We start from the raw sequence: 220,908 nt of genomic DNA, 5'->3' as shown, positions 1-220,908 counted from the left end.
GATTGCCGACCGAGCGCATCGACATCCCGGACGAGGAGAACGCCACCGGCATTTATGCCGGAGCGGTCGTGAAGGACGCCGCGCATCCGGCCGAGGCGAAGCTCTGGCTGGACTTCCTCATGGGCGACAACGCGCGAGCGGTCTTCGCCCGTTATGGTTTCGGCCAATACCGGCCATGAGGACCACGGACCATCGTCGTGACGCCGGGCCGGTTCGCCTCATCGGCGGACCGGCGAGGGCTTCAGGATGCGGGACAGGGCGCGGTTGAGCTTGCGCAAGGCGCGGTCGTCGCGGGTGCAGAGATCGTGGGTGAAGGCCTCCTCCAGATAAACCGCCTCCGCCGATCGTTTCGTCCGGTCGGCGGCCTCGACCTCCGTCACCGCGCCGAGGACGAGGATCCCGACGAGAAGGCGGGCGCTCACGCGCTGCACTATCGACCTCACTTCGCATAATGAAAGCCGGCCTGCTGCAACTCAGGCAGCGTGCCGACGGCGCCGGGGGTCAGGACAACGCCCGGTATGAGATGGTTTGTCAGCTCCGCCGCCAGCGCATCGTGCGAGAGCTTGTCCGGGTTCAGATCGCGCCGGATGAGCGTCCCTGCCTGTTCCCAGATTGCGTTGTGACACGAGAGGAATACGACGCCCCGGGCCATCAGCACCGGAATGGTGTTGTTCTCCGGCGAGAACATCCCCGCCGGGTCCTGGTAGTTTGCGGCATCGGCCTGAGCCGCTTTCTTCGGCAAGATCAGCGTATTGGTCTTGAACGCCTCACCCGCGAGCTTGGTGAGTTGATACTTGTCCCACATCGCTTGGTCGTAGAGAGCGACGTTCGCCGATCCGTGGGTCGCTGAGGCGGCCAGGAAATCGGGATGCTTGAAGGACCAGACTTGGTTGTTCAGGGCATTGCGCATCAGGTTAAGCCACGGCCCGCCGATGTCGGTATTGTCCCAGACTTGGCGGGGCCTCCCTTGTAGGCGATCACCTCCGACAGGGCCTCGTGGTCCCAGAGATCCGGCCGGTCGAGGATCATCGGCACGGTCTTGAAATCCCGCCGACGCGGGGCCTTCGCCAGACGATCTGTGAGGTCCCGCAGGGTTTGGCTGCCCTGGGGCAGATCGGCGGTGGAGGTCGCCCCGGCGGGGCGTACCTCCGCCAAGCCAGCGGCAAGACCGGCGCCGAGGGCGAGCAGACTGCGGCGTTCGAGGGTCATGACTGTCCTCTCAAGGGATGCGGTTGTGGTTCAGCGCGGCACGGTCCCGGCGGGCGGTGCCGCCTCACCGAGTGTCACGCCGTCCACGGCCTGACCGTAGAAATCGTAAGGGCTGTCGTGATGGGCCTTGCGGGTCGCCGCGAGATCGCCGGTGAAGCGCGGGTCCTGGGGACGCTCGCGGCTGTCGATATAGGCGGCAACGTCCCAGGCTTCGGCATCGGTGAGGCTGTTGCCCTGGCTCAGCGGCATGTTGGCCTTGATGAAACCTGCCGCGTTGACGACCGAACTCATCCCCGCGCCCCAATTGTAGGAGCGGGCCCCCCACAGTGGCGGGAACACGATCGTCCCGTCCGGGCTCGCCTGCCCGGCGCCGTCGCCACCGTGACAGAGGGCGCATTTCGTGGCGTAGACCTCTCGCCCATGGGCCAGATCGAGGCCCTTGGGCTTGGTGAGCTTCGGGTACCCCTGCCCGGGAAGCTTCACCCCTACGGGAGCCCCGTGGGCGAGAAAGGCGGCATAGGTTTCCAGCGCGACCAGGATGGGATCGCCCAGCGGGGGCGCCTTGCCGTTCATGCTGTAGCGGAAGCAGCCCTGAAGCCGCTCAGCGAAGGTATTCACGTGTCCATTCTTCGCCCGGTAGGCCGGGTAGACGAGATAGGCCGCCCAGAGGGGAGCGGAATGGCCGAGGCGGCCCCGGTCAAGATGACAGTTCGTGCAGCGCAGATCGTTGCCGACGAAGGCCCGCGCCTCGGCGCCCGTGTCGCGAAAGATGCGCTCGCCCAGGCGAATGACCTTGCCGAAGTCGTCGTCGGGGATGGCGGAATCGGGCTGGGGCACGAAGGGAGGCGCGGTTGTCTCAGCCCCTACGGAACCGAGGGGTGTCAGGACCGCGAGGCCCCCCATCGCAGTTGCCAGCGCGAGACAGGCTGCGGACCGTCCGGTGAAGCGCGTCACAAGGTTCATCGGCCGCCTCCGATCGCCGTGGCAGGGAGAGCGGCGTAGTAGGCAGCGACGGCGGTGGCATCGTCATCGCTCAGCCGGTCGGCGATCTCCTTCATCAGCCTGAAGGGATCGTTGCGGCGTGTCCCGGCTTTCCAGGCGGAGAGCTGCGCCGCGAGATATGCGGCCGGCTGGCCGGCTAGCGGCGGGAAGGCGGCGCCGACGCCCTGCCCAGCCGGGCCGTGGCATTGTGCACAAGCGGGCAGTGCCTTCGTCCACTCACCAGTCTGCGCCAGCATTCGGCCGCGGTTGGATGCCGTGTCGTCCGGCTGCGGTGTCCCGTCGGGCGGCAGGGCGCGGAGCCCGGCATAAAAGACGGCCAACGCCCGCCGCTCCTCCGGTGTCAGGCCTTGGGCGATCGGACCCATTATCTCATTGTCCCGGCTGCCGTCGGCGAAGCTATCGAGCTCGTGTGCGAGGTAGCCCTCCGCGAGGCCTGAAAGACGGGGAAAGCCGCCCTCGGTATTTCCGCCCCCGGCATCACCGTGGCACGAGGCGCAGGCCGGCACGCCGGCCTGCGTTCCGATGCGGGCAATTTCACCACCGTCCATGGCTCGTGCTGGGCAGACAGCAACACACATCAACAGTCCGCCGAACGCGATGCGGACACTCCTGCTCGCCGCCAGAGCCAACCTACGATTTATCGAAGGCACAGCGACGAGCGCAGGGAAGGCAAGGTGAGAAACTTTGAACGACGGTGCATACATGCTGCCATCCTCGCCGTCCTGCTTAAGCCAAGCTTAAGGCGGCTGCCCCCCCGCCCAACAAGGGATAGTCACTCAGTACAACTTTACCTCTTCGCGGCGATGCGCTGGAATCCCGGGCCTGAAGAAGCAATGTCGAGAACGACGGCACGAACACTCCTCTGGTCGAACGCGCCAACCTCCGCTCGACCTTCTCCGGGAGCGCGACAGCCGCCAAACCGGCCGTGGCTTCGGCCTCGCTATGGCAAAGGTAAGACTCGGCCCAATCGCGCAAGGGTGCCGACGAAGGGACGAAGCGTCCTGAGGGGGTGGCGTGCAGGATCACGGTTGCAATTGGCCGACCGACACCCTTCACACCGACTTAAGCAGCCACCGCAGCGGCAGGGCGATTGCGGTGAGGCTAGCCACGCTCATCGCCCAGATCAGCACGAACCAGCCGAGCTTGCGCATCAGTGGTACCCCGCTTCCGCCGTGACCTTGCCGCGGAACAGCCAGTACACATAGGCCGTGTAGGCCAGCACCAGGGGCACCAGCACCGCCGCCCCGTAAAGCAGGAAGGCTTGCGACTTCGGGTGCGTCGCCGCCTGCCAGATCGTGACGCTCGGCGGCACGATGTAGGGCCACATGCTGATGCCGAGCCCGATATAGGACAGCAGGAAGAAGCCGAGCGCGCAGAGGAAGGGGGTCACCTCCTCCCGCCGTCCCAGGGCATGGGCGAAGCGCCACGCCAGGAGCCCGACGAGGATCGGCACCGGTGCCCCGATGAACAGGCCGGGCAGGCCGAGCCAGCGGTCACGGAAGGGCGCGCTGAGGCCGAGCATCGCCGCCGAGACTACGGCGATGAGGACCAGCGTCGCCACCGCCAAGGGCTTGGCGAGGTTATACGCCCGGATCTGCAATTCGCCGCTGGTCTTCCAAATCAGCCAGCAGGCCCCGAGCAGGCCGTAGCCTACGACGAGCGCGAAGCCGGTCAGCACAGAGAACGGCGTCAGCCAGTCCCACCAACCGCCAGCATAGGCGCGGCCCTCGATCTTGATGCCCTGGACGAAGGCGCCTAGCGAGATGCCCTGGCAGAAGGCGGCCATGAAGCTGCCCCAGGAGAAGGCACGGTCCCACCACAGCTGCCCGCGCGGCGTCGCCATGCGGAAGCGCATCTCGAAGGCGACGCCCCGGAACACGAGGGCGAGCAGCATCAGGATCAGAGGCATGTACAGGGCAGGAAGGATCGTGGCGTAGGCCAGCGGAAACACCGCGAACAGCCCGCCGCCGCCGAGGACGAGCCAGGTCTCGTTGCCGTCCCAGACGGGGGCGACCGAGTTCACCATCACGTCCCGCTCGGCCTTGCCTCGCACCGCCGGGAACAGGATGCCGAGGCCGAGATCGAACCCGTCCATCGCCACGTAGAGGAACACGGCGGTGGCGATCAGGATCGCCCAGATGAGGGTGAGATCGAGTTCCATCGCAGGCTCTCCTCACTCGGCCGGTTGCAGGTGCGCGTCACCCGCCAGGGCGGGGGCTGGGGTGATGCCCGCCGTCCGCACAGGTTGGCCGACGGGAGGACCAGATTCGTGCGGACGTGGGGTCTGGTTGAACAGGTGGAACAGGTACCAGATGCCCGCCCCGAACACCGCGAAGTAGACCAGTGCGAAAGCCGCGAGCGAGGCCGCCACGGCGGGGGCGGCGATGGGTGAGACGCTGTCCGCCGTACGCAGCAGGCCATAAACCGTGAAGGGCTGGCGCCCGGATTCCGTCACCACCCAGCCCGCCGTCACCGCGATCAGCCCCGAGGGCCCCATCGCCACGGCGAAGCGGTGCAGCCAGGGCGTCTCGAACAGGCGGCCCTTGTACCGCAGGTACAGCGACCACAGCCCGAGGCCGATCATCAGCATCCCGAGCCCAACCATCACCCGGAAGGCCCAGAACACCAGCGGCAGGTTGGTCGGCCACGTGTCGCGCGGCAGATCCTTCAGCCCCGTGACCTTCGCGTCGAGATCATGCGCGAGATAGAGGCTCGCGAGGCCGGGAATGCCGATCTCGTACTTCGTCTCGGCGGCCTGCGCGTCGGGCCAGCCGAACAGGATCGAGGGCGCGCGGGTCACGCTGTCGAAGTGGCCCTCCATCGCCGCGACCTTGGCGGGTTGGTGGTGGTAGCTGTTCCCGCCGTGGAGATCGCCGAGCACCATTTGTACCGGGGCGACGAGAGCCGCCATCCACATGGCCATGGAGAACATCAGCCGGGCGCGGGGGTTGGCCCGGTCGCGCAGCAGGTGCCATGCGCCGACCGCGCCGACGATCATCGCCGTCGTCAGATAGGCCGCCGTCACGGTGTGGGCGAAGCGGTATGGGAAGGACGGGTTGAAGATCACGGCCGTCCAGCTTTCCGGCACGAACCGGCCGTCGGCATCGAGCGAATAGCCCGCGGGCGTCTGCATCCATGAATTGGCGGAGAGGATCCAGAAGGCCGAGAGCAGCGTGCCGCCCGCGACCAGACAGGTCGCCAGGAAGTGCAGGCGCGGGCCGACCCGCTCCATGCCGAACAGCATCACCCCGAGGAAGCCCGCCTCCAGGAAAAAGGCGGTGAGCACCTCGTAGCCGAGTAAGGGCCCAAGCACCGGAGCGGTCTTGTCAGAGAAGACCGACCAGTTGGTGCCGAACTGATAGCTCATGACCAAGCCGGACACGACGCCCATGGCAAAAGCCACGGCGAAGACCTTCAGCCAATAGCGATAGGTGTCGAGATAGACAGGCTTGTCTGTGGCGAGCCAGAAGGCTTCCAACACCGCGAGGTAGCTCGCCAGCCCGATGGTGAAAGCCGGAAACAGGAAGTGCCAGACGACCGTGAAGGCGAACTGGCTACGCGCGAGGTCGAGCGCGCTCGGGAGATGGTCGGCAAGCATCCGTCGGGCCCTGCCCCTGGTGGGAATGGGGACGTCCGCGAGGTCAAGCATGGATCGCACCGACCCTGGCCAGCCGCCGGAACGTCGCCCCGCCTTCATATGCCCAGGCTCAGGCATGTCAATACATATTTGTGATACGATCCCCAAACGGAATACCAAATCGCATATTGACCCGCGATCTCGTGGTAGTCACGATGTGTGAAATCCGCCCTCAGTTATGAGCTTTGTTTTATGGGTATCGAAATCGACGACGACCCGCTCGCGCCGCCGCCCGCGTGTCCGCCAATCATAGGGGACGCGGCGCCGAACTTCCGCGCGCGGACGACGATGGGCGCGCGGACGCTCGCTTCGTATCGCGGACGCTGGCTGGTCTTCTTCTCCCACCCGGCGGACTTCACCCCAGTCTGCACCAGCGAGTTCGTTGCGTTCGCCAATGCCTACGACGCCTTTCGGGATATCGACTGCGACCTGCTTGCTCTATCCGTCGACAGCCTTTCCTCCCACTTGGCCTGGAAGCACAGCATCGAGCAGCGTTTCGGCGTGCGGGTGCCCTTCCCCATCGTGGAGGATCCCGCCATGGGCATCGCCCGGGCCTACGGCATGCTGCCGGCCGGCTCGACGTCGAGCGCCACCGTCCGGACCACGTTCGTCATCGATCCGGAAGGCATCGTGCGGGCGCTGATCGCCTACCCACTGACAGTGGGCCGCAGCATCGCCGAGATCCTTCGGCTGGTGCAAGCGCTCCAAGCCTGCGACGCGTCGGACGTCTCGACGCCGGAGGGATGGCGACCCGGCGACCAAGTGCTCGTGAACCCGCCCCTGACGAGCGACGAGATCGCCCAGCCAGGCGCTGCGGGGCAGGACTGGTACTATCGCTTGGGAAGCCTGTGATGGCCTCCGGCACGGACGAGGCGACGGCGATCCTGGTCGCCGACCTGCTCAAGGTCGCCGCCAACCCGAACCGGCTGCGCATCCTGTATCTCCTGGCGGAGGGAGAGCGGTCCGTCTCGGAGATCGAGCAGCAGCTCGGCATCCGCCAACCGACGCTGTCGCAGCAGCTCGGGGAGCTGCGCAACGCCGAGGTCGTGGCCACGCGGCGCGAACACAAAGTGGTGTTCTACAGCCTGAGCGACGCCCGCATGCAGGCCCTCCTCGACGCGTTCGACGACATCCTGATCGCGGGCCGACCGCGGAGAAGCTTGCCCGCGCGCAGCCCGGATGCGCGAGCGCGAGCGCTCGGCCAGGCGGCGATGTTCGGTCAGGTCGGAGAACCTTGATGGACGCTGTCGCCCCGTTCCTCGCGCCGCTCGCCGGCGCTGCCCAGTCCTGCATCTGTTGGGCCTGGCTGGCCTCTGTCCCGGTCCAGCGCGCGCCGGGCTTTCCCTAGGCCTTCCGCAAATCGCCCTGTTCGTGGCGGCGACGCCAGTCGGCAAGGTGGCTCACGACCTCGCCGGTAGCCAACGGCGCGGGCTGGCCGGAGCGAACAGTCGCGTGCCCGGCCTATCGGGGCGCAATGGTGCCGCGAGGGAACCCGAGCCTCAGCCCAGTGGCCTTGCCAGCGGTGCCGCGCCGCTCCGAACACGTGCCTCACGGTCCGGAACCCTAGCTGTCGGCTAAGGGCATGCGACTGAGCCCGCATCGTCGACGCACAGCGAGCGGCGCCGGGACAAAGCCGGCGCCGCTTAGCTTCAGGCGGCCGCCTTCTCCGGCTTAGCCATCCATTCGCGTCCCTTGAGCATGGCCTTCCAGTAGATCGGAGGCAGCATCCGCTCCTTCAGGAGCCATGCGAGGTGGCTCGGCTTCGTCCCGTCGATCAGCCATGCGGGGAAGCTCGGCATGAGTTTGCCTCCGTAGCCGAATTCCGCGAGCAGGATCTTACCTCGCTCGACCGTAAGTGGGCACGAGCCGTAGCCGTCGTAGGCGACCTCGGCGCCGCGAATGTGGCCCATCTCGACGAGGAGGTTGTGGGCCACCACAGGCGCCTGCTTGCGCGCGGCGGCGGCGGTCTTGGCGTTGGGAGCGTTGCAGGCGTCGCCGAGTGCGTAGACCTCGGGGAAGCGACGGTGTCGGAGGCTCCCGGGGTCCACGTCGACCCAGCCTGCGGCATCGGCTAGGGGCGAGACGCGGACGAAGTCGGGCGCCTGCTGCGGCGGCACGACGTGGATCATGTCGAAGCCGGTCTCAACCGTCTCGCTGCTGCCGTCCTCCGTCTTGCGCGAGAACCACGCGCGCCGGGCCGGACCGTCAATCCGGGTCAGGGTGTGATTGAAATTCAGGTTCGCGTCGTAGCGCTTCACGTATTCCATCAGGGCCGGGACGTATTCCTTCACGCCGAACAGGACCGGACCGGTATTGTAGAGCTCGACCGCGATGTCCCCGAGCCGCCCCTGCCGCAGCCAGTGGTCGGCGGAAAGGTACATCGCCTTCTGCGGGGCGCCGGCGCACTTGATCGGCATCGGCGGCTGCGTGAACACGGCGCGGCCCGCGCGCAGATTCCGCACGAGATCCCAGGTGTAGGGTGCGAGGTCGTAGCGGTAGTTCGAGGTGACCCCGTTCCGCCCGAGAGTCTCGGCGAGCCCCTCGATGCCGGCCCAATTAAGCTTGAGGCCGGGCGCGACCACGAGGCGGTCGTAGCGCACCACCCGGCACCCCTCCAGGATCACCGCCTTGCGCTCGGGCTCGAAGGCGGCGACCGCCGCCTTGATCCAGCGCACCCCGTCCGGGATCAGGGAAGCCATGGTCCTGGCCGTGGCGGCTGGCTCGAACACCCCGCCGCCGACCATCGTCCAGCCCGGCTGGTAGTAGTGCACGTCCGCCGGATCGATGACGGCGATGTCGAGGTCGGGCCTGCGGGCCTTCAGGCTCGCCGCGACGGCGATTCCGCCGGCCCCGCCGCCGACGACGACCACGCTGTGGAACTGGTCGTCGTGCTCGGTAGGAACCCGGCCGCCAGCGGCGATGCGCCGGACGACGCCGCTCAGATCGTATCCGGCCGCCTTGGTGGCAGCCAGGATGTCCGGAAGCGGCCGCGCAGCTGCCGCCTCGCCGAGCGCCCAAAGCGTCGCGGAGCGAGTCCCGGTGCGGCAGAAGGCGAGCACCGGCTTCGGCAGGGCCGCGAGCTCGTCGCGGAAGGCCATTACATCCCCATCCGTCACCTTGCCCGACGTGACGGGTAGGTACCGCGCCTCCAGACCGGCCGCACGCGCGGAGGCCTCCACCTCCCTGTAGCCCGGCTGGTCGCCGCCTTCGCCGTCGGGGCGATTGCAGATCACCGCCCGGAAGCCCGCCTTAGCCGCCGCCGCGAGACCGGAGGGGGCGAGCTGACCCGTCACCGACAGGTCCGGGGAGAGGCGTTTGACGTCCATGGCGGGATCCTCATCTGATAGATTTATATTATGAGTTGCGATTTCTATAAATCATATGTTGACCTGCACTGCAAGAAGGTTCATCAGTGACGAAAGCGACGGTCTTTCATTTTGCTTTTTTATCAAATGAAGGGTGCGTTGGGATCGGGGCTTGCCGGCCGCCGACTGGTTCGACCGGTCGTCGGCCAGTTCCCTGGACGCGGAGGTCACCGGCCGATGAATGCGCTTCCCGCCATCCTGTCCGGCTCGGGGATCGGCTTCACGCTCGGCCTCATCGGCGGCGGCGGCTCGATCCTGGCGACGCCGCTTCTGCTGTACGTGGTCGGCATGGCCCAGCCGCACCTCGCCATCGGGACCGGCGCGCTGGCGGTCGCGGCCAACGCGTTCCTGACCCTCGGCGGGCACGCCAGGTCCGGCAACGTGCGATGGCGCTGCGCCGCCGTGTTCGCTGGGGTCGGCATCCTGGGCGCCCTCGTCGGCTCGACGTTCGGCAAAGCAGTCGACGGCCAGCGCCTGCTCTTCCTCTTCGCGATGCTGATGGTCGTCGTCGGCATCCACATGCTGCGGGGTCGCAAGGTTCAGGGTGGAACCTCGGAGCCTGTCGGTTGCGGCCCGGTACCGAGCTGGAAGGTCGTGGCCGTCGCCTTCGCTGTCGGAATCCTCTCGGGCTTCTTCGGGATCGGCGGCGGCTTCCTGATCGTGCCGGGCCTCGTCTTCGCCACCGGCATGCCGCTGATCACCGCGGTCGGCACCTCGCTGCTCGCCGTCGGCGCCTTCGGCCTCGCCACAGCAACGAATTACGCCCTGTCCGGCATGGTCGATTGGGCCGTCGCCGGGGAATTCATCGCTGGCGGCCTCGTCGGCGGTTTCCTGGGTATGCGGCTGGCCAACCGGCTCTCTGGCTACAAGGGCGCGCTCAACACGGTGTTCGCCACCGTCATCTTCGGTGTCGCCGGCTACATGCTCTACCGCAACGCCGGCGCCTTCGCCGCGACGCCTTGACCGTCGCTGGGGCGGGCGCCCGGTGCCGCACCCGCTTCGGTGATCGCTACACGGCACCTTCCAGGAAAATCGCCATGATACCCAATGTCGGTAGCATCGATCGCATCCTGCGCCTCGTCGTCGGCCTCTTGGTCGCAGGCCTGGGTTACGTGATGCTCGCAGGAGTCTGGGCCTATGTCGCCGCCGGCATCGGCGTCGTGCTGGCGTTGACCGCCCTGGTCGGCTCCTGCCCCGCCTACGCGATCCTAGGGATCAACACCTGCCGACGCCGGCTTCCCGGCGCCTGACGCCATCCGTCCAAGGACGACTGACTGGAGACAAGCAATGACCGAAGCCCGTGGCCCCGAACCCGTCATCCAAGCCTTCTTCGACGAGCCCACCAACACGGTGAGCTACATCGTGGCCGATCCCGAGACGAAGCAGGCGGCCTTCATCGATCCGGTACTCGACTACGATCACAACGGCGGCAGCGTCGACACCCGCTCCGTCGAGGCGATGCTGACGGCCGCCGAGGAGGCGGGCTACACGGTGGTCTGGACGCTGGAGACCCACGCGCACGCCGACCACCTCTCCGGCTCGCCCTACGTGAAGGCCAAGACCGGCGCGAAGATCGGCATCGGCGAGCACATCAAGGAGGTCCAGAAGATCTTCCGCCCGGTCTTCAACGCCACTGACCTGAAGACCGACGGCAGCGATTTCGACCACCTCTTCGTGGACGGCGAGACGTTTGCCATCGGCAATCTCGCCGTCGAGGTGCTGTACACGCCAGGCCATACGCCGGCTGACATCTGCTACCGCATCGGCGGCCACGTCTTCGTCGGCGACACGCTGTTCATGCCCGATTTCGGTACGGCGCGGGCCGACTTCCCCGGCGGCGATGTGCGCACCCTCTACCGTTCGATCCGCAAGCTGCTGGCCCTGCCGCCGGAAACGGTGCTTCACCTCTGCCATGACTACAAAGCGCCGGGCCGCGATGTGTACGCCTGGGAGACCACGGTCGGCGAGCAGCGCGAGCGCAACGTTCACGTGAAGGAGGGTGTGAGCGAGGAGGAGTTCACCGCCATGCGCACCGCCCGGGACGCGACCCTGGCTGCGCCGCGCCTTCTGCTGCCGTCGATCCAGATCAATATCCGCGCCGGCAAGTTCCCCCCGGCCGAGGCGAACGGCGTTCGTTACCTGACCATTCCGGTCAAACTGAAAGGCGGAGCGGAACTGGGTGTTTGACAGGGCTCATCGGTATTGGGCGTACCTGAGCCGATGATGGACCTCCTGCCTGCGCATCTCGTTCGGGCGGCACTCGGCCTTGTGCTGGGTGCCGTGCTCGGGACGGTCGCGCGCCGGGGTCGGTTCTGTACGCTGGGCGCCATCGAAGATGCCGTCTATGCGCGTGACACGCGCCGCGCCCGGGCGTGGCTGCTGGCGACCGGCATCGCCGTGGTGGGCACGCAGCTTCTGGAATCCGAATTCGGTCTCGACCTCGCCCGGTCGATCTATGCGGGGCCGCGCCTCGAATGGGGCGCGATGATCCTTGGCGGGACGATGTTCGGCTTCGGCATGGCGCTCGTCGGCACCTGCAGTTTCGGCGCGTTGCTGCGGCTCGGCGGGGGAGACCTGCGCGCCCTCTTCGTCCTCTTCGTGCTCGGCCTCTCGGCCTATATGGCGATCAGCGGCGTGACCGCTCTGCTCCGCGTGACGATCACCGCACCGCTGAGCCTCGATCTCGGCAGCCAGCGTCTCGGGGCCTTATTGAGGCTGGATCGGACCGGCCGCGTGGCCTTCAGCGTCGTTGCGGGGATCGGTCTCTGTATCGTGGCGCTCACGAGCAAAGATTTTCGCGGGACTAGGCGGCTTTGGGTCGGCGCCATCGCCATCGGGATCGTCATCGTCGCCGGTTGGTGGACGAATGGAAGCGCGGGCTTCGATGAGTTCGAAACCCGGGCGGTCGGCTCCTTCAGCTTCGCACGGCCGGTCGGCGATACCCTCCTCTACGCCATGCTCGCGAGCGGGACGCAAATCGATTTCGGTGTGGCCTCGGTCCTCGGCGTCGTGCTCGGATCCTTCGCGGCGGCGCGCGCTGCGGGGGAATTTCACTGGGAGGCGCCTGACGATGCCCGCGAGTTAAAACGCCACCTGCTCGGCGCCTTCCTGATGGGCACCGGCGGCGTTACGGCGCTGGGCTGCACCATCGGCCAGGGATTGAGCGGGCTCTCGACGCTCTCGGTCGGCTCGATTCTCGCCCTCGGCGCGATCCTCGTCGGGGCTCGCGCGGGGCTCTACTACCTCGTTGACCGGCACACCTGAGAGGCTTCGCCGGTTACGGTGTCCGTCCGTTGCAGAACGCGCGGTGCAGGGCGGCGATGATCTCGCGAACCTCCGGCCGGGCCAGCGCATAATAGATGTTCTTGCCGTCGCGGCGGGCCTCGACGAGATCGTCGGCCCGTAACCGCGCCAGTTGCTGGGACACGGCCGGCTGCCGCAGGTTCAGCAATTGCTCCAGTTCCGAAACCGAGCGCTCGCCCTCGACCAGCAGGCAAAGGATGACCAACCTTGCCTCGTGCCCGAGGGCTTTAAGCAGCTCGCTGGCATCGCGGGCATTGGCCAGCAACAGATCCAGGTCGAGGCTGCCCGGGGCCTCGACGCTCGTCACCGGTTGCGCCTGTTGCAACGGCATCATCCCACCCTTTTCCTCGCCGCCCGAAGCCCGTCACGGGGATCCGGGGAGCCGTTCGAGCAACCGCTCGACCCGCCCCCAGAAGAAATCCTCACCCGGATAGCCCTCGATCCGGTCGAGCTCGGACCCGTCTTCGACGAGGACGAATGTCGGTGTGTAGCGGATCGGGCGCTTGAGCGTGAGTCCAGGAGGGAGGCCTGCGTCGAGATCGACACGGCGCAACGGCGCCCGCTTCCCGATGTCCGTCTTCGGGTAGATCGGCCCGATCTCCTTGTCCCAGGCCTTGCACCACGGGCAGCCGCGCCGCTCGAACTTGATCAGCTCGGCGGCGTCGACGATGCCGGGCCATAGGGCGAACCCCCATGCCCCCGCCATGACCGCTCGCCTCGTTCCCCGCATCGGCCTTCCCAAGCTCAGGACCACCGATCCTGATATAGCAAAAGACGAATGTGTTCGAGGGGCAACGGCGCAGCCGCCGGGATCGTGACCGCCAATACCGGGAAACCGCCGTCGTCCGTGCGGCTTCAGGGGCGGCCAGATGTCAGGAGGACCGGATTGCCAGGGGCAGGACAATCGCTCTACACATGCAGGAACTCGAATATTTGGAGGGACGCCATGTCGACCCGGCGCCGGTTCCTGGCGGCTGCCCTCGCGCTCGGCCTGCCCTCCAAAACCATGGCCCAGGCGATCCAGGGCGATGACGGCCTCTACCGGGAGCCCTGGTTCCTCGAAAGCTTCCTCGATCTCCCCGACGATCTGAAGACGGCGCGGGAGCACGGCAAACGCCTCGCCATCCTCTGGGAATTGAAGGGCTGCCCCTTCTGCAAGCAGATCCATCTCGTGAACTTCGCGGATCCGGCGACGAGTGCCTTCATCCGCGAGCGTTTCGAGATCCTGCAACTGAACTTCATCGGTTCACGGGAAGTCACCGATTTCGACGGGCAGATCCTTCCCGAGAAAGCTTTCGCTGAGAAGTACGGCATCCGGTCCACGCCGACCGTTCAGTTCTTTCCGGCCGAGGAAACGGCGCTCGCGAGCAAGCCGCCCCAGCAGCGCGAGGTCTTGCGAATGCGGGGCTACGTGCCGCCGGAGGAGTTCCGCCGCTCCTTCGCCTTCGTGGCCGAGCGCGCCGACGAGCGGATGACCCTGGAGGATTACCTGCGCTCCCCGGAGACGGCGAAGCGGGGCTGACAGTCGGGCCGCGAGAGTCAGCGGCCTCGCAATTCCAGCTTGACTTGAAAGCGATCCGCGTCAAACTTGCAATAATTCGCATATGTCGATGGGTTCGCCCATCGGCATGGCGAGCGGTCCGAGACGACCGCACCCGCCGCAAAGACGGCGCACCGAGGAAACGCCAGATGCGCAGGCCGATCACAGCCTTTGCGCTCGCGGGACTTTGCGTCCTCGCGACCGCCGCCGGAGCCGAGACAGCTTCCACCGGGCTCGCCCCGTTCGAGATCGTCGCCATCGACGGCAGCGACGCGATCCCCGCGCCGCTCACCGACAAGCCGGGGGATGCGTCGGCCGGCGCGAAGGTCGTCGTGAACCGGCGCCAGGGCAATTGCCTCGGCTGCCATCAGGTCTTGTCGCTCAAGGGCGAATCCTTCCACGGCGAGGTCGGGCCCTCCCTCGACGGCGTCGCAAGCCGGTGGGACGCGGCCCACCTGCGGATGATCATCGTCAACCCGAAGCACGTCTTCACCGAGGCCACCGTGATGCCGGCCTTCTACCGGATCGACGGCCTCCACCGCGTGCGCGCCGAATTCCAGGGCAAGCCGATCCTGACCGCGCAGCAGGTCGAGGACGTCGTCGCCTACCTCACGACCTTGAAGTGATCTCGCGGGCTGAAGGAGCCGCTTGCCATGACCTCTGCCAAGATCCCCGCACTGAGCCGCCGCCAAGCCCTGGCCTTCGGCACCGGCGCCATGGTGGCTACCGCCTTCGCTTTCCGCGCCGGCCCGGCCCTGGCGGCGAAGCCCGCGACCGATGAGGCCATCAAGGCCTTCACCCGCGGCAAGGAGCCGGTGAAGGGCAGGGTCAAGCTCGAACTCCCCGAGATCGCCGAGAACGGCAACACCGTGCCGATGACGGTGAGCGTCGACGGGCCGATGACGGCGGAAAGCTACGTCGAGGAGGTGATGATCGTCGCCGAGGGCAACCCGAACCCCGGCGTCATCAGCTTCCACTTCACGCCGTCGAGCGTCGCGGAGGCGAACACCCGGATCCGTCTCGCAGAGACCCAGAACGTCATCGCGGTCGCCCGCATGAACGACGGCTCGGTCTTCAGCGACGTCCGCCAGGTGAAGGTCACCATCGGCGGCTGCGGCGGCTAACCCACACGCGACAGCATTGAACGAGGACGGGAGGACCACATGGCCGACGTGAAGCCGCGGATCAAACTGGACAAAAAGGAGGTCGCCAAGGGCGGCATCATCGAGGTGAAGACGCTCGTCTCCCACACGATGGAGTCCGGTCAGCGCAAGGACAAGGACGGGAAGACGATCCCGCGCAAGATCCTGAACAAGTTCACCTGTGACCTGAACGGCAAGACGATCTTCAGCGCCGATATCGAGAGCGCAGTCTCCGCCAATCCCTACTTCCAGTTCAAGATCAAGCCCGAGGAATCCGGAGCGCTGACCTTTACCTGGGTCGATGACGACGGGTCGAAGATCCAGGCTACCGAGCAGATCAAGGTCGCCTGACGCGCGCCCGGGGCCGTTCGCCCCGGAGCGCCTTTCCCCGCCGCGCCGGAGCCCTCACCATGGTCCGCCCAACTCTCGCCTTTACAGCGCTCGCGCTCGTCGCATTGGCCGTCGCGCCGCACGCACAGGACATGCCGTCGGCGCCCGTCGCGAAGGAAGCGTCCGAGCGCCCGGCGTGGCAGGCGCACGGCATGAAGCCCCAGAGCCCGGATTCTCCGTTCGAGGAAGTCGTCTCGGGCCTGTATTTCCGTTCCAAGGAAACGCAGGAGATGCAGGCCGACGACTTCAACAATCCGGGCTTCCTCGCCGTCGAGCAGGGCGAGGAACTCTGGTCGAAGGTCGATGGCGCGGCCGGCAAGTCCTGCGCGAGCTGCCACAACGAGGCCTCGACCTCGATGAAGGGCGTCGCGGCGGCCTATCCGAAGTGGAACGAGAGGCTCGGGAAGCCAATCAATCTTGAGCAGCGGATCAACATCTGCCGCAGCGGCGCCCTGAAGGCCGAGCCTTACGCCTTCGGCTCGCCCGAACTCACGGCGATGACCACCTACATCCGCAACCAGTCCCGGGGGATGCCGGTCGCCGTGAAGGTGGACGGGCCGATGACGCCCTGGTTCGAGCGCGGTAAGTCGCTCTACTACCAGCGGAACGGCCAGCTCGATCTCGCCTGCGCGAGCTGCCACGAGAAGAACCACGGCAAATACCTTCGGGCCGATTTCCTCAGCCAGGGGCAGAGCAACGGCTTCCCCGTCTACCGCCTTCGCGACCAGCGGCTGGTGCCGCTGCACGAGCGCATGGAGGGCTGCATGCAGGACGTCCGGGCCACGCCGTTCAAGCCGCTCTCTGACGAGTTCCTCGCCCTGGAGACCTACGTCGCGTGGCGCGGCCTCGGCCTTCCGGTCGAGACGCCTGCCGTGCGCAACTGAGTGTCGGATCGTCCCATGACCTCACGCCGCGACTTCCTGCAGATCGCCGCCGCCACCGCGGCCCTGGTGCCGACAGGCTGGACCCGCGCCTTCGCCCAGCAGCGCCTGACCCAGGACGACCTCCTGGCCTTCGAGCCGATGGGCAACGTCACCCTGGTCCACCTGACCGACATCCACGCGCAGTTGCGGCCCGTGCTGTTCCGCGAGCCCTCGACCAATCTCGGGGTGGGCGAGGCGCGCGGTCAGGTCCCCCACGTCACCGGACGCGCCACCCTCGACCTCTACGGCATCCCCGGCGGCTCGCCGCTGGCCTATGCGCTGACGCCGGAGGACTACATCGCCTTGGCCCGCAGCTACGGCCGGATGGGCGGCCTCGACCGCATCGCCACGGTGCTCGACGCGATCCGCGCCGAGCGCGGCGACAAGGTGCTGTTCCTCGACGGCGGCGACACTTGGCAGAACAGCTACACCTCGATGGTGAGCAAGGGCCAGGACATGGTCGACTGCATGGCGCTGCTGAAGCCAGACGCCATGACCGGCCACTGGGAGTTCACCCTCGGCACCGAGCGGGTGAAGGAGATCGTGGACGGGCTCGGCTGCCCGTTCCTCGGCCAGAATGTCCGCGACGCCGAGTGGAACGAGCCGGCCTTCGAATCCACCAAAATGTTCGAGCGCGGCGGCGCGAAGGTCGCGGTGATTGGGCAGGCCTTCCCCTACACGCCCATCGCCAACCCTCGCTGGATGATCCCAAACTGGTCCTTCGGCATCCGTGAGGAGGATGTGCAGGCGAGCGTCGACAAGGCCCGGAAAGAGGGCGCCGACCTCGTCGTGCTGCTCTCCCACAACGGCTTCGACGTCGACCGCAAGCTCGCCTCGCGGGTGAAGGGTATCGACGTCGTCCTGACCGGCCACACGCACGATGCGCTGCCGCAGGCGGTGAAGGTCGGCAACACCCTGCTCATCGCCTCGGGCAGCCACGGCAAGTTCCTCACCCGTGTCGACCTCGACGTGCGGGACGGCGCCGTGAAGGGCTACCGCTCGAAGCTCATCCCGATCTTCTCCGATGTCATCGCCCCGCAGAAGGCGATGGCGGCCAAGATCCAGGCGATCCGTGCACCCCACGAGACGATGCTGAGCCAGGAACTCGGGCGGACCGAGGCCCTGCTCTACCGGCGCGGCAATTTCAACGGCACCCTTGATGACCTGATCTGCGATGCGCTCCTGTCCGAGCGCGAGGCCGACATCGCCCTCTCGCCCGGCTTCCGCTGGGGCACGACCCTCCTGCCCGGACAAGCGATCACCCACGAGGACGTCTACAACGCCACCGCCATCACCTACCCGGCGGCCTACCGGATGCCCATGACCGGCGCCCGGCTAAAGGAGGTGCTGGAGGACGTGGCCGACAACCTCTTCAACGCAGACCCGTACTATCAGCAGGGGGGCGACATGGTTCGGGTGGGGGGCGTGTCCTACGCCATCGACGTCGCCCGTCCGGCTGGCAGCCGCATCTCCGACCTCACCCTGCTGCGCACCGGCAAACCCATCGAGGCCGGCAGCAGCTACACCGTGGCGGGCTGGGCGAGCGTCAACGAGGGAACCGAGGGTCCGCCGATCTGGGACGTCGTCGCCTCGCATATCAAGGCCAAGGGAACGGTGAACCCGACGCCCGCGCAGGTCACCGTCCGTGGCGCCTAGGCGTCTTGAAGATATTCACACATTGCCATACTTGAAATAGTTCGGAGAGACCGATGTCTGAACCGAAGCCGCGCCCCGATCCGTCCGGGCCGACCTCCCGCCGATCCTTCCTGCGCACCAGTCTCGCTCTCGGCGGAGCGGTCGGCGCCGGGGTGGGAACCGGGGCTTTCGCGGGCCATGCGGCCGCCGCCGCACCGGATGCGAAGAACCTGCCGCCGAACGTGCCGGAATGGTCGCAATCCCTCGGTGACGGTGTCGTAAGTCGACCTTATGGCCATCCCTCGAAGTTCGAGGCGGACGTGATCCGCCGCGACGTCGAATGGCTGACCGCCTCTCGCCAGAGCTCGGTGAGCTTCACGCCGCTGCACCAGCTTGAGGGGATCATCACCCCCAACGGCCTCGGCTTCGAGCGCCACCATGGCGGCATTGCCGAGATCGACCCGGCCGAGCACCGGTTGATGATCCACGGGCTCGTCGAGAAGCCGCTGATGCTGACGTTGGAGGACATCAAGCGCTTCCCCCGCGTCAACCGGATCGCGTTCCTCGAATGCGCGGCCAATTCCGGCATGGAGTGGAAGGGCGCGCAGCTCAACGGCTGCCAGTTCACCCACGGCATGATCCACTGCGTCATGTACACGGGCGTGCCGCTCAAGCGCCTGCTCGAAGAGGCGGGTCTCAAGACGAACGCCAAGTGGCTGCTGCCGGAGGGGGCCGACGCGTCGGCCATGACCCGCTCGGTGCCGATCGAGAAGGCGCTCGACGACGCCATCGTCGCCTACGCCATGAACGGCGAGGCGCTCTATCCCGAGCACGGCTATCCCCTGCGCCTCGTCCTGCCCGGCTGGCAGGGCAATATGTGGGTGAAGTGGCTGCGCCGGATCAAGGTTGGCGACGAGCCCTGGCACACCCGTGAGGAGACCTCGAAGTACACGGCCCTCATGCCGGACGGACAGGCGCGGCGCTTCACCTGGGCCATGGACGCGAAGTCCGTGATCACCAATCCGAGCCCGCAGGCGCCCATTCGCGGCAAGGGCTTCACCGTGCTCTCGGGCCTCGCGTGGTCGGGACGCGGGGCGATCAATGGCGTGGACGTCTCCCTCGATGGCGGTCGCAACTGGCGCGCTGCCCGGCTCGACGGTCCGGTCCTCGATAAGGCGCTGACGCGCTTTTATTACGAGTTCGACTGGAACGGTGAGCCGCTGCTGCTCCAGTCCCGCGCCAGGGACGAGACCGGCTATGTGCAGCCGACCAAGGCGGCGCTGCGCCAGCATCGCGGCCTGAACTCGATCTACCACAACAACGGCATCCAGACCTGGCACGTGCTGCCCACCGGGGAGATCGAGAATGTCGAGGTCGCGTAACCTCATTCCGGCCGCCCTTTCGGCCATCCTCCTCGCCGCGACGCCGGTGGCGGCCGAGCGCCTGAACATCGGCCGCGCGGCAACGCCCGAGGAAATCAAGGGCTGGGACATCGACGTGCGGCCGGACGGCCAGGGGCTTCCGGTCGGCAAGGGCACGGCGGCACTCGGTGAGACCATCTTCCAGGAGCGCTGCGCCAGCTGCCACGGCGAGTTCGGCGAAGGCGCGGGCCGGTGGCCGGAACTCGCCGGCGGATCCGGGACCTTGAAGTCGGAGAACCCGGTCAAGACCATCGGGTCCTACTGGCCCTACGTCTCGACCGTATTCGACTTCGTACACCGGGCGATGCCGTTCGGCGCGGCCCAGACCCTGACGCCGGACGAGACCTACTCGGTCACGGCCTATCTCCTCTATCTCAACGACATTCTGAAGGATCAGGATTTCGAGGTGAACGAGAAGAACCTCGCCAGCATCCGCCTGCCGAACGAGAAGAACTTCTTCATGGACGACCGCGAGACGGCGGAGAAGGAGTTCTGGACGGCCAAGCCCTGCATGACCAACTGCCTGCCCAAAGAGGCGACCATCACGAGCCATGCGCGCATCCTCGACGTGACGCCCGACAAGGCTGCCGACTCCGCGAAGAAGGCGCCTCCGGTCCAGTGACGACCGGCGCCTCTGTTCCCGAATCGCGCTGCGACAGGCGTCTCTTCATGGCGGGGCTCGCGGCGGGCCTCGCGGGGGCGTGGCCGACCGGCCGCGCGGCCGCGAACCCGGCGGCAGCACTGAAGGTCGGCGGTACCTCGGTAGAGACGGCGAGCGACGGCACGCTGTCCTCCTCCCTCGCGTTCATGCTGCCCAACACGCCGCGCGAGGAGGTGGAGACTGTCTTCAAGGTCGAGGGCCAGCGCGCGGAGGCCACCCCAATCCCGACGAACGCGAGCCTCGTGCGAATTGGTTCGGAGATCATCCTGATCGATGCTGGCTCGGGCAACTCATTTCAGCCGACGGCGGGCAAGCTCGGAGAGACATTGGAGAGCCGGAACATTTCGCGCGAGGCGATCACCCAGGTCGTGTTCACGCACGCCCATCCCGATCATCTCTGGGGCGCGATCGACGATTTCGACGACAGCGAACGGTTTCCCAATGCCCGCTATGTGGTGCCGGCGGCGGAATGGGATTTTTGGACCCGCGACGACGTCGAGAACCTGGTGCCCGACTGGCTGAAGGGTCTCTCCGTGGGCTCGCGACGGACCCTGCGCCGTCTTGAGTCGAAGCTGGAGCGCCGCAAGCCAGGCGAGAGCATCGCTCCCGGCCTCACCTACGTCGCGACGCCGGGGCATACACCCGGCCACGCCTCCGTACTCGTCGAAGCGGGACGGGAGCAGGTACTGATCGGCGGGGATGCCCTAAGCCATGGCGTCCTGTCGTTCCGGCGTCCCGCCTGGGCGTTCGGAAGCGATCTCGACCGCGACCTCGCTTCCCGCACCCGCCTGACCCTGCTGGACCGGTTGGCGAACGAGCGGATGACGCTCGTTGGCTTTCATCTCCCGGGCTCGGGCGTCGGACATGTCGAGCGTGCCGGCGACAGCTATCGATTCCTGCAGACCTGACGAGATGGTTCCAAGAGGAGCGCGCGTCTCGGATCAGGATCGTTCGACAACGGAGGGGACGAGATGATGCTGTCGCGCAGGGGTGTGTCCGGATTGGCCGCGCTGCTGGCCGGACTCGGGGCGAGCAGGGCCACGGCGGCTCCGGCAACCGGCCCGAAGACCCACCGCGTCGCGATGCAGGTCAGTTCGCGCGAGAGCGGCGTGTTCGATCTTGCCCTCAACAATGCGGTCAACCTCGCGCGCGAATACAGCGAACAGGCAGAGGAACTGGAAGTCGAGATCGTCGCCTATGGCCCAGGCCTGCTCATGCTGCGGGCCGACACATCGCCCGTGACGGCGAGGATCCATTCCATCAGCGAGAGCGTGCCCGGGATCGTCCTCTCGGCCTGCGGCAACACAATCAAGGCTATGGAGAAGGCCGAGGGACACCCTTTGGAACTGCTGCCCCACGTCGGCATCGTTCCAGCGGGGGCGGTCCGTCTCGTGACCCTTCAGGAAGCAGGATGGAGCTACCTGCGCGTTTAACTGAGTCCGGTGGGTTGACGAGCTCGTCTCAGCGAATGACGAGCGCCTCGATCCAGCGGGCGCCTGGAACAATGTCCGCACGGGCAGCCTGATCGAACGGGGGCACGGAGGGATCCTGGGGCGGAGCCGCGATGTCGTTGAGGTCCACCGCCATCGGCCTTCCAACCAGCCCGTCCTCCGTTTTCTGAAGAGCGTAATAGAGGCCGTTGCTTAACTTGGCTCCGTAGTCGGCCGGCGCCTTGTAGAGGAAGAGCAGGGCGTGCTCGAGCCACGTAAAATCGCCCGCGCGGACCGTTCCCGGATTCGCGTAGGGATAGGGGACGTGGCACTGGACCTCGGGTCCATCGACGCATTTGAACTCGCGCATCGACAGAAAGAAGTCCTTGAGCTTCGTCCGGTCGAGGGTGACGACGAACCGCGTGGCGTCCGGCCCTGGGGTGAACGTCACGGTGCCGATTGGGATGGACGTACCGTCGCGGGTGCGTAGCTCAAGCTGCTTCGTGCCGACCAATTCCCAAGCATGTGCCGGACCTGCAATCCCGAGAAGGATGGCAGCGTAGAGCAGGCAGATCCGGAGAAGGTAGGGTCGCATGGGGCGGGCTCTGGAGGCACATACCATCGAGGTCAAAGGCGGGTCGTCAGGTCGGTGAGCCAAGCCGGCGAGGCGTTGACCAGGACGGTCTCCGCAGCCTTGTCGTAGCCCGTGGCGATCAGCAGGCCGGTGGCCACGAGGATGGCGCCCAGGGCGACCTTCAGCCCCTTGCCGAGCCCCATCATCCGGTCGCGCCAGCGCATCAGTACCTCGCGGGACAGCGTGCCGAGGAGCAGGAGCGGAAGGGCGGCGCCGATGCCGAACAGAAGCATCGTTGCCGCCACCGTACCCAGGTCTCGCCCCTGCGATGCGAGGAGGGACGCGGCCCCGAGGGTCGGCCCCACGCAGGGGCTCCAGACCGCCCCGAGCAGCAGCCCGACCCCAAACTGTCCCAGGAGCCCGGCGGTCGAGAAGCCACCGAACCGGCTCTCGGTCCAGTTGCTCACCGGGCCGGCGGCAACGGCAAGCCGGGTCTGGGCGGCCGGAACCATCAGGACGAGTCCGATCAGGACCAGCATGATGGCCGCCACGGTGCGGAAGACATCGGCGTCGAGGCCGAGGGCGAACCCCACGGTCGCCACGAACAGCCCAATGGCCACGAAGGACACCGCGAGACCGGCGGCCAGGGCGGCGGGGCCGAGCCTATGCTCCGAGGCCGCCGCGCCCAGCACCAGCGGCAGCAGGGGCAGCACGCAGGGGGACAGCACCGAGAGGATGCCGGCGAGGAACGCGAGGCCGAACGTCGTGGCCATGACAGACCTACAACGCCTTCTCGACGGCGCCCTCGATCCACTCCGGCTGGGTGTCGCCGACCGAGCGGCCCGTCTCCTTCTCACCCTTAAAGGTGATCAGGGTGCTCTGCCTCGTCACGCCGAACCGCTTCAACACGTCCTTGCGGCTGTCGAAGTCGACATCGAACACCTGGAGATCCTTGAACCGGGGTTGGGCTTCCAGCTTGGCGAGGATCGGCTTCTGCGCCGCGCAGACGGTGCACCACGGTGCGGTGACATGGACGAGGATCGGCTTGCCGGCCTTCTGCGCCGCCTCAAAGGCATCAGGCGTGAAGACGGCCTCGGCCGCATTCGCAGCGGTACCGAACAGCAGGGGGGCGGCAGCCAGGGTGCCGAGCAGGAATCGACGGGTGGTCATGGGCTGTCTGTGTCCTTGGTGATGGGTCGAGGCTTACGGGCGGCTCAATTGGTTGCCTGGGTGATGGCGCGGTCGACGTTCACGCGCTCGGTCCAGTCCTTGGCCTCGGACTGACCCTTGAGGTCGATCAGCCGGGCACCGCTGACGTCGACGTTCTTGAAGTCCGCGCCCGCCACCGTGGCGCCGGTTAGATTGGCCCCGGACAGGTCCGAGCCCATCAACACCACGTCGGTGAGGTCGGCATCCTTCAAGTTGGCATATTCGAGCCGCGACCGGCCGAGATTGGCGCCCTTCAGGTTCGCGCCCGAGAGGTTTACCGACACGAATACGGCGCGCATCAGGCCCATGGACTGGTTCTTGATGTCGGCCCCACCCTTGAGGTCGACCAGCGTGGCGCCGCGCATGTTGGCGCCCTTGAAGTCGCCGATGGGCATTGACCGGCTGAGGTCGGCCCCGCTGAGGTTGGCGTCGCGGGCAGTGATGCCGAACATCTTCGCGTCCGCGAGCTTGGCGCCCGACAGGTCGGCCTTGATGAACCACGCCTGTTCGAGGTTCGCGCCGCTGAGGTCGGCGCCGCGGAGGTTTACCTTGTTCAGGCGTGCCGTCCGCAGGTTGACCCCCCGGAGGTTCAACCCGGAGAGATCGAGCCCGGAGAGGGACTTGTCGCGGAGGTCGACCGGCTTGCCGTCCGCAGCCTTGATCAGCGCCTCGACGTCGGCACGGCTCATCTCGGCCTTGGTCATCGCGGGCGACGACATGTCGGCCCCGAGCAGGAGGTCCTGTTCGGCCGCGGCGGGGCCGGCGGCGAGGACGGCGAGCATGAAGCTCAGGGCGAGGCGGCGCATCGGTTCACTCCCGGCGGGCGCCGCACATGGCGGGCGCCCTTATCGTGTTCGTTGTGTCGCGATGCTATGCGGAGCCTCCGCAACCGGTCGGTGACCCAGGTCACACAAGTCCGGCGCGGCGGGAGAAAAACGCAACGCGAGCCGGACGATCAGCCTGTCGTCATGGCCCGGGGGGACGACGACAGCCATGACGGATGTTCAGAAGGTCGAGCGATGGATCGACCGGTTCCCGCTCCTGCAGGCGCTCAGCCCGGCGCACCTCCAGATCGCCCGGGGAACCGTGCATTTCCCGGTGCTGGACGCGGGCGCCATCGCCTACGAACTCGATGGAGAGTGCGCCAACTACCTGATGTGCTTGGAGGGCCGCACGCGCATCTTCCGGATGTCTGAAGGCGGGCGCGAGGTGCTGATCTACAAAGTCGGGCCGGGCGGCACCTGCGCCCTGACCACACAGTGCCTCCTCTCCGGCGGCAACTTCCCGGCGCAGAGCATCGCCGAGGAGCGGACCGAACTCGCGGCTCTGCCGGTGGGCACGTTCCAACACCTGATGGGCGAGAGCGCCGCGTTCCGCAGCTTCGTCATGGACGACTACACACGGCTGATGTCCGGCCTGTTCACGCTGATCGACGAGGTCGCGTTCGCGCCGTTGAAGCAGCGCCTCGCGCAACGGCTTCTGGCCGAGGCTGACCCGCGTGGGGTGGCCTCGGTGACCCACCAGAAGCTCGCAGACGACATTGGCAGCGTGCGCGAGGTGGTGAGCCGCATCCTGGGGCAATGGGCCGAGGCGGGCCTAATCGAGGTCCGGCGCGGCGCGGTCGAGATCGTCGACCGCCCAAACTTGGAGGCCGCCGGTCGCAAGTGACCTGCGGCTTGTCGGCTTGCCAGTCCCGATCAGGCTGGCTCGACGGTTCCGCCGGCCTTCGCCAGCGCGGGGAAGCCGCCGGCGACATGGGCGACCGGCCCAAGGCCCATGTCATTCAGGGTCTTGGCGGCCAGGGCCGAACGGTTGCCGGAACCGCAGTAGAGCACCAAGCGCTTGCCCCCGCCGAGCTCGGCCCGGTGGGTCGGGCTCGCAGGGTCGGCCTGGAACTCAAGGAAGCCGCGGGGGACGTGTACGGCGCCGGCGATCCTGCCGGTCTTGGCTAACTCCTCGCCCTCGCGCACGTCGACGAGCACCGTGCCCGGCTGGCCCCAGCGCGCCAGCGCCTCCTCGGCCGACAGGGTCTCCACTTCCCGGTTGGCCTGCGCCACCAGGTCCTTCGCGCTGATCGTGGTCAAGCTCGTCTCCGTCATTCGCCCCACGCCGCGCCGTCGAGGGCGTCCAGCGGGATCTTCAGGTAGCGGCGGCCGTTCGCCTCGGGCTCGGGCAGGCGCCCGCCGCGGATGTTCACCTGCAGGGAGTGCAGGATGAGCTTCGGCATCGGCAGCTCGCGGTCGCGGGCCTCGCGCATCGCCACGAACGCCTCCTCGGTCGGGGTCTCGACGAGGTGCGGGTTCTCCCCCCGCTGCTGGGCGACCGTGCTCTCCCAGGCCGCCGCGCGTCCGCCCGGGCGGTAGTCGTGCCCGGTGAACAGCCGCGTGTCGTCCGGCAGGGCCATGATGCGCTGGATGCTGCGCCACAGCGCGTGCGCGTTACCGCCCGGGAAGTCCGCCCGCGCCGAGCCGCTGTCGGGCATGAAGAGGGTGTCGTGGATGAAGGCGGCGTCGCCGATCCGGTAGGCGATGGAGGCCAGGGTGTGGCCCGGCGTGAACATGACCTCGACGTCGAGGGTCGCCGATCCTAAAGCGCTCGCCGTCGGCGAGGAGCCGGGACCACTGCGACCCGTCCGTGCGGAACGTCTCCGGCAGGTTGTACAGCCCCTTCCAGAGCCGCTGCACGTCGACGACCTTCTCGCCGATGGCGGTCGGGACACCGGTCTTGTCGTGCAGGTAGCCGGCCGCCGAGAAGTGGTCGGCGTGCGGGTGCGTGTCGAGGATCCACTCCAACTCGTAGCCCTCCCGCTCGATATGGGCGAGCAGGGCGTCGGCGGACCGGGTCGCGGTCGCGCCGGACTTCGGGTCGAAGTCGAGGACCGGGTCGATGATCGCGCAGCGCTTCGTGCCGGGGTCCGCGACGACGTACTGGATGCTGCCGGTCGGCTCGTCGTGGAAGCCGGTCACGACGGGATGCCCGCGCAGGGCTCCGGCGGTCTGGTTCGACATGGATCTCCTCCTTTCCGGTATCAGGCGCTCAGGCCGAGGAGCGGCAGGGCCCCGCGGGCGACGACGTACAGGCCGACCAGGATGACGAGGCCGGCGAAGGTGACGGTCAGGGCGCGCTTGCGCCCGGCGAGGCGCTGGCCGAGCCTCGATCCGACGAGGCCGCCGAGCACGCCGCCTAAGATGAACAGGCCGGCGAGCGGCCAGTCGATCAGGCCGGACGCGGCGTAGCTCGCCGCGGTCGCCGCCCCGAAGGCGCTGACCGCGACAAGGGAGGTGCCGATGGCCATGGGCAGCGGCATCGACGTCGCCAGCATCAGGCCCGGCACGATCAGGAATCCCCCGCCGATGCCGAAGAAGCCGGAGAACAGGCCGACCGCGAGGCCGATGCCGAGGAGCCAGGGCAGGAGCACCGGGGCGCTGGCCTTGGTCAGGCGCACGTCCGGATCGCCGTCGCCCTGCCGCTTGCGCAGCATCAGGCCCCCGACCACGAGCATGACGACCCCGAACAGGGCGAGCAGGCTCTTCCCGTCGACCGCCTTGGCGGCTGCCGAGCCGACAAGCGCACCGAGGACCCCGGCCAGCGAGAACGCCGCCGCGCAGCGCCACTTCACGTTCCCGGCCCGCCATTGCGGGACGAGGTTGCCCGCCGCGCTGACCGAGACCGCCAGGGCGCTCGTCCCGATGGCCACGTGGGGCGAGGACACGCCGACCACGTAGGTCAGGAGCGGGACCGCGAGGATCGAGCCGCCCCCGCCGACGAGGCCGAGGATCACGCCCACGACCCCGCCCGACCCGGCGGCGAGGCCGGATGTGAGGGGACCGGGCATCATGCGTCGGCTCCCAGCACGGCCGTCGGCTTCAGGCGGGCCGCCGGAACCAGGCGGAACAGCAGCATGCCGGCGACCATCGCCGCCACGAACGTCATGGCCTCGGCCGGGGCCACCGTCAGGATGGTGAGGGCGGGGCCGGGGCAGAGACCGGCCAGGCCCCAGCCGAGGCCGAAGATCGCGGCACCGGCGATCAGGCGTCCGTCGAGGTCGCGCCGGGCCGGGACGTCGAGCGTTGGCGCGAGCACCGGCCGGCCGCGCCACCTCGCCCAGCGGTAGCCGGCGGCCGAGACCGCGACGGCGCCCGCCATGACGAGGGCGAGGCTGGGGTCCCAGCCCCCGGTCACGTCGAGGAAGGCGAGGACCTTGGCCGGGTCGGCCATGCCCGAGACGAGGAGGCCGAGGCCGAACAGGAGGCCGACGGCGAAGGCGGAGGCGGTCTTGGCCATGGCTCAGGCTCCGACGAGATGGCGCATGACGAGGACGGTCAGGACGGCGACGGCCATGAAGGTGCCGGTCGCGGCCAGCGAGCGGGGCGAGCCGCGGCCGATGCCGCAGACGCCGTGGCCGCTGGTGCACCCGGCGCCGAAGCGCGCGCCGAAGCCGACCAGCAGACCCGCGAGGATCAACAGCGGGAACGACGCACCGACCGTCACCGGCGGCACGCTGCCCCCCAGGCCGGCATAGGCGAGCGGCGCCACGACGAGCCCCGCCACGAAGGCGGCCCGCCATCCGGTCTCGCGCGAGGGTGGGGCGAGCAGTCCGCCGAGGATGCCGCTGATTCCGGCGATGCGTCCGTTGAGGAGCAGGAACAGGGCCGCGGAGGTGCCGATCATGGCACCGCCGGCGAGGGCGCTGACAGGCGTGAAGCCGTCCATGGTGGTCGCTCCCAGGCGTTGGTGCGGACTAGGTCCGGCTGGCCGCGGGGAACGTCGTCCCATGCCAGGCCAAACATTAGATGAAGCTTAATTAGCAATATCTAATAGAATGGCAAGCGGGAAACTTGCGCCTTGGCTCGGGATGCGCTGCGTGGGTGCGGTGGCGCACGAGCGCCCCCCGCCGACGGGGTGCCGGCGGGGGGCGCGTCGACTACAGCTCGACGAGATCAGGGATGGATGTAGGCGAACCCCATGCCCTGCAGGCGTGCCAGTTCGGCGACGCCGCTCGGCACGAGTTCGTCCTCGCCGACGCCGTACAGGGTGGTGCGGTCGATCTTCCGCTCGCGCAGGGTGTTGGCGCAGACCAGGAACCGCACGCCCATCCCCTTGAGCGCGTCGATGCGGCCGGCGAGCTCCTTGTCGTTCGCGGCCGATTGGAACAGGCCGACCCCGTCGCCGAGGCTTACCACGCGGATCTCGACATGCGCCTTGCCCACGGCCTCGACGTGGTTGCGCAGGTTGGCCAGCAGGCGCTTGAAGTAGACCGATCCGTCCGGGCCGCTTCCGCCGTTGTGGTAGACCACCTTCTGGTCGGCGTAGTAGCCGGCCGGCGCCTCCGAGCCAGCGCGGACCGCGCCGATGCCCATCGTCGCGAGGAGGACCGCGAGCATCAGGCTCCTAAAGACCGTCGTCATCCGCTACTCCATCGTCCGTCAGGGGTTCGGGCGCCTCCGAGGCGCCGCGGGAAAGGTCGTCGAGGCGCGCACGGTCGAGGCTGCCGGTGGTCTCCGGCGCTGCTGGCCGCCCGGCCTGGGCGTTGCTCCGCGACCCGAGCACGACGACCTTCGTGCCGGTGGGCACGCGGCGATGCAGGTCGATGACGTCCTGGTTGAGCATGCGGATGCACCCCGAGGACACCGCCTCGCCGATGCTCCAGGGCTCGGTGGTGCCGTGGATGCGATAGAGGGTGTCCTTGCCGTCCTTGAACAGGTAGAGCGCGCGGGCCCCGAGGGGATTGCGTGCGCCCCCGGGCATCCCACCGGCCCAGCGCCCGTTCCGCTCTGGGTCACGCCGGAGCATGTCGGGTGTCGGCGTCCAGCGCGGCCAAGACGCCTTGCGGGCGACCGTCGCCTCCCCGGTGAACTCGAAGCCGGCCTTGTTTCAAGCGACAACCGGAACTGACCCCTTCGCGTCACGAGGATCTGACCCCCATGCCGGTTTCCTCGCCTAGACGGGCGTGGGGTTGGGGACGATAGCGGCCCTCTGTAGAAGTCCGCTGCGACGCTTCTCGCGCAGGCGGTAGCTGTCACCGCGGATGGTGACGACGTGGCTATGGTGCAGCAGCCGGTCGAGGATGGCGGTGGCCACCACCGCGTCCCCGAACACGCTGCCCCACTCGCCCACCGCCCGGTTCGAGGTCACCAGCATCGCGCCGCGCTCGTAGCGGCGACTGACGAGCTGGAAGAACAGGTGCGCGGCATCCGGCTCGAACGGCAGGTAGCCGAGCTCATCGATGATCAGCAGCTTCGGCTTGGCATAGTGCGTCAGCCGCTCCTCCAGCCGCCCCTCGGCGTGCGCCTTGGCCAACTGCGCCACGAGCGTCGTGGCTGGGGTGAACAACACGCCGTAGCCGGCCACGATCGCCGCACGCCCGATCGCCACCGCCAGATGCGTCTTGCCCACCCCGGGTGGTCCGAGGAGCAGCACCGCCTCACCGTTGGCGATGAAGCGGCCGGTGGCGATCTCGCGGATCTGCGCCTTGTCCAACGAGGGCTGTGCGCCGAAGTCGAAGCCGGTCAGGTCGCGCACGAACGGGAAGCGGGCCAGCCCGAAGGCCATGTCGATGCGCCGCTGATCGCGCCGGGCGATCTCCCGCTCGCAGAACAGCGTCAGCGCCTCGCGGATCGTCAGTTCGCCCCGGCCGGCCTCGTCGATCAGGCTGTCGAGTTGGTCACGCATGGCCGTCAGCTTCAGGCGGTCGAGCAGTACGGTGAGGTGATCGTGTTCCTCGCTCATCAGAAGCCTCCCCCGGCGACAGCCTCGTACTCGGCGAGCGGACGCAGCAGTTCCGGCGTCGCCACGAGAGGAGGCGGGTCGCGCCGATGAGCCGGTCGCTCACGGCTACCCACGAGCCCGGCCAGATGAGCGTCGTCGACCGCACGGCCGTGACGTCCCTTCAGTTCGGCATGCGCGGCGACCTCCCGTCCGCCGTGGTGGACGCGCACCACCGCTCCGCTCACGGTGACCCGCACCCGCTCACCGATCAGCCGCCAGGGTACCGAGTAAGCGTTGCCGTCGACCGCAACCGCGCAGTCCGCTCCGACCCGGCGCACGAGATCGCGCGCGGCGGAAAACGGCGGCACGCCCGCGAGCGGCCGTAGCGCCCGAGCCTCGTCGCGGGCGAACCGCTCGCCCGGCGCCTCGCCGGTCGTGCCGTGCACGCGCCGGTCGGCGACGTCCCGCGTCCAGGCATCGAGATGCGCCTCCAGGGCTGCGAAGCTCGCGAAGCGGCGGCCGGCCACGGCATTGTTCTTGACGTAGCCGACGCCGCGCTCGTCCTTGCCCTTCGTGCGCGCCCGGTACGGGGCGCAGGCCCGCACCCGGAAGCCCCAGTGGCGGGAGAAGGCGTGCAGGCGCGGGTGCAGGACGACCTCGCGGCTCACAGGGTCGTGGTGCAAGACCAGGGCGCGAGCGTTGTCGAGCAACACCTCGTGTGGCACGCCGCCGAAAGCCCGGAAAGCGCTCTCCAGCCCGGCGAACCAGTCCTCCTGCCGTTCGTGGCCGAAGGCACGCACGTGCAGGCGGCGCGAGTAGCCGAGCGTCGCTACGAACAGGGAGACCCGAGTCGGCACGCCGCCGATCTCGACGCGCCGTTCGCCAAAGTCGATTTGCATCTGCTCGCCCGGCCGCGTCTCGAACCGCACGCTCGCCCGCGCGGCGATCACCAGATCCCGCCGCAACGGCGCGACCGCCCGCTCCACCGTGCGCAGGCTGACGTGGATGCCCTTCTCGGTCGCCAGATCCTGGCGCACGACGTCGGCGTTGCCCGCATGCTGCCGGAAGCGTTCGACCAGCCAGTCCGCCAAGCCGTCGAGCTGCTTCGAGCGCGAGGGCGTCGCGCAGGGGCGCCAATCCCCCCGTCGCAGCCACTGCTTCACCGTGTTCTTCGAACAGCCAAGCTCGGCTGCGATCCGCTTCGCGCCCCAGCCGAGCGCCTGCAGCCGCATCATCGCCGACACGTCGTCCGGCGTCTTCATCTCGGCCCTCCACGGATCGTCCATCCGCGTCAGAGCCTGAGCCTCGTTCCTGATCATCTCGACCTCCTCGCTCATCGAGGGGGTCAGATCCTCATGGCGTCAGGGGGTCAGTTTGCCGTGTCGCCTGACACCTTGCCCACCCCGACCCCGTAGCGCATCGCCTTACCGCCCTCCATGACGAGGTAGAGGAAGCGCCGGTAGGGATCGACCACCAGGGTGCCGGGCGGCTGCCTGGTCGGATAGTCTACGACCTGGCGGACGTTGCGGGCCTTGAGGTCCTGCGGATCGACCGCATCGACCGGGAATGGCTCGTCCGTGATGGCCGCGTAGCGGCGGACGGCATCCGCCGGAAGGCGCGGTCCCGCCTCGGCGACCGGCCCGGGGGCACCCATCGATGCTGTGCAGGCCCCGAGCGCCACGGCGAGCGCGAGGAGCGCCGGGAGGCGCACTACCGGCCGCATCACGAGCGGCCCTTTGCGCGCGCCTGTGCCACCGCCTGCTTGAAGCCGTCGTAATCGAGGGCGGCCGCCACCTTGAGCGGGCCGATCAGGAAGACCGGCGTGCCCTGCAGGCCGAGGGCGTCCGCCTGGTCGAGGTTACGCTGGAGAAGGGCGACGATCTCGCCCTGGTGGGATGCCCGGTCCGCCTCCAGTCGGGCCATGTCGACGCCCGAGGCGGAGACCGCCTCAAGCATCCGCTCCTTCGGAATCTTGCGGCCGGGGATGCCCATCAGCGCGCGATGCACGTCGTCGTACCGACCCTGGTACTTCGCCGCGAGGGCGAGCTGGGCGCCGTAGACGGAGGCGTCGCCGAGGATCGGCCAGTCCTTGTGGACGAGGCGGATGCGCCCGTCCGCCTTCACCAGCCGGAGCAGGTCGGGCTCTGCCTTCTTGCAGAAGGGGCAGTTGTAATCGAGGAAGGCGACGATGGTCAGGTCGCCCTTCGGGTTGCCCGAGCCCGGCGCCTCCGGATCATTGAGGATGGCGTTGGCGTCGATGCCCTCGGCACGGGCGGTGCCAACGGCCAGCCGCGCGAGGGCTGCGGCGGGCAGAAGGGCGAGCAGGGTCCTGCGGTCCATGACGGTCTCCTTGGATGTGTCGAAAGGGGGATGGCTCAAGCGCCGACAAGGGCGAGGCGGCGCTCCAGGTCCTCGACCGTGAGTTCCCCCTCGGTGCGGGCCTCGCCGACCTCGTCGCCGTCGGGGCGCATCAGGATGAGGGTCGGCGGTCCGACCACCTCGAAGCGGCGCATCAGGGCGCGGGTGGCGTCGTCGTCGCGCGTGACGTCGGCGCGGATGACCGAGACGGCCTTGAGCCGCTCCCGGATGCCGGCGTCCGCCAGGACCGTCCGCTCGTTCGTCCGGCAGACGGTGCACCAGTCGGCGGCGAACTCGACCAGCACCGGCTTGCCCTCGGCTCGGGCCGCCAGGAGCGCGGCCTCGAAAGCCGGGACGGAGGAGACCGTACGAGCCCCGGCGATGTGGTCCGGTCGAGATGGGCCGAGGCCGGCGAGGGGCCGTAGCGGGTCGTCCGCGCCCGTGGCAGCCCCGAGGAGGAGGAGCCCCCCATAGGCGAAGGCCAGCAAGCCCGCCGCGCGACCGGCGAGTGACGGGCGGCCGTTCGTGGTCAGCATCGCGAGCGCCAGCCCGGTGCCGATGGCGAGCGCCGCCCAAAGCAGGAGGGACAACCCGTCCGGCAGCAGGCGTGTCACGAGCGAGGCCGCAAGCGCCAGGAACACGAAGCCGAAGGCCTGCTTCGCCCGCTCCAGCCACGGGCCGGACCGCGGCAGGATGCCGGCGCCGAACGCGCCGACGAGCACCAGCGGCGCGCCCATCCCGAGGCCGAGGGCGAACAGGGCCAGCGCCCCGCGCAGGACGTTCCCCGTCTGGGCGACGTAGAGCAGCGCGGCGGCAAGGGGTGGCGTCACGCAGGGCCCGACGACGAGGGCCGAGCTGAAGCCGAGGAACGCGGCGCCGGCGACCGATCCTCCCTGCGCCGCCGGGGCGCCGAAGCGGTCCCGCCACCAGCGCGGCGCCTGTAGGTCGAAAAGGCCGAACATCGACAGGGCCAGCGCGACGAAGGCGGCGGCCACCAGGCCGAGGGCGAGCGGGGTCTGGAGCGCGACCTGCAGGTTGCGGCCGAGCCAAGCCGCCGCGACGCCGAGGCTGGCATAGGCCGCAGCCATGGCGAGGACGTAGCTTCCGGACAGCGCGAGGCCTCGCCCCGGCGTGAGGCCCTGGCCCGAGCGGACGATCATGCCCGACAGGATCGGCACCATCGGCAGCACGCAGGGGGTGAACGCCAGGAGGAGGCCGAGCCCGAACATGCCCGCCAGGACGCCGACGAGGTTGCCGATAAGAAGGGCCGCCGGTCCGGCGGGGAAGACGTTTTGGCGGGTAGGCGCGGCGGCCGTTTCGCCTGCGGGAGTGGCTTCGCCGCCATGAGACGCTCCGGCGCTCGCCAGGGCGGCGAGATCCAGCCGCTTCGTGACCGGCGGGTAGCAGATGCCCCGCTCGGCGCAGCCCTGGTAGGTGACCCGGACCTCCCGCAGGCTGGCCAGCGCCGCGCCGGGGACGATGGCCTCCACGGAGTCGTGGTAGACCTCCGTCGGCCCGAAGTTCGGGTCGTCCTTTGTCTGCGCGGGCGGCGTGCTGACGGGAAGCTCCATGCCGGTGTTGGCCTCGGCGCGGATCCTGTCCCGGTAGAGGTAGGTGCCGGGCGCGATGGTCCAGCGCAGGTGCAAGGCGAGGTTTGCGTCGCGGGTCGCGACGAGGGTGAAGGGCGTCTGCCGCGCGGTGCCCTCCTGGGACCATCCCGGCGACCACGGCGTGGCGCCAGCCCAGACCAGGGCGGCGAGGATGAGGTGGGCGAACACGTTCGGCATGGGCGGGGTCCGGATCGGCCCGCCGCAGGTCAGAAACGCAGCTTAAGCCAGGCTTAAGCCAGGCCCGGAGGATGAAATACGGTCAGGGGAGACACGCATGCGCATCCTCGTCGTCGAGGACGATCCCATCCTCTCGGACGGGCTCAGGGCGGGGCTCGGCCTCGGCGGGGCGACGGTCGATTGCGTCGGCACCTGCGCCGACGCCGAGGCGGCGCTAGCCACCAGCGCGTTCTCGGCCATCGTGCTCGACCTGATGCTGCCCGACGGCTCCGGCCTCGACGTGCTGCGCGGCCTGCGCCACCGGAAGGACCGGACACCCGTCGTCCTGCTCACGGCCCTCGACGCGGTGGCCGACCGGATCGCCGGGCTCGATGGCGGGGCCGACGACTATCTCGGCAAGCCGTTCGACCTCGACGAACTCTCGGCCCGGATCCGCGCGGTCGTCCGCCGGGCATCGGGACGGGCCGCCGCACTCCTGGAGCACGGCGGTATCCGGCTCGATCCCGGCAGCCTCGCCGTCACGGTGGACGGCGTGCCGGTCGGTCTGTCCCGGCGCGAGGTCATGGTGCTGGCGGCGCTTATGGAGCGTCCGGACGTGCTCCGCTCCAAGGCCGAGTTGGAGGAGCGCCTCTACGGCTGGCAGGAGGAGGTCGAGAGCAATGCCGTCGAGGTCCACGTGCACAACCTACGGGCCAAGATCGGCAAGCACGCCATCGAGACGGTGCGCGGCCTCGGCTACCGGATGAGGGCGCCAGCATGACATCCCTGCGCGTCAGGCTCTTCGCGATCCTGCTTCTCGCGACCGGGCTGATCTGGCTCAGCGCCGTCGCCTGGATCTATCTCGGCTCGAAGCGCGAGGTGGAGCAGGTGCTCGACAATCGCCTGCAGGAGGCCGCGCGCATGGTCGGCTCCCTCGTGGGCGCGGTCGGCGGCACAACCCCCGACGGGACGCCGGCCACCTTTCCGGCGCCGACGGCCTACGAGCGGCAGCTCTCCTGCCAGATCTGGTCGCTCGACGGGCGCATGGTCGCGCGGTCGAGCGGGGCCCCGGAGCGGCGCTTGACCGACGCGCCCGCCGGCTTTTCCGAGCGCGAGGTCGACGGCGAGACGTGGCGGGTGTTCACCGTCGAGGACGCCGAGAAGGGCGTGCGCGTGATGGTCGGCGACCGACTTGGCTTGCGCGAGCGCCTCGTCACCGATCTCATCATGGGCCTCGTCACGCCCGCGCTTCTGGTCGTCCCATTCCTCGGGATGCTGATCTGGGCGAGCCTCGGGCGGGGTCTGCGCCCCTTGCGCCGAATGGCCCGAGACCTCGCGGGCCGCGACGCCGACGACATGAGCGCCATCGATGCCGGCCGGGCCCCCGCCGAGGTCCGGCCCTTGGCCGACGCCCTGAATGGCCTGTTCCTCAAGGTCGAGGCGGCCCGTCGGCACGAGCGAGAGGTGACGGCCTTCGCGGCACACGAGTTGCGCACGCCGCTCGCCGGGCTGAAGACCCAGGCCCAGGTTGCCATGGCCACCACCGACCCGGACGTGGCGAAGGCGGCGCTGCGCCAGATCCTGGCGGCCGTGGACCGCACCACCCGCCTCGTCCGGCAACTGTTGGACGCCGCCCGGCTCGACGCCGCTGGGGAGACGCCAACCCTGGCGGAGGTCGACGTAGGCGCGCTGGTGGCGGAGACCGTCGACGGGATGCGGGTGCCACCGGGGGTTCGCACCCTGATCGACCCGGGGCTGCGCGGCTATACCCTGCGGGCCGATGCCGAGAGCCTGCGCCTCGCCGTGCGCAACCTGCACGAGAACGCCGTGCAGCACATGGACGCCGGCACGGTGGAGTGGCTGGCGCGACCCGGTGGGGAGGGCGTGCTTGTGCGCGACGAGGGCCCCGGGATTCCCGCCGAGGAACTGCCCCACGTCACGACGCGCTTCTTCCGCGGGCGCCACAAGAGCGCCACGGGGAGCGGCCTCGGCCTCGCCATTGCCGAGATGGCGTCCCGCCGGAGCGGGTTGAGCCTGCGGCTGCGTAACCGGCAGGATCGCCCGGGGCTTCAGGCGGAGATTGTCCGCGCCTGATGCGGTCAGCCGAGTTCCGGGCAGAAGATGTCCTTAAGCGTCGCCAGCACGCGGGCGGCGCGGGGATCCTCAAGCCGGTAGTGGAGCGTCTGGCTCTCGCGACGGTACGCGACCAGCCCGTCCTCGCGGAGCTTGGCGAGATGCTGCGACAGGGCCGACTGGCTGAGCTCGACCGCCTCGGCGAGGCTCGTCACGTCCATCTCGCCGCGGGCACCCAGCAGGCACAGGATCATCAGGCGCTTCTCGTTGGCCATCAGCCGGAGCAGGCGCGCCGCGTCGCCGGCCTTGTCCTGGAGTCGCATCAGTTCGCTCGGCGTGACGGCGTCCATCGGCGTCGTTCCTGAATCGTTGGTCTCGGTTTATTTAGCTGCTCCTAATATAATGTGTCGAAACCGTCTGGCCATCACGGTGCATATCGGCAAGGTCACCGGTTCGGGCCAGGAACTCTCGTCTCAATGAAGCGTGCCACCCGCGCGGAAGGCGCCCATCATTACCGAAACAGACCGGCACCTTTCGGCGTAGCTGGGTCGATAGAAGGCCGTCCGCTTTTTAGGCGCCCCCACTTGGAAGCAGCCATTCCGCTTGCGGCCAAGTCCAGCCCCGCTGGCGTGTGGCTCCGAATGACCGGATTGGGTGGTTTCCTGCCTGTCCGCTTCCCGGCACGAACTCGATGAAGCGGACGTCGCCAAGCGTGTCTCACGCAAACACACTCATACCGAGCTCAGACAAGCGGCTGGAGAGGCGGGCCTATTGTAAGCGTCGGTCCGGCTCCTCTGAGTTCCAGGATCCAGATGAAGGGCTAGGCGACCATTTCGCGCGTTTACGTGCCAGTCGTCTTCATCTCAACCCAACGGAACAGACCCCTACCATGGCTATCGATCTTCATGCCGATCATGCGGCCCGCGATGCCGCGATTGCCGTGAACACCTACACCACCGTGCTGCGTCGTCCCCAGGTGCCGCATGAGGTGTTCGCGACCTATTGGCGTGACGTACACGGGCCCCTTTGCTCCCGAGTTCCGGGACTGGCTTGGTACGTGCAGTATCACCTCGACCGCGAGCAGGACGCGCACCTCTGGCCGCATCAAGACGGCATCGCGCCGTTCCCCGACTACGTGCTGGATGGCGGCGTGGAGATCGGCTTCGCGGACACGGCCGACCAAGCAACATTCAACGCAGCCTCGTCCATCCTTTTCTCGGACGAGCAGAACATGTTCGCGGCCACGGTGGCGTATGCGCTGCCCGGCGGTTCACGCACCCTGGTGGACCGGATCCCGAACCCGAACCCCAACGGCGACGACGTGTTCGACCGGATGCACGTCCATCTCGGGCCCGGCACCAATGATCCTGAAGCCTTCGCCGCCTGCGTAACGCGCCTCGCCGCGATGCTGGCGACCGACCCGGCACTGCTTCGCGTCCGGCTGCATCTCCCTGAGCCATATGACAATGCCGATCCGGCCCCGCCCGCGCCGGACGTGATGCACACGGTGCCACCCGAGCGAGAGCGCATCGCTGTCCTCGACCTGACCTTCGCTACGCCCCTTGCCCGCCGCAGCTTCTTCCAGTCGGCGCGCTTCGCGGACACGGCCGACGACCAGAAACGGCATATCGGCCATGCTACTGCCTTCGCCGTCAGCGGCATGTACACCTATGTCCGCGACAAGCACCTGACGCTTGCGGGCCTTCGTGGCAGCCGCGCAGCGCAATTGATCGTGCGTCTGGGTGCCGTCAATCAAACGACTGAAGAGGTGCGACACCTGCTATTCAACGGCCGACTCTCAAAACTGGAAAACTGACCGGGATTCGAACCTATGAAGAGCGCCTAGACGGGCCGGGACGTCGCGTTCGGCCCGCCCGTTTCCCGCGATCGGTCGCGCTCGGTCAGCGTCGCGAAGCCGCGCTGGTGCCAGACCGGCTATGCCGGTGGAATGTCGCTAGCCGACTCCAGTGCGGCCATTTGTTCTGCACGGCGGCTCGGGGTGGATTTCTGCCGGGCTGCTTGTGGACGGCAATGCCTTGAAGCAGACGGCAGCTACACGCATGCTCACGTGCCATGATGGGCATTGCGACAACCCGTTCTGCCGCAACGATCCCGATACACTTCAACCGGAGGTACGCCGATGGTCCGTCCAGCAGGAGTGCAGGACCTTCGATCGGTCGCAAGCCTGTACTACCGTGTTTGGCATGAGACCCACGGCTCGCACATGCCGCATGCAGAACGCGACGCGCGAGATGAGGGCTTCTTTATAGGCCGCATTGCCTGCCTGATGCCGAACGTCGTCGTCGGCGAGGATAATGGCACGGTCGTTGGGTTCGTCGCGTGGAAAGGCCCACTACTCGGCCAGCTCTTCCTCGACGCTGCTGCCCGCGGTTCCGGTTTCGCACAGCGGCTCATGGAGGCTGCCGAACTAGGGCTACGTGACCAAGGCGTCCGGGAGGCCGAGCTGCACTGTCTCTTTGGCAATGTACGCGCGAGACGGTTCTACGAGCGCGTTGGTTGGCGCGTGCATGGGATCATCGCTGAGCCGGTCAAAGGCGACGCGGCCGGCGAAAAACGTGACTTCTGGGTGATGAGCAAGTGCCTTGCCCTTCCGGTCCCATAGATGGGCAAAGCGATGTTGCCAGACGGCCGTCCATTGGCGGCTCAGGGTGGATTTCTGCCTGTCCGTTTCCGAGCGGCGGAGGCATCGAAGCGGACGTCCCCGCCGCCTCTGCTCACGACGCGTTGCGGGCTCTAGGAACGTCCGCCTCCAAGCTCTTTAAAACAAAGTCGGGCGAGTGGCTTAGATTGGCTGCGCCCGTCCGCTTGTCTAACGAATGTCGAGCAATCTTGACGTCTTCCTTAGATGGTGAATGAAATACGCAGGTGTGTAGGGCGGTGACAAAACCATCCACTGGAGCGTCGGCGTCGTGCTGATGCGGGCGGCGTAAAAGCCGGCCAGTGGAGAAGCTTCTCTTTCGAGAGGAGCCGGGGATGTTCGCCGTGGAAGTTTACGCGGCCGTTCGGCAGTTCGTGTTTATCGAGGGCAACTCTCGGCGTGAGGCGGCTCGAGTGTTCGGGCTGAGCCGAGAGACGATCGCCAAGATGTGCCGGTTCTCTCTGCCGCCGGGCTATACGCGCTCGAAGCCGGTCGCGAAGCCGAAGCTTGGGCCTCTTCTGCCGGTGATCACGGCCATCCTGGAGGCGGACCGGACTGCGCCGGTCAAGCAGCGGCACACGGCCAAGCGGATCTTCGAGCGTCTACGCGACGAGCACGGCTATGCCGGCGGCTACACGGTGGTGAAGGACCACGTGCGGATCTGCCGGTCGCAGGGGCGGGAGACCTTCGTGCCGCTGGTCCACCCGCCCGGCCATGCCCAGGTCGACTTCGGCGAGGCGGTGGCCACGATCGGCGGCGTGCGTCGCAAGATCCATTTCTTCTGCATGGACCTGCCGCACTCCGACGCCTGCTTCGTGAAGGCGTATCCGCGGGAGACCACCGAGGCGTTCCTCGACGGGCACGTCGCCGCCTTCGCCTTCTTCACGGGCGTGCCGCTGTCGATCCTGTACGACAACACGAAGATCGCGGTGGCCAAGATCTGCGGTGACGGGCAGCGCGAGCGCACGCGCGCCTTCACCGAGTTGGTGAGCCATTACCTGTTCCGGGATCGCTTCGGCCGTCCGGGCAGGGGCAACGACAAGGGCAAAGTCGAAGGGCTGGTCAAGTTCGCCCGGTCCAACTTCATGACCCCGGCTCCGGAGGCAGCTTCGTTCGAGGCGCTGAACGCTGATCTGGAGCGACGCTGCCGAGTCCGGCAGGATGAGTGTGCCGGTCGGTATGCCGAGCTCATCGGTACGCGGCTCGTGGCCGACCGTGCGGTCCTGCGCGCCCTGCCGGCGGTCCCGCTGGAGCCGTGCGAGAAGCGGGCTGGTCGTGTCTCCTCGACCGCGCTGGTGCGCTATCACGGCAACGACTACTCGGTGCCCACCGCCTACGGCTTCCGGAACGTGCTGGTGAAGGGCTTCGTCGACGAGGTCGTGATCCTGTGCGGCGGGATCGAGATCGCCCGGCACGAACGCAGCTACGGCACCGGCGTGTTCGTGTCCGAGCCGCTGCACTACCTCGCGCTGATCGAGACCAAGCCGAACGCCCTCGACCAAGCGGCGGCCCTCCAGGACTGGGATTTGCCCGAGGCGTTCCAGCACCTGCGCCATCTCCTGGAGGCGCGCATGGGTAACCGGGGCAAGCGCGAGTTCATCCAGGTGCTGCGCCTGATGGAGGCGATGCCCAAGGACGTGGTGGCCGCAGCCGTCACGGAGGCGATCCGGCTCGGGGCAATCGGCTTCGACGCGGTCAAGCTGATTGCGCTGGCCCGACTCGAGCACCGACCGCCCCGGCTCGACCTGGCAGCCTATCCGCACCTTCCCAGAACCACGGTGCGGACCACCGTGGCTGCCGACTATGCCGTGCTGGTGCCGGAGGTGGCCGCATGAGCCCGGCGCGCGACGAGACCACGCCGGGCGTCCTGCTGGCTCACCACCTCAAGCAGCTCAAGCTACCCACGGTGCTGCGCGAGTACGACAAGGTTGCCCGCGAGTGCGCCCAGGGCGGCCTGGACCACTCGCGCTACCTGTTGCGGCTGGTTGAACTGGAGCTGATCGACCGTGAGCGGCGCATGGTCGAGCGCCGCATCCGGGCGGCGCGCTTCCCGGCGGTGAAGAGCCTCGACACGTTCGACTTCGCCGCGATCCCGAGCCTGAACAAGATGCTCGTGCTGGAGCTGGCCCGCTGTGGCTACATCCTCGGCCGGGAGAACGTCATCGCACTTGGCAACTCGGGCACCGGCAAGACCCACATCGCCTTGGCTCTCGGCTTGGCGGCTTGCCAGAAGGGCTTCTCGGTCACGTTCACCACCGCGGCCTCGCTGGTCAACCAACTCCTGGAGGCGCGCGACGAGCGTCGTCTGCTCCGGCTTCAGCGTGAGCTGGCCGCGGTCAAGCTCCTGATCGTCGATGAACTCGGCTATGTGCCGCTGTCGTCGACGGGAGCGGAGTTGCTGTTTGAGGTCTTCTCGCAGCGCTACGAGCGCGGCTCGACCGTGGTGACCTCGAACCTCCCGTTTGAGGACTGGACGTCAGTTCTGGGCTCGGAGCGGCTGACCGGCGCGCTGCTCGACCGGCTGACCCACCACGTCAGCATCCTGAGCCTGAACGGCGACAGCTACCGCCTCAAAACTTCCCGCAGCCGGCGCGGCCGGGCCGAAGGGGCGGAGCAAAACCAGGCCACCGCCGATCCTCACGCCCCCGAGACAGGCGAGATCCCGCCGGCCTGACCCTTACGATCGGCGACGAATGAAGAAGGGGCCCGATCGGGCCCCTTCTTCATTCAGGCTGCACGTTGCCAGTGGCCTGATTTTGCTCCGCCACGGCGGCCTGGAATTGGTCCGCCCTTTACAAAAGGGTCATTTGGCGGTCATCGCACTTTCATCCGGCAAGCGCTGATACGGGGCGCCGGCGGACCTGGGCGCAGCGCAATCATCGAATGTCGGCTCGCGCCGATTTCGGCCGTTTGCATTACGATCAGTCGGCTCGTTCAACGCAGCCCTCAATGGCAGGCAGCCTCCGAGGATCGCTTGGCCTACTCGCTCGGCGGATCTGGGTCGGATGCGGCACGTCAGTTTTAGGACCAGCGCCCGAAGTCCGATTCCTACCCTGAGTCGAAGTTGCCGGCGGGATGGCGAACGACCGCTTTGGAGGAACGCCGGCAGCAGTCCGGGCGTCCAGGTTGGGTCGCAAGCGGACCCCCGCATAGTCGAACTGCTGGGTTCGCCTCTAGAGGTACTTGAGCCACGCGATGTCGCGTCGGGATGCCTTGAGGCGCGAAAACCAAGCGGTCGGGAAGTAGAGGGGCACGATCAGCGCAGCGTACCAGACCAAGACCCACACGTAGTCTGATACGGCGAACACGGCGCCCTGCGTCGGGCCCCATAGTGCGAAAGCGCCGTGGTAGAGCAGCCGCAGAACCGTCAGGTGAAGCAGGTAGAAGAAGAGCGGCGCGCCGCCGAACACCGCCAGCGCCGAGACGACCGGGCGGTCGCCCATGCGATCCAACATAACGAGCAGTAGCGCTCCGATCCCTGTCAGGCGACACGGCAAACTGACCCCCTGACGCCATGAGGATCTGACCCCCTCGATGAGCGAGGAGGTCGAGATGATCAGGAACGAGGCTCAGGCTCTGACGCGGATGGACGATCCGTGGAGGGCCGAGATGAAGACGCCGGACGACGTGTCGGCGATGATGCGGCTGCAGGCGCTCGGCTGGGGCGCGAAGCGGATCGCAGCCGAGCTTGGCTGTTCGAAGAACACGGTGAAGCAGTGGCTGCGACGGGGGGATTGGCGCCCCTGCGCGACGCCCTCGCGCTCGAAGCAGCTCGACGGCTTGGCGGACTGGCTGGTCGAACGCTTCCGGCAGCATGCGGGCAACGCCGACGTCGTGCGCCAGGATCTGGCGACCGAGAAGGGCATCCACGTCAGCCTGCGCACGGTGGAGCGGGCGGTCGCGCCGTTGCGGCGGGATCTGGTGATCGCCGCGCGGGCGAGCGTGCGGTTCGAGACGCGGCCGGGCGAGCAGATGCAAATCGACTTTGGCGAACGGCGCGTCGAGATCGGCGGCGTGCCGACTCGGGTCTCCCTGTTCGTAGCGACGCTCGGCTACTCGCGCCGCCTGCACGTGCGTGCCTTCGGCCACGAACGGCAGGAGGACTGGTTCGCCGGGCTGGAGAGCGCTTTCCGGGCTTTCGGCGGCGTGCCACACGAGGTGTTGCTCGACAACGCTCGCGCCCTGGTCTTGCACCACGACCCTGTGAGCCGCGAGGTCGTCCTGCACCCGCGCCTGCACGCCTTCTCCCGCCACTGGGGCTTCCGGGTGCGGGCCTGCGCCCCGTACCGGGCGCGCACGAAGGGCAAGGACGAGCGCGGCGTCGGCTACGTCAAGAACAATGCCGTGGCCGGCCGCCGCTTCGCGAGCTTCGCAGCCCTGGAGGCGCATCTCGATGCCTGGACGCGGGACGTCGCCGACCGGCGCGTGCACGGCACGACCGGCGAGGCGCCGGGCGAGCGGTTCGCCCGCGACGAGGCTCGGGCGCTACGGCCGCTCGCGGGCGTGCCGCCGTTTTCCGCCGCGCGCGATCTCGTGCGCCGGGTCGGAGCGGACTGCGCGGTTGCGGTCGACGGCAACGCTTACTCGGTACCCTGGCGGCTGATCGGTGAGCGGGTGCGGGTCACCGTGAGCGGAGCGGTGGTGCGCGTCCACCACGGCGGACGGGAGGTCGCCGCGCATGCCGAACTGAAGGGACGTCACGGCCGTGCGGTCGACGACGCTCATCTGGCCGGGCTCGTGGGTAGCCGTGAGCGACCGGCTCATCGGCGCGACCCGCCTCCTCTCGTGGCGACGCCGGAACTGCTGCGTCCGCTCGCCGAGTACGAGGCTGTCGCCGGGGGAGGCTTCTGATGAGCGAGGAACACGATCACCTCACCGTACTGCTCGACCGCCTGAAGCTGACGGCCATGCGTGACCAACTCGACAGCCTGATCGACGAGGCCGGCCGGGGCGAACTGACGATCCGCGAGGCGCTGACGCTGTTCTGCGAGCGGGAGATCGCCCGGCGCGATCAGCGGCGCATCGACATGGCCTTCGGGCTGGCCCGCTTCCCGTTCGTGCGCGACCTGACCGGCTTCGACTTCGGCGCACAGCCCTCGTTGGACAAGGCGCAGATCCGCGAGATCGCCACCGGCCGCTTCATCGCCAACGGTGAGGCGGTGCTGCTCCTCGGACCACCCGGGGTGGGCAAGACGCATCTGGCGGTGGCGATCGGGCGTGCGGCGATCGTGGCCGGCTACGGCGTGTTGTTCACCCCAGCCACGACGCTCGTGGCGCAGTTGGCCAAGGCGCACGCCGAGGGGCGGCTGGAGGAGCGGCTGACGCACTATGCCAAGCCGAAGCTGCTGATCATCGATGAGCTCGGCTACCTGCCGTTCGAGCCGGATGCCGCGCACCTGTTCTTCCAGCTCGTCAGTCGCCGCTACGAGCGCGGCGCGATGCTGGTGACCTCGAACCGGGCGGTGGGCGAGTGGGGCAGCGTGTTCGGGGACGCGGTGGTGGCCACCGCCATCCTCGACCGGCTGCTGCACCATAGCCACGTCGTCACCATCCGCGGTGACAGCTACCGCCTGCGCGAGAAGCGTCGCAGCGGACTTCTACAGAGGGCCGCTATCGTCCCCAACCCCACGCCCGTCTAGGCGAGGAAACCGGCATGGGGGTCAGATCCTCGTGACGCGAAGGGGTCAGTTCCGGTTGTCGCTTGAAAATCCCGAGGGTCAGCAGCAGGAACAGCAGCGAGGGCGGATACTTCGTCAGCGCGAAGAAGCTCATCGCAGTCCGTAAGGCGCTATCGTCGACGACGAACCGGGGATTGTCCCCGTAGCCGTTCATCAAACGCAGCAGTGCGAAGGTAACCAGCATCGCCACGCCGACGACAGCGAAACGGCGCTCGCGGGTACCTGTGGCGACGCCGGGCAGGAACCACGGACCGATGGCGTAGCCAAGCGCGATGACCCCGATCCAGGGAAGCACCGGATAGGTCGTCTTGGCTACCAGCCCGAATGGGAGCGCGATGACGTCGCGCTGGTGCAGCATAGCCCAGACGGCAAAGAAGGGGTCATCGGGCCGGAGTTGGATCGAGTCGAGGAGGTTGTGCCAGCAAACGAGCAGCATCCCGACCGCGAGGAGAACCGACCGCGGCAGGCCGATCAACACGGCCAGGACGATCATGCATACGCCGATGCACCAGATTACCTGAAGCCACAGCGTTGGGCTGGCAACGCCCCAGTACAGCTCCGAGAGGTAGAAGACCTCCAGCGCCATCAGGACGAGCCCGCGCTTCACGAGATAGGTGCGCGTCTCCGCCAGGGTGTGCCGGGTGCTGAACAGGTACGCGGCCACGCCGGTCAGCACGATGAAGATCGGCGCACACAGGCTGACCGCGAGGCGGGCGAGATACAGGGCCGGTAGGGCGGTCCTGGCATCCATTGGGTCGGCGACCGGCACGTGCAGGAACCAGGTTTCGCGGAGGTGGTCGAGGAGCATCAGCACCATCACCAGCCCGCGCAATGCGTCGATGGAGGCGATACGTCCGGTCGTGCCCGATGCCTCTGTCGCCGCCTCCAGCGTGCCCGGATGCACGCCCATCAGAACCGCGCCGTCATGCTGACGGTCACCCGTCGGGGCTCGCCTACGCCGACCCAGAAGGCGTTGTAGGAGCGCTCGTAGTAGGTCTCATCGAAGATATTATCGACGTTCAGCCCGAAGCGCAGGTTCTCGTAGCGGTAGTAGGCCAGCGCGTCGGTTAGCACGTAGCCCGGGAGCCGGAACCGCTCGTTGCCGCTGTCCCCAAGGCGCGAGCCGACCGCGCGGATGCCGCCGCCGAACCCAAAACCCTTCCAGTCGCCGGCCTGGACCTCGTAGACACCGAGCAGGCTGCCCGAGTGGCGTGGGATGTTGAGCAGCGGCGAGCCAACCCGCAGGACCTCGTCGCGGGTCACCGCTGCGTCGATGAAGGCGTAGCCGCCGATGACCCGGAACTCGGGTGTAACCTGTCCGACGAAGCTCAGGTCGAAGCCCTGGCTGCGCACCGCCCCGGCGGCGATCTGGAAGAAGAAGTCCCGCGGGTCGGTCGTGAGGACGTTCTCCTTCTCGATGTGGAAGGCCGCGCCGGTCACGCTCAACCCGGTGAAGAGGTCGAGCTTGACGCCTGCCTCGTAGCCGAAGCCGGTCTCGGGGGCGAAGGGTCGGGTCGCGATGTCGAAGCCGGTGTTGGGTCGGAACGAGGCCGCCACGTTGCCGTAGAACGAGAGGAAGGAGAGCGGCTGGTAGACGAGACCCGCACGTGGTGAGAAGCCGGTCCGGTCCTGCTCCGTCCGCTCGTTGCCGACCTTGTCGCGGAAGGTCTGGTTGTAGAAATCGGTCCGATTGCCAAGGAGCAGCTTCCACTCCGGGCTGAGCGCGATCTGGTCCTGCACGTAGACGGCGGTGTTCCCGACGTTCTCGCTCGCGCTGTAGCGCCGGGTGAAGGGCGGCTTGGTGTGGCCGTAGACCGGGTTGAACAGGTCGATGGCGAAGGGGTCGAGCCGCGGCGTCGAGCGCAGCAGGTTCTCGGTGCTGTTGTAGCGCTCGTTCTCCAGGCCGAGCAGCACGGTATGGGCGAACGGCCCGGTGTCGAAGTGCCCGACGAGCTCGGCCTGCCCGATGGCCACGCCCCAGGTGAAGTCGTGCCGGCGGAACTCGCGCACCAGGGTGCGGCCGTCGTCGAGAAGGCCGGTCGCGCCGGTCTGCAGGCCGGTCAGGCTGCCGGTGTTGAAGTGTCCGGCGACCCTGAGCTGCCAGTCGGCATTGAAGGCGTGATCGAGGCGGATCTGCAGGATCCCGGCTTCTGACACGGAGTCGTCGCCCGGCTCACCGAAGAAGCGCGAGCGCGGTACGAGGCCGAGGCGGTTGTTCACTGCGACGGTGCCGCGGTCGAAGGTCTGGCGGTTGCGCAGGTACTGCGCCTCGACGGTCAATTTGGTGTCCGGGCTGATCAGCCAGCTCACCACGGGCGCAGCCAGGACGCGGTCGCCGTCAACGAAATCGCGGAAGCTGTCCTGCCGCGCGAGCGCGCCGTTGAAGCGGTAGAGGACGGTGCCCTCCTCGTTCAGTGGCCCGCCGGCGTCGACGGTGGTGCGCGCCGTTCCGAAGCTCCCGAACAGCGTGCCCATCTCGACGAAGGGCAAGGCCACCGGCTGCTTGGTCAGGATGTTGATGGTGCCACCGGGGTCGCTGCGCCCATAGAGTGCCCCGCTCGGTCCTTTAAGCACCTCGATGGACTGCACGTTCTGGGTGTCCGGCGCGCCGTTGTAGCCGCGGGCGATGTTGAAGCCGTTGAAGAAGATGTCCTGGGTGGCGAAGCCGCGCACCGAGTAGAGCGCGAGGTTCTGGGCGCCGAAATCGTTCTGCTTGCCGACTCCCGGCACGTAGTCGAGGGCGCGCTCGACGCGCGTGGCGGCGGTGTCCCGCAGGACCTCCTGGGGCACGACGTCGACCTGCTGGGGCAGCGAGAGCCGCGGCGTCACGGTCTTGGTCCCGCTGTAGAGATCCTTGACTTGGTAGGTCGGCGCGGCGGTGTAGCTGCCCTCGACCGAGAGCGGATCAAGAACCACAGCGGCCGCTGCCTCGGCAGGGTCTCCCTGGGCCAGCGTCGGAGATGCGCCCGGAAGGGCAAGCGCGAGCGTCGCGACGCATGCGCGAAGCTGCCTCTGGCAAATGGAACGGGACACGGGCCTCGGACCTCGGGACGGCAGTGGCACGTCACCGCGAACGAGGCCTCGCCAGCCGCGCTAGCGCACGGCCGTCTCGACACCCGTCAGGACCACCCCGCCCGACGCGTTTCGCGTGTGACCACGGCTGACGGCAGGTCTCCTGGCTCGCGGGTCGCCGCCCTTGCACCGTCTTCCCGGGATAACCCCAGTGACGTTGTGGTGAAGGGCTCGCCGCTTACAGTTGCGGGGACAGCCGTGGCTTCGGGACTAGCCCCAACCACGTTCCCTTTTGATCCCCGAAGGGAACCGTCAAGCTTGAGCTACGCTTCACGAGAATGTGAGTCAACGCACCGGCGGCTGCCGTTCGACGGGCTCCTGTGAAACGGCACGCGTGAGGTCGCGGTGACCTGAGTTGCGTCGGCAGAGTGATGACACCTCAAACTCTCCTTGGGCGGGATCGGGAACGCGCGGCGACGCGGCCAACAGGCTCGCCTACTCGACCTTCAGCCGCTTAGCTGCAGCGGGGCAAAGCATCTTGAACTGCTCGACCATGGGCGGCATGCCCGACGCGCACGAGGTGTCGGCGTCAGCCCCGAATGGGAAGCGGGCCTTCCTGACCTGCCCGTTGCCGTAACGGTAGCCGACCGTGCCGGTTCGGCAGTTCGCCTCCGCGGTCATCGTGGCTCGGCCTTCGCTACGCAAATAGCTCGCGACGCACTGGGCCGTCGTGAGCTTGCCACCGAACTGCTTGGTTTCCCCGCCGGGGTCGCGCTCGCAATACTCCTGCAGGTCGGCCTTGGTGACGATGCCGCGCATCGCGGCTCGCGCCGTATCGATGCCATCGCGCTCGACGACCGTGCCGTTCCAGCCTTTGCAGGAGGCGAGCGGGAAATCCCCTGCCGCCAGAGTCGGCGTCACAAAAAAGGGCAAGGCTGCAAGCGTGTAAACGGTGATCCTCAACGGCGTTCCTCCGGCGCAGTCTCGACCGACGCGGCTCTGAAGGTATCTCTTCGGCAAGCGCCAACTCCTTTTATCCACAGGCGTCCACACTGGCTCATTGTCGCAAGCTCGGCCGCTTGCAAGGAACCGTCGCCGCATGTTCCTATTTTGTTCTTTCAGATTCGCGGAGCTAAAACATGCAAGCCAGCGGCGTCACCATTGGCCTGCCCATGCCGGTGCCCCTTCTTGCTCGACCGGTCAGGGCGGGCTTCCCCAGTCCGGCGGACGATTTCATCGAGGACGAGATCGACCTTCAGCGTCTGCTCATCGCCAACAGGCCGGCGACCTTCTTGGTGCGGGTGGCGGGCGACAGCATGGTGCTGGCCCGCCTTTTCGACGGGGACCTTGCGGTGGTCGACCGCTCGCTCACGCCGCGAAACGGCGACATCGTCGTGGTCGACATCGACGGCGAGCGCTCCTTCAAGGTCTGGCGCCGCCAGGGCCATCGGGTGGTCCTGGCGTTCGCCAACCCGCGCTTCCCCGAGTTCCGGCTCGACCCCGGCGCAGAAATCGAGGTCTGGGGCGTCGTCTCCGGCTCGATCAACCCGAGGCGCCGGAGCGAGTGAGCGCCCGGGCCTACGCCCTCTCCGACGGCAACTCGTTCTATTGTTCCTGCGAGCGCGTGTTCGACGCCCGCTTGGCCCGCGTGCCCGTGATCGTGCTGAGCAACAACGACGGCTGCGCCATCGCCCGCACCGCCGAGGCCAAGGCCCTCGGCATCCGCATGGGAGAGCCGTACTTCAAGATCCGCGACATGTGCCGGTCCCGTGGCGTGCGAGTCTACTCGTCGAACTATGCTCTGTACGGCGACATGTCCGCCCGGGTGAACACGGTCTACCGGGGCTTCTCTCCGCGCATCGAGATCTACTCCATCGACGAAAGCTTCCTCGACCTGTCCGACGTCCGGGAGCGGGACCGAGTGCCGCTCGCTCGGGACATGCGTGAGACCGTGCGAGCCTGGACTGGCATCCCGACCTGCGTCGGGATCGGCCCGACCAAGACGCTGGCGAAGCTCGCCAACCACGTCGCCAAGAAGGTGCCGGAGCTCGGCGGGGTTTGCGACCTGACCGACCCGGTCCAGTACGAGCATTGGCTGGTCCGCATCCCGCCCGAGGACATCTGGGGCGTCGGACCGGCCAACGCCCGCAAGCTGGAGGCCCTGGGCTGCGAGAGCGTCGCCGACGTGCGCGACCTCGACACCCGGGCGGTGCGCAAGGCCATGACCGTGGTCGGGGAGCGGCTCGTCATGGAATTGCGGGGCATGGCCTGCCTCGACCTGGAGGAGGTCGCACCGACCCGGAAGGGCTGCGCGGTGACCCGCAGTTTCTCCGACCGCGTTGAGGACCTCGCTACCATGGAACAGGCCGTCGCCACCCACGCCGCCAGGCTGGGCGAGAAGCTGCGCGCCGGGGGCCTCGGGACCGACCACGTCACGGTCTTTTTCCACACATCCGAGCACGACCGGGACCGGCCGCAGCGGTCGGTCTCGTCGGTGGTGACCCTGCCGGAGGCGTCGAACGACACCCTCGTGCTCGTGAAGGCCTGCCTGCACGGGGTCCGGAAGACCTGGCGCGACGGCTACCGCTATTCCAAGGCCGGGGTCGTCACCACGGACCTGGTACCCCTGGCGGCCTCGCAGCGGGCCTTCCCGGGGCTGGGGCAACTGGACCGGGAACACGGGGCGGCGCTGATGGGCGCCCTCGACGCCTGCAATCGCCGGTTCGGCCGGGGAGCCGTCGTCCCGGGCAGCGCCGGGTTCGCCCCGAAACGAGAATGGTCGACCAAGTTCGACATGCGCTCGCCGCGTTACACCACCCGGATCGACGAACTCCCGACCGTGGCGGCGGCCTAGGCCGGGCCGTTGTTCCTGCGGCGCCGGCGCCCTGGGCGGCAACAAGTGAAAGAAGGCTACCGCCTCCTCAACTGCAGGCATGCGAAGGCTGGACGGCGCGCGGATCGCAACTTCGAGTTACGCCCGGTGTAAGCTTGGGCGAATGATTCGCGTTGGTACCACCCCGCTCGGACAGCCGGAACGGCCACCTGGAATGGCGAAGGTCGACTATCACCGCAATGCCTTGCGCATCCTCTTCATCCTCGTGAGGGGCAGCCGGCCGTATCTCGGTGACTCCGTCCCGGGTTACGACCGCGTCTTCCGGGGCGAGACCAAGGTGCAGGCGCTTGATTTCTGGATGCGCTATCCTGACTACCTGGCCGACGAACTGCTGAGCCTTTACGAGACGACGCGGGACCGGGCCCGCTTCGATGCGGCCGAGCGGATCTTCGCCGACGAGGAGCCCGACCTCCGCCGCGTGCCGATGCTGCGCCGGTATTTCGGGGCCTACGAACCGCTCGACACCGTCCTTGGCATACTTAAGCTCCGTGGCCTCGTCCTGCCCCGTTCACGCCAGATGGAGACGGGCAACGACGAGCACGATTTCCTCGTCGGCGAACGAGCACCCGCGTTGTTGCGGGAGGCCGTGGCCGCCCTTCCGGACCTCGGATGGTACGACCGCCGCGTCGACCTCGTGCTGGACGTCGCCGGGGGGCGCGGAGGTTACGCCCTCAAGGCGTGCCAGCACCGGCAGAAGGAATACCACGACGCGGCGGCCGGCGACCTGATCCCGACGACGGCCGAACGGGTGAGGAAACGACTTGAGCGGCTGAGGGAGGGGCTCTGATGGCCGACGAGATCAAGCGGGTCGACGCGAACACCCTCCTGACGAAGATCGCCGAGAAGGCCCGCAGGGACGTCGATGACGTCCGCTCGGTCCTTGCGAGGCACGGTGTCTCGTACAAGCCCGCCATCGCGGTGCCGAAGCACCTCTGCATTACCTCGCTCGCCTTCGCCGGCGAGAAGAAGGGCCAGACGGCGCCCGGACCGGTGGACTTCGCTTGGCGCGATCTCTCCCCGGGACTCATGGCCATCGTCAGCGACCGGAACTTCAGGGGCAAGACCACTCTCCTCGCGTTGATGAGGTGGTGCCTGACGGGGCGCCGCGGCAAAGGCGTCCCGACCGAGTTCGCGGAGACGTTCCATACCCTGACGATGACGTTCACGCTCGACGGTCAAGCCTACGAGGTGGAAGTGACCGACGCCGTCGCACAGGTCGGCACCCTTTGGCGCCTCGATGGCGGCAACCGCCTCGCGCAGGACACCTTCTCGTCCCCGGACGGCTTCGAGGCCATGATGTCGGGCTTCTTCATGGGCCAGTTGGGGCTACAGATGCTCGTCACCCACGTCGAACGTGGGGACAAGGGCGTGGACCAACCACACGATTGGGTTTGGCTCTCGGGGGCGATGGTGATCGAGCCGGCCCCCGACAACCTGTTCGGGAACTACCAGGCCCTCGGCGCCCGCATGATGCAGATGTACCTTGGCGTGCCTTGGACGAACGCCGTCAATGACGTCCAGGCTGCTCAGACGAGGATCGAGATCGAGGGTCGCCAAGCGACCTCGGAAACAGAGCGCACCAGGGAGCGCCGCAGGGCCAGGATCGAGGAGATCGAGGCGGAGATCGCCGGGTTGCGCCGGAAGCTGGCGGGTTTGCCCAGCGCCGAGAAGCAAAGGGTCGACCTCGCGGACGCGAACCGGCGCTTCGCGGAGGCCCAAGGCCGGTTGCGCTCCGCGGTTCGGTCGCTGGCCGTCGCAACGGAGGACCGGGAGGCCGCAAAGCACGCCCACGATGCCGCCCGGCGCGACCTGCGCGAATTCCGAGAAGGCCGCGCGGCGAAGAGGGTCTTCCGTTCTCTTGACCCGGTCTGCTGCCCACGTTGTGACGAGAAGTTCGACGACGAGCGCAAGCAGGCCAACCACCACGATCAAACTTGCTTGGTATGCGGCACGCCCGAGCAGCCCGAGGGCAGCCCGACTCAGCAGGAAGCCGGCCTGAAGGACGCGGTGGCTGCCGCGGAGCAGGGATTGACCTCGCAGGACCGCCGGAAGGAGGCGCTCGGCAAGGCCGCCGACGCGGCCCGGACCGATATGCGCCGTGCGGAATCCGATGCGCGAGCCCTGGAGGCCGCCCTCGCGGAACCATCATCGGCCTACCCCTTGGAGCTTGAACTCGCGAGGCTGGAAGCGCGCAAGGAGGAGCTCGGAGTTGAGGAGGCGAAACCTCCGGAGACGACGGACGACCAGAAGGTCCTGCAAATCGCCGAACGGGTGACCAAGGCTGCTTACAAGCCCTTGCAGGACGACCTGCTCGCCGAGGTCTCCGCCCTGATCAAGGACTATGCCGTCCGCTTCGGCGTCGTGAGCCTGGAGGAGGCCAAGCTCCTCGGCAACACGAACCTCAGGATGCGGAAGAACGGAGGAGAGGCCTACTTCGGGACGCAGACCGAGGGCGAGCGGGCGCGGCTGAAGATCGCCGCGACGATTGCCATCATTAAGGTCGCGGAGCGGCGGGGGCTCGGACGCCATCCCGGGGTGCTGCTCATCGACTCGCCCGGCTCGAACGAGATGGTGGACCGCGACTACTCGAACCTCATCGCGGGGCTGGCGGAGGTCGCCAAGGAGATCCCGCACCTGCAGGTTTTCGTGACGGCCGCCAGCAACGACACGATCCGGGGCCATGTGCCTCGCGAGCGCCTGCTGTACGCTGAGGGCGACGAATACCTCTGGTGAGACCGTGCAGGCACTCGACGCCACGATGGAAGCGGCGCTCCGCGACGGCCGGACGCCCTCGGCCGCGGAATTCGGCGGCATCGCCGCCATCCTCGCCTCGGCGGATGGCATCGCGCATTCGCACTTCGTGCCGGAGTACATGGCGTTGGTCCTCGACGAGGCCGACCTCGACGACCCGGGCGTGCAAGCCTTCTCGCGAGGCGTCGTCCAGGGTCTCGACGGCGACATCGGCATCAACGCCCTCGTCGATCTGGTAGCGGAGCGTACCCCTCTGCCAGACGCAGTCGAGGCCGTTTGGTTCAGGCGGTGGCTCGACCTCGCCCAGGACCGCACGGCCGCCGCCAGCGCGAGGATCGCCGCCTTGCGCGGTGCGCTGCTGACCAAGCGACAGGACGCCCGTCGCTCGCTTCGGTTGTCCTCCGTCATTGCCGATTGCGCCATCGACGACGAACCGGCCTTCTTGGCGCATGCCGCGCGGATCGCGGGACTGCTGCACGCGGAGAGCCCGAGCGAGGCGCTCGTCGACTTCCTCAACGACCTGCTCGAAGTTGCCGACGCAGCCGATGAGGCGTCGTTCGAGCTCGGCATGGAACGGGTCGGGCTCGCGCTCCAAGCAGGTTCCGGACGCGACGTGCTGGCCCGGTTGCGCGAGGCGAGGACGCGCTTCGACGCTTCCGCGTCCGGACGGGAGGCGCGGGCGGACGCGCGAGTGCTGTCGCTGGCGATTGGGCTGCTGGACGACTTCTTCGAGGAGCGGATCGGCGGTTGGACGGAGCGCCTGGAAGAACTCCGCCGGGAGGCGTTCGCGCACTCCGCATACGCGATCCAGGAGGGCGACTTCCTGAACGGGGCCAAGGAGGCGGAGGTATCGGCTTGGGCATCGCTGGCCGTCAGGCTCGGGTCCCTCGCCGACAGCCTCGAAGAGCCGGCGTGGTGGAACGCTGCGCACATCATCGAGAACGAGTTGCTCTCCGTCTACTCGGCGAACCGAACCCTCTTCCGGCGTTCGGTCGACGGCGGCCTCGAATGGTTGGTCCGCCCACGGATCGAGGGCTACTACGCCCGGCATCGTGACCAGCTCTACGCCTTGCGGGGCTGGCTGAAGGCGCGGGGCTCCTCGGAGCTCGGCACGGCCGCGGCAGACCTCATCGTCAGGACCGACGCGGCGCTCGGCCGGGGGGGTGACCCGGACCCTCCCGGGGCGGCGACCGCGAGCCCCGCGGTCGCCGCCGTTCTTGAGTCGGGCAAGGACTCGTACGAAGACCGGGAGAGATACCTCCGGGAGGTCATCGCCGACGTGAACTACGTCGAGTTCAAGCAGATAACACCGCCTGTCATGGAAGCGGTTAAGGCCGTCCTGCACGCCTTCGAGGGGCTCCCGTATTTCGATAACCCGAACGTCAGGGTGTTCGTGCGGGCAGTCGTGGTCAAGACGCTGCTGTTCCTTAAGAGCCGCATGGACCCGAGTCCTGGCGTCGACCCGACCGTCAGCTACCTCTTCATTCGAGAGGGGGAGCCTAACCCCCTGGAGAAGTCTCTCCAGCAGGACTTCATGCGGTTCTTGCACACCTCGATGCTCGGCTCGGTGGATGAGGTTCGAGGCATCGCGGCGGGACGGGCCGACGTCATGCACCAATTCGAGGGCATCCGGTTCATCACCGAGATCAAGCGGGAGGAGCAGGATGCGTCGCTCGAGAACCTGATCGCCTCCTACGGGGCTCAAACCACCCTTTACCAGAACACCAATATCCCAATCGGGATACTCCTGGTCCTGGACCTGACCACCCGGGACGGCCTCTCGGGGCACTTCAGGACGCTGTACCGAACCGAGATTGGCGACCTTCTGCGGGACGGTACCACCCGGGGAGTCCTGGTCGTGAAGATACCGGCCAGAAGGGTCGATCCAAGCACGGCTACGAGGGAGGCCACGAGCAGGATATCCAAAGCGAAGACGGCCTCGCAACGAGACGGCAAACCGGCCGCGAAGGTCATGGCTCCGAAGGATCATGGGGCGCAGACGGTTGACACGTCCCTAGCGCCGCGTTTCCGCGGTAGGCGGAAGATCCACTCAAGACCTAGCAGAGACGTCTAATCGGCCGGGCGCGCTCTACAACTAGGCGACACCGATGCATGCAGATAATAGATTGCATCTTCCGTCCTCAACGGCCGGTAACTGACTTAAGGAATTTTCTTCGATCGCCGCAAAGAGTTCGACAAGCGGGCCTTTGGAGGAGGTACGTGCTTCCTTCACAATCCGTTACAGGATCGCCCCGTTCGCGTTACAGAGCACCAGAGTAACGGGACGCTCAGCGTTGATACGAACACCTCCCTGCAGGGGGGGCTCGATCCGGCGGCTTACGTATTCCCGGCCAGGGGAGTATTTACCTTGGTGCGAATCACGGCTTGCCAGGATTCGACGAGTTGCGATCTCATGTGTGCAGACACAGGGGGCCGCCATGCACGCACACGACATCGTCCAGCCGCTCGACGCCGGCCTGCAGCGTCTCGCCGGCGTCGCCTTCGACATGCGCCAGGACCGCCTCCATGCCCAGTGCGAGGCCGCATACGAGCAGCGCGAGCGGTCCCTGAGCGCGGTCGGCCGGGTCGCCGCCCGGGTCCGCGAGGATGCGAACACAATCGCCGCCCTGCAGGCCGAGGTCGCCCGGCTGCGCGGCGAGACCAACTCCTGGCGCGTGCGGGCCCTCGGCGCCGAGGCCCACCTCGACGAAGTGCGGGGCGCCCTCAGGACGCTTCGGAGTTCGACCCGCGCGGCATGACGTCGGCATCTCGCGGCACGACAGTGTGCGCAGAGATGCTGACGAAGTGCGCACAGGGCAAGGCACAAGGGCTCCGAGCAAGATTTCCACAAAAAGAAGGGCCGCCCCGGCATCCGGGGCGGCCCTTTCCGTTCGGTGCTGGCTGGGTCGTTCAGGCGGCCTTGAGGCCGGCGGGCTCGACCTGGTCGTCGATGAGGTCCTGCAGGATCGCGAGGGCGGTCTCACGGGGCGTCTCCTCGCGGGGGGCGGTCGGCCCGACGTCGGCCTTCTTGATCTCCCCGATGTATTGAATCGTGTTCCCGATCTTGGCGAAACCCGGGGCCACCCTGGCCTCCCGGCAGAGTGGCAGGTCCGCGATGGCCTTAACCCCCAGGACGTGCTCGCCGACCCTACGCGGCCCATGCTGGGTCAGGCGGCCGAGGTCGGCGTCGGAGAGCCGCGACACCCACCTGATGATGTCCTCGGGGATCGGCGCCATGTCGGGCATCGGGTGACGTCCGCCGGACAGCTTCGCCAGCGCGAAATCGAAAACGACTTGGCCGGCGTCGACGCTGACGAGCGGCAGGGGTGCGCCACCGTCCGCGGGAGGCGTCGCCGCGACCCGCTCCATGGCCTCCTCCACCTCGTCGACGGGCGGCATCGGTAGGCTCGGGATCACCGACTTCACTACCGCCTTGCCAGCCTCCCAGACCACTTTCGTGGCCGCCGCCATCGCCGCGATGACCGCGGCCAGCATTCGAGCGAACTTCCTCATTGTGGGTGGTGTCCTTCCCGTTCGTACGTGGTCCCAGTCTCGATTGTCGCCGCACGTACGAATGGCACCAGGGGCGCACGTACGATTTTCAGGCACCCCAGATGCGGGTCGCGGCGGCCCGGGCCTCGGCAGTGTCCGACCGCATGATGGGCAGGCCGGCGTCGGTCATCTCCGCGTGCGAGGGCGCCCGGGCCCAAACCTGCCGGGCGGTCGCCCGCTCGATGATCGCCCAGTAGCCGCCCCATTCCACGACCGTTCCAGCCTCGTAGCCGTGGCCCTCGCGCATGCGGAGGCGGACGGTTTCGAGGGAGAGCCCCGCGGCCAAGGCGAGCCGCCGGTGGAGGCGGGCCTCGGCGCCGGCGGGGTCCATCTCATCGGCGGCTTCTTCTTCGCGCACGCGCGCGAGGGAACCGTCAGCGCCAAGACGGTGGACCGCGTGCGACCCGCCCCAGTAGCCCGCGCTCCGGGATGACGTGCCGGCCGGCGTCGAGACGAGGAGCGTACCGGCCGGCAGGTCGACCTCGTGGACCGCGATCAGGCCGAGGCCCTGTCCCTCGTAGCGGGCGGCCCGGAGCGGGGCGGCGTTGCAGACATGGCCAGTGGCGCGGTCGCCGAGCTCGGCGGTCCAAAGCCAGCGGCTGGCGGGGGCGCGGACGGTGATCATCGAACAACTGTAGGCCCGCACCCCGGGCAATCCAAGTAGATCGACTCGGTTTAATGGCTGCGCCTGCTTTCGGTCCGCTCAAGTAAAGACACGGAAACCGCGCATGTGTAGGACTGGCACATGCAGAAACCGCGTATTACTGTTCGACTACTTGCGGACAGCTTCCGACGCGAGCATATTGCCCTCGTCACGACTACGCGGGGCGGTCTAGTGCAGCGGCGACGGGGAACACGGCCACTATCGAGCATGACGGTGCGGGAGCGCCTCGTGCACGCCTGTGCCGCTGTCGGCGGTCAGCGGGCGTGGGCGCGGATGCATTCCGTCTCGCCCTCGTACGTCTCGGCCGTCCTCGCCGGCGATGCCGAGCCCGGCCCTAAGATCCTGGAGGTCCTCGGGCTGCGTCGTGACGAGCCGACCTACCGACCCGTCGAGGAACCAACCGATGAATAGTGTCGCCGCCGTCGCGCCGCCCGGCGCGGCTTTCCACCCCGCCGACGAGCTCGCCTACGTGCGCGCCGAGATGGATCGACTGACCGGCCGCGAGATCGCCCTGACCAGGGCCCTCGTCGCCGACCGGGAGTCCCGGGTCGGTTCGCTCCACCACGCCGTCGTCCAGCGCGTGTCCGGCCGGGACGCCGTCGACATCGAGCGGCTACCCGACCTGCGCGAGACCCTCCGGCTTCTGGAGACGACGGACCTCGTCGCCCTCGACACGGAGACGACGGGCCTGCACGCCCTCGACGGGGACCGCGTCGTCAGCGTCGGGCTCTATCCCTGCCACGTGGCGAAGGGGCGCCTGGAGGCGGGGTTCCAGCACCTCGACGACGTCGGTGGTGACAATCCCTATCGGGCCGTCGTCAACCCCGGTCGCCCAAGCTCACCCCAGGCCGCGGCGGTGCACGGCCTGACGGACGAGTTCCTCGCCACCAAGCCCGCATTCAGCCAGGCCCTGGCGGCCGACATCTACGACATCATCCACGCCCGCGTGGTCATCGCGCACAACGCGCCCTTCGACGTCGGCTTCATGGAGATGGAGTGCGAGCGTGTCGACGTTGGCTTCCGGGAGTGGCCCGCGGCCATCGTCGACACTCGCATCCTCTGCAAAATCCTCTGGCCCGATCAGCCCGGGACGCTCGACGCGCTGATCGACCGCCTCGGCGTCAACCGCCAGGGCCGTGTGGCCGGTCACGACGCGCTGCGGGACGCCGTCCTCCTGGCCGAGTGCATCCCGGGCCTCGTCGCCGAGCTTCGCCGGAGGGTGGCATGACCCACCTGACCTTTGACTTCCCTGAAGCGCCCGTCCCCGCCACGCTCCCCGCCGGCCACGTTTGGGACCTCTCGGGCCAGGACCGCCCCGGCCCCGCCATGACCGCCCTGGCGCATGTCGAGGGCGCCGCCGGGTTCGTCATCCCCCACCGCCTCCGTGCTTCCGCCGATGACATCCCCCTGATGAACCTGGGTGCGCTCCGCATCCGCGGGCGGGCGGTCCTCGTCGGGGCGTGGGAGCCGGTCCCGGACGGGGAGCCCTGCAGGGGGACGCCCCTGCGCCCGACGCTCCTCGGCTCCCCCGAGACAGTCGAGCTCACCGATTACCTCCCGAGGGTCCGCACCGCGACCTGAGCGGTCCCGTCGCGCGTCAGGCGGTCAGTGGCGCCCAACACGAGAAAAGGCCCCAATCCAGTCCATCGAGGCAGACCCAATGATCAAGCGTGAGCACCCCCTCGTGAAGCGGCCGTTCGCCGACCGCCCCTACGACGTCGAACACCGCGACCGCCTCCGCTCCGACGGCACCCACAAGCCCTGCTGGGACTACCGCGGCGCCGTCATCGAGGGGCGCCCGGACACGGAACGCGGATATTACGTGTCGGGGCTCGGGGTGGCCTGCCCGCCGTACGCCACGCTGTCGGAGGCCTGCGACCGCGTCGACGAATATTGCACCCGCCGCGACGGCCAGCACCGCCGCATCGCGCGGGATCTCGCGGCCGCCGTGGCGCCGCCCGTCGCGCCCCCGGCCGACGGCGAGGTCTTCGTCGATGCGCTGGGGCACGGGATCGGTCCGGTCACCGTCCGGAACCTCCTCCAGAGGCCGATCATCGAGGCGCACCTCGCCGGCTATCATGGCGACGGCATCCCCTACGGGGACTTGGCCGACGAGCTCGTCGCCGCCCTCGCGCAGGCGGGATTCGAGATCGTCCCGACCGCCGCCGCCACCGCGGCCTGATCGGAAACCCCGTCGCGCGCCAGGCGGTCAGTGGCGCCCCGAGCACCCCAAGCATCCCTCAGAACAGGAAGAGGAGCGCCCCGTGCGCCAGGACAAGAGCACACCCAGGATCGACGAAGCCGTCATCGCGGACGCGCTGCGGTCGTCCATCCCCACCGCCCGATGCATCGTCGCCGACTTAGCCAATGCCGGCTTCGAGATCGTGCCGAAGCCCATCGGCCGAGGCTGGAGGGACATCCTCAAGCAACAGGAGGCCGAGCGCCAGCGCGCCGTCAACCTCGGGCTCGTGATGCCCGCCGGCAGCGCCGCCCGCGTCGGCGAGGCGCGCCGCACTGGGGACTGGAGCAATGTCTCCGATGCTGACTGGACGGCCTGGGTGAGCGCTCTGCGACGGGACGATCCCGTAGCCGCGGCGGAATTCCTGCCGACCTACGAGACCCTCGCCCGCCTACATGGCCTGTACGTCCGGGGGGACGGCACGGTGGCCCCGCTCGATAAGGCCGCAATCGACGCGGGCGTGGTCGGCATCATCGAACGGGACCTCGCCGAGACGCCCGTGGTGCTCGAACGGGGTCGAATCGTGGAGATGCCCCCGGGGACCGAGATCTCGGCGCCGGCAGCCGATCCCGACGGGGACGAGAACCCCGAGAAGGACACCTGGGGTGTCCGCGCTTGCCTCGCCGACGACATGGCCGAGCAGCACGGGTGCCGCGTCGAGCTCTCAGGCATCGACGACCCGCACATTCCCCTGACGTACCTGGACGACCTGACCGCCTATGCAGTCGTGACGGAGCGGGTGTCAGGACGCCTCGTCGGTATCGTCGAGTGCTGGCAGAGCGAGGACGGCGACTTCATCGTGCCGCGGTCGTGGCTGGAGACCACGCTGTCGGCCTGGGTCACCAAGAGCGCACCGATGAGGGCCGCCTGATGCGCACTGTCAACCTCGACCTAGACCACAGTCTCGCCATCGGGACCATCGACCTCGACGTCGCGACCGGCATCGCCATGCTGGACGGGGGCGCCTACGTCCGCGTCGTCCACGTGAAGGCGGCGAACGAGTTCACCGTCCCGCTCGCCTACGAGACGACCGCAGAGGAGGCCCTCCGCCTCGCCGCGGCGATCATCGAATGGGATGTCGGCATGATGGAGGCGGCGGACGCGCCGTTCTCGGCCGACAGCCCGAAGCTCGTGACCAGGCAGGTCATCCGCGGCTTCCTGCCCCGCATGTATCGGTGCGAGTTCCGCGACTTGTTCGTGGACACCTACGGCTACGCGGGAGCGCTCCTCTGATGCGCGCCCTCCTCACCACCATCGCGGGCGGCCCCATGCGGGCCGCCACCACCGCCGGGGCCCTCGTGGTCATCGCCGCGGTCGCCTCGGGCAGCGGCTGGGATCTCCTCCGGGCGACTTGGACGATGTCGCTCGCGGTCTGCGGTTTCGTCACGCTGTACGCGATCCTCGCCGTCGCCGCGGCCGCCACCGGCGCCTGCGACGACCAGCCCACCCCCGCGCCGAAGGAGGTCGACCATGGCTGACATCTCCGACTACGACCCCGGCGAGGCCCCCTCCGTCCGCGTGCTCTACGACGGCACGCCGGTCGCCCGTCACGGGCACGCCTGTGACGGCTGCCCCATGGACCGCGGCATCGCCTCGGGTGTCCGGTACTCGAAGGTCGTCAGCCTCGTCGACGGCGAGTTCGAGGTGCTTCGGCATTGCATCGGCGGGACCTGCTGGGATGAGCACATGGCTGAGACCCCGCGGTCCGAGCCGGTCGTCTACGGCCCCGACGAATTGCCATTCTGAGGAGACCCTGATGCGTCCCGTATCCCCGCTCCGCCTGCCACCCCGGCTGCCCCCCGTCGCCCGGGGCGCCTGCGCCGTCGTGCATCAGACGGCGACCGCCAGCCTGCCGGAGCCGGTCGCCCCCGCGCCGGCCGAGGACGCCCCGCCGCAGGAGGTCCTCGCCACCGAGGCGGCCGCCCTGGCCGACGTCGCCGATCCCGCCGTCCTGGCCGCGGCGCGCCGGGAGGCCAGGGCGGCGTCGCTGGTGGCGGACCTCGACGGCGTGCTCGCGAGGTGTCCCCTCGACGCCGGGCCGGTGCTAATCGACGGGAGGGAGCCAAAGCACCACGAGATGGCCGAGGCGGTCGGCCGCCGGGCGGCCCGGTGCGGAGGCGCGGCCGCGAGGCTCAGGGCGTACCTGCGCGACGACTGGCACCCCCGCCACGCCGAGCTCGTCGCGCTGCACGAACGGCTGGCGGAAGCCGAAAAGCGCCTGTTCGCCGAATCGCGAGGGCTCTCCGCCTAGGGGCGCTTGTCGATTGCGACGCGACCCATACCATGGACCCGTGAGCAGGCATCGCCGCTCCTCGCTAGGGAAACCGCGACCATGACCGTGAAGACATCCACCCGCAGCCGTACCCCCCTGACTGACGCCATCGAGGCCCGCATGGCCGAGGGCGGACCCCGCCGACCGTTCGAGTACCCCAAGAGCGAGGCGGCGCTGGAGATCGAGGGCTACCTGCCCGAGCCGTACGTCCTGAAGACCACCCGGGGGCGGCCCGTGGCGATCTGGCGGTCGGACGAACTCGGGGAGGTCTGCGTGCTCCTCGGTGTCGACCAACTCCCCCGCGATTTCGTGCGGAAACTCGTGATGATGCACGTCGCCGGCGTGAAGGAGGGGCGTCGCGTCGAGAAGGTCCGCGGGCGCCATAAGGATTTCGCGAGGGCCGCTGCGCCGGCCGGCGAGGATGCCGCCGCGGCCCCGGGCATGCGCTGATGCGCGATTCGGATCTCCTCCGGCGCGCCGGCGAGGCCCTGTACGGCGACGGCGACTGGCGCCGGCCCATGGCCCGCCTCCTCGGGCCGCACCACCCGGACGGCCCCCGGGACGAGGTCGACCCCCGCTCCGTCTCGCGCTGGTCGAACGGGGGCCGGGAGATCCCGGACTGGGTCTGGCCGGTCCTGGCCCGGCTCCTTCGGGAGCGGGCCGCCGACGCAGCCGAGGTCGCCCGGGACATAGAGGGCGGCACCTAAACGAAGGCCCCGGAGACGATCCGGGGCCTTCGTTCATTCCACTTCCTCGTCGCCCTCGTCCGGGTCCGACCCGAGGCGCTCTTCCGGCAGGTTCGGGGTCGCCGCCAGCCGGGGCAGGATCTCCTCCAGGGTCACCGGCCTGTACTGCCAAGCGTCCACGCCAATGTCGCAGGATTGGCTGGTCCCCTCGAACGCGCCGTGCACGTGTCCGAAGAGGTGCAGCGAGCCGTGGTAGGCGCTGTCCCAGGACCTCATGGGATAGTGGTCCAGCACGATCTTGTGCCCGGAGAGGCGGATCGTCAGCCGGTCGTGGATGCTTTCCCAGGGCAGATCCAGGGTGCGCTTCCTGTCGTGGTTACCCCGGATCAAGTGCTTCCGTCCCCGGAGTTGGGCGAACACCTCCGCGCAGCGCTCGGGCGAGCTCTTATGGGCGAAGTCGCCGAGGTGGTAGACGGTGTCGTTCTTGCCGACGCTGGCGTTCCACGCCTCGATCAGCAACCGGTCCATCTCGGCGACGTCGGCAAAGGGGCGGTCGGAATGGCCGATGGCTCCTTGGTGGCCGAAATGCGTGTCGGCCGTGAACAGGACGCGCCCAGTCGGGAAGCCCGGATTGAGTTGTCTCTTCATGATGGCAGCCTCCGTGGTGGGGGGCTGCGCGCGCGGCGTCACGCCCCTGGGATGGGTCTCTGGCTCGGGTGGGGGGCGGCTATTCGGCGTTTCACGGGGGCCTCTCGGGCGGGGTCGAATCGCGAGGATCGCAGCTCGCGGCGGCGGGTCAACCGGGCTGGCGGGGTGACCCTGGGCGATGGTGAAGGAACGGTGAAGACGGCGAGCGGCCCGGTTGCGCATAAGGGCGCCGGACCGGCCCGAAACGGGCATATGTTGAACGCAGGACGGCCCTGAGCGGCATAACTTCCGCATAAGGCCGATACGTTGAAACTCGATCCGCATGTTCCTATTTTGTTCTCAATGCGGAGACGGTCAATGAACGGTTACGACGAGCTCGTGTTCGCCTCGGCCGAGGAGCGGGACGCCCTGTGCCGGGCGCTCGCCGAGGACTTGGCGGAGGCCTCTGGCCACCGGCGCGCTCCGTCGGGCTTCGTATCGGCCGAGCGCCCCCGGGATCTCGCCCGGGCCCTCGGCCGGGACCGTCGGGAACGCCGGCCGCTGCGTCGGATCGGCTAGCCCGTCCGAGACCCTAACTCGGACGGGTCGGGCAAACCCCGTCCGAAACCCGTCCGAGAACGAGAAAGCCCCGGACGGTGGGTCCAGGGCTCGGCGTTGTTCCGGTGTGCTCTAGGGCTTCTAAGTCTATGTCCAGGCTCTGGTAATCGTCCTGGGGATTTTGGTAGCGAGGGAGGGATTTGAACCCCCGACACAAGGATTATGATTCCTCTGCTCTAACCAGCTGAGCTACCCCGCCACGCGGCACGACCGTCCGCGAGGACGATGCGTGCAGTGGCCGCGGTATAGGAAGAGCGGACGCTCGCTGTCAACGGTTTTGGGTGCGCAAAGCGCGTGTCCGGATCGGGCTCGATCCATGTCCCGCCGATCGCCGACGGGACAGCCCGGCTGTCACCGGAAGTCGACCGTCGCCGATGCGGCGGCCATGTGCGGTCCGTCGAAGCCCGCTAGGTTGACACGCGGGCCGCCTGAAGGCCCGTCACATCGCGGAGCGTTCGATGACAGCGCGCACGAACCATCGTTGGAACACCAGCCTCGCCGCCCTTCTCGTGCTGGGCGTGCCGCTCTTCGCCGGCCCGTCCATCGCGGCGGGCAACGACGCCGCCTATCGCGCGGCCCTCACCGGCAGCAGCGAGGTCCCGGCGACCACAGGCGCCGGCACGGGCGAGATCACCGCGACCTTCGATCCTGCCGCCAAGCGCCTCAGCTGGTCGGGACGATACAGCGGTCTCACCGGCCCGGTCACGGCCGCCCATTTCCACGGTCCGGCCAAGGCCGGCGAGAATGCCGGCGTGCTGGTTCCGGTGACGGCGGCGAGCAGCCCCTTCTCCGGCGAGGCGATCCTCGACGACGCGAAGGCCGCCGATCTCGCGGCGGGCCGCGTCTACTTCAACCTTCACACCGCCGCGAACCCGAAGGGTGAGATCCGCGGCCAGCTGGAGCGCGCGCCCTGATCGGGAACGGCGAGAGCCTCGACGTTCCCGATCGCGCCCGGTAGGCGGATCCCATCCTCCTGCCGGAGCTTTCGATGAAGCAGATCGACGCCATCATCGCCTGGACGCCCCTGCGTTGGGCAGAGCTGAAGCCGGAAACCGCCGGGCAGGTCGTCGTCCTGCCCGCACCCGACACGGCGGGCGAGGCGAAGCGCTACATGATGCGCGCCGGCGCCAGCTCGTCCGCCCTGGCCGCCCTGTCGGAAGAGGCGCGCATCGCCCGCCTCTTCATCGACTTCCAGACCCTCGTGGTCCGCGACGGGATCGACCCGCAGGCGGCCCACCGGGCGTTTCTGACGATCGACGAATATCGGTTCCGCATCGCCCCCGACACCGAGGGTGCGGAGTTCGAGGATCCGCCCGAGGAGGATTAGCCTTCTGCCCGCGGCCGGCCGTTGCGTCGTGCTCACGCAAGCGTGAGAATTATGAATGCACACAGGCCGAAGCCGCCCTATCTTCCGATGGGTCGTGATTCCGTCCGAGGCCGGCCATGCCCGTATCCCGTCGCGCCGTCATCGCCGCAGCGGCCCTCGCCCCGCTCGCAGGGCGATTCGCCACCGCGGCGGAGCCGCTGATCCGCCGCCCGATCCCCTCCACCGGCGAGATGCTTCCGGCCATCGGGATCGGCACGTCCCGACGCTACGAGGTCGAGCCGACGCCCGACGCGGTGGCGCCGCTGAAGGAGGCGGTGAAGACCTTCGTCGCCCTCGGCGGCTCGGTGATCGACACAGCCCCGAGCTACGGGACCGCCGAGGACGTCCTCGGATTGATCCTGGCGGAGCCCGGCCTGCGCCAGCAAGTCTTCCTCGCCAGCAAGGTCGACACGACCGGCCGCGATGCGACGCTGGCGGAGTTCGAGCGGTCGCTCAAGCGGATGAAGGTCGATACACTCGATCTCGTGGCGGTCCACAATCTGATCGACGTGACCGAGAATCTGGCGATTCTGCGGGATCTGAAGGATCGCAAACGCATCCGCTATGTCGGCGTCACGGTCTGGCGCGACAACCAGCTCGACGCGCTCGAAGCCGTCATGAAGCGCGAGACGCTCGACTTCATCCAGGTGAACTACGCCATCGACAATCGTGCCGCCGCCGAGCGCGTGATCCCGCTCGCCGCGGACCGCGGCGTGGCGGTGATGACCAACGTGCCGTTCGGCCGCGACCGCCTGTTCAAGGCGGTCCAGGGCAAGGAACTGCCGGCTTTCGCCAGGGACCTCGGCTGCGCGAGCTGGCCGCAGGTCTTCCTGAAATACGTGCTCGGCAATCCGGCCGTGACCTGCCCGATCCCCGGCATGGCGAAGGCCGCCTATGTCGAGGACAACCTCGGCGCCGCGCGGGGCAAGCTCCCGGATGCGGCGCAGCGCAAGCAGATGGAGATGTTCATCGATGCGGTCTGATCTCACCTCGCGCCGCGCGGCGCTCGCCCTCGCGGCCGGACTCGCCGTCGCCGCGGCCATGCCCGCGCTGGCCCAGGACGGCCCAAAAAAGATCCGGATCGGCGTCATCGGGGCCGGAAATATCGGCGGTACGATCGGGACGCTCTGGGTCAAGGACGGCCACGAGGTGATGTTCGCCTCCCGCCACCCGGAGCAGCTGGCGGCGATGGTCTCGGAGCTGGGACCGAAGGCCAAGGCCGGCACGCCCGAGGAGGCGATCAAGTTCGGCGATGCCGTGTTCATCGCCGTCCCCTACAAGGCCTATCCGGATCTCGCGAAGGAGATCGGCCCGGCTCTCAACGGCAAGGTCGTCCTCGACGCCGGCAATGCCACGCAGAAGCGCGACGGCGCGCTCTACGACGAGGTCCAGGCCAGCGGGATCGGCGCCACCTCGGCCAAGTACTTTCCCGGCGCCAAACTCGTGCGCGCCTTCAATGCGGCCAACTACAAGGTCTTCGCCAAGGAAGGCGCCGATGGCGGCAAGGGTCGCGCGGGCGGACGGATGGCGATCCCGATCGCCGGGGATGACCCGGAGGCCCTGAAGGTCGCCGAGGGTCTCGTCCGCGACGCCGGCTTCGATCCGGTGGTGGTCGGTCCGCTCAAGGAAGCCGACAAGTTCGCCATGGGCTCCCAGGGCTTCGGTCACGATGTGACCGCGTCGGAGATGCGCCAGAAACTCGGACTGGCGCAGTAGGGGCGTCATCCGACCCGTCGCCACGCCGTGCGGAGGCGACGGGTCGGACCGAGTCTCCGTGAGGGAGGCTTGCCCGAGGGAAAGCCCATTCCGGTGAGATCGGCCCATGTCTGAACCCGCACCCGCCCGCGGCACGCTCGCGCGCCTGATCGACGTTCAGCCCGGCGAGGGTCGGGCGCTGGCGTGGTCCTGGGCCTACATCTTCTCGATCCTGGCCGCCTACTACGTGCTGCGCCCGATCCGGGATCAGATGGGCGTCGCCGGCGGCATCGAAAACCTGCCCTGGCTGTTCACCGCCACCCTGGTCGGCATGCTCGCCCTCAACCTGCCCTTCGCCTACCTGGTGAAGCGGATGCCGCGGGCGCGGTTCGTGCCGATCACCTACCGGTTCTTCGCGGCCAACATCCTGGCGTTCGCGCTGACGCTCTATCTCGCCCCCGCCGAGTGGGGCGTGTGGATCGGCCGGGTGTTCTTCGTCTGGCTGTCGATCTTCAACCTGTTCGTGGTCTCGATCTTCTGGGCGACAATCGTCGACGTGTTCTCGAACGCCCAGGGCAAGCGCCTGTTCGGCTTCATCGCGGCCGGTGCGACGCTCGGCGCCATCGCGGGCTCGGCGACCACCGCGATCCTCGCCAAGAACGTCCCGACCTGGGGCCTGATGCTCTGCGCGGTGGTGCTCCTCGAGATCGCCGTGTTCTGCATGCGCGGTCTCGCGGCCCTGTCGACGCAGCTGCACGAGGTGCCGGGCCGCGACCGGAGCGCCGATGACGGGCAGGATCGGACGATCGGCGGCAGCGTCCTCGCCGGCGTCACGCGGACCTTCGCGTCCCCCTACCTGCTCAACATCTCGCTGTTCCTGCTGCTGTTCTCGGTGACCTCCACCTTCCTGTATTTCGAGCAGGCGGGCATCGCGAAGCGGAGCTTCCCGGACCGGGGTGCGCAGACCGCCTTCTTCGCCAGCGTCGACCTGGCGGTGAACGTCCTGACGCTGGGTATCCAGCTGTTCCTCACCGGCCGGATCGTGAATCGCATCGGCGTCGCCCTGACGCTGGCGATCCTGCCGGCCTTCAGCATCCTCGGCTTCGCGGCGCTCGCCGTCTGGCCCACGATCGGCGTGATCGTCGCGTTCCAAGTCCTGCGCCGGGCCGGCAACTTCGCCATCGCGCGACCGGTGCGCGAGGTGCTGTTCACCGTCGTCCCGCGGGAGGATCGCTACAAGGCCAAGAGCTTCATCGACACGGTGGTCTACCGCCTGGGCGACCAAGTCGGCGCATGGTCGTTCACGGGCATCCAGGGCGTCGGATTCGGCAGCGCCGGCGTGGCGGGCGCCGCGATCCCGCTCTCGGTGGCGTGGCTCGTGAACAGCCTCTGGCTCGGGCGCGCACAGGACCGGCGCCGGGACGAGCAGGCGGCGGAGCCGGTCGGTGAGTCTGCGCGGCCCATGCCGTTCGGTCGCGGGGCGGCCTCGCCCGGTCGGTGAGCGACGCGGGCCGGCCTACCGGTGCCGCATGAAGTCCCAGATCAGGTAGGCCGGGAACGGCAGCATGATCGCGAAGAAGATCCAGTCGAACATCTGAGGCATCAAGCCATCTCCCGCTCGGCCCCCTCTGGTTCTACCGGCATGGCCGTGTGAAGTTCCGCGCGGCCGTGGCGGTCCGTTAAGAGGCGGTTTACCCTGACGGGCGACGTATCGCGCTCGGTCCGGGCGGGAGAGAGACATGGCGGGACCCGCATGGTCGGCGCCGCGGCGCTGGTGGCGCACCGCCGAGCCCGCGATGGCCGTGCTCGGGCTCCTCGCCGTGACGCCGGCTCCAGTCGCCGCGCAGGAGCCGCTCTACATCCGCATCCGCCCCCTTCCGGACGCCGAGGCCGCGCGCGTGGCCCGGGAGATGCTCTGGGCGCGCCGGCAGGCCCATGCCCGTGCGGTGATCGAATCCGTCTGCACCGGCTGCCTCGGTGCCTGGAAACCCGAGACCGTCCCGGCCCCGAGCCCGGCTCCGGCGCCGACGGAGGACCGGATTGCGAACCTCACCGTTCCGATAGGGGTTGAACTCGACCCCGGCTCCGGGGCATCCGACCCGCATCCCGATCCATCGACCTCCGAGAGGCATCCATGACGCAAGCGCATCCGACCAGCGGCGCCGAGCCCGAAGTCGATTGCCCGGTAACCCTCGAGGTCCTGGGCTCCGTCTACCGGGCCGACGATTTCGACCTGCCGCTGATCCTGGAGCAGATCCCGCCGCTGAAGCGCGCGCAGCTGGCCACCTACCTCTACGGCAAGAGCCACATGCACAAGCTCGGGCTGAAGGTCGCCCGCTCCTGCGAGCGCGACGACCTCATCCGCGTGGCGGGCGAGATCGGCTCGGTGATCCACGGACAGGCGCACCTGAAGCCGTCGCGACCGGCACCCGAGCCGGCCCCGCAGCTGCGGGCCAAGACTCCGCCCGGCCAGAAGAAGGTGAGCCTCGCCGGCGCCGCCGCGAAGCCCGCGATCAGCCTCGGCGGATCGGCCAAGGTCCGCAACTTCGACTGAGAGCCGACGCGTCGGGTGAGCCGAGACCACGTCGCGCGCCTGACCGGATCGGCCGATTCGGGTCCCGGGTCGCGCCGCGTGGCCCCGGGACGATGCAAGAGCGTACGACCGACGGGCGGAATCCGGCATTCCGTCGGCGTCAGCGCGTCGGAAGACCGGACAACCCGGACTTGTGCGTTGCACCCGCCCCGGCCTTCGGATAATCGCCCGCGATGAACACCGACCACGACAAGATCCTGATCGTCGATTTCGGCTCTCAGGTGACCCAGCTCATCGCCCGCCGGGTGCGGGAGGAGGGCGTCTACTGCGAGATCGTGCCCTTCACGAAGGCTGAGGCCGCGTTTCGCGAGCAGAAGCCCAAGGGCGTGATCCTCTCCGGCGGCCCCGAATCGGTAACCGTCGAGGCCTCGCCCCGCGCGCCCCAGCTCGTGTTCGATTCGGGGGTCCCGGTCTTCGGCATCTGCTACGGCCAGCAGACCATGGCGGCCCAGCTCGGCGGCGCCGTCGAGGGCGGACACCACGCGGAGTTCGGCCGGGCCGAGGTCGAGATTCTGGCCGATTGCCCCCTGTTCAAGGGCGTCTGGCACAAGGGCGAGAAGTACCCGGTCTGGATGAGCCACGGTGACCGCGTCACCAAGCTGCCGGACGGCTTCACCACCGTGGCGATCTCCAAGAACGCGCCCTTCGCGGCGGTGGCCGACGAGGCCCGCAACTATTACGCGGTGCAATTTCACCCGGAAGTGGCGCACACCCCCCACGGCGCCCTGCTGATCCGCAACTTCGTGCGCGACGTGGCCGGCTGCTCGGGCGACTGGACCATGGGCGCCTATCGCGAGGAGGCCATCGCCAAGATCCGCGAGCAGGTCGGCTCCGAGAAGGTGATCTGCGGCCTGTCGGGTGGCGTCGATTCCGCCGTGGCGGCCGTGCTGATCCACGAGGCGATCGGCGACCAGCTGACCTGCGTGTTCGTCGATCACGGCCTCCTGCGCCTGGGCGAGGCCGAACAGGTCGTGGCCCTGTTCCGCGACCACTATAACATCCCGCTGGTCCACGTTGAGGCGTCGGGGATGTTCCTCGCGGCCCTCGAGGGCGTCTCGGATCCCGAGGTCAAGCGCAAGACCATCGGTCGCCTGTTCATCGACGTGTTCGAGGCCGAATCGAAGAAGATCGGCGGGGCGAAGTTCCTGGCGCAGGGCACGCTGTATCCGGACGTGATCGAGAGCGTGTCGTTCACGGGCGGCCCGTCCGTGACCATCAAGAGCCACCACAATGTCGGCGGCCTGCCCGAGCGCATGGACATGAAGCTCGTGGAGCCGCTCCGCGAGCTGTTCAAGGACGAGGTCCGGGTCCTCGGCAAGGAACTCGGCCTGCCCGAGGGCTTCGTCGGCCGCCACCCGTTCCCGGGCCCGGGCCTGGCGATCCGGTGCCCCGGCACGATCACCGCCGAGAAGCTGGAGGCCCTGCGCAAGGCCGACGCGATCTACCTCGACGAGATCCGGCAGGCCGGCCTCTACGACACGATCTGGCAGGCCTTCGCGGTGATCCTGCCGGTGAAGACCGTCGGCGTGATGGGCGACGGCCGCACCTACGATCATGTCTGCGCGCTGCGCGCCGTCACGTCGGTGGACGGCATGACCGCCGATTTCTACCCGTTCGACATGGCCTTCCTGGGCCGGGTTGCGACCCGGATCATCAACGAGGTGAAGGGCATCAACCGGGTCACCTACGACATCACCTCGAAGCCCCCGGGCACCATCGAGTGGGAATGAGCAGGCCCGCAGCCGTCATCGCGAGGGCCGCGAACCAATTCTGGGGAGCGTGACGGCAGGATTCCGGGCGCCCCCGGATCGCGCCGCGTCGCACGCCGGGACGATGCGGACGCCGTGCCGCAGACCGCGCCCCGTCACGGCCCGCAGAGCGCCGGCTCGACCGCCTTCAGCGCCGGCCGGAACGCCGCGAGATGCAGCCCGTCCCGCAGGGCACCGGGCTTGGCGTAGCCGGTGTCGCCGTCGCGCAAGGCCGCGAACGGGTCCGTGAACACGCAGCCGAGCCGGCCGCACAGGTTGCGCAGGCGCTGCGAGTAAATTGCCACCGCGCCGGCATCGACGAGCTTGCCGAGCTCACGCCCGACCGGGGGGAGGGCCGTCACCACGACGCGCGGGGACAAGGTCTGGAGCCGCTTGATGATCGCCTCTGCGGCGGCTTCGAACTGCGCCGTCGGCCTGTCCAGCTGCGGGTTGTTCTTCACGAGGATGTCGTTGGTCCCGATCGTCAGCGCGGCGAGCCGGGGAGGGACCTTGAAGGTCAGGCGCGCGAGGTGGTCCGCATAGCTGGCCGCGGTCGAGCCGCTGATCCCGCCGTTGAGGAAGTCGAGGCCGCAGGGCCGCTGGCTGCCCGGCTGCAGCTCCACCTGGGAATCGCCGGCCCAGAACACGTAATCCGGCGGCGCCTCGTCGAGGCTGACCTGCACGGCGATCAGGCGCATCTCCGCGTAGGCCCGCGCATCGGCGGCCGGCCTATGCAGGCGCCACCCGGCGAAACCGCCGATCGCCAGCAGGGCGAGCCCACCGAGGATGAGAAGGGCGACGCGCCTCACGGCTCGGCCCCGGCCCGGTCGACCTGCGCGTCCGGCCGCGCATCCGTGGAGGCGTAGTAGGGTTTGATGTCGAGGAGCGGCGTGCCGTCGAGGCAGTCGAGCCCGCGCACGCGGAGCGTGTCGCCGTCGCGGCCGAGCAGTTCCACCACCGACAGGGCGATCGGGTTGGGACGGGCGGGCGAGCGCAGGGAGAAGGTGCCGCGGGGACCGTCGGCGTGGCGCGGGCGCTGGATCACGAGGCCGCGGGTCGCCCGGTCCATCCAGTAGAGCAGGATCAGGTGCGTGCAGCCCGTGACGTTGCGCAGGCCGGGGACGTAGGCCGGATCGACCTCCACGGTGCAGACCGCATCGGTCTGCAGGCCGTTCTTCGGACAGTCGGATCGCGCCTGCCAGGGCGTGCGCAGCCGGCCGATGAAGTGGAGGCCCGCATCGAAGGTCGTGGGCAATTCTGCCCTCACTTCGCCGGGACGGGTTCCGAACTCATCCGCGTCCATGCCGCCTCGCTCCGCGCCGGCGGGCTTGTCGGCCATGTGCCCGCGGCCCGCAACCCCGCATCTCGCCCCCGGATGGTGCGGGGTGTAGATCCGGCAGCAGGAACGGAGGCGACATGATCGAGCGGGAATTGCGGCCGATGCAGGCGGTGGCCGATGCCGGGACCGCCGTCGACCGGCTGGTCGAGCTCTACGACGACGCGGCCGGCGCCCTGCGAAATGCCCTGGAGCGCTACCTCGCCGGGGGGCCGCCGCCGGACGCCACCGAGCGGCTCGCCTTCCGCTACCCGGAGCTGCGGATCAGCTATCGCCCGGACGGGCCGCTGCCGCGCGTCCGGCGCGCCACCGCCAAGCTCCAGGCGGCCGGGACCTACGCCACGACGGTGACGCATCCGGCGTTCTTCCGGACCTACCTGACCCGTCAGCTGGAGCCGCTGATCGCGGATTACGGCATCGCCATCGAAGTCGGGCTGAGCGCGCAGGAGATCCCCTATCCCTACGTGCTGGAAGCCGGGCTCGACGCGGGCGGCCGGGCGGTCGACGGCGCGGATCTCGCCACCTACTTCCCGGTCCCGCTCCTGTCGCTCGTCGGCGACGAGATCGCCGACGGGACCTTCGACCAGGTGGCGGGCGAGCCGCTGCCCCTGGCGCTGTTCGACGGCGTGCGGGTCGATTACTCCCTCCGGCGGCTGGTCCATTACACCGGCTGCGACTGGCGCGACGTCCAGCCCTGGATCCTGCTCACCAACTATCACCGCTACGTCGACCAGTTCGTCCGCCACGGCCTGGAGCGGCTGGCCTCGGGCGCGGAGGGGTTCGAGCGGCTGGTCCTCCCGGGCGGCGTCTCCGTGAGCCGCGCCGAGGCCGCCGAGGCCGACCCCGCCGCGGTCATCGCCGCCTCGCCCTGGCACCGGCACCAGATGCCGGCCTACCATTTGGTGGCGCGCGACGCCGACGGGACCCAGCAGGGCACGACGCTGGTCAATATCGGCGTCGGCCCCTCGAACGCGAAGACGATCACCGACCATCTCGCCGTGCTGCGCCCGGATTGCTGGCTGATGGTCGGCCATTGCGGCGGCCTGCGGCAGTCGCAGACGATCGGCGACTACGTGCTGGCGCACGCCTATCTCCGCCGCGACCGGATCCTCGACGAGCTCGTGCCGCCGGACGTCCCGGTCCCGGCGCTGGCCGAGGTGCAGGTCGCGCTCCAGAGCGCCGCCGCCTCTGTGACGGGCGAGCAGGCCGATGCCCTGAAGCGGCGCCTGCGCACCGGCACGGTGGTGACCTATGACGACCGCAACTGGGAGCTGCGCTTCAGCCAGGAGCGGCGGCGGATCAACCAGTCCCGCGCGATCGCGGTCGACATGGAGAGCGGCACCGTCGCCGCGCAGGGCTTCCGCCTCCGCGTACCCTACGGCGCGCTGCTCTGCGTCTCCGACAAGCCGCTCCACGGCGAGATCAAGCTGCCGGGCGCCGCCAATGCGTTCTACGACCGGGCCGTCTCGGAGCATCTCCAGGTGGGATTGGCAGCACTCGACGTGCTGCGCGCCGACCGGCACGGTCTCCACTCGCGCAAGCTGCGCAGCTTCGATGAGCCTCCGTTCCGGTGAGGGGCGCCCGGCGCGGTCTTCATCCGGTCCGCGCCCGAGGACGGCTCTCGCGACGGACTGCCACGTCGCCCCAAATACTCAAGCTTGGATATCGCGGCGTTTTGAAGTGTTGGGAGATTAATACACCTCGCTTCAAGCTGAGATTTCCCATGACTCGTATCGCACTTGTTTCGACCGCTCTTCTGGCAGCGGTCGCTTTCGCTCCGACCGGTGCGGATGCGCGCGGCTTCGGCGGGGGTGGCTTCCACGGCGGAGGCTTCGGCGGTGGCGGATTTCACGGCGGCGGGTTCGGCGGCGGCTTCCGCGGTGGCAGCGTGGGCGGCGGATCGTTCCGGAACGGCGGCTTCGGCGGCGGGGCCTTTCAGAACGGCGGCGTCGGTGGGGCGCGGGTCGGCGGCCTGGGTGGTGGCTTCCGGGGCGCGGGGCTCGGCGCGGCCGGCGTGGCCGGAGCCGGCGGGCTTCGGGGCGGCGGCCTCCGGACCGGCGGATTCAACGATGCCGGCCGGTATGGCGGGATCGGGAACCGCGGGATTGTCGGGCGTGGCTACGCCAACCGCGGTTATTACGGCCGGCGCTATGGCCGCGGCGTCGGCTACGGCCTTGCGGGGGTCGGGCTCGGCCTCGGGGTCGGCTACGGCCTGAGCGGCCTCGACTACGGGTACGACAATTGTGCCGACACGTACGGCTACGGGGCTTACGACCCGGCCGCCTGCAACGGCTACTACGGCTACGGCTACTGAGCCACGCGAAGCGGGTCCCCAAACGCTTTTGAGACAGCATTGCGCCCGGCCGGCTCTCGGCCGGGCGTCCGCGTTCGTAAGCAGGCCGGCGCGGCCCATCGCACTAAGAGCCTTCGCGGTTGGCGAAGGCTCGCTCAACAACTCCCGAATTGCGAACCGTTCCAATCCGACGAGGATGCCGCCTCCGGCGTAGCGTGGTGCGGGGATGATCGCGGTGAGCGGGGAGGGGTCGATTGCGGCGACGGCGGCACTGCTCGTGGCGTGCATGAGCCTCTGGGCGACCGCCCTGCTGCCCGAGATCGTCACGGCGCTCGCCTTCTTCGGACTGGCGATGCTGCTGCGGCTCGGCTCCGCCGCGACGGTGTTCTCCGGCCTCTCGTCCTCCGCCTTCTGGCTGGTCCTGTCCGGCCTGGTGGTGGGGCAGGGCATGACCCGGACGGGCCTCGGCGCCCGCATGGCGCGGAGCCTCGCCCTGCGCCTCTCGGGCTCCTACGGCCACTTCATCACCGGGCTGGTGGCGCTGAGCTTCCTCATCGCCTTCGTCATGCCGTCGAATCTGGGCCGCATCGCCCTGATGATCCCCGTGACCCTGGCGCTCTGCGACGCCTTCGGCCTCACGGTCGGCCGCCCGGGACGGACGGGCGCGGTGCTCGCGGTCGGCATCGCCACGCCGATCCTGTCGGCAGCGATCCTGCCCGCCAACGTGCCGAACCTCGTCATGGCCGGCTCGGCGGAACACTTGCTCGGGCTGCAGCTCTCGTACCTGTCCTACTTCGTCCTGCACGCCCCGGTCCTGGCCGCGGTCAAGGGCGTCCTGCTGGTGGCTCTCATCGTCCGGCTGTTTCCGGACGACCTCGGCCCGACCGCGCCGACCCTGCCGGTGCTGCCGCCGCTCTCCGCGCCCGAGCGGCGCCTCGCGGTGATCCTCGCCTGCACGCTGGTCCTCTGGATGACCGACGCCCTGCACGGGCTCGCCCCCGCTTGGGTCGGCCTCGCCGCCGCGGTGGTCTGCCTTCTGCCGCGGATCGGGGTGCTGCCGCCCGAAGCGTTCCAGCAGGTCAACCTGCGGACCTGCTTCTACATCGCGGCGCTGCTCGGTCTGGTCGCCCTGGTCAACGAGACCGGTCTGGGCGGGCGTCTCGGCCATCTGCTCCTGGCGGTCGCGCCCCTGGCGCACGACGCGCCGACACATAACTTCGCGGTGCTCACCGGCATGGCGACGGTGCTGACCCTGCTCGTCACCGCCAACGGCGCGCCGGCCCTCTACACGGCCCTGGCGGGCGAGATGACGGAGGCGAGCGGCCTGTCATCCCTCGCGGTCGTCTCCCTGCAGGTGATCGGCTACTCGACCATCTTCTTCCCTTACCAAGCGCCCCCGATCGTGTTCGCCAGCGAGCTCGGGGGCGTCCGCCTCGGGGACGCGACGCGCCTCACCGTGAGCTTCGGCCTCCTGTCGTTGCTGGTGGCCGCGCCCCTCGACTACGCGTGGTGGCGACTGCTGGGGCAGCTGAGGTGACAGAATCGGCAAAGTGTCGCCCCAGACGGCACATTGCGCCGCACCATGGCGGATTGCGGGTTGCCCGCTCAGCCACTAGCGCTACCAGATTAGAGACGGTCCAGTTCGCAGCTGCGAGGCTTCAACCCGATGGCACCCACCGCCCGCCCGACAGTGGCACAGCCGCTATCGCCCCATCTCCAGATCTATCGCTGGACCTGGACGATGGCGATGTCGGTGTTTCACCGTATCACCGGCACCGCGCTCTATGGCGGGACTGCACTGGTCGCCCTCTGGCTCGTGGCTCTGGCTTCCGGACCGGCCGGCTACTCTTACGTGGCCGGGTTCTTCGGCTCGCTGTTCGGGCGCCTGATCCTGTTCGTCTATACGTGGGTGCTGATGCACCACATGCTGGGCGGCATCCGGCACCTGATCTGGGACACGGGCGTGGGCTTCGATCGGGAGAAGCGCCTGTCGATGGCCCGGCTGACCCTGATCGGCTCGGTCGCGCTCACCCTCGTTATCTGGGCGGTCGCCCTTCTGGTCCGCTGAGGAGGCCCACATGGCTCAGAAAGAGGTCCGGCAGGACACGCGCGTCTCGATCCGCACCCCCCGCGCCCGGGTCCGCGGCCTCGGCGTCGCGCACCACGGGGCCGGCCACTGGTGGCTGCAGCGGCTGACCGCCATCGCCAACGTCGTGCTGATGCTGAGCTTCGTGGTGATCGTCGCCAAGATGTCGGGCCGCGGCTTTGCGGAGGCGCGGCTCCTCGTCGCGACCCCCCTGGTGTCAATTCTCCTGATCCTGGCGCTGCTGTCGGTTACGATCCACATGCGGCTCGGCATGCAGGTGATCATCGAGGACTACGTGCACGTCCCGGCCATGAAGATTGCGGCGGTTCTCGCCAACAACGCCTACGCGGTCGTCGTGGCCGTGGCCTGCCTCTACGCGGTACTGCGCATCGGCTTCGGACAGCCGGCCTGAACCCCGCCAACCCCTATTTCGAGGAGCCGAACATGGCCGCCAACGGCACAAACGGCAGCGGGCCTGCCTACACCATTCACGATCACGCCTTCGACGTGGTGATCGTCGGCGCGGGCGGCGCCGGCCTGCGTGCCACGGTCGGCTGCTCGGAAGCCGGCCTGCGCACCGCCTGCATCACCAAGGTGTTCCCGACCCGCTCGCACACCGTGGCGGCGCAGGGCGGCATCTCGGCGTCCCTCGGCAACATGGGCCCGGACGACTGGCGCTGGCACATGTACGACACCGTGAAGGGGTCGGACTGGCTCGGCGACCAGGACGCCATCGAGTACCTCGTGCGCAACGCGCCCGCCGCCGTCTACGAGCTGGAGCACTGGGGCGTGCCGTTCTCCCGCACGGAGGAAGGCAAGATCTACCAGCGCCCGTTCGGCGGCATGACCACCGATTACGGCAAGGGCACCGCCCAGCGCACCTGCGCGGCGGCCGACCGCACCGGCCACGCCATGCTGCACACCCTCTACGGGCAGGCGGTGAAGAACCAGACCGACTTCTTCATCGAGTATTTCGCCCTCGACCTGATCATGGACGAGGAGGGCCGCTGCCGCGGCGTCATCGCCCTCGACCAAGCCACCGGCGAGATCCACCGGTTCCGCGCCCAGATGACCATCCTGGCGACCGGCGGCTACGGACGCGCCTATTTCTCGGCGACCTCCGCGCATACCTGTACGGGCGACGGCAACGCCATGGTGCTGCGCGCCGGCCTGCCGCTGCAGGACATGGAGTTCGTGCAGTTCCACCCGACCGGCATCTACGGCGCGGGCTGCCTGATCACGGAAGGCTCCCGGGGCGAGGGCGGCTATCTGACGAATTCCGAGGGCGAGCGCTTCATGGAGCGCTACGCACCGTCGGCCAAGGACCTCGCCTCGCGCGACGTGGTCTCGCGCTCCATGACCATGGAGATCCGCGACGGCCGCGGCGTCGGCAAGAACAAGGACCACATCTACCTGCACCTCGACCACCTGGATCCGAAGATCCTGCACGAACGCCTGCCGGGCATCTCGGAATCCGCGCGGATCTTCGCGGGTGTCGACGTGACCAAGGAGCCGATCCCGGTCATCCCGACCGTCCACTACAACATGGGCGGCATCCCCACGAACTATCACGGCGAGGTGCTGACGCTGCGCGACGGCAACCCCGACACCGTGGTTCCGGGGCTCATGGCCATCGGCGAAGCAGCCTGCGTCTCCGTGCACGGCGCCAACCGCCTGGGTTCGAATTCGCTGATCGATCTCGTGGTGTTCGGCCGCGCCGCCGGCAAGCGCTGCGCCGAGATCGTCGAGCCGAACGGCCGCGCCATGGAACTGCCGAAGGGGGCCACCGACAAGGCCCTCGAGCGCCTCGACCGGTTCCGCTACGCCAACGGCGCGACGCCGACCGCGGAACTCCGCGCCGAGATGCAGAAGACGATGCAGAACAATTGCGCCGTGTTCCGCACCGGCGAGGTTCTGGAGGAGGGCAAGGGCCTGATCCACAAGGTCTGGAACGCCGCCGCCGACGTGAAGGTCACCGACCGGTCGCTGGTCTGGAACACCGACCTCCTGGAGACCCTGGAGTTCGACAACCTGATCGGCCAAGCGGTGGTCACGATGGAATCGGCCGCCAACCGCACGGAATCCCGCGGCGCCCATGCCCGCGAGGACTTCCCGGACCGCGACGACAAGGACTGGATGAAGCACACGCTGTCCTGGCTCGACGAGGGCCGGCACCAGGTGAACATCGATTACCGTCCGGTGCACACCTACACGATGTCCAATGAGATCCAGTACATCGAGCCGAAGGCCCGCGTGTACTGATACGAACCTCTGCTCAACGACTGCGGCGGCGGGGCTTCTGCCCCGGCCGCCACGTCCTGCTCTAGCGGAAGCCGTCGAGAACCATGGCCCAGTTCAACCTTCCGAAGAATTCCCAGATCACGCAGGGCAAGTCCTGGCCGGCGCCTCCCGGCGCCAGGAACCTGCAGACCTTCAAGATCTACCGCTGGAACCCGGATGACGGGGCCAACCCGCGGATCGACACCTATCAGGTTGACCGCGAGGATTGCGGGCCAATGGTCCTCGATGCGCTCCTGTGGATCAAGAACAAGGTCGACTCAACGCTGGTCTTCCGCCGCTCCTGCCGCGAGGGCATCTGCGGCTCCTGCGCGATGAACATCGAGGGCCAGAACGCGCTCGCCTGCACGATGGGCATCGACGAGTGCAAGAGCCCCGACAATGCCCTGCCGGTCATGACCCGCAAGGACAAGGACGGGGCGATCCGGATCTATCCGCTGCCGCATATGCCGGTCCTGAAGGACCTCGTGCCGGACCTCACGAATTTCTACGCCCAGCACGCTGCCATCGAGCCCTGGCTCCAGACCGAGACGCCGGCCCCGGAGAAGGAGTGGCGCCAGACTCCGGAGGACCGCTCCCGCCTCGATGGCCTCTACGAGTGCATCCTCTGCGCGTGCTGCACCACGTCGTGCCCGAGCTACTGGTGGAACGGCGACAAGTTCCTCGGCCCGGCAGCCCTGCTGCAGGCCTATCGCTGGCTGATCGACTCGCGCGACGAGAACACGGGCCACCGCCTCGACGGGCTGCACGACCCGTTCCGGCTGTACCGCTGCCACACGATCATGAACTGCGCCAACACCTGCCCGAAGAGCCTGAACCCGGCCAAGGCCATCGCCGAAATCAAGAAGATGATGGTGGAGCGCACGCTCTGATTGCAGAGCCGGGCCACGTATTGAGGCCTGAAGGCCACACTGGGCCGAAAAGCCCGGCTCTCCGCAGCGGAGTCGTCTGCGCTTGAGAGGGCCGCCTTGCGGTCAGCGCAATTGGCACGGAGTCAGGGGCAAGCGCGTACGCGCCTCCAAGCCTGACCCAAAGTGGACCGATGCTGCGCCCGAGCCTGTCGACGTTCGCCGTTCTCTGCCTGGGCGCCAGCCTCGGCGCCTGTGCCTCGAGCCGCCTGGATGGGCCGCGGACGCGGGCGCCGTCGCCGCAGGCCTCCCTGGACACGGTGCCGGCCATGCCGTCGGGCACCGTGACCGCAGCCCCCCTGGCGCCTCCGCCCGGCGTGGCCGCGAGCCCCGACGCGCCGCCCCCGCCCGGTGCCCAGGCGGCCGCGCCACCCGCCGGTCCGACGGTGATCGCCGAGCCGGTCGCCCCGCCGGCGCCGCCGCCGCCGGTCGCCACCGGCGGTCGCTCCTCCGTGGTCGGAAGCTGGGACGCCCGCGATGCCACCGGAGCGAATTGCAAGGTGACGCTCTCGAGCACGCCGGCCCTCGACCTCTACAGGGCGACGGCGACGGGCTGCCCCAACAAGGATCTGGCCCGGGTCTCGGCCTGGGACTTCCGCGACGGGGAAGTCTACCTCTACCAGCCGGGCGGCTCCGTGGCGGCGCGGCTGCGCCAGGGCGGCGGCGGCCTGGAAGGCGCCCTGACCAAGTCGGGCGCCGCGCTGGCCCTGAACCGCTGAGACACCGCGGCGGCGCGACCACTCCGCACGGTTGGCGCGGGGCCGGTCGCGCTTACATGAGGGGCTCCCGCCGCGTCACGCCCCCGTAGACATGTTCCTCGATTGGCTTGAACGCCGCGTCGACCCCTTCGCGCCCTTCGACGAGGCGCGGATGCCGCCGCGGTCGATCCTCGGCTTTGCCTGGTTCTACCTGCGCCCGATCCGCGCCGCCCTGGCGGCCCTGTTCGTCATCGCGGTGATCGCCGGCACGGTCGAGGCCTCCCTCTACCTCGTGATGCGCTGGTTCATCGACCTGCTCGGCTCGGCCGATCGGGCGACGGTGCTGTCGGACCACGCCGTCGAACTCGGCCTCGTGGTCGTTCTCATCGCGGTGGTGCGCCCGCTGTCGATCTGGGCGCACGAGGTGCTGTCCAACCAGCTCATCGTGCCACAATCGACCAGCCAGATCCGCTGGCGGGCGCATCTCTACACCCTCGGGCACGCGCTCTCGTATTTCCAGGGCGACTTCTCCGGCCGTCTGGCCAACCGCGTCGTCCAGGTGGGCCCGGCGGTGCGGGAACTCGCGGTCGTCTTCATCGACACGCTCCTCTACGTGGCGATCTATGCGATCACGGCGGTCGGGCTGTTCAGCGCGATCTCGCCGTGGCTCGCCGTCCCGGTGCTGCTCTGGATCGCCGCCTACGCGGCCCTGACCGCGTGGTTCGTGCCCAGGGCCCGGGCGCGCTCGCACAAGACCGCCGACACCCGCTCGACGCTCATCGGCCGGATCGTCGACAGCTACACCAACATCCTGACGGTCAAGCTCTTCGCCCGCGACCGCGAGGAGCGGGCCGCGGTGCAGGACGCGGTGGACGTCCACACGGCCGCCTATCTTCACCAGTTCCGGCTGGTGACCCTGACCACCAGCCTGCTCGGACTCCTCAACAGCACGCTCCTGATCGCCACCGGTGCCGCGTGCCTCGTCCTGTGGCGCGACGGCGGCATGACCACCGGCGAGGCGTCGGCGGGTCTCGCCCTCGTGCTGCGCCTGATCGCCATGTCGGGCTGGGTCATGCAGACCGTGCGCGGTGTCTTCGAGAATGTCGGCGTGGTCCAGGAGAGCATGCAGACGATGGCCCGGCCGCACGCCCTGGTTGACGCGCCGGACGCAAAGTCCCTCGTCGTCACCGGCGGCGAGATCCGATTCGAGGAGGTCGGCTTCCATTACGGACGCGGCGATGCCACGGTCATCGAGGATTTCTCCCTGACGATCCGCCCCGGCGAGAAGGTTGGGCTGGTCGGCGTCAGCGGCGCGGGCAAGTCGACCCTGGCGGGTCTGCTCCTGCGCCTCTACGACGTGGAGAGCGGGCGCATCCTGGTGGACGGCCAGGACATCGCCGCGGTGACTCAGCAATCGCTGCGCGAAGCCATCGCGATGGTCAGCCAGGACACGTCGCTCTTGCACCGCTCCATCCGCGACAACATCGCCTATGGCCGCCCCGGCGCCAGCCAGGCGGAGATCGAGCGGGCGGCCCGGCTGGCGCATGCGGACGCGTTCATCGCCGATCTCGTCGATCACAAGGGGCGGCGGGGCTACGACGCCCAGGTCGGCGAGCGCGGCGTCAAACTGTCCGGCGGGCAGCGGCAGCGGATCGCCATCGCCCGCGTCATGCTGAAGGACGCCCCGATCCTGATTCTCGACGAGGCGACCTCGGCCCTCGACAGCCAGGTCGAGGCTGCGATCCAGGACTCGCTCGACACCCTGATGGCCGGCAAGACCGTGTTGGCCATCGCGCACCGCCTGTCGACCATCGCGGCCCTCGACAGGCTCGTCGTTATCGACCGCGGCCGGATCATCGAGGAGGGGACCCACGCTGAGCTGGTTGCCCGCGGTGGCGTCTATGCCGGATTGTGGTCGCGCCAATCCGGCGGCTTCCTGGACGACGGGACGGCCCGATACGACAGCGCCGTCGCGTGAGCGCCGCGCCGGCAGGGTTACCGGCAACATACCGCGACGATCGCGGGTCGACCTTATCGCCGCGCCGCACACAGCGGCTTGACTCGGGGGCGGCAGACGGTCTCATTGCTCAGATTAGAACCATAATGCTTTGTTCCTGGATCGAGCCGGGACGAGGGCACCTGCGGCCCTGACGCCGACGCATGGAGTTCCGAACCTTGGCGAATACATCAGCCGCCGCTCCCGCGGCCTCTGGTCATGAGGGCAGCCGCCGTGACTTTCTCTTCCTGGCGACCGGCGCCGGGCTGGCGGTCGGAGCCGCGGCCGCGGCCTGGCCGCTGATCTCCTCCATGGCGCCCGATGCGGACACGATCGCCGCCGGGGCGCCGATCGAAGTCGATCTGACGCCGATCCAGGACGGCCAGATCGTCAACGTCTTCTGGCGCGGCAAACTGATCTTCGTGCGCAAGCTCACCGCCAAGGAGGTGGGCGACATGAAGGCGGTCCCGCTCTCGGCGATGATCGACCCGGCCGCCTTCCCGACGCGGGTCAAGAACGGCCACGACCAGTGGCTGGTGGTCTACGGCAACTGCACGCATCTCGGCTGCGTGCCGATCGGCCACCAGGGCAATTTCGAGGGCTGGGCCTGCCCGTGCCACGGCTCGCAATTCGACGCGGTGGGCCGCGTGCGCCATGGACCCGCGCCCATCAACCTGCCGATCCCGCCCTACGCCTTCGAGACGGACAGCAAGATCCGGATCGGCGAGGGCGGCAAGGAAGCGGCCTGAGGAGGACGGAAGCATGAGCGGAACGGCCAGCACCTACGTCCCCAAGAGCCGCGTAGCCAAATGGTTCGAAGCGCGCCTGCCCATCGCCGGGCTGGTGCACTCGTCCTTCATTGCCTACCCGGTTCCGCGGAACCTCAACTACTTCTGGACCTTCGGGGCGATCCTCGCCGCCTTCCTGGGCATCCAGATCGTCACCGGCGTCTGGCTGGCGATGCACTATGAGCCTTCGGCGACGGGTGCCTTCACCTCCGTCGAGAAGATCATGCGCGATGTGAACTACGGATGGCTGCTGCGCTACGCGCATGCCAACGGCGCCTCGATGTTCTTCGTGGCCGTCTACGTCCACATGTTCCGCGCGCTCTACTACGGGTCGTACAAGGCCCCGCGCGAGGTGCTCTATATCCTCGGCGTCGTCATCTACCTGCTGATGATGGCCACGGCCTTCCTCGGTTACACGCTGCCCTGGGGCCAGATGAGCTTCTGGGGCGCCACCGTCATCACCAACATCCTGGCGGCGATCCCGGTGGTCGGCGACACGATCCAGACCCTGCTCTGGGGCGGCTACTCGGTGGGCAACCCGACCGTGAACCGCTTCTTCTCGCTGCACTACCTGCTGCCGTGGATGATCGCCGGCGTGGTCGTGCTGCACGTGTGGGCGCTGCACGTCACCGGCCAGAACAACCCGGCCGGCATCCCGATCAAGTCGGGCAAGGACACGGTGCCGTTCACCCCCTACGCGACGATCAAGGACGTCTTCGCCACCTGCGTGTTCATGATCCTGTTCGCCTGGTTCCTGTTCTACCAGCCGAACTTCCTGGGCCACGCCGACAACTACATCCAGGCGAACCCGGCCGTGACGCCGGCGCACATCGTGCCCGAATGGTACTTCCTGCCGTTCTACGCGATCCTGCGTGCGGTCCCGAGCAAGCTCGGCGGCGTCATCCTGATGTTCTCGGCGGTGATCATCCTGGCCTTCGCGCCCTGGCTCGACACGTCGCGGATCCGCTCGTGCAACTATCGGCCGCTCTACCGCCAGTTCTTCTGGGTGTTCATCGGCGCGACCCTGCTGCTCGGCTGGCTCGGCTCGCAGCCGCCGGAGGGGGGCTACGTGCTGGCCGCTCAGGTCTGCACCATCTACTACTTCGCGCACTTCCTGATCGTCATGCCGCTCTGCGGCCTGTTCGAGACGCCGAAGAAGCTGCCGGGCTCGATCCTCGAGAGCGTGACCGGGCCGGGCAAGCAGGTGAGCGGATCCGGCATGCCGGCGGGCGCTGCCGCCGCACCGACCACCAAAGGTTGACGGGCTGACGACAGGACCATGATGATGACCCGCGTCCTCTCGACGACCGCCGCGGCCGCCCTGGCGGCCCTGCTGATCGGCGCCGTGCCGGTCTCCGCCCAGGAGGGGCATGGCGGGCCGATCCCGGCCCGCGTGAACTGGAGCTTCGCCGGCGTGTTCGGCCGCTTCGACACCGCGCAGCTGCAGCGCGGCTTCCAGGTCTACAAGGAGGTCTGCTCCGCCTGCCACTCGATGAAGCTGGTCTCCTTCCGCAACCTCGCCCAGGAAGGCGGACCGGACTTCACGGCCGGGCAGGTGAAGGCCCTCGCGGCGACCTACCAAGTGAAGGACGGCCCGAACGATGCCGGCGAGATGTTCGAGCGGCCCGGCCGGCCCGCCGACACCTTCCCGCCGCCCTTCCCGAACGATCAGGCGGCAGCGGCGGCCAACGGCGGCAAGGCCCCGCCGGACTTCTCGGTCATCGCCAAGGCGCGGACCTTCTCCCGGGGCTCGCTCTACTTCCTGACCGACTGGCTGCCCTTCGTGGGCTACTCGGAGCAGGGCCCCGACTACATCCACGCCCTGCTCAACGGCTACGAGGAGCCCCCGAAGGACTTCGCCCTGCCGGAGGGTGGTCACTACAACAAGTACTATCCCGGCCACATCATCGCGATGCCGCCGCCGATCACCGACGGGCAGGTCTCCTACCCGAAGAACGATCAGGGCCAGCCGATCGTGCCCGAGACGGTCGATCAATACGGCAAGGACGTCTCGGCCTTCCTGATGTGGGCGGCCGAGCCGCACATGATGGACCGCAAGGCCCTGGGCTTCCGGGTGATCCTGTTCCTCATCATCCTGTCGGCACTGCTCTACTACGTGAAGAAGAAGATCTGGGCCGATGTCGGCGGCGAGGTGCACGGCCTCCAGCCGGAGCTGCACAAGACCTACTGAGGCGCGGCGCCGCGATCGACGAGATGGATGGGCTCCCGAAAGGGGGCCCATCTTTTTTGGGCTGGATCGCCATGTTAACCCGTCGTCACCGCGACGATCGGCTGGACGGAAGCGGGTTGATCCATCCCTCAACCTCATCCTGAGGTGCTGCGCAGCAGCCTCGAAGGACGGCTCCAGAGATCGCTGCGGGTTCTGGAGCCCTCCTTCGAGGCCTCCGCTTCGATCCGGCACCTCAGGATGAGGTGGCGGATGGATCTGGCGGCCGTTATGCGCTGCGCGACCAGGGGAATACCTTCATGACGGCAGCGGTCCTCGGAGTGATGGGCGGGTCCGGCGTCTACGACCTGCCGGGTCTCGAGGACGTGCGCGAGGAGCGCGTGGCGTCGCCCTGGGGCGAGCCTTCGGACGCCCTGCGCATCGGGCGGATCGGCGAGACCAAGGTCGTGTTCCTGGCCCGGCACGGGCGGGGACACCGGCTCTCGCCGTCGGGCATCAACTACCGCGCCAATATCGACGTCCTGAAGCGGGCCGGGGTCACCGACCTCGTCGCCCTCTCGGCCTGCGGCTCGTTCCGCGAGGAGCTGCCGCCGGGCCTCTTCGTGCTCGTCGACCAGTTCGTCGACCGCACCCACGGGCGCGCCTCCTCGTTCTTCGGCGACGGCTGCGTCGCCCACGTGTCCCTCGCCCATCCGGTCGGTCCGGGGCTGCAGGCGCGGATCGCCCTCGCCGCGAAGGCCGAGGACATCGCGGTGCATCGCGGCGGCACCTATGTCTGCATGGAGGGGCCGCAATTCTCGTCGCTCGCCGAATCCCGGGCCTACAAGGCCCAGGGCTTCGACGTGATCGGCATGACCAACATGCCCGAGGCCAAGCTCGCCCGCGAAGCGGAGATCACCTACGCCACCATCGCGATGGTCACCGACTTCGATTGCTGGCACCCGGGCCACGACGCGGTGGACGTCGCCTCGGTGATCGCGGTCGCCCGGGCCAACGCCGACAAGGCGGCGCGGCTCGTCGCCCGTCTCGCCCGCGATTTCCCGGCCGAGCGCGAGCCGTGCCCGGCGGGCGCGCACCGGGCGCTCGACGGCGCGATCATGACGGCGCCCGCGGTCCGGGACCCGGCTCTGCTCGCCAAGCTCGACGCCGTGGCGGGACGGGTCCTCAACGGGTAGCCGGCCGCCCTTTCCATTCGGCGGCGAGACCCTCTAGAAGGCGCGGGCGGCCGCGGCCGCCCCAGACGCGAAGTCCAGACCGAAATGCGCAGCGCCTCCATCAGCCGGAAGACCGCGGAAACCGATATCGCGGTCACCGTCCATCTCGACGGGACCGGGCGATCCAACATCGCCACCGGGATCGGCTTCCTCGACCACATGCTGGATCTGCTGGCGCGGCACGCCCTGTTCGACCTGGACGTGAAGGTCGTGGGCGACCTGCATATCGACCAGCACCACTCGGCCGAGGATTGCGGCATCGCCCTGGGCCAGGCCTTCGCCAAGGCGCTCGGCGACAAGCGCGGCGTCACGCGCTACGCCGACATCCATCTGCCGATGGACGAGGCGCTGACCCGGGTCTGCGTCGACATCTCGGGTCGCCCGTTCGTGGTGTTCCGCACCGCCTTCCGCGTGGAGAAGATCGGGAGCTTCGACACCGAGCTGGTGCGCGAGTGGTTCCAGGCCTTCGCGATGAATGCCGGCCTGACCCTCCACGTGGAGACCCTCTACGGCGACAACGCCCACCACATCGCGGAGAGCTGCTACAAGGGGCTGGCCCGGGCCTTGCGGAAGGCTGTGGCGATCGATCCGCGGGAGGAGGGGCGCGTTCCCTCCACCAAGGGCTCCCTGTAGACCTGTTGTCGCCGGGCGCCCGGATCGGCCACGCGGCCGTCGCGGCGCACGCTGTCGGAGTTTCGCGATGCGGATGCGCAGCTACACGCTCCACCTGCCGGCCGATGCGCGGCCGGGCGAGTCGGTCGAACTCGACCGGGCCGTGCTGGTGCGGGACGGCTTTTCCTGGCCGGCCTTCGCCTTCACGGTGCTGTGGTTCCTATTTTACCGCCTCTGGATCGCCGCCCTGGTCGTCCTCGTCGGCCTCGTGGCATTGGCTGCGGCCGGCTTCGTGCTCGGGTTGCCGACCGGTGCCGGCCTGATCGTCTCCCTGCTGGCCGCTTGGCTGATCGGCCTCGAAGCGTCGAGCCTCCGCCGCTGGACCCTGGCCCGGCGCGGCTGGCCGGCGCGTGACGCGGTCATCGCCGCGACGCCCGAGGAGGCCGAGGCCCGGGCCCTGAACCGCTGGCTCGAAGCCAGCCCGACAACGCCGCGGGCCCCGTTCCCGAGCGGTCCCAGCCGGCGGTCCGAGCCGGTGATCGGGCTGTTCCCCGCCCAGGAAGGCGCCCGGTGAGAGTCCGGGCGAGACGCGCATGAGCACCGAGACCGTCGCGATCATCGATTACGGGTCGGGCAACCTCCATTCCGCCGCCAAGGCCTTCGAGCGCGCCGCCCGCGAGAGCGGGCGCGATGCGCGGATCTGCCTGACCTCGGATCCGGAGGTGGTGGCCGCGGCCGACCGCGTGGTGCTGCCCGGTGTCGGCGCCTTCGCGGATTGCCGCCGCGGGCTCGATGCCGTCCCCGGCATGGTCGAGGCGATGATCCAGGTCGCGCACGAGGCGGGGCGCCCGTTCCTCGGGATCTGCGTGGGGATGCAGCTCCTGGCAACCCGCGGGCTGGAATATACCACGACGCCGGGCCTCGGCTGGATTCCCGGCGATGTCGGTCCGATCCGGCCGTCGGATCCGACCCTGAAGGTCCCCCATATGGGCTGGAACACCCTGCGGACCGAGCGCGACCATCCCCTGCTCGCCGGCATTCCCACCGGCGACGACGGGCTGCACGCCTACTTCGTGCACAGCTACGCGCTCAATGCGGAACGCCCGGACGACGTGGTGGCGCGCGCCGAGTACGGTGGCCCGGTCACCGCCCTCGTCGCCCGCGACAATGTCGCCGGCACGCAGTTCCACCCCGAGAAGAGCCAGCGGCTGGGCCTCGCGCTCATCGCCAACTTCCTGAACTGGCGCCCGTGAGCGCCGTTCGGCCCAGGCAAGAAGGACAGAAGCGCCCGTGATCCTGTACCCGGCGATCGACCTGAAAGAGGGGCGTTGCGTCCGCCTCATCCAGGGGGACATGGCGCAGGCCAAGGTCTTCGGCGACGATCCGGCCGCGCAGGCCGCGATCTTCGAGTCGCAGGGCTTCTCCTGGCTCCACGTGGTCGATCTCGACGGCGCCTTCGCGGGCGCGCCGCGGAACGCAGAGGCCGTCGACGGCATCCTGGCGCGGGTGAAGATCCCGGTCCAGCTCGGCGGCGGCATCCGCGAGATGAAGACCCTGGAGGGCTGGCTGAGCAAGGGCGTCGCCCGGGCGATCATCGGCACCGCGGCGGTGCGCGATCCCGGCTTCGTCCGGGAGGCCGCCCGCAAGTATCCGGGCAAGATCGCGGTCGGGATCGACGCCAAGGACGGCCGCGTCGCGGTCGAGGGCTGGGCCCAGACCTCCAGCATGACCGCGGAGGAGCTGGGGCGCCGGTTCGAGGACGCGGGCGTCGCGGCGATCATCTACACCGACATCGCCCGCGACGGCATCCTGAAGGGCCTCAACGTCGAGATGACCCTGGCACTCGCAGAGGCCGTGCGCATCCCGGTGATCGCCTCGGGCGGCCTCGCGTCGATCGACGACGTGCACCGGCTGCTGCAACCGGATTGCGCGCTGATCGCCGGCGCGATCACGGGCCGGGCACTCTACGACGGCCGCATCGATCCGGAGGCGGCCCTGGCGGCGATCGCTGCGGCGCGCGGCCCGGCCGCGTGATAGTCTGAGGCCTGCGATATGAGACGGCGCCCGTGCTGAAGACCCGCATCATCCCCTGCCTCGACGTGAAGGACGGGCGCGTCGTGAAGGGCGTGCGCTTCGAGGGCCTGCGCGACGCCGGCGATCCCGTCGAGGCCGCCAAGGTCTACGACGCGGCCGGCGCCGACGAGCTGTGCTTCCTCGACATCACGGCGAGCCGCGAGGCCCGCGGCACGCTGCTCGACATCGTCAGCCGCACCGCCGAGGCCTGCTTCATGCCGCTCACCGTGGGCGGCGGCGTGCGCACCGTCGAGGACGTCCGCGCCCTGCTGCTGGCCGGCGCCGACAAGGTCGCGATCAACACCGCGGCCGTGAAGGATCCCGACCTCGTGGCCCGGGCCGCCGAGAAGTTCGGCGCGCAGTGCATCGTCGTGGCGATCGACGCCAAGCGCGTCTCGCCGCCCGGCGCGCCGGCCGCCTGGGAGATCTTCACCCATGGCGGCCGCGACCCGACGGGGATCGACGCCGTGGCCTTCGCGCGACTGGTGGCCGAGAAGGGCGCCGGCGAGCTGCTCGTGACCTCCATGGACAAGGACGGCACCCGCTCCGGCTACGACCTCGCGCTGACGCGGGCGATCAGCGACGCCGTCACCGTGCCGGTGATCGCCTCGGGCGGCGTCGGCGGCCTCGACGACCTCGTGGCCGGCGTGGCCGAGGGCGGCGCCAGCGCCGTGCTGGCGGCCTCCATCTTCCATTTCGGGCAGGCGAGCGTCGCCGAGGCGAAGGCGCACATGGCGGCGGCCGGCCTCGCCATGCGCCTCGACGGCCCGGCCTCTTCCGCGAGGGCGCCCCTGTGAGCAGCTTTCTTCTAGCGAACGCCAACCTCCTCGATCCCGAAACCGGCCGCGAGACCGCCGGCGCGGTGCTGGTACGGGACGGCCGCATCGCCGACATCGCCGTCGGCGCGGCGCCGGGTGCCCCAGCCGACGCGAAGCGCGTCGATTGCGCGGGCCGCGTGCTGACCCCCGGGCTGATCGACATGCGCGCCTTCGTGGGCGAGCCGGGGGCCGAGCACCGCGAGACCCTGGCCTCGGCGAGCGCCGCGGCGGCCGCGGGCGGCGTCACGACGCTCGTCTGCATGCCCGACACCAACCCGGTGATCGACGAGCCGGCCATCGTCGATTTCGTGCTCCGCCGCGCCCGCGACACGGCGAGCGTCAACGTCCTGCCGGCGGCCGCCATCACCAAGGGGCTTGCCGGCCGGGAAATGACCGAGTTCGGTCTGCTCAAGGAGGCCGGCGCGGTCGCCTTCACGGACGGGCTGCGGGCCGTGGCGAACGCCCAGGTGCTGCGTCGCGCCCTGACCTACGCCCGGGATTTCGACGCCCTGATCGTGCAGCACGTGGAGGAAGCCTCTCTCGTCGCCGAGGGCGTGATGAACGAGGGCGAGCTCGCCTCGCGCCTCGGGCTGATGGGGATCCCCCGCGAGGCGGAGACCGTGATGCTGGAGCGGGACATCCGCCTCGTACGGCTCACCGGCGCCCGCTACCACGCGGCGATGATCTCCTGCGCCGATTCGGTCGAGATCGTCCGGCGGGCGAAGCAGGACGGCCTGCCGGTGACCTGCGGCGTCTCGGTGAACAACCTCGTCCTCAACGAGAACGACATCGGCCATTACCGCACCTTCTGCCGGCTCTCGCCGCCCCTGCGCCACGAGACCGACCGGCAGGCGGTGGTGCGCGCCCTGGACGAGGGTGTGATCGACGTCGTCGTGTCGGATCACAACCCGCAGGACGTCGAGACCAAGCGCCTGCCCTTCGCCGAGGCGGCAGATGGGGCACTGGGCATCGAGACCCTGCTCGGCGCCGCGATGCGCCTCGTCCATACCGGCGACCTGGCGCTGCCCAAGCTTATCGCCGCGCTCACCGTGAACCCGGCGCGGATCCTCGGCCGCGAGGCTGGCCGGCTGGCGGTCGGTGCCCCCGCCGACCTGGTCCTGATCGATCCCGATCTCCCCTACGTCCTCGACAAGCGCCGGCTGAAGTCGCGCTCCAAGAATTCCCCGTTCGACGAGGCGCGCCTCCAGGGCGCGGCGGTGCTGACGCTGGTCGGCGGACGGATCGTCCACGCGGTCGACGATCTCGCGGCCGCCGCATGATGCTTCCCGATCTCGCGACCCCGGCCGCCCTCGGCGGCCTCGCCCTCGGCTACGCCCTGGGCTCGATTCCGTTCGGGCTGATCCTGACCAAATTCGCCGGCCTCGGCGACGTGCGGGCCATCGGCTCGGGCAATATCGGCGCCACCAACGTGCTGCGGACCGGCCGCAAGGGCCTTGCCGCGGCGACCCTGCTGGGTGACGCCCTCAAGGGAACTGTCGCCGTCCTGCTCGCCAAGAACCTGGGCGAGGGTGCGGCGCTCGCCGCGGGGCTCGGTGCGTTCCTGGGGCACCTGTTCCCCATCTGGCTCGGATTCAAAGGCGGCAAGGGTGTCGCGACCTTCATCGGCGTGCTCCTGGCCTTCAATGCCGCGGCGCTCGGTCTCTTTGCAGCGATCTGGCTCGGGCTCGCCTTCGCGCTCAAGTATTCGTCGCTGGCGGCACTTGCGGCATCCGCGGCGACACCCTTGGCCCTGTGGGCTCTCGGTGCGCCGACCCAAGCTTTGCTGTTCCTCATCTTGGCCGTGCTGCTATGGTGGAAGCACGCGCCCAACATCCGCCGGCTCGCAAACGGCACCGAGGGGCGCATCGGCCAGAAAGGCTGAGCGCACGCGCGCCACGCGCGGACCTTGGGGAAGTGCATGCAGCTCACCGACGCGCAGCGGCTCGACTGGCTGCGGCTGATCCGGACCGAGGGCGTCGGGCCGCGCACCTTCCGGAGGCTGGTGAACCGGTTCGGCGGCGCGGCGGCCGCCCTGGATGCCCTTCCGGATCTCGCAGGCCGCCAGGGTCGGCGGATCACGCCTCCGACGCGCAGCGAAGCCGAGGCCGAGATCGCGGCGCTCGCCCGCCTCGACGGCCGGCTGATCGCCACGGGTGAGTCGGACTACCCCCGGCTCCTCGCGCAGGTCGACGCGGCGCCGCCGCTCCTGGCCCTGCGCGGCGCCGGCATCCTGAACCGTCCGGCCGTTGCGCTCGTCGGTTCACGCAACGCCTCGACGGCAGGGCTCGCCTTCACGGAGCGGCTGGCCCGCGGCCTCGGCGATGCCGGCCTGACGGTGGTCTCGGGCCTCGCCCGCGGGATCGACGCCCGGGCGCACAGGGCCAGCCTTCCGACAGGAACCATCGCCGTGATGGCGGGCGGCCAGGATCGGATCTACCCGGCGAGCCACGCGGCCCTGGTCGAGGCCATCCTGAGGGAGGGCGGCGCCGTCCTGGCCGAGATGCCCATGGGCTGGGAGCCCCGCGGACGCGACTTCCCGCGGCGCAACCGGATCATCTCCGGCCTGTCCTACGGGACCGTCGTGGTCGAGGCCGCCCGCCGCTCCGGCTCGCTGATCACGGCGCGCTACGCCCTGGAGCAGAACCGGGAGGTCTTCGCGGTCCCGGGCTCGCCGCTGGACCCGCGCGCCGAGGGCACCAACGACCTGATCCGCCAGGGCGCCACCCTCGTCTCCGAGGTCGCCCACGTCGTCGAGGTGCTGGGCCCGATCATCGAGCGCGGCCCGGACGCGGAGGCGGCGCCGGCGCGCGGTCGGCCGGACCTCGCCGAGCAGCCGGATTTCTGGGACGAGATCGAGCTCGACGCGACCGGCGCGGATTGCGATCCGATCCCGCTGTGGCCCGACCGCGAGGCTGCCGGCCGCCCCGTCTGCGAAGACGAGCCGCCCCAGCCCGCGGATGACCGGGCGCGGATCGTCGCCCTGCTCGGCCCGAGCCCGGTGGGCACCGACGAGCTGGCCCGGAGCGCCGGAGTCGGCGCCCGGACCGTGCAGAGCGTGCTTCTGGAACTGGAGCTCGACGGACGGATCGAGCGCCACGGCAGCGGCACGGTCTCCCTGGTCAGTCGCTGAGGAAATCGTCCTCGGTGTCGGCATCCGCGTCGGCGAGATTGCGCATGACGTCGAGGCAGCCCTGCAGGATGTAGGCGGCGGCGAGCTTGTCCACGAGTTCGCCGCGCCGCGCCCGGGAGGCGTCGGCCTCGATCAGCGCGCGGGTGACCACGGCGGTCGAGAGACGCTCGTCGAAGAAGACGTGGGGCAGGGGGAGGATCGGCGCGAGGTTGCGCATGAAGGCGCGGGTCGACTGCACCCGCGGCCCCTCGCTGCCATCCATGTTGAGCGGCAGCCCGACCACCAGGCCGCCGACCGCGTGCTGCCGGCAGAGGGTCGCGAGCCGCTGCGCGTCGGGGGTGAACTTCACCCGGCGGATCGTCTCCAGGGGTGTCGCGATCTGGCGGCCGAGATCCGACAGGGCGAGCCCGATCGTCTTGGTGCCGAGATCGATGCCGATCAGCCGGGCGCCGCCGCGGGACTCGGCCGCGAAGGCGCGGATCGCGTCGAAGTTCATGACTCCGCCTGTTCGGTGCGCGCCAGGGTGGCCTCGGCAATACCCTCGAACCGGGCGGGGAGGGGCTCCGCGCCCGGCCCCAGAACCAGCGCCGCGGACGGCGCGGCGACCCGGGTGAAGAAATCGTCGAGGCTCTCGCCGCCGAACCGCACCGTCTCCAGATCGGGCGCGAGCAGCCAGACGTCGTACTCGCCGTCCGTCCCGGAGACATCCCAGAAGAGGAAGCTGCCATCCTCGCCCGCACCGAAGAAACAGGCGCGCTCGACGACGCTCGCTTCGCCGCCCTCAACATCGAAGCGGTGCGGCTCCGCGCCCTCTTCCAGCATGGCGACGGCGGCACCGACACTGTGGGCGATGAGCCCCGCCTGGGTCACCAGATCGCAGGCCTCGAACGGCGCCGGCACGGCGATGCGGAACTGTCCCCCCGCGAGGCCGACGCCGCAGGTTCGGCAGAAGGCGCGATAGGAGGCCGGCAGCGGAAAGCCGAGATCCGCCGCCGCACGGTCGAGAGCCCCATCGTCCGGCACGAAGCCCGGCGCGAGATCCGCGAAAACCTGCTCCCACATCGATCCCGCTCCACCGTCCACAGGCTTCAGCTCCTGCGCAGATCGCCCCCGGTGCGCGCGGAGCCGTTCGCGTCTAGGTAGGTTAATGTTCCGTTAAACCACACTGTAGGGGCCCGCCTTGTCGACGAACGGCCAGCTCTCCTGTTCCGCACCGTCCGGATATCGGCGGGCGATGCCGCGCAAGCACCGCTGGATGCTGCTCCTCGCCTTCGAGATCCTGGTCGCGGGCTTCACCCAAGCCATGATCCAGCCGGTCCGGCAACCGGGAATCACCATCGAGATGTCGGTGACGCCCCACCACGTCGTGACCTGATCGGCCCCACACGAGTGTCGGCCTGCGGGTTCGGTCCCGGTGGCGTCGCCAGGGCCGGCCTTCGTCTGCTCCGGCACGCCGGCCTTCCGCCCGCTTCGACCCGCGTTGCAGCGCGTCGAGCGCCGATGCTATAGCCCGACCGACTTCGGGAGAGTGCTCCCGGGCAGGGACGAACGGGACGGCATGTCGGTCGACGAGAAGACGGTTCGGCGCATCGCGCATCTGGCGCGGATCGCGGTCACCGACGACGAAGTCGGGCCGCTGCAGGGCGAGCTGAACGCCATCCTGGCCTTTGTCGAGCAACTCGGCACGGTCGACGTCACGGGCGTCGAGCCGATGACCTCGGTGACGCCGATGGCGATGAAGAAGCGTGAGGACGTCGTCACCGAGGGCGGCCGCGCCGCCGACGTCGTCGCCAACGCACCCGAGACCGAGGACAATTACTTCCTGGTCCCGAAGGTGGTCGAGTAGGCCGAAGACGGCCCGGACCTTGCGGACCGGATTTCTGGCGGGCAGGCGCGCGACAGCGCGCGCGGGGACGTGAAAAGCGTGGATCCGAACGAACTCACCCTGGCCGAAGCGCGCGATGCCCTGAAGGCGAAGCGGATCTCGGCCCGCGAGCTGACCCAGGCGCATCTCGACGCCATGGCCAAGGCCCGCGTCCTGAACGCGTATATCCGGGAGACTCCGGACCGCGCCCTGGCGATGGCCGAGGCTTCCGACCGGAAGATCGCATCGGGCGAGGGCCGCCCCCTCGAGGGCATCCCCCTCGGCATCAAGGACCTGTTCTGCACGCACGGCGTGACGACCACGGCGGGCTCCAAGATCCTCGAAACCTTCGAGCCGCATTACGAATCGGCCGTGTCGGCCAATCTGTGGCGCGACGGCGCCGTGATGCTCGGGAAGCTCAATCTCGACGAGTTCGCCATGGGCTCGTCCAACGAGACCAGCGCCTACGGCAACGTGGTCTCGCCCTGGCGGCGCAAGGGATCGGACACGCAGATCGTGCCCGGCGGCTCCTCGGGCGGCTCCGCCGCGGCGGTCGCCGCGCGGCTCTGCCTCGGCGCCACCGCGACCGATACCGGCGGCTCCATTCGGCAGCCCGCCGCCTTCACCGGCACGGTGGGGATCAAGCCGACCTACGGGCGGTGCTCGCGCTGGGGTACGGTGGCCTTCGCCTCCTCCCTCGACCAGGCGGGCCCGATCGCCCGGACGGTGCGCGACTGCGCCATCCTCCTCGGCTCCATGGCGGGCCCCGATCCCAGGGATACGACCTGCACCGATCTGGCGGTGCCCGATTTCGAAGCCGCCGTATCGCGCGGCGTGAAGGGCCTCACCATCGGCATCCCGAAGGAGTACCGGGTCGACGGCATGCCCGCCGAGATCCAGAAGCTCTGGGACGAGGGCGCCGCGTGGCTCAAGGCTGCCGGTGCGACGATCCGGGAGATCTCGCTGCCGCACACCGCCTACGCGCTGCCGGCCTACTACATCGTGGCCCCGGCGGAGGCCTCCTCGAATCTGGCGCGCTACGACGGCGTCCGCTACGGCCTGCGCGTGCCCGGCAAGGACATCGCCGGGATGTACGAGAACACCCGGGCCGCCGGCTTCGGCCGCGAGGTAAAGCGCCGGATCATGATCGGCACCTACGTGCTCTCGGCCGGCTACTACGACGCCTATTACGTCCGCGCGCAGAAGATCCGCACGCTGATCAAGCGTGACTTCGAGGCGGCCTATGCCGCCGGAGTCGACGCGATCCTCACGCCGGCGACGCCGTCGGCCGCCTTCGGCATCGGCGAGAAGGCCTCGGCCGACCCGGTGGAGATGTACCTCAACGACGTGTTCACCGTGACGGTGAACATGGCGGGCCTCCCGGGCATCGCCGTGCCGGCGGGGCTCGATGGCCAGGGCCTGCCCCTCGGCCTCCAGCTCATCGGCCGGCCCTTCGACGAGGAGACGCTGTTCGCGGTCGCGCAGGTGATCGAGGAAGCGGCGGGCCGCACCGTCCTGCCCGAGCCGTGGTGGTCATGACCGTCCCCTATTACCCCTGGACGATCTGGATCTGGGCCGGGTTCGACCCCGCGCTGATCGTGGTGGCGGTCTATCTCGGCTGGACCGCCAGTCAGTTCGGCAAGGTCTTCATCGCGGCGATCGCGGCGCTCGGATTCTCGGTGCTGTTCTCCTACGCGGTCAGCGCCGCCGGCATCCCCTGGCCGGCGCCGATCACCCGCGACGGCCCGACCTTTTTCCCGGTGCGCGCCGTCGCGGCTCTCCTCTGGGCCATCCTCGGCTACGGCGCCCGGCAGGCGATCAGACGCCGCGCTTGATCTTTTCGCGACGCCGCCCGTAAGTGACCGGACGACATCCACGCCCACCCGCGCCCTCGTCCCGAGGTGCCCGCGTGAGCGGGCCTCGACGGAGGCCTCCAGCCGGCCGCGCGATCCCTGGAGCCCTCCTTCGCGGCTGCTGCGCAGCACCTCAGGATGAGGGCGTGGGTGGGGGGATCACGCCAAGCTCCTTTTCTCGGCCCGGACGACCATGAACGCACCCGTCGACCCCAAGAAGCTGATCAAGGGCGGCCTCCATGATTGGGAGGTGATCGTCGGCATGGAGATCCACGCCCAGGTGTCCAGCCGGGCGAAGCTGTTCTCCGGCGCCTCGACGGAATTCGGCGGGGAACCCAACGACCACGTCTCCCTGGTCGATGCCGCGATGCCCGGGATGCTGCCGGTGATCAACGCGGAATGCGTGGCCCAGGCGGTGCGCACCGGCCTCGGCCTGAAGGCGAAGATCAACCTGCGGTCGGTGTTCGACAGGAAGAACTACTTCTACCCGGATCTGCCCCAGGGCTATCAGATCTCGCAGTACAAGGACCCGATCGTCGGCGAGGGGGAGGTTCTCGTGGATCTGCCCGACGGTGCGTCGATCACCGTGGGCATCGAGCGCCTGCACCTCGAGCAGGATGCCGGCAAGTCGCTGCACGATCAGGACCCGACCCGGAGCTTCGTCGACCTCAACCGCTCGGGCGTGGCGCTGATGGAGATCGTCTCCCGGCCGGACCTACGCTCCTCCGAGGAGGCGAAGGCCTACGTGACCAAGCTGCGCACGATCCTGCGCTACCTCGGCACCTGCGACGGCGACATGGAGAAGGGATCGCTCCGCGCCGACGTGAACGTCTCGGTGCGCCGCCCCGGCGAGCCGCTGGGCACCCGCTGCGAGATCAAGAACGTCAACTCGATTCGCTTCATCGGGCAGGCGATCGAGACCGAAGCGCGGCGCCAGATCGCCATCCTCGAAGACGGTGGAAAGATCGACCAGGAGACGCGCCTTTTCGACCCGACCAAGGGCGAGACGCGCTCGATGCGCTCCAAGGAAGAGGCGCACGATTATCGCTACTTCCCCGATCCGGACTTGCTGCCGCTCGAATTCGACCAGGCCTATGTCGACGCCCTGGCCGAGGGGCTGCCCGAGCTGCCGGATGCCAAGAAGGCGCGGTTCGTCTCCGCGTTCGGCCTCTCGCCCTACGACGCCGGCGTGCTGGTCGCCGAGCGTGCCTCCGCCGACTACTACGAGGCGGTGGCCAAGGGCCGGGACGGCAAGGCCGCGGCCAATTGGGTGATCAACGAGCTGTTCGGGCGCCTCAACAAGGAGGGCCTGTCCATCGAATCGACGCCGGTCTCAGCGGACCAGCTCGGCGCGATCATCGACCTGATCGGCGAGGGCGTGATCTCCGGCAAGATCGCCAAGGACCTGTTCGAGATCGTCTGGACCGAGGGCGGCGACCCACGCGCCATCGTCGAGAGCCGCGGCATGAAGCAGGTGACCGACACGGGCGCCATCGAGGCGGCGGTGGATCAGATCATCGCGGCCAATCCCGACAAGGTCGCCCAGGCCAAGGAGAAGCCGACTCTGCTGGGCTGGTTCGTCGGCCAGACCATGAAGGCCACGGGCGGCAAGGCAAATCCCGCGGCGGTGAACGCGCTGCTCAAGGCGAAGCTCGGAATCGATTGACACCCGATGGCCCGAGCGGCGCGAAGTAGGCCAGCTCTGGGATATCGCGTGTGGGCCGAGCCATCGGCGCGGCGACATCGCAGGCCGATTGACCCGGAGCGCGGACGGCGCGCCCGGGCGCTCGAACCACCGTCGGTGCAAGATCGCGTCGTGACGGCAGGCCTGCCTTCCGGGCTCAGCTCCGCGCAGACAGGCGGTGAGCCGGCCGCCCTCGGGGCCACGACGAAATCCCGCCACGGCGAGGCCGGGCAGGCAATGGACCAGCAGCTTCTGTCTTAGGGAAACCGCGGCGGAACGGCTCAAAGTGGGGCATTTTGCGTGTTCGAAGGCACGCCATAATTGGCCGCTTCTGCGCCCCTGGAGCCGCGTCCGTCCGGCTGTCCGTGTGCTGCCGCTAAGTTCCGGGCCGAACCTGTCCCTGAACCGTCTAGGCGGCTTTCCGCTGCGGTGGAGTCATCCCTGTCTCCTCCAGCTTCCGGCAACCGGACGTCTTACGAAACCTGACACCGTCAAGGTTTCCGTCCGGTCGGTGCCGGCTTTCGCCAAGCACAGTTGGAGATTGCGCCTGTCTTGCCGAGCCGTCAATAGCCATTTTGCCGGCACAGTGGGACCTCGCACGACATCGCGGGGGGATCGCAGTGCAGCGCCAAGCACGTCAATCACTTGGATCGATCCTTCGGCGCTGCAAAATATCGGCTGAGGGGCGCACTACTTGCCGGCACCCATAGTGTTCTCGACGAGAAAACGAATACCGCGGTCGAAGGACTCGTCCGTGTTACCGCGCAGGTCGACGCTGTACGCCCGCTCGGGCGCGTCGCCGGTGAGGGGCTTCACGTAGACGTTCAGGTTGAGGATCAGGTTCGAGACCTTCTGCACCTCGCCGGTGATGGCGACGTCGGCGCCGAGTTCGCGGGCGAAGTCATCCGCACAGCCGTTGCAGCGCCGCAGGTCCGCACTCTTGGCGACCGCCGCCCGGACCGGATCGGTCGAGATCACGATGTACAGGCCCTTTTTCTCTAGCAGAGCGCGCAGTTCGGCGCTCACCCGCTTGAGGCGCGCGGCGTCCGCTGCATCGCTCGGAACCGGGGACAGGTTCGAGAACTGGAAGTCGAACACCGCCGCCTTCAGCGGCGCGCCCGCGGCGGGCCCTGCGGTCAGCAGGAGGCAGGCGAGTCCAAGCCATCGGTTCATCGGAGTCTCCCACGCGGTGGTGTCTCCGGGAAACCGCATCACCGGCCATCGGGATCGCAGCGGCGCGGCGATTCACCTCTGATCGGCCGCCGCGGTAGGTCCGGCTGCCGGCGTCGTCAGGGCGGAGACCCGGTCGCGCAGGTCCATGAACCAGTTGGGCGCCGGGCCGCGGCCGCCGTTGACGAACACGGTCGCGGTCATGCCGGCGATGAGCGGGACGCCCGGCGGAACATGGTCGATGCGGATGCGGACCGGGACCCGCTGGGCGAGGCGCACCCAGGTATAGACCGGGTTGACGTCCGGCAGCCCCTGCGTGCTCGCCGCGGCATTGGCCGTGGAGATGCCCAGCGTGATGCTGTGAACCGTCCCGGTGAGATGCGGATCGAAGCCCATCAGCTTCACGTCGGCGGTGTCACCGACCCGGATGTTGGACATCTTGGTCTCTTCGAAATAGCCGTCGATCCAGAAGGAATCGGTGTCGACCACGTTGATGTTCGCGGTGCCGGTCCGGGCATAGTCGCCGACGCGCATCAGCAGGTTCGTCACCCGCCCGTTGACGGTGGATGTCACCCGGGTGCGCTCCAGGTTGACCTTGGCCTGCCGCAATTGCGCCTGGGCGCTCTCCAGCGCCGCCTCGGCGATCTTGGCCGCGCCGGCAAATTGCTGCTTCTCTTCGACGGAGGTCGACACGGTCGAGAGCGCCTGCCGCCGGGCCGACTGGGCGTTCTTCACCTGCAGGTCGGCCTCGCGGTTCTTGACCTCGGCATCCGCCGACGCGACCGCGACCTCGAAGTCGATCGGGTCGATGACGTAGAGGACGTCGCCCTTGCGCACGGTCTGGTTGTCCTGGACGCGGACCTCGACGATCTGCCCGGCGACCTGCGGCGCGATGTTGGCGACCTGCACCCGGACCGTGCCGTCGCGCGTCCAGGGCGCCGCCACGTAGAATTCCCAGACGAAAGCCGCCGCCAGGATCGCGGCGAGCAGGATCACGCCGGTGGCCGCCAGCCGGAAGATCTTGGCGGCTCGGCCCCGGCGCGGGATCGCGGGCAACGGATCGCGCCGCCCCGGCGCATCGTCGCGGGCGGCGGGCTTCGGATCGTCCTCGTCGGCGGTCGTGTCGGGCATCAGATGAACGCAATCAGGAGGGCGAGAACACAGACGTAGAGGCCGGCCTCGGCGAGCGGGGCGTTGGCGACGTAGCGGCTGAAGCGGAGGCGCGCGAAGGCGAAGCGCAGGATGATCAGGATCACGAACGCCGCCAGGGCATAGGCGACGAAGGCCGTGACCAGCACCCCGCCGACATGGATGTCCTCGTGCATGGTAACCCCGGAAGAAGTCGCCCGTCAGAAGAGCGCGATGTCGAGGCGATGGAGGAATCGCCGGTGGCGGGTGATGGTCCGTGATGCGGTGACGAGATCGCTGGCCGCGCGGGCGGTGGTGAGCCGCACGGCCCGGCCCTGGCCGGCGGCGGCCCGGATCAGGTCACGCGCCGCGGTCTCGAGCCCGCGATCGTCGCCCGAAGCCAACGCGTCCCGTGCCCGCGGGATCGCGCCGCGCAGGGCCTCGATGGACCAGAGGCGGCGCAGCTCCGCGTGGGCCCGGGCGGCGGCGGCCTCCAGGCGGGCGAGGGCGAAGGCGTGATGCAGGTTCGCCCGCCGCACGGCGCCGCTCCCCGAGCTGTAGCCGGCGAACTGGAACAGCCGGTCGGCATTCAGGCTGGTGCGGGTGGTGGCATCGCCTCCCTGGCCGATTAGCGCGTCGGCGAGCGCCCGCCGGGCCGAATCGAGGGCGAAGCCCCGCTGCTGCGCAGGCGTGACCGGCAGGACCAGGCGGACGACGATCGACAGGATCACGGCCGCCGCGACCACGAGGAACGCGTTCAGCAGGAAGGTCAGGGCGTCGTAGGTCTGCGGATTCGAGGGGCCGAGCAGGACTGGAAAGAACACGATCAGGATGAAGCCGATGCCGAAGGTCTTCGGGTTCAGCGACAGGAAGCAGCCGAGGAAGATCACCGGAGCCATGACGATCGCCAGCATCGGGAACCCCTGGACACCGTTCAGGAGCGCGAAGCGGGCGATGCCCGCAAGGGTCGCCGCGAGCGTCATCCCGATGACGACCCCGTTGGCGAATTTCTTCGGATCCGGCGTCACGGAGGACAGGGCCGCGGTGGCGGCCACCTGGACCAGCGCGAAGGAGGCCTGCGGCAGGCCGAGCGCCACGAAGGCGGCGGCCGTCACGGCGAAGCTCAGGGCGACCCGCAGGGCGCCGCGGAGGGCGACCGGGAAGTCGCGATGGGTCGGCAGCCGGGCGTCGCGCAGGGGCTCGTGGCCGTCCGCCACCGCGCGGATGCCGTCCTGCGCGAAGGTCGCCGCACAGACGAAGTCCAGGGCGCGCTGGAGAACCACCACCTCGTCGAGGGGCCGGTTCCCGTCCCGGATCGCGGAATCGACCAGATCGCGCAGGCGCTCGTCGTCGCGATCGAGGGCATCGGGATCGGGCGCGTCGGCCACCCTTCGGCAGATCGCCATCGCCTCCGCGACCGCCGGGCTCGGATGGCGCAGGCACGCGGCCGCGGCCGCCACGCTGCGGATCGCGGCCGCCATCGCGTACAAGGCGGCGATGCAGCTGCGCGCGCCGGCCGCTCGGAACCGGCCATCGTCGAGTTCCCCCGCGATGGCGCTGGCATCGGCCCGCATCGGCGCGATGGTGCGGATCAGCGCGGCGGTCCGCGTCGCGCCGAGATCGCCGGATTCCAGCGTCTCCCGGGCATAGCTCCGCGTGTCGTCCCAGCCCTTGCGGAGTTGGGGCAGCAGCGCCCGCCACGTGCTCGGCGAGGCGAGGGCGTCGTTGATGAAGGTGATCACGACGATGCCGAGAACGATCACGGCGACGCGGGACACGGCGGCGTCGAAGGTGCCCTGCGGGTCGTCGATCTGGCCCAGCGCGACGATCGCCACGGTGTAGCCGGACAGCATGGCGCCGTAGGCCCGTGTGTCCTGCAGGTACTGGGCGACGAAGACGCAGAGGCCGAGCCAGACGGTGAACCCGAGGAGCAGCAGCACCCGGTCTTGCCCGAACAGGGCCATGAAGACGATCGACACCGCGGCCCCGATGAGCGTGCCGAGCAGGCGGTAGACCGCCTTGGAAATGGCCTGCCCGCGCTTGGGCTGGGCGAGAATCGCCACGCAGGTGGCGGCGGACGAGGCGCTGTCGAGCTGGAGCCAGAAGGCCATCGCCAGCGCCAGCATCATGGCGATCCAGATGCGCAGGGCAAAGGCCCAGGCCGCCGGCTTGGGCACCCAGGCATCGAGGAACGCCACCGCGCGGTCGAGAAGCGACCCGGCCGACGGATCCGCGGCGGGCGCGACCGGGGCCTCAGCCATGCCGGACCCGGCGCGGTGCGCCGTCCGCCGCCCGTAGGGACGGATGAAGGTCCATCATGTCCTCGCCTTTCCCGCCGCCCCGCCGCGGATGTCTGAACAATCGAGAAGCGCTGCGGTTCGCGACCGATTCAGGCTTTATCGCCGCCCTTCAGCCGCTTGTTGCACTTGCTCCAGTACTGCGGCCATTTCGGCCCCTGCGCGGCCTTCTGAGCGTCGGTCAGGGCGCGCCACTCGGCGCCGCAGGTTTTCTGCCGGTCGCGGGCGGCGGACTGGCCGGCGCTCGGCTGCTTCGCTGCGGGCGAGGCCGGCGCCGCCGAGGGCGCCTCGGAGGCCGGCGGCGCCTTGGCTGTCGACTCTTTGGCAGCCGGCTCCTTGGCAGCCGGCTCCTTGGCGAGGACAGGCTGGGCGGCAAGCAGCGGCACGGACAGGATCGCGATCCTGACGAGACGATCGATCATCGGATATTCCCCCTCGGGCGTCGTTGCGACGCCCGAGACGCAGTCTCGCCGCTCGCCCCGGGAGACGGCAAGCCCGGCGCCGCAGCCGCCAACAGCTGCCGCCACGCCGTATCGAATCCTCAGGCCCGCTCTCGGGATGCCCTTGAGCGTGGCCGGGAAATCGTCTTCACTGTCGGGGTTGTCCGGAAAAGGCGGAGGACCATCGCACCGCCGACGATTGGGTCCAGGAGCAGACAGAGCATGGCAGCGGTGTCCGGGCGGCCGATCGACGTCCATACCTGGAGTACGCCGAACGGCTGGAAGATCCCGATCATGCTGGAGGAGTGCGGGCTCCCCTACCGCATCGTTCCCGTGGATATCGCCAAGAACGAGCAGTTCGCTCCCGATTTCCTGGCGATCTCACCCAACAACAAGATCCCGGCCATCGTCGATCCGGAGGGTCCCGGTGGACAGCCGATCTCGGTCTTCGAATCAGGCGCGATCCTGCAGTATCTCGGCCGGAAAACCGGGCAGTTCTATCCGGCCGACGAGCGCGCCCGCGTCCTCGTCGACGAGTGGCTGTTCTGGCAGGTGGCGGGCTTCGGACCGATGCTCGGACAGACGCACCACTTCAAGATCTACGCGCCCGAGAAGCTGCCCTACGCGATCGACCGGTTCACCGCAGAGGCGAAGCGTCTGTACGGCGTGCTGGAACGACGCCTCGAGGGCCGCGCTTTCCTCGCCGACGATTATTCCATCGCCGACATCGCGACCTTCACCTGGGCGAAGCTGAACTTCAAGCAGGGCGTCGACATCAACACCCTGCCGAACGTGGCGCGATGGCTCGAGAGCATCCTGGCGAGGCCGGCGGTGCAGCGCGGCCTCGCAGCGATCTGACAGGCGCTCAGTTCTTGTTCGCCGCCTGCTGGTTCACGTCCGGCACGCGGGTCCAGGTCTGGGATCCGCACAGGATCTTGAGCATGCAGCCCGAGACGTTGAGTTCGGCCTCGCTCTCGCGCTCCAGGCTGACCGTATAGATCTTGCCTTCTTCGATGTTGTAGAGTTCGCCGGTGTATTTCTCGTCGTCCGGCTTGAGGCCTTCGATGAGCTGCAGGCCGATCACCGGCCGCGCGCGCTTCTTCGGGTCGGGATTCTTCAGATCGGTGCGGGGAGCGCCGTTGTCGAAGGTCGGCGTCTTGAGCCAGACGACCTTGCCGCAGACGAGCTTCTGACCGGGCCCGCAGCGATCGATCCGGATCTTGGCGCGGCCGTCGCCGGTGAGCCAGGTGCCGGACGGATCCTTCGCGGTGTCGGCGGCGGCGGCGGTGAGGCCGGCGAGAAGCAGGCTGGCGCTGAGAGCGAGTCGCATGGTTCGTCTCCGGGATTGGGGCGTCGCGGACGCCCGAGGGGTGGACGAAGTCGGTTGGTGCGCGACTAGGCCGTCGCAATCGGGCGATTTTTCGGCCGTGTTGCGGCAGAGCCACGGCTGCGCTTGGACCGGCCGGTTCCGGGACGCCGCTTGAGGCACGGGGGGGCGCCCGCTATAAGCCCGGCGCCGAAGCGAAATTTTCGCTGCCGCGGCGCGTCCGGCCTCCCGGCGTGCCGCAAACCTTTTCCACAGACAGACCGGACGCACCATGGCCACCGAGCGCACCTTCTCGATCCTGAAGCCCGACGCGACGCGGCGGAACCTGACCGGCGCGGTCAACGCCGTGATCGAGGAGGCGGGCCTCCGCATCGTCGGCCAGCGTCGCATCCGCATGACCAAGGAGCAGGCCGAGAAGTTCTACGAGGTGCACAAGGAGCGCCCGTTCTTCGGCGAGCTCGTGACCTTCATGACCTCCGGCCCGGTGGTGGTCCAGGTTCTCGAGGGCGAGAACGCGGTGGCCAAATACCGTGAGGTGATGGGCGCGACCAATCCGGCCCAGGCCGCCGAGGGCACGATCCGCAAGAAGTTCGCCGAGTCCGTGGGCGAGAACACCGTGCACGGGTCCGACAGCGCCGAGAACGCCAAGATCGAGATCGCGCAGTTCTTCAAGGATTCCGATATCGCCGCCTGAGGCGACGGGCGGTGGCGGGTTGGGCACACCGACCCGCCATCGTCACGCACCGCACCCGGCGGCATCGGGAATGCCGCCGGGTGTGACCGGGCCGTCCTTGACGGGACGGAGCCCGGAAGCGTCCAACAGCCGAGCTTAGCCAACCTCAGCCCTCGGACGACCCCGACCATGACGATGCGCCGCCTGCCCCTGCTGATCGCGACCGGCCTGTTCGCCCTCGGCGCGACCGCCGCCCTCGCGGGCGGATCCTCGGCCCCCTTCCAGCAGTACGAGCCGGATCCGGCCCTTAAGACCGCCAGCAAGGCCAATCTCGAAGGCCGCGTGCGCCACGCCTGCACGATCGTCCAGGCCCGCATGACCAGCGCCCCCGAGGCGTCCCTGGAGCGCCCCTGCGGCTGCTACGCCAAGCAGACCCTGCGCAGCCTCGACGCCGCCGAGATCGAGGCCTACCGGACCACGGGCTACTTCAACGATTCCGCCCGCGCGAAGGCCCTCTCGGCGCTGGACAGCTGCAAGCTGCAGCGCCCCGTCTGAGGACGCAGACAGGGCTGCTTCGGTAGACGTCGCCTCTGCGAGCGCAGCGAAGCAGCCCAGCGCATCGGAACGTCGGCGAGCGGGCGATGCCGGATCGCCGAGCTCCGCTCGCAGGGACGATGGGCCGCCCGCTAAAGGCTGAACAGAACGCCGTCGGGCGCCTCGTCGGCGATCACCACGCGGTCGCCGTCCAGGCGGGCGCGGCCGCCGGCCACCAGGGCGAGCACGGCCGGGTAGAGACGGCGCTCCTGCACGATCACCCGGTCGGCGAGGCTGTCGGGATCGTCGTCCTGGCGGACCGGGATCGCGGCTTGAGCGACGATCGGACCCGCATCCAGCTCCGGCACGACGAAATGCACGGTGCAGCCGTGCAGGCGCACGCCGGCGTCGAGCGCCTGCCGGTGCGTGTGCGTGCCCTTGAACAGGGGCAGGAGCGACGGGTGGATGTTGAGCATCCGGCCGGCCCAGGACGCCACGAAATCCGTCGTCAGGATCCGCATGAAGCCCGCGAGGCACACGAGGTCGACCTCGGCCCCCCGCAGGGCGGCGTCGAGGGCGGCATCGAAGCCGGCGCGGTCGGCGAAGGCCTTGTGGTCGATGGCCTGCGTCGGGATGCCCGCCTCCGCCGCGCGGGCGAGGCCGGCGGCCTCCGGGCGGTTCGACACGACGAGCACGATCTCGGCCGGGAAGGCGGGATCCTGCGCCGCCTCCAGCAGCGCGACCATGTTCGAGCCGCGCCCCGAGATGAGGATGGCGACGCGGGTCTTGCGGGCGGTCGCCATCAGAGGGCGAGGTTTCCGCTGAAGGTCACGGGCTCGGAGCCGCGCGCCGTGATCCGGCCGAGGCGCACGGGCGTCTCGCCGGCCCGGGTCAGGGCCTCGTCGACGTCGTCCACCGCGTCGGCAGCGGCGATCACCACCATGCCGATTCCGCAATTGAAGGTGCGCAGCATCTCCGCCTCGGCGACGCCGCCCTCGCGGGCGAGCCAGCCGAAGACCGGGGGCGGGGTGACCGCGTCGAGGTCGATGGCGATGCCGACATCGTCCGGCAGGACGCGGGGCAGGTTGTCCGGGAAGCCACCCCCCGTGATGTGAGCGAGCGCCCGGATCCCGTCCGTGGCGCCGAGCGCCGCCAGCAGGGGCTTCACGTAGATCCGGGTCGGCTCCAGCAGCGCCTCGCCGAGGCTGCGCCCGGGGGCGAACGGGGCCGGCGCGTCCCAGCCGAGGCCGCTTTTCGCGACGATCCGGCGGACCAGCGAGAAGCCGTTGGAATGCACCCCGGAGGAGGGGAGGCCGAGCACAACGTCGCCGGGCCGGATCCCCGGACGCGGCAGAAGCGTGCCGCGCTCGGCGGCTCCCACCGAGAAGCCCGCGAGGTCGTAGTCGGATCCATCGTAGAGGCCCGGCATCTCGGCGGTCTCGCCGCCGATCAGCGCGCAGCCCGCCTGCCGGCAGCCTTCGGCGATGCCGCGCACGATGTCGGCGCCGACGCCCGGGACCAGCTTGCCGGTGGCGTAGTAGTCGAGGAAGAACAGCGGCTCGGCGCCCTGGACGATGATGTCGTTCACGCACATCGCCACGAGATCGATGCCGATCGTGTCGTGGCGCCCGGTCTCGATGGCGATCTTGACCTTGGTGCCGACGCCGTCATTGGCCGCCACCAGGATCGGATCGCGGAAGCCCGCAGCCTTCAGGTCGAACAGGCCGCCGAAGCCCCCGATCTCGGCGTCGGCGCCCGGGCGCCGGGTCGAGCGCACCAGCGGCTTGATCGTCTCGACCATGGCGTTACCGGCATCGATGTCGACGCCCGCCGCCGCGTAGGTGAGCCCCGTCTTCGGCTCGTTGCCGTCCTTGGCCGTCATGCCCGCGCCACCTCGTTCCAATCTGGCCCCGCTCTAGCGGCTTCGCGCGCGCCACGCGAGTCGGCTGCGGCGGCGCCTTGATCGGCACGCGCCGCATACCCACTCTGCCCGCGGGCGTGGTGTCTGGGGGAGCGTCGACGTGCGCGCACGGGCTGTGATCGGGCTGGCCGCTGTGGTCGCTCTGGGATTGATCATCTACCTCCTCCGGGAAGTGATGCTGCCCTTCGTGGCCGGCATCACCCTGGCCTATCTCCTCGATCCCCTGGCCGACCGGCTGGAGCGCCTCGGCCTCGGCCGGCTGGCCGCGAGCCTGCTGATCCTGGCATTGTTCGTCGTCGTCCTCGTGGTGACGCTGCTGATCCTGATCCCGCTCACGGCCAATCAGGTCGTCGCCCTGGTCAATGCGCTGCCCGGAATGGTGTCGCGGCTCCAGGCCATCATCGCGGAGCGCTCCGGGTCTCTGCTGGAACGCGTCGGCGGCGCGAATGTCCTCACGGAGCTGCAATCCTCCGTCGGAACGCTGGCGACCCAGGCGGGGACGTGGCTCCTGGCCTTTCTGAAATCCCTCTGGTCGGGCAGCCAGGCCCTGATCTCGATCGCCTCGCTTCTGGTGGTGACGCCGGTCGTCGCGTTCTACATCCTGGTGGATTGGGACCGGATGGTCGCGGCCATCGACGGCTGGGTGCCGCCCCGGCACCGCGCGACGGTGCGCGACCTCGCGCGCCAGATCGACGGCGCCGTCACCGGCTATGTGCGCGGCCAGACCCTGGTCTGCCTCATCCTGGGCAGCTTCTACGCGATCGGCCTCTGGCTGGTCGGTCTCAACTTCGGCGTGCTGATCGGCCTGATCGCGGGGTTTCTCACCTTCATTCCCTATGTCGGCACGCTCACCGGCTTCCTGCTCTCCGTCGGCGTCGCCCTGGTCCAGTTCTGGCCATCCGGGGACTGGCTGTATCTCGGCCTGACCGTGGGCGTGTTCCTCGTCGGGCAGTTTCTCGAAGGCAACGTCATCTCGCCGAAGCTCGTCGGCGATTCCACCGGGCTTCACCCGGTCTGGCTGATGTTCGCCCTGCTCGCCTTCGGCACGCTGTTCGGCTTCGTCGGGCTGCTGCTCGCTGTCCCGATCGCGGCCTCCATCGGCGTGCTCGTCCGCTTCGCCCTGGCCCGCTATCTGGAGAGCCGCCTCTACCATGCCGGACAGCCGATCTTGATCGAGCACGACGGCAAAGACGCTGCGGCCTTGACCTCCACGGGCGAGGGGTGATCCTGGGCGACACATGCGCGAGAACGCACCACCCCGACAATTGGCCTTCGACCTGCCCCTCGACCCACGCTATGGGCGCGAGGATTTCCTCGTGGGACCGGCCAACGAGGCCGCCTACGCGCTGATCGAGGCTTGGCCGGACTGGCCGGACAGTGTGCTGGTCCTCACCGGTCCCTCGGGCAGCGGCAAGAGCCATCTCGCGGCGATCTGGGCAGAGTGCGCCCATGCCTGGACCCTCCCGGCCGCCGAGCTGGGGGCCGACGCGATCCAGCACCTCATCTCGAACGGCGCTCTGGTCATCGAGGATATCGACCGGACGGAACGGCTCGACGAAGCGGCGCTGTTCCATCTGCTCAACCGGGCGCGGGAGCGCGCCTGCCCGATCCTGCTGACGAGCGGCACCGGGATCGACGCCCTCGGCCTCGCCACGCCGGACCTGCGCTCGCGGCTCCGGCTGGCGCCGCGCATCGCCATCGAGGCGCCGGACGACGCCCTGCTGCGGGCGGTCCTGGTCAAGCTGTTCGTGGACCGGCAGCTGGTGGTCGATCTCGGGGTAATCGATTCGCTGGCCCTGCGCATCGACCGGTCGCTGGGCCGCGCCCGGGACGTCGTCGCCGAGCTCGACCGCGACGCCCTCGGGCGCGGACGCCGGATCAGCCGGCCGCTCGCGCTGGCCGTCCTGCGGCGCATGGGACTGGACGACGAGCCCGATCCGGCCGGCTGAACGCGGAATGCGGCGGCCGTCACGAAACTGTCGTGAAGGCCGCCGGTCTAGGGTGATACACGCTCCGCCGCCGCGAGGAGCGACGCGAAGAGACAGGGATCGGGGATGGAATCGACGCAGAAGCCCGTGGACCGCGACGCCGCCGACGAGGCAGCCGAGCCCCGTCGGCGCGCGGCGGCCAATCCGACGACGCGGCGCGCGCCCGCGACCCGGCGCACGCAGACAGACTCGATCGCCGCCGGGGCCGCACCGGCAGCCGCGGCCGACGCCAGTGACGAGTGGCCGGCAGCCGCGGCTCCGGCGGAGCCCGTTGCCGGCGCGGCCCGCGAGCCGGTGCTGGAGGCCGGTCGGTCCCTCCGCCACTCGCCGGAGCGCTTCGTGAACCGCGAGCTGTCCTGGCTGCAGTTCAACCGGCGCGTTCTGGAGGAGGCGTCCAACCCGAATCATCCGCTGCTGGAGCGCCTCCGCTTCCTGTCGATCTCGGCCAACAACCTCGACGAGTTCTTCATGGTCCGCGTGGCCGGCCTGATCGATCAGGTGCGGGCCGGGATCACGGTCCCGTCGCAGGACGGCCTGTCGCCGTCCGAGCAGCTGGCCCGGATCGGCGTGGAGGTCTCGCGCCTCGCCGCCGACCAGCAGGCCCGCTGGCGTGAACTACGCGCGGAGCTGCACGCCGCCGACATCGACATCGTCGAGCCCGCCGCCCTCTCGGCCGATCAGGCGGCGTGGCTGGAGGAGTATTTCCTCAACCACGTCTTCCCGGTCCTGACGCCGCTCGCGATCGATCCGGCCCACCCGTTCCCGTTCATCCCGAATCTCGGCACCACCATCGCGCTGATGCTGGTGCGTCCCAAGGACGGCCGGCTGCTGCGCGCCCTCATCCGCCTGCCCGGCGTGATCGATCGCTTCGTCCGCCTGCCGGTGAGCGACAGCGAGACCGCGGCGCGGCTGATCACGATCGAGCAGGTGATCGGGATGTTCACCGGGCGGCTCTTCCCGGGCTACCTCGTCAAGGGCAGCGGCGCATTCCGCGTCGTCCGCGATTCCGATCTGGAAATCGAGGAGGAGGCGGAGGACCTCGTCCTGCATTTCGAGACGGCCCTGAAGCAGCGGCGCCGGGGCGTCGTGATCCGGCTCGAGGTCGAGGCGGGCATGTCGGAGGATCTGCGCAGCTTCGTCGCCGACGAGCTGGAGATCGCCGCGGACGCGATCTTCATCGTGGAGGGCATGCTCGCCCTGAACGAGCTGTCCCAGGTGGTCGGGATCGACCGGCCTGACCTGAAGTTCAAGCCCTACAATCCCCGATTCCCGGAGCGCATCCGCGAGAGCGGCGGCGATGTCTTCGCGGCGATCCGCCAGAAGGATTTCATCGTCCACCACCCCTACGAATCCTTCGATTCGGTGGTGCAGTTCCTCGCGCAGGCCGCCCGTGACCCGAACGTGGTCGCGATCAAGCAGACGCTCTACCGGACCTCGTCCAACTCGCCGATCGTCGCGGCGCTCGCCGAAGCCGCGGAGCTGGGCAAGTCCGTCACCGCGCTGGTGGAACTGAAGGCGCGCTTCGACGAGGAAGCGAATATCCGCTGGGCGCGCAATCTTGAGAAGGCCGGCGCGCAGGTGGTCTTCGGCTTCGTGGAGCTGAAGACCCACGCCAAGCTGTCGCTGGTGGTCCGTCGGGAGGGCGACAAGCTGGTCACCTACTGCCACGTCGGCACCGGCAACTACCACCCGATCACCGCACGGGTCTACACGGACCTGTCCTTCTTCACGGCGGACCCCGCCATCGCGCGGGACGTGTCGCGCATCTTCAACTTCATCACCGGCTACGCCGAGCCCGCGGAGCTGGAGCGGATGGCGGTCTCGCCATTGACGCTGAAGAATCGCCTCCTCGAGCACATCGACGCGGAGGTCGCCCATGCGAAGGCGGGTCGCCCGGCGGCGATCTGGATCAAGTGCAACTCGCTGGTCGACAGCCAGATCATCGACGCGCTCTACGACGCCTCGGAAGCCGGGGTTCAGATCGACTGCGTGGTTCGCGGCATCTGCTGCCTGCGGCCCGGCATCCCGGGCCTGTCGGAGACGATCCGGGTGAAGTCGATCGTCGGGCGCTTCCTGGAGCACGGACGCATCTACGCCTTCGGCAACGGCGTCGGGCTGCCGCACCCGAAGGCCACGGTCTACATCTCCTCCGCCGACCTGATGAGCCGGAACCTCGACCGCCGCGTGGAGGCGCTGCTGCCGATCACCAATCCGACGGTGCATCAGCAGGTGCTCGATCAGATCATGCTGGCCAACCTGCTCGACAACCGTCAGAGCTGGCGCCTGCTGGCTTCGGGCGGCTGCGAGCGGATCCAGCCGGCCGATGGCGAGGAGCCGTTCAATGCCCACAAGTACTTCATGACCAACCCCAGCCTCTCGGGACGCGGCAAGGCCTCGAAGAAGTCGAGCCCGCGCGCCCTGAGCCGGCGCGCGCAGCGCAGCTGAGTTTCGCCGCGCAGCGACACTGGGCTAAACCTCCCGCACGGCGCGCCGGCAGGCGCACCGGGCTCATGAAGGACTCGGACGCTTGGGCAGCCCTCGTGCCAACCTCACCCTCGCGCATGATGCGGAGACGATCGGCAGCGCCGCGCATCAGCCGGTGGCAATCATCGATATCGGCTCCAATTCGGTGCGGCTCGTCGCCTATGACGGCCTGACGCGGGCACCGACGCCGCTCTACAACGAGAAAGTGCTGTGCGGTCTGGGCCGCAACGTCCTGACGACCGGTCGGCTGAACGAGGAGGCGGTGACCCGGGCGCTCGCCGCCCTCGCGCGGTTTCGTGTGCTGTGCGAGACGATGCGCGTGGGCCAAGTGTTCGTGCTCGCCACGGCGGCGGCCCGGGACGCCGAGAACGGTCCGGATTTCCTGCGCGCCGCGGAGGCGGCCTGCGGCCAGGAGATCCAGCTGCTCTCCGGACGGCGCGAGGCAGAATTGTCGGCGCTCGGCGTCGTCTCGGGCTTCCACGCGCCGAACGGGGTCGTGGGCGACATGGGCGGCGGCTCCCTCGAACTCGTGGACGTTCGCGGGACCGTGGTCGGTCAAGGGGTGACCATGCCCCTCGGCGGCCTTGCCCTCCAGGATCTGTCCGGCGGCTCGCTCAAGAAAGCATCCAAGATCGTGCGCGAGTATATGCGCAAGGCCGCGCCGCAGCTCGAGACCCTGCGCGGGCGGACCTTCTACGCGGTCGGCGGCACGTGGCGGGCGATCGCGCGACTTCACCAGGCGGCCCGCGGCTACCCCGTCCACGTGATGCATGGCTACGCGGTGGAGCCGAGCGACGAGCTGAGTTTCCTGCAGGTCGTCGAGCAGACGGATGTGGCGCTGCTGCAGGACGTCGACGCGATCTCGGAAGCACGGCGCCCGCTGCTCGCCTACGGCGCCGTCGTGTTGGAGGAGATCATCCGGGTCGGACGCCCGCGGGAGGTGGCGATCTCGGCATCGGGCGTCCGCGAGGGCCTGCTGTTCGAGCAGCTCGACCGCGACACCCGGCTGCTCGATCCGCTTCTGGCCTCGGCGTCGGAGTTCAATGTTCTCCGGGCGCGCTCGCCACGCCACGGGGAAGAGTTGATCGCCTGGACGGACCAGTTCGTCGCGACCCTCGACGGTCACGAGACCGCCGACGAGCGCCGTCTGCGCCATGCGGGCTGCCTGCTGTCGGATGTCGGCTGGCGGGCACATCCCGATTATCGCGACGAGCAGAGCATCGCGGTGATCCAGAACGCGGCGTTCGTCGGTGTCGACCATCCGGGGCGGGCCTATCTCGCCCTGGCGGTATCGCTGCGGCATACCGGGCTCGCCCCGGAAAAGGCGAACCCGATGCTCCGGAGTGTGGCCGGTCCGCGCCTGTTCGAGCGGGCCCGTCTGCTGGGCGCGTTGCTCCGCGTCGCCTTCCCGATCTCCGCCGGCATGGATGGCGCCCTCGGGCGGGCCCCGCTGGCCGTCGAAGACGGCCGCGTGGTGCTGCGGCTGCCCCATGCCTGGGAGGCCTTGAGCGGCGACCGCCTGTTGAACCGCGTTCGCGGTCTCGGACGCATCATCGGCCTCGACGGGCGCGTCGAGATTACGGGCGGATCCTTCTGATCCGGGCCGGGACCGGACGGAGCGACAGCGCACGTACGAGTCCGCCGCCGCGGGTCGGGTGAGCCACGCGGCGGATTCTTCGCCTTCGGGAATGCGGCGCGTCGCGTTCCTGCGCGCCCTCGTCGCGAACGCGCGATACGCCTCACCGCGACCCAGGCCTCGCAGGTAGCAGTTCCGAAGACAGGCAGACCGGCGCAGGCCGGTTCTCGGACGCGATGGGCATTCCCCCTTAGAACGAGCACGACACAGCGAAGCATTTCGCTAGATATCGCATCTCTTGAGATTCCATCTTTTCGTTTTCAATTTCGAATGGGTCAGAATTACTCATCATCCTGCTCATTAACAGTCGTTATTATCGATACGACTTCGTCAAACCAAGAATGATTCATTTTTAGCGCGTGCAATCGTTAGATTCTTCCGCTAAGAGGCTGGACTAAATTTCTCCCAGAACGATTTTGGAACAAATCGGCATGATTTTGCTCGGCAGATTTTCAATAAGAGCAATAATGCTCACGATCATAATTGTAATGGCCGTTATGCTGCTGGGCTATTCGGGAGACAATCTGGTCTCTGCGCACCTGACGGCGCAGCAGGCCCGGGAAGCCGTCAGTCTGTCCCGCGCGAGCCGGCACCTGCTCAAGACGATTCTTCCAGTACGGCTCGAACGGGGCTCCTCTCTTACCCTCGGCGGTGAGGACGTCGCCGACAATGACAGCCTCGCCGCCATCGCCACGAACCGCGAGGCGATGATCACAAACCTCAAGGTCGTCCTGGACCTGCTGCGGGACCAGAACGTGCCCGCCGTGACTGCAACGCTCAACCGTCTCCATGCGGCTCAGGAGGCCGTGAACGCGCTCCGTCCCCGCGTGGATGCCGCCCTGCGTCTCCCGAAGGCGCAGCGTGACCCGACGCTGCTGCCGATGGTCCTCACCGCCTTTCAGGACCTTCTCGACGCGCTGACGGCGACCACGGACGCCGTGGATGCGGCGATCCCGCGATCCGACGCGATCCTGCAGCGCTATCTCGTCCTCAAGCGGTCCGCCTGGACGACCCGCGTCGCGATCGGGAACGTCGCCCTGCGGGTCCAGACATCGTTGGCCGCCGGAACCTCTTGGTCGCTTCCCGAGACGGTGGCCGCGGCCGAGGAGCGGGCTCAGGTCCGGACGGCCTGGCTGAACACGAGCGAGGCTGCCGCCGACCTGTCGGAGACCGCGCGCGCGGCGTTCGAGAAGGCCAAGCACAACAATTTCGAGGGTGAGGCCGCCGCCGGGGCCAAAACGATCTTCGATGCCCTGAGCCAGCAGCGGCCCGCGCCCTACACGTTCCAGCAAGTGCGGCGACGGAACACCACCGAGCAGATGACCATCGTCAATCTCGCTGATTCGGCCCTGGACGAGATGGTCGCCCGCGCCGAGACCCTTTCGGACGTGGCGCGCCACGGTGTTCTGCGCAATGCCGCGGCCCTCCTGGCGGCCGCGCTGCTCGTCGTCCTGGGGCTCATTGCCCTGGTCGGCGGCGTGCTGCGGCCACTCCGGATCGTCGCCGGCGCGATGCGGTCGCTGACCGCCGGCGAAACGGCGGTCGATCTTCCCGTGGCCGCGTATCGGAACGAGTTCGCCCCGATCATGGCAGCCGTGCAAGCGTTCCGGGACAACCTGACCCGCACCCGCGAATTGGAGGTCGAGGCCGAGCGGGCGCGCCTGGATGCCGATGACCAGCGGCGGGAGAGCCTGCGCCAGATGGCCCAGCGCTTCGAGCAGGCGGTCGGCGGCATGATCGGCCAGGTCGGGACGTCAGCCTCCGCACTGCAGGTGACGGCGCAGACGATGACCGCGACCGCCACGCAGACGGCCGGACAATCGGCAACGGTCGCGGCCGCCGCCGAGCGGGCGTCCAAGAACGTCAACACCGTCGCGGTCGCCGCCGAGGAACTGGGTGCATCCGTGCAGGAGATCGGGCGTCAGGCCGATGGTTCGGCGGAGCTCGCGCAGGTGGCTGCGGCCGAGGCCGATCGGACCGCGGCGCGCGTGCGAGAGTTGAGCAGCGCCGTGGACAAAATCGGCGACGTCGTGGGGCTCATCTCATCGATCGCCGAGCAGACCAATCTGTTGGCCCTCAACGCCACGATCGAGGCCGCCCGCGCCGGCGCCGCCGGTCGGGGCTTCGCGGTCGTGGCCTCCGAGGTCAAGGCACTGGCTGAGCAGACGGCCAAGGCCACGGCGGAAATCTCCGGCCAGATCGCGGCGGTCCAGGCGTCCACCGGTCAGGCGGTCGAAGCCATCGGGGCGATTACCGCCCGGATCCAAGAGATCAACGGCGTGGCGACCTCGATCGCGGCGGCCGTGGAGGAGCAGGGCGCGGCGACCCAGGAGATCGTGCGCAACGTCGGGCAAGCCGCCGTCGGAACCGGGGAGGTCACCAGCAATATCACCGGCGTCGCTCAGGCGGCGGAGAGCACCGGACAGGCCGCGAGTCAGGTTCTCGATGCGGCCTCCGTCCTGTCGAATCAGTCCGAGCACCTGACCGCCGAGGTCGGACGATTCCTGGCCAGCGTCCGCGTGTCCTACGCCGTTTCGGCCGCGCAGGTCAGGCTGGTGCAAGACAGCTTCGCGAAGGTGCAATCGCTGGGCGACACCGCCTCGGACTTGTTCTACGGGCGCCTCTTTGAGACCGCCCCCCAGGTCCGCGCGCTCTTCCCGAACGATATGAACGCGCAGAAGCGGAAGCTGATGGCCATGCTGGCCCTGACGGTGGCGAACCTGGATAAGCCGGAAGCCCTGGTCGCGACGGTGCGCGACCTCGGGGATCGGCACGTCGGCTACGGCGCCCTGCAGGCTCATTACGAGCCCGTCGGCGCCGCGCTGCTGTGGACCCTGGAACAGGGTCTGGGCTCGGACTTCACGCCGGAGATCCGACAGGCATGGTCCGAGACCTATCGGGTCATCACCGGCCTGATGACCATGGCCGGAACCGCGAAGGCCGCATGAGCCGGTTTCCCTGCGCAGGCTCGATCGACATCGGCCTCTCCGCGCGCATGATCGCCCGGAGATGACCTGGAGAAGCGCGATGCCGTCCGTGATCGGGGCGTCGCCGCATCTCAGGCGACCCGATCGGAGAAGATCGCCTTCTTGACCACGGCGTGGACGCCCCAATTGCCGTCCACGACCTGCGTGATCCCGAAATCGACCGCCACCGACATCAGCGAGATGGCCTCGTCCTCGGTGAGCCCCTTCGCGTGCATCAGGAACTGGCGCATCTTCCGGAAGGCGTCGCGCATGGCGAGGTCGATGGAGGATTTCTGAAAGATCGCAGTCTGTGCGTCCGGGCCGAGATCGCGCAGGTAGTTCGGGTAGCTGAAGCCCGACAGCACCCAGTCTTCCCGGGTTTCGATCATCGGGAAATCGAGGGCTTCGAGCGGCGTTCCGGGCAGGTCGGCCTTCTTGTGCAGGATGAACTGAAAGGTGCCGGTGAGCGAGCACTCGATCGCGGTGCCGCACAATTCGGAATCGCCCTGGCTGGCATGGGGGTCCCCCACAGAGAACAGGGCGCCCGGCACCGCCACAGGAAAGTACAGCGTCGCGCCCTTGCCGATCCGCCAATTGTCGATGTTGCCGCCGGTATAGCTCGGCGGGATCGTGTTGACCCGGTCGGCCTCGGCCGGCGCGACGCCCATGGTGCCGAAGTGCGGACGGATCGGTACCCGGATGCCCTTGAGAACCTCGTAGGTTTTCTGCGTCTTGGAATGATCGACCGGCAGGCCGGGATAGTCGATGGTCGGGTGGGAGACGCCGAACGGATCGGTGACCCCGGGCCAGCGGAAGCTGTAGACCGCCCGGGCCCAGTCGCGCTCGCCGGTGGCGTCGACCTCGTAGATCGTGACGACCTCGCGCGGTTTATCGCCGGTGATCAGGTCGTTGTAATGATAGCCCCACCAGGCTGCCGCGTTGCTGCCGAAGGCGAGACCCTTGTATTTGGGATTGGCGCAGGGGCGGGGCGCCACGTCGAGGATCCGCACTTCCAACACGTCGCCGGGCTCGGCGCCGCGCATCGCCACCGGGCCGGTGCAGATATGAACGCCCTGACCGCCGCCGGGGCCGATCTTCGCGTCGAGGGCGCCGGCACCACGGGGCGAGACGCCCATCTTATCCTTGGTCCAGAGATAGACGCTCTCGGCGCCCGGATCGCCCTGGATCATCCGCTCGGCATCGTCGCTCGCCTGATGGGTGAGCGTCTCGATGGTGACGAAGTCCCCTGAGCCGATCTCGACCTTCGGCTTGAGGCTGCGGCTGAAGAAGCCCCAATGGACGGTCTCGGCATTCGCCGGCAGGTGATAATGCGCGGTGGCGGCGATCTTGGCCCCGCTCGCCTGGGCCAGGGCCGGGCTCACCAGCGAGGGGCCGCCGGCCGCGAAGGCCGCGGCGGCGCCGGTCGCCGCGAAGCTGCTCTTCAGGAACGCGCGCCGTTCCGGTTCCAGATCCCGCCGGAACCGGCGGCGATGCTCCTCGAAGGCGTGGCAGGTTGGATCGTCGCCCGCGCACATAGCGTCTTCTCCCGATGGTTTCGTAACCGCGGGAGCGGTAAGCAAATCGACGGCCACGCTCGCGGCCGTCGACCGGCGTTCCTCATTCGGAGATCATGCCGACGCCGCTCTCTTCGACCCTGGCCGAAACGGCCTCGTCCGCCTGAGCCTCGACGACGGCCGCAGCCGTGACGTTGACGATGCCGCGCGCGGTCACCGAGGGCGTCAGGATGTGGGCGGGCTTGGCCGGCCCGATCAGCAGGGGGCCGACCGGCAGGGCATCCGCCAGCACCTTGGCGAATTGGAACGCGATGTTGGCCGCGTCGAGATTCGGGAAGATCAGCACATTGGCCGCGCCCTTCAGCCGCGACCCTGGAAGCACGCGCTCCCGGACCATCTCGCTCAGCGCCGAATCCGCCTGCATCTCGCCGTCGACCTGAAGCTCCGGGTCGCGCCGCTGCAGGAGCGCGAGGGCGTCGCGCATCTTCATCGCGGAGGGCGAATCCGACTGGCCGAAATCGGAATGGCTCAGGAGCGCGATCTTCGGGGTCATCCCGAAGCGGCTGACATGGCTGGCGCAGGCCTGCGCCACGTCGGCGATCTCCTCGGCGGTGGGGTTCTGGCGGACATGGGTGTCGGCCAGGAAGTAGGCGCCGTTATGGGTCACCACGAGGCTCATCGCCGCGCATTGCTCCACGCCCGGCGCGAGCCCGATCACGTCGCGGATGATGCGCAGCCGGGTCTCGAACCGGCCCTCCAGGCCGCAGATCAGCGCGTCGGCCTCGCCCCGGCGCACCGCGATGGCGCCGATCACGGTGTTGTTGGTGCGCACCAGGGTGCGGGCCGCGTCCGGCGTGATGCCGCGCCGGCCCGCGACCTCGAGATAGGTCTGCACGTAGGCGCGGTAGCGGGGATCGTCCTCGGGATCGATCAGCTCGAAGTCGCGGCCGTGCTCGATCGACAGGCCGAAGCGCTTCAGCCGGGTCTCGACCACCCGCGGACGGCCGACCAGGATCGGCCGCGCGACCTTGTCCTCGACGATCGCCTGGACGGCGCGGAGCACCCGCTCGTCCTCACCCTCGGCGTAGATCACGCGCTTGGGCTCGACCTTCGCCTTCGAGAAGAGCGGCTTCATGATCAGGCCCGACCGGTGCACGAACCGGTCGAGGCTGTCGACATAGGCATCGAAATCCGCGAGCGGCCGGCCGGCCACGCCCGAATCCATCGCCGCCTTGGCGACCGCCGGGGCGATGCGCAGGATCAGCCGCGGGTCGAAGGGGCTCGGGATCAGGGATTTCGGCCCGAACGGCCGGGCCTCGCCGCCATAGGCGCGGGCGACCACGTCGGAGGTGGTCTCGTGGGCCAGACCCGCGATCGCCTTCACGGCGGCCTTCTTCATCTCCTCGTTGATCTTGTGGGCGCCGACATCCAGCGCGCCGCGGAAGATGTAGGGGAAGCAGAGGACGTTGTTGACCTGGTTCGGGAAATCCGACCGCCCGGTGCAGATCATCGCGTCCGGCCGCTCCTTCTCGGCCAGATCCGGCATGATTTCCGGATAGGGATTGGCGAGCGCCATGATCAGCGGCTTCTCGGCCATCTCCTTCAGGTATTCGGGCTTCAGCACGCCGCCGGCCGAGAGGCCGATGAACACGTCGGCACCCGGGATCACCTCGGCGAGCGTGCGCTTGTCGGTCTCCTGGGCGTAGATGTCCTTCCAGCGGTCCATCAGCTCCGGGCGGCCCTTGTAGACCACGCCCTTGATGTCGGTGACTGTGATGTTCTCGCGGGTCGCGCCGAGCGAGACGAGCAGGTTGAGGCAGGCCAGGGCCGCCGCGCCCGCGCCGGAGGTGACGATCCGGACGTCCGACAGGTTCTTGCCGGCGAGTTCCAGGCCGTTGAGGACGGCGGCTGCCACGATGATCGCGGTGCCGTGCTGGTCGTCGTGGAAGACCGGGATGTTCATCCGGGCCCGGCACTGCTCCTCGACCTCGAAGCACTCGGGGGCCTTGATGTCCTCGAGGTTGATGCCGCCGAAGGTCGGCTCGAGGGCACAGACCACATCGACGAGCTTGGACACGTCCTTCTGGTCGACCTCGATGTCGAAGACGTCGATGCCGGCGAATTTCTTGAACAGGACGGCCTTGCCCTCCATCACGGGCTTCGAGGCGAGCGGACCGATATCGCCCAGGCCCAGCACGGCCGTGCCGTTGGAGAGCACCGCCACGAGGTTCTGGCGGATCGTGAGTGTCGCGGCCTCCTGGGGATCGTCGTGGATCGCCATGCAGGCGGCGGCGACGCCCGGGGAATAGGCCAGGGCGAGGTCGCGCTGGTTGCCCAGCGGCTTGGTTGCCTGGATCTCCAGCTTCCCGGGCTTGGGCAGGCGGTGGTAGACGAGCGCCCCGGCCTTGAGGTCCTCGGACATGTTATCGGCCATCGCCCACGCTCCCGCTCACCTTTTTCACCGAGGACGACGCGGTCGCGCCTCGCACGGGCTCGCGTCTTGATCGGTCTGTTGCACCGGCTGCGCAGGGGGCGCAACCCGCACAACGAGACGCGGCTCCACCTCGCCAAACTGGCGAGGACCTATGGCTTCTCCATAGGCGCCTATTCGTATGGGCGTCCAAAAGTCCGCTTCCCGGAGAGCGGGCGGCGGCTGACGATCGGCCGGTATTGTTCCATCGCCGACAAGGTCGAGATCCTTCTCGGCGGCGACCACCGGCTCGACTGGGCGTCGACCTATCCGTTCGCGGCCATGCGCGGGCTGTTCCCGGATGCCCGGGCGCCCGAGGATTACCATGCCTCCCGGGGCGACGTGGTGATCGGGCACGATGTCTGGCTCGGGTCCGGCTGCATGATCCTGTCCGGCGTCACGGTCGGGCACGGGGCCGTGGTGGCGGCAAGGGCCGTCGTGACGCGCGACGTGCCGCCCTACGCCATCGTGGCGGGCAACCCGGCGCGGGTGGTGCGGCACCGGTTCGACGCGGCCACGGTGGCGGCGCTCGTGGCGGCGGCGTGGTGGGATCGGCCGCCCGACACGGTCACCCGGCTGGTGCCGCTGCTGCAGAGCGGCCGGATCGCGGATCTGCTCGCGGCGTTGCGCGTCAGCGCGGATTCCCGTACCGGCGGGGCCCAAATCGACGACGACCCGAGACCTGGACGATGACCGACACGCCTCCCGACCGCCTCGCCGCCAACCCCAACAGCCCGTTCTACGACGAGAAGGCGCTGGAGCGCGGAGTCGGTGTCCGATTCAAAGGGGTCGAGAAGACCAACGTCGAGGAATATTGCGTGAGCGAGGGCTGGGTCCGGCTCTCGGCCGGCAAGACCCTCGACCGGGCCGGCAACCCGATGACCGTGAAGCTGAAGGGTACGGTGGAGCCTTATTTCCGGGACCCGTCCGCGGAGGCCTAATCGCCCTTCCTGGCAAGAGCGCCCTGGAAGTTGCGCACGGCCTCTGCGACGAGAATCCGAAGTCGCTCCGGGGAGCGCGGTCCGTCGATGATGAGGCTTGCGAGAATATCGGTGCGGCGGGACCGTTGCTTGGCGGTGCGCGGGTGGTTCGACACGCGCAGGTGCCACGGGCCATCGGGCCGCTTCAGATACAGGCTGTCGCCGCGTTCGTTCCGGGCGACGACCGTGAAGCCGTTAGCCTCCAGCATCCGCGCCGCGAGGGCCAGCGCCTTCAGCGGCGAGAGCGGCCCGTCGGCGCTCACGATCCGGCGGGCTCGATCGTGCCGAGGCGACGCCGCCCCAGCGCCCGCACCTTGAGCGTCAGGGCCGGCCGCTCGATTCCGTACCAAGACACGGCGGCGACCGGTACGGTCAGGGCGAGGGCGGGGGCCAGCAATGCGGCTCCCGAGACGTCCGGCCACAGGGCATGCAGGCTCTGCTGGATCGGCCAGCCGTAGAGATAGATCCCGTAGGACAGGTCGGCCGGCGGATCGAACGGTCCACGCGCCAACGGGCCGAGGGCGAGCCAGACCACGCCGTAAGCCTCGGCCAGGAACAGCAGGGCCGGATAGGCCGGTGTCCGCGCGAGGACGAACGCGCCGAAGGCCAGGCAGGCGAGGGCGGCGGCCGAGACCCGCAGGCGGGCGCGCCACAGATAGAGCCCGGCCCCGGCCGCGAAGATCATCGGCAGGCGCAGTGCCGTCTCGGTGCCCTTGGGCAGGTCGAGGCCCCGCAGGGCGCCCATGACGACCAGCGCCAGCGCCAGGCCCACGACAATGATCAGGGCCGACCAGCGCCGCCGGAGCAGACCGCACAGGGCGGCGACGAGAACGCCGAGATAGCACAGCACCTCGTATTTCAGCGTCCAGACCGTTCCGAGGGGCGCCCGGTACGGGTTGCTCTCGAAGACGCCGGGGAGGGCGGCGTTGCTCTTGAAGGTCGTCAGCGTCCCACGGATGAACGACCACAGGCCGGGGTCGCCCAGATACGCGGAGACGGGCAGGCGGGTCATGGCCGCGCCGAGCCCCAGCGATACGACCAGCGTCGCCGCCACGAGTCCCGGCAGGATCCGCAGGGTCCGGGCGATGGCGTAGTCGCGGATGCCGCGGCGGTCGCAGCTCATGGTGACGAGGAAACCCGACACGGCGAAGAAGCCGTTCACCGCGTGCTCCCCGAGCGTGTAGCCGGTCAGACGGGCGAGAGGCTCGTCGCCGGCCGCGCCGGTCGCGACGCTGAACGCGTGGGACACGACGACCGCCAGGGCCAGCATCAGCCGCAGGCCGGTGAAGCCGTTGCGCTGGGCTTCGAGTGCGGCCGCGATCGTCGAGGCGCTCATTCGGTCAGGCCCTCTTGGGCCAGGGCGTCGCGGCCGCGCAGGAAGGCGAGGGCGCCCGCGGCCGAGCCGCCATAGCGCTCCATGCCCGACCGGCGCAGAACCAGCGCCGACAGCAGCGCCTTCGGGACGTTGGTCATCAGGGTGGCGCGGCTCGGGTCGGGAAGGCCGTACTTGCGGCTGACATAGGCGCGCGACCACGCCTGATGCCAGCGCGATCGGAACACGCGGCCCGGCTCCGGCGCCGAGGACCGGCCGCGACCGTGCAGCGCTTCGGCACCGTGGACGTGGATCAGCGCTCGGCCGCGATCGGCGACGCGCCGGCAGAGATCATCGTCCTCGTAGAACAGGAAGATGTTCTCGTCGAAGCCGCCGAGATGCAGGAACAGGGCGCGCGGCATCATCAGGCAGGCCCCGGAGAGGAACGGTGCGCAGGCATCGCCCTGGGGCAGTGCGGGCCGGCCGCCGGGATTGGCGAGATAGGGCGCCAGCAGCGAGCGTGCCTGGAAGAAGAAGCGCCCATCGGATTCGACGAGGCGCGGGGCCAGAAGGCCCGCATCGGGCCACATCCGGGCGGCCTCCAGCAGGGCATCCACCGCCCCCGGACGCAGGACCACGTCCGGGTTGACGATCAGGATGTGCTCCGCCGTCTCGGCGGCCCGGACGCCCCGGTTGTTGGCGCGGCCGTAGCCCTCGTTGCGGGCGTTGCGGATCACTTGCGCGCCGGCGGCTTCCGCGACCGCCGCGGAGGCGTCGCGGCTGGCATTGTCGACCACGATCGCCGGGACGTGCTGACCGGCGAGCGCGGCGAGGCAGCCGGGCAGCACCGCGGCGCTGTCGTGGGCGACGACGATCGCGACGAGGCTCGGCACCGCGCGGCCGGTCCGCGGCCGGTCTAAGCGGACCTCAGGCCTTCTTCTCGGGCAGGTTGAGGCGGATGTGCAGCTCGCGCAGCTGCTTCGGGGTCGCCTCGGAGGGCGCACCCATCATCAGGTCCTCGGCGCGCTGGTTCATCGGGAACAGCACCACCTCGCGGATGTTCGGCTCGTTGCACAGGAGCATGACGATGCGGTCCACACCCGGCGCGATGCCGCCGTGCGGCGGGGCGCCCATGCGGAGCGCATTCAGCATGCCGCCGAACTTCTGCTCCAGCACCTCGTGGCCGTAGCCGGCGATGGCGAAGGCCTTCTCCATCACGTCCGGGCGATGGTTGCGGATCGCGCCCGAGGACAGCTCAACGCCGTTGCAGACGATGTCGTACTGGAAGGCCTTGATCCCGAGGATCCGCTTGGTGTTCGCGCCGTTCTCATCCTCGCTGGCGAGGGCGTCGAGGTCGAGCGCCAGGAACTCCTCGCGGTCGATGTTCGGCATCGAGAACGGGTTGTGGGAGAAGTCGATCCGCTTCTCCTCCTCGCTCCACTCGTACATCGGGAAGTCGGTGATCCAGCAGAACGCGTACTGGTCCTTGTCGCAGAGGCCCAGCTCGTCGCCGATGCGGATGCGCGCCTTGCCGGCAAGGCCGGCGGCCTTGGCCTCGGGACCGGCGGAGAAGAACACCGCGTCGCCGGCCTTCGCGCCCGCCCGCTCGGCGATCAGCGCCTGAACCTCGGCCGGGATGAACTTGGCGATCGGCCCCTTGCCGGAGAGCTGGCCGTTCTCCTCCTCGAACACGACGTAGCCGAGGCCCGGCGCGCCCTCGGAGCGGGCCCAGTCGTTGAGCCTGTCGAAGAACGAGCGCGACTGCGCCGCCGCGCCAGTCGCCGGAATCGCCCGGACCGCGCCGCCGGAGGCGATCACGCCCTTGAACGCCTTGAACGCCACGTCATCGCGGGCGAACAGGTCGGTGACGTCGGCGATGATCAGCGGGTTGCGCAGGTCCGGCTTGTCGACGCCGTATTTCAGCATCGAATCCGCGTAGGTGATGCGCGGGAATTCCTTCGTGACGCGCTTGCCGTCGGCGAACTCCTCGAACACCCCGCGCAGGACCGGCTCCACCGCCTGGAACACGTCCTCCTGGGTGACGAAGCTCATCTCGATGTCGAGCTGGTAGAACTCGCCCGGCGAGCGGTCGGCGCGGGCGTCCTCGTCGCGGAAGCAGGGCGCGATCTGGAAATAGCGGTCGAAGCCCGCGATCATCGTCAGCTGCTTGAACTGCTGCGGCGCCTGCGGGAGGGCGTAGAACTTGCCGGGATGGACCCGCGACGGCACGAGGTAGTCGCGGGCGCCCTCGGGCGAGGAGGCGGTCAGGATCGGGGTCTGGAACTCGAAGAAGCCGCCGTCGCGCATCCGGCGGCGGAGCGAATCGATGATCGCGCCACGCTTCATGATGTTGGCGTGGAGCTTCTCCCGACGCAGGTCGAGGAAGCGGTACCGCAGCCGCGTCTCCTCGGGGTATTCGAGGTCTCCGAAGACCGGCAGGGGCAGCTCGCCCGCCGGGCCGAGCACCTCGAGGTCGTCGATGTAGACCTCGACCGCGCCGGTCGGCAGCTCGGCATTGTCGGTGCCGGCCGGGCGCGTGCGGACGCGGCCGTCGATCCGCACGACCCATTCCGAGCGCACCGCCTCGGCGGCCTTGAAGGCCGGGGAATCGGAATCGATCACGCACTGCGTCAGGCCGTAATGGTCCCGCAGATCCACGAACAGCACGCCCCCGTGGTCGCGGATGCGGTGGCACCAGCCGGAGAGGCGGACACTCTGCCCGACGTCGGACGGGCGGAGCGCCCCGCAGGTGTGGGAACGGTAACGGTGCATGATGGGCTTCTTCTGAGGGAAGGCCGGCACCATTCACGCAAGGCCCCCCAAGTCAAGCGCGCGGCAAGCAGGACCGCTCCGAAAGCCGCGCCGCAATCGCCGTGCGGCCTACCGGGCGGACCCTCGAATCCCCATATGATGTCCATGAACGACAACGTTTTTTTCGCGCCGGAGCGACCCGCGAGGCCCGCGCCTGGAAGCGCTCCTGCCGGGTGGCGGACCCTGCCCCTCGCAGGCCATTTCGACCTCGTCTACGAGGACGCGGCCGGCGCCTGGAGCAACCGCTCCCTCGACGCGCGCGAGCTCAGGCTCGGTCCGGGCCGGACACTGCTCGGCGGCATCGACGCGCGACGCGGCGGCTATCGCGGGTTCCGGGTCGACCGGATCCGCCGGCTCGTCGATGGGGCGACCGGTGAGCGTATCGAGACCGGGATCCTCGACCGTCTGCTCGGGCGCGCGGAGGCGCAGCGACGGGCCGACGCCCTGCGGATCCGCCGGCAGACGCGGCTGCGCCGAAAGGCGGCTGTGGGGTCTCCGGCGTGACGAACGTCGCGCGGCGGTAACGGAACGCGCGCGAAAGATGGGGACCCGAGCGGGTGCGTCTCCCCATGTCGGCTGCGGTTGCGTATAGCCGATGCATGGACCTGATCACCACCACTGACGCGCTGCGCCAGATCTGCACACGTCTCGCCGAGCAACCCTTCGTGACCGTCGACACGGAGTTCATGCGCGAGACGACGTACTATCCGAAACTCTGCCTGATCCAGATGGCGGCCCCGGACGGCACAGGCGTCCTGGTCGATCCGCTGGCGCCGGGGATCGACCTCGAACCCTTCATCGCGCTCATGGCCGACGAGCGTACGGTCAAGGTGTTCCACTCCGCCCGTCAGGATCTGGAGATCATCTGGCTGATCGGCGGGATCCTGCCGCATCCGTTCTTCGATACGCAGGTCGCCGCCATGGTCTGCGGCTACGGCGATTCCGTCTCGTACGAGCAGCTCGTCAACGACGTCGCCAAGGCCAAGATCGACAAGTCTTCGCGGTTCACCGACTGGTCGCGGCGACCGCTCTCCGAGGCGCAGTTGAGCTACGCGCTGTCGGACGTCACCCACCTCGTGAAGATCTACGAGGTTCTCGTGGCCGAGCTGCTGCGCACCGACCGGGGCGCGTGGCTCGACGAGGAAATGGCGGTGCTGACCTCGCCCGAGACGTACCGTGCCGATCCCGCCCAGGCGTGGCGGCGGCTCTCCGGGCGGATGCGCAAGCCGCGGGAGATCGCCGTGCTGATGGAAGTGGCCGCGTGGCGCGAGAGCGAGGCGCAGGCGCGCAACGTTCCGCGCGGGCGGATCCTGAAGGACGAAGCGGTCATCGATATCGCATCCGCGGCGCCTCGGAACGCCGAGGCGCTCGGCCGGCTGCGGACGATCCCGGCGGGATTCGAGCGGTCCCGGACCGGGGCCGACATCGTCGCTGCCGTGGAGCGCGGGCTCGCTCGCGACACCAGCGCCGTCCGGATGCCCGAGCGGGTGCGGCGGAGCGGGGGCAACGGGGCCATCGTCGAGTTGCTGAAGGTGCTGCTCAAAGCGGTCTGCGAGACGGAGGGCGTCGCGCCCAAGATCATCGCGACGGTCGACGACCTGGAGGCGATCGCCGATGACAATACCGCCGAGGTTCCGGCCCTCCAGGGCTGGCGGCGGACCCTGTTCGGGGACAAGGCCCTGGCTCTGAAGCAGGGGCGTCTGGCGCTCTCCGTCGAGGCCGGCCGCATCGTGGTGCGCCCGCCCCAGGGGGACACCGCGCCGGACGGCGTCGAGCGGGCCGGCTGACAGCGCCGAGCCTGCAACGGGACAAATGACGCGCTCGGGCGTGACTCGCAGAAGGGCCGGGATTAAATGGCAATCGGATTGCCGCTTAGTCCCGCCCTTGCGCCCCGCGTATGTTCGAATCCAACGAGATCCTGAAGACGCTGACGGGGCGCGGTCTCGTATCGGCGGAGGGCTGTGAACCGGCCCGCGTCCGCTACCGGCTCGTGGTCGAGCGGCGCGAAGGCGGCATCGTCGCGTACGGCAACCTCTACGGCAGTTCAGCAGGCCTCCGGCCGATATGGCTCGAGCCGGATGCCCAGCTCAGGCTCTCCAACGGCCGCCGGCTCAACATCTCCGTGACGGATCTGGTCGGCGACGTCGCCGAGTTCGAGAGCACGGGACCGGTCGGCGCGCTCTGACGCCCCGTCCAACACAGCACACCTGACAATCAGGCCCCCGGCGGCATCGCCCCGGCCAGAAACCGATCGTTCCGGATCCGGGACGATTCGGCAATTTGTCGCGCCTGACGCAGGCTGCGACGGACCGGATCCGCGAAAAATTCGGATGCGGCGACTGGGCGCAGACGGGCAAACCGGGAAAATTCGGCAATGAACGGGCGTCGGACCATTCTGCAGTGCAGTTGACTCGCCGACGTCCCGCGCGTTCGTTTCGAGCCGCCATGCGGCCAGACCAAGCGGGCGGCGCATGCAGACACCCAGCAAAGCTTGTTCGTTTGCAAGATCCGCATGGGAGGCGCCGACGTCTCCGTCAGTTCTGCCTCAAAGAACGGCAAGCTCCTTGTGCATCGCAGCATTTCTTTTCGCAAACGCATGACATCGCCCGTGCCTTTGTCATGCGAAGAGAAGCTTTCACCGTGTGACCACAGCCCTCGAACGGCGAGTTGACGGCGCTCAAAAATCTCTTAAGGTCCGTTCAAGCCTCGGTTTCGAGGGAGCCGCCTCAGGGATGGCGGTTCCTGGCTAGGGGATCAGTAGATCTCCTCGAAGTCCACTATGCCCGCTACCGAGGCGTCCATCCCTGTCGCAAACAGTCAGGTCGGAGTCCGCGTGACGCCGTTATCGCTGCGCGTCGCAAATACTCTCAAGACTTGTCGGAGGAACCCATGAGAGCGGTACATCTCCTTGCGCTCGGCGCAGGTGTCGCGGCCGTCGCCGCGCCGGCGCTGGCCAATGAAAGCGTCATGAAGGGCATCGCCAACCCGGCGGAACAGGTTCTTCAGACGGTAGATTACGCGAATACGCGTTATTCGAAGCTCGACCAGATCAACGCCAAGAACGTCAAGGATCTCCAGGTCGCCTGGACGTTCTCGACCGGCGTTCTGCGCGGCCACGAGGGCTCGCCGCTCGTCGTCGGCAACATCATGTACGTGCACACGCCGTTCCCGAACATCGTGTACGCCCTCGACCTCGACCACGAGGCGAAGATCATCTGGAAGTACGAGCCGAAGCAGGATCCGTCCGTGATCCCGGTCATGTGCTGTGACACGGTCAACCGTGGCCTGGCCTATGCCGACGGCGCCATCCTCCTGCACCAGGCCGACACCACCCTCGTGTCGCTCGACGCCAAGACCGGCAAGGTCAACTGGTCGGTCGTGAACGGCGATCCGAAGAAGGGCGAGACCAACACCGCCACGGTTCTGCCCGTGAAGGACAAGGTCATCGTCGGCATCTCCGGCGGCGAGTTCGGCGTGCAGTGCCACGTCACCGCCTACGACCTGAAGACCGGCAAGAAGGTGTGGCGCGGCTACTCCGAGGGCCCGGACGATCAGATGATCGTGGACCCGGAGAAGACCACGTCGCTCGGCAAGCCGATCGGCAAGGACTCCTCGCTGAAGACCTGGGAAGGCGATCAGTGGAAGACCGGCGGCGGCTGCACCTGGGGCTGGTTCTCGTACGACCCGAAGCTCGACCTGATGTACTACGGCTCGGGCAACCCCTCGACCTGGAACCCCAAGCAGCGTCCGGGCGACAACAAGTGGTCCATGACCATCTGGGCGCGTAACCCGGATACCGGCATGGCCAAGTGGGTCTACCAGATGACCCCGCACGACGAGTGGGACTACGACGGCATCAACGAGATGATCCTCACGGATCAGAAGGTTGACGGCAAGGACCAGCCGCTCCTGACCCACTTCGACCGTAACGGCTTCGGCTACACGCTGAACCGCGAGACCGGTGCCCTGCTCGTCGCCGAGAAGTTCGACCCGGCCGTCAACTGGGCGTCCAAGGTCGACATGGACAAGGGCTCGAAGAACTACGGCCGTCCGCTGGTCGTGTCGAAGTACTCGACCGAGCAGAACGGTGAGGACACCAACTCCAAGGGCATCTGCCCGGCGGCGCTGGGCACCAAGGATCAGCAGCCTGCGGCCTTCTCGCCGAAGACCAACCTGTTCTACGTGCCCACCAACCACGTCTGCATGGACTACGAGCCGTTCCGGGTGACCTACACCCCGGGCCAGCCCTACGTCGGTGCGACCCTCTCGATGTACCCGGCCCCGAACTCGCACGGCGGCATGGGCAACTTCATCGCGTGGGATGGCGTCAACGGCAAGATCAAGTGGTCCAACCCCGAGCAGTTCTCGGTGTGGTCCGGTGCTCTGGCCACCGCTGGCGACGTCGTGTTCTACGGCACGCTTGAGGGCTACCTGAAGGCGGTCGACGACAAGACCGGCAAGGAGCTGTTCAAGTTCAAGACCCCGTCGGGCATCATCGGTAACGTGATGACCTACCAGCACAAGGGCAAGCAGTACGTGGGCGTCCTGTCGGGCGTCGGCGGCTGGGCTGGCATCGGCCTCGCGGCCGGCCTGACCGACCCGAACGCCGGCCTCGGCGCGGTGGGTGGCTACGCGGCTCTGTCGCAGTACACCAACCTCGGCGGCCAGCTGACGGTCTTCGCCCTGCCGAACTAATCGGCCGCAGGGTTAGACGTGAAAAACGATGCCGGCGCGGGTTCCCGCGCCGGCATCCTTGTGATTAGACTTTCTCGCAAGAGGCTGCGGCTCGAGGGAGACGAAGAGCCTCGATCCAGGGAGACACATGCGTTGCTCAACCTCAGCAAGATCGTAACGCGGCCGGTTATCGCCGCCCTCGCCCTAGCGACCGTCTCAACGGTTGCCGTACATGCTGAGGATGCCAAGCCCGCCGACCCCAAGCTCGCCAATTCCTTGAACGCGAACGACAAGACCGCCGAGCAGGATCCCAAGCTGCTGAAGCAGGATGCTGCGACGAAGGTCGAGGACGGCAAGTATTTCGATGCCGACGGCCACCCGACGTTCCACGTGACCCAGGACGGCAAGATGCTCGACTGGTACACCTACTCGGGCTACCGCCGCTATCACGCCGAGTGCCACGTCTGCCACGGTCCGGACGGCATGGGTTCGACCTACGCGCCGGCGCTGAAGGATTCGCTGAAGCACCTCTCCTACGAGGAGTTCATCGGCATCCTGGCGGGCGGCAAGCAGGAGGTGAACTCCGCCGAGCAGAAGGTGATGCCGGCCTTCGGCGACAACAAGAACGTCATGTGCTACTCGGACGACCTGTACGTCTACCTCAAGGCGCGCGCCGCCGGGGCGATCGGGCGTATCCGTCCGTCGGATCATGAGGACAAGCCCGACACGGCCAAGAAGGCCGAGAAGGAATGCATGGGCGGCTGATGTCGTCTCTTGCCCGGATCGCCGTCCTCTGCGCCCTGACATTCACCGGGGCGCAGGGGGCTCTCGCCCAGCATCTGCCGGATACGGTCACCACGGACGTGCTGCGCGTCTGCGGGGATCCGGGCAACATGCCGTTCTCCGAACGCAAGGAGGACGGCTTCGAGAACAAGATCGCGGCGATCATCGCCGACGAATTGAAGATCAAGGTCCGCTACTACTGGCTGACCCAGGGTCCCGGCTTCGTGCGCAACACGCTCGGGACCGGCCTCTGCGATCTGATCATGGGTCAGGCCTTCGGCAGCGACCTCGTCCAGACCACCAATCCCTATTATCGGTCTGCCTATACGCTGGTCACGCGCAAGGGTGAGTACGAGGGCGTGACCGCCCTCGACGATCCGCGCCTGAAAGGCAAGAGCATCGGCGTGATCGCCGGGACGCCGCCGGTCAACCGCATGGGAGATCTCGGCCTCGTCTCGACCATGAAGGCCTACGCCCCCTATCAGCTCGACCCGGCCCGCAAGCATCAGACGGTTGCCGCCGAGATCATCGCGGCGCTGGCCGCCAAGGAGATCGACGCGGCCGTGCTGTGGGGGCCTGCGGCGGGCTGGCTCGCCAAGCAATCGGGCGTCGCGATGAATGTCGTGCCCCTGCTCAAGGAGCCGGAGCGGCCGCCGATGGCCTACCGGATCGCCATGGGCGTGCGGATCGGCGAGAACGATTGGAAGCGCTCGCTGAACACCGTCCTGCGCAAGCGTAAGGCCGATATCGACGCGGTCCTGCGCGCCTACGACGTGCCGCTCCTCGAAGAGGATGACAACAAGCTCGCGGAGCCGGCCGAGCGCTGACGCACCGTTGCGGGTCGCCGCTCGACGGCGACCCGGCCGGGTCGGTTCAGACGCGCGCGATGCCGGTCCGGTCGAGCTTCGCCAAGGCATCCACCACGCGCTCGCCGCCGATCACGAGGTCGGGTGCGATCTCGGCCAACGGCACCAGCACGAAGGCCCGTTCACGGACATAGCGGTGCGGCAGAACGAGACGCGCGTCGTCGACGGCGGCGCCCTCGTAGGCCAGGACGTCGATGTCGATCACCCGCGGCCCCCAGCGCTCATCGCGGACCCGGCCGAGATCGTGCTCCACGCGGAGGCAGGCGTCGAGCAGGCCATGCGGATCGAGACTCGTCTCCACCGCCACGGCCCCGTTGAGGAACCAAGGCTGATCGGTCTTGCCCCAGGGCGGCGTGCGATAGTCGGAGGACCGCGCAACGAGGGTGATGCCCGGATCCGCCGCGAGGCCCGCGACCGCGCGGTCGAGCATCGCGGCCATGTCGCCGACATTGCTGCCGATACCCAAATAGGCCCTCATCGGCCGGCTCCGCGACGACGCATGATCTCGATGCTGACACTGTCCAGAATGGCGGGAACGGGAGCGCTCGGCTTGTCGACGCGGACCGTGACGGCGTCGATCAGCGTGAAACGCGCCAGGATCTCCGCGGCGATGGCTTCGGCCAGGGCTTCAATCAGGTTGAATCGATGCTCGGTGGCGATCGCGACCGCCACCGCGGTGAGATCGGCGTAGCTCACCGTGCCGGCCACATCATCCGAGCGGCCCGCCGCGCCGAGGTCGAGCTGCGCTTCGAGGGAAATGTAGAAGCGCTGGCCCAGCACGGCCTCTTCGGCTAGCACGCCGTGTCGGCCGAACACCGCGATGCGGGTGACGCGGATCAGGTCGCCGGCCATGCTCAGCGCGCCTCCGGCCGCATCACGGCATCGACGACGCGCATCGCGTCGACATGCGCCGCAACGTCATGCACGCGCACGATGTCGGCACCGAGCGTCGCCGCGACGGCGTGGGCCGCGAGGGAGCCGGTGAGACGGTCCGCCGGCCGGGTCTCGCGATCATGCAGGCGTCCGAGAAGCGACTTGCGGGACACACCGACCAGGACCGGAAACCCGAGGGCGCGGATCTCGGGCAGCCGCCGCAGCGCCTCGAGATGCTGATTCCAGCTCTTGCCGAAGCCGACACCCGGGTCGAGCACGATCTCGGAATCGGCGAGGCCGGCGCGATGGGCGATGGTGAGGGACCGCTCGAAGAAGGCGAGCATGTCGGCCACGATGTCGAGATCCGGGTCGATCGTCTCCCGGTTGTGCATGATGATCACGGGCGCGCCGTGCGCCGCCGCCACGGAAGCGATGTCGGGCTCACGCTGGAGCCCCCAGACATCATTCACGATCCGGGCACCGGCCTCCAGCGCGAGGCGGGCCGTGGACGCCTTGTAGGTGTCGATGGAGATCGGCACCGGCAGACGGGGCGCGATTGCCCGGATCACCGGCAGGACGCGCGCCTGCTCCTCCTCGGCCGGGACCGGAACGTGACCGGGCCGGGTGGACTCCCCACCGATGTCGAGTATCGCCGCGCCCTCTGCGACGAGGCGCTCGGCCTGGGCCACGGCTTCGGCCTCCCCGGCGAACAACCCACCGTCCGAGAAGGAATCGGGCGTGACGTTGAGGATGCCCATAACCAGCGTGCGGCCGCCCAGAGAAGGCAGCAGAGCGGACAGGCTGGAGGAGGGTGTCACGGTGCGGGTCCCGTTCACGAGCGCGGTTCGGGAGCCGGTGTGCGCGAATCGCGAGGCCGGCGCAACGCCGGCCTCGCCTCGCAACTCAGCCGTGATAGCAGCGAATCTCGGCTTCGGCCTGGGCGCGGCGCAGGTCCGCCACCTTGTCGTCGAAGATCTTGGTCGACTTGAACTCGTTCGCCCGGTTGCCGATGCCCTGCCGCATCGACAGGATGGTGCTCGCCTGGACGTACTTGTCGTACGGCAGGATCGCGGCGAGCTGGTCGAGCGAGCAGGAGCATTTCTGCAGGCTCTCGCGAGTCTGGCCGTTGGCGGCCATGCAGCCGAACACGTAATCGACCCGCGCGTCGGTCGGGTAATCGTTCTCCTCGGCGGCCAAGCCGGCCAGGCCCGACAGCGTCAGGGCGAGGGCAGCCAGGGCGCCCCGTTCAGCCAGCCTTCTGATCATAGTTCAGCTTCTCCTCAAGCAACTCACCGCCATCCGCGCTCTTCGACGACGCCTCGATCGAGACGATCTCACCCGGGACGGACGGGGCAGTGACGAAGGTATAGGTCATGTCGTCCAGGCCGCGCATGCGCTGCGCCATGGAGTCGCCCTGAAAGGGCTTCGTTACCACGCGCCAGCCGTCGACTTCGCGGCCGCCGACCGTCACCTTCGTCGGCGTCACGGTCGCCTTCTCACGCAGACCCTTGCGGATGGCGAGCTTGAGGTAGCGCGGATTGGCCTCCAACACCTTGGCCAAGCCACGCAGGTGGTTCTCCAGGAACAGGGAGACGATCGGGTTGCCCGCCATGTCCTCGAACGGGCCGGCCGGCACACGGTTCAGCCCGGAAAACATCACGACGCTGATATCCCGGCCTTCCGCGCTCTTTCCGGGCTCGACCTTCAGCTGGACCGTGTCTTCCAGCGGCGCCCCGAACGGCCCCTTCGCGATGCCCGAACGGCGCAGATAATCATAGGTCAGCGTCGACCCCGGCGCCGCATTCTTCATATGCGGCTGGTCGAACAGCAGATCCGCGGCGGACGGCGCAGCGGCCGCGTTGGCCTGGGTCACGATGGCGGGCTTCGACGCATCTTCGGCGAGGGCCGGCAGCACGGCCAGCCCGAGCGCGATGGACGTCGTAGCAAGACCCTTTACGACAAGACCTCTCACGAGTGGACTTCCTCCTTGAGCGGCGACCGAACGTTGCTGCCGATCGTCCGATAAATGTAATCCGGCGGATTTTCCGCAGCTTCCTCCGCGGCAAGGGCCCGCACCTTGGCGTGGAGCGGGGAGAGCGAGCAGGCAGGATCGGTGGCGGCCGCGTCCCCGGCGAGGGCCAGGGCCTGACAGCGGCAACCGCCCCAGTCCTTCTCGCGCCGGTCGCAGGAGCGACAGGGCTCCTTCATCCAGTCGGTGCCGCGATAGGCGGTGAAGGCGGGCGAGTCGCGCCAGATCTCGCCCAGCGTGTGATCGTTGACGTTCCAGAATTCCAGCCCCGGGATCGTCTCCGCCGCGTGGCAGGGGAGGACCTTGCCTTGGGGCGTCACGTTCATCAGCTTGCGGCCCCAGCCGCCCGCGCAGGCCTTGGGATATTTTGCATAATAGTCCGGCACGACGAGGTCGATGACGAGCTGGCCCTTCAGGCGCTCCCGGGCTGCCTCGACGATCCGGATCGACTCGTCCACCTGCGTCTTGTCGGGCATCAGCGCCGCGCGGTTGACGTAGGCCCAGCCGTAATACTGCGTGTGCGCCACCTCGAGCCGCTTGGCGCCCATCTTCACCGCGAGGTCGATGAAGCCCGCCACCTCGTGGATGTTGCCGCGGTGAATCACTGAATTCAGCGTCAGGGGCAGGCCGAGTTCGACAACCTTGGCGGCGAACTCGAACTTCTGCGGCTGGGCGTTCTTGAGGCCGCCGATCTTCTCGGCATTCTGCGCGTCGACGCCCTGCACCGAGAGCTGCACGTGGTCGAGCCCGACATCGTAGAGCGCCTGGAGCTTCGCGAGCGCCCCGCCGACGCCGGAGGTGATCAGGTTCGAGTAGAGGCCGAGATCGGCGCAGGTCTTGGTGATCTCGACGATGTCGTTGCGTGCCGTCGGCTCGCCGCCGGACAGGTGCACGTGCAGGACGCCGAGGGCCGCGGCCTCCCCGAGCACGCGCTGCCACGTCTGCGTGTCGAGCTCGCCCGACCGGCGGTCGAGTTCCAACGGATTCGAGCAATAGGGGCAGCGCAGCGGGCAGCGATGGGTCAGCTCAGCGAGCAGACCCACCGGGGCCGGCGCATCGGGCCGGTTCGGCGTCAGCGCATTCATCGCTCAAGAACCCGTTTCTCCGCGAGGCCGTCGAGCATCACCAGGATGTCGGCCTCAATGGCACGCGGTTCGGCCGCGTACGTCTTTCCGAGCTCGTCCGCGATGTCGGCGACGCTGCGCGCGCCGTCCACGAGCTTGAGCACCGCGACGGCGTTGTCGTCGAGATCGAAGGTGCGCTCGGGGGCGAGCAGAACCCACTTGCCGCGGGTTTCGTCGTTGCGCAGCCGGACGCCGCGCGGCAGCCGCGGACGGTCGCCGGCCGCCATCTTCCGGTTCCCGCCCACCCGGGCCGGCGACGCCTCGTTCACGAGGCCCTCGCCCGGTTGCCACGCGTCCGGGGGGACCATCCCGGGGGAAACGTAGGCGAAGTACAGGGCGTCCAGCTGCGTCCAGAGGACGTTGCACTTGAACGTCAGCGCCGCCATGGCCTTCCGCTGCAGCTCCGGCGTGGTCGCGTGCTGCTTGACGTAGTCCAGGGCGAAATCGGCATCCCGCGGCGCCTGGGTGAGACGCTTGTCGAAATACGCCAGCGTCTCCTTGGTAATGAAGTCATAGTTCTTCAGCATCCCGGCGACACGCTCCGAGATGATCGTCGGTGAGAACATCTCGGTCAGCGACGAGGCGATCGCCTCCAGGAGCGTCTTTTCGGTGACGAAATGCACATAGGCCTCGACCGAGAACTTCGTGGCCGAGAGAATGCCGCGGGTCGACAGGACGTAGTCGCGGTCGAAGCCCACGCCCTCGGCGAGCTTCAGCCACCGCTCGATACCGCCGTCACCCTCGTGGTCGCCGTCATGGTCGACGATGCGCTGGCGCCAGATCCGCCGCAGCGACGCGTCGGTCATGCGCGCCAGAACGGCGGCATCCTTCACCGGAATCATCGCCTGGTAGTAGTAGCGGTTCAAGGCCCAGGCCCGGACCTGATCCTTCGACAGCTTGCCGTCATGGAGCAGGCGGTGGAACGGATGCAGGTTGTGGTACCGGCGCGCGCCGATGTCGCGCAGGGCGGCTTCCAGCTCCGCGGGGCTCAGGAGACGCTGGCTGTCGGCGGTGTCGGGGGTCGGGAAGACTGCGTTCATGGCGTTTCCGGCGTCCGTCCTCGGGTCGCGTTTCCTGTGCGGTCGTTCCGCCCTCGGCAACGGGGCGAATGCCGTGCTTCAACGACAATATAGTGCCGGCGGCTTCCAGGCCCAACCGGATGGCGCGGACGCGTGCCCCATTCGCGCGGCCAGCGCCTGCGACACAGGGCGCGTACGAAACCCGTCCGGTCTCTCGGTCGCCGAGGCACCTCACCCGATGCGACGGAGACTCAAGGCCCGACCTCAGCCTGGGGCGCGGCGATGCCGCGACGGAGTCCTCATCGGACGCCTCAGGATGAGGATGCGGAAGGGATCGACCGGATTCTACGTGCGCTCCACTGTCGTCACAGCCTCAAAGCGACAGGCTCAGGCCGTCATGCGCCACGGTCCAGCCGGCGGCCTCGACATCCGCCCGTTCCGGAGAGCCTTCGACCAGGACCGGATTGGTGTTGTTGATGTGCACGAAGATACGGCGCCCGATCTCGACGGAACCCAGGGCGTCGATCGAGCCGTTCTCACCGCGCATCGGCACATGGCCCATGCGCCAGCCGGTCTTGGTGCCGACGCCCGCCCGGATCATGTCGTCGTCGTGCAGGACGGTGCCGTCGAACAGCAGCGCGTCCACGCCGGCGATGCGGGCGCGCAGCCCGTCCGTCACCCGGGCACAGCCGGGGATGTAGGCGAGGCGCCGGCCACCGGCCTCGATCAATGCGCCGACCGTGGTCTCGGTCTCGGCGCCGATCTCCAAGGTCTCGTCCTCGAGCCAGAGCGGCACCTTGCCGGGAACGGGGAAGAGGGTGACCGACAGGCCGGGCAGGGGTTCGAAACGCTGATCCATCCCGATCGGCTGGCGGGCGACCACGCCCTCAGCCATCACGTCGAACACGCGGTTGGCATTCACCGATTCGAGGATGCCGCGGGTGCCGTAGAGCGTGTAGGGCTGGCCTTCGCGGAGGGTCAGGAGACCCGCAACGTGGTCGACATCCCCGTTCGTCAGCAGCACCGCCTTGATCGGCGAATGGCGTAGGCCCTCGCGCGGGTGCATCTGCGCATTGTCGAAGAGCTGTTGCCGGATGTCCGGCGAGGCATTGATGAGCAGCCAATCAGAACCGTCGGCGGAGACCGCGATACTCGACTGGGTCCGGGGGCGTACCCGGTCCGGTTCGGATCGTGCCAGCGAACAGATGGGGCAGCGGCAATTCCACTGGGGAAGGCCGCCGCCAGCCGCAGAACCGAGGATCACGACGCGCATGTGCGGCTCCCGAGATCCCCGGTCCGTAAAACTCAGTTGAAGGTGTCGATCTCAGCCGACTCGTAGCTCGTCACTTCCATGCCGACGCAGATCTCGGACACGATCGGGGCAGCCCACTTCATGGTGTTTCTCCTCAGGCGATATCTTCACCGAGCGTCACGCGGATCCTAAGAGGACCCTAAGACACTGATGGCGCTCTCATTTCTGGCGCGGGAGAGGTATCGACGATTCAGGCGCGGGCTTCAAGCACTAAGTTGCCGGATCCTCCCAAATTTTTCGTGAGAGACTTCCTAAACGCCCGGAAACCATCACGAAACGCGCCGCCCTGCGACTAAAGTACAGTGGCTCACTGTCGAAAGTCGGGACCGCGCAGTTCGAGCATGAATCCCTTGCCACGCACCGTGACCAGGCCGGGACCGCCGTAGCGGACGAAATCGGCCATCTTCGAGCGCAGATAGCCGATATAGACGTCGACCACGTTGAGCGAGAGGCCACCCTGGCTGGCCCAGAGCCGGTCGAAGATATCGGCTCGGGAGACCGGCTTGCCGATGTTCTCCATCAACATGCCGAGCAGGTCGGCCTCGCGGGGGGTGAGGCGGGCGCTGGCCTCGCCGCAGCTGGCCTGCCGGGTCTCGAGGTCCAGCATCAGCTTGCCGACGGTGATGCGCGACCGCGGTGCCTCCGCCTGCTCGCGCCGCATCAGATGGGTCCGCAGGCGGGCGACCAGCTCGTCGAACTCGAAGGGTTTGATGATGTAGTCGTCGGCGCCGAGCGCCAGCCCTTCGGCCCGGTCACGAATCTCGTCCCGGGCGGAGAGGAACAGGATCGCCCCGGGAAAGCCGCCCTCCCGCAGGGAGCGGCAGACGTCGTGCCCCGACCCGTCCGGGAGGTTGATGTCGAGGAGCACGGCGCCGGGAGCCGGATCGTGCGCGGCCTTGAGCGCCTCGTCCACGCAGGCTGCCGTCCCGACTTCGAATCCCTCGGCTTCCAGGCCCCGAGCCAGAAGGCCGCGGATGTCGATGTCGTCCTCGACGATCAGGATCCGCGTCATGCGGCCGACTCCTTCACCTGCCCGCCGGTCGCGCCGTCGACCGGCCCCGCATCCCATGCCGGATCGAGGGCCGGGATGTCCAGGGTCACGCGGGCGCCGCGCCCGTCGGGCCCGGCACCGAGCCGAATCGTGCCGCCATGCTGCTCGACGATCCAGCGCGCCAGGGCGAGGCCGATGCCGAATCCGGTCTCGTCGGGACCCGCCCCCGATCCACGCCTGAAGCGTTCGAACAGGTCGGCTTCGGATGCATTGAAGCCCGGACCGTCGTCCGTGACGGTGATCCGCCCGACGGGTCCTGGGCCCGCCGCCAGGGCAACCTCGACGCGGGTGAGGCCGGCGGCATGACGCAGGGCGTTGTCCACGAGGCTCTCGACGGTCTGGCGGATCCATTCGCGGTCGGCGAGGCACTCGACGTCCCGGGTGCCGGGATCGAGGCCGAGGCCGACGCGACGGCGGGCCGCTTCGGAGCTCATGTTGTCCACCGCCTCCGCGAGGAGCTGAGCGAGTCCCAGACGGCGCTTGTCGAACTCGATCTCGCCGGATTCCGAGCGCGCAACCCGCAGCAGGTCCTCGACCCGCAGCTTGAGACGCTGCGCCCGCTTCTTGATCGTCGCGAAAACCGGATTCGGGTCGGCGCCCCGGGATGCGCCGCGCAGGGCAAGGTCGCACTCGCCCAGGATGACCGTGAGAGGGGTGCGCAGCTCGTGGCTGACATCGGCGAAGAAGCGGCGCCGAGACTGGTCGACGGCTTCGAGGCGGGCGTTGGCGGCCCGAAGATCGGCCGTGCGTGCCGCCACGGTATCCTCCAGCGCCGCCCGGTCGGCCGCAACCCGCGATTCCCGCCGGGCGAGGCGGGCGGCCATGCGGTTGACGTTGGTCATCAGCAGGCCGAGTTCGTCGCGCGTGGCGACGGAGAGCCGGGTGTCGAGGGCGCCGTGGCCGATGGCGCTCGCGGCCCGGCGGACCTCCTCGATCCGCGCCAGGGTCGGCCGGGTGACGCCGCGGTAGAGGATCGCCAGCAGCACGAGAGCCGCCGCCACCGCGGCGGCGGCGGCCAGGCGCAGGCGCTCCGACAGCGCCCGGGCCTGCTCGGAGCCGAGGGCCATGCTGCGCCGTTCGGCCTCGATCAGGAAGGACAGGGGCTGGCCGGTCATGGCCCCGAAGCCGTTGAGCGCCCCCTTGATGGCGTCCTGGCGCCGCTCCGGATCGGTCTGGCGGCTGATCAGCGACACCTGCCGGTCCAGGACGGCGCGGGCCGCGCGCAGCTGGGCCATGGGGCGCGTACGGGCGGCGTACTGCATCCGGTCGGCCGGGTCGTCGCTCGGCGGGAAGCTCTTGGCGAGCGCCTCATCCACGGTGGTCAGGGCGCGGTCGGCATTGTCTCGGGCGATCGCCATCGCCTCGGGCTGGCCGTCGGGATTGCCGACGGTCTCCACGGCCGCCATGCCGAACTGGGTGAGGCGGCCCGACAGCTCGGCCAGAAGTTCCAAGCGACGCTGGGCCTCGAGGGTGCGGTCGACGGTCCGTTCCGCCGCCCCGATCGCCGCCAGCGCGGCCGCGGCCGCCAGAATCACGACGATGGCGGTGCCCCCGAGCAACAGGGCGAAGCGGACCTTCAGCGAGCGCATCGTGGTCGTCCCGCCGTCAATGCGGGACCGAGCATGTCACCGTCCGGCCGCTGAACCAAGGTGCCGTCACAGATCCTTCGGCAGGCTGCCCTTGGCGGCGCAGCGCCAGCGTTCCACGTGCCATTCGGGATGCGCGGCCTGCCAGGTCGCCAGCGCACTCTGCGAGTTGCGCAGGCAGACGAACGGGCTCGCTTTCTCGAACGACATCTCGATCCGGTCCTCGCGGCAGGTCGAGGGTTGGGCGACGAGGCAGATCGACAGCAGCAGCAACATGGGCGTGTCCCCGGGTTGCCGGCCTCGATCGGGCCGGCTTGGCGGAGAGCATAGGACGCGTCCACGCCCCTTGCCCAGGCGGCGTCAGGCCGCGACCCAGATCTCGCCCTTGGCGATGGTGGCGAGGTCGCCCGAGTAGCGACGCAGCGGCTTGGCGAGCAGGTCGGCATGCTCGGCGCTGAGGCCGCGCAGCGCCTTCGCCAGGAGCCGGAGGAACACGAGATCGTGCGTCCCCGTCTCCACGAAGGTCGAAGCCATCCGGCCGTGCGCACCCAGGAGAAGCGTTCCGCGGCGCATGCCGAGACCGGGGTGATCGCCCACCGCGAGGGCCGCCAGGGTTCCGGCGATCATGCGCGATCCCGCGAAGGCCCCCGCGCGTCCGGCCACGATCGTCCCGCGCCGCATCCGGTCGCCGAGATGGGCGCCGGCCGTGCCGCGAATGATCAGGGTCGCACCGTCGAGCCCGGCCTTGGCGGCATAGACCGCACCGCCGGCGTAATCTCCGGCATCGCCCTCGATGGTGATCGTGCCGCCGGTGGCGCCGGAGGCCGCATAGGGCCCGGCATGGCCTGTGACGGTGACGCGGCCGCCCGCCATGCCGGCGCCGAGGCGCTGGCCGACATCGCCGGTGACCCGGATCGTGCCCGCCGACAGGGAGGCGCCGACCCGGTCGAGACGCTCGTGGCCGCCCTCGAGGGTCAGGGTGTCGGAGCCGTCCAACGAGACGGCGAAGCAGTCGCCGAGGCGCACGCCGGTCCGGGTGGTCCCGACCTCCAGGCGCTCGGCTTCGCCCTGCGACAGGCGGCTCAGAGCCGCGGGGTTGATGTTGAGGAAGTCCAGGCGCTCCGGCGGAGCCGCACGCAGGGTGAGGGTGCTCACGGCTCAGCCCTCCGTCTTGGCGTCGTCGCGCGCGATCAGGTCGCGCAGATGGTAGTGGTGGCGGCCGAGATTGCCGCCGTAATTTCCGGCCGTGACCGCGATCAGCCCGTGCTTGCCGCCGATCTCGGTGGCCGCGTGCAGGCCGGCGCGCATCGAGTCGGACACGCCCTGCGAGGTCAGGGCGTCGATCACGATTTCCAGCACCACGCCGCATTCGGCCGGGAGCGCCGAGCCGGCGCGCCCCTTGAGGGTCGGGCAGTAAGCGTCGTTGGTCGAGGCCATCATGCCCTTGGTCCGGCCGCCGACCTTGGAGCCGGAACGGACGATGCCGCCGGGGAACGGCAGGATCGCGCCCGGCACCGCCTTGGCGGCCTCCACGGCGATCTCGGCGACCTTCAGCGTCTCGGCGTGGTTGCGGCCGAGGAACAGCAGGTTGCCGCCACCGACCGCGCCGTCTACGGCCCGGACCGTGTCCTCGCAGAGGAACTCGCCGTCCATCACCGGTATGCGCCAGTAGCGCCGGGCCTTGCCGGTGGCGTCGGGCAGGCGCTTGGCCACCGCGAAGCCGTCACCGAAATAGCGGATCGCGCCGCCGAGCTTGATCTTGGTCGGCCCGTCGACGCCGGCGTAGCAGGCGGTGCCCGGGCAGGTGAGGATGCACTGGCCGACCCGCTTGATCAGCTGGTCCTTGAGGCCGTTCGGCTCGAAGCCGAACAGCAGGATGCGCACGCCCGGCCGCCCGTCGGGAGTCTCCTCCGGCGACAGCTCGGCGTCGATGCCCGCCTCGGCGCCGCAGCCGATCACCGAGGTGGCGAAGCCCGTCATCGTGGTGGCGGCGATCATCGCCCACTTGGCGGTGTCGTTCGTGACGATGATGGCGGTGCCGGCCACATCGAACGCCTCCGCGAAGGTGTCGATGACCGGGATGCCGTTGAGGGAGAGGTCAGACATCGTTCTTCCCGCGGCTCGCCCCTCTGATCACACCCGGCATGGCACCGCCTCGAAATTGTCCGGACCGTCGCCGAAGGCCGCGTCGGGCACGGCGAAGCTGTCGAGGCCTTCGCCGAACCGCTCCGTCAGGTAGGTGTCGGCGCGCTTCGCCATGGCCTTGTCGGACTCGACCGTCAGCGACAGCGTCCGGCCGGCCCGCCATTCCACCACCTCGCCGTCCTCGACGATCGGCACGCCGTCCTTGAGGACGAGCTTGGCGGCGGTGAACATCGCGGTTCGGTCGGCGTCGTCCCGGTAGACCGCCACGTCCGCCCGGGCACCGGCCCGCAGATGGCCGCGGTCGTCCAGCCCCAGCAGCTTGGCCGGACCCGACCGGGTCAGCTGCGCGATTTCCGAGAGCGTGTACTCGCGCTCCAGGCCCGGAAGGCCGGAGCGCTCGCCCACGATCTTGGGCAGCGTCGCGATCTCGCGGTCACGCTCCGACTTGTCCATCAGCAGGTGGATGATGCGCGGGTACTGGGTGAACGGGCCACCGTTCGGGTGGTCGGTCGTCAGGATCGTCCGCTCCGGGTCGGTGGAGAGCAGCATGATCTCCAGGCCGATCGCCCATTGCAGCGAGCTGGTCGGGCCCCGGGGCCGGTACAGGAACGGCACCACGCCGCCGCCCTCGGCGTCGCCCGCGTTCAGCACCCACTTCTTCGGCTTCGCGCCCTTCCGGCCCGCGAACTGACGGAGGATGTCGAGGGACACCGTCACCGTCTGGCCGAACACCACCTGCCCGATGTCGAGGGTGGCGTTCGGATTGTCGGCGATCGCCTGCGCGATGCGCTCGGCGGCCGAGCGGAAACCGCCGGTGCCGGGATTGGCCGGATCGACCGCGCCGTAGGCGTAGAACTGCGCGTGGGCGAAGTGTATGCGCCGGCCCTCCGCTGCATCCAGGGTCGCCATGAAGCTGTCGTCCGCTCCGGGCAGGCCCAGGTTGTTGCAGTGGACGTGCAGCGGGTGCGGGACGCCGATCTCCTCGACCGCGTCGAGGAGCGAGCCCATGATCTGCCGGGTCGAGAGCCCGTAGCAGGGGATCTCGTCGTCCAGCGACAGGCGCAGCGCCCCGTCCTTGAAGGCGGAGGCGCCGCCCGCGTTGATGCACTTCACCCCGAGGCCGCGGGACTGGGCGACCGACAGGGCGACGAGGTCGCGCACGGCGTTGCCGCCCTGGCGCTCGCGCAGCATCTCCAGAAGCTGGTCGTCGTTGCCCATCACCGTGAGGGCGCCGCGGTCGAGCAGCGGGATGTCGGCGAGCTCGAGCTGCGTACCCAGGGCGTGGGTCGGCGGCATCGCCGGCTCGACGGCCGTGGTGTAGCCCATCCGCGCGTAGGTCGAGCCGATCCAGGCCGCGGCCCCGCCCGCATGGGCGAAGGGATGGCCGTCGGGGGCCGCCTCGCTCACGTAGAGGTCGGGCAGGAGCAGCCGCGAGGTGATCACGTTGCCGCCGGCGATGTGCGAGTGCACCTCGACGCCGCCGGCCATCACCACGCAGCCCGCCGCATCGATCACGGCGTCGGGCTCGCGGCCCGGCGGATCGATGATGCGGCCATCCTCGATCCAGACGTCACCGACAGAATCGCGGGACGCGGTCGGATCGACGACGCGCCCGCCCCGGATCACGCTCAGCATGCGGAATCACTCCTCGACGCGGCCTGCACCGTGGCCAGACGCTCCCTGAGGGCGGCCAGCACCGACGCGGCCGACGGCAGATCCGACGGCGCAGTGGCCGGCCAGAAGGTCAAGGCGGCGCGCTGCTCGTTCCACAGGACGCCGCCGTGGTCGCGGCCAGGCTGGCCGACAGAGATCACCACCTCGGCAGCCTGCGCCTCGCCTTCCGCGACCAGAGCCACGGACGGCACCGCGGACAGCCAGTCCGGGCGCGCCACCGGGACGGCACCGAGCCAGAGAACGGCGTCGGCCTCGCCGGCAGCGACCTGCCGGGCGGCGTCGAAGCGCCAGGGATCATGCTCGGGGACGCGGCGCCCGAAGCCGCTGCGAGGCGCCTGACCGGTCGTCCAGGCCGAGACCGGCACGACGGCCCGGTCCTGCCCGGCCGCACCGACCGCCAGGGTGAAGCAGCGTGTGGTTTCGCTCAGCTCCATGGCGAGGCCCTGGAGCATCTCGACACCGAACTCGCCGAGTTCGGCCGGATCGTAGAGCAGCACGCCGTACTGCGCGGCCGCGAGCCGGGACGCGATCTGACCCGGCAAGGCGTCACCGGCGAGATGCCCGCGGACATAGGCCCGCAGCTCGGCCACGGCCTCCGGCAGCCCGCCATCGGCGGGCCAGGCCAGCGCCGCACCGGCGTTCGCACCCACCGCCAGGAGGGCCCTGTCGGATCCGGCGGCGCGCCCACGGGTCGGCTTGGCGTCGATCAGGCGTTTCATGAGCGGCGCCTGCCAGGGGGCGGCACCGACGACGAGAACCGTGTCGGCGCGTCCGACGGCCTCGGCAGGCGTCGTCGTGAGGGCACCGACCCGGCTCAGCGCTCCGAGCTCGGCATAGGTCCCGGCCGCGCCGGCGGTATCGACCGAGGCGCCGATGCGCCCCGCGAGATCATAGGCTGCGCGGATCGCAGCCACGTCGGCGCTGAGGCCGGCGATCACCGGCGCGCGCGCCTTGGCGAGCAGGGATGCGGCCGCCTCGACGGCGGTGCCCGCGTCCGTCGCGCCACCCTTCACCCAGGCTGCCATGCTCCCTCTCGCAACGTTCTTGCTTGGTTTCGGAGCGGGCGACGGCCGTAAGACCGGACGAAGCAGGTGCGCCTCAGCATGAGGGTTCCCCACCGAATCGGAATGGCGCATCCGCCCGGCATGTCCGGGCAGCGGCAAACTCGGCGCGCCGTCGCAACCCCTAGGTTTGCATTCATCCGCGCACCGCGGCAAGGGGGGTCCGGCGGCGATCCGCATCGCAAGGTGGATCGCCAGGGGGTTTGCAAGGTGGTTCGCAAGGTGGATTGCGCGGATGGGCCGGTGCCGCCCCGCGATCCTTCGGACTCCTTGTGCGGACAGGCCGAGCGACCGCGCAACCTGAACCGGAACCGAGCGCCGGAATTGCCGTGATGGCGCTGCGATCCAGGCCTGTCCAAGTTGCCTGGCCCCGGGCCACGTGTGAAAAGCGCGCCGCGCATGCGCCGGGCCTGCGGGATTCGAGGGACGTGTGTTGGGCGAGGTCCCTGAAAGGAACGAGGTGGCAGCGGACGGTGCCGTGCGGGTCGAGGCCCCGGCACGGCTGCATTTCGGATTCCTGGACCTGCACGGCGGTCTCGGCCGCCGGTTCGGCAGCATCGGGCTCGCCATCGATGCGCCGTCCCTCGCCCTGAGCGCCCGTCGGGCAGCGCGGCCTTCCGTGGAGGGCCCTGAAGCCGACCGCGTGCGCGGCTATGTCCGTGCCGCCGCCGCCCATCTCGGGCACGGCGAAGACGTGGCGGTGACGGTGGAGCGGGTCATCCCGGCCCATGCCGGTTTCGGTTCGGGCACGCAGCTCGCCCTCGCGGTGGCGGCAGCCATGGCACGGCTCAGCGGTGAGCCCTTCGCGCCGGATGCCTTCGCGGCAACCCTGGACCGGGGCAACCGGTCCGGCGTCGGACTGCGCGCCTTCACGGAGGGCGGCCTGATCGTCGATGGCGGCCGCGGCGCGGACGGGGGCCCGCCTCCGGTCATCGCGCGTCTGCCCTATCCCGAGGCCTGGCGGATCGTCCTGATCCTCGATCCGGGCATGGCGGGCGTGCACGGGACGCGCGAGGTCGAGGCGTTCCGCGATCTGCCGCGCTTTCCCGAGGCCCAGGCGGCGGAGATCTGCCGGATCGCGCTTATGCAGGTCCTTCCCGCGGTCGCCCTGGCCGAGCCCCAGGGCTTCGGTGCCGGCATCACCCGAATCCAGACACTGATCGGCGACCATTTCGCGCCCCATCAGGGGGGCCGCTACGCCAGCGCCGCGGTGGCGGAGGCGCTGGCGAGCATCGCCGCGCAGGGCGTGCCGGGCTACGGGCAGTCCTCCTGGGGGCCGACCGGCTTCGCCCTGATGGCGTCCGAGGCCGAGGCCCGCGCCCTGGTGGCCGGCCTCGACCGCGGCGGCCCGCTCCGGTTCGTCATCGCCCGGGGCCGCAACAGTGGCGCTTCGGTAACCGGTCCGGCGTGAGCCGCCCACCCCGGGCTTGACCCGAGGCACCGCTCCGGGTTTGGACGGTGGACAGGCGCATCTGTCGCGCGCCGCATGAGGATTCCATGGCCCGCTCGATCCTCCACATGCTGACGCCGCTCCGGCACATGAGCCCGTTCGACGTGAACATGGCCGTGGATGCCGGGTTCGAGACGGTGGTGACCTATACCGAGGTCAGCCTCGCCGACGTGGTCTCGCTGACCCAGGATTCGATCTTCTCGCGGTCGCCGGCCGACGGGACGCGAACGGGCATCTTCATCGGCGGCAAGAACGCCGAGGACGCCCTCGACATGGTCGACCGCGCCAAGAAGGCCTTCGTGCCGCCCTTCGTGAACCACGTCTTCGCAGATCCGGCCGGCTCGTTCACCACCGGCGCGGCCATGGTGGCCCAGGTCTCCCGCGCCCTGCGGCAGAAGTTCAACACCGACCTCACGGGCAAGCGCATCGTGATCTTCGGCGGCGCCGGCGTCGTCGCCTACGTGGCCGCGGTGATCGGCGCCCTGCAGGGCGCCACCACCGTTCTGGTCGGGCACGACGGCGAGGAGCGGGTCTCGAAGATCGCCTTCACGATGAAGTGGCGTTTCGGCATCGAGGTCGGCGCTGTCGACGGCACGACCCCCGAGGATCGCCGCGCCGCCATCCGCGACGCCGACGTCATCCTCTCCGCCGGGCCGGCGGGCATCCCGATCCTCACCGCCGAGGACCTGAAGTCGGCGCCGAAGCTGCTCGTCGCCTCGGACGTCAACGCCGTGCCGCCTGCCGGCATCGCGGGGATCGACGTGAACGCGGTCGACGTCGCTCTGCCCACCGGCAAGGGCGTCGGCATCGGCGCGCTGGCAGTCGGCAACGTGAAGTACCAGACGCAGCGGCGCCTGTTCGACCGGATGCTCGCCTCCGACACGCCGCTCTGCCTCGATTTCCGCGACGCCTACGCGCTCGCGGTGGAGATCGCCGGCTAGTCCGATACGAGCCGGCCCCGGATGGCGGATGCGGTCCTGATCGCCGCCCAGGCCGGGCGCGCCCTGGCCGAGGCGGCGCGGCGTGCCGGGCTTCGGCCCTACGTGGCCGATCTGTTCGGGGACGCGGATACGCTGGCCGCCGCCGAGGCCTACCGGCCGCTGCCCGGCCGCTTCGGAACAACGCCGGCCGCGGACGCGACGGTGGCCGCGCTCGACCATCTGGCCGGAGCCGCCGGCCGCCCGATCGGGCTCATTCTGGGCAGTGGCTTCGAGGACGCGCCGGACTTGATCGGGCGCCTCGCCGCGCGGCACCGGCTGATCGGCGCTTCGGCCGAGACCCTCTCGACCCTCAAGGCGCCCCTGGCCTTCGCGGCCCTCTGCACACGCCTCGGCGTGCCGCATCCCACGGTGGCAACCGACCCGCCGCCGGATCCGCGGGCGTGGCTGCTCAAGCGCGCGGGCGGCAGCGGCGGCAACCACATCCGGGCTGCGACCCGGTCGCCGGCACCGCAGGGCCACTACTTCCAGCAACGCGTACCGGGCCGGCCGCACGCCCTGAACTTCCTCGCCGACGGCCGGACGATCCGCATCCTCGCCGTCACCGAGCAATGGTGCGCGCCGTCGCCGATCCGTCCCTTCCGCTATGCCGGGGCCCTAGCCCGCGGTGCCGGGGAAGCCCCGGCGCTCCCCGTTTCGCTCGTGGACACTATCGCCGCCGGCACCGAGCGGATCGTCGCCGCGACCGGCTTGCGGGGGCTCGCCAGCGCCGACCTGCTGGTCGAGGGTTCGGCGTGGTGGCTCACCGAGATCAATCCCCGGCCCGGCGCGACGCTGGACATCCTCGACCGGCGCGGGATTCCGCTGCTTCCCGCCCATATCGCGGCCAGCCTCGGCACGATGCCGGACCCCGGGCCGCATCCGGCGGATGCGGCGGCCGCGCAGATCTGTTACGCGGACCGGGAGCTTGCGCCTGTTCCGGACCTCGAGTGGCCGGACTGCGTGCGCGACCGTCCGTGCCCCGGCTCGGTGGTCCGCCGCGACGCGCCGCTCTGCACGGTGCTGGCCGAAGGCGCGGACCGGGCGGAGGTGCTCGCCCTGTTGGAAACGCACACGGCGCGCCTGCGGGCCGTCTGCGCGGCGAAGAAAACTCACCCCGAGGAAGCCCTGTCATGAGTGCCAGCCAATCCTATCCCAGCATCAACGCGCTCGCGGCGCCCCTCGTCGAGCGGCTCGTGGCGGATGCCGCGACGCTGCGGCTCTCCGTGACGCAGGCGGCCGGCGGCGCCCGGATGGTCGATGCCGGCGCGCAGGCGAGGGGGTCGATCGAAGCCGGGCGGCGCATCGCCGAGATCTGCCTCGGCGGCCTCGGCACCGTCACGATCGCGCCGACCGGACCGATCGCCTCCTGGCCCTATTCGGTGACGGTCCACGCCGCCGACCCGGTCCTCGCCTGTCTGGGGAGCCAGTATGCGGGCTGGAGCCTCGCGGACGAGACCGGTGATTCCGGCTTCTTCGCCCTCGGCTCGGGGCCCGGCCGGGCGGTGGCGGCCGTCGAGGACCTGTACCAGGAACTCGGCTTCCGCGACTCCGCCACGAAGACCGCCCTCGTGCTGGAAGCGGCGGGCGGGCCGCCCGAGAGCGTCGTCGCCAAGGTCGCCGAGGCCTCCGGCCTGAAGCCCGAGGACCTGACCTTCATCTTCGCGCCGACCCAGAGCCTCGCCGGCTCCACCCAGGTCGTAGCCCGCGTCCTCGAGGTGGCCCTCCACAAGGCCCACACGGTCGGCTTCGACCTGCACGCCATCGTGGACGGGATCGGCTCGGCGCCGCTATCGCCCCCGCACCCGGACTTCATCAAGGCGATGGGCCGCACCAACGACGCGATCATCTACGGCGGACGCGTGCAGCTCTTCGTGGATGCCGACGATGCCGATGCCAGGCAGCTCGCCGAACAGCTGCCCTCGACGACGTCGAGCGACCATGGCGCGCCCTTCGCCGACATCTTCGGCCGGGTGAACGGCGACTTCTACAAGATCGACGGCGCCCTGTTCTCGCCGGCCGAGGCGATCGTCACGTCGGTGCGCACCGGCGTCACCTACCGCGGCGGCCGTCTGGAGCCGACGCTGGTCGACGCGTCCTTCGCGTGAAGCACGCCGGGCTCCCTCTCCCCTGCTGGACAGGGAGCCCCAACCGGATCCGGACGGCGACATCTTCCTGGCCCCCCGCAGGCGGGTGGCAGCGTGACGATCAGGACCCCCATGCGCATCGGGCTCGCGGCCGATAACGGCACCTGGCACAAGAACCGCCTGCTGGCGGCCCTGCGCGCGAGCGGCGTGGAGCCGGTCCTGTTCTCCCTGGCGGACGTCGCCGTGGTCACGGGCGGCAGCGAGCCCCTGCGCGTGCCGGGCTTCCCGGACGCGCTGCCGGACGGCGTGCTGATGCGGACCATCGCGGGCGGCACCTTCGAGGCGACGACTATGCGGCTCGGGGTGCTGCACGCCCTTGTCGCCGCGGGTGTCACCGTCTGGAACGCCCCGACCGCGATCGAGCGCTCGGTGGACAAGGCCGCCACGTCGCTGCTCATCGACCGGGCCGGGCTCCCGACGCCGGAGACCTGGGTCTTCTCGAAGCGCGAGGCGGCGGCGTCCCTGGTCGCCGCCGAGGCACGGCCGGGTGCGCCCCTGGTGCTGAAGCCGCTGTTCGGGTCACAAGGCGAGGGACTTGCCCTCATCGAGCGCCCGGAAGACCTTCCCGACGAGGAGGCGGTGGCGCGGGTCTACTATCTCCAGCGCTACGTTCCCCGCCGGGACGGATTGTGGCGCGATTACCGGGTGTTCGTCTGCGACGGACGGGCCATCGCCGGCATGATCCGCGAGGGCGACGGCTGGATCACCAACGTCCACCGGGGCGGCCGGCCGCTCCCCTGGGCGATGCCGCGTGCCGCCGCCGAGCTGGCCGAGGCGGCCGCCGCCGCGGTCGGCGTCGATTATTCCGGCATCGACCTCGTCGAGGACGGGGAGGGCGGTTTCTCGGTCCTGGAGGTCAATTCCATGCCGGCCTGGTCGGGCCTCCAGACCGTGTGCGAGACCGATATCGCCGCCGCGGTGGTGCGCGGCTTCCTCGCCGCGGCCCGCGGCGCCAGCCGTCCCCGGCTCGTGGTGGCATGAGCGGACCCGGCACGAGCGGAACCGGGATGAGCGGCCTCGACGCGGCGCTGATCGGCACGCTCTACCGGGCGGCCTGCCTCGCGGAGCTCGACGCCCTCAAGCCCGGCAATGTCCACGCCTACGCGCCCGGCCATCGCATGGTGCTGGCGGATTTCGTCACCAGCGCCGATGTCTCGGCGCCGGCCCTGGCCCGGGCGGGCACCGGCCCGGGCATGCGGATCCGCGACGGCGTCGCCGCCACGATGGCGGCGGTGGGCCAGAACACCAATCTCGGCATCCTGCTCCTCTGCGCCCCCCTGGCCGTCGCGGCCGAGCGGGGCCTGACCGTCGCGACGGCGCTCAAGACGCTGAACACCACGGATGCGGACGCCGTCTTCGCGGCCATCCGCCTCGCCAATCCGGGCGGCCTCGGCCAAGCCGAGCACCACGACGTCGCCCACGCGGCGCCCGCCGCCCTGCACGATGCGATGGCGGAGGCCGCCAACCGGGACCGGATCGCCCGCGCCTACGTGACGGACTTCGCGGACGTGCCGGCGATCGGGCTCGCGGCCCTGGCCGAGGCCCGCGCCGGGGGGCTCGACCCCACATGGTGTACGACCGCGGTTCATCTCGCCTTTCTCCAGGCGGTCCCCGACAGCCATGTCGCCCGCAAGCACGGCGCCGCGGCGGCCGAACGCATCCGCCGGGAGGCCGAGGCCCTCCGCGCCGGGATCGACCTCGCCGCACGGCCGGTCGACGCGCTGCTGGACTTCGACGCGTCGTTGAAGGCGCGGGCCATCAATCCTGGCACGAGCGCCGATTTTACCGTCGCGACGCTGTTCTGGGACGCCCTCGCGGCTGCCGGCGCACGGCTGGTCTGACCCGGGCGCACGATCCGGGGATCACGGCACCGGACAGATGGAAATTCCTTCGTGTCAGAGCCTTGCGCGGGTTGTGAGCCGCTGGGCCCCGCTGTAGGGTCCGCCGCGCTGTCCGGCCCAACCGGCTCGGCTCATCCGGCTCGGCCGGCATGGTCGGGCGCCGATAACAAGGATGGCTTCCCGGCCGCGGCACCGCCCGGCGCGCGGCTCTATTTCGGAATCCAGGGAGAGACACCGAATGGCGAAGATCACCAAGGTTCAGGTCGGCGAAGCGCTCGTCGGCGAGGGCAACGAGGTCGCCCACATCGATCTCATCATCGGACCGCGCGGCTCGCCCGCCGAGACGGCTTTCTGCAACGGCCTCGTGAACAACAAGCACGGCTTCACCAGCCTGCTCGCGGTCATCGCGCCGAACCTGCCGTGCAAGCCGAACACCCTGATGTTCAACAAGGTCACCATCAACGACGCCCGTCAGGCCGTCCAGATGTTCGGCCCGGCCCAGCACGGCGTTGCCAAGGCCGTGCAGGACGCGGTGGCCGAGGGCATCATCCCGGCGGACGAGGCCGACGACCTGTACATCCTGGTCGGCGTGTTCATCCACTGGGAGGCGGCCGACGACGCCAAGATCCAGAAGTACAACTACGAGGCGACCAAGCTGTCGATCCAGCGCGCCGTCAACGGTGAGCCGAAGGCTTCGACGGTCACCGAGCAGCGCAACTCGGCGCAGCACCCCTTCGCCGCCAACGCTTAGATCGGGGACGGTCCTGGGCAGAGCGAGCCTCCGCCCGCACCGCGGGGCCTGCTCCAGCGACTGGCTTCGATCTTCCTTGGCCGATAGGTAAGCCTTTGAACGGGACGGCGAAAGCCGTCCCGTTTTTCGTTTGTCGCCCGCCACTCGAAACGCCGCGAGACGGGGCTTCGGGCGCCGGCGCGCTGGACGCGTCATGGTCGGCGCGCGCGACCGCGGGGACGCGCGGACTGAGCCCGAGACGTCGGCCTCCCCTCGACCGCCGTGCGCCGTCGCGGCAGGGTGAGGCGCGGTCGCACCGGTGACGCGGCGGCGCCGCCGACGTCGAGGCTCCGCCGTTGATGTGGAAGAACTCCATCGCGGCGCGCGGATACTCTGTCGTCGCGGCCGCGCCAATCAGAGCCGCAAGGTCAGGTCATGCCAACAGCCGCCGAAGAATCCGCAGCCCTGCGCGATGATTGGATGCACGGCGGCCATCTGGTCCTCGCCGCGGATCCCGATCCGTCGGATCACGCGGCGATCCATGCCTGGATCCTCGACGTCATCGAGGGCGGCGGCGGAGACCCCGATCACGACGGTATCCGCGACCTGATCTACCACAGCCTGAACTTCGACATCCCTTTCCAGGCGACCGAGCGTGTCCGGCAATCCTTGATCGCCACCGTGCGAGCCCGCCTTCAGGCCCCGGCGTCGCGTCAAGGCCGCTGAGACCGACCGGACTCCGCCGCGCGCACCGAGCAGCCACGGCAGCGCCAAAAGAAAAGGGGCCGCCTCTCGGCGCCCCCCTTCCTCCGTCATGCGCGGTGGCGTGGACTTAGAAGTCCATGCCGCCCATGCCGCCGCCCGGCATCGCCGGAGCAGGGCTGTCCTTCTTCGGGGCGTCGGCGACCATCGCCTCGGTGGTCACCAGCAGGCCGGCCACGGAGGCGGCGTCCTGCAGGGCGGTGCGCACCACCTTGGCCGGGTCGACGATGCCGGCCTGGATCATGTCGACGTACTCTTCGGTCTGGGCGTTGAAGCCGTAGGTCTCGGAGTCCGCCTTGTCGGTGATCTTGCCGACCACGATCGAGCCCTCGACGCCCGCGTTCTGGGCGATCTGGCGGATCGGGGCCTCAAGGGCCTTGAGGACGATCTTGATGCCGGCCTGGACGTCCGGAATGTCGGACTTCAGAGCAGCGACCGCCTTCTTGGCGCGCAGGAGCGCGGTGCCGCCGCCGGGGACGATGCCTTCCTCGACCGCCGCGCGGGTGGCGTTGAGGGCATCGTCGACGCGGTCCTTCTTCTCCTTGACCTCGACCTCGGTCGCGCCACCGACGCGGATCACCGCGACGCCGCCCGCGAGCTTGGCCAGACGCTCCTGCAGCTTCTCGCGGTCGTAGTCCGAGGTGGTCTCCTCGATCTGCGCCTTGATCTGGCTGATCCGGCCCTCGATGTCGGCCTTCTCGCCGACGCCGTCGATGATCGTGGTGTTCTCCTTCTCGATCCGCACGCGCTTGGCGCGGCCGAGCATCGGGAGCGTCACGTTCTCGAGCTTGATGCCGAGGTCCTCGGCGATCATCTGGCCCTTGGTCAGGATCGCGATGTCCTCGAGCATCGCCTTGCGGCGGTCACCGAAGCCCGGCGCCTTCACGGCCGCGACCTTCAGGCCGCCGCGGAGCTTGTTGACGACGAGCGTGGCGAGCGCCTCGCCCTCGATGTCCTCGGCGATGATCAGGAGCGGCTTGCCGGTCTGGACCACGGCCTCGAGCACCGGCAGCATCGCCTGGAGCGAGGAGAGCTTCTTCTCGTGGATGAGGATGTAGGGGTCTTCCAGCTCGGCGACCATCTTCTCCGCATTCGTGATGAAGTACGGCGACAGGTAGCCGCGGTCGAACTGCATGCCTTCGACGACGTCGAGTTCGGTCTCGGCGGTCTTGGCCTCCTCGACGGTGATGACGCCCTCGTTGCCCACCTTCTGCATGGCGTGGGCGATCATCTCGCCGATCTCCTTGTCGCCGTTGGCGGAGATCGTGCCGACCTGGGCGACCTCGTCGGAGGTCGAGACCTTCTTGGCGCGGGCGATGATGTCCTTCACCGCAGCCTGGGTGGCGAGGTCGATGCCGCGCTTCAGGTCCATCGGGTTGATGCCGGCGGCGACGTACTTGGCGCCCTCGCGGACGATGGCCTGGGCCAGCACGGTCGCGGTGGTGGTGCCGTCACCCGCGATGTCGTTGGTCTTCGAGGCCACTTCGCGCACCATCTGGGCGCCCATGTTCTCGAAGCGGTCGGCGAGCTCGATCTCCTTGGCGACGGTGACGCCGTCCTTGGTGATGCGCGGGGCGCCGAAGCTCTTCTCGATCACGACGTTGCGGCCCTTCGGGCCCAGCGTCACCTTCACCGCGTCTGCGAGGATGTCGACGCCGCGCAGCATCTTATCGCGGGCGTCGGCGGAGAAACGAACGTCTTTCGCTGCCATTGTGTGCCTCTTATCTGGTTGGGTTGCGCCCCAAGACTATGGAAAGTCTCAAAGGGCGGTGAGAGGTGATCCGATCAGACGGCGACGACGCCCATGATGTCGGATTCCTTCATGATCAGGAGGTCCTGACCGTCGATCTTGACCTCGGTGCCGGACCACTTGCCGAACAGGACGCGGTCGCCGGCCTTGACGTCGAGCGGGTTGACGCGGCCCTGCTCGTCGCGGGCGCCGGGACCGACGGCGACGATCTCGCCTTCCTGCGGCTTCTCCTTGGCGGTGTCCGGGATGATGATGCCGCCCTTGGTCTTCTCCTCGCTCTCGATGCGACGGACGACCACGCGGTCGTGCAGCGGACGGAACTTCATGAGCTGCCCTCTTGCTTCAGGTCTGGAGTTGGCGTTGATGCGGCCGGCGGGACCGCTCGCGAACTCGACTGTTAGCACTCTGTCTCGGCGAGTGCCAAAGACGGCGGCGAGATAGGCTCGCTGCGGTTCCGAGTCAAGGCTGTCGCACCCCCGCGCGACGGTGCGATGACGCGCCGGCGGCCTTCCTTCTCGTCCCATGGATAATGCGCCGTCATGTTGAGCCTGCACGGACCCGAAGGCCCGGTGGCGTTGCAACCCGGCAGCCCGATCGCGCGCCATACGGTCTGGCTCGACCTGAACGACCCGAGCCCGGAGGAAGCCAAAGCGGTCGAGGCCGCGACCGGTCTGCGCGTGCCGTCCCGGGCGGCGCTGTCGGAGGTCGAGACGTCGAGTCGCCTGCGCCGGGTGAAGGGCGGCCTGTCGCTCTCGACGCCGATGATCACCTTCGAGCAGAGCGCGTCGCAGGTGAAGCCGCTGGGCTTCCTGTTGACCAAGGACCACTTCGTCACGATCCGCTTTCACGACCTGCGCGCCTTCGACTCCTCCGCGAAGCGCATCGCGGAGGGCGATGGCAGCAAGACCCCGAGCGAGATCTTCCTCGTCGTATTGGAGGAGCTGGTCGACAGCCTCGCGGACGCCCTGGAGGACATGGGATCGGAACTCGACACGCTCTCGACCCGGATCTTCGACTTCGACGTCCGCGGTGCCGAGCGGCGGCGCCTGGAGAGCCCGCCGCCCCGGCGCCGCGACCTCGCCCTGCGCCGGATCCTGCGGGGCATCAGCAACCGCGGAAAGGTCCTGGGGAAGATCCGCGCCAGCCTGCTCGGGCTCGAACGGATCGTGCCGTTCGTCGCCGCAGCCTGCGACGGCATCGGCCTGCCGGAGGACGCGCGCTTCGAGACGATCAAGCGGGACATCGAATCCCTCGACGAGTTCGAGACGCGCCTCGCTGAGAACGTGCAGTTCCTGCTCGACGCGGCCCTCGGCCTCATCACCATCGAGCAGAACAACGTCTTCCGGGTGCTCACCGTCGTCTCAGTGGTCGGCGTCCCGCCGACATTGATCGCGTCGATCTACGGCATGAACTTCAAGCACATGCCGGAGCTGGACTGGACTCTTGGCTATCCCTACGCGCTCGGCCTGATCCTTTTCAGCGCCATAGCGCCTATAGTATACTTTCGAATGCGCGGATGGTTCTGATATTCAGACCGATTTCACAGCAAATAAATCATCTATTCAAGTTTTAAAGGCGCGCAAATCGTCCACTTCAACCTCGAAGGCACTCCGTCTTCGCGATCGAAAGTCTTCGATTTCATACCGCCAAACGGAGACCAACATAATCCAACAAGAAAGAGTTCATTAACGCTGCGATGCGATACCCGCGGGCGAGGAATGCGAGTGTCGAAATGTTCAACCGTGCGACTTTCAACGAAGCCCAGGCCAAGATTGATGCCCTGGATCGTTCGCTCGCGATCATCGAGTTTTCGATGGACGGAAACGTCGTCCATGCGAACGAAAATTTCTTGAAGCTGATGAAGTATGATCTGCCGGATATTCAAAACCGGCACCACCGTCTCTTCGTGGATAAGGCCTATGCCGGGACCGCAGAGTATACGGAATTCTGGGACAAGCTGAAGGTCGGCCAGTACGTCACCGGCGAGTTCCTCCGCCTGGACAAGGACGGCAACTCGGTCTGGCTGGAGGCGACATACAATCCCGTCCTCGACGCCCGTGGCCGGCCCGTCAAGGTGGTCAAGTTCGCCTCGGACATCTCCGCCAAGAAGAAGGAGATCAATCGGCTCCTGACCATGATCGACAACGTTCCGGTGGCCGTCATGACGGCCGACCTCAAGAACGATTTCAAGATCGACTATATGAACGCCACCTCGCGCCGGACCCTCGGGACGATCGACCAGCATCTGCCGGTGAAAGTCGACGACATGCTCGGCCGGTCGTTCGACATCTTCCATAAGAATCCGAGCCACCAGCGCACCATGCTGGCGGATGCGAGCCGGCTGCCGCACTCCACCAAGATCAAGGTCGGACCCGAGACCTTGAACCTGCGCGTCACGGCCGTGAACGACGAGAAGGGTCAGTATCTCGGGCCGATGCTGACCTGGGCCGTGGTCACCGCGCAGGTGAACATGGAGACCGACGTCAAGCGGGTGGTCGAGGCGGTGGGCTCGGCCATCCAGGAGATGCAGAACTCGGCCGAAGGGCTGATGCAGTCCGCCGAATCCGCACGGCACAAGGCCTCGTCGGTCGCGGCGAATTCCGAGCAGATGAACGGCGCGATCCAGGAGATTTCCGGTCAGGTCGGGCGCGTCTCGGAGCGCGCGCAGCAGATCGCCGCGCAGGCCGGGACCACGGACGCGACCATGCGCCAGCTCGCCGAGAATGCCCGCAAGGTCGACGCGGTGGTCAGCATGATCAAGTCGATCGCCGACCAGACCAATCTCCTGGCGCTGAATGCGACCATCGAGGCGGCGCGGGCGGGGGCCGCCGGCCGCGGCTTCGCGGTGGTGGCCTCCGAGGTCAAGGCGCTCGCAGAGCAGACCGCCAAGGCGACCGGCGAGATCACACAGCAGGTCTCGGCGATCCAGAGCGCCACCGGCGAGGCGGTGGGAGCGATCGAGATGATCACCGCGGCGGTGGGCGAGTTGTCCAAGCTGACCCTGGCGATGGCGAGCGCCGTCGAGGAGCAGGCGGTCTCCACCCACGAGATGGCGGGCAATATCGGCGGTGTTTCCGAGGCCGCCAATGCCACCGGTCAGCTCGCCCGGGCCGTCCAGGATGTCGCCGAGAGCCTCGCGGGCCACTCGGCGAGCCTGTCGGACAGCGTGACCCGGTTCATGAAGACGTCCTGAGGCCGGATCAGACCGGCCGCCTTGCCGCGGCGCCGTCCTGGCGAACGGAGCGAGGCGATCCCGGAGGCGCGGCGCATCGAAACGACGCGCCGCGTGAATTTGCGCGGGATGACGGGCGCGCTCAGTCCCGGGCGAGCTGCGCCCGGCCGATGGCGAAGACCCGGCCGTCGCCGAGGAGGTGGGCGGTGAATCCCTTCGGGAACAAGCCCTCGATGGCCTTGTCGCGCACGTTCAGCCCGCCCGCATAGGCGCCGAAGGCCGGCATCACCAGCCGCGTGCCATCCGTGACGAAGCAGCGGCGGCGGACCGCCCGCCCCCGCATCGCCACCTTCCCGCAGGGATGGAGATGGCCGGCGATCTCGCCGGGAACGGGCTCCGGGCTCGGCTCGTGGCGCAGGACGAGGCCGCCGAGGGTCAGCGCGTCGGCGTAGCGCCCGCCGACCCCTTCGTTCACGGCTGCATCGTGGTTGCCGGCGATCCAGACCCAGTCCCGGCCCTCCTGCAGCGCCGCCACCAGGGCGCGGTCGCCCGGCTCCAAGCGCTCGGGCCCGCGGGCGTCGTGGAAGGAGTCACCCAGGGCGACCACGCGGGCGGGCTCGTGACGCGCCACCGCCTCGTGGAGGCAGGCGAGCGTCTCGCGGGTGTCGTAGGGCGGCAGGAACTGGCCGGATCGGGCCGCGTAGGACGAGCCCTTCTCCAGGTGGAGGTCGGACACGATCAGCGTCCGGTGCTCCGGCAGCCAGAGGCCGCCGCAGAGATCGAGCACCAGGGTCTCGCCCGCGAGCATCAGGGTGGGGTGCTTGTGAGTCTTCTCGAGTCTCAGGCCGGCCGCCAAGATCGCATCCTCGGTGTCGTCGGGGGAGGGCGGATCGACGGTCAGGACAGAGCCTCTTGGAGAAGCTCCGCCTCGGCCTCGGCCAGGATCTCGTCGGCGCCCTCGCCGTAGACCCGCTCGCGCCCGATCTCGAGCATCACGGATACGGAGAGCGGCGAGACCCGGTCGAGAGACCTGTGGATGATTCGCCCCTGGATGCGCTCTAGCATCATGCCGAGGCGCCTCACGTCGAGGAGTCCGGTTGCCGCATCCTGCCGCGCCGCCCGCAGCAGGAGGTGGTCGGGCTGGTGCTTGCGCAGCACGTCGTAGATCAGATCGGTCGAGATCGTGACCTGCCGGCCGGATTTCTTCTGCCCCGGATGGTGGCGCTCGATCAGGCCGGCGATGACGGCACATTGCCGGAAGGTGCGCTTCATCATCGCCGATTCGTCGAGCCACGCCTCCAGATCGTCGCCGAGCATGTCGACCGCGAAGAGGTCGCCGATGAAGTCGGGATCGCGGGCGGCGCGTTCGGAAACGTCCCGAGTCGTCCAGATCGCGATGCCATAATCGTTGGCCGCGAAGCCCAGCGGCCGCAGGCCGTCGCGCTCCAGCCGGCGGGTGAGCAGCATGCCGAGCGTCTGGTGCGCGAGGCGGCCCTCGAACGGGAAGGCGGTCAGATAGTAGCGCTTGCCCCGCGGGAACGTCTCCACGAGGAGGTCGCGCTCACCCGGCAGGACCGAGCGGCGGCGCTGCTGGACCAGATACTCGCCGATCTGCTTGGGCAGGCGATCCCACGCGAACGGGTCGGCGATGAGAGCCCGGACCCGGGCGGCGAGGAAGGTCGAGAGCGGGAATTTCGCGCCCGCGTAGGACGGGATCGCCGGGTCGGTGCCGGGCGGGGCGCGGGTCACGAGGCACTCGTCCTCGGCGAGGCCCTCGAAGCGGAGGGTCTCGCCCGCGAACAGGAAGGTGTCGCCGACGGTCAGCGTCTCGGCGAACTCATCCTCGATCTCGCCGAGCACCCGCCCGGATTTCGGCAGGACCGTGCCGGGCTTGCCGCGCAGGGTCCGGCCCAGACGGACTCGGACCCGCGCCGCCTCCACGATGGTGCCGACATTCATCCGATAGGCCTGCGCGGTGCGGGCGTCGCGCACGCGCCAGAGCCCGTCCGGGCCGCGCAGGATCTTGGCGAAGCGTTCGTAGGCGCGCAGCGCGTAGCCCCCGGTGGCGACGTAATCGACCACCTGCTCGAAAGCTTCCCAGGTGAGCCCAGCATAAGGCACCGCCGAGACGATCTCGTCGTAGAGATCGACCGGGTCGAAGGCGTCGGCGCAGGCCATGCCGAGCACGTGCTGGGCGAGGACGTCGAGGGCGCCCTGGCGGGCATCGGGGGTGTCCTGCGCGGCTTCCTCGACGGCGTCGAGCGCCGCCTGGCACTCCAGCATCTCGAAGCGGTTGCCCGGAACGAGATAGGCCTTCGAGGGCTCGTCCATGCGGTGGTTGGCCCGGCCGATCCGCTGCATGATCCGGCTCGCGCCCTTCGGCGCACCGACATTGACCACGAGATCGACGTCGCCCCAGTCGATGCCGAGATCGAGGGTCGCGGTGCAGACGATCGCCCGCAGCTGACCCGCCGCCATGGCGGCCTCGACCCGACGGCGCTGCTGCGCGTCCAGCGAGCCGTGGTGGATCGCGATCGGCAGCGCGTCCTCGTTGAGCCGCCACAGCTCTTGGAAGGTGTACTCCGCCTGGAGCCGGGTGTTCACGAAGACCAGCGTGGTCCGGTGCTCCTTGATGAGCTCGTAGATGGCCGGCATCGAGTGCCACGCGGTGTGGCCGGAGATCGGCAACGCCCGGCCGAGGTCGAGCATGCGCAGATCCGCCTTCGCGCCGCCCGCCACCGTGACGAGATCGGCCATGGGGGGCGCGACCTGCCCTCTCTCCCGTGCGGGAGAGGGTTGGGGTTGGGGTGAGGGACGAGGAGTCTCGGGATCAGGCACGTCGGCGCCGGGCGTCGCGGTCGAGCCAGGTTCTGTAAGTTCTCGTTCTTCACCCTCTCCCGCTCGGGAGAGGGGACCCACGCCCGGTCCCACAACCGTGTCGGCCGTTTCGTCGTGCAAAGTGGGAGGCGCACCCGCAGACGGGGGGAAGGGAAGCGGCCCCTGCGGCACCAGATATTTCCGCAGCTCATCCGGCTCGCGCACCGTCGCGGACAGCCCGATCGCCGCGAGCCCCGGGCTCAGGCGATGCAGACGCGCCAGCGCCAGCGACAGCAGGTCGCCGCGCTTCGACGTCACCAGCGCGTGCAACTCGTCCAGCACCACGCACCGCAATCCGGAGAAAAACTCGGCCGCCTCGCGGTGGGCGATCAGCAGCGCCAGTTGCTCGGGCGTGGTCAGCAGGATGTCGGGCGGACGGCTGATCTGACGGGTGCGCTTGTGCGCAGGGGTATCGCCGGTGCGGGTCTCGACGCGCACCGGCAACCCCATCTCGGCGATCGGCGCGTCGAGGTTTCGGGCGATGTCCACCGCCAGCGCCTTGAGCGGCGAGACGTAGAGGGTGTGGAGCCCCGCCGGCTTCAGCTTCTGCGTCCCGCGCTCAGCGAGGGCGACGAGGCTGGGCAGGAAGCCGGCCAGCGTCTTGCCGGCCCCGGTCGGCGCCACGAGGAGGGCCGAACGGCCGGCGCCGGCGATCCGCAGGAGATCGAGCTGGTGCGGCCTGGGCGCCCAGCCGCGGGCCGCGAACCAGGCCTGGAATAGCTCCGGAAGGACCTCGGACAGGTCGCTCAGGCGAGCGCCATCAGGAAACGGTCTATCAGTTCCAGGGCCCTCTCGCTCATCGGGCTCGGATAGCGGGCGAACACGTGACACCCGCCGGGATAGACCGCGGTGTGGCCGCCATTGCCGGCCGCCGCCCAGCGCGCCGACATGTACAGCGTGTCGTCGAGGAGGGGATCGGCAGTGCCGATGGTGAACAGGGCCGGCGGCAGCCCCTTCAAGTCGGCATAGATCGGCGACACGTCCGGCCGACGCCGGTCGATGCCCTCGCGGACATAGCCGTCGGCGAACTTGGTCAGGTCGCGGGTGTTCACGACGAGCCGCTCCTCGCCCCAGTTCCGGACCGATGGGGTGAGGCCGAGGTCGAAGAAGCCGGCATTCAGGTTGGCGCCCCGGAAGGCCCGCGGCAGGTTGTGCTTGTCGCGCAGCCGCAGCAGCACCATCACGGCGAGGTGCGCGCCCACCGACTCGCCCCCGATCGTCAGGGCGTGAATGCCGAACTCGACCTTGCCGGGGCCGGCCAGCCAGAGGGCCGCGGCCTCGCAATCGTGCAGCGCTGCCGGATAGGGATGCTCCGGGGCGAGCCGGTACTCCACCGAGAGGGCGACGAAGCCGCAGGTGTCGGCGATCCGCTCCAGCCAGGGATCCTGCTCGTCGGCGGAGCCCCAGACCCAGCCGCCGCGATGGATGTGCAGATAGGCGCCGCGCAGCTTCGTACCGGGCTTGGGCCGGACCACGCGGAGCTTGAGAGGACCACCGGGCCCGTCGATCGTCAGCCACTCCGCCCGGGCGCTGTGCGGCATGGCCGGCGCCGCCTTGGTACCCAGGCGGCGGCGCTCGCGGACTTCGGCGATCGGCAGCGACCAGGGATCGGGCAGGGCGGCATGCGCCGCCACAATCTCGGCATTGATCCGGATCGTCTCGGGATCGATCGTCGCCGGGTCGAACAGGGCGTGGTCGATCATCGTGCGTATGGTCCCGTCGGCACTCGAGCCTCTCACAACACTCCCATATCCCGGGAGTTCTCCCTTTGGTCGAGGGGGCGCTGCGACAACCCGGCGTCGTGCCCCACCCCGTCCTGCATCTTGGCCCTGCATCTTGGCGTGCGCGTCGCCGCTTGCCATCTGCACGGCGCAGGAGAAACCCGCCAACGCCCGATCCGCGTTCCGGTTTCGACGCGGTGTGGTGCGCAGGCCACGGTTCCGCCCGCTTCGTCGCCGATCCGAAGGCCCTGAGGCTTCACGAGGACGCAATGCTCGTCGATCACGACCGGCGCCGGCAAGGCTATCAGCAGGGCGCGCCGCCGAACGCCCCCTATGGGGCGGAGACCTACCGGTCACGACCCTCGGCGCTCCGGCGCTTCCTCGGCGGCTCGCCCGCCGGCGTGTTCCTGCGCCTGCTGTTCCTGTCGGTGCTGGTGGGCGCCTTCATGTCGATGCTCGGCCTCACGCCCGGGCGGCTGTTCTGGCACGTCTATGATTCGGCGCGGGCGCTGATCGATGTCGGGCTCGCCTCGCTCCACGATTTCGGCGGCTGGATCCTCGCCGGGGCGATCGTGGTCGTGCCGCTCTGGCTGATCGCGCGCCTCTTCGCCGTCTCGCGCTGACCGAATCCGCGGCCGACCGGCACGGTCAGGCCCGTCATCCCGGCGCCGCGGAGCGGAGCCTGGGAGCCTGACCTGCCGATGCCCTCGTCCGGCTTTGCGCGGACGGCGCAGCTTTCCAGCGTGAGGCCTGATGCACGCCGCCAGCCCCGGCCGCCCGACGAACCGCCGCGTTCTGGCTCTGGCGCTGCCGATGACGGTCGCCAACGTCACGACGCCGATGCTCGGCTTCGTCGGGGCGGCGGTGATCGGCCGGCTCGGCGACGCGGCGCTGCTCGGTGCCATCGCCCTCGGCGCGGTGATCTTCGACGCGATCTTCTGGTCGTTCGGGGCGCTTCGCATGGCGACCGCCGGCCTGACCGCGCAGGCGGTCGGCGGACAAGACGAGCCGGAGGTCGACCGCATCCTCGCACGGGCGCTGGCGGCGGGCGCCCTGATCGGCCTCGTCCTGGTGGTCCTGCAGGGGCCGCTCGCCCAGCTCGCCTTCCGGATCAGCGGGGCGAGCGAGGCCGTGATTGCGGGCCTTGCGACCTATTTCCACATCCGCATCCTGTCCGCGCCCTTCGTGCTGGCGAGCTACGGCGTGCTCGGCTCGGTCCTGGGGCGCGGGCGCACCGATCTCGGCCTGCTGCTGCAGGTCGCGATCAACCTGACCAATGTCGCGGTGACGCTCACCCTGGTCCTGGGCTTCGGCCTCGGGCTCGCCGGGGCGGCGCTGGCGACGCTGGGCGCCGAGGCGCTCGGGCTCGGCTTCGGGTTAGTCCTCCTGGCGCGCCTCGGCGCGCGGCCGTTCCGGGTGCCGCTGCGCGATCTCCGCGACGCCACGGCGCTCCGCCGGACGCTCAGCGTCAACGGCGATGTGATCCTGCGGACGCTCGCCCTGATCACCGGCATCGTGCTGTTCTCGGCGCTGGGCGCCCGGCAGGGCGACGTGGTGCTGGCGGCGAACTCGGTCCTGTGGAATCTCTTCCTGATCGGCGGGTTCTTCCTCGACGGCTTCGCCACGGCGGCCGAGACCCTCTGCGGCCAGGCGGTGGGCGCCCGGGACGCGGACGCGTTCGATGCGGCCGCCACCCTGTGCCTGCGCTGGTGCCTCGGCTTCGGGCTCGCGGTCAGCCTGCTGTCGCTGGCGGGCGGCGCGGCCTTCATCGATGCCGTGACGACGAACGGGCCGGTGCGCGAGGCGGCGCGCTCCTACCTCGTCCTCGCGGCCCTGGCGCCGCTCGCCGCCGCTGCGCCCTTCGCGTATGACGGGATCTACATCGGCGCGACCTGGACCCGGGCGATGCGCAACCTGATGGCGTGCGCGCTCGCCGCCTATTGCGCGATCCTCGTGCTGGTCGAGAGCCTGGGCCTCGGCAATACCGGGCTGTGGCTCGCCTTCGTGGGCTTCCTGGGCGCCCGGGGCCTCGGACAGGCGATCGCCTTCCCGGGCCTCGCCCGGGACACGTTCCGGGAACCGGCGTCCTCCGCACGCGAACAGGCGGCCTAGGCGGATTCTGCGTCCGTGCGAGGCGAGCGGCCTGCTAGCGCGGATCCTTCCAGGTGGTGGGCTGGGCGGACGGCGCGGCGCGGGCGACGGTGCCCGTGGTGCGCGGCATGAGGGCCTCCGCCCGACGCGGGTAGGACCGGCGCGCCGCGGAGCCGTAGCGGCGGCCCCGGCGGACATGGCGGCGCCCGCGCTCCGTCGAGTTCCCCACGAAGCCGCCGACCACGGCGCCCGCGACGGCACCGATCGGCCCGCCGACCAGCGCCCCCGCGACCGCGCCGGAGCCGACGCCGAGGGTGGTCCGGCTCTGGGCCCGGGCCGCCTCGGGTGCCGCCAATGTCCCGAGCAAGGCCAGGGTGACCAAGACTTTGCGCATCGTCGAGTTTCCGGGTTCCAAGAATTGGTTTCGTCCGGCCTTTAAGCGGCGGAACATGACCAAACCGCGGCTTCGATCTGCGCAGAGAGGCCGCGGTATCAAACCGCCCGGGAACTCACCGGCCCCGATCGTCAGGGTGTGGCGCGGCCGGTTTCGTGCTTTAGGGTGCAGTGCAACGACAGGAGGCCGCGCGACGGCCCAGGAGGGAGAAGCCGATGGCCACGACGACCGATCTGCGCCTGCGCCGGAGCGTGCTCTACATGCCCGGCTCGAACCAGCGGGCGCTCGACAAGGCCAAGACCCTGCCGGTGGACAGCATCATTCTCGACCTCGAGGATGCCGTCGGTCCGGAGGAAAAGGAGATCGCCCGGGAGCAGGTCTGCGCCGCCGTGAAGAGCGGCGCTTACGGCAGCCGCGAGCTGATCATCCGGGTCAACGCCCCGCAGACCCCCTGGGGTGAGGCCGATCTCCACGCCGCCATCGAAGCCAAGCCCGACGCGATCCTGATGCCGAAGGTCTCGTCGCCGGCGGTGCTGGAGAGCATCGCCGACCGGCTCGAATCCCTCGACGCCCCGGAGGGCATCGCGATCTGGGCGATGATCGAGACGCCGGCCTCGATCCTCAACATCCAGGAGATCGCACGGGCCAAGCGCGATCCGCGCAACCGCCTGACCTGCCTTGTGCTGGGCACCAACGACCTCGCCAAGGACACCTGGGCCAAGATCGTGCCCGGCCGCGTGCCGATGCTGCCCTGGATGATGATGGCGCTGGCCGCGGCCCGGTCGGAGGGCTTGGCCATCCTCGACGGCGTGTACAATGACATCGCCGACACCGAAGGCTGTCGCGAAGAGTGCCGTCAGGCCCGCGACCTCGGCTTCGACGGCAAGACGCTGATCCACCCGACGCAGCTGGAGCCCGCCAACACGTCCTTCGCCCCCACCGAGGAGGAGGTGCGCCGGGCCAAGCTGGTGATCGAGGCGTTCGAGCGCCCGGAATATGCCAAGCGCGGCGCGATCAAGCTGGAGGGTCGGCTCTACGAGCGGCAGCACCTCGGCGTGAACCGCCGGGCGGTCACCTGGGCCGAGGCGATCAAGGCGAAGGGGTTCTGAACCGTCTTCCAGCCCGCAGCGCCACCCTCTGCCGTGTCGCGCGGGACTGGGTCATCGCGCGACCCTCGTGATGACGGGTCCGCGCTTGTTCATCACGTGGCGCGCCCGGCGGATTCGTAGCGCGTCCGCTGGGTGCGCCCATCGCGCGCCGTGACCACGACGAGCCCCGCCTCCTCCAGGCCGACCAGCGACCGCAGCACGAGGGCGTGCTCCACCCCGAAGGTGCGGGCGAAGGCGCGGCTGTCGCCCGGCAGGCCGAGATCCAGCGCCGCCAGGAGACCCGCCGACAGCGGGTCGAGGCCGGGATGAGCGGCCGAAACCCGGTCGAGGGCGGCGACGAACGCCGCCTCGTCGGGGCCCTGGCTCACGCGGCCACGGGCGCCTGCAGGGTCACCAGCACGGACTTGGAGGTCGGCGTGTCGCTCTTCTCGCCGAAGGTCGAGAGGGGCACCAGCACGTTCAGTTCCGGATAGTAGCCGGCTAGCGATCCCCGCGGCATGTCGAAGGGCACGAGGCGGAAATTCTCCGCGCGGCGGGTGATGCCGTCGTCGTGCGTGCCCACGATGTCGACGCGCTCGCCGAGCCGGTCGCGGATCGCCGCGAGGTCGTCCGGATGGGCGAACAGGACGCGGCGCTCGCCGTAGACGCCGCGGTAGCGGTCATCCATCCCGTAGATCGTGGTGTTGTACTGGTCGTGGCTGCGGAACGTCTGCAGCACGAACGTGTCGCGGGCCTTCCGGGCGGCCTGATGTTCGGTTTCGGCCGGAAGGGCATCCGCCGAGAAATTGGCCCGGCCGGTGGCCGTCTCGAATACCCGCTCGGCGGCGAGGTTGCGCAGCATGAAGCCGCGGGGCTTGCGCACGCGGGTGTTGTAGCCGGTGAAGCCCGGGATCGTGGCGGCGATCGCCTCGCGGATCCGGTCGTAATCCGCGGCGAAGCCGGCCCAATCGATGGCGGAGGCGCCGAGAGTCGCCTGCGCCATCCCGGCGATGATGGCGATCTCGGACCGCAGCTCCTTCGAGGCCGGCTTGTTGATGCCGCCCGACCCGTGGACCATGCTCATCGAATCTTCGACGGTCACGATCTGGATCTTGCCTTCTTCGGTCCGGTCGATCTCGGTGCGGCCGAGGCAGGGCAGCAGGTAGCCGACCGCGCCGGGCACCAGATGGGCGTGGTTGAGTTTCGTGGCGATGTGGACGGTGAGCCGGCACGACGCCAGCGCCTGCGCCACCACCGGCGTGTCGGGCGTCGCCCGCAGGAAGTTGCCGCCGAGCCCGATGAAGGCCTTGGACGTGCCGTCCCGCATGGCGCGGATCGCCGCGAGCACGTTGTGACCGTGCCGGCGCGGCATGGCGAGGCCGAAATGCTGCTCCAGGGCGTCCAGGAAGGACGCGGAGGGGCGCTCGTTGATGCCGACCGTGCGGTCGCCCTGAACGTTCGAATGGCCCCGGACCGGGCACAGGCCCGCGCCGGGGCGGCCGATATGGCCGCGCAGGAACAGGAGGTTGGCGATCTCCCGGATCGTCGCCACCGAGTGCCGATGCTGGGTCACGCCCATCGCCCAGGTGGCGATGACCCGCTGCGCGCCGAGATAGACGTCCGCCATGGCGGCGATCTCGTCCATCGTGAGGCCGGACTGGTCGAGGATCGCGTCCCAGGAGGTCGCCTCAACCGCCGACCGATAGGCGTCGAGACCGGCGGTGTGGTGCTCCAGGAAGGCCTGGTCGAGGAGCGACGGCCGGCCGATCGCCAGGGCCTCGGCGTCGCGGGCGAACACGATCTTGGCGATGCCCCGGAAGGCCGCCATGTCGCCGCCCGAGCGCGGCTGCAGATAGTGGCTGGCGATGGGGCGGCTCGAGCCGCGGAGCATCTCGACGGTGTTCTGCGGATCGGCGAACCGCTCCAGGCCGCGCTCGCGCACCGGGTTGAGCACCACGACCTGGGCGCCGCGCTCGGCCGCCCGGCGCAGGTCGCCGAGCATCCGCGGATGGTTGGTCCCGGGATTCTGACCGACGCAGAAGATCGCGTCCGCCTTCTCGAAATCCTCCAGCAGGACCGTGCCCTTGCCGATGCCGATCGCATCGATCAGCGCCACGCCGCTCGCCTCGTGGCACATGTTCGAGCAGTCGGGGAAATTGTTGGTCCCGTAGGCCCGGGCGAAGAGCTGGTACAGGTAGGCGGCCTCGTTGGAGGCGCGGCCCGAGGTGTAGAACTCGGCCTGGTCCGGATGGTCGAGCCCGCGCAGGGTCGCGCCGATCTCCGCGAAGGCCGCGTCCCAGCTCACCGGCAGGTAGCGGTCGCTCGCCGCGTCGTAGCGCATCGGATGCGTCAGGCGGCCCTGGCCCTCGAGGGCGTAGTCGCTCCAGTCCCGCAGCTCGGTCAGCGTGTGCTTGGCGAAGAAGGACGGCTTCGTGCGCTTGTCGGTGGCCTCCCAGGAGACCGCCTTCACGCCGTTCTCGCAGAACTCGAAGGACGAGCCGTGCTCCGGGTCGCCCCAGGCGCAGCCGGGGCAGTCGAACCCGTCGGGCTGGTTGGCCTTCAACAGCGCGCGGGCGCCGGTGAGGGGCGCGCGGCTGCCGAGCAGGTGCTTGCCGCAGCTCTTCAGAGCACCCCAGCCGCCGGCGGCGGATGAGCGCTTGGAAGACCCTTCAGATTGGGCCATGAACCGTCCTGGATTGGCTGACGCGACGTGTCTCGCAGACGCGAGATAAGCGGCTCTCCAGGTCCCTCACAATGGCGTGCGGGCGCAGGCCCCTCATGCATGGGGCACAGGCTAAGCTCCCACTCCGCAAAGCCTTTCTAAACTGGCGCGTCCCCTCTCACGCGGTGCGGGCGAGTTCCGCGGCGTCCCGTCCGACCACCGTGGCGAGGCTGGTGACGCCGGCCCGGTCCATCTGCGCCAGCAGGCCCGCCTTGATGCGCCCGACCAGTCCCGGGCCCTCGTACACGAGCGCGGAGTAGAGCTGCACGAGACTGGCCCCGGCCCGGATCTTGGCCCAGGCGGCCTCCGCCGAGTCCACGCCGCCGACGCCGATCAGCGGAATCGTGTCTCCGACCCGCAGGCGCGTCTGGGCCAGCATCCGGGTCGCCGGGCCGAAGAGCGGCCGCCCCGACAGCCCGCCGGTCTCCCGAGCGAGGCCCTGCTCGCGGAGGCTCGCCGGACGGGCCACGGTGGTGTTGGACACGACGAGGGCCTGGACGCCGCGCCGTTGCGCCGTTGCGCAGACCGCGTCGAGGGCGTCCAACGCCATGTCGGGGGCGATCTTCAGGAGGATCGCCGCGTCGGCACCCGCCGCGTTGCGGGCCTCGACCGTCCGGGCGAGCAGTTCGTCGAGGAAGGCCTCGCCCTGGAGGTCGCGCAGGCCCGGGGTGTTGGGCGAGGAGACATTGACGGTGACGAAATCGATCAGCGGCGCGAGGGCGGCGGTGCAGGCCGCGTAGTCGGCGAGGCGGTCGGTGGACTCCTTGTTGGCGCCGATGTTGACGCCGACGATCCCGGAGCGGCCTTTGCGGGCACGCAACCGGCCGGCCACCACCGACATCCCCTCGCTGTTGAGGCCGAAGCGGTTGATCACCGCCCGGTCGGCGGTCAGGCGGAACACCCGCGGCCGCGGGTTGCCGGGCTGCGGTCGCGGCACCACCCCGCCCACCTCGACGAAGCCGAAGCCGAGGCTCAGCAACGCGTCGGGAACGCGCGCGCCCTTGTCGAAGCCGGCGGCGAGGCCGACCGGGTTGGGGAAGCGGCGCCCGAGCAGGTCGACGGCGAGCCGCGGGTCGTCCGTCGGCGGGCCAGCCGCCGGAAGGAGCGCCAGGGCGCGCAGCGTCAGGTCGTGCGCGCGCTCCGCGTCAAGGCGATGGAGGAGCGGCCGGACGAGCGGGAAGGCGGCGTCGATCATGCCGGCAGGATCCCGGCCGGAAACGCGTGCCGCCCGTCGCCGTCCAGCGGCATTTCGTCCACCGCGACCACGGCCGAGAGCGGCAGCGGACCGTAGAGGTGCGGGAACAGATCGCCCCCCCGCGAGGCCTCGTAGCGCAGGCCGTCGCCGAGCGCCTCGGCCTCGACCGTAACGAGGAGCAGGTCGTCCTGTCCGGCGAAGTGTCGGGCGGCCGTCTCGGCGACCTGGGCGGCCGTCGAGAAATGGATATAGCCGTCCTGGCGATCGATCGGCGCCCCCGTGAATTGGCCCGTGGCCTCGGCCTCGCGCCACAGGGCACGCGGACAGATCTTGTAGATGAGCGGCATCGAAGCTCCCCGGAACCGACGCGTCGATAGAGGCGCCGGGCGCCGACGGCAACACCGATGCGCTCTGCCGATTCGAGGAGCGATTGCAATCTGACGCCCGTAGTTCTACTTTCCTACAACTAGGCTGGACGTCACACAGCCCTGTCCGGACCGGCAGAGCGGATCCGGAAAGTAAATTGTCAAGTATCTCCGCGCGTACCCGGCGGGTTTTGAACGGACCCGGCGGACAAACCGTCTCCGTGCCCCCGAGGCAGCCGGATCCCGGCTGGTGAGACGGGGGTGCCGGCCCGCTGAGGGTGAGCCTCCGAGTCCGCGATGCTGTCGCACGAGCAGATCTGGAACGCCATCGACCGGCTCGCCGAGCGCCACGGCTACTCGGCCTCCGGGCTCGCCCGCCGCGCCGGCCTCGACGCCACGAGCTTCAACCGCTCGAAGCGCGTGGGCGCCGACGGCCGCAAGCGCTGGCCCTCCACGGAATCGGTGTCCAAGGTCCTGGCTGCGACCGGATCGAGCCTCGACGAGTTCCTGCGGCTCATCGAGGCGCGGGAGATTCCCGCCCGCACCATGGTTCCGCTGATCGGCCTGACGCAGGCCGGCGCCGGCCGCCTGTTCACCGACGAGGGCATGCCCACCGGCGGCGCGGGCTGGGAGGAGATCGAGTTTCCGGATCTCGGGGAGGAGCGGGCCTTCGCGCTGGAGATCCAGGGCGATTCCATGCTGCCGCTGTTCCGGGACGGCGACGTGCTGATCGTGTCGCCCACGGCCAGCGTCCGCAAGGGCGACCGCGTCGTGGTCCGCCTGCATGGCGGCGAGGTCCTGGCCAAGGAGTTGAAGCGGCGCACGGCCCGGACCGTGGAGCTGGCCTCCCTGAACCCCGAACACGAGGACCGGGTCCTGAATCTCGGCGAGATCGCCTGGATGGCGCGGGTCATGTGGGTGCGCCAGTAGACGGTGCTCACGGCGGCCGGCGCTTGGCCATGACGCCGTTCATCGCTATCGCTGGCCCGTCGCGGACCTTCCGCATCCGCTGAGCGCGAACGCAGCATGGTGCAGCCCGGGACGGATCACAGTGCGGCCAGGGGGGAGCCGCTCGGCGGCGAGGCCCGCTCGCTCCTCGACGCGCTGCCGACGCCCAGCCTCCTGCTCGATCCGCAGGGCCGTGTCCTCCACGCCAACCCGGCCCTGGAGCATCTCGCCGGGTATCCGGCCGAGCGGCTCGCCGCGCAGGGTCTGGACCTCATGCTGGCCCATCGCACGACGGCGCTCGATCCCGCCGGCCCCGAGAGTCAGGAATTCCTGGCCGCACGCGCGGACGGGACCACCTTCTGGGCCCATCTGGACACGGCGCCGCTTCCCGGCACCCGCAACCGCATCGGCCAGATCCTCGACGTCACGGCGCGCCGCGAGGCCGAGGGGGCGCTCGCCCTCTCCCGCCAGCGCGAGGCACTGGGGCTGCTGACCAACAGCGTGGCGCACGAGTTCAACAACTTCCTGCAGATCCTGATCGGCTACATCGACGGGCTGAAACGTCGCCTCGGAGACCGGCAGGAGCCGTTCATCCAGCGGGCGATCGCCCGCTCAGCCGACGCCACCGAGCGGGCGGCGATCCTGACCCGGCACCTGCTGGCCTATTCCCGACGCATCGCGCCCGACGTCCGGGCGGTGGACCTCGACGCGATCGTGGCGGATCTCGCAGGCCGCCTCGAGCCCGATCTGCCGCCCGGCATCCGTCTCACCGTCGCGGCGACGCCGGGCCTGCCCCGGGCGATCAGCAATCCGACCCAGATTGAGTTCGCCCTGCGGCATCTCGTCGCCAATGCCTGCGAGGCCATGCCGTCCGGGGGAACGCTGACTCTGTCGACCTTTCGGATCGATCCCGGCGACCGGTCCTTGCAGCAGCCGGGCCTCGGCAGCGTCGGGATCGCGGTCGGGGATACGGGGCTGGGCATGTCGCCCGAGATGCTCACCCGGGCTCTGGCGCCGTTTCAGACCAGTCACGAGGCGGGGCGCGGCGCGGGCCTCGCGATCGTGCATGGGCTGATGAAGCGCCAGAACGGCACCATCACCCTCGACAGCCGCAGCGGGGAGGGGACCCAGGTGCGCCTCGTCTTTCCGGCGGCTCCCGAGCGCACTCTCCACTGAGTCGCCGGGTCCGACGCGCGGCGCAACGCAACCCCGGGCAGCGGGCCTTCGGCGTGCCCGGCTCGGCCGGATCGCCGTTCACCGCGTCCATGGACGGGGGGCGATCCCGTGGAAAACGTCATCCCGGCGCCGTCGGGCAGGACTAAAACCCGAGCCGGGCCGTTCCCATATCGTCACTGGCGCTCCGCGCTCTTCGGTTCTCGTCCTCTGAGGCGTGTACATGTTTACTGAGATTTCGCGCCGCCGGCGTGTGGCCGCCCTCCTGGCGCTGGCCGCTGCGCTGACCGTCGCGGCGCCCGTCGTGGAAGCCCGTCCGGGCGGCGGCGGATCGTTCGGATCCCGTGGCTCGCGCACCTACACGGCCCCCTCGGCCACGCCGACGGCCCCGGGTGGCGGCATGACCATGCAGCGTTCGCAGACCGCGCCGTCCCCCGGCATGGGCAGCCCCGGCATGCAGGCTCCGGCCGCGCCCGGCCGGCGGTTCGGCGGCGGCTTCTTCGCGGGCCTGCTGGGTGCCGGCCTGATCGGCGCACTCCTCGGCGGCGGCTTCTTCGGCGGCCTCGGTGGCCTCGCCTCGATGATCGGCCTGCTGTTCCAGGTCGGGCTCGTGGTGCTCGTGGTGATGCTGGCCCTGCGCTTCTTCCGCCGCCGGAACGAGCCGGCCGGCGCCGGTGCCCCCTATGCCCGCTCGTCGCTCAACGACGAGCCCGGCGCGCGCGGCCCGATGGGCGCTGCTCCGGCCGGCCCTGCCGCCGGCATGTTCGGCGGTGGCCAGCGGCCGCCGCAGACACGCCCTGTCCAGATCGGCCCGGCCGACTATCAGGCGTTCGAGCGGCTGCTCGGCGACGTTCAGGATGCCTATTCCCGCGAGGATCGGGTGACGCTGGGCAACCTGTCGACGCCCGAGATGGTCGGCTACTTCGATGAGGAGCTGCGCAACAACGCGGCCCGCGGCGTGGTGAACACGATCTCGGACGTGAAGCTGCTGCAGGGCGATCTTGCGGAAGCCTGGGGTGAGGATCGCACCGACTACGCCACCGTGGCGATGCGCTACGCCCTCAAGGACGTGATGGTGGAGCGGGCCAGCGGCCGCGTCGTCTCGACGGATACGTCCGAGGCGACGGAGCTCTGGACCTTCCTCCGCCAGCCCGGGCGCGGCTGGGTGCTCTCGGCGATCCAGCAGACCCGCTGATTGCGCCGCGCTCCGGCCTCTGGGCCGGAGCCCCCGTGCAGGCTTTCAAGCCGGCGCCGCCCCCGCGGTGCCGGCTTTTCTGTGCGCGTCCCACCGGTTCGCCAGATCGACGAAGCCTGCCACCGGGATTTCCTCGGCCCGCGCCGTCTCGACGAGCCCGGCCGCGGCCAGCAGGATGCCGGGCTCGGGCGTCAGCGCCTTGAGGCTCTGACGCAGCATCTTCCGGCGTTGGCCGAAGGCCGCGCGGGTGACGGCTTCCAGCGCACCGGCGCGGCAGGGCAAAGGCTCCGCCCGCGGCACAAGCCGCACCACGCTCGACGTCACCTTCGGTGGCGGCACGAACGCCGAAGGGCTCACGTCGAACAGGATCTCGGCCTCGGTCCGCCAGCCGCAGAGCACGCCGAGCCGGCCGTAATCGGCCCGCTCCTCGGGGCTGGCGACGATGCGCTCGGCGACTTCCCGTTGGAACATCAGCACGGCCTGATCCCACCAGGGCGGCCAGGCTTCACCGTCGAGCCAGCCGGTGAGCAGCGCCGTGCCGACATTGTAGGGCAGGTTGGCGACGATCCGGGCGGGACCATCGCCCACCAGCGGCCGCGGATCGAAGGCGAGGGCGTCGGCGTCGACCACCTCGAGGCGTCCCGGATAATGGGCGGCGATCTCGGCGAGCGCCGGCAGGGCGCGCGGGTCGCGCTCGATCGCCACGACGCGGGCGGCGCCCTCGGCGAGGAGCGCGCGCGTCAGGCCGCCCGGACCGGGACCGACCTCCACCACGGTCACACCCGCGAGGGGACCCGCTGCCCGGGCGATCCGCCCGGTCAGGTTGAGGTCGTACAGGAAGTTCTGGCCGAGCGCCTTCTTCGGCTCCAGGCCGTGGCGGGCGACGACGTCGCGCAGCGGCGGAAGACCGTCCCCGGCGCTCATGATGGCTCCCTCACAGCTCGTCCTCGGCGTCGAAGTGGTGGGCGCCCGGGGATCGCGGCCGCCCGGCATAGACGCTGAACGGGATGATTTCGGCACCGCCCAACGGACCGCGTCGCACCGCCGCGTTGGCGGCCAGCCGATCAGCGAGGCGCAAAGCCGCCACGAGGCTGTCGGGCCGGGCGATGCCCTGACCGGCGATATCGAAGGCCGTACCGTGGTCCGGTGAGGTCCGCACGAAGGGCAGGCCGAGGGTGACGTTCACGCCGTCGTCGAACGCGATGGTCTTGATCGGGATCAGGGCCTGGTCGTGCGTGGGCGCGAGGGCGACGTCGTAGGCGGTCCGGGCGCGGGCGTGGAACAGGGTGTCGGCCGGGAGCGGCCCGCGGATGTCGATGCCCTGTGCCCGCAGCCGCGCCACCGCGGGGGCGAGGACGTCGCGGTCTTCATGGCCGATCGTCCCGGCCTCGCCCGCATGCGGGTTGAGGCCCGCGAGGACGAGGCGCGGCTCCGGCAGACCGAACCGGTCGCGCAGGTCTCGGGCGACGATCAAGGCGGTCTCCTCGACGAGGTCCTGGGTGAGGAGAGCCGGCACGTCCTTCAGCGGCACGTGGATCGTCACCGGAACCACCGAGAGCTCCGGGCTCCAGATCATCATCACAGGCCTGGGCGGCGTCTGGCCGGGCGGCACCGAGAGGGCGGCCAGGAACTCGGTGTGGCCCGGATGGGCGAACCCCGTCCGGGTCAGCACGAACTTGGCGATGGGGTTGGTGACCACCGCGCTCGCGCGTCCGGCCTTCACGAACGCCACCGCCGCCGTGATCGACTCGATGGTCGCGCCGGCATTGACGGAATCGGGCACGCCCGGCTCGGCGGCGACGCGGGCGCCGCTCGGCAGCGACACCACCGGGAGGGCGCGCGGGAACACCTCGGCGGCGGTCTCGGGATCGACCTCGGCCACCGGAACGGGGCGGCCGAGGCGGTGGGCGAGGCGCTCGACGAAGTCCGGATCGGCCACGAGGAAGAACGGCGGCAGCGGCTCCGCGCCGCCCCGTCCGAGCCACGCGCTGAGCGCCAGCTCCGGACCGATGCCGGCAGGATCTCCGAGGGTGAGGGCGAGGGGCGGCATGGGCGGTCTATAGCGCCGGCGGGGCGCGGGCGCATCCTCGGCGCCACGGGTCCGAGCCGCCGGAGATCGCAGATCCACGGATCCTGAGGCCCGCAGACGCTGAGAGCGGGACTTTACCGCACCGAGGCGATGCCGTCCGCGGTGGTGGCGGTGCCGACGTTCTGGCGCAGATCCGCCTCACCCAGCGTCTTGAGTTCGACCCGCAGCAGGACGGTCTGGTTGCGCTCGCGGACGCCGGTGGCCGTCGCGATCGGGGAATTGATGTAGTTCAGCGAGACGGTGGTGCATTCGTCCTGATAGCCGCCGCCGAAGCTCGCCCCCGAGAGATAGAAGCGCCCCGGATTCTGGTAGATCGGCACGGTTCCGATCGGGTTCGCCAGATAGGAGCTCAGGGCATCCGTATAGGTGTTGCGCACGTCCAGGTAGTGCGTGAGGTCGACGAGCAGCGAGCCCGACACGAACCAGTTCGGCGTGATGTTGTAGGTCGCGGACGCCGTGACGCCTTCACGGTAATGGCTGTAGCCGAGCAGCGGCTGCGCCTCGTAGTAGGAATAGAAGGCCGACAGCGTCAGCGGCGCGAACGGCGCGAACCGTGCCGTCACGCCGGTCTCGAACCGCGCCACGTGGAAGTCGGCCTGGTTGAACCGGGCACGACTGATGAACGTGATGTTCTGGTTCGGCGAGACCTGGAACCGGCCGACGAAGTCCGACCGCTGCGTCTCGAGCCCGGAATCCAGGCCGGTATTGGCGATGTCGCCGCGACGGAACGAGTTGACGCCCGCGAGCTGGATGGACTCGCCGAACAGTACGTTCGCGTACCAGCCCGACGGGGTCACGACGGAGTACTGGCCGCCGAGATTGGTGCGCACGCCGCCTTCGACCCGGTCGTAGCCCGAGAACTTGTCCCATTCGAACAGCGACGTGTCGTCGAAGACGAGGCTCTGCGCGTCCTCGTTCGGCAGGCGGCCGATCCGGGTCTCCGACGGGCGCGCGATGATCTGGCCGATCGGCTCCAGGGTGTGGACGCCGAGCGCGCCGAAATTGGCGACGAACGGGTAGCGGTAATCGAGGCCGATCGCCGGCATGACCCGGCCGGCGAAGCCGTCGTCGATCTTCGCCACCTGCGGCGCGAGATCGTTCTGGTAGCCGGAGAAGCTCGGATTGGTGAAGAACGCGTCGGTGCGCAGATACGCGAACGGCGTGAACTTCTGGCCCCAGTCGTCGATGAAGCTGCGGCGCCAGGACAGTTCCGCGGAGGCGCGGGTGTTGGTGCCGGCGAGCCCGTCGATCGCGCAGAGGCCGCGCTGGAAGACCGTGCAGGTCTGGTAGAGCGGGAAGCTGACGCCGTTGACGCTCGGCGAGAACAGGTAGCTCGAGGTCCGTGGCAGGCCCTGGTACTGCGTGGTCTCGCGGGTCAGGCTGGTGATGTTCGCCTGGAAGCGCACCTCGCCGCCGATCTCCGAGGGGCCGTTGACCCGCTTGTCGTAGTCGATGACCGGGGCGACGATCGGCTGCTGCTTCTGCCAGTCGAAGCTCGACAGGCCCTTGAAGTAGTAGCCCCGCGCCTCGAACCACGAGCGGTCGCCCTGGCCGATCAGGTACGCCGTCGAGGTCGCCTCACGGAAATAGTCCGTGGTGATGTTCTGGTTGCGGATCCGGTAATTGTCGAGGAACCACTTGTCGGTGACGCCGACGAGGTCCCAGCCCGTACGCCAGCGCGGGTTGATGTAGAACCGGCCCTGCGACTCCACCGAGCCGCGGAAATCGCGCTCGCCGGCGCCGAGGGGGCTCGGCAGGAAGGCCGAGGGCGTCGTCTGCGAGATGCCCGACAGGCGGATGTTGTAGAAGCCGTTGTCGATCCGCTGGCGGAACTCGCCCTGCGCGAGCAGGCCCTGCCGGCTCAGCAGCGTCGGCGTCACCGTCAGATCGTAGTTCGGCGCCAGATTGATGAAGTAGGGAAGCGACACGCCGTTGCCGAGGGCGGTCGTCGTGATGAAGCGCGGCGTCAGGAAGCCGGTCTTGCGCTTCACCGTCGGATCCGGCGCCTCGAAATACGGCAGGTAGGCCACCGGGATCCCGGCGATCTCGAGCGTCGAGTCGTCGAAGTAGACCGTGTGGGTCTCGTTGTCGTGGATGATCTTCTTCGCCTTGATCTGCCACAGCGGCGGCGTCTCAGGGTTGTCCTTGCACGGCTCGCAGGCCGTGTAGCTGCCGGACTCGAAGCTCGTCTGCTCGCCGTTCAGGCGCTCGGCCCGGGGCGCGGAGAACCGGGTGCGCACGGTCTCGAACTTGCGCTGGACGGTCTGCTGGCCGCGGAAGGCATCCACGAAGCCGGTTTTGAAGTCGTCGGTGAGCTCCATGCGCGCGCCGGTCACGACGCCGCCATCGGCCTCGGTGAGGCGGACATTGCCCTCGGCGAAGACCCGGCCGGAAGTCCGGTCGTAGCGCACGCGGTCGGCCTGCAGGGTCCGCGGGCCGTAATGCAACTCGGCGTTGCCCCGCGCCGTCACGGTGCCGTGGTCGTTGTCGTAGATCAGCTCGTCGGCCTCGACGAGGAGCTTGTCGCCCGGCTTGCCGGCCGTCACGGCGGGCAGGCCCTGGGCATGGGCGGACAGGCCCCCCGCCAGCGGCGCGGCGAGCGCCAGCACAGCTCGGAAACCAGCCTTCCGCAGGATGTCGGCGACCTTACGCAACGCGCGTCCCAACCCCTGTGACGTCTGCCGCCACCAACCTCAACACCCGTCTCCCGTCCCGCGAAGGCTCGCGGAAGTCAGCCGTCTTCCTGGTACAGAAGCGTGAGCGTACCGAGAAGACTGCCTACCACGGCCGGGAACCAGGCCGCCACCGGTGCGGCGACGAGTCCGGACGCCCCGAGCCCCTCCATGATCTGTCGGACCACGTAGAGAGCGAAGCCGGCCGCGACGCCACCGAGCACGAGTTTTCCGACACCACCAAAGCGGAAGAACCGTAAGGAAACGGTTGCGGCGACGATGACCATGGCCACGAACAGCACCGGCCTTGCCCACAGGACATCGTACTGGAGCCGGTAGCGGGTGGCGTCCAAACCGGCCCGCTCGGTCCGCGCGATCGTTGTGGGAAGTTGCCAGAAAGGCACAGATTCGGGGGGCGTGAACCCCTGACGCACCTGTGCGGGGTCGAGGTTCGAGGCGATCAGGTAGGTGTCGAACGACTCAGGGGGTGTGTCCGGTGTGAGAACGCGCACATCGGAGAGTTCCCAGTAGCCGTCGTGCAGCGTGGCGCGGGCCGCGACGAGCTGCTCGGCGAACTTGCCGGCCGCGTCGAAGGTGAAGACCGACACGCCGGCGAGGGTGGTCGTGCCCTCGATGGCGGTCTCGGCGCGGAGGATCGCCTCGCCGTCGAGGCCCTTCTGGCGGATCCAGAGATCCTTGCCCGAACTCGCCTTGGTGGATTTGGCGAAGATCTTCGCCTCGATCTCGGTGGAGCGCTGCTTCAGCAGCGCCGAGACCGGGTTGTAGACGCCGACCGCCAGCGCACCGAGGGTGAGGGCCACGAAGAAGCCGGGCTGCAGGAACTGCCAGGCCGAGATCCCCGCCGCCCGCGCGACCACCAGCTCCAGCTTGCGCGAGAGCTGGAGCAGGGCCGCCATGGAGCCGAACAGGATCGCGAAAGGCAGGACGCCCTCGGCCACCGCGGGGGTGCGATAGAGCGAGAGCTGCGCCATCAGCCCCGCGGAGGCGCCCTGGGCCTCGCCAGCGCGGCGGAGGAGCTCGACGAAGTCCAGGGTGTAGACCAGGGCGAACACGGTGACGAACACGCCGAGCACCGTGCGGAGGAACCGGGCGGCGAAATACCGCCCGAGGGTGGGGCCGATCAGCATCATCGGGTTCAGGCCGCCGGCGCCAGGCGCGGGCCGCGGAACAGGCCGCGCACGAAGCGGGTCAGGGCGGCGTTGAATGCGCGGACCCGCGGTCCGAAGAAGATCAGGAGGCTCGACAACACGATCGCCAGAATCGGCACGCCGTAGACCGCCCCCACGGCCGCCGGGCTGCGCGCGGCGGCGCTGACCGCCGCGAAGCCGCCGATGCGCAGGGCCACCACGGCGAGGATCGCCCCGGCGACCGCGACGCCGCGCCCCTGCCGTGTCGTGCGTGGGTCGCCCAGCGCCGCGAAGGCGATGAAGACCAGGGCCAGCGGGTAGAGACAGGCGGAAAGCCGGTCGTGCAGCTCCGCCCGGAACCGGCCCTTCTGCAGCTTATAGTAGCCTTCGGTCGTGTCGGGGAACAGGAGCTGCGCCGTCGATCGCTCCCGGGGCTTGTAGATCGTGTCGGAATCCGGGGGCGCGAAGGCGGCGAGGTCGATCGTGTAGCGCTCGAAGGTCAGGATCGACGAATCGCGGGAATCCTTCTGCTGCTGATGGACGCTGCCGTTCTCCAGGATCAGATAGCTCTGTCCCTCGACGTCGGCCGCGTTGCCGCGCTCGGCGAGGTAGACCTTCGTCTTCCCGGCCTCACGCCGGTCCTGGATGAACAGCCCCTTCAGGGTGCCCCCCGGGCCGCGCTCGCGGAAGTGGAAGGTGATGCCGTTGTCGAGCTGGGTGAACTGCCCCTCCTTGACGACGTTCGCGATGAAGTCGCCGCGGACCCGGGTGATCACGTCGCGCAGCTCCTGGAAGCTCGCGGGCATCACCACCACCACCAGGAATCCCACCAGGAAGCTGACAAACAGCGCCAGGGTCAGGAAGGGGCGCAGGAGCGAGCGGGGCGGCATCCCGGCCGCCGACATGACGATCAGCTCGGAATCGCCGTTCAACTTGTTGAGGGCGTAGATCGTGCCGATGAACAGGGCGACGGGGGCGATCACCACCACGAGGGTCGGCAGGGACAGGCCCGTGACGAAGAGGAAGACCAGCAGCGTCTGGCCCTTGGCGGTCACGAGGTCGAGCTCGCGCAGGGCCTGCGTCAGCCAGATCGTGCCCGTCAGCCCGATCAGGCAGGCGAGGGTGGCGCCCAGGGCGATCCGAAAGATGTAGCGCTCGATCTGCCTCATCGGCCCGGCAGTCCCGCTTCAGCATCGTCCCGAAAGGTTGTGCCGGCTTTCGGGCAAAGACGATGCGAATCCAAAGCTCGAGCCCGTCGTGCCGGATCCTTCAAATCCGGCATGATGGTCCCATCCTCTTGCGCCCTCGGAGCGGCAGGGACCCGACAAAAGGGGCGATTCCAGGGCTGTCACGCCGCGTTGCGTTCTCCGTCTCAGCGGCTACACAGAGCGGATGGCCCGCGCCATGGCGCGCGGGTACGTAGTACGGCTCCGGGATAACGGGCAGGGCGACGGGTATGGCGGACGGTATCGAGATCGGTTTCGGTCCCCTGGAGCAGAGCGGCCAGGGCCCCGGCGGATCCGGCGATCTCGTGGTCTTCGTCGGCGACGACCTGTCGCTCGGATCGGCGGCCCGGGAAGCGCTCGGCGCCTCCGGGGCGGATCTGGTGGCCCGCGCCGCGGCCTCCGAGAAGTTCAAGGGCCGCGCGCTCAGCGCCCTGACGCTGCCGGCCCCTTCGGGCGTCGGCGCCGACCGCCTCGTGGTCGTGGGCCTCGGCTCCGAGAAGGATCGGGCCAAGACCGACTGGCCGGCGCTCGGCGGCTTCACCGCCGGCAAGGTGGCGGGGCGGACCGCCCGGGTCGTGCTCGACTGGCCCGGCACGACGGTCACGGCGACGCAGGCCGGCGAGTTCGCCCTCGGCGCGCGCCTGCGGACCTACGCGTTCGACCGCTACAAGACCAAGAAGAAGCCCGACGCCGACGACAAGTCCGTCACCGCGCTGACCCTGCTGCTCGCCGATCACGGCGCGGCCGCCCGCGAGGGCGAGGGCGCCCGGAGCCTGTCCGACGGCGTGATCCTGGCGCGCGACCTCGTGAACGAGCCGCCGAACGTGCTCTTCCCGGCGGAATTCGCCCGCCGCGCCTCGGAACTCGCCAAGCTCGGCGTCGAGATCGAGGTGCTGGAGCCGGCCCGGATGCGGGAACTCGGCATGGGCGCGCTGCTCGCGGTGGCGCAGGGCTCGGCCCGCGAGCCGCGGATCGTGATCATGCGCTGGAACGGCGGCCCCGCGGCGGAGCCGCCCGTGGCCCTCATCGGCAAGGGCGTCGTGTTCGATTCCGGCGGCGTCTCGATCAAGCCCGGCGGCGGCATGGAGGACATGAAGGGCGACATGGGCGGCGCGGCCGCCGTGGTCGGTGCCCTGCATGCCCTCGCCGCGCGCAAGGCGCGCTGCAACGTGGTCGGTGCCATCGGCATCGTGGAGAACATGCCGGATGGCGGCTCCTACCGCCCCTCCGACATCCTGACCTCCATGTCCGGCCAGACCATCGAGGTGATCAACACCGACGCCGAGGGCCGATTGGTGCTGGCCGACGTGATCACCCACGTCATCCGAAGCACCAAGCCGAAGGCGCTGGTCGATCTCGCGACGCTGACGGGCGCGATCATCGTGGCGCTGGGCCAGGACATCGCCGGCATGTTCTCGAACGACGACACGCTGGCGGGCAACATCCACGCCGCCGGCGAGGCGACGGGCGAGAAGGTCTGGCGGATGCCGCTGATCCCGGCCTACGACAAGGCGATCGATTCCAAGTTCGCCGACATGAAGAACACCGGCGGCCGTCACGGCGGCGCCGCCACCGCGGCCTCGTTCATCAAGCGCTATGTCGAGGACGTGCCGTGGGCGCATCTCGACATCGCGGGCGTCGCGATGTCGTCGAACGCCAGCGAGATCAACCGCAGCTGGGGCGCGGGCTGGGGCGTGCGCCTCCTCGACCGGCTGATTCGCGACCATTACGAGGCCCGCTAAGGCGGCCGCGGCGGTCCAGACGCCGCGCGCCGGTCCGGGTAATCTCAGCATGGCCGCACACGCCAACGCCGCGCGCGATCGGGCCGATCCGGGTGCCGGGACGTCCGGAGGTCGCGTCGGCGGCCTCCTCCTGGCAGCCGCCGGGCCGATACTCGCCATGTTGGCCGCCCTGGCGCTCGTCGCCGTCACCGGCCTGAGCCAGCGTGGTTCCGTGCCGGAGGCCCTCGAGCCCTGGGTCTTCGGCTACTTCATCGGCCGCTACCCGCTCTTCGCCTTCGCGCTGGTCTACGGGCTGGGGCATCTCGCGCGCGCGGCGGCGGAGCCGGGTCCCGCCTCCGTCCCGCGCCGGGTCCTGTTCGGCCTCGCGGGGGCGGCCGCCCTTCTCGCCGCCGGGCTCTATCCCACCTTCGGCGGCCTCATCCTGCGCGGTGCCTTCGCCACCGGCGGCATGGCGTTCCTCACCCATCAGCCCCTGTGGCTGGCTTTCGGACTCGGCGCCGCTGTGGGTGCCCTGCTGTTCGACGGCGTCCTCGGGCTGTTCGCGGTCGCGGCCAACCGGCCCCTGCGGCCGCGCCTGCGCCGGATCGGCTTCGGAGCGCTCGCCTTCCTGGCCTTGTGGTTCGGCGCGATCCTGATCGGCCTCGCCGGCGACCTGGGCGTCGGCCCCTGGCCGCGCCGGGCGATGCGACCGGAGGAGGCCGCGCTCGCCGCGGGCCTGCTGATCGCCGCTGCTCTGCCCCACACCGCTCTGGCGACATTGCGCCGGCATCGTCGGGGCGTCTGAGGCCCGTGCCTTGCGGGCCGGCCTCCGTTCCCGCAGAGTCTGCGCGACAGGCGTAGCGAGACCCGGCCACCGAGAGTCGGGCCCGCGGGAGGCATCGCGATGCACGAGGCGAACGTGATCGAGCACGGCGCTCAAGCCGCTACGGCCGGCGCGTTGCCGGCCACGCCGAGCGGCGGGTCCTCCGACCGACCCTGGCTGGCCTCCTACCCGTCCCGGGTTCCGGCGGAGATCGACGTCGCGGCCCTCGGGACCCTGGTCGGCCTGTTCGAATCCAGCATGGCCGCCTTCGCCGACCGGCCGGCGATGATCTGCTTCGGCTCGACCATGACCTACGCGACCCTCGGCCAGCAGGCGCGCGACCTCGCGGCCTGGCTGCGCGGACAGGGCCTGGCAAAGGGCGACCGCGTTGCGATCATGCTGCCGAACGTCCCGGCCTATGCGGTCGCGATCTTCGGCGTTCTCCTGGCGGGCGGGACGGTGGTCAACACCAACCCTCTCTACACACCCCGGGAATGCGCGCAGCAGATCAACGATTCCGGTGCGCGGATCCTGATCGTCCTGGAGAATTTCGGCGCCACGGTCGCGGCAGCCCTGCCGGACGTCGCCCTGGAGCGGGTCGTCCTCGTGGGCCCGGGCGACGGGCTCGGGCTCAAGGGCCACGTGATCACGCTCGCCAGCCGGCACGTGCGCAAGGCCGTGCCGCCATTCCGCCTTCCGGAGGGCCTCGCGATCCCCTTCGCCACCGTCCTGCGCCGGGGCCGGTCGATGCCGCGGGCGACGGTCCCGGTCGAACCGGAGGACCTCGCCTTCCTGCAATATACCGGCGGCACCACGGGCATCGCCAAGGCGGCGATGCTGAGCCACCGCAACATCATGGCGAATGTCGAGCAGTCGCAGCTCTGGTTCAACTCGAAGGATCCGAGCGTCCCGCGCTGCGTGGTCACGGCCCTCCCGCTCTACCACATCTTCGCGCTCACCGCGTGCTTCTTCCAGTTCATGCGCAGCGGTGGATCCTGCCTCCTGATCCCCAATCCGCGCGACTGCGACGGCATGGTCAAGTCGCTGAGCCGCACCCGCTTCACCCACCTGATGGGCGTGAACACCCTGTTCAACGTGCTGATCAACCACCCGAAGATCGGCACGGTGGATTTCGCCAACCTCGACTTCGTGGTCGGCGGCGGGACCGCCGTGCAGCGGGCGGTCGCCGAGCGCTGGAAGGCGCTGACCGGCAACACGATCATCGAGGGCTACGGCCTGTCCGAGACCTCCCCGGTCGTGTGCGTCAATCCGCACGGGATGCGGGATTTCTCCGGCACGATCGGATACCCGCTGCCCTCCACCGAGGTCTCGATCCGCGACGTCGCCGGCGAACCGGTCCCGATCGGGCAGCCCGGCGAGATCTGCGTGCGCGGCCCGCAGGTGATGCGCGGCTACTGGAACCGACCGGAGGAGACGGCCCGGGCGATGACGGCGGACGGGTTCTTCCGGACGGGCGACGTGGCGATCCTGCAGGCGGACGGCCAGATCCGGATCGTCGACCGGATGAAGGACATGATCCTGGTCTCCGGCTTCAACGTCTATCCCAACGAGGTCGAGGACGTCCTGGCGGCCCACCCCGCCGTGCTCGAATGCGCGGTGGTCGGCGCACCGAGCGAGGAAACCGGCGAGATGGTGGTGGCCCACGTGGTCCTGAAGGATCCGTCGGTCTCCCCCGAGGCCCTGCGGGCGTATGCGCGCACCCAGCTCACCGGCTACAAGGTGCCCCGCCGCGTGGTGTTCCACGAGACGCTGCCCAAGACCAATGTCGGCAAGGTGCTGCGGCGGATGCTCCGCGACGAGACCCCGCCGGCCTGAGCCTCGGACGATCGTCGGACGCCCGCCTGCGTCCAGGTGCCGCTCACCTGCGGCGTAACGCCGGGATGCGGGTCGCCGAAAGGTGAGGCTGCGGCGCTTGCGCCCCTGTCGGCTGCGGCCGATCTGTGGGTTGTGCGCGCAGGACATCCGAGGAGACGGCCATGTTGATCAAGCGCAAGCGCGGTTGGGAGATTCCGGAGCATCTGGCGACGCCGGAGGCGGTCTTCATCAACCGGCGGGCCCTGATCGGCGGTGCGGCCGGGCTCGCGGCCGGCTCGCTCCTGGGCCCCCGTCAGGCCCTGGCGGCCGCAGGCGACCCGTCGCTCTATCCGGCGCCACAGAACCCGGCCTACACCCTCGACCGGCCCCTGACGCCCGAGCGCTTCAGCGCCGACTACAACAATTTCTACGAGTTCGGCACGTCGAAGACGGTGCTACCGGCAGCCAATGCCCTCAAGACGCAACCCTGGACCCTGAAGATCGACGGCCTCGTGGAGAAGCCGTTCGAGATCGGCGTCGACGACCTGATCCGGAAGGTGGGTCTGGAGGAGCGGCTCTACCGCCACCGCTGCGTCGAGGCGTGGTCCATGGCGGTGCCCTGGACAGGCTTCCCGCTGGCGAAGCTCGTGGCGCTCGCCAAGCCCGCCTCGGGCGCGAAGTACATCCGCTTCGAGACCTTCATGGACAAGGCGATGGCCCCCGGCCAGCGGGCCTTCTTCTATCCCTGGCCCTACACGGAGGGCCTGACATTGGCCGAGGCCGGCAACGACCTCGCCTTCATGGTGACGGGGGTCTACGGCAAGCCGCTGCCCAACCAGTTCGGGGCGCCGATCCGCGTCGCGGTGCCGTGGAAATACGGGTTCAAGTCGGCCAAGTCGCTGGTGAAGATCTCTTTCACCGCCGACCGGCCGAAGACCTTCTGGGAGGGGCTGCAGGCCTCCGAGTACGGCTTCTGGGCCAACGTGAACCCGGCCGTGCCGCATCCGCGCTGGAGCCAGGCCACGGAGCGGGTTCTGGGGACCGACCAGCGGGTGCCGACGCTGATCTACAACGGCTACGGCGAGCAGGTCGCCAGCCTCTACAAGGGCCTCGAAGGCGAACGGCTGTTCGTGTAAGGGGCTGCTCGGCGACACCCGCCGAGGCAAACCCGCCCGAGCCTCGCCCCACCGGGCGGGGCTTCAGTTCTTTGTCGTCACGCGTCTGTACGCGGTATCGGCGTCCACTGCGGCGGCGCGCACGCTAGCGCGGGCAGCCATGGGCGCGCTCGAAGGCCTGCAGCTCCGCCACCGTCGCCTGTTCCTGGCGCGAGAGCGGTATGCGGTCCATGGCGTCGTACCGGCAATCGGTATTGCCAAAGGTCCGGATCGCCCGTGGCGTGCTGAAACAATAGCCGGCCTGCTTGTAGATCAGGTTGCGCTGGTACCAAGCTTCCGCGCAGTCATCCGCCATCGCGTTGGTCGAACCCGCGACGAGGATCAGAGCGTAGAGGGCAGCGCGCATCGAATCGTCTCCGTGAGAAGACGCGACTCAAGCATCGGATGCTCAGTAGGTCCAGCGCTGCGCCTTGGAGACCAGGAAGTCGCGGAACGCCTGGACCCGGGCGACCGAGCGCATCTCCTCGGCATAGACGAGGTAGCTCTCGAGGCTCGGCATCTCGGTCTCGCGCAGCACCTGCACGAGTTGCTGGCCGCCATCCACCGCGTAGTCGGGCAGAATCCCGATCCCGGCTCCCGCCTCCATCGCGCGCTGGAGGGCGCCGATGTTGTTCACGGTCAGGTGGACCTGACGCCGGTCCCGGCCATCGCGGCCGGCATCCGCCAGCCAGTGGGCCGCGAGCAGGTACGACGGCTCGTTTCCGCCGAACGAGACGAGGCGGTGATCGTCGAGTTCTTCGATGGTCTTGGGCTCGCCGAAGCGCTTGACGTAATCCGGGCTCGCGAAGGCATGGTAGTGCACGGTGAACAGCCGGCGCTGGATCAGGTCCGGCTGGGCCGGCCGCCGCATGCGGATCGCCACATCGGCCTCGCGCATGGCGAGATCGAGTTCCTCGTTGGTGAGGATCAGCTCGATGCGCACATCCGGGTAGAGGTCGAGAAACTCGCCCACGCGCTGGGACAGCCAGGAGGTGCCGAGGCCCACCGTGGTGGTGACCTTGAGATCGCCGGTCGGGCGCTCGGAGGTCTCCACGAGCCGGGCGCGGGTATTCTCCAGGCGCAGCTTCATGTCCCGGGCGGCGCGGAACAGGAGATCGCCCTGTTCGGTCAGCAGCAGGCCGCGGGCATGGCGGTGGAACAGAGGCGCCTTCAGCTCGCGCTCCAGGGCGCTGATCTGGCGGCTCACCGCCGATTGGCTGAGCCCGATATCGTCACCCGCCTTGGTGAAGCTCCCCGCCTCCGCGACGTTGAGGAAGATCCGGATCTTATCCCAGTCCAAGGCAAGAACCCCTACCAGCGCGCGCCCGCGGGTCGCGCCCGGGTCAGGATGGGCACGAAGCGGCGGGCAGATCACCGGGCGAACTGCGCGGCGCCGAGGGCGGATGACCGATCGCGGCACCGCGCGGGCATGCAATCGGTGCATCCCGGCGCAGTCAGCACTCCTATGCACACAGCGCATGATGCGACGCAAGCGGCGAAGGCGGGAAGTTGTTGAAATGGTGGGCGCCGCGGCCGGTGCCGCCGGCATTCCGCTGCGCCGGCCTGGACCGGGCTCTCGCCGATCGTGCGGCTGGCGAGGAATGTCTCGGCCTCCGGCGCCGCCCGTCAGCCCATGCCGGCGGCGAAGAACGCCGTCTCGCCCGCCCTGTCCGGCGGCACCGCGCGCTGCCGTCCGAGCGGAGGTGCTCCCCCTGTCATTGCGGGAGCCGCATCTGCTTGCGAAAGCTTTTATCGAAGGCGCTTGCCGGCACGAAACGACGCAGCAGGCTGACCCGCCGGGCCATCTTGCCGGCGGTGTACCGGCTCTTCGGTACCGCCGCGGTCGCCGCCGTCACGACCCTCTCGGCCACGATCCCCGGCGCGTCGGCAACCACCATGACGTCGCGCATCAGCCGCTCCTGGCCGGCGCGCGCGGCGTCGTAGACGGCGAGCGGCGCATCCGGCGTGACGAGGTTCCGGTCGAATGCCGTGCGGGTATAGGCGGGCTCGACGAGGACGACCCGGATGCCCTGGGTCCTGACCTCGTGGTCGAGGGATTCGGAATAGCCTTCGAGCGCATGCTTGCTCGCAGCGTAGAGCGCCATGTACGGGGCCGGGACGAGCCCGAAGGCCGAGCTGATGTTGACGATGCGACCGCCACCGCTTGCCCGCATCAGGGGCAGGACGGCGCGGGTCATGCGGATGGCGCCGAACAGGTTGACGTCGAACAGGGCCTGCGCCTGCGCGGTGGTGGATTCCTCCGCGCCGCCGCTGATGCCGAAGCCGGCGTTGTTGACCAGCACATCGATCCGTCCCGCCTGGGCGAAGATCGCCTCGACAGCACCCGCGACCGAAGCGTCCGAGGTGATGTCGCAGGGCAGCATCGTGATGCCGCCTTCCACGACACGGTCGCCCGTTCGGCTCGTGCCGAACACCCGGTAGCCCGCGGCCTTCAAAGCTCTCGCGGTCTCGAGGCCGATGCCCGAAGCGGCCCCTGTCACGACCGCGATCCTGGTTTCACTCTGTTGCACGATGGTCTCCTTCCGAGGCGGCCTGCATCACAATCGCTGCCCATATAAATTATGTTCATAATTTATAATGGCAAGGGAAAAACGTGTCCCGTGGCGGTGGAGGCGCGCACCTCTCCGCTCTTGGACGGTTCCGCCGGCGTATCGCGTTCGGGCGCTTCGAGCCGTTCTTCCGAGGCCGCCAGAACATCCGCTGACCCACAACCCGACGGCCGAGGCGGACGGACCGCCTTCAGAGAGGTTCAGTCCTCGGGGATCTGTCGGTGTCGTGGAGGCGAGGTACGCCGTTCCGGGAATGCACCGCGCCGTGAAGGTCGACTTGCGCAGAGCCGGCATGCGTTGTCAGGCCGCCGCGGGCAAGAAGGGACGGGCGGGGAACCTCGGGCCTGAGCCAGAGGATGGCCCGGCGGGCCATTCAGGCATCCGCGCCGCCAGGGCCGTGCCTCTGACCGAACTCCATCCGCGCGCCAGGGTCGTGACCTCCAGCGCGTCGAAGCCCGGCGCCGCCACGTCAGTGCGGCGTTGAATGCAGGGTTCGTGCGTCCGTTCGGCTAGTCGTAGGCGCCGATCATCTCCGGCTCCTGCAACTCCTCGGTCCTGACCTTCGGGTCCGGGGAGTGCTCGGCGAGGAATTTCTCCGCCTCGAGCGCCGCCATGCACCCCATGCCGGCGGCGACCACCGCCTGCCGGTAGACGAACTCGGCGCAATCGCCGGCGGCGTAGACGCCCTCGACGCTGGTCCGCGTCGTGCCCGGCACGATCTTGATGTAGCCGCCCTCCAGCAGTTCGAGTTGGCCAGCGAAGAGCTTCGTCGCCGGGTCGTGACCGATGGCGACGAAAAGGCCGTCGGCAGGCACGTCCCGCGTTGCGCCGCTGCCGGTGTCGCGCAACCGCACGCCGGTGACGGCCTTCACCGGCTCCCTTCGGCCGAGGACCTCCTCGACCACGTGGTTCCAGATGACCGCGATCTTCGGATGGGCGAACAGCCGATCCTGCAGGATCGGCTCCGCCCTGAAGCGGTCGCGCCTGTGGATGACGGTGACCTTCGAGGCCAGGTTGGCGAGGTACAGGGCTTCCTCGACGGCGGTGTTGCCGCCGCCGATCACGACGACCTCCTTGCCGCGATAGAAGAAGCCGTCACACGTCGCGCAGGCCGACACGCCTGCCCCGTTGAACTCGATCTCGGAGGGCAGGCCGAGCCAGCGGGCCTGGGCGCCCGTGGCGGCGATCAGGGTATCGGCGACGTAGGTGTCGCCGCCATCCCCCTGGGCCACGAAGGGGCGCTGAGACAAGTCGACCGACACGATGGTGTCGGAGAGGATCCGGGTACCGACGTGCTCGGCCTGCAGGCGCATCTGCTCCATCAGGTCGGGCCCCTGAACGGCGGTTGCGAAGCCCGGATAATTCTCCACGTCCGTGGTGATCGTCAGCTGGCCGCCCGGCTGGATGCCCGTCACCAGGATGGGCTTCATGTTGGCCCGGGCGGCGTAGATGCCCGCGGTGTAGCCGGCCGGTCCGGCCCCGATGATGAGGACCTTCGTCTTGTGAGTGGTCATGGCGAGCCTGGACGTAGCGAGGGAGCGGAGATGTCTTGAATGTGCTCTACGCCGCAGCTTCAAGCACGGGCCGCGGACGGTCGTCGTTCGCCGGGCAGATGTTAGGATCCACACACATCCGGGACGCCAGCGGTTCGGAGATCGTCACGAGCACGTTCGGGGTCTCGGTCCCGGCGGTGCCGGGCGTCTCGCTCCGGGAGCCACCGTGGCGCATGGGCAAAGACCCGTCGCCGATCGCCGTGGCCGGCTGACTGGGCGGCGCGGGGATGGGCTTCATGTCGGCCCGGGCGGCACAGAAGCCCACCGTGCCGGCGGCGTGCCCGGAGCCGACGATCACGCGTTTGGCGTACGTGTGGGCCATCTGTTTCGGCCTCCTCAGGCCGGTCCGGCCGCGCGTCGTGCGGCATAGACGTCGGCGAGCGCCTGAGCGATCACCGGCGTCGCGTCGATCGGCTTGTACGTCAGCTCCGCCAACTGACCGGTGAACGGCCGCAGCGCTCCGGCGATGGCAAGCCCGGCGAACATCCGCCGATGCCGAATATAGGTGCGCGGCAGGTCGAACAGCAGGACCGGCGCGCCGGTCGCCACCGCTTCGCTGACCATGTTGGCCGAGTCGGAGGTGACCACGATCGCCTCGGCGAGCGCCAGCATGGCGACGTAGGGATTGTCGCCGGACCCGTCCCAGAGGAAGCCGCCGGTCTCTGCCGCAAGGGCCTTCACGGCTTCGCGGAGCGGGTTGGGCGTCCGGCGGGAAATCGTCACCATGAGCCGGCAGCCCTGCGCCGCCAGCCCGCGCAGATCCTCCACGAGACGGATCATGTCGGTCTTGCGGTAGCTCAGATGCCGGCTGTCGCCACCGACCAGGACCGCCACCCGCGGGCCGTCGAGGCGCGCGAGCCGCGGATCCGGGTGGGCCCGGGCGGCGGCCAGTCGCGCGGCCGTGACGAGATGCGGAGCCGTGAGGGTCGTGAAGACGTTGGGGCCGCGCAGGTCGTCGTAATCCGGCACCCAGATGAAGTCGGCGCTGTCCGCGCCCATCCGCGGATCCTTCAGGAAGGCCGTGAAGGTCCGGCCGCCCGTGGCGCGGCGCACCGCCCGCAGGTAGGGCACGGACCGGCGCCCGGACGCGATCAGGATGTCGGGGTAGGGGCCCGACAGGGCGCCGGCGCGCCGGCGGGGGCCCTCACGGGGGTCGATCGGCCCCCACGGTGCCATCCATCCGAACGGTCCGGAGGCGGGCACCTTACGGGTCTCGAAGGCGAGCCCCAGGGTCTCGGCGATGCCGACGCACTGGTTCTCGTCGCCGGCCTTGCCGTCGGTGACGATCCAGGCACGGGCGCGGGCGAGTTCGGGCAGGCGCCCGGGCCGCGAGTCCAAGCGGCTGAGCGGCGCGGTCTGCGTCTCCGTCACGTCGATGCTTGCCATGCTCCTCACCGGAAACGCCCTACGCCGCGGGCCGGGGCGGACGGCCCTTCTCTAATCCCGCGGCAGGTCGCGGGCGAGCCACTGGGCATAAATGTCGGCGATCGCGGCCAGCCGGCGTTGCTCGAATTGCGGATCGTACCACGCGCCCCCGTAGCTGGACGGCGTCGCGGTCATCTGCGGATAGCGTCCCAGCACTTGGCCCTTGGGCCCGACCAGCAGGGCTTCGCCCTCCATGTAGTCGGTCTGGAAATTGCTGCCGAAGCCGGGCCGGTCGCCACTGCCGACATAGGGGCGCAGCGACAGACTGGTGACGACCACGATAAGGCGCGGCCCGCGGCCGCCGATGCGACCGGCGAAATTCTTCCGCAGGGCCGATGTGAGATCGGAAGCCAGCGCCTCGGCCTGCAGGCCTGCGCCCTTGTCCACGAGCGGCCGCACATCGACCCGGATGTCGGAGAAGACGGCGGTGGCGGGAAAATCGCCTGCCGCCGCGGATCCCGCGACGACACCGAGAATCAGGCCGGCAAGCCAGCCCCAGGAACGCGGGCGCATGCCTCAGCCGCCGTACTGGACAGCGACGACCTCGTAGGACTTGCCGCCACCGGGGGTGGTGACTTCGACGGTGTCGCCGACGCCCTTGCCGATCAGGGCGCGTGCGATCGGAGACGTGATCGACACGCGCCCGGAGCGCACGTCGGCTTCCGGCTCGCCGACGATCTGGTAGGTCTTCTCCTCTTCCGTGTCCTCGTCGACGAGCTTCACGGTGGCGCCGAACTTGATCTTGTTGCCCGAGAGCTTGGTGACGTCGATGATCTCGGCCCGCGCGATCATGCTCTCCAGCTCCATCACGCGTCCCTCGTTATGGGACTGCGCCTCCTTGGCGGCGTGATATTCGGCATTTTCCGACAGGTCGCCCAGGGCACGGGCCTCGGCGATCGCCTGGATGATGCGCTGACGCTCCACCTGCTGCCGGTGTTTCAGCTCCTCTTCGAGGGCTGCGAAGCCGCGCACCGTGATCGGAACCTTGTCTATCGTCATCGTCTCGCGCCACAATGAAGAGGCCCGGCCGAGAGTGGAGCACTCTCTCCGGGCCACGAGATAAAGTCAGCGGAACCCTCAGGTTCAGGCCGCGAAGTATTCCTGCAACGCGCGGACCTTGAGATCGCCTTCTAGATAGGCCTTGATCCCCTCGGCCGCGGCCATCGCGCCGGCTAGAGTGGTGTAATACGGCACCTTATGCAAGAGGGCCGCACGCCGGAGCGAGCGCGAGTCCGAGAGGGCGCCGGCCCCCTCGGTGGTGTTCAGCACGAGGTGGATGCCGCCGTTCTTGATCGCGTCGACCACGTGCGGCCGGCCTTCGAGGACCTTGTTGATCCGCTCGGCCGGAACGCCGTTCTCGACCAGATAGCGCTGCGTGCCGCCCGTGGCCAGGATGGTGAAGCCGAGATCGGACAGGAGCTTCATGGTCGGCAGGATGCGGGCCTTGTCGGCATCCCGCACCGAGACGAACACGGCGCCCGCCTTCGGGACCTGCGTGCCCGAACCGAGCTGGCTCTTGGCGAAGGCCACGCCGAAGCTGGTATCGAGCCCGATCACCTCGCCGGTGGAGCGCATCTCCGGACCGAGGAGCACGTCGACGCCGGGGAAGCGGGCGAACGGGAAGACCGCTTCCTTGACGGCGATGTGCGGCAGGGTCTTCGGCTTCAGGCCGAAGGTGGACAGCGCCTCGCCCGCCATGAGCCGGGCCGCGATCTTGGCAATCGGCTCGCCGATGACCTTGGCGACGAACGGTACGGTGCGCGAGGCGCGCGGATTCACCTCCAGCACGTAGATGACGCCGTCCTTGATGGCGTACTGCACGTTCATCAGGCCGACGACGTTGAGCGCCAGCGCCATCGCCTTGGTCTGCCGCTCCAGCTCGTCCATGATCTCGGGCGAGAGGGAGCGCGGCGGCAGGGAGCAGGCCGAGTCGCCGGAATGGATGCCGGCCTCCTCGATGTGCTCCATGATGCCGGCGATGAACACGTCCTTGCCGTCGCAGACCGCGTCGACATCGACCTCGACCGCATCCGACAGGTAGCGGTCGAACAGGAGCGGGTTCTTGCCCAGCACCGTGTTGATCTGGCCGGTCTTGTCGTTCGGGTACCGAGCCTTGACCTCGGAGGGGATCAGGCTCGGCAGGGTATCGAGGAGGTAGTCGGCGAACTGCGTCTCGTCGCGGATGATCGCCATGGCGCGGCCGCCCAGCACGTAGCTCGGGCGCACGACGAAGGGCAGGCCGAGATCGGCCGCCACGAGCCGGCTCTGCTCCACCGAATAGGCGATGCCGTTCTTCGGCTGCTTCATCCCGAGCTTGTCCAGCAGCCGCTTGAACTGGTCGCGGTCCTCCGCAAGGTCGATGGCGTCGGGCGAGGTGCCGAGGATCGGCACCCCGGCGGCCTCAAGGGCCCGGGCGAGCTTCAGCGGGGTCTGGCCGCCGAACTGCACGATGACGCCGTGCAGCGTCCCGGCCTGCTTCTCGGTCTCGATGATCTCCAGCACGTCCTCGGCGGTGAGCGGCTCGAAATAGAGCCGGTCGGACGTGTCGTAGTCGGTGGAAACCGTCTCCGGGTTGCAGTTGACCATGATGGTCTCGTAGCCCACCTCCGACAGCGCGTAGCAGGCGTGGCAGCAGCAATAGTCGAACTCGATGCCTTGGCCGATCCGGTTCGGGCCGCCGCCGAGGATCACGACCTTCTTGCGGTCAGAGGGTTGCGCCTCGTCCACCACCGCGCCCGCGAAGGGTGCCACGTAGGTGGAGTACATGTAGGCGGTGGGCGACTTGAACTCGGCCGCGCAGGTGTCGATGCGCTTGTAGACCGGGCGCACGGACAGCGCACGCCGCGCCGCGCTGACCGCGGCCTCGTCGGTCTTGGCGAGGACGGCGAGGCGCGCATCCGAGAAACCGGCGGCCTTGAGCTGGCGGAAGGCGCCGGGAGTCTTCGGCAGGCCATGCGCCTTCACCCGGTTCTCCAGGTCGATGATCGCCTGCAGCTGCTCCAGGAACCACGGATCGATCTTGCACGAGGCATAGACCTGCTCGTGGCTGACACCCAGCCGCAGGGCCTGCGCGACCTTGAGCAGCCGGTCCGGGGTCGGCGTGCCGATCGCCGCCTTGATGGCGTTGTGGTCGTCGCCCTTGCCAAGGCCCTCGATCTCGATGTCGTCGAGGCCGGTCAGCCCCGTCTCCAGGGAGCGCAGGGCCTTCTGGAGCGATTCGGCGAAGCAGCGGCCGATCGCCATGGCCTCGCCCACCGACTTCATGGCGGTGGTCAGCGTCGGCTCGGCGCCCGGGAACTTCTCGAAGGCGAAGCGCGGGATCTTGGTGACGACGTAGTCGATCGTCGGCTCGAACGAGGCCGGGGTCGCGCCGCCGGTGATGTCGTTGGCGATCTCGTCGAGCGTGTAGCCGACCGCGAGCTTGGCGGCGACCTTGGCGATCGGGAAGCCGGTGGCCTTCGAGGCCAGCGCCGAGGAGCGCGACACCCGCGGGTTCATCTCGATCACGATCATGCGCCCGTTCTCGGGGTTGATCGCGAACTGCACGTTGGAGCCGCCGGTCTCGACACCGATCTCGCGGAGCACCGCCAGCGATGCGTCGCGCATCACCTGGTATTCCTTGTCGGTGAGCGTCAGCGCCGGGGCGACGGTGATCGAATCGCCGGTATGGACGCCCATCGGGTCGATGTTCTCGATGGAGCAGACGATGATGCAGTTGTCGTTCTTATCCCGAACGACCTCCATCTCGTACTCCTTCCAGCCGAGCACGCTCTCCTCGATGAGCACCTCGTTGGTCGGAGACGCGTCGATGCCGCGCTCGACGATGTCGAGGAATTCCTCGCGGTTGTAGGCGATGCCGCCGCCGGTGCCGCCCATGGTGAAGGACGGGCGGATGATCGCCGGCAGTCCGACCTCGGCCAGCGCCATCAGCGCCTGCCCGATCGCATGCTCGCCGTAGCGCTTGCGCCGGTCGGTCTCGCCCGCGGCCCAGCTCTTCTCGAAGGCGGCCAGTGCCTTCTGCCGCGCCTCCGGCTCCGCGTTGGCGGCTTCGATGCGGGCGATCTCGGCGAGGTAGGCCTGCCGGTCGGCCTTCTTGGCCGTTGAGGCGTTGGCCAGCGCCGATTTCGGGGTGTCGAGCCCGATCTTGGTCATGGCGTCGCGGAACAGGCTCCTGTCCTCGGCCTTGTCGATCGCCTCCGCGGTGGCGCCGATCATCTGCACGCCGTACTTCGCCAGCACGCCCATCTTCTGGAGCGACAGGGCGCAGTTCAGCGCCGTCTGGCCGCCCATCGTCGGGAGGATCGCGTCGGGGCGCTCCTTCTCGATGATCTTGGCGACGATCTCGGGGGTGATCGGCTCGACATAGGTCGCGTCCGCCATGTCCGGATCGGTCATGATGGTCGCGGGGTTCGAGTTCACCAGAACGATCCGGTAGCCCTCTTCGCGCAGCGCCTTGCAGGCCTGGGTGCCGGAGTAATCGAACTCGCAGGCCTGTCCGATGATGATCGGACCCGCACCGATGATCAGGATCGAGGAGATGTCGGTGCGTTTGGGCATCTGCGGCCTTGTCGGGCCAAGCGCGCCCGATCGGGCAGGGCTGACTTCAGCCCTGCTCCCGGACGCGCGTGGCGGGATTGTCGTTGAGCCCCGCGTTTACACGGGCCACGGGCGCATTGGAAGGCCGGGACAACCGCGCATCCTCACGGTGCGTTCGACGCATGGATGCGACGCCGGTCGGCCGAATTGGAGCTCTTATAAATGAACGCCCGCGCGGGAAGATTTCTTGCTGGGTTCCGGAGCGATTTGTAGGCCTCGATCGATCGGCCGATCCGTCGATCGATACCACAACGAGTCGAGACCGAAGATGCTCTGGCCAGCCCCTATTTCCGCAATGCTTCTGATCGGATCGACCCTGGGCGCGAACGCTTCGGAAGTCGCCATCAAGACCCTGAACAGCGGTCCGGGCGGGATGATGGTCTTCGACCCGGGCTACGTGAAAATCCAGCCCGGCGACACGGTGCGGTTCGTGCCGGCCGACAAGGGGCACAATGCCGAGCTGATCAAGGGCATGGCACCCGAGGGGGCAGCGCCGTTCAAGACGGTGGTCGGCAAGGAGGAGACCGTGACCTTCGACAAGCCCGGCCTCTACGGAATCAAGTGCTCGCCGCACTACATCATGGGCATGGTCGGCCTGGTCCAGGTCGGCGACAAGCCCGACAATCTGGAGGCGGCCAAGGCGGTCCCGCAGAACAAGCTGGCCGCCAAGCGCTTCGAACCGCTGTTCGCGAAGGTCGAGTAGGCAAACGGGGTGGCGCCAGGCCGCCCCGTCCCGACTCAGAGGCCGGCGTGAAGCGCCGCGACGGCCCGATCGATCGAGAGATAGAAAACCCCGAAGGCCACCACGGCGGCGGCCGCGAACTCGACGGCGACGTTCGAGAGCGTCTGCGCGCGGCGCAGCGCCTCGCGGCCGAAGTAGAGAGAAACCCAGGCGAGGGCGAGGACCGCCGGCAAGGCGAACAGGTAGGACACCGTGCTCTCGACGCGGTCGAGCCCGCCTGTCGGATCGATGAGGGCTCGGATGTTGCGCACCCAGGGGGCGTAGAAGGCGGCATAGACGGCGGTCAGCCAGGACAAACCCACGGCGACGCCAAGGTGGAACGTGAAACTGCGATGCAGGCGGGAGAAATCGTCGCGCGCCTCGTCGATGGTCATCCGGCAATCCCCTGCGACGGGCCGAATGCGCGGGACGCGGATGCGCCGCCGTTCAGGGGCCGTCGTGGGTTCCCTTAAGCTGCCCGATCTGGCGGATTTTATGGCCCCGCCGCGGCCCGATTGGGATCGGGCCGCGGGAGCAACGCGGGCTCGGATCCGGTCTCAGGCGCCCTTGACGGTTTCCGGCGTGCCGGAGCGCATCAACGTCACGAAACGCTCGAACAGGTAGTGGCTGTCGCGCGGGCCCGGGGAGGCCTCCGGGTGGTGCTGCACCGAGAAGGCCGGGCGGTCGGTGAGCGTCAGGCCGCAATTCGAGCCGTCGAACAGCGACACATGCGTCTCGACGGCCGTCTCCGGCAGGCTGTTCGGATCGACCGCGAAGCCGTGGTTCATCGAGACGATCTCGACCTTGCCGGTGGTCTTGTCCTTCACCGGATGGTTCGCGCCGTGGTGGCCCTGGCCCATCTTCACGGTCCGGCCGCCGAGGGCGAGGCCCATGAGCTGGTGGCCGAGACAGATGCCGAAGGTCGGCACCTTCGCGTCCAGGAGCTTGCGAATCACCGGGACCGCATAGGCGCCGGTCGCCGCCGGGTCACCGGGGCCGTTCGACAGGAACACGCCGTCCGGCTTCAGCGCCAGGATCTCCTCCGCCGCGGTGGTGGCCGGAACCACGGTGACATCGCAGCCGGCCTGGGCGAGGAGGCGCAGGATGTTGCGCTTCACGCCGTAGTCGATGGCCACGACCTTGAGGCCCTCGCCGGGCGCGCGCTTGCCGTAGCCGTTGCCGAGCGCCCACACGGTCTCCGACCATTCAGACGGTGCGCGGCTGGTCACCGGCGGCACGAGGTCGAGTCCTTCCATGGGGGCGAGGGCCGCCGCCCGGGCCTTCAGGGCCTCGCGGTCGAACTTGCCCTCGGGATCGTTGGCGATCACCGCGTTCGGCATGCCCTGGTCGCGGATGCGGGCGGTGAGCGCCCGGGTGTCGACGCCGGTGATGCCGACGATGCCGCGGGCCTTGAGCCAGCCGTCGAGATGCGACGACGAGCGCCAGTTCGACGGCTTCGTCACCGCCGAGGCGATCACCGTGCCGCGCACGCCCGAGGCCGGCGCCGCCTCCAGGCTCTCCAGATCCTCGTCGTTGGTGCCGACATTGCCGATATGCGGGAAGGTAAAGGTGACGATCTGGCCGGCATAGGAGGGATCCGTCAGGATCTCCTGGTAGCCGGTCATCGCGGTGTTGAAGCAGACCTCGCCGTCGGCCACGCCGGTCTGACCGATGCCGAAGCCCTCCAGGATGGTGCCGTCAGCCAGCACCAGCAGAGCTGTCGCGACGGGCTCGGCCCAGGGCTCGGGCGCCCGAGTCTCGGGGGCATGCGCGGCGGCGTCTTGCAGCATGGGCTGAGTCTCGCTTATGTCCGGCCGAAGGCGGGCACCGGGTTGCGGCGCTCTCGGCTTGCAGCATGATCGTGTGCGGCGCTCTTAGCGAGCGGCCCGCGATGGGGTCAATGTGGTCCCGGCGCCCGCAGGGCTCAACACCCGCAAACCGCAGGCCAGTCCCCCGCTTCGACCGTTGGAAGGTTCACCGAGATGCTGCGCGCGCGCTTCACCACCGAGATGAAGGGGGCCATGAAGGCCGGCGACAAGGAAAGGCTCGCCACCGTCCGCATGATCCAGGCCGCCCTCAAGGACAAGGATATCGAGGCGCGGGGTCTCGGCAAGGAGCCGGCCTCCGACGAGGAGATCCTGTCGCTGCTCCAGAAGATGATCAAGCAGCGCACCGAATCGGCGTCGGTCTACGAGCAGGGCGGCCGCCCGGAACTCGCCGCCAACGAGCGCGCCGAGATCGCCATCATCGAGAGCTTCCTGCCGAAGCAGATGGACGAGGCCGAGATGAAGGCGGCCGTCGAGGCGGCGATCCTCGAGACCGGCGCGGCCGGGCCCAAGGACATGGGCAAGGTGATCGGCGCCCTGAAGGGGACCTTCGCGGGCCGGATGGATTTCGGCAAGGCGAGCGGTCTGGTGAAGGCGGCGCTGGCCGCGAAGGGCTGAGCCTCTCCCCGCAATCCTCCACCGGATTTCGAGCGCGTGAGGGACTCCGTTACGCCTCACGCGCTATAGGTGCGGGTTCACGCAACCCATCCCAGGCCCCGTGCGCTATCCGCCCCACATCCTGGAAGAGATCCGTTCCCGGCTGCCGGCCTCGTCGGTGGTCGGCCGCCGCGTGCAGCTGAAGAAGGCCGGCCGCGAGTGGCGCGGCCTGTCGCCGTTCAACGCCGAGAAGACGCCGTCCTTCTACGTGAACGACCAGAAGCAGTTCTATCACTGCTTCTCGTCCTCCAAGCACGGCGACATCTTCACCTTCCTCATGGAGACGGAGGGTCTCAGCTTCCCCGAGGCGGTCGAGCGGCTCGCGGGCGAGGCCGGCGTCAGCCTGCCGGCCCCCACCGAGGACAACCGCGCCAGCGAACGCAAGCGCGCCGGGGCGATCGAGGTCATGGAGATGGCCGCGCGCTGGTTCGAGGACCGGCTTCGGGCGGGCCAGGGCAGCGAGGCCCGCGCGTATCTCGAACGCCGCGGGCTCAAGGACGAGACGCAGCGAGCCTTCCGCCTCGGCTACGCGCCGAACGATCGCTACGCCCTGCGCGACCACCTCGCCGGGCAGGGGGTCGACAAGGCGCTGATGGTCGAACTCGGCCTCATCGCGGCCGGGGAGGGCGTCTCGGTCCCGTACGATTATTTCCGCGACCGGGTGATGTTCCCGATCACCGACACACGCGGCCGGGTCGTGGCCTTCGGCGGGCGGGCCCTCGCCAAGGAGGTGCGCGCCAAGTACCTGAATTCCCCCGAGACGCCGCTCTTCCACAAGGGGCGCACGCTCTACAACCTCCACGGCGCGCGGAAGGCCGCGCACGAGCGCGGGTCGATCATCGCGGTCGAGGGCTACGTCGACGTCATCGCCATGACGCTCGCCGGCCATCCCGAGACCGTGGCGCCCCTTGGCACCGCGCTGACGGAGGATCAGCTCGGCCTGCTCTGGCGCCACGCCGACGAGCCGATTCTCTGCTTCGACGGCGACAAGGCCGGCCAGCGGGCGGCCTTCCGGGCCCTCGACATCGCGCTCCCGCTCCTCGCGCCCGGCCGCTCGCTCCGGATCGCGCTGCTGCCCGGCGGTCAGGATCCCGACGACCTGCTGCGGTCGGGCGGCCCGGCGGCCATCGATCAGGTGCTGACGGCGGCGTTGCCGCTCTCAGAGCTGCTGTGGCGGCGCGCCCTCGAAGCGGGGCCGGTCGACACGCCCGAGCGGCGCGCCGGCCTGACGCAGACCCTGCGCACCACCGTCGCGACGATCCGCGACGAGACCGTGCGGCGCTATTACCGCGACGATATCGAGGAGCGCCTGCGGAGCCTGTCACCCCGCAGCGCGCGAGCCGCCGCCGGCGGGGCTCCGCGCGGACGCCCGCGCTTCACCCGGCCCGGCGAGCCCGTTTCGCCGCGCATCACCGGGAGTCCGAGCCCCTCCATGACGGCCTCGGCAGGCTTCACGGGCGCCGCTTCGGTGCGCGAGGCAGTGATCGTGGGCACGCTGCTCGCCCATCCCGAGATGATCGCGGAGTTCGGCGAAGCGACCGCCGATCTCGATTTCGAGGATCCGGATGCGCGGGGGATTCTATCGGTCCTCCTGGCCTGCGCCGCCGAGGACGAGCATCCGGTGCCGGAAGTGTTGCAGAATCGCATCAATCGCGCCGGACTTGCTGCGGCTGCCGACAGAATCCTCGCCCTGGCCCGCTCTCGCGACCGCACGACCCTGGCCCCGCACGCCGATCCCGCACACCGCGCAGACGCCCTGAGACAGGCGATGATCTTGCACCGGCAGGCAGGAGCGCTACATAGCGAACTTCGCGAAGCACGGCAGGCGTTTGAAGACGATCCGACCGATGCCGGATGGGCATGGCTCTGCGAAGTGAAGGCGAGGCTGGAAACCGTCATCGCCGCCGAGGCGGAGGCCGACGCACCGGTGTCGAGCGACTCGACGGCCGCGTGATCCCTGTGTCATGGCGGTGGCGGCGGGCGGAGTCTCGCCATAGTTAACAATCGGTCAAGCCTCAGGCTTGCATACGGAAACCGACGACTCAAGGCGACTGGAGCAATCCGGCGCCGATCTCATACAGCGGCGCCGACGGCGTGGAGCGGCCCCATCGGGGCCTCCGCAACGCGCCGCGTGCGAAACAATAGGCTGATCATGGCGACGAAGGCAACGGAACGGGACGAGACGGACGCTGCCCCCGAGCAGCAGACCGACGGGCCGCTCCTCGACCTGACGGATGCTTCGGTCAAGCGGATGGTGAAGCTCGCCAAGAAGCGCGGCTACGTGACCTACGAGGAGGTCAACGAGGTTCTGCCCGAGGGCCAGTCCGATCCGGACCAGCTCGAGGACGTGCTGTCGCAGCTCTCCGAGATGGGCATCAACGTCGTCGAGGCCGAGGAGACCGACGAGGCGGCCGGCGAGAAGGCCGCCGAAGGCGAGGAAGAGGAGGCCGAAGGCGGCGAGGTCGCCGAGGTCGCGCCGGCGCGCGCCGTCACCGTCGCCACGACCACCAAGGAGCCGACCGACCGGACCGACGATCCGGTGCGGATGTACCTGCGCGAGATGGGCTCGGTGGAGCTCCTGTCCCGCGAGGGCGAGATCGCCATCGCCAAGCGCATCGAGGCCGGGCGCGAAGCGATGATCGCGGGGCTCTGCGAGAGCCCGCTGACCTTCCAGGCGATCATCATCTGGCGGGACGAGCTCGTGGAGGGCAAGGTCCTCCTGCGCGACATCATCGATCTCGAGGCGACCTACGCGGGGCCGGACGGCAAGAACGCGCCGCAGCTCGGCGAAGGCGAGGAAGGATCCGAGGACGGCGAGCCGCCGGCGCCCCCGGAGGGCGGCGACGACGAGGACGACCTCGAGAACAACGTCTCGCTGGCCGCCATGGAAGCCGAGATCAAGCCGCGGGTCCTCGAGACCTTCGACGCGATCGCCGCGAACTATCGCAAGCTGCGCAAGTTCCAGATCGAGGGCACCGAGCGCAAGGCGGCGGGCGAGCAGAACACCCCGGCCCAGAACCAGAAGCAGGCCGAGCTGAAGGACATCGTCGTCGCCGACGTGAAGTCCCTGTCGCTGAACAACAACCGCATCGAGGCGCTGGTCGGTCAGCTCTACTCGATCAACAAGCAGCTGATAGGCCACGAGGGCCGGCTGATGCGCTTCGCCGAGAGCCACGGCGTGGCCCGCGACGAGTTCCTGCGCCACTATCAGGGTTACGAACTCGATCCGAACTGGATGGAGCGCGTCGGCACGCTGGGCGGCAAGGGCTGGAAGAACCTGGTCGAGCGCGGCTCGAAGCAGGTGGCGGAGTTGCGCGCGCAGATCCTCGATCTCGCCTCCGAGACGGGCTTGGAGATCGGCGAGTACCGCCGGATCGTCAACATGGTCCAGAAGGGCGAGCGCGAAGCCCGGCAGGCCAAGAAGGAGATGATCGAGGCGAACCTGCGCCTCGTGATCTCCATCGCCAAGAAGTACACGAACCGCGGCCTGCAGTTCCTGGACCTGATCCAGGAGGGCAACATCGGCCTGATGAAGGCCGTGGACAAGTTCGAGTACCGGCGCGGCTACAAGTTCTCGACCTATGCCACGTGGTGGATCCGGCAGGCGATCACCCGGTCGATCGCCGATCAGGCCCGCACGATCCGCATCCCGGTGCACATGATCGAGACGATCAACAAGATCGTCCGGACCTCGCGCCAGATGCTTCACGAGATCGGCCGCGAGCCGACCCCGGAAGAGCTGGCCGAGAAGCTGGCCATGCCGCTGGAGAAGGTCCGCAAGGTCCTGAAGATCGCCAAGGAGCCGATCTCCCTCGAGACGCCCATCGGCGACGAGGAGGACAGCCACCTCGGCGACTTCATCGAGGACAAGAATGTCGTCCTGCCGATCGACGCGGCGATCCAGTCGAATCTGCGCGAGACCACAACCCGGGTGCTCGCCTCGCTCACGCCCCGCGAGGAGCGTGTGCTGCGCATGCGCTTCGGCATCGGGATGAACACCGATCACACCCTCGAGGAGGTCGGCCAGCAATTCTCGGTGACCCGCGAGCGCATCCGTCAGATCGAGGCCAAGGCACTGCGCAAGCTGAAGCACCCGTCGCGCAGCCGGAAGCTCAGGAGCTTCCTGGACAACTGAGCCCACGCCGCGGATTACGCGGCGCTTTCCCGTCGACCGCGTTGCTTCGGCGCTGCGCGGCATCCACTCTGGCGCCATGCTCGAACGCCGCCCGCCACCGCCCGGATCCCCGACGGCCTTCGCGGACGGATCGGAGGCCGACGACGTGCCCTTCGGCGCGCTCCAGCCCTCCGTCGGCATCCGCGACTGGCTGCTCGGCGAGGGGGCGCGGATGCCCAACGCCGAGGAGATGCTCACCGGACTCGCAGAGCGTCTGATCGCCGTCGGCGTACCGGTGGACCGGGCATCGACGGCCATCGACACCCTGCATTCGGAATATGCCGGCGTTGGCCGGATCTGGACCCGGGACGGCGGCACCACCGTGCGGCTGTTCCCGCACGGCGCCCGCTCGACGGACGCCTATCTCAACAGCCCGTTCCATACCGTCCACGCCACCGGCGACTGGCTGATCCTCGACCTGTCCAAGACGCCGGACGACGCTTACGCGATCGTTCCGGACCTGAAGGCCGGCGGCTACACCCACTACGTGGTGGCGCCGTTGTTCTTCACGAACGGCACCCAGAACGGCATCACCTTCGCCACGCGGGCCCCTGAGGGGTTCCGGGACGACGACATCGCGATCCTGCGCTTCGTCATGCCGGCGCTGGCGGCCGTGATGGAGATGCGCGTCCTCAACAAGCAGCTCGACCACGTCCTGCGGCTCTATGTCGGCGACGAGCCGCACCGGGCGATCCTGGCCGGCGACATCCGCCGCGGACAGGTGACGCGGATCCGCTCGGCGATCCTGTTCGCCGATATGCGCGACTACACCCGGACCTCCGCCGACATGACGCCCGAGGAGGCCGTCGGCCTGCTCAACGTGTTCTTCGACTGCCTCGTGCCGCCGATCGAGCGGGAGGGCGGCGAGGTCCTGAAGTATCTCGGCGACGGTCTGCTGGCGATCTTCCGGGAGTCCGGTGACGACCTCGGCGGCGCGGCCAAGGGTGCGCTCACGGCGGCCCAGCACGCCCTGGCGGCCCTCGACGAAGCGAACGCCCTGCACCAGTTCCCGGTACCGGTGGCCGCGGGCATCGCGCTCCACCACGGCGAGGCCGCCTACGGCAATGTCGGGTCCGGCTCCCGCCTCGATTTCACGGTGATCGGCCGCGACGTGAACCTCGCGAGCCGCATCGCGCAGCTGAATCGCACCCTCGGCGAGCCGCTGCTGATGTCCAAGCCCTTCGTGGACTTCCTCTGGGGGGATCCGATCCCGCTGGGCGAGCACCGGCTCAACGGGTTCGACGAGCCCATGGCGGTCTTCCGGCCAAAGTTCCTGCGCCCGCGCAAATCCAGCTGAGCCCCTCTCCGATCGCGTCCTCGATCGGCTCTCGGCGTTAGGAAGCCGTCCCACCCGTCCGCCGTGAACCCGGGCTCGCAGCCGATCCGTGCGCCGCTCGGCTCACCACGTCGGCACGAACGGCAGAGTGTAGGGGTTGTGTCGGCAACCCCAGACCGGGTCGATCATCCTCGCCATCACCGCCCGGGCCAAGGCGCCGGCGTGTATGGCCACCTCCTTCGGGACATGCCTCCGTTCGAGGATCTTCAAGCAGGCATGTCCGCAGGCGCTGTACTGGCCGATATGGTACGCGTTGATGGCGAACTCTTCGAGTATGCCGTACTCGTAGACCCACGGATTCAGGGAAATCCCCTCGCTCGGAAGTTCGAGTGCCAGGCCCGCCTCCGCGTATCGATATCCGTCCGCGAACCGCTTCCTCAACCGGCAGAACCGACTGGCCCCGTGGCGCGCTTCCGCCCGCGCGGGGCGGACGGAGGTCGCGCGCTCGTAGAGCTGCAACACTCTGTCCTCCGGCTCATCGAGGCGCTCCGCGTTCACGGCGGCCATCAGCAGATTGTAATAGACCTCCTCGTCCCATCCGCCCAGCTCTGCTCGCTTCAGAAAGCATTCGAGAGCTTTCCTGTATTCTCCAGCAGCATTATACGTTGTCCCGAGGTACATCGTGTATCGGGCGATCATGTGGGGATCGGTCTCGACCGCCAACGCCTTCTTAAGAACGGCGATATCCCGCGCGTCCGCCGTGGTGTCGCGGTGACGGGCGCCGTCATCACCCCGGCGCATCGCGAGGGGAAGGACCGGTGTCTCGGAGACGCCGGGGCAGCTGAGAAATTCGTGCAGGACGCCCCGGTAGCGCCAGTTTTCCCGGCATCTGACCAACTGGGTGCGCCAGTATCGCGTCTGCTCGTCGATGATCTCGAACCGATAGCCGGGCGCATGCAACTTCGGCATCGTGAAGTCGGCCGGGATCACCAGCTCATCATCCGCATCGATGATCAGAGCGTACTGCGCGTGACGCCGCGCGAGTTTCAGGGCCTCGTTCCGATTGAAGGCAAAATCGACCCAGGGGCGCTCGACCAAGGCCCCCGGTATGTCCGCGAGCGCGGCACGGACAATATCCTGTGTTCCATCCGTCGATCCAGTGTCAACGATGATCCAATGATCGATGATCGGACGAACAGAGTCGATGCACCGACGGATCACGTGGGCTTCGTTCTTCACAATCATGGATAAGCAGATCGTGGATTCGCGATTCTTCATCCTGAAGCCGCCCCGTCATGCGCTTACGCCTCGAACGCGCAGTCATATTGGCTCCTAGCACCACATCAGCACATTGACAAAACGACCGATTGCTCCATAATAATTTTGATTGATCAGCATATTTGCAGCTTTATCGAGGTAAGACTCAGAAATATTCAAACACAATAATCTAAGATCTATAAATTAACCGGGAAGAATTGAATTACTCAACCGGTCGGGGACCATCCATCATCGGGCCGCCCGTGGCCTGCGCACCGAATATTTTCCGCGCAGGATCGGCCGCGTGATCGACCTGATCCCGCAGCCGATCCCGGGGAGACGGGCCGCGCCGGCCGCCGTTGGCGCGCCGCGACCCCAGAGATCGGCATGGGCGTTCGGGCGTTTCAGCCCCTCAGAGTCATCGTGCTGCCGGAGACGCCGAAATCGCGCAGGCGCCTGAGGAATGACATGCCCAGCAGGCTGGTGGACAGGAGCCCGCGCGGGATCACGACCGCATCGACGTCTCGCACGGTGATCGATCCGATCTGCACGATCGCGATCCGGATCGGCGCCACGCGAACCGTCCCGTTCGCGGTGTTCCAGACGCGCGTGAAGTCGGACGCAGCGACCTGGATCCCGATCCGCGCGGCGTCCTCCTCGGAGAACGCGCAGGCGCTCGCCCCGGTATCCACCATCATCGGCAGTGAACGGCCGTCCAGCAGAGCGTTGACGAAGAAGTGGCCGTTGCGGCCAGCCTGGAGGGCCACACCGGCGGCGGCACGGCCTGCGAGATCCGGCTCAGGCGGCGGTGCGACGGCGAGCGCGACCGGCGCCGCCCGCATGCCGTCGCGCACCTTCAGGACGGCCGTGACGCCGAGAAAGCCGAGCATGCAGATCAACAGGATTGTGCGCACGCAAATTCGCCCGTGACGTGGAGTGCCGGCGCCCGGAGAAGGTCCGGGATCCCGGCGATCAGATCCCAGACGCGTGAAGGGATGGTGCGCGCCGCCTATCGCGACGGCTGTCCGCGCGCCGATTCCGGTCCGCTTGGTGTCTGGACTGTCACCGCGACCCGCGGATTGTCACGGGAATGATGCAGGGGCGGCGGCGCGGGGTTGACCGGCACAAGCCGTGACGCCACATCTGCGTCTGTTCCAGGGAGATCCCCGGCAAGGGGCTGAGAAACCGCTGGCACGTCCCTCAGGACCTGCGGCGCGGAAATCCTTCGAACCTGATCCGGCTCATACCGGCGTAGGGATTGGACCGCGGCCGCCCGAAAGGCAGGCCACAGCTTCTGGTAGAAGCGCACGGCCCGCTCCCCGCGACGGCAATCCGCGGAGATGCCTGTGCCCTTCGACCGACCTGCCTCACCGATCGGCAGCCGCCGCAATCCCGAGGGCGTCGTCGCGCCCGCCGTCCTGCCGGCGCGGACCGACGTCGCCGTCATCGGCGGCGGGCTGATCGGTCTGTCGATCGCGTGGCGGCTCGCGCGGGCCGGCCGCACGGTGACCGTGCTGGAGCGGGAGACGATCGGCGCGGGCGCGAGCCTCGCGGCCACCGGCATGCTTGCTCCGGCCGCCGAGCACGAGCCCGGCTCGGACCCGCTTCTGCCGCTCGCCCTGGACTCGCTCCAGCTCTGGCCCGGCTTCCGCGACGCCCTTGAGGCCGAGTCCGGCCGAACCATCGACTATCGGGCCGACGGCACCCTGGTGCTGGCGGTCGGCCGCGACGAGGTCGAACGCCTGCGCTTCCGCTACGACCTGCAGCGCCGCTCGGGACTCGACGCCACCTGGCTGCCGGGCAGCGAGGTGCGGCGCCTGGAGCCCGGCCTGCGCCCCTCCGTCACCGCCGGGATCCACTGCCCGCTGGACCATCAGGTCGATCCCCGTCTGGTCATGGAGGCCCTCACCGAGGCTTGTCGCCGGGCCGGTGTGATCCTGGTGGAGCGGACCGCCGTCACCACCCTCGACTGGTCGGGCGGCCGCGTGACCGGGATCCGCGCCGGCGACCGCGTCGTCGCCGCGGAGACCGTCATCCTGGCCTCCGGCGCCTGGAGCGGGGAGGGCGGTCTGCTCCCCGACGCGCTCACCCTTCCGGTCCGCCCGCTGAAGGGCCAGTCCCTGGCGCTGCGCACCACCGCCCGCACTGGCACCCTCGCGCGGATGGTCTGGACCGAGCAGGTCCATATGGCGCCGAAGAGCGACGGCCAGCTCATCGTCGGCGCGACCGTGGAGGATTGCGGCTTCCGGCCCGGCGTCACCGCGGGCGGGCTCTACGCGCTGCTGGAGGGTGCCCGCCGGGTGCTGCCAGGTATCGAGGAGATGGAAGTCGAGGCCGTCTGGAGCGGCTACCGCCCGACCTCGGACGACGACGCGCCGATCCTCGACACCATCGCACCGGGCCTCGTCGCCGCCACGGGGCATCACCGCAACGGCTACCTGCTCGCCCCGATCACCGCCGAGGCGATCGCCGCGCTGGTGTTGCACGGCGCGCTGCCCGAGGTCGCCCGTCCCTTCACCCGCCTGCGCTTCGGCCAGCCGGACGCGCTGAGGGCCTCGGCATGAAGCTCGTCGTCAACGGTGAGCCGCGCGACTGCGCGGCCGAGACCGTGGACGCGCTGTTCCGCCTCGAAGCCGCGGAGAGCGGCATCGAGAGCCCGCAGGGCGTCGCCATCGCGCTGAACGGCCGGGTGCTGCGCCGCCGCGACTGGGGGGAAACCCGGATCGCGGAGGGCGACCGCGTCGAGATCGTTCGCGCCATGCAGGGAGGTTGAGCATGGATCAGACCCATACGCCGCTGCGTCCCGAAGGTGGGGATGACAGCCTGACCATCGCCGGCGTGAGCCTGTCGTCGCGACTGTTCATCGGCACCGCCGGCTATCCGACGCAGGCGATCATGCGCGACGCCGTTCAGGCGAGCGGCGCCGACGTGGTCACCGCCTCGATCCGCAGGGTCTCGCTGCAGGGCCACGGCTCGGACACGGTCAAGATCCTGAAGGGCAAGCGCTTCCTGCCGAATACCGCCGGCTGCGAGACGGCCCGCGACGCGATCATGACCGCCGAACTCGCCCGTGAGGCGCTCGATACCAACTGGATCAAGGTCGAGGTGATCGGTGACCGGGAGACGCTCTACCCGGACGTGATGGAGCTGATCGAGGCCTGCCGCCATCTCGTCGATGACGGCTTCGTGGTGCTGCCCTACTGCAACGACGACCCGATCGTATGCCAGCGCCTGGAGGATATTGGCTGCGCCGCCGTGATGCCCATGGGCTCACTGATCGGGTCCGGGATGGGTATCGCCAACCCGGCCAATCTCGAACTGATCTGCCGCCGGGCGAAGGTGCCGGTCGTGGTCGATGCCGGGATCGGCACCGCCTCGGATGCGGTGATCGCCATGGAACTCGGCGCCGCCGCCTGCCTGATCAACACCGCGGTGGCCAAGGCCGACGATCCCGTGCGCATGGCCCGCGCCATGGGCCGGGCGGTGGAGGCCGGGCGCGACGCGTATTGCGCCGGGCGCATTCCCCGCCGCGGCCGGGCCGAGCCATCGAGCCCGCAACTCGGCCTCGTCGGCTCGTGAGGGCGCTGCCGTCGCCGCTGCTCGCGGTTACGGACCGGCACGGGCATCCACGGCCGCTCGCTGAGACGGTGCAGGCGATCCTCGATGGCGGCGGGCGCTGGATCTGGTTCCGGGATCGCGATCTGGAAACGGACGCCCGTCGGCGCCTCGGCGAGGCCGTGGCAGAGCGCGTGCGGGCCGCGAAAGGCGTCCTGACGGTCGGCGGTGACGTCGCGTTGGCGCGCGCCCTCGGGGCCGACGGCGTCCATCTCGGCGGCGGCTCGGGACTGGAGGCCATCGCGGCGGCACGGGCGGCACTGGGAGAGCGGGCGCTGATCGGCGTGTCGGCCCATGCGACGCACGAGGTCGCCCAGGCGGCGTCGGCCGGTGCCGATTACGCCACCCTCAGCCCGATCTATGCGACCGCCAGCAAGCCGGGCTACGGCCCGGCGCTCGGCCTCGCGGGGCTCGCGGCGGCCTGCGATCGCGAGCTTCCGATCGTGGCGCTCGGCGGTCTCGACGCGGACCGAATTGACGGATGCCGGGCCGCCGGGGCGGCGGCGGTCGCCGTCATGGGTGGGCTGATGCGAGCGTGCGAGCCGGCCAAGGCCGCGCAGGCCCTCCTGAAAGCCTGGAGCTCGGCCGATCGCGCCCCCGCGTGAGGGGCGCAACCTGGTCGGCGCACGGGCCTCGCGACCGGCACGTACCCGGGGCCCTTTGCTCCGCTCGGGACGACGGGCGGGGCGATATCAACCGCGAGTCCGCGCGGACACGGCGCCGGATCGGATCCTCGCGCAAGCCCTACGCACAAGCCCTATTTGTCCGCCGGCCCGTAAGGCGGCCGCGGGATCGCCCGATGCGCGGCCCGGAGCGCCGCCGACCAGCGCTCGCGCAGGTCGTGGAAGTAGCCCTCACCAGCCTCGATCCGGTGATTCACTTCCAGCGTCAGCGCGTTCCGGCGAACCAGGGCGATGTCGATCGGCAGCCCCACGCCGAGATTCGACCGCATGGTCGAATCCATCGAGACGAGGCTGACCTTGAGGGCGTCGTACAGCTCGGTCGTGTATCTCACCGCCCGGTCGAGGATCGGCTTGCCGTACTTGTGCTCGCCGATCTGAAGGAAGGGCGCATCGGTGCTGCACTCGATGAAATTGCCGGCCGAATAGATCAGGTACAGGCGCATCTCGCCATTCCCGATCTGGCCGCCGAACAGCAGCGAGATCGAGAACCGGATGTTGGCCGCCTCGAACCCGTCCTTCTCGATCGCCCGCACCCGTCGGATGGCCCGGCCGATCAGCTGCGCGGCCTGGAACATGGTCGGCGCCTCGACGAGCTTCTGCGGCGGCTCGTCGTCCTCCTCGCCGGGCACGCCCTCCTGAAGCATGCTGAGGACAGACTGGGTGATCGAGAGGTTACCGGCCGAGGCGAGCATCATCACCCGCTCGCCCGGCACGTTGAAATGGTGCAGCTTTCGGTAGGTCGAGATATCGTCGAGCCCCGCATTGGTGCGGGTGTCGGCGACCATCACCAGCCCTTCCTCGACCAGGACACCGACGCAGTAGGTCATCGTCTTCGGGTTCTCCTACGGCCGGCGGACCGGTGTCTGAACGATCAGGACTGGGCGGCGGTCCTGCCTTGCTCGACCCGGAGCTTCACGTCCAGTGTTTCGGTGCCACCCCCCGTGCGACTGCCGCGGATCGGGGCCGCGCCGAGATAGTCCAGGCCCGTTGCGACGCGGATGTAGTTGTCCGAGGGGCTGACGTCGTAGCACGGATCGAACGCCACCCAGCCGAGATCCGGCACCAGGGCCTCGACCCAGCCATGGGGCGCCTCGACATCCGCCTGCCCGTCGTCCCGGGCCCGATAACCGGCCACGTAGCGGGCCGGGATGCCGATGTGGCGGGCGGCGGCAAGGAAGACGTGGGCGAGATCCTGGCAGACGCCGCTCCCGGCCGCGAAGGCCTTGGCGGCTGGAACCGCGCTGGAGGCGGGGCCGGGCTCGTAGGTCACCGCGCCGCGGACGGCGCCCATCAGCCTGTGGAGGAGAGCCAGAACCGCACCGTCGCCCTCCGCGGCGACGCGTTCCGCGAAGGCGTGCAGCTCGGGGCTCGCCGCGCACAGATCCGTGTCGCGCAGGAAGAACTGATCCGGCAGGCGTTCAACAGTGCCGCGCACGACACCATTCGTGTCATCGGTATCGACCTCGCCGGTCACGCGGATGGTGAGGGCGTCCGCCGGCTCGTCCGGCGTGAACCAATGGACGACATTGCCGAACCCGTCCTCGCGGGCGGTGAGCCGCCCGTCGATGGTGGTGTCGATCCGCCATGTGCGGACGTATTGGCCGTCATGATCCCGGGGCGTCAGCCTCAGGACCTGCACGAGCCCGCGGGCCGGCTGCTCGTAGGTGTAGATGGTCTCGTGAACCACGCGGATGCGCATGCGCTGTCCTGTCCGTCTCGTTCAGCCGACCAGATACTGCTTGGCGATCGCCTCGCCCACCCTGTTGTTCTCGGCAATGAACGCTTCGACGAATTCGTGCAGCCCTGAGGCGAAGACTCGGTTGATATCCTCGCCTTCCAGTTTCGCCAGCATGTTGCCGGCGAGCCGCTGGCTCGGGCCCCGGCGCCCGTAGGCGTCGGCGATGAGATCCAGATACTCGACGATCACGCCGTAGCAATTGGCGAAGGAGCGCGGCATCTGCTTGTTGAGCATCAGCAGGTCGGCGACCAGCAGCGGCTTGACGCTCTCGCGATACACCCAGTGATAGGCATTGAACGCCGAGACTTCGCGCAGGATCGTGGTCCACTGGAAGTAGTCGAGGCTGCCGCCCACCGTCTCGTCGTGCGGCAGCAGGATCTGGTACTTCACGTCGAGGATGCGGGCGGTGTTGTCGGCCCGCTCGATCGCCGTGCCGAGCCGTGTGAACCAGAAGGCGTCGTTGCGCAGCATCGTCCGGAAGGCCGAGCCATCGAAGGTCAGCGAGACGGTCTTCACCCAGTCGAGGAAGCGGCCGAACTCGTCGCGGTTGAGGTCCTTGCCGGCGTAGTTGCGCAGCTCCAGCCACGCGCCGTTGATCGCGTCCCACATCTCGGTGGTGAGCGCCGTGCGCACCGAGCGGGCATTCTCGCGGGCCGCCTCGATGCAGGAGCGGATCGAGGACGGGTTGTGCGGGCTGAAGGCCAGAAAATCGCAGACCGTGTCGGCGTTCACGGCGCTGTAGTGCGTCTTGAACGCGTCCGGGTCGCCGGCCGAGGCGAGGGCGGATTCCCACTCGTTGCTCCCGCCGCCGCCGTAGCTCGTCGGCAGCGAGGCGAAACGGTGGGCCGCATCGAGGATACGGGCGACGAAGTCGGCCCGCTCCACGTAGCGCGAGAGCCAGAAGAGATTGTCGGCAGTCCTGGAAAGCATCGGTCTTCAGCCAAGTCGTGCGGACCACGGTGTCCGCGCCTCGGAACGTCCGGACGTCGCGGACCTTAGGCGTCGAGCACCCAGGTGTCCTTCGTGCCACCGCCCTGGCTGGAATTGACCACCAGGGACCCTTCCTTCAGCGCCACCCGGGTCAGACCGCCCGGCACGATCCGGATCTTGTCCGCCCCGCACAGCACGAAGGGCCTCAGGTCGACGTGACGGGGCGCAACGCCGGAGGCCACGAAGGTCGGGCAGGTGGAGAGCGAGAGAGTCGGCTGGGCGATGAACCCGTCGGGCGCGTGCTTGAGCTTTCGGGCGAAGTCGTCCAGCTCGCGCTTGCTGGCGTGCGGGCCGACCAGCATGCCGTAGCCGCCCGAACCGTTGACTTCCTTCACCACCAACTCGGAGAGGTTGTCCATCACGTACGCGAAGGCGTCCTTCTCGCGGCAGCGATAGGTCGGCACGTTGTGCAGGATCGGCTCCTCGCCGGTGAAGAATTTCACGATCTCCGGCATGTAGCTGTAGACGGCCTTGTCGTCCGAGATGCCGGTGCCGACCGCGTTCGCCAAGGTGACGGAGCCGCGCTCGTAGGCGTTCATCAGGCCGGGCACGCCCAGCACCGAATCGGGCCGGAAGACCAGCGGGTCGAGGAAATCGTCGTCGAGGCGGCGGTAGATCACATCGACCTTCCGCGGCCCCTCGGTGGTGCGCATGTAGACCACGTCGTCCTTGGTGAAGAGGTCGGATGCCTCCACCAGCTCGACGCCGAGCTTGTCGGCCAGGAACGAGTGTTCGTAGAACGCGGAATTGTAGCGGCCGGGCGTCAGCAGCACGACCGTGGGGTCTCGGGTCGTCGAGCCCGGCGCGAGGCTGCGCAGGGTTGCGAGCAGGGAGTCCGGGTAGTTCTCCACCGGCGCGACCCGGTGCTTGGAGAACAGGTCCGGGAACAGGCGCAGCATCACCTCCCGGTTCTCCAGCATGTAGGAGACGCCAGACGGGATCCGGGCATTGTCCTCCAGGACGAAGAAGTCGTTCTCGCCGGTCCGCACGATGTCGATGCCGGCGATGTGGACGTAGAGGTCGTGGGGGACCCGGAAGGACCGCATCTCCATGCGGTAATGGGCGTTCCGGTAGACGAGATCGGCCGGGATGATGCCGGCCTTGATGCACTCCTGGGCGCCGTAGATATCCTTCAGGAACAGGTTGATGGCGGTGACCCGCTGCTTCAGCCCACGCTCCAGGAAGGCCCATTCCGGCTTGGTGATCACCCGGGGAATGATATCGAACGGGATCAGGCGCTCGGTCGACTCGTTGTCGCCGTAGACCGCGAAGGTGATGCCGATCCGGCGGAAGAGCAGCTCGGCCTGACTGCGACGGGTGTTGAAATGCTCGGGTGGCGTGGATTCCAGCCAGGCCTTGAGCTGGCCATAGGCGTCACGGACGGCAGCCGGATCGGACGCGCCGATCCCGTTCATCTCGTCGAAGGCCGTCACCGCCATCTCACTCCTCCCGTACGCTCCCGCTTCTGAGGCAAGAGGCGCGCCATTCATTCATGGCTATATCCGCAGGCGATAACGCTCAAGGCGGCCGGAGGATCAGATGAGCTTCAGGCCTTTCAGGCTAGCGTGACCGTTGCGGCCGAGGATCACGTGATCGTGCACCACGATCTTCAGCGGCGCCAGGACGGTCACGATCTCGCGGGTCATCGCCACGTCGGCGGCGGACGGGGCCGGATCGCCGGACGGATGATTGTGGGCCAGGATGATCGCGGTCGCCGACAGTTCCAGCGCCCGGCGGGCGACCTCGCGGGGATAGACCGGCGTGTGGTCGACGGTGCCGCGCCCCTGCACCTCGTCCGCGATGAGGTGGTTGCGCTTGTCGAGGAACAGGATGCGGAATTCCTCGCGCGGCGCGAACGCCATGGTGGCGCGCAGGTACTCATGCAGCGCGCTCCACGATGCCAGAAGCGCGCGCTCACGGATCGCACCGCGGGCAAGCCGCCGGCCCGCCGCCTCGATCACCTTGAGGTCCGAGGCGACCCCGGCGCTCACCCCTTCCACCTCCAGGAGCCGCGCCGGCTCGGCGCTGACCACCTCGGCGAAGCTGCCGAACCGGGCGACCAGCGCCTTGGCGAGTGGCTTCACGTCGCGCCGCGGGATCGCCCGGAACAGGACGAGTTCCAGCAATTCGTAATCGGGGAGCGCGTCGCCGCCGACCGTCGCGAACTTCTCCCGCAGGCGGTCCCGGTGGCCGTGGTAGTGCGGCGGCTCCTTCTCCACGGACGACGGGACGGCACTGTCAGCGAACAGCCCCGCCTCACCCTCGTCCGGCCCCGGCGCCACGGCCGGTCAGGCCGCCGGGTTGACGGGCTGGTGCAGCCCCTTCGGCGAGACCGTGAAGATCTCGACGCCGGTCTCGGTGACGCCGACGGTGTGCTCGAACTGGGCGGAGAGCGAACGGTCGCGGGTCACGGCGGTCCAGCCGTCGCCCAGCACCTTCACGGCGGGGCGCCCGAGATTGATCATCGGCTCGATCGTGAAGAACTGGCCGGGCTTGAACGGCACGTCGTAGCTCGCCTCGACGTAGTGCAGGATCGTGGGCGCGTCGTGATAGGTGCGTCCGAGCCCGTGTCCGCAGAAGTCGCGCACCACCGAGCAGCGCTCGCTCTCGGCAAAGGATTGGATCGCCCGGCCGATGTCGTTGGTCGAGCCGCCGGGCTTCACCGCCGCGACGCCGCGCATCAGCGCCTCGTAGGTGATCTCGCACAGGCGCTGGGCCTTGCGCGGCACCTCGCCGACATAGGCCATGCGGCTCGAATCACCGTGCCAGCCGTCGAGGATCAGGCAGATGTCGAGGTTGACGATATCGCCCTCGCGCAGGGGCTTGTCGTTGGGGATGCCGTGGCAGACCACGTGGTTGATCGAGGTGCAGATCGACTTCGGATAGCCGCGATAGAGCAGCGAGGCCGGATAGGCGCCGTGATCCATGGCGAAGGTGTAAGCGAGCTTGTCGAGTTCCTCGGTGGTGACGCCGGGCTGCGTCGCCTCCATGAGCAGGTCGAGGGCCTCGGCGGTGAGGCGCCCGGCCCGGCGCATGCCCTCGAAGCCCTCGGGACCGTGAATCGGCGGTTCCGGGGCGCGGCGCGCACCCTGCGCACTGGCCTGTTCCTGCTGCATGGTCGGGACTTTTTCGCGGCGTCGTCAATCGGGGGTCGCTCTATGTACGGTGCGGCGCGCTGGAGGCCAAGCCGCGTCCGATGCAGGAGGAGCGAGGCTTGCGCCGGCTGCGGGGCTGGCGGCATAAGCGGCCGCGAGGCGCCCGGGCGCGCGCGGGCAGATTCGCCGCGCGATCGGTCACGGGGCAGGCGAGGGCCGGATGGCAGGCAAGGCGGTACCGCACTTCCACAACGAGCCGGGCGTGCCGGTGATCACCGTGGGCGTGAAGGAGTTCATGTGCATCGGCGCGCTGCCGCCGTTCGACCACCCGCACGTGTTCCTGGACATGGGCGCCGACAACGAGATCATCTGCCAGTACTGCTCGACGCTCTATCGCTACCGGGCCGGCCTGAAGGCCGACGAGGCGGAGCCGCAGGCCTGCGTGTGGCGGGACGACGCCAAGCTCGCGGCGGAGTAGGCGCCGCCCCCCGTGCCCTCTGACAGGCCATCTCTGCGGATCGGGATCGTCGGTGCCGGGATCGGCGGGCTGACGGCGGCTTTGGCGCTGTCGGATGCCGGCCATGCCGTGACGGTGATCGAGCGCCGGACCGGCTTCAGCGAGGTCGGGGCCGGGATCCAGATCTCGCCCAATGCGAGCCGGGTTCTGGCCGGCCTAGGTCTCTCGGCCGCCCTGCGCCGGGCGGCGAGCGAGCCGCCGTCGGTGGAGATCCGGGCCCTCGACAGCGGCCGCCGCATCGGCAGCGTGGCGCTCGGCGCGCAGGCGCAGGCGCGCTTCGGCGCGCCCTACTACGTCATCCACCGCGCAGACCTGCAGACCCTGCTCCTCGACGCGCTGCGCAGTCGTTCGGCGATCCGACTGATGATGGGCCGCACCGTGACGGCCGTCGCCCAGACACCGTCCGAGGCCGCCCTCACCGTCGAGGGCGCGAGCGGTGCCCAGGATGTCGCCTTCGACCTCGCGATCGGTGCGGACGGGATTCGGTCGCGCCTGCGCACCCATCTCGATACGGCGCCGCTTCGCCCGGGCCAGGCCGCAGCGTGGCGGGCGCTGATCCCCATGGAGGCGGTACCGGAGGAGTTGCGCGGCGCCGCGACCGGTCTCTGGCTCGGCCGCGGCCGGCACGTGGTGCATTACCCGGTGCGGGACGGACAGTTCCTCAATGTCGTGGCGGTCGTTCCCGAGGCGGTAAGCGACGAGGGCTGGGGCCGCCTCGGGGAGCCGACCGTCCTGCGCGGGCATCTGCGCGGCTGTGCCGGGCCGCTGCGCGACCTTCTGAGCCTTCCGGATTCCTGGCTGGTCTGGTCGCTCGCCGACCGGGCCGTGGCGCGTCCGCTCGCTCGCGACCGGGTCGCGCTGATCGGCGACGCCGCCCATCCGGTCCTGCCCTACCTCGCGCAGGGGGCGGCCCTGGCGATCGAGGATTCCGCAGTCCTGACGCGTGCCCTCGCGGACCATGCGGATGTGCCGGCGGCGCTCGCCGCGTTCTCGGGCGCGCGGACCGGCCGGGTGCGACGCGTCCAGAAGGCGGCACGGAGCAACGGCCGCACCTATCATGCCGGCGGCGTGGTGGCGCTCGTGCGCAACGCCGTGATCGCCCGGCTCGGCCCGGACGGCATGCGCGACCGCTACGCCTGGCTCTACGGCTGGACGCCCCCCGCTTGATCGGGCCCGCCGCCCCCGCTACCGAGGGCGCATGCGGACGTGGCGGAACCGGTAGACGCACGAGACTTAAAATCTTGCGGCCGCAAGGCCGTGCGGGTTCGAGTCCCGCCGTCCGCACCACCCCGCCATCGCGACGCGCCCGTCCGTGCGGTCGCAACCGGTTCGCAGCCCCGTGAAACCCAGCCCGCGCACCGCCCGTCGGACCGGGGCGCCGGAGGAGAATGGCGTGGTCTACGTGCTCATCATCATGCTCGCCGGCTCGGGCTCCGCGATCGGATCGGTCGAGTTCAACAGCAAGCAAGCCTGCGAGGCCGCCGCGAAGCAGATCGCCGAAGCGGAGCGGCCCTATGGCGGGGCCTCCCCGGTCACCGTGTGTGCGCCGCGGGGTTGAGACGCCTGCGGCGCGGGTCGGCCGGGATCGTTCGCATTTGAGTGGTCACCGAAACCGGCTCTTGTCGTCTCCCTGCCAGGATCGCCCGCGGGGAGATTCCGGCATGATCGACGCCCTTCAGACCGCCACGACCGGCATGACCCGGGCCACCGACCGGCTCGGGAAGGCGGCCGAGACCATCGCGGCGAGCGGTGCCCCGGTCGGCGACACGGCTCTGCCGCCCGCCGCCCAGGTGGATCTCACGAGTGCCGCCGCGGATCTGGTCGGGTCCAAATCGGCCTTCGCGCTCAATACCGCGGTGGCGCGCACCGCCGACCGCATGATG

Annotated in this window: 226 protein-coding genes, 2 tRNA genes, 5 pseudogenes and 2 riboswitches (2 of these 235 running past the window's edge); of the genes and pseudogenes, 127 read left to right on the top strand and 106 right to left on the bottom strand. The window is 69.0% G+C overall.

Annotated elements, in window-relative coordinates:
* Window positions 1-179 carry the 3' portion of a substrate-binding domain-containing protein gene (locus tag ABC766_RS07460; RefSeq protein ID WP_345821641.1) on the top strand. Its footprint begins 790 nt before the window's first position, so only the last 179 of its 969 coding nucleotides appear in the window; the start codon falls outside the window, past its left edge; the stop codon is at window positions 177-179.
* Window positions 180-218: 39 nt separating this feature from the next.
* On the opposite strand, the gene ABC766_RS07455 is transcribed toward ABC766_RS07460, so the two are convergent.
* The 8 genes from ABC766_RS07455 to ABC766_RS07420 form a co-directional block, all read right to left on the bottom strand.
* Window positions 219-422 (bottom strand): hypothetical protein, encoded by a 204-nt coding sequence (locus ABC766_RS07455; RefSeq protein WP_342141169.1) that lies wholly within the window; start codon window positions 420-422, stop codon window positions 219-221.
* Between the two features lie 17 nt (window positions 423-439).
* Window positions 440-910: a hypothetical protein gene (locus ABC766_RS07450; RefSeq protein WP_345821640.1), complete on the bottom strand. Its 471-nt coding sequence runs from the start codon at window positions 908-910 to the stop codon at window positions 440-442.
* A complete protein-coding gene (locus tag ABC766_RS07445) occupies window positions 910-1,209 on the bottom strand; it encodes a hypothetical protein (protein WP_345821639.1) in 300 nt (99 codons plus the stop codon). The genes ABC766_RS07450 and ABC766_RS07445 overlap by 1 nt, the downstream gene beginning before the upstream one ends.
* A gap of 30 nt (window positions 1,210-1,239) precedes the next feature.
* Window positions 1,240-2,172, bottom strand: coding sequence for a c-type cytochrome (locus ABC766_RS07440; RefSeq protein ID WP_342141166.1), 933 nt, complete (start codon window positions 2,170-2,172; stop codon window positions 1,240-1,242).
* Complete coding sequence (locus ABC766_RS07435) at window positions 2,169-2,915, bottom strand: c-type cytochrome (protein ID WP_342141165.1); 747 nt, start codon at window positions 2,913-2,915, stop codon at window positions 2,169-2,171. Before ABC766_RS07435 ends, ABC766_RS07440 begins: the two co-directional genes overlap by 4 nt.
* A gap of 348 nt (window positions 2,916-3,263) precedes the next feature.
* Window positions 3,264-3,362, bottom strand: a complete 99-nt coding sequence (locus ABC766_RS07430) for a DUF2474 family protein (protein ID WP_342141164.1) — start codon at window positions 3,360-3,362, stop codon at window positions 3,264-3,266.
* Window positions 3,362-4,372, bottom strand: a complete 1,011-nt coding sequence (cydB, locus tag ABC766_RS07425; protein ID WP_342141163.1) for a cytochrome d ubiquinol oxidase subunit II — start codon at window positions 4,370-4,372, stop codon at window positions 3,362-3,364. Before cydB ends, ABC766_RS07430 begins: the two co-directional genes overlap by 1 nt.
* 12 nt (window positions 4,373-4,384) lie before the next feature.
* On the bottom strand, window positions 4,385-5,809 hold the full coding sequence (locus ABC766_RS07420) for a cytochrome ubiquinol oxidase subunit I (protein WP_345821638.1): 1,425 nt from the start codon (window positions 5,807-5,809) through the stop codon (window positions 4,385-4,387).
* Window positions 5,810-6,040: 231 nt separating this feature from the next.
* Here ABC766_RS07420 and ABC766_RS07415 point away from each other — a divergent pair, with 231 nt between their 5' ends.
* From ABC766_RS07415 to ABC766_RS07405, 3 genes and pseudogenes are all read left to right on the top strand, one after another.
* Entirely contained in the window at window positions 6,041-6,700 is a 660-nt protein-coding gene (locus ABC766_RS07415) for a peroxiredoxin (RefSeq protein WP_342141183.1), read from the top strand.
* Window positions 6,700-6,969: pseudogene (locus tag ABC766_RS07410) on the top strand (ArsR/SmtB family transcription factor); the annotation flags it as partial. The gene ABC766_RS07415 and the pseudogene ABC766_RS07410, both read left to right, overlap by 1 nt.
* A gap of 178 nt (window positions 6,970-7,147) precedes the next feature.
* Window positions 7,148-7,255, top strand: a pseudogene (locus ABC766_RS07405) (YeeE/YedE family protein); the annotation flags it as partial.
* Window positions 7,256-7,497: 242 nt separating this feature from the next.
* Here ABC766_RS07405 and ABC766_RS07400 read toward each other — a convergent pair.
* Window positions 7,498-9,174, bottom strand: a complete 1,677-nt coding sequence (locus ABC766_RS07400; RefSeq protein ID WP_345821637.1) for a TIGR01244 family sulfur transferase — start codon at window positions 9,172-9,174, stop codon at window positions 7,498-7,500.
* A gap of 216 nt (window positions 9,175-9,390) precedes the next feature.
* Here ABC766_RS07400 and ABC766_RS07395 point away from each other — a divergent pair, with 216 nt between their 5' ends.
* The 4 genes from ABC766_RS07395 (at window position 9,391) to ABC766_RS07380 (ending at window position 12,477) form a co-directional block, all read left to right on the top strand.
* Window positions 9,391-10,176 (top strand): sulfite exporter TauE/SafE family protein, encoded by a 786-nt coding sequence (locus ABC766_RS07395; RefSeq protein WP_345821636.1) that lies wholly within the window; start codon window positions 9,391-9,393, stop codon window positions 10,174-10,176.
* A 74-nt stretch (window positions 10,177-10,250) separates the two neighbouring features.
* Complete coding sequence (locus tag ABC766_RS07390; protein WP_342141158.1) at window positions 10,251-10,463, top strand: DUF2892 domain-containing protein; 213 nt, start codon at window positions 10,251-10,253, stop codon at window positions 10,461-10,463.
* Window positions 10,464-10,500: 37 nt separating this feature from the next.
* Window positions 10,501-11,400, top strand: a complete 900-nt coding sequence (locus ABC766_RS07385; protein ID WP_345821635.1) for an MBL fold metallo-hydrolase — start codon at window positions 10,501-10,503, stop codon at window positions 11,398-11,400.
* 33 nt (window positions 11,401-11,433) lie between these two features.
* Window positions 11,434-12,477: a YeeE/YedE family protein gene (locus ABC766_RS07380; protein WP_342141156.1), complete on the top strand. Its 1,044-nt coding sequence runs from the start codon at window positions 11,434-11,436 to the stop codon at window positions 12,475-12,477.
* Window positions 12,478-12,490: 13 nt separating this feature from the next.
* Here the strand turns inward: ABC766_RS07380 and ABC766_RS07375 are convergent, their stop codons facing one another.
* Both ABC766_RS07375 and ABC766_RS07370 read right to left on the bottom strand, forming a co-directional pair.
* Entirely contained in the window at window positions 12,491-12,847 is a 357-nt protein-coding gene (locus ABC766_RS07375) for an ArsR/SmtB family transcription factor (protein WP_043379005.1), read from the bottom strand.
* A 33-nt stretch (window positions 12,848-12,880) separates the two neighbouring features.
* Window positions 12,881-13,222 (bottom strand): thioredoxin family protein, encoded by a 342-nt coding sequence (locus ABC766_RS07370; protein ID WP_342141155.1) that lies wholly within the window; start codon window positions 13,220-13,222, stop codon window positions 12,881-12,883.
* 240 nt (window positions 13,223-13,462) lie between these two features.
* Between ABC766_RS07370 and ABC766_RS07365 the strand changes: the two genes are divergently transcribed.
* The 10 genes from ABC766_RS07365 to ABC766_RS07320 all read left to right on the top strand — a co-directional run bounded on the left by ABC766_RS07365 (window position 13,463) and on the right by ABC766_RS07320 (window position 21,661).
* Complete coding sequence (locus ABC766_RS07365) at window positions 13,463-14,038, top strand: thioredoxin family protein (protein ID WP_342141154.1); 576 nt, start codon at window positions 13,463-13,465, stop codon at window positions 14,036-14,038.
* 167 nt (window positions 14,039-14,205) lie between these two features.
* Entirely contained in the window at window positions 14,206-14,682 is a 477-nt protein-coding gene (gene soxX, locus ABC766_RS07360) for a sulfur oxidation c-type cytochrome SoxX (RefSeq protein ID WP_342141153.1), read from the top strand.
* Between the two features lie 27 nt (window positions 14,683-14,709).
* Entirely contained in the window at window positions 14,710-15,180 is a 471-nt protein-coding gene (soxY, locus tag ABC766_RS07355; protein ID WP_010682138.1) for a thiosulfate oxidation carrier protein SoxY, read from the top strand.
* Between the two features lie 39 nt (window positions 15,181-15,219).
* Entirely contained in the window at window positions 15,220-15,549 is a 330-nt protein-coding gene (gene soxZ, locus ABC766_RS07350; RefSeq protein ID WP_010682137.1) for a thiosulfate oxidation carrier complex protein SoxZ, read from the top strand.
* Between the two features lie 59 nt (window positions 15,550-15,608).
* The gene (gene soxA / locus ABC766_RS07345) at window positions 15,609-16,472 is read left to right on the top strand and encodes a sulfur oxidation c-type cytochrome SoxA (RefSeq protein WP_342141151.1); all 864 of its coding nucleotides are present in this window, start codon (window positions 15,609-15,611) and stop codon (window positions 16,470-16,472) included.
* Window positions 16,473-16,487: 15 nt separating this feature from the next.
* Window positions 16,488-18,167, top strand: coding sequence for a thiosulfohydrolase SoxB (gene soxB, locus ABC766_RS07340; protein ID WP_342141150.1), 1,680 nt, complete (start codon window positions 16,488-16,490; stop codon window positions 18,165-18,167).
* A 53-nt stretch (window positions 18,168-18,220) separates the two neighbouring features.
* Complete coding sequence (gene soxC, locus ABC766_RS07335) at window positions 18,221-19,528, top strand: sulfite dehydrogenase (protein ID WP_345821633.1); 1,308 nt, start codon at window positions 18,221-18,223, stop codon at window positions 19,526-19,528.
* Entirely contained in the window at window positions 19,512-20,189 is a 678-nt protein-coding gene (locus ABC766_RS07330) for a c-type cytochrome (protein ID WP_043378799.1), read from the top strand. The genes soxC and ABC766_RS07330 overlap by 17 nt, the downstream gene beginning before the upstream one ends.
* A 47-nt stretch (window positions 20,190-20,236) precedes the next feature.
* Window positions 20,237-21,136, top strand: coding sequence for an MBL fold metallo-hydrolase (locus tag ABC766_RS07325; RefSeq protein ID WP_345821632.1), 900 nt, complete (start codon window positions 20,237-20,239; stop codon window positions 21,134-21,136).
* A gap of 63 nt (window positions 21,137-21,199) precedes the next feature.
* The gene (locus ABC766_RS07320; protein ID WP_342141147.1) at window positions 21,200-21,661 is read left to right on the top strand and encodes a hypothetical protein; all 462 of its coding nucleotides are present in this window, start codon (window positions 21,200-21,202) and stop codon (window positions 21,659-21,661) included.
* 28 nt (window positions 21,662-21,689) lie between these two features.
* Here the strand turns inward: ABC766_RS07320 and ABC766_RS07315 are convergent, their stop codons facing one another.
* The 4 genes from ABC766_RS07315 to ABC766_RS07300 are packed head-to-tail and all read right to left on the bottom strand — an operon-like array spanning window position 21,690 to window position 24,247.
* The gene (locus ABC766_RS07315; RefSeq protein WP_342141146.1) at window positions 21,690-22,253 is read right to left on the bottom strand and encodes a hypothetical protein; all 564 of its coding nucleotides are present in this window, start codon (window positions 22,251-22,253) and stop codon (window positions 21,690-21,692) included.
* Between the two features lie 32 nt (window positions 22,254-22,285).
* Window positions 22,286-23,005, bottom strand: coding sequence for a cytochrome c biogenesis CcdA family protein (locus ABC766_RS07310; RefSeq protein ID WP_342141145.1), 720 nt, complete (start codon window positions 23,003-23,005; stop codon window positions 22,286-22,288).
* 7 nt (window positions 23,006-23,012) lie between these two features.
* The gene (locus ABC766_RS07305; RefSeq protein WP_342141144.1) at window positions 23,013-23,402 is read right to left on the bottom strand and encodes a thioredoxin family protein; all 390 of its coding nucleotides are present in this window, start codon (window positions 23,400-23,402) and stop codon (window positions 23,013-23,015) included.
* 44 nt (window positions 23,403-23,446) lie between these two features.
* Complete coding sequence (locus tag ABC766_RS07300) at window positions 23,447-24,247, bottom strand: pentapeptide repeat-containing protein (RefSeq protein ID WP_342141143.1); 801 nt, start codon at window positions 24,245-24,247, stop codon at window positions 23,447-23,449.
* A 187-nt stretch (window positions 24,248-24,434) separates the two neighbouring features.
* Between ABC766_RS07300 and ABC766_RS07295 the strand changes: the two genes are divergently transcribed.
* Window positions 24,435-25,109: a Crp/Fnr family transcriptional regulator gene (locus ABC766_RS07295; RefSeq protein WP_342141142.1), complete on the top strand. Its 675-nt coding sequence runs from the start codon at window positions 24,435-24,437 to the stop codon at window positions 25,107-25,109.
* 29 nt (window positions 25,110-25,138) lie between these two features.
* Here ABC766_RS07295 and ABC766_RS07290 read toward each other — a convergent pair whose 3' ends face one another.
* From ABC766_RS07290 to dsbD, 12 genes and pseudogenes are all read right to left on the bottom strand, one after another.
* Entirely contained in the window at window positions 25,139-25,525 is a 387-nt protein-coding gene (locus ABC766_RS07290; protein ID WP_342141141.1) for a rhodanese-like domain-containing protein, read from the bottom strand.
* A gap of 11 nt (window positions 25,526-25,536) precedes the next feature.
* Window positions 25,537-26,449 (bottom strand): annotated as a pseudogene (locus ABC766_RS07285) (MBL fold metallo-hydrolase).
* Between the two features lie 20 nt (window positions 26,450-26,469).
* The gene (locus ABC766_RS07280) at window positions 26,470-27,279 is read right to left on the bottom strand and encodes a sulfite exporter TauE/SafE family protein (protein ID WP_342141139.1); all 810 of its coding nucleotides are present in this window, start codon (window positions 27,277-27,279) and stop codon (window positions 26,470-26,472) included.
* Complete coding sequence (locus tag ABC766_RS07275; protein ID WP_342141138.1) at window positions 27,276-27,725, bottom strand: DUF6691 family protein; 450 nt, start codon at window positions 27,723-27,725, stop codon at window positions 27,276-27,278. Before ABC766_RS07275 ends, ABC766_RS07280 begins: the two co-directional genes overlap by 4 nt.
* 3 nt (window positions 27,726-27,728) lie before the next feature.
* The gene (locus ABC766_RS07270; RefSeq protein ID WP_342141137.1) at window positions 27,729-28,154 is read right to left on the bottom strand and encodes a YeeE/YedE family protein; all 426 of its coding nucleotides are present in this window, start codon (window positions 28,152-28,154) and stop codon (window positions 27,729-27,731) included.
* Window positions 28,155-28,381: 227 nt separating this feature from the next.
* Complete coding sequence (locus ABC766_RS07265; protein WP_342141136.1) at window positions 28,382-28,849, bottom strand: DsrE family protein; 468 nt, start codon at window positions 28,847-28,849, stop codon at window positions 28,382-28,384.
* Window positions 28,833-29,312, bottom strand: a pseudogene (locus ABC766_RS07260) (L,D-transpeptidase); the annotation flags it as partial. The pseudogene ABC766_RS07260 and the gene ABC766_RS07265, both read right to left, overlap by 17 nt.
* 69 nt (window positions 29,313-29,381) lie before the next feature.
* The gene (gene istB, locus ABC766_RS07255; protein ID WP_127991182.1) at window positions 29,382-30,170 is read right to left on the bottom strand and encodes an IS21-like element helper ATPase IstB; all 789 of its coding nucleotides are present in this window, start codon (window positions 30,168-30,170) and stop codon (window positions 29,382-29,384) included.
* Window positions 30,170-31,468, bottom strand: a complete 1,299-nt coding sequence (gene istA, locus ABC766_RS07250) for an IS21 family transposase (RefSeq protein ID WP_427902312.1) — start codon at window positions 31,466-31,468, stop codon at window positions 30,170-30,172. The genes istB (ABC766_RS07255) and istA (ABC766_RS07250) overlap by 1 nt, the downstream gene beginning before the upstream one ends.
* A 74-nt stretch (window positions 31,469-31,542) precedes the next feature.
* A pseudogene (locus ABC766_RS07245) lies at window positions 31,543-31,872 on the bottom strand (L,D-transpeptidase); the annotation flags it as partial.
* Window positions 31,872-32,489, bottom strand: coding sequence for a DsbA family protein (locus tag ABC766_RS07240; RefSeq protein ID WP_342141135.1), 618 nt, complete (start codon window positions 32,487-32,489; stop codon window positions 31,872-31,874). The gene ABC766_RS07240 and the pseudogene ABC766_RS07245, both read right to left, overlap by 1 nt.
* Window positions 32,490-32,524: 35 nt before the next feature.
* Window positions 32,525-34,294, bottom strand: coding sequence for a protein-disulfide reductase DsbD (gene dsbD, locus ABC766_RS07235; protein WP_342141134.1), 1,770 nt, complete (start codon window positions 34,292-34,294; stop codon window positions 32,525-32,527).
* A 97-nt stretch (window positions 34,295-34,391) separates the two neighbouring features.
* Here dsbD and ABC766_RS07230 point away from each other — a divergent pair, with 97 nt between their 5' ends.
* On the top strand, window positions 34,392-35,054 hold the full coding sequence (locus ABC766_RS07230; RefSeq protein WP_342141133.1) for a response regulator: 663 nt from the start codon (window positions 34,392-34,394) through the stop codon (window positions 35,052-35,054).
* Window positions 35,051-36,367 carry an ATP-binding protein gene (locus ABC766_RS07225; protein ID WP_342141132.1) on the top strand — a complete coding sequence of 439 codons (1,317 nt, stop codon included), beginning with the start codon at window positions 35,051-35,053 and terminating at the stop codon, window positions 36,365-36,367. Before ABC766_RS07230 ends, ABC766_RS07225 begins: the two co-directional genes overlap by 4 nt.
* A 5-nt stretch (window positions 36,368-36,372) precedes the next feature.
* On the opposite strand, the gene ABC766_RS07220 is transcribed toward ABC766_RS07225, so the two are convergent.
* Window positions 36,373-36,696 (bottom strand): metalloregulator ArsR/SmtB family transcription factor, encoded by a 324-nt coding sequence (locus ABC766_RS07220; RefSeq protein ID WP_342141131.1) that lies wholly within the window; start codon window positions 36,694-36,696, stop codon window positions 36,373-36,375.
* A 539-nt stretch (window positions 36,697-37,235) separates the two neighbouring features.
* On the opposite strand from ABC766_RS07220, the gene ABC766_RS07215 reads away from it, so the two are divergent.
* The 4 genes from ABC766_RS07215 (at window position 37,236) to istB (ABC766_RS07200) (ending at window position 41,679) form a co-directional block, all read left to right on the top strand.
* Complete coding sequence (locus ABC766_RS07215) at window positions 37,236-38,162, top strand: hypothetical protein (RefSeq protein WP_345821630.1); 927 nt, start codon at window positions 37,236-37,238, stop codon at window positions 38,160-38,162.
* A gap of 324 nt (window positions 38,163-38,486) precedes the next feature.
* Window positions 38,487-38,969 carry a GNAT family N-acetyltransferase gene (locus ABC766_RS07210; RefSeq protein ID WP_345821629.1) on the top strand — a complete coding sequence of 161 codons (483 nt, stop codon included), beginning with the start codon at window positions 38,487-38,489 and terminating at the stop codon, window positions 38,967-38,969.
* Window positions 38,970-39,340: 371 nt separating this feature from the next.
* Window positions 39,341-40,840 carry an IS21 family transposase gene (gene istA, locus ABC766_RS07205; protein ID WP_345819731.1) on the top strand — a complete coding sequence of 500 codons (1,500 nt, stop codon included), beginning with the start codon at window positions 39,341-39,343 and terminating at the stop codon, window positions 40,838-40,840.
* Window positions 40,837-41,679: an IS21-like element helper ATPase IstB gene (gene istB / locus ABC766_RS07200; protein WP_345819730.1), complete on the top strand. Its 843-nt coding sequence runs from the start codon at window positions 40,837-40,839 to the stop codon at window positions 41,677-41,679. Before istA (ABC766_RS07205) ends, istB (ABC766_RS07200) begins: the two co-directional genes overlap by 4 nt.
* A 499-nt stretch (window positions 41,680-42,178) precedes the next feature.
* Here the strand turns inward: istB (ABC766_RS07200) and ABC766_RS07195 are convergent, their stop codons facing one another.
* A complete protein-coding gene (locus ABC766_RS07195; RefSeq protein WP_345821628.1) occupies window positions 42,179-42,448 on the bottom strand; it encodes a hypothetical protein in 270 nt (89 codons plus the stop codon).
* Between the two features lie 109 nt (window positions 42,449-42,557).
* On the opposite strand from ABC766_RS07195, the gene istA (ABC766_RS07190) reads away from it, so the two are divergent.
* Window positions 42,558-43,856 (top strand): IS21 family transposase, encoded by a 1,299-nt coding sequence (istA, locus tag ABC766_RS07190; protein ID WP_427902312.1) that lies wholly within the window; start codon window positions 42,558-42,560, stop codon window positions 43,854-43,856.
* A complete protein-coding gene (gene istB, locus ABC766_RS07185) occupies window positions 43,856-44,644 on the top strand; it encodes an IS21-like element helper ATPase IstB (protein ID WP_127991182.1) in 789 nt (262 codons plus the stop codon). Before istA (ABC766_RS07190) ends, istB (ABC766_RS07185) begins: the two co-directional genes overlap by 1 nt.
* Here the strand turns inward: istB (ABC766_RS07185) and ABC766_RS07180 are convergent.
* The 3 genes from ABC766_RS07180 to ABC766_RS07170 form a co-directional block, all read right to left on the bottom strand.
* On the bottom strand, window positions 44,616-45,593 hold the full coding sequence (locus ABC766_RS07180) for a DUF1624 domain-containing protein (RefSeq protein ID WP_345821627.1): 978 nt from the start codon (window positions 45,591-45,593) through the stop codon (window positions 44,616-44,618). The genes istB (ABC766_RS07185) and ABC766_RS07180 overlap by 29 nt on opposite strands.
* On the bottom strand, window positions 45,593-47,512 hold the full coding sequence (locus ABC766_RS07175) for a TonB-dependent siderophore receptor (RefSeq protein ID WP_427902318.1): 1,920 nt from the start codon (window positions 47,510-47,512) through the stop codon (window positions 45,593-45,595). The genes ABC766_RS07180 and ABC766_RS07175 overlap by 1 nt, the downstream gene beginning before the upstream one ends.
* Before the next feature lie 319 nt (window positions 47,513-47,831).
* Window positions 47,832-48,024: riboswitch (cobalamin riboswitch) on the bottom strand.
* Between the two features lie 166 nt (window positions 48,025-48,190).
* Window positions 48,191-48,658: a hypothetical protein gene (locus ABC766_RS07170; protein WP_345821625.1), complete on the bottom strand. Its 468-nt coding sequence runs from the start codon at window positions 48,656-48,658 to the stop codon at window positions 48,191-48,193.
* Between the two features lie 176 nt (window positions 48,659-48,834).
* Between ABC766_RS07170 and ABC766_RS07165 the strand changes: the two genes are divergently transcribed.
* The 6 genes from ABC766_RS07165 to ABC766_RS07140 all read left to right on the top strand — a co-directional run bounded on the left by ABC766_RS07165 (window position 48,835) and on the right by ABC766_RS07140 (window position 56,098).
* On the top strand, window positions 48,835-49,263 hold the full coding sequence (locus ABC766_RS07165; RefSeq protein ID WP_345821624.1) for a translesion error-prone DNA polymerase V autoproteolytic subunit: 429 nt from the start codon (window positions 48,835-48,837) through the stop codon (window positions 49,261-49,263).
* Entirely contained in the window at window positions 49,260-50,549 is a 1,290-nt protein-coding gene (locus ABC766_RS07160; protein WP_345821623.1) for a Y-family DNA polymerase, read from the top strand. Before ABC766_RS07165 ends, ABC766_RS07160 begins: the two co-directional genes overlap by 4 nt.
* 193 nt (window positions 50,550-50,742) lie before the next feature.
* Window positions 50,743-51,375, top strand: coding sequence for a hypothetical protein (locus tag ABC766_RS07155; RefSeq protein WP_345821622.1), 633 nt, complete (start codon window positions 50,743-50,745; stop codon window positions 51,373-51,375).
* On the top strand, window positions 51,375-53,321 hold the full coding sequence (locus ABC766_RS07150) for a hypothetical protein (RefSeq protein WP_345821621.1): 1,947 nt from the start codon (window positions 51,375-51,377) through the stop codon (window positions 53,319-53,321). The genes ABC766_RS07155 and ABC766_RS07150 overlap by 1 nt, the downstream gene beginning before the upstream one ends.
* Window positions 53,322-53,325: 4 nt before the next feature.
* On the top strand, window positions 53,326-55,413 hold the full coding sequence (locus ABC766_RS07145; protein ID WP_345821620.1) for a hypothetical protein: 2,088 nt from the start codon (window positions 53,326-53,328) through the stop codon (window positions 55,411-55,413).
* A gap of 364 nt (window positions 55,414-55,777) precedes the next feature.
* A complete protein-coding gene (locus ABC766_RS07140; protein WP_345821619.1) occupies window positions 55,778-56,098 on the top strand; it encodes a hypothetical protein in 321 nt (106 codons plus the stop codon).
* Window positions 56,099-56,249: 151 nt separating this feature from the next.
* Here the strand turns inward: ABC766_RS07140 and ABC766_RS07135 are convergent, their stop codons facing one another.
* Both ABC766_RS07135 and ABC766_RS07130 read right to left on the bottom strand, forming a co-directional pair.
* Entirely contained in the window at window positions 56,250-56,834 is a 585-nt protein-coding gene (locus tag ABC766_RS07135) for a hypothetical protein (RefSeq protein ID WP_345821618.1), read from the bottom strand.
* A 106-nt stretch (window positions 56,835-56,940) separates the two neighbouring features.
* Window positions 56,941-57,516, bottom strand: coding sequence for a hypothetical protein (locus ABC766_RS07130; RefSeq protein ID WP_345821617.1), 576 nt, complete (start codon window positions 57,514-57,516; stop codon window positions 56,941-56,943).
* Window positions 57,517-57,958: 442 nt separating this feature from the next.
* Here ABC766_RS07130 and ABC766_RS07125 point away from each other — a divergent pair, with 442 nt between their 5' ends.
* From ABC766_RS07125 to ABC766_RS07080, 10 genes are all read left to right on the top strand, one after another.
* Window positions 57,959-58,783 carry an exonuclease domain-containing protein gene (locus tag ABC766_RS07125; RefSeq protein ID WP_345821616.1) on the top strand — a complete coding sequence of 275 codons (825 nt, stop codon included), beginning with the start codon at window positions 57,959-57,961 and terminating at the stop codon, window positions 58,781-58,783.
* A complete protein-coding gene (locus tag ABC766_RS07120; RefSeq protein ID WP_345821615.1) occupies window positions 58,780-59,136 on the top strand; it encodes a hypothetical protein in 357 nt (118 codons plus the stop codon). Before ABC766_RS07125 ends, ABC766_RS07120 begins: the two co-directional genes overlap by 4 nt.
* A 79-nt stretch (window positions 59,137-59,215) precedes the next feature.
* Complete coding sequence (locus ABC766_RS07115) at window positions 59,216-59,737, top strand: hypothetical protein (protein ID WP_345821614.1); 522 nt, start codon at window positions 59,216-59,218, stop codon at window positions 59,735-59,737.
* An 82-nt stretch (window positions 59,738-59,819) separates the two neighbouring features.
* A complete protein-coding gene (locus ABC766_RS07110; RefSeq protein ID WP_345821613.1) occupies window positions 59,820-60,665 on the top strand; it encodes a hypothetical protein in 846 nt (281 codons plus the stop codon).
* Window positions 60,665-61,027, top strand: coding sequence for a hypothetical protein (locus ABC766_RS07105; protein ID WP_345821612.1), 363 nt, complete (start codon window positions 60,665-60,667; stop codon window positions 61,025-61,027). The genes ABC766_RS07110 and ABC766_RS07105 overlap by 1 nt, the downstream gene beginning before the upstream one ends.
* Window positions 61,027-61,272, top strand: a complete 246-nt coding sequence (locus ABC766_RS07100; RefSeq protein WP_345821611.1) for a hypothetical protein — start codon at window positions 61,027-61,029, stop codon at window positions 61,270-61,272. Before ABC766_RS07105 ends, ABC766_RS07100 begins: the two co-directional genes overlap by 1 nt.
* The gene (locus ABC766_RS07095; protein WP_345821610.1) at window positions 61,265-61,540 is read left to right on the top strand and encodes a hypothetical protein; all 276 of its coding nucleotides are present in this window, start codon (window positions 61,265-61,267) and stop codon (window positions 61,538-61,540) included. The genes ABC766_RS07100 and ABC766_RS07095 overlap by 8 nt, the downstream gene beginning before the upstream one ends.
* A gap of 10 nt (window positions 61,541-61,550) precedes the next feature.
* Entirely contained in the window at window positions 61,551-62,045 is a 495-nt protein-coding gene (locus ABC766_RS07090; RefSeq protein WP_345821609.1) for a hypothetical protein, read from the top strand.
* Window positions 62,046-62,126: 81 nt separating this feature from the next.
* A complete protein-coding gene (locus ABC766_RS07085; RefSeq protein WP_345821608.1) occupies window positions 62,127-62,516 on the top strand; it encodes a hypothetical protein in 390 nt (129 codons plus the stop codon).
* Complete coding sequence (locus ABC766_RS07080) at window positions 62,516-62,773, top strand: hypothetical protein (protein WP_345821607.1); 258 nt, start codon at window positions 62,516-62,518, stop codon at window positions 62,771-62,773. Before ABC766_RS07085 ends, ABC766_RS07080 begins: the two co-directional genes overlap by 1 nt.
* 33 nt (window positions 62,774-62,806) lie before the next feature.
* Here ABC766_RS07080 and ABC766_RS07075 read toward each other — a convergent pair whose 3' ends face one another.
* Window positions 62,807-63,400, bottom strand: a complete 594-nt coding sequence (locus tag ABC766_RS07075; RefSeq protein WP_345821606.1) for a metallophosphoesterase — start codon at window positions 63,398-63,400, stop codon at window positions 62,807-62,809.
* Between the two features lie 357 nt (window positions 63,401-63,757).
* Between ABC766_RS07075 and ABC766_RS07070 the strand changes: the two genes are divergently transcribed.
* Window positions 63,758-63,958, top strand: coding sequence for a hypothetical protein (locus ABC766_RS07070; RefSeq protein ID WP_345821605.1), 201 nt, complete (start codon window positions 63,758-63,760; stop codon window positions 63,956-63,958).
* Between the two features lie 161 nt (window positions 63,959-64,119).
* On the opposite strand, the gene ABC766_RS07065 is transcribed toward ABC766_RS07070, so the two are convergent.
* Window positions 64,120-64,196 (bottom strand) — tRNA-Met (locus ABC766_RS07065).
* Window positions 64,197-64,455: 259 nt separating this feature from the next.
* Between ABC766_RS07065 and ABC766_RS07060 the strand changes: the two genes are divergently transcribed.
* From ABC766_RS07060 to guaA, 8 genes are all read left to right on the top strand, one after another.
* Window positions 64,456-64,911 (top strand): CHRD domain-containing protein, encoded by a 456-nt coding sequence (locus ABC766_RS07060; RefSeq protein ID WP_345821604.1) that lies wholly within the window; start codon window positions 64,456-64,458, stop codon window positions 64,909-64,911.
* 74 nt (window positions 64,912-64,985) lie between these two features.
* Window positions 64,986-65,324: a hypothetical protein gene (locus tag ABC766_RS07055; protein ID WP_043348958.1), complete on the top strand. Its 339-nt coding sequence runs from the start codon at window positions 64,986-64,988 to the stop codon at window positions 65,322-65,324.
* 116 nt (window positions 65,325-65,440) lie between these two features.
* Window positions 65,441-66,346 carry an aldo/keto reductase gene (locus ABC766_RS07050; RefSeq protein WP_345821603.1) on the top strand — a complete coding sequence of 302 codons (906 nt, stop codon included), beginning with the start codon at window positions 65,441-65,443 and terminating at the stop codon, window positions 66,344-66,346.
* Window positions 66,336-67,079 carry an NADPH-dependent F420 reductase gene (locus ABC766_RS07045; protein WP_345821602.1) on the top strand — a complete coding sequence of 248 codons (744 nt, stop codon included), beginning with the start codon at window positions 66,336-66,338 and terminating at the stop codon, window positions 67,077-67,079. The genes ABC766_RS07050 and ABC766_RS07045 overlap by 11 nt, the downstream gene beginning before the upstream one ends.
* Before the next feature lie 106 nt (window positions 67,080-67,185).
* Window positions 67,186-68,559, top strand: coding sequence for an NTP/NDP exchange transporter (locus tag ABC766_RS07040; RefSeq protein ID WP_111474240.1), 1,374 nt, complete (start codon window positions 67,186-67,188; stop codon window positions 68,557-68,559).
* Window positions 68,560-68,797: 238 nt separating this feature from the next.
* On the top strand, window positions 68,798-69,196 hold the full coding sequence (locus tag ABC766_RS07035; protein WP_075381816.1) for a hypothetical protein: 399 nt from the start codon (window positions 68,798-68,800) through the stop codon (window positions 69,194-69,196).
* Window positions 69,193-69,612: a hypothetical protein gene (locus ABC766_RS07030; RefSeq protein ID WP_043352116.1), complete on the top strand. Its 420-nt coding sequence runs from the start codon at window positions 69,193-69,195 to the stop codon at window positions 69,610-69,612. The genes ABC766_RS07035 and ABC766_RS07030 overlap by 4 nt, the downstream gene beginning before the upstream one ends.
* Before the next feature lie 212 nt (window positions 69,613-69,824).
* Complete coding sequence (gene guaA / locus ABC766_RS07025) at window positions 69,825-71,381, top strand: glutamine-hydrolyzing GMP synthase (RefSeq protein WP_043383638.1); 1,557 nt, start codon at window positions 69,825-69,827, stop codon at window positions 71,379-71,381.
* A 134-nt stretch (window positions 71,382-71,515) separates the two neighbouring features.
* Here guaA and ABC766_RS07020 read toward each other — a convergent pair whose 3' ends face one another.
* Both ABC766_RS07020 and tsaA read right to left on the bottom strand, forming a co-directional pair.
* Complete coding sequence (locus ABC766_RS07020) at window positions 71,516-72,208, bottom strand: SGNH/GDSL hydrolase family protein (RefSeq protein WP_345821601.1); 693 nt, start codon at window positions 72,206-72,208, stop codon at window positions 71,516-71,518.
* Complete coding sequence (gene tsaA, locus ABC766_RS07015; RefSeq protein ID WP_043352118.1) at window positions 72,205-72,702, bottom strand: tRNA (N6-threonylcarbamoyladenosine(37)-N6)-methyltransferase TrmO; 498 nt, start codon at window positions 72,700-72,702, stop codon at window positions 72,205-72,207. Before tsaA ends, ABC766_RS07020 begins: the two co-directional genes overlap by 4 nt.
* A gap of 113 nt (window positions 72,703-72,815) precedes the next feature.
* Here tsaA and ABC766_RS07010 point away from each other — a divergent pair, with 113 nt between their 5' ends.
* The 21 genes from ABC766_RS07010 to dprA all read left to right on the top strand — a co-directional run bounded on the left by ABC766_RS07010 (window position 72,816) and on the right by dprA (window position 93,837).
* Window positions 72,816-74,309 carry an AMP nucleosidase gene (locus tag ABC766_RS07010; protein WP_043383644.1) on the top strand — a complete coding sequence of 498 codons (1,494 nt, stop codon included), beginning with the start codon at window positions 72,816-72,818 and terminating at the stop codon, window positions 74,307-74,309.
* A 149-nt stretch (window positions 74,310-74,458) separates the two neighbouring features.
* A complete protein-coding gene (locus tag ABC766_RS07005; protein ID WP_278306569.1) occupies window positions 74,459-75,049 on the top strand; it encodes a hypothetical protein in 591 nt (196 codons plus the stop codon).
* Window positions 75,050-75,263: 214 nt separating this feature from the next.
* Window positions 75,264-76,565, top strand: coding sequence for an SLC13 family permease (locus tag ABC766_RS07000; RefSeq protein ID WP_427902296.1), 1,302 nt, complete (start codon window positions 75,264-75,266; stop codon window positions 76,563-76,565).
* A gap of 129 nt (window positions 76,566-76,694) precedes the next feature.
* A complete protein-coding gene (gene sdhC, locus ABC766_RS06995; protein WP_345821599.1) occupies window positions 76,695-77,096 on the top strand; it encodes a succinate dehydrogenase, cytochrome b556 subunit in 402 nt (133 codons plus the stop codon).
* 10 nt (window positions 77,097-77,106) lie between these two features.
* Complete coding sequence (gene sdhD / locus ABC766_RS06990) at window positions 77,107-77,526, top strand: succinate dehydrogenase, hydrophobic membrane anchor protein (RefSeq protein ID WP_345821598.1); 420 nt, start codon at window positions 77,107-77,109, stop codon at window positions 77,524-77,526.
* Between the two features lie 32 nt (window positions 77,527-77,558).
* The gene (gene sdhA, locus ABC766_RS06985; RefSeq protein WP_043755565.1) at window positions 77,559-79,376 is read left to right on the top strand and encodes a succinate dehydrogenase flavoprotein subunit; all 1,818 of its coding nucleotides are present in this window, start codon (window positions 77,559-77,561) and stop codon (window positions 79,374-79,376) included.
* A gap of 83 nt (window positions 79,377-79,459) precedes the next feature.
* A complete protein-coding gene (locus tag ABC766_RS06980; protein ID WP_024831121.1) occupies window positions 79,460-80,284 on the top strand; it encodes a succinate dehydrogenase iron-sulfur subunit in 825 nt (274 codons plus the stop codon).
* Window positions 80,285-80,454: 170 nt separating this feature from the next.
* Complete coding sequence (locus ABC766_RS06975; RefSeq protein WP_043352132.1) at window positions 80,455-81,039, top strand: protease inhibitor Inh/omp19 family protein; 585 nt, start codon at window positions 80,455-80,457, stop codon at window positions 81,037-81,039.
* 91 nt (window positions 81,040-81,130) lie between these two features.
* The gene (locus ABC766_RS06970) at window positions 81,131-82,996 is read left to right on the top strand and encodes an ABC transporter ATP-binding protein (RefSeq protein WP_287090958.1); all 1,866 of its coding nucleotides are present in this window, start codon (window positions 81,131-81,133) and stop codon (window positions 82,994-82,996) included.
* 197 nt (window positions 82,997-83,193) lie between these two features.
* A complete protein-coding gene (petA, locus tag ABC766_RS06965) occupies window positions 83,194-83,763 on the top strand; it encodes a ubiquinol-cytochrome c reductase iron-sulfur subunit (RefSeq protein ID WP_345821597.1) in 570 nt (189 codons plus the stop codon).
* A gap of 13 nt (window positions 83,764-83,776) precedes the next feature.
* Window positions 83,777-85,063 (top strand): cytochrome b, encoded by a 1,287-nt coding sequence (locus ABC766_RS06960; RefSeq protein ID WP_342143332.1) that lies wholly within the window; start codon window positions 83,777-83,779, stop codon window positions 85,061-85,063.
* Between the two features lie 18 nt (window positions 85,064-85,081).
* On the top strand, window positions 85,082-85,993 hold the full coding sequence (locus ABC766_RS06955) for a cytochrome c1 (protein ID WP_345821596.1): 912 nt from the start codon (window positions 85,082-85,084) through the stop codon (window positions 85,991-85,993).
* Between the two features lie 296 nt (window positions 85,994-86,289).
* The gene (locus ABC766_RS06950; protein WP_345821595.1) at window positions 86,290-87,165 is read left to right on the top strand and encodes an S-methyl-5'-thioadenosine phosphorylase; all 876 of its coding nucleotides are present in this window, start codon (window positions 86,290-86,292) and stop codon (window positions 87,163-87,165) included.
* Window positions 87,166-87,249: 84 nt separating this feature from the next.
* Window positions 87,250-87,837, top strand: coding sequence for an imidazoleglycerol-phosphate dehydratase HisB (gene hisB, locus ABC766_RS06945; RefSeq protein ID WP_345821594.1), 588 nt, complete (start codon window positions 87,250-87,252; stop codon window positions 87,835-87,837).
* Between the two features lie 73 nt (window positions 87,838-87,910).
* A complete protein-coding gene (locus ABC766_RS06940; protein WP_427902317.1) occupies window positions 87,911-88,390 on the top strand; it encodes a DUF2628 domain-containing protein in 480 nt (159 codons plus the stop codon).
* Between the two features lie 19 nt (window positions 88,391-88,409).
* Window positions 88,410-89,069: an imidazole glycerol phosphate synthase subunit HisH gene (gene hisH, locus ABC766_RS06935; protein ID WP_345821592.1), complete on the top strand. Its 660-nt coding sequence runs from the start codon at window positions 88,410-88,412 to the stop codon at window positions 89,067-89,069.
* 37 nt (window positions 89,070-89,106) lie between these two features.
* Window positions 89,107-89,850, top strand: coding sequence for a 1-(5-phosphoribosyl)-5-[(5-phosphoribosylamino)methylideneamino]imidazole-4-carboxamide isomerase (gene hisA, locus ABC766_RS06930; RefSeq protein ID WP_274925781.1), 744 nt, complete (start codon window positions 89,107-89,109; stop codon window positions 89,848-89,850).
* A gap of 32 nt (window positions 89,851-89,882) precedes the next feature.
* Complete coding sequence (hisF, locus tag ABC766_RS06925) at window positions 89,883-90,686, top strand: imidazole glycerol phosphate synthase subunit HisF (protein ID WP_012317478.1); 804 nt, start codon at window positions 89,883-89,885, stop codon at window positions 90,684-90,686.
* Window positions 90,683-91,987, top strand: coding sequence for a dihydroorotase (locus ABC766_RS06920; RefSeq protein ID WP_345821591.1), 1,305 nt, complete (start codon window positions 90,683-90,685; stop codon window positions 91,985-91,987). Before hisF ends, ABC766_RS06920 begins: the two co-directional genes overlap by 4 nt.
* Entirely contained in the window at window positions 91,987-92,589 is a 603-nt protein-coding gene (plsY, locus tag ABC766_RS06915; protein ID WP_053608701.1) for a glycerol-3-phosphate 1-O-acyltransferase PlsY, read from the top strand. Before ABC766_RS06920 ends, plsY begins: the two co-directional genes overlap by 1 nt.
* Window positions 92,590-92,625: 36 nt before the next feature.
* Window positions 92,626-93,837, top strand: a complete 1,212-nt coding sequence (gene dprA, locus ABC766_RS06910) for a DNA-processing protein DprA (protein WP_345821590.1) — start codon at window positions 92,626-92,628, stop codon at window positions 93,835-93,837.
* Here the strand turns inward: dprA and ruvX are convergent.
* A complete protein-coding gene (gene ruvX, locus ABC766_RS06905; RefSeq protein WP_043355472.1) occupies window positions 93,827-94,333 on the bottom strand; it encodes a Holliday junction resolvase RuvX in 507 nt (168 codons plus the stop codon). The two genes, dprA and ruvX, sit on opposite strands and share 11 nt — an antisense overlap.
* Complete coding sequence (locus ABC766_RS06900) at window positions 94,330-94,899, bottom strand: SMI1/KNR4 family protein (protein ID WP_279900192.1); 570 nt, start codon at window positions 94,897-94,899, stop codon at window positions 94,330-94,332. Before ABC766_RS06900 ends, ruvX begins: the two co-directional genes overlap by 4 nt.
* A gap of 172 nt (window positions 94,900-95,071) precedes the next feature.
* Between ABC766_RS06900 and ABC766_RS06895 the strand changes: the two genes are divergently transcribed.
* From ABC766_RS06895 to gatB, 5 genes are all read left to right on the top strand, one after another.
* The gene (locus tag ABC766_RS06895) at window positions 95,072-95,212 is read left to right on the top strand and encodes a hypothetical protein (protein ID WP_164706408.1); all 141 of its coding nucleotides are present in this window, start codon (window positions 95,072-95,074) and stop codon (window positions 95,210-95,212) included.
* Window positions 95,213-95,395: 183 nt separating this feature from the next.
* Window positions 95,396-95,683 (top strand): Asp-tRNA(Asn)/Glu-tRNA(Gln) amidotransferase subunit GatC, encoded by a 288-nt coding sequence (gatC, locus tag ABC766_RS06890; RefSeq protein ID WP_043355468.1) that lies wholly within the window; start codon window positions 95,396-95,398, stop codon window positions 95,681-95,683.
* A gap of 78 nt (window positions 95,684-95,761) precedes the next feature.
* Window positions 95,762-97,240, top strand: coding sequence for an Asp-tRNA(Asn)/Glu-tRNA(Gln) amidotransferase subunit GatA (gatA, locus tag ABC766_RS06885; protein ID WP_170867456.1), 1,479 nt, complete (start codon window positions 95,762-95,764; stop codon window positions 97,238-97,240).
* Entirely contained in the window at window positions 97,237-97,536 is a 300-nt protein-coding gene (locus tag ABC766_RS06880; RefSeq protein WP_342142435.1) for a hypothetical protein, read from the top strand. Before gatA ends, ABC766_RS06880 begins: the two co-directional genes overlap by 4 nt.
* 211 nt (window positions 97,537-97,747) lie before the next feature.
* Window positions 97,748-99,220 (top strand): Asp-tRNA(Asn)/Glu-tRNA(Gln) amidotransferase subunit GatB, encoded by a 1,473-nt coding sequence (gene gatB, locus ABC766_RS06875; RefSeq protein ID WP_182592006.1) that lies wholly within the window; start codon window positions 97,748-97,750, stop codon window positions 99,218-99,220.
* Window positions 99,221-99,928: 708 nt separating this feature from the next.
* On the opposite strand, the gene ABC766_RS06870 is transcribed toward gatB, so the two are convergent.
* From ABC766_RS06870 to ABC766_RS06850, 5 genes are all read right to left on the bottom strand, one after another.
* The gene (locus tag ABC766_RS06870; protein ID WP_345821589.1) at window positions 99,929-100,411 is read right to left on the bottom strand and encodes a DUF3280 domain-containing protein; all 483 of its coding nucleotides are present in this window, start codon (window positions 100,409-100,411) and stop codon (window positions 99,929-99,931) included.
* 72 nt (window positions 100,412-100,483) lie between these two features.
* Window positions 100,484-101,539: an efflux RND transporter periplasmic adaptor subunit gene (locus ABC766_RS06865; RefSeq protein ID WP_043755589.1), complete on the bottom strand. Its 1,056-nt coding sequence runs from the start codon at window positions 101,537-101,539 to the stop codon at window positions 100,484-100,486.
* A complete protein-coding gene (locus tag ABC766_RS06860) occupies window positions 101,539-101,733 on the bottom strand; it encodes a DUF1656 domain-containing protein (protein ID WP_043347071.1) in 195 nt (64 codons plus the stop codon). The genes ABC766_RS06865 and ABC766_RS06860 overlap by 1 nt, the downstream gene beginning before the upstream one ends.
* A gap of 24 nt (window positions 101,734-101,757) precedes the next feature.
* Window positions 101,758-103,797, bottom strand: a complete 2,040-nt coding sequence (locus ABC766_RS06855; protein ID WP_278306573.1) for an FUSC family protein — start codon at window positions 103,795-103,797, stop codon at window positions 101,758-101,760.
* Window positions 103,798-103,925: 128 nt separating this feature from the next.
* Complete coding sequence (locus tag ABC766_RS06850; protein WP_345821588.1) at window positions 103,926-104,255, bottom strand: hypothetical protein; 330 nt, start codon at window positions 104,253-104,255, stop codon at window positions 103,926-103,928.
* A 240-nt stretch (window positions 104,256-104,495) separates the two neighbouring features.
* Here ABC766_RS06850 and ABC766_RS06845 point away from each other — a divergent pair, with 240 nt between their 5' ends.
* On the top strand, window positions 104,496-105,131 hold the full coding sequence (locus ABC766_RS06845) for a glutathione S-transferase N-terminal domain-containing protein (RefSeq protein WP_043347074.1): 636 nt from the start codon (window positions 104,496-104,498) through the stop codon (window positions 105,129-105,131).
* 7 nt (window positions 105,132-105,138) lie between these two features.
* Here ABC766_RS06845 and ABC766_RS06840 read toward each other — a convergent pair whose 3' ends face one another.
* Entirely contained in the window at window positions 105,139-105,603 is a 465-nt protein-coding gene (locus tag ABC766_RS06840) for a DUF2147 domain-containing protein (protein ID WP_043347075.1), read from the bottom strand.
* Window positions 105,604-105,871: 268 nt separating this feature from the next.
* On the opposite strand from ABC766_RS06840, the gene ndk reads away from it, so the two are divergent.
* Both ndk and ABC766_RS06830 read left to right on the top strand, forming a co-directional pair.
* A complete protein-coding gene (gene ndk, locus ABC766_RS06835) occupies window positions 105,872-106,294 on the top strand; it encodes a nucleoside-diphosphate kinase (RefSeq protein ID WP_043073092.1) in 423 nt (140 codons plus the stop codon).
* A gap of 168 nt (window positions 106,295-106,462) precedes the next feature.
* Complete coding sequence (locus ABC766_RS06830; protein WP_043383689.1) at window positions 106,463-106,828, top strand: hypothetical protein; 366 nt, start codon at window positions 106,463-106,465, stop codon at window positions 106,826-106,828.
* 131 nt (window positions 106,829-106,959) lie between these two features.
* Here ABC766_RS06830 and purN read toward each other — a convergent pair whose 3' ends face one another.
* Together purN and purM are read right to left on the bottom strand one after the other, a co-directional pair.
* Window positions 106,960-107,610 (bottom strand): phosphoribosylglycinamide formyltransferase, encoded by a 651-nt coding sequence (purN, locus tag ABC766_RS06825; RefSeq protein ID WP_179698186.1) that lies wholly within the window; start codon window positions 107,608-107,610, stop codon window positions 106,960-106,962.
* On the bottom strand, window positions 107,610-108,689 hold the full coding sequence (gene purM / locus ABC766_RS06820) for a phosphoribosylformylglycinamidine cyclo-ligase (RefSeq protein WP_278306576.1): 1,080 nt from the start codon (window positions 108,687-108,689) through the stop codon (window positions 107,610-107,612). The genes purN and purM overlap by 1 nt, the downstream gene beginning before the upstream one ends.
* A 139-nt stretch (window positions 108,690-108,828) precedes the next feature.
* Here purM and ABC766_RS06815 point away from each other — a divergent pair, with 139 nt between their 5' ends.
* The 5 genes from ABC766_RS06815 (at window position 108,829) to ABC766_RS06795 (ending at window position 117,784) form a co-directional block, all read left to right on the top strand.
* Window positions 108,829-109,953, top strand: coding sequence for an AI-2E family transporter (locus ABC766_RS06815; protein WP_345821587.1), 1,125 nt, complete (start codon window positions 108,829-108,831; stop codon window positions 109,951-109,953).
* Window positions 109,954-109,966: 13 nt separating this feature from the next.
* The gene (locus tag ABC766_RS06810; RefSeq protein ID WP_345821586.1) at window positions 109,967-110,677 is read left to right on the top strand and encodes a hypothetical protein; all 711 of its coding nucleotides are present in this window, start codon (window positions 109,967-109,969) and stop codon (window positions 110,675-110,677) included.
* Window positions 110,678-110,782: 105 nt separating this feature from the next.
* On the top strand, window positions 110,783-113,161 hold the full coding sequence (locus ABC766_RS06805; RefSeq protein WP_043383697.1) for an RNA degradosome polyphosphate kinase: 2,379 nt from the start codon (window positions 110,783-110,785) through the stop codon (window positions 113,159-113,161).
* 82 nt (window positions 113,162-113,243) lie between these two features.
* Entirely contained in the window at window positions 113,244-114,797 is a 1,554-nt protein-coding gene (gene ppx, locus ABC766_RS06800; RefSeq protein WP_043383698.1) for an exopolyphosphatase, read from the top strand.
* Window positions 114,798-115,267: 470 nt separating this feature from the next.
* Window positions 115,268-117,784, top strand: coding sequence for a methyl-accepting chemotaxis protein (locus ABC766_RS06795; protein ID WP_345821585.1), 2,517 nt, complete (start codon window positions 115,268-115,270; stop codon window positions 117,782-117,784).
* Window positions 117,785-117,894: 110 nt separating this feature from the next.
* Here ABC766_RS06795 and ABC766_RS06790 read toward each other — a convergent pair whose 3' ends face one another.
* Together ABC766_RS06790 and ABC766_RS06785 are read right to left on the bottom strand one after the other, a co-directional pair.
* Entirely contained in the window at window positions 117,895-119,337 is a 1,443-nt protein-coding gene (locus ABC766_RS06790) for an acetamidase/formamidase family protein (RefSeq protein ID WP_043350875.1), read from the bottom strand.
* Between the two features lie 82 nt (window positions 119,338-119,419).
* Complete coding sequence (locus ABC766_RS06785; RefSeq protein ID WP_043383701.1) at window positions 119,420-121,750, bottom strand: NADP-dependent malic enzyme; 2,331 nt, start codon at window positions 121,748-121,750, stop codon at window positions 119,420-119,422.
* A gap of 78 nt (window positions 121,751-121,828) precedes the next feature.
* Between ABC766_RS06785 and ABC766_RS06780 the strand changes: the two genes are divergently transcribed.
* Window positions 121,829-122,479, top strand: a complete 651-nt coding sequence (locus ABC766_RS06780) for a CatB-related O-acetyltransferase (protein WP_345822691.1) — start codon at window positions 121,829-121,831, stop codon at window positions 122,477-122,479.
* Window positions 122,476-122,727 carry a DUF3297 family protein gene (locus tag ABC766_RS06775; protein WP_043353490.1) on the top strand — a complete coding sequence of 84 codons (252 nt, stop codon included), beginning with the start codon at window positions 122,476-122,478 and terminating at the stop codon, window positions 122,725-122,727. The genes ABC766_RS06780 and ABC766_RS06775 overlap by 4 nt, the downstream gene beginning before the upstream one ends.
* Here ABC766_RS06775 and ABC766_RS06770 read toward each other — a convergent pair.
* Genes ABC766_RS06770 through aspS form a run of 4 tightly spaced genes read right to left on the bottom strand, consistent with a single transcriptional unit; the run spans window position 122,724 to window position 126,850 of the window.
* On the bottom strand, window positions 122,724-123,029 hold the full coding sequence (locus ABC766_RS06770; protein WP_345821582.1) for a type II toxin-antitoxin system HicA family toxin: 306 nt from the start codon (window positions 123,027-123,029) through the stop codon (window positions 122,724-122,726). The genes ABC766_RS06775 and ABC766_RS06770 overlap by 4 nt on opposite strands.
* A complete protein-coding gene (locus ABC766_RS06765) occupies window positions 123,026-124,102 on the bottom strand; it encodes an acyltransferase (RefSeq protein WP_345821581.1) in 1,077 nt (358 codons plus the stop codon). The genes ABC766_RS06770 and ABC766_RS06765 overlap by 4 nt, the downstream gene beginning before the upstream one ends.
* Window positions 124,099-124,971, bottom strand: a complete 873-nt coding sequence (locus ABC766_RS06760; RefSeq protein ID WP_345821580.1) for a glycosyltransferase family 2 protein — start codon at window positions 124,969-124,971, stop codon at window positions 124,099-124,101. The genes ABC766_RS06765 and ABC766_RS06760 overlap by 4 nt, the downstream gene beginning before the upstream one ends.
* A 34-nt stretch (window positions 124,972-125,005) precedes the next feature.
* On the bottom strand, window positions 125,006-126,850 hold the full coding sequence (aspS, locus tag ABC766_RS06755; protein ID WP_345821578.1) for an aspartate--tRNA ligase: 1,845 nt from the start codon (window positions 126,848-126,850) through the stop codon (window positions 125,006-125,008).
* Window positions 126,851-126,994: 144 nt separating this feature from the next.
* Between aspS and ABC766_RS06750 the strand changes: the two genes are divergently transcribed.
* From ABC766_RS06750 to xoxJ, 6 genes are all read left to right on the top strand, one after another.
* Window positions 126,995-127,393, top strand: coding sequence for a hypothetical protein (locus ABC766_RS06750; protein ID WP_081948687.1), 399 nt, complete (start codon window positions 126,995-126,997; stop codon window positions 127,391-127,393).
* Window positions 127,394-127,488: 95 nt separating this feature from the next.
* The gene (gene rnd, locus ABC766_RS06745) at window positions 127,489-128,676 is read left to right on the top strand and encodes a ribonuclease D (RefSeq protein WP_345821577.1); all 1,188 of its coding nucleotides are present in this window, start codon (window positions 127,489-127,491) and stop codon (window positions 128,674-128,676) included.
* Window positions 128,677-128,786: 110 nt separating this feature from the next.
* A complete protein-coding gene (locus tag ABC766_RS06740) occupies window positions 128,787-129,074 on the top strand; it encodes a hypothetical protein (protein WP_043356694.1) in 288 nt (95 codons plus the stop codon).
* Window positions 129,075-129,778: 704 nt separating this feature from the next.
* On the top strand, window positions 129,779-131,584 hold the full coding sequence (gene xoxF1, locus ABC766_RS06735) for a lanthanide-dependent methanol dehydrogenase XoxF1 (protein WP_043356691.1): 1,806 nt from the start codon (window positions 129,779-129,781) through the stop codon (window positions 131,582-131,584).
* A 132-nt stretch (window positions 131,585-131,716) separates the two neighbouring features.
* Complete coding sequence (locus tag ABC766_RS06730) at window positions 131,717-132,328, top strand: c-type cytochrome, methanol metabolism-related (RefSeq protein WP_043383711.1); 612 nt, start codon at window positions 131,717-131,719, stop codon at window positions 132,326-132,328.
* Entirely contained in the window at window positions 132,313-133,173 is an 861-nt protein-coding gene (gene xoxJ, locus ABC766_RS06725; protein WP_043356681.1) for a rare earth element methanol dehydrogenase accessory protein XoxJ, read from the top strand. Before ABC766_RS06730 ends, xoxJ begins: the two co-directional genes overlap by 16 nt.
* 46 nt (window positions 133,174-133,219) lie before the next feature.
* Here the strand turns inward: xoxJ and folK are convergent, their stop codons facing one another.
* The 16 genes from folK to ABC766_RS06645 form a co-directional block, all read right to left on the bottom strand.
* Window positions 133,220-133,690: a 2-amino-4-hydroxy-6-hydroxymethyldihydropteridine diphosphokinase gene (gene folK, locus ABC766_RS06720; protein WP_345821576.1), complete on the bottom strand. Its 471-nt coding sequence runs from the start codon at window positions 133,688-133,690 to the stop codon at window positions 133,220-133,222.
* Window positions 133,687-134,064: a dihydroneopterin aldolase gene (gene folB, locus ABC766_RS06715; RefSeq protein WP_043383712.1), complete on the bottom strand. Its 378-nt coding sequence runs from the start codon at window positions 134,062-134,064 to the stop codon at window positions 133,687-133,689. The genes folK and folB overlap by 4 nt, the downstream gene beginning before the upstream one ends.
* Window positions 134,065-134,066: 2 nt before the next feature.
* Window positions 134,067-134,903 carry a dihydropteroate synthase gene (gene folP / locus ABC766_RS06710; RefSeq protein ID WP_053608703.1) on the bottom strand — a complete coding sequence of 279 codons (837 nt, stop codon included), beginning with the start codon at window positions 134,901-134,903 and terminating at the stop codon, window positions 134,067-134,069.
* 85 nt (window positions 134,904-134,988) lie between these two features.
* Window positions 134,989-135,351 (bottom strand): hypothetical protein, encoded by a 363-nt coding sequence (locus ABC766_RS06705; protein WP_345821571.1) that lies wholly within the window; start codon window positions 135,349-135,351, stop codon window positions 134,989-134,991.
* A complete protein-coding gene (locus tag ABC766_RS06700) occupies window positions 135,332-136,000 on the bottom strand; it encodes a hypothetical protein (RefSeq protein ID WP_427902295.1) in 669 nt (222 codons plus the stop codon). The genes ABC766_RS06705 and ABC766_RS06700 overlap by 20 nt, the downstream gene beginning before the upstream one ends.
* Before the next feature lie 53 nt (window positions 136,001-136,053).
* Window positions 136,054-137,199 carry a pyrroloquinoline quinone biosynthesis protein PqqE gene (gene pqqE / locus ABC766_RS06695; RefSeq protein WP_345821568.1) on the bottom strand — a complete coding sequence of 382 codons (1,146 nt, stop codon included), beginning with the start codon at window positions 137,197-137,199 and terminating at the stop codon, window positions 136,054-136,056.
* On the bottom strand, window positions 137,196-138,278 hold the full coding sequence (gene pqqC / locus ABC766_RS06690; protein ID WP_043755616.1) for a pyrroloquinoline-quinone synthase PqqC: 1,083 nt from the start codon (window positions 138,276-138,278) through the stop codon (window positions 137,196-137,198). The genes pqqE and pqqC overlap by 4 nt, the downstream gene beginning before the upstream one ends.
* A 352-nt stretch (window positions 138,279-138,630) precedes the next feature.
* Window positions 138,631-139,530: a pyrroloquinoline quinone biosynthesis protein PqqB gene (gene pqqB / locus ABC766_RS06685; protein WP_043755617.1), complete on the bottom strand. Its 900-nt coding sequence runs from the start codon at window positions 139,528-139,530 to the stop codon at window positions 138,631-138,633.
* 32 nt (window positions 139,531-139,562) lie between these two features.
* A complete protein-coding gene (gene pqqA / locus ABC766_RS06680; protein ID WP_012317526.1) occupies window positions 139,563-139,652 on the bottom strand; it encodes a pyrroloquinoline quinone precursor peptide PqqA in 90 nt (29 codons plus the stop codon).
* 224 nt (window positions 139,653-139,876) lie between these two features.
* Entirely contained in the window at window positions 139,877-140,581 is a 705-nt protein-coding gene (locus ABC766_RS06675) for a response regulator transcription factor (protein WP_043357098.1), read from the bottom strand.
* On the bottom strand, window positions 140,578-142,209 hold the full coding sequence (locus tag ABC766_RS06670) for a sensor histidine kinase (RefSeq protein ID WP_345821565.1): 1,632 nt from the start codon (window positions 142,207-142,209) through the stop codon (window positions 140,578-140,580). Before ABC766_RS06670 ends, ABC766_RS06675 begins: the two co-directional genes overlap by 4 nt.
* Before the next feature lie 66 nt (window positions 142,210-142,275).
* Window positions 142,276-142,482, bottom strand: a complete 207-nt coding sequence (locus tag ABC766_RS06665; RefSeq protein WP_043357102.1) for a hypothetical protein — start codon at window positions 142,480-142,482, stop codon at window positions 142,276-142,278.
* A gap of 84 nt (window positions 142,483-142,566) precedes the next feature.
* Window positions 142,567-143,361, bottom strand: coding sequence for a formylmethanofuran dehydrogenase subunit C (locus tag ABC766_RS06660; protein ID WP_043357104.1), 795 nt, complete (start codon window positions 143,359-143,361; stop codon window positions 142,567-142,569).
* Window positions 143,362-143,364: 3 nt separating this feature from the next.
* Window positions 143,365-144,312: a formylmethanofuran--tetrahydromethanopterin N-formyltransferase gene (fhcD, locus tag ABC766_RS06655; RefSeq protein WP_043357106.1), complete on the bottom strand. Its 948-nt coding sequence runs from the start codon at window positions 144,310-144,312 to the stop codon at window positions 143,365-143,367.
* A 27-nt stretch (window positions 144,313-144,339) separates the two neighbouring features.
* Entirely contained in the window at window positions 144,340-145,986 is a 1,647-nt protein-coding gene (locus ABC766_RS06650; protein ID WP_345821564.1) for a formylmethanofuran dehydrogenase subunit A, read from the bottom strand.
* Window positions 145,980-147,050, bottom strand: coding sequence for a formyltransferase (locus tag ABC766_RS06645; RefSeq protein ID WP_345821563.1), 1,071 nt, complete (start codon window positions 147,048-147,050; stop codon window positions 145,980-145,982). Before ABC766_RS06645 ends, ABC766_RS06650 begins: the two co-directional genes overlap by 7 nt.
* 469 nt (window positions 147,051-147,519) lie before the next feature.
* On the opposite strand from ABC766_RS06645, the gene ABC766_RS06640 reads away from it, so the two are divergent.
* The 7 genes from ABC766_RS06640 to fae all read left to right on the top strand — a co-directional run bounded on the left by ABC766_RS06640 (window position 147,520) and on the right by fae (window position 154,252).
* Complete coding sequence (locus ABC766_RS06640) at window positions 147,520-148,497, top strand: beta-ribofuranosylaminobenzene 5'-phosphate synthase family protein (protein WP_043383727.1); 978 nt, start codon at window positions 147,520-147,522, stop codon at window positions 148,495-148,497.
* 86 nt (window positions 148,498-148,583) lie between these two features.
* Complete coding sequence (locus ABC766_RS06635; protein WP_043357114.1) at window positions 148,584-149,477, top strand: NAD(P)-dependent methylenetetrahydromethanopterin dehydrogenase; 894 nt, start codon at window positions 148,584-148,586, stop codon at window positions 149,475-149,477.
* Between the two features lie 21 nt (window positions 149,478-149,498).
* Window positions 149,499-150,650, top strand: a complete 1,152-nt coding sequence (locus ABC766_RS06630) for an ATP-grasp domain-containing protein (protein WP_345821562.1) — start codon at window positions 149,499-149,501, stop codon at window positions 150,648-150,650.
* Complete coding sequence (mch, locus tag ABC766_RS06625) at window positions 150,647-151,621, top strand: methenyltetrahydromethanopterin cyclohydrolase (RefSeq protein ID WP_043357116.1); 975 nt, start codon at window positions 150,647-150,649, stop codon at window positions 151,619-151,621. The genes ABC766_RS06630 and mch overlap by 4 nt, the downstream gene beginning before the upstream one ends.
* Window positions 151,622-151,732: 111 nt before the next feature.
* Window positions 151,733-152,641: a RimK family alpha-L-glutamate ligase gene (locus ABC766_RS06620; protein WP_345821561.1), complete on the top strand. Its 909-nt coding sequence runs from the start codon at window positions 151,733-151,735 to the stop codon at window positions 152,639-152,641.
* Window positions 152,642-152,667: 26 nt separating this feature from the next.
* A complete protein-coding gene (locus ABC766_RS06615; protein ID WP_345821560.1) occupies window positions 152,668-153,501 on the top strand; it encodes a triphosphoribosyl-dephospho-CoA synthase in 834 nt (277 codons plus the stop codon).
* 238 nt (window positions 153,502-153,739) lie between these two features.
* On the top strand, window positions 153,740-154,252 hold the full coding sequence (gene fae, locus ABC766_RS06610) for a 5,6,7,8-tetrahydromethanopterin hydro-lyase (RefSeq protein WP_043353182.1): 513 nt from the start codon (window positions 153,740-153,742) through the stop codon (window positions 154,250-154,252).
* A gap of 393 nt (window positions 154,253-154,645) precedes the next feature.
* Here the strand turns inward: fae and ABC766_RS06605 are convergent, their stop codons facing one another.
* From ABC766_RS06605 to groES, 3 genes are all read right to left on the bottom strand, one after another.
* Window positions 154,646-154,897: a hypothetical protein gene (locus ABC766_RS06605; protein WP_287090520.1), complete on the bottom strand. Its 252-nt coding sequence runs from the start codon at window positions 154,895-154,897 to the stop codon at window positions 154,646-154,648.
* A gap of 166 nt (window positions 154,898-155,063) precedes the next feature.
* Window positions 155,064-156,704, bottom strand: a complete 1,641-nt coding sequence (gene groL / locus ABC766_RS06600) for a chaperonin GroEL (protein ID WP_043755635.1) — start codon at window positions 156,702-156,704, stop codon at window positions 155,064-155,066.
* A gap of 74 nt (window positions 156,705-156,778) precedes the next feature.
* Window positions 156,779-157,069 carry a co-chaperone GroES gene (groES, locus tag ABC766_RS06595; protein ID WP_010682002.1) on the bottom strand — a complete coding sequence of 97 codons (291 nt, stop codon included), beginning with the start codon at window positions 157,067-157,069 and terminating at the stop codon, window positions 156,779-156,781.
* A 213-nt stretch (window positions 157,070-157,282) separates the two neighbouring features.
* Between groES and ABC766_RS06590 the strand changes: the two genes are divergently transcribed.
* Complete coding sequence (locus ABC766_RS06590; RefSeq protein WP_345821558.1) at window positions 157,283-158,269, top strand: CorA family divalent cation transporter; 987 nt, start codon at window positions 157,283-157,285, stop codon at window positions 158,267-158,269.
* Window positions 158,270-158,301: 32 nt separating this feature from the next.
* Here ABC766_RS06590 and ABC766_RS06585 read toward each other — a convergent pair whose 3' ends face one another.
* Window positions 158,302-158,577, bottom strand: a complete 276-nt coding sequence (locus tag ABC766_RS06585) for a hypothetical protein (RefSeq protein WP_345822868.1) — start codon at window positions 158,575-158,577, stop codon at window positions 158,302-158,304.
* Here ABC766_RS06585 and ABC766_RS06580 point away from each other — a divergent pair.
* On the top strand, window positions 158,476-159,936 hold the full coding sequence (locus ABC766_RS06580) for a PAS domain-containing methyl-accepting chemotaxis protein (RefSeq protein ID WP_345821557.1): 1,461 nt from the start codon (window positions 158,476-158,478) through the stop codon (window positions 159,934-159,936). The two genes, ABC766_RS06585 and ABC766_RS06580, sit on opposite strands and share 102 nt — an antisense overlap.
* Window positions 159,937-160,057: 121 nt before the next feature.
* Here ABC766_RS06580 and pdeM read toward each other — a convergent pair whose 3' ends face one another.
* The 3 genes from pdeM to ABC766_RS06565 all read right to left on the bottom strand — a co-directional run bounded on the left by pdeM (window position 160,058) and on the right by ABC766_RS06565 (window position 164,495).
* Complete coding sequence (pdeM, locus tag ABC766_RS06575; protein WP_345821556.1) at window positions 160,058-160,771, bottom strand: ligase-associated DNA damage response endonuclease PdeM; 714 nt, start codon at window positions 160,769-160,771, stop codon at window positions 160,058-160,060.
* A gap of 41 nt (window positions 160,772-160,812) precedes the next feature.
* On the bottom strand, window positions 160,813-163,416 hold the full coding sequence (locus ABC766_RS06570) for a ligase-associated DNA damage response DEXH box helicase (RefSeq protein WP_427902294.1): 2,604 nt from the start codon (window positions 163,414-163,416) through the stop codon (window positions 160,813-160,815).
* Window positions 163,417-163,538: 122 nt separating this feature from the next.
* On the bottom strand, window positions 163,539-164,495 hold the full coding sequence (locus tag ABC766_RS06565) for an alpha/beta hydrolase (protein WP_043383200.1): 957 nt from the start codon (window positions 164,493-164,495) through the stop codon (window positions 163,539-163,541).
* A 287-nt stretch (window positions 164,496-164,782) separates the two neighbouring features.
* Here ABC766_RS06565 and ABC766_RS06560 point away from each other — a divergent pair, with 287 nt between their 5' ends.
* On the top strand, window positions 164,783-165,136 hold the full coding sequence (locus ABC766_RS06560; protein WP_043351744.1) for a DUF6460 domain-containing protein: 354 nt from the start codon (window positions 164,783-164,785) through the stop codon (window positions 165,134-165,136).
* A 130-nt stretch (window positions 165,137-165,266) separates the two neighbouring features.
* A complete protein-coding gene (locus ABC766_RS06555; RefSeq protein ID WP_345821555.1) occupies window positions 165,267-166,625 on the top strand; it encodes an MATE family efflux transporter in 1,359 nt (452 codons plus the stop codon).
* Between the two features lie 34 nt (window positions 166,626-166,659).
* Here the strand turns inward: ABC766_RS06555 and ABC766_RS06550 are convergent, their stop codons facing one another.
* Window positions 166,660-166,998, bottom strand: a complete 339-nt coding sequence (locus tag ABC766_RS06550; RefSeq protein WP_345821554.1) for a hypothetical protein — start codon at window positions 166,996-166,998, stop codon at window positions 166,660-166,662.
* A gap of 215 nt (window positions 166,999-167,213) precedes the next feature.
* On the opposite strand from ABC766_RS06550, the gene ABC766_RS06545 reads away from it, so the two are divergent.
* On the top strand, window positions 167,214-168,107 hold the full coding sequence (locus ABC766_RS06545; RefSeq protein ID WP_043383208.1) for an HpcH/HpaI aldolase/citrate lyase family protein: 894 nt from the start codon (window positions 167,214-167,216) through the stop codon (window positions 168,105-168,107).
* Between the two features lie 92 nt (window positions 168,108-168,199).
* On the opposite strand, the gene ABC766_RS06540 is transcribed toward ABC766_RS06545, so the two are convergent.
* The 4 genes from ABC766_RS06540 to ABC766_RS06525 all read right to left on the bottom strand — a co-directional run bounded on the left by ABC766_RS06540 (window position 168,200) and on the right by ABC766_RS06525 (window position 172,350).
* Window positions 168,200-168,475 (bottom strand): hypothetical protein, encoded by a 276-nt coding sequence (locus ABC766_RS06540; RefSeq protein WP_345821553.1) that lies wholly within the window; start codon window positions 168,473-168,475, stop codon window positions 168,200-168,202.
* A complete protein-coding gene (locus ABC766_RS06535) occupies window positions 168,472-170,769 on the bottom strand; it encodes an FdhF/YdeP family oxidoreductase (RefSeq protein WP_345821552.1) in 2,298 nt (765 codons plus the stop codon). Before ABC766_RS06535 ends, ABC766_RS06540 begins: the two co-directional genes overlap by 4 nt.
* Window positions 170,770-170,926: 157 nt before the next feature.
* Complete coding sequence (locus tag ABC766_RS06530; RefSeq protein WP_345821551.1) at window positions 170,927-172,003, bottom strand: quinone-dependent dihydroorotate dehydrogenase; 1,077 nt, start codon at window positions 172,001-172,003, stop codon at window positions 170,927-170,929.
* Window positions 172,000-172,350: a DUF952 domain-containing protein gene (locus tag ABC766_RS06525; protein WP_287090464.1), complete on the bottom strand. Its 351-nt coding sequence runs from the start codon at window positions 172,348-172,350 to the stop codon at window positions 172,000-172,002. The genes ABC766_RS06530 and ABC766_RS06525 overlap by 4 nt, the downstream gene beginning before the upstream one ends.
* A 315-nt stretch (window positions 172,351-172,665) precedes the next feature.
* Between ABC766_RS06525 and ABC766_RS06520 the strand changes: the two genes are divergently transcribed.
* The 3 genes from ABC766_RS06520 (at window position 172,666) to ABC766_RS06510 (ending at window position 175,684) form a co-directional block, all read left to right on the top strand.
* Window positions 172,666-173,298, top strand: coding sequence for a S24 family peptidase (locus ABC766_RS06520; RefSeq protein ID WP_043355978.1), 633 nt, complete (start codon window positions 172,666-172,668; stop codon window positions 173,296-173,298).
* 96 nt (window positions 173,299-173,394) lie between these two features.
* Window positions 173,395-174,492, top strand: coding sequence for a two-component system sensor histidine kinase NtrB (locus ABC766_RS06515; RefSeq protein ID WP_345821550.1), 1,098 nt, complete (start codon window positions 173,395-173,397; stop codon window positions 174,490-174,492).
* Between the two features lie 220 nt (window positions 174,493-174,712).
* Window positions 174,713-175,684 carry a TIM44-like domain-containing protein gene (locus ABC766_RS06510; RefSeq protein WP_043383225.1) on the top strand — a complete coding sequence of 324 codons (972 nt, stop codon included), beginning with the start codon at window positions 174,713-174,715 and terminating at the stop codon, window positions 175,682-175,684.
* A gap of 45 nt (window positions 175,685-175,729) precedes the next feature.
* Here ABC766_RS06510 and rsmA read toward each other — a convergent pair whose 3' ends face one another.
* From rsmA to lptF, 5 genes are all read right to left on the bottom strand, one after another.
* Entirely contained in the window at window positions 175,730-176,608 is an 879-nt protein-coding gene (gene rsmA / locus ABC766_RS06505) for a 16S rRNA (adenine(1518)-N(6)/adenine(1519)-N(6))-dimethyltransferase RsmA (protein WP_053610020.1), read from the bottom strand.
* 10 nt (window positions 176,609-176,618) lie between these two features.
* Window positions 176,619-177,734 carry a 4-hydroxythreonine-4-phosphate dehydrogenase PdxA gene (pdxA, locus tag ABC766_RS06500; protein ID WP_345821549.1) on the bottom strand — a complete coding sequence of 372 codons (1,116 nt, stop codon included), beginning with the start codon at window positions 177,732-177,734 and terminating at the stop codon, window positions 176,619-176,621.
* 113 nt (window positions 177,735-177,847) lie between these two features.
* Window positions 177,848-180,427, bottom strand: coding sequence for an LPS-assembly protein LptD (locus tag ABC766_RS06495; RefSeq protein ID WP_051976088.1), 2,580 nt, complete (start codon window positions 180,425-180,427; stop codon window positions 177,848-177,850).
* 77 nt (window positions 180,428-180,504) lie between these two features.
* Window positions 180,505-181,593, bottom strand: a complete 1,089-nt coding sequence (gene lptG, locus ABC766_RS06490) for an LPS export ABC transporter permease LptG (RefSeq protein ID WP_345822687.1) — start codon at window positions 181,591-181,593, stop codon at window positions 180,505-180,507.
* A gap of 8 nt (window positions 181,594-181,601) precedes the next feature.
* Window positions 181,602-182,762, bottom strand: a complete 1,161-nt coding sequence (lptF, locus tag ABC766_RS06485) for an LPS export ABC transporter permease LptF (protein ID WP_345821548.1) — start codon at window positions 182,760-182,762, stop codon at window positions 181,602-181,604.
* A gap of 287 nt (window positions 182,763-183,049) precedes the next feature.
* Between lptF and ABC766_RS06480 the strand changes: the two genes are divergently transcribed.
* The 4 genes from ABC766_RS06480 (at window position 183,050) to msrP (ending at window position 188,314) form a co-directional block, all read left to right on the top strand.
* Window positions 183,050-184,561, top strand: coding sequence for a leucyl aminopeptidase (locus ABC766_RS06480; protein ID WP_043755661.1), 1,512 nt, complete (start codon window positions 183,050-183,052; stop codon window positions 184,559-184,561).
* 157 nt (window positions 184,562-184,718) lie between these two features.
* Window positions 184,719-185,345: a hypothetical protein gene (locus ABC766_RS06475; RefSeq protein WP_345821547.1), complete on the top strand. Its 627-nt coding sequence runs from the start codon at window positions 184,719-184,721 to the stop codon at window positions 185,343-185,345.
* 99 nt (window positions 185,346-185,444) lie between these two features.
* Window positions 185,445-187,199, top strand: a complete 1,755-nt coding sequence (locus ABC766_RS06470) for an AMP-binding protein (RefSeq protein ID WP_345821546.1) — start codon at window positions 185,445-185,447, stop codon at window positions 187,197-187,199.
* Window positions 187,200-187,360: 161 nt separating this feature from the next.
* Window positions 187,361-188,314, top strand: a complete 954-nt coding sequence (gene msrP / locus ABC766_RS06465) for a protein-methionine-sulfoxide reductase catalytic subunit MsrP (protein WP_043755665.1) — start codon at window positions 187,361-187,363, stop codon at window positions 188,312-188,314.
* 124 nt (window positions 188,315-188,438) lie between these two features.
* On the opposite strand, the gene ABC766_RS06460 is transcribed toward msrP, so the two are convergent.
* From ABC766_RS06460 to carB, 9 genes are all read right to left on the bottom strand, one after another.
* Window positions 188,439-188,699 carry a YARHG domain-containing protein gene (locus ABC766_RS06460; RefSeq protein WP_043356002.1) on the bottom strand — a complete coding sequence of 87 codons (261 nt, stop codon included), beginning with the start codon at window positions 188,697-188,699 and terminating at the stop codon, window positions 188,439-188,441.
* A 42-nt stretch (window positions 188,700-188,741) separates the two neighbouring features.
* Window positions 188,742-189,632 (bottom strand): LysR family transcriptional regulator, encoded by an 891-nt coding sequence (locus ABC766_RS06455; protein ID WP_043356004.1) that lies wholly within the window; start codon window positions 189,630-189,632, stop codon window positions 188,742-188,744.
* Between the two features lie 415 nt (window positions 189,633-190,047).
* On the bottom strand, window positions 190,048-190,863 hold the full coding sequence (locus ABC766_RS06450; RefSeq protein ID WP_345821545.1) for an oxidoreductase: 816 nt from the start codon (window positions 190,861-190,863) through the stop codon (window positions 190,048-190,050).
* A gap of 548 nt (window positions 190,864-191,411) precedes the next feature.
* On the bottom strand, window positions 191,412-192,416 hold the full coding sequence (trxB, locus tag ABC766_RS06445) for a thioredoxin-disulfide reductase (RefSeq protein WP_053610012.1): 1,005 nt from the start codon (window positions 192,414-192,416) through the stop codon (window positions 191,412-191,414).
* Between the two features lie 46 nt (window positions 192,417-192,462).
* Window positions 192,463-192,777, bottom strand: coding sequence for a hypothetical protein (locus ABC766_RS06440; protein WP_342140598.1), 315 nt, complete (start codon window positions 192,775-192,777; stop codon window positions 192,463-192,465).
* A 14-nt stretch (window positions 192,778-192,791) separates the two neighbouring features.
* The gene (locus ABC766_RS06435) at window positions 192,792-193,841 is read right to left on the bottom strand and encodes a mitochondrial fission ELM1 family protein (RefSeq protein ID WP_342140597.1); all 1,050 of its coding nucleotides are present in this window, start codon (window positions 193,839-193,841) and stop codon (window positions 192,792-192,794) included.
* A gap of 51 nt (window positions 193,842-193,892) precedes the next feature.
* Window positions 193,893-194,393 carry a hypothetical protein gene (locus ABC766_RS06430; protein WP_342140596.1) on the bottom strand — a complete coding sequence of 167 codons (501 nt, stop codon included), beginning with the start codon at window positions 194,391-194,393 and terminating at the stop codon, window positions 193,893-193,895.
* Window positions 194,394-194,396: 3 nt separating this feature from the next.
* Entirely contained in the window at window positions 194,397-194,873 is a 477-nt protein-coding gene (gene greA, locus ABC766_RS06425) for a transcription elongation factor GreA (protein WP_170861838.1), read from the bottom strand.
* A gap of 90 nt (window positions 194,874-194,963) precedes the next feature.
* Entirely contained in the window at window positions 194,964-198,437 is a 3,474-nt protein-coding gene (carB, locus tag ABC766_RS06420) for a carbamoyl-phosphate synthase large subunit (RefSeq protein WP_182591977.1), read from the bottom strand.
* Window positions 198,438-198,744: 307 nt separating this feature from the next.
* Between carB and ABC766_RS06415 the strand changes: the two genes are divergently transcribed.
* Entirely contained in the window at window positions 198,745-199,179 is a 435-nt protein-coding gene (locus tag ABC766_RS06415) for a pseudoazurin (RefSeq protein ID WP_345821544.1), read from the top strand.
* Between the two features lie 35 nt (window positions 199,180-199,214).
* On the opposite strand, the gene ABC766_RS06410 is transcribed toward ABC766_RS06415, so the two are convergent.
* A complete protein-coding gene (locus ABC766_RS06410) occupies window positions 199,215-199,592 on the bottom strand; it encodes a hypothetical protein (RefSeq protein ID WP_043356030.1) in 378 nt (125 codons plus the stop codon).
* A gap of 162 nt (window positions 199,593-199,754) precedes the next feature.
* Complete coding sequence (carA, locus tag ABC766_RS06405) at window positions 199,755-200,987, bottom strand: glutamine-hydrolyzing carbamoyl-phosphate synthase small subunit (RefSeq protein WP_043356032.1); 1,233 nt, start codon at window positions 200,985-200,987, stop codon at window positions 199,755-199,757.
* A gap of 192 nt (window positions 200,988-201,179) precedes the next feature.
* On the opposite strand from carA, the gene ABC766_RS06400 reads away from it, so the two are divergent.
* From ABC766_RS06400 to ABC766_RS06385, 4 genes are all read left to right on the top strand, one after another.
* A complete protein-coding gene (locus ABC766_RS06400) occupies window positions 201,180-201,641 on the top strand; it encodes a GatB/YqeY domain-containing protein (protein WP_342140594.1) in 462 nt (153 codons plus the stop codon).
* Between the two features lie 100 nt (window positions 201,642-201,741).
* Complete coding sequence (gene dnaG / locus ABC766_RS06395; protein WP_342140593.1) at window positions 201,742-203,634, top strand: DNA primase; 1,893 nt, start codon at window positions 201,742-201,744, stop codon at window positions 203,632-203,634.
* A 198-nt stretch (window positions 203,635-203,832) separates the two neighbouring features.
* Window positions 203,833-205,815: an RNA polymerase sigma factor RpoD gene (rpoD, locus tag ABC766_RS06390; protein WP_043356038.1), complete on the top strand. Its 1,983-nt coding sequence runs from the start codon at window positions 203,833-203,835 to the stop codon at window positions 205,813-205,815.
* A gap of 76 nt (window positions 205,816-205,891) precedes the next feature.
* Complete coding sequence (locus tag ABC766_RS06385) at window positions 205,892-207,151, top strand: adenylate/guanylate cyclase domain-containing protein (RefSeq protein ID WP_075379617.1); 1,260 nt, start codon at window positions 205,892-205,894, stop codon at window positions 207,149-207,151.
* Between the two features lie 102 nt (window positions 207,152-207,253).
* On the opposite strand, the gene ABC766_RS06380 is transcribed toward ABC766_RS06385, so the two are convergent.
* Entirely contained in the window at window positions 207,254-208,375 is a 1,122-nt protein-coding gene (locus ABC766_RS06380; protein ID WP_345821543.1) for a glycosyltransferase, read from the bottom strand.
* 416 nt (window positions 208,376-208,791) lie between these two features.
* Window positions 208,792-209,241, bottom strand: a complete 450-nt coding sequence (locus ABC766_RS06375; RefSeq protein ID WP_244447738.1) for a TIGR02281 family clan AA aspartic protease — start codon at window positions 209,239-209,241, stop codon at window positions 208,792-208,794.
* Between the two features lie 293 nt (window positions 209,242-209,534).
* Window positions 209,535-209,663: riboswitch (TPP riboswitch) on the top strand.
* Between the two features lie 64 nt (window positions 209,664-209,727).
* On the opposite strand from ABC766_RS06375, the gene thiO reads away from it, so the two are divergent.
* From thiO to ABC766_RS06355, 4 genes are read left to right on the top strand one after another with little or no spacing between them, the layout of a single operon-like run.
* Complete coding sequence (thiO, locus tag ABC766_RS06370; RefSeq protein ID WP_345821542.1) at window positions 209,728-210,951, top strand: glycine oxidase ThiO; 1,224 nt, start codon at window positions 209,728-209,730, stop codon at window positions 210,949-210,951.
* On the top strand, window positions 210,948-211,160 hold the full coding sequence (thiS, locus tag ABC766_RS06365) for a sulfur carrier protein ThiS (RefSeq protein WP_043356047.1): 213 nt from the start codon (window positions 210,948-210,950) through the stop codon (window positions 211,158-211,160). The genes thiO and thiS overlap by 4 nt, the downstream gene beginning before the upstream one ends.
* Before the next feature lie 2 nt (window positions 211,161-211,162).
* Window positions 211,163-211,966: a thiazole synthase gene (locus tag ABC766_RS06360; RefSeq protein WP_043356050.1), complete on the top strand. Its 804-nt coding sequence runs from the start codon at window positions 211,163-211,165 to the stop codon at window positions 211,964-211,966.
* Window positions 211,963-212,607, top strand: coding sequence for a thiamine phosphate synthase (locus tag ABC766_RS06355; protein WP_287091456.1), 645 nt, complete (start codon window positions 211,963-211,965; stop codon window positions 212,605-212,607). Before ABC766_RS06360 ends, ABC766_RS06355 begins: the two co-directional genes overlap by 4 nt.
* A 152-nt stretch (window positions 212,608-212,759) precedes the next feature.
* Here ABC766_RS06355 and ABC766_RS06350 read toward each other — a convergent pair whose 3' ends face one another.
* From ABC766_RS06350 to map, 6 genes are all read right to left on the bottom strand, one after another.
* On the bottom strand, window positions 212,760-213,512 hold the full coding sequence (locus ABC766_RS06350; protein WP_043356054.1) for a peptidase: 753 nt from the start codon (window positions 213,510-213,512) through the stop codon (window positions 212,760-212,762).
* A gap of 44 nt (window positions 213,513-213,556) precedes the next feature.
* The gene (locus ABC766_RS06345; RefSeq protein WP_043356055.1) at window positions 213,557-214,384 is read right to left on the bottom strand and encodes a transglutaminase family protein; all 828 of its coding nucleotides are present in this window, start codon (window positions 214,382-214,384) and stop codon (window positions 213,557-213,559) included.
* 21 nt (window positions 214,385-214,405) lie between these two features.
* Window positions 214,406-215,353, bottom strand: coding sequence for an alpha-E domain-containing protein (locus tag ABC766_RS06340; RefSeq protein ID WP_043356057.1), 948 nt, complete (start codon window positions 215,351-215,353; stop codon window positions 214,406-214,408).
* A 65-nt stretch (window positions 215,354-215,418) separates the two neighbouring features.
* A complete protein-coding gene (locus ABC766_RS06335) occupies window positions 215,419-216,852 on the bottom strand; it encodes a circularly permuted type 2 ATP-grasp protein (protein ID WP_043383289.1) in 1,434 nt (477 codons plus the stop codon).
* A gap of 96 nt (window positions 216,853-216,948) precedes the next feature.
* Window positions 216,949-217,662, bottom strand: coding sequence for a RadC family protein (gene radC / locus ABC766_RS06330; RefSeq protein WP_051045073.1), 714 nt, complete (start codon window positions 217,660-217,662; stop codon window positions 216,949-216,951).
* 39 nt (window positions 217,663-217,701) lie between these two features.
* Window positions 217,702-218,529: a type I methionyl aminopeptidase gene (gene map, locus ABC766_RS06325; RefSeq protein ID WP_043356063.1), complete on the bottom strand. Its 828-nt coding sequence runs from the start codon at window positions 218,527-218,529 to the stop codon at window positions 217,702-217,704.
* Between the two features lie 199 nt (window positions 218,530-218,728).
* Here map and ABC766_RS06320 point away from each other — a divergent pair, with 199 nt between their 5' ends.
* The 5 genes from ABC766_RS06320 to ABC766_RS06300 form a co-directional block, all read left to right on the top strand.
* On the top strand, window positions 218,729-218,986 hold the full coding sequence (locus tag ABC766_RS06320; RefSeq protein ID WP_043356067.1) for a zinc-finger domain-containing protein: 258 nt from the start codon (window positions 218,729-218,731) through the stop codon (window positions 218,984-218,986).
* Window positions 218,987-218,998: 12 nt separating this feature from the next.
* On the top strand, window positions 218,999-220,192 hold the full coding sequence (locus ABC766_RS06315) for an FAD-dependent monooxygenase (protein ID WP_345821540.1): 1,194 nt from the start codon (window positions 218,999-219,001) through the stop codon (window positions 220,190-220,192).
* Between the two features lie 33 nt (window positions 220,193-220,225).
* Window positions 220,226-220,312, top strand: a tRNA-Leu gene (locus ABC766_RS06310).
* A 106-nt stretch (window positions 220,313-220,418) separates the two neighbouring features.
* Window positions 220,419-220,583, top strand: a complete 165-nt coding sequence (locus ABC766_RS06305; protein WP_170861835.1) for a hypothetical protein — start codon at window positions 220,419-220,421, stop codon at window positions 220,581-220,583.
* Between the two features lie 103 nt (window positions 220,584-220,686).
* Window positions 220,687-220,908 carry the 5' portion of a flagellar protein gene (locus ABC766_RS06300; protein ID WP_345821539.1) on the top strand. Its footprint extends 27 nt past the window's final position, so only the first 222 of its 249 coding nucleotides appear in the window; its start codon is at window positions 220,687-220,689; the stop codon falls past the right edge of the window.

It is taken from the genome of Methylobacterium fujisawaense (assembly GCF_039619325.1).
GTDB classification, from domain to species: domain Bacteria; phylum Pseudomonadota; class Alphaproteobacteria; order Rhizobiales; family Beijerinckiaceae; genus Methylobacterium; species Methylobacterium fujisawaense.
The sequence above is the reverse complement of the archived record's forward strand: the minus strand, read 5'-3'. Positions and strand labels throughout refer to the sequence as shown.

What these genes read in the sequence shown, in the direction of transcription:
- ABC766_RS06415 (WP_345821544.1), top strand. Translation starts at nt 198,745, where the DNA reads ATGCTCTGGCCAGCCCCTATTTCCGCAATGCTTCTGATCGGATCGACC.
- sdhD (WP_345821598.1), top strand. Translation starts at nt 77,107, where the DNA reads ATGGCTCAGAAAGAGGTCCGGCAGGACACGCGCGTCTCGATCCGCACC.
- ABC766_RS07265 (WP_342141136.1), bottom strand. Translation starts at nt 28,849, where the DNA reads ATGACGACGGTCTTTAGGAGCCTGATGCTCGCGGTCCTCCTCGCGACG.
- ABC766_RS06975 (WP_043352132.1), top strand. Translation starts at nt 80,455, where the DNA reads ATGCTGCGCCCGAGCCTGTCGACGTTCGCCGTTCTCTGCCTGGGCGCC.
- ABC766_RS07085 (WP_345821608.1), top strand. Translation starts at nt 62,127, where the DNA reads ATGACCGTGAAGACATCCACCCGCAGCCGTACCCCCCTGACTGACGCC.
- ABC766_RS07030 (WP_043352116.1), top strand. Translation starts at nt 69,193, where the DNA reads ATGACGCAAGCGCATCCGACCAGCGGCGCCGAGCCCGAAGTCGATTGC.
- ABC766_RS06620 (WP_345821561.1), top strand. Translation starts at nt 151,733, where the DNA reads ATGCGCATCGGGCTCGCGGCCGATAACGGCACCTGGCACAAGAACCGC.
- ABC766_RS06830 (WP_043383689.1), top strand. Translation starts at nt 106,463, where the DNA reads ATGACGATGCGCCGCCTGCCCCTGCTGATCGCGACCGGCCTGTTCGCC.
- purM (WP_278306576.1), bottom strand. Translation starts at nt 108,689, where the DNA reads ATGACGGCCAAGGACGGCAACGAGCCGAAGACGGGGCTCACCTACGCG.
- ABC766_RS06785 (WP_043383701.1), bottom strand. Translation starts at nt 121,750, where the DNA reads ATGGCCGATAACATGTCCGAGGACCTCAAGGCCGGGGCGCTCGTCTAC.
- ABC766_RS07210 (WP_345821629.1), top strand. Translation starts at nt 38,487, where the DNA reads ATGGTCCGTCCAGCAGGAGTGCAGGACCTTCGATCGGTCGCAAGCCTG.
- ABC766_RS06515 (WP_345821550.1), top strand. Translation starts at nt 173,395, where the DNA reads ATGGTGCAGCCCGGGACGGATCACAGTGCGGCCAGGGGGGAGCCGCTC.
- ABC766_RS06840 (WP_043347075.1), bottom strand. Translation starts at nt 105,603, where the DNA reads ATGCGACTCGCTCTCAGCGCCAGCCTGCTTCTCGCCGGCCTCACCGCC.
- ABC766_RS07075 (WP_345821606.1), bottom strand. Translation starts at nt 63,400, where the DNA reads ATGAAGAGACAACTCAATCCGGGCTTCCCGACTGGGCGCGTCCTGTTC.
- fhcD (WP_043357106.1), bottom strand. Translation starts at nt 144,312, where the DNA reads ATGTCTGACCTCTCCCTCAACGGCATCCCGGTCATCGACACCTTCGCG.
- ABC766_RS06360 (WP_043356050.1), top strand. Translation starts at nt 211,163, where the DNA reads ATGGATCAGACCCATACGCCGCTGCGTCCCGAAGGTGGGGATGACAGC.
- ABC766_RS07365 (WP_342141154.1), top strand. Translation starts at nt 13,463, where the DNA reads ATGTCGACCCGGCGCCGGTTCCTGGCGGCTGCCCTCGCGCTCGGCCTG.
- ABC766_RS07385 (WP_345821635.1), top strand. Translation starts at nt 10,501, where the DNA reads ATGACCGAAGCCCGTGGCCCCGAACCCGTCATCCAAGCCTTCTTCGAC.
- ABC766_RS06560 (WP_043351744.1), top strand. Translation starts at nt 164,783, where the DNA reads ATGCTCGTCGATCACGACCGGCGCCGGCAAGGCTATCAGCAGGGCGCG.
- ABC766_RS07220 (WP_342141131.1), bottom strand. Translation starts at nt 36,696, where the DNA reads ATGGACGCCGTCACGCCGAGCGAACTGATGCGACTCCAGGACAAGGCC.
- ABC766_RS06705 (WP_345821571.1), bottom strand. Translation starts at nt 135,351, where the DNA reads ATGATCAGAAGGCTGGCTGAACGGGGCGCCCTGGCTGCCCTCGCCCTG.
- ABC766_RS06675 (WP_043357098.1), bottom strand. Translation starts at nt 140,581, where the DNA reads ATGACGCGGATCCTGATCGTCGAGGACGACATCGACATCCGCGGCCTT.
- trxB (WP_053610012.1), bottom strand. Translation starts at nt 192,416, where the DNA reads ATGACCACTCACAAGACGAAGGTCCTCATCATCGGGGCCGGACCGGCC.
- ABC766_RS06645 (WP_345821563.1), bottom strand. Translation starts at nt 147,050, where the DNA reads ATGGCAGCCTGGGTGAAGGGTGGCGCGACGGACGCGGGCACCGCCGTC.
- ABC766_RS07240 (WP_342141135.1), bottom strand. Translation starts at nt 32,489, where the DNA reads ATGGACCGCAGGACCCTGCTCGCCCTTCTGCCCGCCGCAGCCCTCGCG.
- ABC766_RS06565 (WP_043383200.1), bottom strand. Translation starts at nt 164,495, where the DNA reads ATGATCGACCACGCCCTGTTCGACCCGGCGACGATCGATCCCGAGACG.
- ABC766_RS07055 (WP_043348958.1), top strand. Translation starts at nt 64,986, where the DNA reads ATGAAGCAGATCGACGCCATCATCGCCTGGACGCCCCTGCGTTGGGCA.
- ABC766_RS07005 (WP_278306569.1), top strand. Translation starts at nt 74,459, where the DNA reads ATGACTCGTATCGCACTTGTTTCGACCGCTCTTCTGGCAGCGGTCGCT.
- ABC766_RS06440 (WP_342140598.1), bottom strand. Translation starts at nt 192,777, where the DNA reads ATGGCCCACACGTACGCCAAACGCGTGATCGTCGGCTCCGGGCACGCC.
- ABC766_RS06580 (WP_345821557.1), top strand. Translation starts at nt 158,476, where the DNA reads ATGTTCAACCGTGCGACTTTCAACGAAGCCCAGGCCAAGATTGATGCC.
- ABC766_RS06520 (WP_043355978.1), top strand. Translation starts at nt 172,666, where the DNA reads ATGCTGTCGCACGAGCAGATCTGGAACGCCATCGACCGGCTCGCCGAG.
- ABC766_RS07420 (WP_345821638.1), bottom strand. Translation starts at nt 5,809, where the DNA reads ATGCTTGCCGACCATCTCCCGAGCGCGCTCGACCTCGCGCGTAGCCAG.
- ABC766_RS06475 (WP_345821547.1), top strand. Translation starts at nt 184,719, where the DNA reads ATGTTGGCCGCCCTGGCGCTCGTCGCCGTCACCGGCCTGAGCCAGCGT.
- ABC766_RS07050 (WP_345821603.1), top strand. Translation starts at nt 65,441, where the DNA reads ATGCCCGTATCCCGTCGCGCCGTCATCGCCGCAGCGGCCCTCGCCCCG.
- soxB (WP_342141150.1), top strand. Translation starts at nt 16,488, where the DNA reads ATGACCTCACGCCGCGACTTCCTGCAGATCGCCGCCGCCACCGCGGCC.
- folB (WP_043383712.1), bottom strand. Translation starts at nt 134,064, where the DNA reads ATGGCCGGCGACCTGATCCGCGTCACCCGCATCGCGGTGTTCGGCCGA.
- ABC766_RS07430 (WP_342141164.1), bottom strand. Translation starts at nt 3,362, where the DNA reads ATGCGCAAGCTCGGCTGGTTCGTGCTGATCTGGGCGATGAGCGTGGCT.
- ABC766_RS06880 (WP_342142435.1), top strand. Translation starts at nt 97,237, where the DNA reads ATGACCGTCCCCTATTACCCCTGGACGATCTGGATCTGGGCCGGGTTC.
- ABC766_RS07010 (WP_043383644.1), top strand. Translation starts at nt 72,816, where the DNA reads ATGATCGAGCGGGAATTGCGGCCGATGCAGGCGGTGGCCGATGCCGGG.
- ABC766_RS06555 (WP_345821555.1), top strand. Translation starts at nt 165,267, where the DNA reads ATGCACGCCGCCAGCCCCGGCCGCCCGACGAACCGCCGCGTTCTGGCT.
- ABC766_RS07180 (WP_345821627.1), bottom strand. Translation starts at nt 45,593, where the DNA reads ATGGGCGTGCATCCGGGCACGCTGGAGGCGGCGACAGAGGCATCGGGC.
- ABC766_RS06590 (WP_345821558.1), top strand. Translation starts at nt 157,283, where the DNA reads ATGTTGAGCCTGCACGGACCCGAAGGCCCGGTGGCGTTGCAACCCGGC.
- cydB (WP_342141163.1), bottom strand. Translation starts at nt 4,372, where the DNA reads ATGGAACTCGATCTCACCCTCATCTGGGCGATCCTGATCGCCACCGCC.
- lptG (WP_345822687.1), bottom strand. Translation starts at nt 181,593, where the DNA reads ATGCTGATCGGCCCCACCCTCGGGCGGTATTTCGCCGCCCGGTTCCTC.
- ABC766_RS07130 (WP_345821617.1), bottom strand. Translation starts at nt 57,516, where the DNA reads ATGATCACCGTCCGCGCCCCCGCCAGCCGCTGGCTTTGGACCGCCGAG.
- ABC766_RS06545 (WP_043383208.1), top strand. Translation starts at nt 167,214, where the DNA reads ATGGCCACGACGACCGATCTGCGCCTGCGCCGGAGCGTGCTCTACATG.
- ABC766_RS07315 (WP_342141146.1), bottom strand. Translation starts at nt 22,253, where the DNA reads ATGCGACCCTACCTTCTCCGGATCTGCCTGCTCTACGCTGCCATCCTT.
- ABC766_RS07280 (WP_342141139.1), bottom strand. Translation starts at nt 27,279, where the DNA reads ATGATGCCCGGTCCCCTCACATCCGGCCTCGCCGCCGGGTCGGGCGGG.
- ABC766_RS06585 (WP_345822868.1), bottom strand. Translation starts at nt 158,577, where the DNA reads ATGGACGACGTTTCCGTCCATCGAAAACTCGATGATCGCGAGCGAACG.
- folK (WP_345821576.1), bottom strand. Translation starts at nt 133,690, where the DNA reads ATGAGGGCCTATTTGGGTATCGGCAGCAATGTCGGCGACATGGCCGCG.
- ABC766_RS07165 (WP_345821624.1), top strand. Translation starts at nt 48,835, where the DNA reads ATGCAAGCCAGCGGCGTCACCATTGGCCTGCCCATGCCGGTGCCCCTT.
- lptF (WP_345821548.1), bottom strand. Translation starts at nt 182,762, where the DNA reads ATGAGGCAGATCGAGCGCTACATCTTTCGGATCGCCCTGGGCGCCACC.
- thiS (WP_043356047.1), top strand. Translation starts at nt 210,948, where the DNA reads ATGAAGCTCGTCGTCAACGGTGAGCCGCGCGACTGCGCGGCCGAGACC.
- ABC766_RS07445 (WP_345821639.1), bottom strand. Translation starts at nt 1,209, where the DNA reads ATGACCCTCGAACGCCGCAGTCTGCTCGCCCTCGGCGCCGGTCTTGCC.
- rsmA (WP_053610020.1), bottom strand. Translation starts at nt 176,608, where the DNA reads ATGAGCGCCGGGGACGGTCTTCCGCCGCTGCGCGACGTCGTCGCCCGC.
- pqqE (WP_345821568.1), bottom strand. Translation starts at nt 137,199, where the DNA reads ATGAATGCGCTGACGCCGAACCGGCCCGATGCGCCGGCCCCGGTGGGT.
- ABC766_RS07105 (WP_345821612.1), top strand. Translation starts at nt 60,665, where the DNA reads ATGCGCACTGTCAACCTCGACCTAGACCACAGTCTCGCCATCGGGACC.
- rpoD (WP_043356038.1), top strand. Translation starts at nt 203,833, where the DNA reads ATGGCGACGAAGGCAACGGAACGGGACGAGACGGACGCTGCCCCCGAG.
- ABC766_RS07095 (WP_345821610.1), top strand. Translation starts at nt 61,265, where the DNA reads ATGGCTGACATCTCCGACTACGACCCCGGCGAGGCCCCCTCCGTCCGC.
- ABC766_RS07330 (WP_043378799.1), top strand. Translation starts at nt 19,512, where the DNA reads ATGTCGAGGTCGCGTAACCTCATTCCGGCCGCCCTTTCGGCCATCCTC.
- carA (WP_043356032.1), bottom strand. Translation starts at nt 200,987, where the DNA reads ATGCTGCAAGACGCCGCCGCGCATGCCCCCGAGACTCGGGCGCCCGAG.
- ABC766_RS07100 (WP_345821611.1), top strand. Translation starts at nt 61,027, where the DNA reads ATGCGCGCCCTCCTCACCACCATCGCGGGCGGCCCCATGCGGGCCGCC.
- ABC766_RS06740 (WP_043356694.1), top strand. Translation starts at nt 128,787, where the DNA reads ATGTTCGAATCCAACGAGATCCTGAAGACGCTGACGGGGCGCGGTCTC.
- sdhA (WP_043755565.1), top strand. Translation starts at nt 77,559, where the DNA reads ATGGCCGCCAACGGCACAAACGGCAGCGGGCCTGCCTACACCATTCAC.
- ABC766_RS07070 (WP_345821605.1), top strand. Translation starts at nt 63,758, where the DNA reads ATGAACGGTTACGACGAGCTCGTGTTCGCCTCGGCCGAGGAGCGGGAC.
- ABC766_RS06320 (WP_043356067.1), top strand. Translation starts at nt 218,729, where the DNA reads ATGGCAGGCAAGGCGGTACCGCACTTCCACAACGAGCCGGGCGTGCCG.
- istB (WP_345819730.1), top strand. Translation starts at nt 40,837, where the DNA reads ATGAGCCCGGCGCGCGACGAGACCACGCCGGGCGTCCTGCTGGCTCAC.
- xoxF1 (WP_043356691.1), top strand. Translation starts at nt 129,779, where the DNA reads ATGAGAGCGGTACATCTCCTTGCGCTCGGCGCAGGTGTCGCGGCCGTC.
- ABC766_RS06855 (WP_278306573.1), bottom strand. Translation starts at nt 103,797, where the DNA reads ATGGCTGAGGCCCCGGTCGCGCCCGCCGCGGATCCGTCGGCCGGGTCG.
- soxC (WP_345821633.1), top strand. Translation starts at nt 18,221, where the DNA reads ATGTCTGAACCGAAGCCGCGCCCCGATCCGTCCGGGCCGACCTCCCGC.
- ABC766_RS07060 (WP_345821604.1), top strand. Translation starts at nt 64,456, where the DNA reads ATGACAGCGCGCACGAACCATCGTTGGAACACCAGCCTCGCCGCCCTT.
- ABC766_RS07215 (WP_345821630.1), top strand. Translation starts at nt 37,236, where the DNA reads ATGGCTATCGATCTTCATGCCGATCATGCGGCCCGCGATGCCGCGATT.
- xoxJ (WP_043356681.1), top strand. Translation starts at nt 132,313, where the DNA reads ATGCATGGGCGGCTGATGTCGTCTCTTGCCCGGATCGCCGTCCTCTGC.
- pdxA (WP_345821549.1), bottom strand. Translation starts at nt 177,734, where the DNA reads ATGCCGCCCCTCGCCCTCACCCTCGGAGATCCTGCCGGCATCGGTCCG.
- soxX (WP_342141153.1), top strand. Translation starts at nt 14,206, where the DNA reads ATGCGCAGGCCGATCACAGCCTTTGCGCTCGCGGGACTTTGCGTCCTC.
- ABC766_RS06765 (WP_345821581.1), bottom strand. Translation starts at nt 124,102, where the DNA reads ATGAGCGCCTCGACGATCGCGGCCGCACTCGAAGCCCAGCGCAACGGC.
- pqqC (WP_043755616.1), bottom strand. Translation starts at nt 138,278, where the DNA reads ATGAACGCAGTCTTCCCGACCCCCGACACCGCCGACAGCCAGCGTCTC.
- ABC766_RS06865 (WP_043755589.1), bottom strand. Translation starts at nt 101,539, where the DNA reads ATGCCCGACACGACCGCCGACGAGGACGATCCGAAGCCCGCCGCCCGC.
- ABC766_RS06940 (WP_427902317.1), top strand. Translation starts at nt 87,911, where the DNA reads ATGCGCAGCTACACGCTCCACCTGCCGGCCGATGCGCGGCCGGGCGAG.
- guaA (WP_043383638.1), top strand. Translation starts at nt 69,825, where the DNA reads ATGAACACCGACCACGACAAGATCCTGATCGTCGATTTCGGCTCTCAG.
- gatB (WP_182592006.1), top strand. Translation starts at nt 97,748, where the DNA reads ATGAACGCACCCGTCGACCCCAAGAAGCTGATCAAGGGCGGCCTCCAT.
- ABC766_RS07080 (WP_345821607.1), top strand. Translation starts at nt 62,516, where the DNA reads ATGCGCGATTCGGATCTCCTCCGGCGCGCCGGCGAGGCCCTGTACGGC.
- ABC766_RS06775 (WP_043353490.1), top strand. Translation starts at nt 122,476, where the DNA reads ATGACCGACACGCCTCCCGACCGCCTCGCCGCCAACCCCAACAGCCCG.
- plsY (WP_053608701.1), top strand. Translation starts at nt 91,987, where the DNA reads ATGCTTCCCGATCTCGCGACCCCGGCCGCCCTCGGCGGCCTCGCCCTC.
- ABC766_RS07305 (WP_342141144.1), bottom strand. Translation starts at nt 23,402, where the DNA reads ATGACCACCCGTCGATTCCTGCTCGGCACCCTGGCTGCCGCCCCCCTG.
- ABC766_RS06635 (WP_043357114.1), top strand. Translation starts at nt 148,584, where the DNA reads ATGGCCCGCTCGATCCTCCACATGCTGACGCCGCTCCGGCACATGAGC.
- msrP (WP_043755665.1), top strand. Translation starts at nt 187,361, where the DNA reads ATGTTGATCAAGCGCAAGCGCGGTTGGGAGATTCCGGAGCATCTGGCG.
- ABC766_RS06970 (WP_287090958.1), top strand. Translation starts at nt 81,131, where the DNA reads ATGTTCCTCGATTGGCTTGAACGCCGCGTCGACCCCTTCGCGCCCTTC.
- ABC766_RS07040 (WP_111474240.1), top strand. Translation starts at nt 67,186, where the DNA reads ATGTCTGAACCCGCACCCGCCCGCGGCACGCTCGCGCGCCTGATCGAC.
- ABC766_RS07135 (WP_345821618.1), bottom strand. Translation starts at nt 56,834, where the DNA reads ATGCTGGCCGCGGTCATCGCGGCGATGGCGGCGGCCACGAAAGTGGTC.
- ABC766_RS06350 (WP_043356054.1), bottom strand. Translation starts at nt 213,512, where the DNA reads ATGACCTACTGCGTCGGTGTCCTGGTCGAGGAAGGGCTGGTGATGGTC.
- ABC766_RS07045 (WP_345821602.1), top strand. Translation starts at nt 66,336, where the DNA reads ATGCGGTCTGATCTCACCTCGCGCCGCGCGGCGCTCGCCCTCGCGGCC.
- ABC766_RS07440 (WP_342141166.1), bottom strand. Translation starts at nt 2,172, where the DNA reads ATGAACCTTGTGACGCGCTTCACCGGACGGTCCGCAGCCTGTCTCGCG.
- ABC766_RS07300 (WP_342141143.1), bottom strand. Translation starts at nt 24,247, where the DNA reads ATGCGCCGCCTCGCCCTGAGCTTCATGCTCGCCGTCCTCGCCGCCGGC.
- ABC766_RS07090 (WP_345821609.1), top strand. Translation starts at nt 61,551, where the DNA reads ATGCGTCCCGTATCCCCGCTCCGCCTGCCACCCCGGCTGCCCCCCGTC.
- ABC766_RS07400 (WP_345821637.1), bottom strand. Translation starts at nt 9,174, where the DNA reads ATGGACGTCAAACGCCTCTCCCCGGACCTGTCGGTGACGGGTCAGCTC.
- ABC766_RS07275 (WP_342141138.1), bottom strand. Translation starts at nt 27,725, where the DNA reads ATGGCCAAGACCGCCTCCGCCTTCGCCGTCGGCCTCCTGTTCGGCCTC.
- carB (WP_182591977.1), bottom strand. Translation starts at nt 198,437, where the DNA reads ATGCCCAAACGCACCGACATCTCCTCGATCCTGATCATCGGTGCGGGT.
- ABC766_RS06345 (WP_043356055.1), bottom strand. Translation starts at nt 214,384, where the DNA reads ATGCGCATCCGCGTGGTTCACGAGACCATCTACACCTACGAGCAGCCG.
- mch (WP_043357116.1), top strand. Translation starts at nt 150,647, where the DNA reads ATGAGTGCCAGCCAATCCTATCCCAGCATCAACGCGCTCGCGGCGCCC.
- ABC766_RS07230 (WP_342141133.1), top strand. Translation starts at nt 34,392, where the DNA reads ATGCGCATCCTCGTCGTCGAGGACGATCCCATCCTCTCGGACGGGCTC.
- groL (WP_043755635.1), bottom strand. Translation starts at nt 156,704, where the DNA reads ATGGCAGCGAAAGACGTTCGTTTCTCCGCCGACGCCCGCGATAAGATG.
- ABC766_RS06870 (WP_345821589.1), bottom strand. Translation starts at nt 100,411, where the DNA reads ATGAACCGATGGCTTGGACTCGCCTGCCTCCTGCTGACCGCAGGGCCC.
- map (WP_043356063.1), bottom strand. Translation starts at nt 218,529, where the DNA reads ATGCAGCAGGAACAGGCCAGTGCGCAGGGTGCGCGCCGCGCCCCGGAA.
- ABC766_RS06510 (WP_043383225.1), top strand. Translation starts at nt 174,713, where the DNA reads ATGTTTACTGAGATTTCGCGCCGCCGGCGTGTGGCCGCCCTCCTGGCG.
- sdhC (WP_345821599.1), top strand. Translation starts at nt 76,695, where the DNA reads ATGGCACCCACCGCCCGCCCGACAGTGGCACAGCCGCTATCGCCCCAT.
- ABC766_RS07125 (WP_345821616.1), top strand. Translation starts at nt 57,959, where the DNA reads ATGAATAGTGTCGCCGCCGTCGCGCCGCCCGGCGCGGCTTTCCACCCC.
- ABC766_RS07295 (WP_342141142.1), top strand. Translation starts at nt 24,435, where the DNA reads ATGACGGATGTTCAGAAGGTCGAGCGATGGATCGACCGGTTCCCGCTC.
- ABC766_RS06670 (WP_345821565.1), bottom strand. Translation starts at nt 142,209, where the DNA reads ATGCGCTCGCTGAAGGTCCGCTTCGCCCTGTTGCTCGGGGGCACCGCC.
- ABC766_RS07035 (WP_075381816.1), top strand. Translation starts at nt 68,798, where the DNA reads ATGGCGGGACCCGCATGGTCGGCGCCGCGGCGCTGGTGGCGCACCGCC.
- dsbD (WP_342141134.1), bottom strand. Translation starts at nt 34,294, where the DNA reads ATGCCGAACGTGTTCGCCCACCTCATCCTCGCCGCCCTGGTCTGGGCT.
- ABC766_RS06615 (WP_345821560.1), top strand. Translation starts at nt 152,668, where the DNA reads ATGAGCGGCCTCGACGCGGCGCTGATCGGCACGCTCTACCGGGCGGCC.
- ABC766_RS06860 (WP_043347071.1), bottom strand. Translation starts at nt 101,733, where the DNA reads ATGCACGAGGACATCCATGTCGGCGGGGTGCTGGTCACGGCCTTCGTC.
- pqqA (WP_012317526.1), bottom strand. Translation starts at nt 139,652, where the DNA reads ATGAAGTGGGCTGCCCCGATCGTGTCCGAGATCTGCGTCGGCATGGAA.
- ABC766_RS07225 (WP_342141132.1), top strand. Translation starts at nt 35,051, where the DNA reads ATGACATCCCTGCGCGTCAGGCTCTTCGCGATCCTGCTTCTCGCGACC.
- ABC766_RS06460 (WP_043356002.1), bottom strand. Translation starts at nt 188,699, where the DNA reads ATGCGCGCTGCCCTCTACGCTCTGATCCTCGTCGCGGGTTCGACCAAC.
- ABC766_RS07195 (WP_345821628.1), bottom strand. Translation starts at nt 42,448, where the DNA reads ATGGGCGACCGCCCGGTCGTCTCGGCGCTGGCGGTGTTCGGCGGCGCG.
- ABC766_RS07270 (WP_342141137.1), bottom strand. Translation starts at nt 28,154, where the DNA reads ATGGACGGCTTCACGCCTGTCAGCGCCCTCGCCGGCGGTGCCATGATC.
- ABC766_RS07435 (WP_342141165.1), bottom strand. Translation starts at nt 2,915, where the DNA reads ATGTATGCACCGTCGTTCAAAGTTTCTCACCTTGCCTTCCCTGCGCTC.
- ABC766_RS06810 (WP_345821586.1), top strand. Translation starts at nt 109,967, where the DNA reads ATGCGCGAGAACGCACCACCCCGACAATTGGCCTTCGACCTGCCCCTC.
- ruvX (WP_043355472.1), bottom strand. Translation starts at nt 94,333, where the DNA reads ATGAACTTCGACGCGATCCGCGCCTTCGCGGCCGAGTCCCGCGGCGGC.
- thiO (WP_345821542.1), top strand. Translation starts at nt 209,728, where the DNA reads ATGCCTGTGCCCTTCGACCGACCTGCCTCACCGATCGGCAGCCGCCGC.
- ABC766_RS06470 (WP_345821546.1), top strand. Translation starts at nt 185,445, where the DNA reads ATGCACGAGGCGAACGTGATCGAGCACGGCGCTCAAGCCGCTACGGCC.
- ABC766_RS07320 (WP_342141147.1), top strand. Translation starts at nt 21,200, where the DNA reads ATGATGCTGTCGCGCAGGGGTGTGTCCGGATTGGCCGCGCTGCTGGCC.
- istA (WP_427902312.1), top strand. Translation starts at nt 42,558, where the DNA reads ATGATCAGGAACGAGGCTCAGGCTCTGACGCGGATGGACGATCCGTGG.
- ABC766_RS07310 (WP_342141145.1), bottom strand. Translation starts at nt 23,005, where the DNA reads ATGGCCACGACGTTCGGCCTCGCGTTCCTCGCCGGCATCCTCTCGGTG.
- ABC766_RS07115 (WP_345821614.1), top strand. Translation starts at nt 59,216, where the DNA reads ATGATCAAGCGTGAGCACCCCCTCGTGAAGCGGCCGTTCGCCGACCGC.
- pqqB (WP_043755617.1), bottom strand. Translation starts at nt 139,530, where the DNA reads ATGCGCGTCGTGATCCTCGGTTCTGCGGCTGGCGGCGGCCTTCCCCAG.
- ABC766_RS07395 (WP_345821636.1), top strand. Translation starts at nt 9,391, where the DNA reads ATGAATGCGCTTCCCGCCATCCTGTCCGGCTCGGGGATCGGCTTCACG.
- ABC766_RS06550 (WP_345821554.1), bottom strand. Translation starts at nt 166,998, where the DNA reads ATGCGCAAAGTCTTGGTCACCCTGGCCTTGCTCGGGACATTGGCGGCA.
- ABC766_RS06795 (WP_345821585.1), top strand. Translation starts at nt 115,268, where the DNA reads ATGATTTTGCTCGGCAGATTTTCAATAAGAGCAATAATGCTCACGATC.
- gatC (WP_043355468.1), top strand. Translation starts at nt 95,396, where the DNA reads ATGTCGGTCGACGAGAAGACGGTTCGGCGCATCGCGCATCTGGCGCGG.
- tsaA (WP_043352118.1), bottom strand. Translation starts at nt 72,702, where the DNA reads ATGGACGCGGATGAGTTCGGAACCCGTCCCGGCGAAGTGAGGGCAGAA.
- ABC766_RS07155 (WP_345821622.1), top strand. Translation starts at nt 50,743, where the DNA reads ATGGCGAAGGTCGACTATCACCGCAATGCCTTGCGCATCCTCTTCATC.
- ABC766_RS06750 (WP_081948687.1), top strand. Translation starts at nt 126,995, where the DNA reads ATGAACGACAACGTTTTTTTCGCGCCGGAGCGACCCGCGAGGCCCGCG.
- ndk (WP_043073092.1), top strand. Translation starts at nt 105,872, where the DNA reads ATGGCCACCGAGCGCACCTTCTCGATCCTGAAGCCCGACGCGACGCGG.
- ABC766_RS06530 (WP_345821551.1), bottom strand. Translation starts at nt 172,003, where the DNA reads ATGATCGACGCCGCCTTCCCGCTCGTCCGGCCGCTCCTCCATCGCCTT.
- ABC766_RS07390 (WP_342141158.1), top strand. Translation starts at nt 10,251, where the DNA reads ATGATACCCAATGTCGGTAGCATCGATCGCATCCTGCGCCTCGTCGTC.
- istA (WP_427902312.1), bottom strand. Translation starts at nt 31,468, where the DNA reads ATGATCAGGAACGAGGCTCAGGCTCTGACGCGGATGGACGATCCGTGG.
- soxZ (WP_010682137.1), top strand. Translation starts at nt 15,220, where the DNA reads ATGGCCGACGTGAAGCCGCGGATCAAACTGGACAAAAAGGAGGTCGCC.
- ABC766_RS06845 (WP_043347074.1), top strand. Translation starts at nt 104,496, where the DNA reads ATGGCAGCGGTGTCCGGGCGGCCGATCGACGTCCATACCTGGAGTACG.
- ABC766_RS06850 (WP_345821588.1), bottom strand. Translation starts at nt 104,255, where the DNA reads ATGATCGATCGTCTCGTCAGGATCGCGATCCTGTCCGTGCCGCTGCTT.
- ABC766_RS06650 (WP_345821564.1), bottom strand. Translation starts at nt 145,986, where the DNA reads ATGCTGAGCGTGATCCGGGGCGGGCGCGTCGTCGATCCGACCGCGTCC.
- fae (WP_043353182.1), top strand. Translation starts at nt 153,740, where the DNA reads ATGGCGAAGATCACCAAGGTTCAGGTCGGCGAAGCGCTCGTCGGCGAG.
- istB (WP_127991182.1), bottom strand. Translation starts at nt 30,170, where the DNA reads ATGAGCGAGGAACACGATCACCTCACCGTACTGCTCGACCGCCTGAAG.
- ABC766_RS07150 (WP_345821621.1), top strand. Translation starts at nt 51,375, where the DNA reads ATGGCCGACGAGATCAAGCGGGTCGACGCGAACACCCTCCTGACGAAG.
- ABC766_RS07450 (WP_345821640.1), bottom strand. Translation starts at nt 910, where the DNA reads ATGCGCAATGCCCTGAACAACCAAGTCTGGTCCTTCAAGCATCCCGAT.
- ABC766_RS06665 (WP_043357102.1), bottom strand. Translation starts at nt 142,482, where the DNA reads ATGTTGCTGCTGCTGTCGATCTGCCTCGTCGCCCAACCCTCGACCTGC.
- ABC766_RS07375 (WP_043379005.1), bottom strand. Translation starts at nt 12,847, where the DNA reads ATGCCGTTGCAACAGGCGCAACCGGTGACGAGCGTCGAGGCCCCGGGC.
- ABC766_RS06950 (WP_345821595.1), top strand. Translation starts at nt 86,290, where the DNA reads ATGACGGCAGCGGTCCTCGGAGTGATGGGCGGGTCCGGCGTCTACGAC.
- ABC766_RS06385 (WP_075379617.1), top strand. Translation starts at nt 205,892, where the DNA reads ATGCTCGAACGCCGCCCGCCACCGCCCGGATCCCCGACGGCCTTCGCG.
- ABC766_RS07380 (WP_342141156.1), top strand. Translation starts at nt 11,434, where the DNA reads ATGATGGACCTCCTGCCTGCGCATCTCGTTCGGGCGGCACTCGGCCTT.
- ABC766_RS06340 (WP_043356057.1), bottom strand. Translation starts at nt 215,353, where the DNA reads ATGCTTTCCAGGACTGCCGACAATCTCTTCTGGCTCTCGCGCTACGTG.
- ABC766_RS07370 (WP_342141155.1), bottom strand. Translation starts at nt 13,222, where the DNA reads ATGGCGGGGGCATGGGGGTTCGCCCTATGGCCCGGCATCGTCGACGCC.
- istA (WP_345819731.1), top strand. Translation starts at nt 39,341, where the DNA reads ATGTTCGCCGTGGAAGTTTACGCGGCCGTTCGGCAGTTCGTGTTTATC.
- soxA (WP_342141151.1), top strand. Translation starts at nt 15,609, where the DNA reads ATGGTCCGCCCAACTCTCGCCTTTACAGCGCTCGCGCTCGTCGCATTG.
- hisB (WP_345821594.1), top strand. Translation starts at nt 87,250, where the DNA reads ATGCGCAGCGCCTCCATCAGCCGGAAGACCGCGGAAACCGATATCGCG.
- rnd (WP_345821577.1), top strand. Translation starts at nt 127,489, where the DNA reads ATGGACCTGATCACCACCACTGACGCGCTGCGCCAGATCTGCACACGT.
- ABC766_RS06790 (WP_043350875.1), bottom strand. Translation starts at nt 119,337, where the DNA reads ATGTGCGCGGGCGACGATCCAACCTGCCACGCCTTCGAGGAGCATCGC.
- ABC766_RS06430 (WP_342140596.1), bottom strand. Translation starts at nt 194,393, where the DNA reads ATGCGCCCGCGTTCCTGGGGCTGGCTTGCCGGCCTGATTCTCGGTGTC.
- ABC766_RS06805 (WP_043383697.1), top strand. Translation starts at nt 110,783, where the DNA reads ATGGAATCGACGCAGAAGCCCGTGGACCGCGACGCCGCCGACGAGGCA.
- ABC766_RS06525 (WP_287090464.1), bottom strand. Translation starts at nt 172,350, where the DNA reads ATGCCGCTCATCTACAAGATCTGTCCGCGTGCCCTGTGGCGCGAGGCC.
- ABC766_RS06980 (WP_024831121.1), top strand. Translation starts at nt 79,460, where the DNA reads ATGGCCCAGTTCAACCTTCCGAAGAATTCCCAGATCACGCAGGGCAAG.
- ABC766_RS06380 (WP_345821543.1), bottom strand. Translation starts at nt 208,375, where the DNA reads ATGATTGTGAAGAACGAAGCCCACGTGATCCGTCGGTGCATCGACTCT.
- ABC766_RS06960 (WP_342143332.1), top strand. Translation starts at nt 83,777, where the DNA reads ATGAGCGGAACGGCCAGCACCTACGTCCCCAAGAGCCGCGTAGCCAAA.
- ABC766_RS07415 (WP_342141183.1), top strand. Translation starts at nt 6,041, where the DNA reads ATGGGTATCGAAATCGACGACGACCCGCTCGCGCCGCCGCCCGCGTGT.
- ABC766_RS06900 (WP_279900192.1), bottom strand. Translation starts at nt 94,899, where the DNA reads ATGTGGGAGCAGGTTTTCGCGGATCTCGCGCCGGGCTTCGTGCCGGAC.
- soxY (WP_010682138.1), top strand. Translation starts at nt 14,710, where the DNA reads ATGACCTCTGCCAAGATCCCCGCACTGAGCCGCCGCCAAGCCCTGGCC.
- ABC766_RS06895 (WP_164706408.1), top strand. Translation starts at nt 95,072, where the DNA reads ATGCCGCGCAAGCACCGCTGGATGCTGCTCCTCGCCTTCGAGATCCTG.
- ABC766_RS06955 (WP_345821596.1), top strand. Translation starts at nt 85,082, where the DNA reads ATGATGATGACCCGCGTCCTCTCGACGACCGCCGCGGCCGCCCTGGCG.
- ABC766_RS06400 (WP_342140594.1), top strand. Translation starts at nt 201,180, where the DNA reads ATGCTGCGCGCGCGCTTCACCACCGAGATGAAGGGGGCCATGAAGGCC.
- istB (WP_127991182.1), top strand. Translation starts at nt 43,856, where the DNA reads ATGAGCGAGGAACACGATCACCTCACCGTACTGCTCGACCGCCTGAAG.
- purN (WP_179698186.1), bottom strand. Translation starts at nt 107,610, where the DNA reads ATGGCGACCGCCCGCAAGACCCGCGTCGCCATCCTCATCTCGGGGCGC.
- ABC766_RS06630 (WP_345821562.1), top strand. Translation starts at nt 149,499, where the DNA reads ATGGCGGATGCGGTCCTGATCGCCGCCCAGGCCGGGCGCGCCCTGGCC.
- ABC766_RS06410 (WP_043356030.1), bottom strand. Translation starts at nt 199,592, where the DNA reads ATGACCATCGACGAGGCGCGCGACGATTTCTCCCGCCTGCATCGCAGT.
- aspS (WP_345821578.1), bottom strand. Translation starts at nt 126,850, where the DNA reads ATGCACCGTTACCGTTCCCACACCTGCGGGGCGCTCCGCCCGTCCGAC.
- groES (WP_010682002.1), bottom strand. Translation starts at nt 157,069, where the DNA reads ATGAAGTTCCGTCCGCTGCACGACCGCGTGGTCGTCCGTCGCATCGAG.
- ABC766_RS07325 (WP_345821632.1), top strand. Translation starts at nt 20,237, where the DNA reads ATGGCGGGGCTCGCGGCGGGCCTCGCGGGGGCGTGGCCGACCGGCCGC.
- ABC766_RS07120 (WP_345821615.1), top strand. Translation starts at nt 58,780, where the DNA reads ATGACCCACCTGACCTTTGACTTCCCTGAAGCGCCCGTCCCCGCCACG.
- ABC766_RS06480 (WP_043755661.1), top strand. Translation starts at nt 183,050, where the DNA reads ATGGCGGACGGTATCGAGATCGGTTTCGGTCCCCTGGAGCAGAGCGGC.
- ABC766_RS06535 (WP_345821552.1), bottom strand. Translation starts at nt 170,769, where the DNA reads ATGGCCCAATCTGAAGGGTCTTCCAAGCGCTCATCCGCCGCCGGCGGC.
- ABC766_RS07140 (WP_345821619.1), top strand. Translation starts at nt 55,778, where the DNA reads ATGCACGCACACGACATCGTCCAGCCGCTCGACGCCGGCCTGCAGCGT.
- hisH (WP_345821592.1), top strand. Translation starts at nt 88,410, where the DNA reads ATGAGCACCGAGACCGTCGCGATCATCGATTACGGGTCGGGCAACCTC.
- ABC766_RS06435 (WP_342140597.1), bottom strand. Translation starts at nt 193,841, where the DNA reads ATGGCAAGCATCGACGTGACGGAGACGCAGACCGCGCCGCTCAGCCGC.
- dprA (WP_345821590.1), top strand. Translation starts at nt 92,626, where the DNA reads ATGCAGCTCACCGACGCGCAGCGGCTCGACTGGCTGCGGCTGATCCGG.
- ABC766_RS06335 (WP_043383289.1), bottom strand. Translation starts at nt 216,852, where the DNA reads ATGGCGGTGACGGCCTTCGACGAGATGAACGGGATCGGCGCGTCCGAT.